Genomic DNA, 230686 nt, shown 5'->3' with positions numbered 1-230686 from the left:
TACACAAAGAAAGCCTGCTTCCCCTAGTTTCTTCCATAATTCTTTTGGAAAAGCGCCGTCCTGTTCCCACTGCTGGTAGTATGGTTCAATTTCTTTTTTAGCAAAAGCTTCAACTGACTTTTTTAATAACAAGATTTCTTCATCACTATCTTTTAATTGAATCATCTTAACCCCTCCATTTATTCTCTACTCACTCTTATACATAGCAAGAACCATGCCAACTATTTTCGGCTGTTTAACAAGGGAATGCTTACAGTGCGTTGTTAATACTTGTTAACAGTGGGGTGTAAATTGATAAGTAAAATTAACAGTAAATTTTCACTTTCCTCATTAATTCGTCATAAGGGATTTAAGTTTTTTAAGAAGGGATGTTCTGTTAATCACAGATTATAGGCCGACCAACTTTGTGAGCTGCATAATGGAGGAGACATTAGAAGACGTGACCGCGAAGTTTTTAAATACACCTTTTGATATAAGTTTTGATACAAAAATGCATAAAAAAGAAGAAGATTTTCATCTTCTTCTTGAATCTCTTAAAACCCTCGTTTTGAGAGAGTTATTTCTAAAACGGTAATATATTTTCTTCATAAAAATAGCAAGTCCGTTTCTTCAGCAGCTCGTCTTCGCTGATTTCTTCGCACCACCGATACCACTCTTCCCTTACCATCCAATTGTATTGAAAAAACTTTTTCATGAATAACCTCCAATTTAGTAGATGCGACATTCACTTATTTTCTTCAGTCTAGAAACTCCTTATGCTATCACGGATGCTCTTCCAGCAGTTTGATCAACCGAATAACTTCCTCATCATCTCCTACATCAATAGATATCAATTCCGTATTATCAATAATCTCCGTATAAAATTCTTCTCCCACCGGATACTCGCCGTCCCAGCGCAGCGGCTCGATGCCGCGCCAACTGCTTACTTCGCATTGACCATATTTATTCCAACCCACAGCTGCCACTGTACCATCTCTTTTTCGCCCAACGGAGTGGCTGCTTCCGATATGGGGCTGCCCGCCGCTACTGTGACCATGTCGTGCCAGCCGTCCACATCGCATTGGCCATATTTATTATCACCTGCAGCTATTACCGTGCCGTCTCTTTTGAGGGCGACGGTATGGCGATAACCGGCTGCTATCGTATGTTTCGGTGAAATGTCATCCATGTTTGGCCTCCTAAAAACCGTATTTTATTTGGCAATATATGAAGTGATGGTTCATATGAGAGTAAAAGCAGTGACTTTCTAAATCGCTGCTCCGTCTACTCCGGGAGGAATCTTCGAATAGCGCCTCAGGACATGATTTCTTCATAAGGAAAAACTCTTTCCTTGAGCTCTTTGCTAAGTTTTTTCCTCTGCACTTTGCTACACTGTTGGATGGAACTATTGATTATAGAGGAGCTGTTCATATGCAAAACTTAGCAGGAAAAAATGCATTGATTACTGGAGCTGGGAAAGGCATCGGCCGGGCGACCGCCATCGCTTTTGCAGCGGAAGGCATCAATGTGGGTCTTGTCGGACGTACTGCAGCCAATCTGGAGAACGTGGCAGCAGAACTGGAACAGTACGGAGTGAAAACAGTATTTGCTGTGGCTGATGTCGCTGACATGGAAGCCGTCAACGCAGCAGTCGAACATATAACGGAAGAGCTGGGATCGATTGATATTCTGATCAACAATGCCGGCATCGGCAAATTCGGCAAGTTCCTTGAGCTGTCAACTGACCAATGGAAAGGCATCATTGATACGAACCTGATGGGTGTTTATTATGTAACCCGTGCTGTTTTGCCGCAGATGATCGAACGCGAATCTGGTGATATCATCAATATTTCGTCAACGGCAGGACAAAAAGGTGCACCGGTGACAAGCGCCTACAGTGCTTCGAAATTCGGTGTCCTGGGACTTACAGAATCGTTGATGCTGGAAGTCAGAAAGCACAATATCCGTGTCAGTGCCCTAACACCAAGTACGGTTGCCACTGACCTAGCATTCTCGGAAAACCTGACAGACGGCAATCCGGACAAAGTCATGCAGCCGGAAGATTTGGCTGAAATGATGGTTGCTCAATTGAAGCTTCACCCACGCGTTCTGTTGAAATCAGCTGGACTGTGGTCGACGAATCCATAATAGGATTAAGAACTCTATACATATAGAGGCCATGGATTAACCTAATTTAATGAAACAACTAAATCCCATTCAAGCAGAAATTTCTGCCTGAATGGGATTTTTTGAATGGTGTCTATTTATAGTGCTGCGGCTGCTTATCATTCATCCTTCAGCAATTTGATCAATCTAATAACTTCCTCATCCTCTCCCACATCAACAGCGACCAACTCCGTATTATCGATAATCTCCGTGTAAAACTCTTCCCCCGCCGGATACTCGCCGTCCCAGCGCAGCGGCACATTGTACACATTGATAGTGCCATCTCCGTTTCCGCTGTACGTTACGGAACCGTCCACTAAGCGGGAGCCGGCCAGCTGAATGACGTCTTCCGGATAGACGCCGCTTGTTTCATCGTCCGGATTGAGCGGCGTATCAGCGGGTATTTTTTCCACATACAAGCCGTCGATGTTCTGATTTGGCCCAAGCTGCAGCCACACTCTGGCGTATTCGATCTGCTCGCTGGAATACTTGGATAAGACATCTTCGTCTTGCTGATTACTTGCCTCTGAAGTGGTGCTATCCTGATCAGTCTTAACCGTTTCTTCTGAAGAGACTTCGTTTTCTTTATTCATATCCGCTTCCTCTCCCTCACCTTTTGATGTATTTCCATCGGTTTTGTTTGTGTCTTTTTCTGCTGATTCATTTACAGAGCTTTCTTCTGAAGTGTCTGTTGCAGCTTCTTCATTCGTGTTACTAACACAACCCGCAAGCAACAACAAAACAACACTGAGATAAAGGATCTTTTCGACTGTCTTCATTCGTCCCACCTTTCTTTCCTTATTGTTGAACTGATGAAGTTATTAACCAATTTCTTCAATGAATTTTAGCTTTCAAAATAAAAGATATAGCCACAAATTCTATATGTAAGATCAGTATTCCTCCTTCAAGATTACGAATCGTTGATAAAAAAATCAGACAGAATCCATCTGCCCAATCTTTTTCCTTCTATATAAACTGTCTCCGCTGCTTCAGCTGTTCTGATTAATTAGGTTAATCGGTCCTTTAATAATTAATTGCCGGCTGCCTGGATGCCGCTCCAATCGCTAACATTGCATTGACCTTCCGTATTCCGGCCTGCGGCGACTACCGAGCCGTCCGATTTAAGGCCGAGCGTATGCGCGCTGCCTGCCGATACCGCCACGATGTTTCGCCAATTCTTCACCTCGCATTGCCCTTCATTGTTCCGGCCTATTGCCACTACCGTGCCATCCGCTTTCACCCCGACAGTATGATTGCTGCCCGCTGCTATCGCCACGATATTACGCCAGCCGTTTACTTCACATTGATTATCCTTATTCAGCCCCATAGCCACCACCGTACCATCCGATTTTAAACCGGCGGTATGAAGGTACCCTGCGGCGACTTCCACGATATCGCGCCAGTTGCTCACATCGCCTTGGCCATATCGATTGTTTCCCGCACTTGTTACCGTTCCGCCCGACTTCAGCCCAACGGTATGCCAGTCCCCTGCCGATACCGCCACGATGTCACGCCAGTCATCTACATTGCACTGGCCTTCATTGTTCCGGCCCACAGCGACTGCTGTACCATTCATTTTGATTCCAACGGTACGGCGCCATCCCGCTGCAATCGCCGCTATATCGCACCAGTCGTTCACTTCACATTGGCCGTACTTGTTCCAACCGATAGCTGCAACTGTGCCGTCCGTTTTCAGTCCTACCGTATGGGAACTCCCTATATGGGCGCTGCCCGCGGCTACTGCTGTCATATCGAACCAGCCGCTCACATCACATTGACCATGTTTATTGTCGCCTGCCGCAACTACAGTGCCGTCCGTTTTCAATCCGACGCTATGGCGATACCCCGCCGCTATACCAGCTTTTGGCCATCGTTTATCATCCATGTTCCCCCTCCTTAAAACCGGACTTTACATCAGCTTGTTAATTCAGAGATTTTTTGCAGCTACATTTCCTAACAGGTTCAGTTGTTTGAATCTAGATTTTCTCATTAGTTACCCATAATCTAACACAGCTTTCAGAATAAAATATACAGCTTTTCATTCAATGGGATTGCTTAAAAGATCAGGCAGAATCAATCCGTCTAATCTTCATTTCTTCCACTCTTCTTTTTTGAAACATTTGGAAGTTTGTTTCGTAGTAAAGATAAGGATGGTGATCGATATGAGCAATCTGATGCTGTGGCCGATGTTCATGATGGTGTTTTATTTCGTGTTATTTGCAGTGGTCATTTATTTGATCGTAAAAGCATTCAGTTTGGCAAAAGAACGGAATGCTCTTTTGAAGGACATCGTGGAAGAACTGCGGAAGCGGTAGGAGTTTCAGGAAGGGGTGCGGTTGGGATGGGATTATTCCGGTTCTTATTTATGGAAAAGAAATACCTGGTTCACTCCGCTTTCGGCAATGAGCCGTATTTCAAGGCGGCCAATCAATTAAGCGAGCATGGCATTTCCTATGACGTTGTGCGGAAGTCGAATTACAGTGTCTTTGGCGGTGGTCAAGAAGGGGCCATGCCCTTCGCCAGGACTACTTCAGAAATCAGCAACACGCAATACGATTTCTATGTAAAAAAGGAAGATGAGCACCGGGCGGAGCAGGCTCTGCGTTGATGCTGCTGAACTCCGCAGGTAAAACCGCAGCCTTGGACTGCGGTTTTGTAGGGTTGATGGCAGAACCAGATGTCGTCTTCCGAATCCTTGTGCAGCTTTTCATGGAATAATAATCTGAAGCAAAACGGCGATAAAGAAGATGCCAAAGAGGAACGCCGGAAAACTGCTTTCCCTTTCTTCCGGCAGTTCATCGTTCAGGATGTTCAAGACCACTCCGCCTGTCAGGAAAGACGACAGAAACGCCAAGGTCAAGGGGCTTGCATGCGTCACTTCGTATAAAATCCATCCGACCAGCACCGAAACCGCCAAAATCCACCGGCCCGCCCGTGTAAAAAGGTCTTCATGCGTCAAATGGAGGACCCGGTTATTGGCGATGAAATGGAAAGAAAAAACGATAAAGTAAACGAGATACGCCCCAATGCTGTCGCCGCTCAGCTCTTGGAGCAGATAGCCGATCAAGCCGTTATACAACGCAAAGGCGCTAATTTCAAGGACAAAAACCCGTTTGGATGGCCGTGTCAAATTTCCTTTTCGCCTGTTTTCCCGCTCGGATTTTTCGCTCAGTTGATTGATGCCATAAAACACGGCGATGCCAAGCAAGGCCGCTACATAAGTCACATAGTCCACATTTTCAAGCCAAGGAAGTAAACGCGCTTCATGAGCAACTTCCTGATAATGCGTCAGTTCTGGAACAAGATGCAAAAAAACATAAGCGATGGAACCGCCGGAAACGAGCGACACCAGGCGGTTGGTCAGTCGCTTCTCCAAATGCTTAATGGCATCCGTGAAAATATGCACGGTCATGAATCCGATAATGACAAGCAGGCTTGTGATGAACATGGCGACACCCCTTCGGGAAATGTTCTTAGTGATTAATTTCGGTATACCCATTTCGCGGAATTATTAGCTCATCGCAAGCATAAATTTCCGGTTTAAATTTGGTGCAGCGGCGCTTTATGAACATCCCGGGACGGAAAAAACGCTTGGACAGCTTTTGTCTAAGCGTTTTTATATAATGGTTTCACTGTCTTGAACCTAAAAATCATTTCCACAACAATCAATTATCCATTAGTTTAAACGACCGTAACTTAAAACTTACTGGCTACCGCATTGATTCTGTCTCTGTAATTTAATATATCCGTTATACTCTCAATACTGACCTTGCTCTTGTCTTCATCATTAAATTGTATGTATTTTTGGCCGCCATTCAACCATAAGCGAACAATCCATTTTCGTATATTGTCATCAAGTAAAATGTTGAAATAGCGAAGATTATCACGATAATGAACACGTTTGAATTCTACTACATCTTGCAGCAGTATTTTTACAATAGAATATCCTTCAATTTCTTCTTCAGTAGTAACAATCAATTCCTCTGGATCTGCAACGAGTTCAACTTTCTCTTCAACGGTTGCTTCAAAAATTTGAGCTTCTTCGGAATTGGTTGATTTAAGAGCCGCATTAATTTTTTCACTGACCATTTCATTAATAAATTGTTTAAGCGACTTTTTAATAATAGGTTCAAATTTTTCCAAAGTAGTTCTAGTTTTTTTGCCTTCATAAATGTTTCCTGTGATAAAAGAAATAAACTCTTCAGAAGGATTGCTCCAAACATGATTTAAGTATTCTTTTGTTCTATTCAAATATTTCAAGTCAGAAGCCGTACTGAAAATACTTTCTAAATCGAAGCTATCTTTCTTAAACTTAAACAACTCTTGAAGTTGAGTTTCTTTGATATCCAATAAATTAAATTCAAAGAAGGGATCGGAATCCATTTTATTTACTTGTTCGAGATCAGTGAAAAAACGATAAATTATTCCATTCGTTAAGATAGCAAATTTTGCAGGGGTTGTTCCAAAATATCTGAATAACTGAGAATCATGTTTTAATAAGACATCATTTACTCCTTTAGCTTCAATTAAAATAACCGGCTGCCCTTCGCTCATGATTGCATAATCTACTTTTTCTCCCTTTTTGATACCAACATCTGCTGTGAATTCAGGTGTAAATTCCTCAGGATTAAAAATATCGTAACCTAAAATTTGAAAGAACGGCATTACAATAGATGTTTTAGTTGCCTCTTCTGTCAAAATCGCTTCTCTCATACCAGAAACACGTTTAGACAATGCTTTGATTTGCTCAGTAAATTTTTCCATAGTATAACCTCCTAATATTTTTAATATTTTATATAGTCTGTTTTTTAATTATGACATAGTAATTGTAACCATAACAGGAAATTTTTCCATTTTATTATAATTTTCATTTGATATAAATTATCTTTATACTCAGCAGATTTTAAAAAATACTTTATTCCTATATAAAAATTCCAAACAAAAACCGCAATCCTTAGACTGCGGCATCAAACTTAATTTTATTTACTCTTCATTAATTGTAGTTCTCATTGTTAAGAGGCATAGTTGGTTCTATTATTTATACTAGGCAAATTCACTTTTAGAGAAGTATATTTTTAGTTATTTCTCTAACAATTATCGAAATCTATTTATCGTATCTTTACGGATATTGTGCTTAAAAAGCGATTCTAATGCTTATGTCCATGAGATGAAGTCTCTCGATCATTCTGACACAGCAATTCATTTTCATGCGGGTGTTCGTTATTTTCCATCTGGATGGTGACGTGGCCGATCCCTTTATGCTCCAGCTCATGCTCAATCGTCCGCAGGATTTGTTGGCTCGCTTGGACGGATAAGTCTCCATCAACTACCGCATGGCAGGAAAGCGCGTTCTGGCCGCTCGTGATGCACCAGACATGCAAATCGTGGATGCTTTCAATGCCTTCCACGTTTTCCATCGTATCGATGATGTCGTCCAGATCCATGTTTTTCGGCGTGCCTTCCATCAAGATATGCACAGCGTCTTTCGTGACCCGCCAGCCGCTGACTAGAATCAGCACAGCGACAATGACGCTTGCCAAGGGATCTGCCCAGCCCCAGCCAAGGAACATGATGAGCAAAGCCGCCACAACCGCTCCGACCGACCCCAGCAAATCGCCGAGTACATGGAGAAACGCTGCCCGCACATTCAAGTTTTCCTTCGTATCGCCTCCACGCATCAAAAGCCACGCAACCAGGACATTGACGAGTAACCCGATCGCCGCGATGATCAGCATGCCGGTCGACGCCACTTCAGGCGGGTTGGCAAACCGGTGGTAGGCTTCGTAGAAAATGTAAACGGAAATCCCCACAAGCGTCACGCCGTTAAAAACCGCCGCCAGTATTTCAAACCGTTTGTAGCCGTATGTCTTGCTGTAGTCGGCCACTCTTTCGCCTAACGTGAACGCCAGTATCGCGACGCCCATCGAAATGGAATCACTCAGCATATGCCCGGCATCCGCCAGCAGCGCCAAGCTGTTTGTCAACCATCCCCCGATCGCTTCAATCACCATATATGTCGTGATGATGGCAAAACTGATGATCAACACTTTTTTATTGGCCCCATGCGTGTGGTCATGCCCATGATCGTGCCCCACTTGAAAAACCTCCTAACTGTCTTCAATCACCTGCCGGATCAATTGTGGCAGGCGTGTTCGATGGCCAGTTTCAGCACACTCATCACATGATCATCGTCATGGGAATAAAACAAAGTCGTGCCTTCCCTCCGAAATTTCACTAAGCGCAGGTTTTTCAGGAACCGGAGCTGATGCGATACCGTGGACTGCTTCAGCTGAAGCGTCTCCGCAATATCATTGACCGAATGCTCCCCTTGAAACAGCAAATTGAGGATCCGGATTCTCGTCGGATCGCCCAATGCCTTGAATGTCTGCGATACGACAAATAAAGTTTCCTCGTCCAAATCACTGCTGGTTTTTAATGCTAAATTTTCTTGGTATGGTTCCATCGGTTCCGCCTCGTTTCCTATTTTTTATTTCCGAACTGATATATGTGTATATTAGTATATGTTCATATTCTATTTTAATTAAATGTAATTGTCAAACAATTAGAAGGATCCATCCCAAATGGTAAAGGAAATAAAAAAAGAGACGGCTTTGTTCAAGCCCTCTCCTTGTCAGGTTGTCCCTGCCATTATCTATTTTTAATAAACTCATAATAGCCGCTCTTGAAAAACTCATACCACTCGTCAATCTCCGGCTGCGGCGCCGACTCCAGTGCCGTCATCACTTCTTTACCAAACTCCAGATATGCTGAACCATTGGCGGTGATGATATTGCCATCGCGCACTGCCTGCTGCTCCAAATAACACGCTGAATTCGTATAATTCTCTCCAGCTGCGTCTTGCAGTTCAGGCAAATGGTTGCTCGTATGAAGAACATCATTCAAGACTCCGTTCATCCCAAGAAAAACAGTGGCATCGCAAATCGCACCCAGAACTTTATTGCCATCCAGCGCTTTTTGCACCAGCTTCTGGACCGCCTTGCTTTCTTCTTTCCGCCACGAGTTGCCACCGATCAGCACCAATCCCGCGAAATCATCGCCCACTTCATCCACCCTATAATCCGCCACCGTCCGGAAACCGCCAATCGAACTCACCGGCTCCTTGCTGAGCGACACCGTCTTCACTTCATACTTCTGCTCGCCCTGCTCCGGCGTTTCGTTCAGCGCCGCAGCCAAAGACGCCGCTTCCCAATCCGCATACTCGTCCAGCACCACAAACAACACTTTCCCAAGCTCCATCCAACTCTCTCCCTTCATTTGAACGTGCTTTTCTTCACACAACATATTCTGCTTACTTTGCATTATAACACCTCTGAATATTCTGATATATAATAAATTTTAATGATGCTGGCATATGGAATTCACATCATTTGAGAGTAATATCAGAAGAAAAAGCGGAAGGTGGCGACTCCTGCGGAATCAGTGCGAGCTGAAGACCCTGGACTGAGCGAAGCGAATGTTTTTTCAATTTGCGACGAGTAATCGCAGGAGCAAAGGAAGCGGCTGAAGCCGCACCCGCGGAAAGCGTCCACCTGAAGCGAATTCTTCGGCTACGTCAAATCCTGAAAACTGTTCAACTCCCCGACATGAAAAATTGATATTCAATTTATATTCGTCCGCTATGATGATGTGGTTACGATACTTAAATTCGAATGAGGAGTGGCATACATGAACAAACTACTGAACCCGATCACCGACTGGGTCTCCACAAAACGCGGCATGTGGATCACCATCATCGCCTGGATCGTCGTGGCGATCGGTCTTACATTTGGGCCGACACTGAACGACTACAAAGTGACAAACTTCCAGTCGCTGCCCGATGACGCCCAGTCAATCATTGCGGACCAGAAACTGAAAGAGTATTTTCCGGACGACCAAGGGACGCCAGGCATCCTCGTCTTCCATAACAACGAAGGCGAAGTGAACTTGGCAGAAGTCCAGGAAATCATGGCCGGCATTGCGGCAGCCGATATTGAAGGCGTCGACTCGATCGTCGACATCAGCCAATTGCCGCCGCCTGCCCTCGAAGGCTTTTACTCCGAAGACAAATCCACGATGATCGTGCCGATGACTTTGGAAGCCGGCCTTGGCAGCGCTGACTTCGCCGAGATCAACGACGAAGCTTCAGAGATCGGACGCGGCATCGCCGCCGATTTTGACAGCATGCAGTTCTACATCACGGGACCTGCCGGAATTGCCGGTGACACCGTGAAGCTGTTCGAGCAAGCGGACTTTGTGCTATTGATTGCCACCGTATTGATTATCCTGGTGCTGCTGATCGTCATTTACCGCTCACCGCTATTAGCAATCATCCCGCTGCTTGCGACCGGCATCGTCTACCAAGTGGTCAACCAGGCACTCGCCTTTATGGGCGCCGGCGGCTTGGAGCTGACGAGCCAGACGACTTCGATCATGAGTATTTTATTGTTCGCGGCGGTCATCGATTACTCGCTGTTCGTGTTCTCCCGCTACCGCGAGGAACTGAACCATTTTGAGAGCAAATACGAAGCGATGAAATACGCCATGCGTGCGACCGGCGAACCGGTTTTCTTTGCCGGCGGCACCGTGCTTGCAGCGATGCTCGTTTTGTTCTTTGCGGATTTCCGCGACTACGCAAACTTCGCCCCGACGTTCGGCATGGCGGTGTTCGTCATCATGATTGCGTCGATCACGCTGATTCCGGCACTGTTCACTTTATTCGGTCGCAAAGCGTTCTGGCCGAAAGTGCCGAAATACGGCGACGCGAAAAATGTGAAACACGGCATCTGGGGACCGGTGGCAAAATTTGTCGTCAACAAGCCGCTGCTGTCCGGCGGACTCGTCGCCATCTTGATGCTCGTTTCGGCGCTGAACGTGCTGAACCTCGACTTTGAATTTGATACGGTGAAATCTTTCCCGGACGATATGCCTTCTAGAGTCGGCTATGAAATCGTCGAAGAGAAATTCGAGAAAGGCGACATCGCCCCTTCTTCCCTATTGGTCGTCAGCGATGAGCCGATTGCCGAACAGGCGGCGGTTGATCTTTCCGAGCAGCTTGCGTCTTACGATGAAATCGCTTCTGCCCTTTTGTCCAACCGCAGCGATGACGGCCAGGCATTGGAATTCAACTTGGCTTTGTCGATCAATCCGTATTCCACAGAAGCCCTGGATTTCGTGAAGCAATTGCGGGATGACAGCGGGACCTTGCTTGAACAAGCAGCGATCGACGGCGAAACGCATTTCGGCGGCATCACGCCGAAACTCGTCGATGAACGCGACGTCAACAATCAGGACATCTACAAGATTGTGATACTGGAAACTTTATTGATTCTCGTGCTGCTGTTCGCATTGACGCGTTCATGGAAAATGCCGATTTACATGATGGCGACGATTTTATTCTCTTACCTTTCGGCGCTTGGCCTCGGGATTTTCCTCATTGATGTGCTGTTCGGCTTTGAAGCGATCAGTACGCGGGTGCCGGTCTATGCGTTCGTGTTCCTGGTGGCGCTTGGCATCGACTACAACATCATCCTGATTTCGCGCTTTATGGAAGAGCGGCGTGCGCATAAAGTGAAAGACGCGCTTGAAATTGCCATCAGCCATACCGGCGGCGTGATTTCTTCTGCCGGCATCATCCTGGCAGCGACGTTTGCGGCACTCACCACCATGCCGATTGCCGATTTGTTCATCTTCGGCTTTATGGTGTCAATCGGAATTTTGATTGATACGTTCCTGGTGCGCGGCATGCTGCTGCCGGCGCTGATTTTGTTTTTTGAAAAAGATGCGGAAACGCTGCATAATGAAAGGAGTTAAAAGCCTGGATTTCGAAGTGCCGGGCTTTCCGAGTGATGGGGAGGAATTCACATGAAAATACTTGTCGTGGACGACGATCTTTATATCCAGCAGCTGGTGGCCATCCATCTTGGACGGGAAGGCTATACGGTGTTCAAGGCCAGTGATGCGGAACAGGCGCTGATGCTGCTTGAAGAAGAAACCGTTGACCTGGCGATTGTCGATGTCATGATGCCCGGCATGAACGGCTTTGAACTGACCCGCATCCTGACGCAGGACCTCGACGTTCCGGTCATTCTGCTGACGGCGAAAGGCCAGCTGGAAGACAAGGAAAAAGGCTTTTTGTCGGGGACGGAAGATTATATGGTCAAGCCGTTCGAGCCGAAGGAATTGCTGTACCGCGTGGCGGTGGTGCTGCGGCGTTCCGAGCGCTCGCTCCAGGAACTCCTGCACGCCGGCAACCTGACGATCAACCGCCGGAATTTCGAAGTGGCGATCAACAATGAAACCTTGATCTTGCCGCTGAAGGAGTTCGAACTGCTGTCGCTGTTGGTGTCGCGGGCGAATATGGCGACTCCCCGCCTCTTATTGATGGAACACGTCTGGGGCGAAGACAGTGAAAACAGTGAAATGACGCTGAATACCCATATCAACCGCATCCGCGACCGCTTGAAACGCTCCGGCGCGAACGTTGAAATCCATACGCTGCGCGGCATCGGTTATAAACTTGAGGCGCCTAAATGAAAACTTTGTACCGGCAGTTTATCGTTGCCACGCTGTTCATTTTAGCGCTTTCCATTTTAATCGGCTTTACGCTGGCCAATGTGTTTTATTTGACCGTCACGAAAGAAGAAACCATTAAACAAAATATCGGCATCGCTGAGGAAATCACTGCGACGCTGAATATGGTCCCCCATTCCGACAATAACTTCGACCATTACCTGGAAGCGGTCGCCAATCTTGGCTACCAGATTGCGGTGGTCGACAGCGATGGCAGGAAACGTTTTTACGGCGAAGCATTTGAAGACACCACGCTGCCTGAAGAAGCGCGGCGTGCCATAAGTGACGGCGAACAGTATACCGGCCTCGATGATTTGTCGAACCAGATTTTCATGATCGCCCATTTCACCAACAAGCTCCATAATACGGTCGGTGTGCCGTTCACTTATGACGATGAGCGTTATGGGCTGTTCATCCGGCCGGATACCGAGCTGCTCGCGACGGATATCCATTCGGTATTGATCGGCTTTGTCGGGGCGATCGGTGTTGTCAGCATTCTCGGCATGGTATGGATGGCCCGCCAGCTGACGCGCCCGATTGTCCAGCTGACCGAAGCGACAAAATTTATCGCCCGTGAAAACTACAGCTATCCGCTCGAAATCCGGCGCAATGATGAAATCGGCCAGCTGTCGGAAAGCTTCAACTTGATGCAGATCCAGCTGCAGCACAACGACTTGGCGCGGAAATCGTTCATCAGCAACGTGTCGCATGATTTCCAGTCGCCGCTGATGAACATCCAGGGCTACGCCGACCTGTTGAAATCGCCGGATTTGCCGGACAGCGATCGCCTCGCCTATACGTCGATCATCGACCAGGAAGCGAAGCGGCTGTCGAGTCTAACGCGGCAATTGCTGCTGCTGACGTCGCTCGATCAAGGCGCGTACCCGATGAAAACGGCTGAGTTCCGGCTCGATGAAAGCTTGAAAAGCGTCGTCCGGAAATACCGCTGGCGGCTGGAAGAAGAAGACATCGACATTTCCTATAAGCTGTCGCCGGTCATTTTCCGCGGCGACCCCGAGCTGCTCGAAAATGTCTGGGATAACCTGCTGACCAACGCCATCAAGTATAATAAACCTGGCGGCAGCATTGAAATCGGTTTGAGTGTTGCCGGTACTGCGGTAACAGTGACATTCAAAGACAGCGGCATCGGCATCGCGGAAGGTACCATCCCGCAATTATTCGACCGCTTTTACCGGGTCGATGCCGCCCGCAAAACAGACGGCACCGGACTTGGCCTGTCCATCGTCCAGCAGATCGTCTCGCTGCACCAAGGAGAAATCCGGGTCGATAGCCAAGTCGGCACAGGAAGCGAATTCACCATCACCTTCCCGGTGCCGGAAGCAATACGATAAGAAATTGGAGGATTTATTTAATGGAAAAAGTTTGGAGTTTGCGTTTGATTCAATTCTCGGCCATTTTTGGCTTTATCGGCACGTTCCTCGGCTCTCAAATGGCCGGGGAAATGGACTATTCCCTGCGCCCGGTCCACGCCCATGTACTGGTCGTCGGCTGGCTGTCGGTTTTTGCCTGGGGCATCTTTTACCGGGTTTATACCATCAAGTATAAAAAACTGGTGGCGATCCACAGTGTGCTCGCCATGCTTGGCACTTTCGGCTTGACGGCCGGCATGTGGATTTACAACTTGAATCCGTTCAACTGGAACGATACTTTGGTGACGATTTTATTCATCGCCGGCGGTTCTTTATTGCTGTTCGCGTTCCTGTTGTTTGCGGTGATTACGTTCTTGACGGAGAAAGAATAGACAATTATAGAAGAACCCTTCCACGCGTTAAATGCCTGGAAGGGTTCTTTTGTAGTTTAATTACTTTATTTGTTGTCCGTGGACGAAGACCGACACAATGTTCCGGCGCTGCGTCAAATACAGCAGCTTTTCGAAAATGTCATTCAGTGAATCCATCTCTTCGAAAATCGGCATTGAGGCATCTGCTATCGTTGTGTCGACGATTTGCGCATCAAAGGCGTAATTTTCCGCCAGCCGGCCGATGGGAAGGCTGACGCTTTCGCCGCCCCCCGCTGTCGCGAAATAAAACGCTTCTTTGACGGTAATGCGGGAATGGGAGCGGCCACGGGATGCCGCATCTTTTTGCGGGTCGACACCGTCTTCCAGCATGCGGGAAGACATGACCGCTTGCCGGATCGCTGAATAGATGCTCGGATCAAAGCCGCCGGACAGATCGGTGCCAAGCCCGACTTCCACGCCCATGTCCGAGAAATGCTTGATCGGGATGACGCTATTGGCAAAATAAGCATTGGACACCGGACAATGGGCAATCGCTGTTCCTTGTTGCTGATAAGTTTTGGCATCTTCATCGCTCAGGAAATTGGAATGCGCCATGACCGCTTTGCCGGTCAACAAGCCGAAACCTTTCAGGACTTGGGCATCGTTTATGCCGAAGCGTTCTTTTACATGGCCGTGGGCCCAGTCGCTTTCGCTGCAATGTGAAGTGATGTGCACATCATGTTCGGCGGCGATTTTCCCGAGGCCTTCCAGCACGCTGTCCGTGCAGCTCGGCACAAAACGCGGCGTCACTACCGGATAGACGCCTTGCTTGGTCCCGGCGTTCAATTCCTTCACCCGTTGAATGAAACGCTCCGTGCTTGCCAGCGCCTCTTCGGCACTGGCATCGCGGTAATAGTCCGGGTTTTGCTCGGAGTCATCCATCACCACTTTCCCGATTAGTCCGCGCTGCCCTTTCTCTGCGCAGATCTGCGCCAGGATATAGCTCGCTTCTTCGTGGATCGTCGCGAAGTAAAGAGCGGTTGTCGTGCCGCTTGCAAGCAAGGTATCCACCAAATGACTATAGGTTTTGTGCGCGAAAGTTGTGTCCGAAAATTTCGCTTCCAATGGGAAGGTATGGGCATTGAGCCATTCATACAGCGGCAAGTCGAGTGCCGTTCCGCTCTGCGCCCATTGCGGTGCATGGATATGGAGATCGATAAAGCCCGGCAGCAAGTATTGCCCTTCTTTGAGCTCCACCAGCGTCTCTTTAATTCGTGCTTGCTGCAGCACCTCTTCATATTCCTCATCTTTTGGAGAAATGCGCTGGGCAATAAAGCCGTCTTCGTTTATGCAGAAAAGATGGTCTTCCAATATTTCGATTTCCTGTCGGCTGACGCTTGAAAAGCCGGTGCCTTTAATTACTTTAGCCATGATGTCCGATGCCTCCACGTTCGTTTTTTTACACTCAATGCCTTATTATAGAAAGAATCCGTAAAGCGGGTCAAACCCCTTTTTATTGATTTTCCGCTTTTAATTGACATGTTCTTGTGCATTCAGCGCAAAAATTCATTACAATAAGCTTAACGGAAATTTTTATTCATTGATTCGGAGGCGTTGGGTTTGTATAAATTACCGAAAAAGCATTTTTGGCACGGCCGCATTGACAGTCGGACAGACCGGGCCAGTTTCCGCTTTCACCAGAGCGTTGAATTCCTATGCAGCGATGAAGTGCCGGAACGTTCTTTTTCCATCATCGGCTTTGAATGCGATGAAGGAGCTAGGCGCAGCGGCGGGCAAACGGGAGCCGCAGAAGCACCGGACCAGATCCGCAGCCATCTAGCGGACCTTCCCAACCACTTAGGCGGCCGGCAGCTTGTCGATGCCGGCACGGTGATGCAAAAAGGCGGCGATATGGAAAAAGCCCAGAGAGAACTGGGTGAACACATCAGCAATTTGCTTGGCCGCTCCGCAACGCCCATCATTTTAGGCGGCGGGCATGAAACAGCGTACGGCCATTATTGGGGCGCCCGGCGCTTTCTCGGCCCGGATGCGAAAATCGGCATCATCAGCATTGATGCGTATTTCGATCTGCAGGATGCGGAACGCCCGGATTCCCGCACAGTATTCAAACAGATTTTAGAAACCGACAGCAATGCCGGCTATCTCGTCCTTGGCATCCAGCCGCTTGGCAACACGCGGGCGATTTTCAACAAAGCGGAACAGCTCGGCGCACAGTTCGTCCTTGCCGAAGATTTGGCACTGCGCGATTTACAAAGCACGCAGAACGTCATTGATGCGTTCTGTAAAAATTATGACCATGTACTCGTCACTTTTTGCATGGAATCGCTATCGTCCTTTTATGCGCCGAGCATTATCGACGCTTCCCCGTTCGGGCTCGAACCGGTCGTCGTGCGCCAACTATTGTGGCATATTGTCGCCAACAAAAAAGTGCAGAGTTTTGATATTTCCGAAGTCAATCCGACAATTGATGACAACGGCAAAACAACGAAGCTTGCTGCTTATTTGGTCGCCGAAGTCATGGCTGCATTTCATTGATTAGAGGTTAAAAAGCGCTTGGATTTCCAAGCGTTTTTTTGTTTGGCTGGGTGACGTAACTTATCTCCTGCCCTTTCCGTCTACGCTATAAGGAGGTTGGAGTATGAGAATATCAGCGATGTGGCTGGTTTTATTATTCATCATGGGTGGCTGTACAAATGCGGAACCGCAGATTACGGAACAACAAGCGATCGAAACCGTCATTGAGTTCCACAGCCATCAGATCGGCAAAGTGGAAATCCAGGAGGTCACGCATGCCAACAATCAATACTTCATCGAGTGGACGAATGAAGAGAATTGCGAAAGCGGCAAAGCATGGGTCGATGATCAAACCGGTGAAATTGAGAAAGGCGAACAGACGATTTGCTAGTTTTTAAAAATTCTATGCACATCATGCCTTTAACAGCTAAAGCGATAGGATCTGACAACGCTTCTGGCGTTTCTAGCCAAAGCGTTTTTTCTTTCGATGAAATACGCCCAGTCATGGTTAAAATGCGCTCCATTAAAGAGGAAATACGCTCCGTAACAGCAAAAATACGCTCTGTAAGTACAAAAATACGCTTCTGCGCCGTTAATTTTTTCAAATGACCGTCAGCAAACAGAGAAAACTTCTAGATATTGCGAAACTCTTTGCCTTCTATTCCGTATTATGGAAAAAGGAGGTCTGTGTATGTCTGGTGATCTATTTATGCTGCTGCCTATCATTTCTATATTCTTCTATCTCGTTATGATTGCAGTCATTTTATATGTTGTCTTCACTTTTCTGAAATTAGGCAAAGAGCGGAATGCTTATTTGAAGCAAATTGCGGAAGAACTGCAGCGCCGCTAGTTCTCTTAAAGGAGCGATTAAATGGAAATCGGTATGTTTGCGTTGATTGCTGTTCTGGGTCTCGGTTTTCTCGTACTGGTCGGCTTCGACATCCACTCGAAAGCAAAACTCAATTTGGCAAAAATCCAGCTGGAGCGCGACAAGATTGCACTGGAACAGAAAAAGCTGGAGCTTGGCGAGAAGAATGCTTGATCTTCAAGTACATACGAACACAGAAAAACACTTGGATGTCCGTCCAAGTGTTTTTGTTTCGTTTAAGCGATACCCTTTAGGGAAGATAAGAAAGTGAGGCAATTTATATAAGTTCTTAATTGAAATAAAGAAAGGTGAAGATTTATGCAAACTTTTGATGCGATCATTATCGGCTTCGGGAAAGCTGGCAAGACATTGGCCAGCGAACTGGCCGCTAAAGATTGGAAAGTCGCGCTGGTCGAGAAAGACCCGGAAATGTACGGCGGCACGTGCATCAACATCGCCTGCATCCCGACAAAAATCCTCGTCCATGACGGCTTGAATGAAGTTCCATATACCAATGCCATCGAACGGAAAAATGAAGTGGTGGAAAAGCTGCGAGCCAAGAACCACAAAAGCTTAGCGGACAATGAAAATGTCAAGATTTACACGGCCGCTGCGAAATTCCTTTCTGATAAAGAAGTGGAAATCACGGGCGACGGGCTTCAGGAAGTGCTCACTGCTGAACACATCTTCATTAACACAGGCGCCACCAGCAACATCCCGCCAATCAAAGGCGACATCAAATCGGACAAAGTCTATACCAGCACCACGCTGATCGAACGGAAACAGCTGCCGGAAAAACTGGCGATTGTCGGTGCCGGTTATATCGGGCTCGAGTTTGCGTCGATGTACGCTAATTTCGGTGCGGAAGTCACGGTCATCACGCCGGAAGACGACCTGCTGCCGCATGAAGACCGGGAAATCGTTGCCGAGATTCAAAAAGAGATGGAAGCGCAAGGCATCCGTTTTGTGTTCGGCTCCCACGCCGAAGAAATCACGGAGCAAAACAGCGACTCCGTAAAAGTCACTTTATCGGACGGTGACAACTTAACCGTTAACGCTGTATTATTGGCGACCGGCCGGAAACCGAATGTTGACGGGCTTGGCCTTGAAAACACTACGGTGAAACTGACCGATAAAGGCGACATTGAAGTGAATGAGCATCTCCAAACAACCGCTGAAAATATCTGGGCCATGGGTGACGTCAAAGGCGGCATGCAGTTTACCTATATTTCCTTGGACGATTCGCGCATTGTCACCGATTCCCTGTTTGGCGGCGGCTACCGCTCACTGGAGAGCCGGAAAAATATCCCCTACTCCGTCTTTATCGACCCGCCGCTGTCACGAATCGGCCTGACAGCCAAAGAAGCGGAAGAACAAGGCTTTGATGTCATGGAAGGCGCGCTGCCGATCAAAGCGCATCCACGGGCGCATGTCATCAATGATTTGCGCGGCTTGTTCAAAGTGGTGATCGATCAAAAAACCGACCGCATTTTGGGTGCCAGCTTATTCGGACCGGAATCCCCGGAATTGATTAACCTTTTAAAACTGGCGATGGATCTGGATGCGCCTTATACCTTCCTGCGCGACCAAATCTACAATCATCCCGTGATGAGTGAATCGTTTAATACGCTTTTTGATATCAAACAATAAACTAAAAACAAAACCCCCGCTTGCGGCAGAACTGACTGCGCGCAAGCGGGGGTTCATTTCTCTCCATTATTTATCGGACTGTTTCCGTCTCGATGCTGTCTCTCACTTTGCCATCAACCATGACCGCTGTGAAATGGTCCGGCTTGACGGCTGCTTTGATTTTCATCGCTGCATAGTAAACGGCCATGGAAGCAAGCAGTGACTGGACTGCTGGAAGCCCGAACGTATTGACGTATTGCGAGTAATAGCCAACCAGCACGCCGGCAACGACTGCGATTGTCGCCATCCAGTTCCAGCCTTCATTATCTTCCCATTGCTGCTTGCGGATAAAGAAGAAATCAGCCATCATGACGCCGGCAATTGCCGGGTAAATCAAGGCAGTCATGTACAGGAAGTCCATGAAATAATCCAGGATTCCGGCAAGCGCAATGACGATGGCAATCAATGTTCCGATCAGCGTCAAAATCGCACGTCCCTTATTCGAAGCGACATTGAACATATTCGCCATGGCCAGACCCATGCTGTAATTGTTGACAAGCTGGCTTGTCCAAGTAGCGAACCAAAGGATCAAGAAGCCCCAGACCGGGAAGCCAAGTCCCATCATGACATTGACGATATCTGCGTCACCGACGCCGACCGACATGACAGCACCCACATAGAACAATGGAAAACCGACGCCGATGATGCCAAGCGGGATCAATACCGTATCTTTCATTTTCGGCTTTGCGTAGCGGGTATAGTCAGAAGCGATCACCCATTGGGAAACGTTGACCCCGATGATCAAAGAGATGGCTGCAAAAATCGTCATGCTCGGTTCCGGCTGCCATTCCATGATGGCCTCAAAGCCGGTATTGCGGAACGCCAGGACAATTCCTCCGATGACCAGCAAAAGACCGGCCGGCACGGCAATATAATCGGTCCACTTCATCGAACCGTAGCCGATGATGGACGGAATCGCAAACAACAATCCGATGACAACGGTGATAATGGCCCAAGTGCCGTAATTCGTTTCATAATCGATGCCAAGCATCGCTGAAATGGCATTTCCAGCTACTGCCGTCTGTAAGGCCCACCAGCCAAGCGATACGATGAAAATAGTCAGCCCTACAATGAGCCGGGCCTGGATGGCACCAAAGCTGGCTCTGGTGATGACGGAAGAAGAACGGCCTGTCTTAGCACCGATAAAGCCCGCTACTGCGTTGCCGAGCCATTGGAACACAAAAAGTGCAACGAGCAAGATCCAGAAAATCTGTGACATGCCGAATGATCCGGCAAGCGTCGCTCCTACCATCAATACGGGAATCGAGAATTCCAATCCCCCGAAAATCATCGTTGGCGTAATCCAATGCTGCCGTTTATCTGCTGGAACCGCGTCTAACGCGCCATCTTCCATCATTGAATGTGATTGATCCTGCTTCGTCATTTCCCCCAACTCCTCTTCACTCTTTTTTCTCTATCCGTACTATTAACCAACCATCACAAATACAAGTTCACATGCTTCGTCGCCGTCGTTCACGGCAATATGTTCTTCGCCTTTTGGAATGAACGTCGCTTGCCCGGCAGATACGCGGTATTTTTGGCCGTCTATCTCCGTAACCAGTGAACCTTTGACGATTACGGAATATTCGTTTTCAGCGTGTTTCGATACACCGGTCAATGGCACTGTTTCACCAGGATAAATGATGACATGCCCTACTTTCACTGCTGCGTCCGCTTGCTGTTCTTCAAAAATTGTATGCATTGAATAAGATTCATTGCCTTCTTGCACCAGGTCCTTGATGTTCAAAATATCCATTGTTAAACCCCTCTCCCAGTTAAACCATCCACTTCAAACGTTTCGGCGTTGACGATAACGCCAAACACTTCTTTTGCCTGTTCGATGGTGATGTATTCGTTTTTGACGTCTTTCGCTACTTGCTGCGCCGGACGCTTTAACGGATCTCCGTAACCGCCGCCTGTAGCAGTCATGAGTCTCACAACATCCCCTGTATTGAGCGGGTAGCGAGGATAGATTCCGAATGGCCCGTCCGTTTCGCCATTTGCCTTTTCAATGGTGAATTCGTTCGGTGATCCTTGTTCGCCGCCATTCAAGCCCCAAGGCAAATATTGATTGCGACCAAAAGTAGCCGAGACGAATTGCTTGTCGGTCATGGCCCGGTACGTGCGAGTAACTCCGGCACCGCCGATGAATTCACCGGCACCCGCTCCGTCTGTCCGCAGGCTGTATTCGTCAATCATGACACCGTAACGCGTTTCCGCCACTTCGACTGGCACATTATACGTTTCACCATCGCCGATGCAGAACTGGCCGCGTGCCCCGTCCTGCCCTTGCGCTGCTCCCCAGCCGCCTGCAGATGGCTCGACGATCAGGAACGGCTCATCTGTTACGTGATGCTGCCCCGATAAAGTTACTGCACAAACCGATAGCAATTGTCCGGCAGACAAACGCTCCGGAAGAGACGGCGCAAGCGCCTGCCATACTAAGTCGGCGCCTCCCTGCATACTTTCCCAATAAATCGAAACCGGTGCAGGTCGTTCAGCCGCTAAGATCGATTTCGGATCTGTAATGATTTCAAGCGGGCGGAACACACCGTCGTTGACGTCTTGGGACGGATTGGTTGCCGCCAGGAAAATCGTCCGCACTGCGGATACCAGCCCGGTATAAGTGCAGTTGACCGGTCCCGGCACTTGCGGGTGGCTGCCGCGGAAATCGCAGATGAATTTGTCATCGGTGATTGTCACTTTTACTTTGATCGGGAATGGCCCATTGCCGAAGCCGTCATCGTCGACAAAATCTTCCGCATAGAATTCGCCTTTCGGCAATTTCGCCAATTCCTTGCGCGCCAATTGCTCGCCGTGGTCCAAATGATGGTCAATTGATGCCTGGACAACATCCGCACCGTTCTTTTTGCACAATTCCTTGACGCGTTTTTCGCCCGTGCGCAGCGCAGCCACTTGCGCCCATAAGTCGCCGATCGATAAATCCGGGAAGCGGATATTCACTTTGATGATATCGAGGACGGATTGGTTCAATTTGCCTTCATCGAATAATTTAACGCATGGGAACTGCAGGCCTTCCTGGTAGATTTCCGTCGCGTCGTTGCTGAACGATCCCGGGTCTTTTCCGCCGACATCTGTCCAATGCGCTTTGTTCGCGGAAAAGGCAATGATTTTCCCTTCATGGAAGATTGGCATAACCAGGCCGACATCGGATAAATGCGAACCGCCGCCGACATATGAGTCGTTGATAATGATGATGTCGCCTTCTTTCAAGCCCTCTTCCCCGAATTTGTTCAAGGTTTCTTTGACCATGAACGTCAGCATCCCGATAAACCCGGTGACGCCGTTTCCTTGCGTCAATAGCTGCCCTTTGGCATCCGTCAAACCGCTCGCGTAATCGAGCACTTCATAGATGATCGGGCTCATCGATGTCCGCGCAAGTGCATGGAACATCTCATCTCCAATGGCAATCAAGGAATCTTTGACAATTTCAATTGTGAACGGATCTACTTTCACTGGGCGTGTCATTGTCATGTTATTGCACCTCCGTCTCGATAATCAGGTTTCCATAAACATCAACTGCTAAAGTCTGGCCGGCATAGAACACGGTGGTTGCCGTTGGCTCTTCAACGATTGCAGGACCTTGAATGGCCATGCCCGGTGCAAGCAAGTCGCGGTGGTAAACCTTGGTCGCTACCCAGCCGTCGTTTTCATAAAACACATTGCGTGTTTCTTTTAGAGCTGTTTTAAGATCCGTGCTGCCGGCTTCAAGTTTCTGCAATTCCGGCTTTTGCACGGAACCGAAAGCCGTCAAATGCAAGTTGACGATTTCCGTCTGCGCTTCCTCCAATTTGAAGGTATAGCTTTGTTCATGCATTTCGTGGAACAAGCTGATGGTCTGCGCTACCGTTTCCGCCGTAATCTCTCCGTTTGGCAGCGGCACTTTCACGGTGTGCTCTTGGCCGGAATAGCGCATATCGACAAAGCGGTTAAAGACGATGTCTTCTTCGCTGACATGTTCTTCGGCATATTGCTGGCGTGCCTGAGTTTCAAGTTTGTTCCATTCATTGTTCAACTCGGCCAGGCTGACGTCTTGCAAGCGGTTGATGTAAGTCTGGATATAGTCGTGGCGCAAATCCGTCATCAGCATGCCCCAAGCGGAGAATACCGATGAAGCAATCGGCACAACGACTTTCTTGACGCCGAGTTCACGGGCCAGTGCCGGTGCATGCATCGAGCCGCCGCCGCCGAAAGCCACTAATGTAAAGTCGCGCGGGTCATGTCCTTTACGGACTGAAATGAGCTTCAAAGCATTCAGCATATTGGCATTGGCGATGCGGATGATGCCGAGTGCCGCTTCTTCCGGTTCCAAGTCGTAGACTTTTCCTACTTTGTCGTGGATGGCTTGTTTGACGGAATCTAAATCGACTTGGTAATCGAAATTTTCCGGTGACAAACGCCCGGTCAGCAAATTGGCGTCAGTCGTGGTCGGTTCAGTGCCGCCTTGTCCATAGGCGACCGGACCCGGTACAGCTCCTGCCGATTGCGGCCCTACTTTCAGCGATCCGCCTTCGTCGATCCAGGCGATCGAGCCGCCGCCGTTCCCGATTTCCACGATGTCCACAACTGGTGATTTGATTGGGTAACCGGCATTGAGATCGTCTTTTTCAATGTAATAATCGGTCGACACTTTCACTTCACCGTTTGAAATGAGTGAACATTTTGCAGTCGTTCCGCCGATATCGAATGCGATGACGTTTTTCTCCCCGATGATTTCTCCGAGATACGCCGCACCGTAAATGCCTGCGACCGGTCCGGATTCCACCATATTGATCGGCGTCTTTTTCGCTTGTTCGAATGTTGTGGTGCCGCCGTTTGACTGCATGATGTAATTGAAGCTGTCCGCTTCGTTTTCAACGAGTTTGGCATTCAGCCGGTTGATGTATTTGGAAGCGATCGGTTTGACGTATGAATTCAGCACCGCTGTGTTCGTGCGTTCGTATTCGCGCCATTCCTTCGTCACTTCGTGCGAAGCCGTAACCGATACTTCCGGCCATAATTCCTGGATCAGTTCAATCGTTTGCTGTTCATGCAACGGGTTTTTAAAGGCATGCAAATAAGAAACTGCGAGTGCTTCAACGCCTTCTTTTTTAAAGTAGGCAATCAATTCTTTGACTTGCTCTTTGTTGAGCGGTGTGACGACTTCGCCTTTTTGGTTGAGCCGTTCTTCCACTTCCTGGCGCAAATAGCGTTCCACGAAAGGAACCGGTTTTTTATAACGGACATTGAACAAATCCGGCCGGTTGCCGCGGGCGATTTCCAGCACATCACGGAATCCTTTTGTGGTGATCAAGCCTGTCTTTACGCCTTTTCGTTCCGTTAATGCATTGATGATGACAGTCGTCCCGTGAATAAAGGTTTCAATCGCCTGCTGGTCGATTCCGCTTTTTTCTATCACATCAATTACGCCTTGTTCAAAATTAGGCGGAGTTGTATGGCTTTTGGCCACTCCCACTTTGCCGTTTTCATCCACGTATACTAAATCTGTAAATGTTCCCCCGATATCAGTAGCCACTCTCATCAACGATCAGCCCTCTTTCTTTTGAATTAAAATATCACTGGCGTCAAAACACATAAAATTACGGTTTCCTCATTCAACGGATTTTCCCATGCATGAGGCACATCTGATGGATAATGGATCGAATCGCCTTCCCTGACAAAATACTCCTTGCCGTCCACTTTAAACAGCGCCGCACCTTTCAGCACGTAGTAAAATTCTTCACCCGGATGGCTCGACGTCTGAATTTGCTCTTGTTTCGGCGCCAATGTCACCATCAGCGGCTCCAGCATACGTCCGCCGAATTCCCCGTTCAGACGCGTATAAGTTGTCGGTGCACCTTCCAGCCGGAACGGTTTGCGTTCAGTCGATGGCACCATATAATTGTGGCTGGTGTCGGTATCAAAGAAATACGTAATCGGCACCGCAAAAGCATCCGCGATTTTTTTCAAAGATGTGATGGCAAGAGACGAAGAACCTCTTTCAATTTGTGACAGAAAGCTGACGGACAGCTCCGTTTTCTCGCTTAAATCTTTCAACGTAAACCCCTGTTCAATGCGCAAGTTCTTGATTTTCTGATAGATCCCATCCATTTCGATACCTACTCTCTTAAAAAATACAGTGTGACAGTAACAATTATAGTTTGCTCAAACTTTTTACCATGATAGCATAATCATTTTCGAATTGGTAGAATATTTATTAAATTTTTATTAATTATTTTTTTATACTTAATTTTGCAGTATTTCAGCTTTTGCTGCTTAAGCTTTTAGACACGCAAAATTTTTAAAAAGCAAATTCCGCCGGTCTTATTTTCTGTCCACAGCGGGTAAGGTATAAGTAACGAACGATTATTGCTGCCCTTTCCGCGTGATTACCCAAGAGGCGGTGCACAACGATGTTTGAAGAAATGAGGACCCGTGAATTATTTAACTGGATGTTCTGCGGGATGATTCTTTCTGCTTTGGTGCTGGTGCAGTTTTCTTCGAATGTTTTACTGCTGGATGTGGGCATGCAGCTGACGTTCTATGTCATCGTGCCCGTTTTGTATTTCGGTTCTCAGTTCAGAAAGCAAAAGGTTCCGGTAACGAATGTGGTGTTTTTGAAAGGAACCCCTCCCTGGATTTTGCCGGTTATCGGACTGGTGTTTTTGTCGACGTTTTTCTCCCTTGGGATGCTGTGGCTGCAATTGCGGATGCTGGTGCCGATTGCACCCCGGATGGTCGAACATATCCTGAAGCCGGCTCCATTTCCCGACAATGCAGCTTACTTAATCACGATTTCTTTTATTGTGTCGGTCATCGGTCCGATTGCCGAAGAGTTCATGTTCCGTGGTTTGCTGTTGAAGCGCTTGATCCTCAAGACCTCTATGTGGGAAGGCATATGGCTGTCGAGCCTGCTATTCGGGATGCTGCATATGGATTTTTTCGGGGCATTTTTGTTCGGCGTGACGGCCTCTATTCTGTATCTTTTGACGAACAATCTGCTGATCCCGATTTTGCTCCATATCTTCCATAACTCCCTGGTAGTCGGCATGATGTTCGTCAGTCCAAGCTGGCCACGATGGCTGAAGCTGATGGAAAGTGCGGACATTTATGCCAAGGCTGTACCGAATGCGATAGCCTTAATGGTGAGCGGCACTTTGTTCCTCGCCGTTATCCTGCGGCTGGCCCAGATTTTGAACAAGAAAAAAGAAGATGAACGATACCAGGCTGCCCTTAAAAGAAAAGCCGAGGCTATGCTGAATGAAACCGATAATCCCGAAACGCAGTAAAAGCGTTCCGGGATTTAATTTTCCCTTCCATAATGCGAACGACCTGCTATACTGGATTTATTCTACATAAGGGGTGTACGAATGTTTCAGAAGATGAAGTTTCGTTATATTGTCGGGATTATGCTTACCGTTTATCTTTCTCTGGTTTACGCCACGACCGTTTTTCCGATGAGTGAAGAGTTGGAAGCGATTTTGCTGTCGGTTGCCGTTTACGGCATTGTTCCATTCTGGTTCTTCACTTATCAGTTCCATTTGCAAAAGGTATCGGTTTCCAAGTTTGTTTTTACAGACGGCATCGAGCGCTGGCTTGCTTCCGTGATCGGCCTGATTGTGCTGTCGATCGCTTTTACGCTAGGCTTGTTCTGGCTTCAGCTCTACGTCTTCCTGCCGATTTCATCGGACTGGGCCGCTTATCTGCTTGAACCGATCGCTTTGCCGGAAGATCCAATCTACCTGGCCATCACCCTTTGCCTCCTGATCCTCCTCGAGCCGGTCGCTGAAGAATTTATTTTCCGCGGCGTGCTGCTGAGCCGGATGGCAATGAAAACATCCAGATGGGGCGGCATCCTGATTTCGAGTTTGCTGTTTGGGCTGGCGCATGATGACATCATCGGCTCTTTCCTGTTCGGGATCATCGCTGCAGTATTGTATGTGAAGACCCGCAATTTGCTTGCGCCGATTCTCCTGCATGTCTTTTACAATGCGTTCTTTGCCTTGACAATGGCGTATGCCCCGGCATGGCCGGAAGCAATCCGCATCCAGCAAGCGGCTGACATTGCCGAAAAAGCCATGCCGAATGCCATCGTTCTCGTGGTCAGTACGCTGCTATTGGGGCTTTTCGCTTTTTGGCTGGCAAAAGAAGAAGTATGGAAAAAGAACCGCAGCGTGATGTTTATGAATAAAAAAAGCCAAAGCCGTTAAATGCAAAGAACCCGCTCAACAATTTGTTGAGCGGGTTCTTTTGTATGCTAAATTAAATCGCCACTTTCTCTGAAAACTGGCTATTGTACAGATCGGCATAAAAGCCATTTTTCTCGAGCAGCTGGGTATGGGTGCCTTGTTCAATGACATTCCCTTTATCCATCACCAGGATCAAATCGGCATCTTTGATAGTCGACAGACGATGGGCGATGACAAAGCTGGTGCGCCCTTCCATCAGGCGGTTCATCGCCCGCTGGATAAATATTTCCGTACGGGTATCGACGCTCGATGTCGCTTCATCCAGAATCATGATCGGCGGATCTGCCAGAATGGCCCGCGCGATGGTCAGCAATTGTTTCTGTCCTTGCGAAATATTCGACGCTTCTTCATTCAGCACGGTATTGTAGCCTTCCGGCAATGTGCGGATGAAATGGTCGGCATGCGCAGCATCCGCCGCCGCGAAGATCTCTTCATCCGTTGCGCCGTTTTTGCCGTAGGCGATATTGTCTTTGATGGTGCCGTTAAAGAGCCAAGTGTCCTGCAGCACCATGCCGAAGCTTTTCCGAAGTGAACTTCGGGACAATTCACGGGTGTCGAGTCCATCGATTTCAATCTTGCCGCCTTTAAGTTCATAGAAGCGCATCAGCAAGTTGATCAGCGTCGTCTTGCCTGCTCCGGTCGGACCGACAATGGCCACTGTCTGGCCCGGCGTCACTTCAATGTTCATGTTGTGGATCAACAATTCCTCCCCGTAGCCAAAATCGACGTTTTCAAACGACACCGCTCCGTTCGCCCGTTCCAGCGAGACGCTTGCCGTTTCTTTCTTCTCTTCTTGTTCATCAAGCAGTTCAAAGACGCGTTCCGCCGCTGCAATGGTCGACTGAATGATGTTGGCGATATTGGCCGTCTGCATGATCGGCTGCGTGAACTGTTTCGAATACATGATGAACGCCTGGATATCCCCGATGGAAATCGCCCGCTTCGTCACCAGAATCCCGCCGACGACACTGATCAGCACATAACTGAAGTTGCCGATAAACGTCATCAGCGGCATGATGATTCCTGAGATAAACTGGGCACGCCGGCCGGCATCGTATAGTTCATCGTTCACTTTCTCAAACTGCGCCACTGCTTTTTTCTCATAGCCGAATGCTTTTACGACCGGATGGCCGGTATACATCTCTTCGATATGGCCGTTCAATTCACCCAGTGAACGCTGCTGGTTGGCGAACTGCGTCTGCGACCGTTTCAAAATCGGCTGGATGACAAACATCGACAGCGGCAGCGAAACGAACGCGATCAATGTCAGCCATGGGCTGATGGTCAGCATCATGACGATGATCCCCACCAGCATGACAATTGACGTGATAAACTGCGTCAAGCTTTGCTGCAGTGTACTTCCGATCGTATCGATGTCGTTGGTCATACGGCTTAAGGTCTCACCGTTTGGCTTGCTGTCAAAATAATTTAACGGCAGCTTTTCGAGTTTTTTATTGACGTCCTGCCGGAGGTCATAAACCGTGTCCTGCGCCACTGTCGACATGATGTATTGCATCAAATAACTGAACAAACTGCTGAACACATACAAGGCCGTCAGCAATAACAGGATTTGTCCGATGGCACCAAAATCAATCGCCGCTCCCGGCACTCCCTGCAGTTTGCCGTATGCCCCTTCAAACAATTCCGTGATGGCATCCCCAGTGAGTTTCGGGCCGACAATCGAGAACACCGTGCTCAGGATCGCTGCGAAGAACACGGCAATCAAACGGTTCCGTCGCGGCTTCAAATAGCCGAGCAGACGCTTGAAGTTCGCTTTGAAGATTTTCGGTTTTTCACCCGGCAGCATCATGCCGCCAGGAGGTCCGTGTCCCGGGCCAGCTGGTCTGCCGCTTGGAGGCCGTTTTTCGTTGCTCATGCGATCTCCTCCTCTGACAGCTGGGAATAGGCGATTTCCCGGTAGACTTCGTTGCTGTTCATCAATTCTTCGTGTGTGCCCATACCCACTATGCGGCCATGTTCCAGCACGATGATGCGGTCTGCATCGACTACCGTACTGACGCGCTGCGCCACCAGCAGCACCGTTGCGTTTTTCGTTTCGCCTTTCAAAGCACGGCGGAGCTTGGCATCCGTCTTGAAATCGAGGGCCGAAAAGCTGTCATCGAATATATAGATATCCGGTTTCCTGACGAGTGCGCGGGCAATTGCCAAACGCTGTTTCTGCCCGCCGGATAAATTCGAGCCGCCTTGCTCGATTTCTGTATTGTAGCCTTCTTTTAAATTGCTGATAAACTCGGTAGCCTGGGCTACCGAAGCGGCATGCTCCAATTCCGCCTGCGTCGCCTCTTCTTTTCCGAAACGGATATTGTCGGCAATCGTGCCGGTGAAAAGAATCGATTTTTGCGGCACAAAGCCGAGCTTCGAGCGCACTTCATCCTGTGAGGCGTCGCGGATATCAACGCCATTGACGCGGATTGCCCCATTTGAAATATCATAGAAGCGCGGTATCAAATTGATCAGCGTCGATTTTCCGGAACCGGTCCCTCCGATGATTGCGGTGATTTCCCCAGGGTACGCTTTAAAGCTGATTCCTGATAGCGCCGGTTTTTCAGCCCCTGGATAGCTGAATGTCACATCCTCAAATTCCAGCGTGCCGCGTTCAAAATCGGCCGCTTCTGTTCCCAGGTCTTCAAATGCCGGTTTCATGTCGAGCACTTCGTTGATGCGGTTCGCTGAAACGGCTGCACGCGGAATCATGACAAACATCACCGAAGCCATGACAAGCGCGAACATGATCATCATGACGTACTGGATAAACGCCATCAAATCACCGATCTGCATCGCACCATTGTTGATGCGGATGCCGCCGAACCAGATGACACCCACAACCGTCAAGTTCATGATAAGCATCATTACCGGCATCATGAACGCCATGATTTTATTGACCCGGATCGACACATCCGTCAATTCGCGGTTCGCTTTTTGAAGCCGTGCTTTTTCTTCCGTCTCTCGGTTGAACGCCCGGACGACACGGATGCCGGTCAAGTTTTCCCGCAGCACCAGATTCAGGCGGTCGAGCCGTTTTTGGACTTCCTGGAACAGCGGAATCCCTTTTTTGAAAATCAGCAGAATCGAGCCGACCAGAAACGGCATGGCTCCCACTATGACCAGCGACAATTTCGCATCTTTTGAAATCGCCATGATCAGCCCGCCGACCAGCATGATTGGTGCACTGATGACCATGCGCAGCAGCATGATGACCACTTGCTGAATCTGCGTGATGTCATTCGTTGTCCGGGTGATCAGCGATGCGGTTCCGACTCGATCAAATTCCTGCAGCGAGAATTTCTCTACATGGCTGAATACTTTCAAGCGCAGGTCCCGTCCCATGCCCATCGCCGCTTTTGACGAATAAAAGCTGGCTGCAATCGAAGCAGCAGCACCAAGTGCGGAAATCAATAACATCCAGCCGCCGATGCTCCAAATATATGGAACATTCCCTTTCACAACGCCATTGTCAATGATGTCCGACATCAATGTCGGCAAAAAAAGGTCCGCCATCGACTGAACAAAAATAAGAACCGCGACAGCCACTACAAGCCATTTATAGACGCTTAAATTTTTCAGGATCCTGATCATCGGCGCTGCTCCTCTAAATCGCGTATTTCCAAATGGGCTGAAATGTGCTGATGGAGTTCCAAGAGCTTGTCGTATTGTTCATCTGTCAATGAGTCCACGGCTTCCTGGAAACGCTGGTGGCTCCCGCCTTGCTGGTGGTGAATCGAATGGACCAGCGCCTCGCCTTTAGCGGTCAAAGCCAATCCCATTTCCCTTCGGTTAGCTTCCACTTCCTGGCGCTCAAGCAGCCCTTCCCGCACCAAACCATCAACCGCTTGGCTCAATGTGCTTTTCGGAAGAAAACTGATTTCCCCTACGGTTTTCTGCGTCATCTCTTTGCGTTTAGCCAAAGTCATCAAAATCGCGTATTGCGGCATCGACAAGCCGCTTCGTGCTGCTGTCTGCTGGTCGATGCACACCATGTTTTTCTGTATTCGCCTGAACGACCGCATCAACTGGATGGTACGCATTAATTTTTCATTTTCCTGGTTCATTGTCCATCCTCATTCCTTTCGTACGTAAACTGTTCCAAAGCGAACAGTTCCTTTTCGATAGGTTAAATCTACTCCTTATTAAGAGGAGAGTCAAAGAGTTGGATTGGTATCCGGAGAACAAAAAAGCGTTTCTCTTTTCCTAAGCTTATTCTCTATTTTTTTACCTTCTTTATTGATAGACTTAGGAAAAGTATAGTTAATTTGACCGAGGTGGATAAATTGAAGTTTCATGTATTGGGCAACGAAACGAAATTGGAAATCGAAGTATTGCAACGGAATTATCCGGACAGCCGGGACTATTGGGATGCCAATTGGGTGGCTTCCATCATCCATCTGGAAATCCCGGGGTACGTCGTTCATTTTGAAGCAGATCTCAGAACCGATGAACTCAAAGAATTTGTCGATGGCTTGAGAGATATGAATGAAAGCTTGAAAGGCACTGCTGTACTGAAAAATCTTGATAACTATATCCATCTGACCGGTTCTATGAATTCGCTCGGCAAGATTTCCTGGATTCTTGAAACCCTTTATCCCGTCGGCACTGGCGCACAACTGTCTTGCGACTTCGAATCGGATCAAAGCTATTTGCGGATTCTGATTGATGAGCTGGATGCGGTGCTGGAAGCTTTTCCGGTGATAGGGAAAGCACAATGAAGTTTTTTTCAGGAGGTTATTACGTCACTTCACGCATTAAGCGGGAAAATTATATGGATAAAGAGCTGATACCATCAGTCCTGCTTTCGGCAAGTGATTGTATCTGCACTTGGCAGCCTGATATCAACTACTTTTGGGGACAACCGAAGCCACATAATGGAGATTATATAAAAGAGTTGAAAATTTCCAAGACCAAATTTAGTGCTATGGATAAATGGATTGCTGATAAATATGCACTCGGTGAATTCGCTTTTCCTTCCTTATTTTCAAGGATTGAAGCTGCAAAAGAGTTTCAGCAGACATTTCTCAGTCACCTGCCACAAGTAACAATTATTGAAATTGGACTGCCAGAAAAGTTTATTGAAGTTTTCCTGGAAGACCAGGAAAGCGAAAACAAACCTGAAAATAATCTTCACGAAATAGAAAACTTGCTGAACAATCGCGTTCCAATTAATGAAAAACAAGGAAGTCTCTTAGGATATGAAGTGCTCGGCTTTGAATTCGGCAGTTTCCATTCTTATTTATGCAATGGGTTGGAGCAAGATTATAACCACCACTTCGGATTTCAACTGAACGCTGATGGTTTTCTGGATTCTCTGGAACAAGCAGAACGTTTCTGTCATTATACAAATGATGAAAACGTAGAAGCAGAGCCCGTATTATGGCTTCCTTGGGCTGTATTTGAATATAACAAAGAATAAAAGTTACTATTTTCACTGTTCTTATTTGAAGGAGCAAAGATTGGGCTATACTCAAAAAGGATATATATGCCGCTGTCGCAGGATTTAAGATGCTGATCTCATCCTGCAGTGCTTTTTTGTATATCACAAAAGAAGTATTGCCAAAAGCGTTGATTCTTTTGTTTGTTGAGTTAACTGTAATCTCGTTAACCGATATTCCATAAAACAGCTACCACGTACTTCGTGTTTCAAAACTAATATAGAGATGCATAAACAGAAACAGTAGGATTTTTCTACTGTTTTTCTTTGTATCTTCTGATAGAAAGGAAAATTAATGTAGCAGAAGGTGGCGACTCCTGCGGAAATAACATGAGCTGAAGGCCCCGCAGGAGCGAAGCGACGAGGAGACTGAAGCCATGTCCGCGGAAAGCGTCCACCTGGAGCGAAATGAATAAGGCTGTCGAGCACTCTCGACAGCCTGAAAATTCTTCATTTCTTATTTAAATACCTGTGCTGCCATATCAGCCACGTAATCACTGCCGCCGTTGTCTTTGACGTTTTCGATCATCATCGCGAGCAGCAAGTCCGGCTTGTCTTGGTTATACGTCACGAAAAAGCCGTTCTCTTTGCCGCGTTCTTCCCCAGCCGCTTTCAGTTCCGCTGTTCCGGTTTTGCCTGCAAGGGCTAGACCAGGAAGGTTCGCCGACTGGGCATAGCCGTCAACGACCACTTTGCGCATGCCGGTGCGGAGCGTTGCTGCATTTTCCGCTGAAATCAATCCTTCTTTCCAGACTTGCGAATCTTCTTCCTCCAACAGCAAAGTCGGTTTGTACATCTTGCCGTCTGTCAGGAAAGGCTCGTACATCGTAGCGAGATGCAGGATATTCGTCAGCATCTGCCCTTGTCCGAATGAAGTCGCCGCCAATTGCCCGTCAGATGTGATTGTGCCGTCATTGGAAATTTGGGAAGCCGCTAGATTCATGGCAAACGGAATGTCTTCCCCGAAGCCGTATTTCTTGAGTCCTTCGACGAATGTTTCATTGCCCATTTTCACCGCTTGCTGGGCAAAGTAGATATTGTCCGAGTACACCAGCGCTTTGTTCAGGTCAATCGGATTAGGTGCTTCCGGATGAAGGCGCGAGACGTTTTGCCACGTCTTGCCGTTGATCGTCAAGCCTTCAGCCGGATCTAGTGTGCCTGCTTCCATGCCGATTGCCGCCGTTACCGGTTTCAATGTGGAACCCGGTGCATAAGCTTGCGCGAAACGGTTGAACAATGGCGTCTTTGGATCTGCTTCCAGTTCCTTAAAGCGTTCGCCGCTGATGCCGAGCATAAATTCGTTCGGGTCAAAGCTTGGGGAAGAAACAAGTGCCAAGGTTTCTCCGGTATCCGGATTGACCGCAGCTGCTGCGCCCGGTTCACCTTTCATCGCCGCGAATGCTTTTTTCTGCAATTCCGCATCGATTGTCAGTGTGACGGTTTCTCCGTCGGTTACCGGCTGCTCCGCAACCGTAATCGGTTCTGCCCCTTCAGCAGGCTTGTCGATCCAGATTCTCACGCCGTTTTTGCCGCGCAGCCGTTTTTCAAGTGTACGCTCCAGCCCTTGGCGGCCGATCTGGTCCCCTGACGTATAGCCTTCGCCTTTGCGCTCTTCCAGTTGTTCCGCAGTGATGCTGCCGATATAGCCTGTCAAATGCCCCAATGCTTCTGCGTATGGGTACTCACGCATCGCCACTTGCTGTGCAGCTACTCCTGGAATGGTGATGGCTTTATCCAGAACTTCTGTATTGTTGCGTGCGATTTTTGCAATCGGCACAAACAATTCCGGTTTGACCCAGCTTTGTCCCAGTTCCGCGTCGATTTTTTCGACGGTCAGATTCAGGAGTTTTGCCAGTTCTTCTTTTTTTGTTTCATCCGTGAATTTTTCCGGCACGATGCCGATGTTATAACCGCCGCCGTTGATGGCGATGCCTAAACCGTTGCGGTCCAGGATTTCCCCGCGCACCGCTTCAATCGAGTCGATGCGGATTTCGTCTTCCGCTTCCAATTGCGGGAAGATGAATGACGGATCCCATTCAACAAACCAGTCTTCCTTTTCCCGCTGCGTTTCGTGGAGCAGCGTCATGGTCTTTTCAAATTCCACCGGTCCAGCGATTGTATCCATTTTGATCTGCACCGGAAAATCTGCCGGCTGCTCTGTCTTCCATTCCGTGTCTTCCGCCGGTTTCGTGTATACCACTTTAAGGTTCTCAATGCCGAGATCCTCTTTCAGCTTTTGCTGGCGTTCCACGAATTGGGCCTTGTCATATGTGTTCTTCGTGCCGTCATTCAAAAATTCATCATACATTTTAGTATACTCGCCTTTATTCCAATGGCCTATGTATGCTTCCAGCCGGTCTTCCGGCGTCGCTTGCTGTGAACAGCCAGCGAGAAAAACAATCAATCCCAAGAGTAAGAGTCCAATCCAATATTTTCTCATCTTCCGCCCTCCACTTCTCGCTTTATTTTACCAATAATTTCCGAATATGAAAAAGGTTTTGTTCTACTTGTTTTATTAAAACTACAATCCTGCAGATAGTCAATAGAGCCTGATTGCAGGATCTTTTCTCCGCAAAAAAGCTGCCCTCCAATAGGACAGCTTTCTTTATCTTTTGTTTCATTTTTTCATTTTTTTATTTTATACACACGTGCTTCATAAGGGTATAACTGATTGGGATCGATTTCTTTATAATTGGCTAATAATAAAGTTCCGTCTTGCGGTTCGTCCCACCAGCATGCGTGCTGTGCCAGGTTTGTCACAATCAGCACTTTTTCATTTTCGTCTTCCCGTGTATAGGCGAAAACCGATTCATGCCCGAGCTCGACAAGATCGTAGCGTCCATACACCAGTACCTCCATATGCTTCCGCAGCCAAATCATCTGCTTATAAAATGACAACACCGAATGTGGATCGTGCTTCTGCGCTTCGACGTTCAGCCAGTCGTGGTTCGGATTGACTCCCAGCCACGGCCTTGCCGTTGAAAATCCGCCATATGGGCTCGCATCCCATTGCATCGGCGTCCGTGAATGGTCACGGCTGGTTGCTTTGACCAGCGTCATGACATCTTCGTGCATCATGCCGGTTGCCCGTTTGTAGAAATACAAATTATGGGTCCGCACATCGTTATAATGCTCAATTTCTTCAAAAGGCGCATTTGTCATGCCGATTTCCTGGCCTTGGTAAATGAACGGTGTGCCTTGCATGAAAAAGTACATACAGGCAAATGCCGTTGCACTTTCGCGCCAGTACTGCCGGTCGTTGCCCCATGTCGATACCATGCGGGGCTTGTCGTGATTTTCAATGAACAATGCATTCCAGCCCTTGCCTTCTACACCTTTTTGCCAGCGTGACCGGATTTCTTTCAGCTTGCGGACATCGACGCCATGTTTTGAATCGGCGCTCCATAATCCCATATCTTCAAACTGGAATACCATATTGAATTTGCCGTCTTCTTCGCTGATCCATTCACCGATGTCATTTACACTTGCACCGTTCGCTTCCCCAACGGTCATGATGTCATATTTCGCAAACGTTTCATCCCGAAGTTCTGCCAGCAGCGGCTGTATGCCTTCGACGTTCATCATTTTTTCCCATGCCGGGATGTAAGCTCTGTCGATATCATCCGGCATGTCGCTGAAATCTTTCTTGATGTGGCTGATGGCGTCCACGCGGAAGCCGTCGATTCCTTTGTCCAGCCACCAATTCACCATCTCATATAAGGCTTTTCGCACTTCCGGGTTTTCCCAGTTCAAATCGGGCTGCCTTTGGGAAAATAAGTGCAGATAATACTGCTTCGTCTGTGAATCGTAAGCCCAAGCCGGGCCTCCAAAAATGCTTTCCCAGTTTGTCGGCTCATCCCGCCAAATATACCAATCCCGTTTCGGGTTGTCTTTTGACGAACGGGATTCCACAAACCAAGGATGTTCATCGCTTGTATGATTGATCACTAAATCAATGATGAGTTTCATGCCGCGCTTGTGGACTTCATCAAGCAAGCGGTCAAAATTCTCCATATTCCCGTACTCTTCCAGGATTTCCTGATAATCGCTGATGTCGTAGCCATTGTCATCATTCGGTGATTTGTACATGGGGCAAATCCAGATGACGTCGATTCCGAGTTCTTTCAGATAATCGAGCTTGCTGGTCACTCCTGCTAAATCTCCGATGCCATCACCATTCGAATCTTTGAAACTGCGCGGGTATACCTGATAAGCAATCGCCTCTTTCCACCATTTTTTATTCATATTGCTGACTCCTTTAAAAACGATCACACAATCCGAGTTTGATCAACCCGGCAGGTCAAAAACAAGTTTCGCGCTCCCGTTTCCTCCGTTTAGTTTTGTCTTTCTTTCCAAGGTCTGAGCAACAATTTTGGCGGCAGCTGCAGCGAAATCAATAGTTTTTAGTACATACCCGCTGATGACTGAGTTATTCACGTTAAACCATTTTTTTGTGATAAAAAAACAACAGTTTCATAAGGTTTCAGCGTAAAGTCTCTTTCTTTGTCAGCGGAGGGATAATTTCCGATCAGCCGTTCTCCATCCGGTTGCGGGAACGTCCGGGTCTTGTCTGAAAAATTACAGAAAACGACCAGTTTTTCCGCTTTGGTCGTCCGGCTATATGCAAATACTTCTTTGTCTCCCCGGTGAAGCAGCGTAAAATTCCCATCCGTTACGACATCCAATGTTTTGCGGAAACCGATCAATGATCGGTAATACGCATAGATGGAATTAGGGTCACTGATATTTTTCGCATTGACTTCAAGGTAATTCGGATTTGTTTTCATCCACGGTGTGCCGGTTGTGAATCCCCCGTTCGGTGCATCTGTCCATTGCATCGGTGTCCGGGCATTATCCCGGCTTTTGATATGGATTTTTGGCAACAGCTCTTCCGGGGATAAGCCTTGTTCCCGCTTTTCCTGATACATATTGCGTGTTTCAATATCCTGGTAATCGTCAATCGTATTAAATCGGACATTGGTCATGCCCAGTTCTTCTCCTTGATAGACAAATGGCGTCCCTTGCATAAAATGCAGGCAAGTCGCCAGCATTTTAGCCGATTCCACGCGGTACTCTTGATCATCGGCGAAGCGTGAAACAGCGCGGGGCTGATCATGGTTATTCCAATACAAACTATTCCATCCTTCAAGATGGAGTGCGTGCTGCCATTTTTCTAAAACCTCTTTCAACTCAATCAAATCGAGCTTTTTGGCCGTCCATTTGTCGCCTGGCGACTGATCGAGCCTCATATGTTCAAAAGTGAAGATCATATTGACTTCCTTGTTTTTCGGAGATGTATATATCTTTGCTTCATCAGTCGAGGCTTCCGGCGTTTCGCCGACTGTCATAATATCATAATTCGATAGAACTTTGTCGTTCATTTCCCGCACATATTGGTGAACATTTGGGCCGTTGATAAAAAGGCGCACTCCATCGCCAACCGGATCATCCCGGAATGCCGGATCTTTTGAAATCATATTGATGGTATCCATCCGGAAGCCATCAATGCCTTTTTCGAGCCACCAATGCATCATCTCGTAAACCGCTTCCCGCACTTCCCGTTTGTCCCAGTTCAAGTCCGGCTGCTTCTTTGAAAATAAATGAAGGTAGTACTGTCCATGAAGCGGGTCGTACTGCCAAGCCGAACCACTAAAGAACGAACGCCAATTGTTTGGCTGGTCCCGCCAAATATAATAATGGGGGCGATCTAAAAACCATTCATGCTCATCCGATGTATGGTTAACCACCAAATCCATAATCAGTCTCATCCCTCGCCTGTGCACTTCATTCAATAAGCGGTCAAAATCGTCCATTGTTCCAAACTCATCCAAGATTTTCTTATAGTTGCGGATGTCATAGCCATTGTCATCGTTCGGAGAATCGTAAACCGGAGACAGCCAAATCACATCGATTCCAAGTTCAGCAATATGATCCAGCTTTTGGAGAATCCCCGGCAAATCTCCTATGCCATCACCATTTGAGTCCATGAAACTGCGTGGATAAACCTGATAGACAGCTGCTTTTCTCCACCATTCCGACATGTCCATCGCTCCTAAAAACCTTGATTTTATTTACAGTTTACATCGATTTTGGATTATTACAAAAGATAGGACTTATATTACAGAATTCTTTGTGTTAACCTATCTCAAAAATAAGTTGACTCAAATGCAAGGAATATTTATACTGAATTTAGCTTGAAAATATGGAGGGAAACTATGACAACGACCACAACAAGAACGGCTAATCATTCCAAGACTTTGCATTTAATACATATCGCCATGTTTGCGGCGCTCATGGCTATCGGCGCAAATATATCCGCGTTTCTGTTCATCGGCGGTGTACCGATTACACTACAGACCTTCTTCGCTATTCTTGCCGGCCTTCTGCTTGGCAGCCGGATGGGCGCTTTTGCCATGGTTGTCTATGCATTTATCGGCTTAGCTGGCGTTCCCGTGTTCGCCGGATTTTCAGGCGGCATGGATACGCTGATCAGCCCGACATTCGGCTTTATCTTGTCGTTCGTCCTGATTGCGTTAGTGAGTGGCTGGATTGCCAGCAAATTCCCGACTCGCATCGGTTTTGTCGTCGCTGCACTTGCCGGCCTTGTCGTCAACTATGTATTCGGCACGAACTGGATGTATGCAGCATATAAGCTATGGTTCGCGGCACCGGAAGGCTTTACCTACCAAATGGCTTGGGCATGGATGGCCGTGCCGCTTCCAAAAGACTTGATTCTTTCAGTGCTTGCCGGACTATTCGGTTTCCGCCTGCGCCCGATTATTCAGAAGTTTAGATAATGAAAGTAAAGACGGCTAGTCTCATTAAGGATTAGCCAACCCAGACCGTCGAGAAACTTTCGGCGGCTTTTTTCATTTCGCTCCAGGCGGACGCTTTCCGAGAGGTTGCGGCCTGAGCCTCCTCGCTCGCTGGCTAAAACCGTGTGCTCCTGCATCGCTTCGCTAGCTTCGTCGCAAATGAATCGGGCAAACTGCTTTTGCCCAATTCATTCCCTGCGGGGTCTCAGGACTCGCATTACTCCCTCTGGAGTCGCCGCCTTCCGCTACATTCAGCTCGCTTTTGTCACCTTTGGAGACGCTCTAAAAGTGTGACTGTTTGAGCAAGTTCTCTTCTGTTGCTTCCCGCTCTCCAGATATGAAGCCAACCAGCGGAGAAAACCGTACTGCTCCTGCATCACTTCGCTGCTTCGTCGCAAAGACTTAGCCTCGCAGGCGTCGGCTAATGTCTTGCCCGCGGCAAGCGTAGCAGGTTGGCGGAATATCGGTTAAGGAACAAATTCTAACTTTCTCATTAAACTGGAAAACGGCTAATCCAATAAGGATTAGCCGTTTTCTTATATCATGTCCCGCAGAATGTCTGGTAGGAATCCGGTGATTCAGGAGGCAATGTGCTGTATTCTTTTTGTTCTTCGGAATGCGCATACGGGTCAGCCAAAACTTTCAGCAGCCGTTCCATGACGCTGTAGTCGCCTTTTTGCACTGCGGCTTCCAATGCCTCCTCCACCCGGTGGTTCCGCGGAATCACTGCCGGGTTGCTGTTTCGCATCAACTCATGCGATTGTTCTTTCGACTGTTCCTGGCGTGCAAGCCTTGCCTGCCATTGTTTGTCCCATTCAATAAACTCCGGCTTGTCGAACAACACCGTATCTCCAAAACTATCAAACGTCAACGCACGGAACGTATTGGTATAATCCGCATCGTATTCCTTCATAAGATTCAACAGGTCCGCTACCAGCACTTCATCCGCCGATTCTTCATTGAACAATCCCAGTTTCGCCCGCATGCCGGTTAGCCAATGGGCATAATACTCCTTGATGTAATCGGACAGCACTTGCTGTGCCAGCTTCACCGCTTCTTCCTGTTCTTCATGCAATAAGGGAATTAACGCTTCTGCAAAACGCGCCAAGTTCCAGCCGGCAATCTGCGGCTGGTTGCCATAGGCATAGCGTCCGTGATGGTCAATCGAACTGAAGACCGTTGCCGGATCATACGTATCCATAAAAGCGCAAGGGCCGTAATCAATTGTTTCGCCGCTGATCGTCATATTGTCGGTATTCATGACGCCGTGGATAAAACCGACAAGCTGCCATTTTGCAACGAGTGACGCGTGGCGCATCGCCACTTCCCTAAAGAGTCCAAGATAACGGTTTTCCCCAAGATCCATATTCGAGTAATGGCGTTCGATTGCGTAATCGGACAAGGCACGAATATTGTCAATATCACCGACTCCTGCCGCATACTGAAATGTCCCGAAACGCAGATGGCTTGCCGCTACTCGAGTCAACACGGCGCCCGGAAGGCTTGTTTCGCGTCTGACTTCCTCGCCTGTCGCTACCACGGCTAAGCTGCGTGTTGTTGGAATACCCAGTGCATGCATCGCTTCACTGATGATGTATTCACGAAGCATCGGCCCAAGTGCTGCACGCCCATCGCCTCCTCGTGAGTAAGGAGTGCGGCCGGATCCTTTCAGCTGGATGTCAAAGCGCTCGCCTGTCGGGGTGATCTGTTCACCCAGTAATATTGCACGGCCGTCGCCAAGCATTGTCAAATAGCCAAACTGATGGCCGGCATAAGCTTGCGCAAGCGGCACAGCGCCTTCTGGAATTTCGTTTCCGGCAAGGACCTCTACGCCTTTTCCGCTTTTCAATTCGTCTATATTCAATCCGAGGGCTGCTGCCAACGGCTCATTAAAAGCGGCCAGCTTCGGAGACTGTACAGGGTGCGGTTTAACATTGGTGAAAAATGCTTTCGGAAGGCGGGCATAACTGTTTTCCAAGTTCCACCCGGTTTCCGTTCTTTCTTGTCGCTGTGTCATAATATCTCCCTTCTTTCTATATTAAATAAAACCAAGACTGTCCTTTTACTATACCCGTTTCAGCGGCTGATGATTCAACTCCTGGCTGTCGAATCCTCTCTGAAAATCCATCGTTATCTACCATCAAAAAAGCTTCATTAAGCAATAGATGCTTCCCTTACGAATTCTTCGGTTCCAATAAGAACACGATATACCCTAAATCCGTTTCAAAGTTCCAATCGAGGAATGTTTCACTGATTTGGCGTTTCAAGACCGATTCCAGTCTGGCTTCTTCTAAGATTCTATGCTCAAGCGGCCGTTTAGCCAATTTCAATTGTTCTTCGAAACCATTGTTGATCAGCTCTTTTTCGATCTGCACCAAAATCTTTGACCGACGCACAAGAATGGTGCGGTCGCTGAGCCAAAATACTTCCGTGCTGCCGGGTACTTTTTGTGCCCGTTTACTCGCTTCATTTATTTTTTCATGGAATGTTTTTTCATCTGCTTCTTTCGGCCACTCAATTGTTTCCCGGTTCGAATCCTCGTCCAGTACACCAATGATCAAGCCGGATTCTTTTTCAAGGTTCCAGTCTGCATAAAGCTCTTTGACATCGACTTCTAAGTATTTGCTAAGGGAAAGGATGATTTCCGGTTTCAAATCATTCATCATCAAATCCCTTGTTTCCAATATGCGCTGTTCTTCCGTTTGCTTCATCAGCACTTTTTCCATCGGCGACAAAAAACCGCGGAAATGGACTACGATAAAAGGATTTGCTATCGTGACAAACACTGAAGTCGGACCTTTGCCAAAATGCTCACGCAACAAATTGGATAAGTAACTGCTGATTTCAGATTGAAGCGTTTTTTCCTTTGCCATTCAAAAGCCTCCTTAACTTGGGTAACGCGCTCTGACAAGTTGGTTTCATTATACACGTTATTGACGTGCCTTACTCTGCTTCGGCTTCAAGAATGAATACCATTAATCCTTTGTCTTCTTCAAAATTCCAATCGAGAAACAAATCCTCTATGGGGCGCTTGAAAATGGTTTCAAGATCAACAGAATCTGTCATTCGGCGTTCAAGTGGACGCTTTGCCAATCTCAATTCCTCCATTGCCCCGTTTTTGATCAATTCCTTTTCAATGTCCACCATGATTCCTTGGCGTTCAATCAATAACATTTGATCACTCAGCCAAACAATCTCCATTTTCTCTGGTTCTTTTTGTGATTTCTTGCTGATCAAATTGATTTTCTCCTGCAAGGCCATTTTATCTACTTGTTTCGGGCTTTCCGCTGCATCATTGGCATACTCTTCATCGCCAACGGCCATTAACATTCCTGTTTCTTTCTGGAAATTCCAGTCGGCATAAAACGAAGTCACATTCATTCCAGTCATTTCTGCCAGTTTGCGAATCAGCTTTTCTTTTAAATCGATCATCAGTAAATCCCGGGTTTCAGCTACCCGTTTCCATTCGCTTCGCTTTAATAGAAACCTTTCATTCGGCAGCATAAACCCGTGAAGATGAATAACGATGTAAGGCCGTTTAATCACCACATCGACTGATTTCGGCGCTTCACCCAAGTGTTCTTTTAGAAAATCTATAATATAATGACTGACTTCCGCTGGAACTGTATTTTCTTTTGTCATTGAAAAGCCTCCTATACTTTACGCAATCACTTGGACCGCTTGGGAGATATTCGATCATTAATTTAAGAAATTGCTTCTTTGCAGAAGCAGAACGCAGTAAATGAAATTCATTAATAGGTAATAATACCTAAAAATGATTTTATTTTCATCTTTTTGCTTAGAAAGAAATCTGATTTTTCTAATAAAAATAGACTGTTAGGCACTACTCTTTCTTCTGCTGATTAAGTAAGCTAACAATAAGATGTGCGTGGAAAACCTTGCCTTTTCTTTTAGAAAGGAGTGCAGGAAGTGAAATATTTAATCGATCATGCGACAAAAACCATTCATCAAAGAGTCTTTGCCGGTGACCGGTGCGGGTTTACAACGACACCGATTGAAAAACGGGAATTTAAAGACTGCATCGACTACATTGAATCGCTTCAAACACAAAAAGGTTACACCATTTGCCCGCATTGCACTTCTGTGCAGCAGTTGGCCCATCACGAAGAAATCTTCATCAATCCGGCGCATTAAAACAGAAAAGGCCCTTCTGTTAATTTCAGTCAAACCCTTATTCTTTTCTATGCCCACCGGATGTAGAACAAAAACCTTTTAAAGTACTTAAAAAGGAGCCTGCTTAGTTTCAAGCAGACTCCTTTTCTTGTTGCAGTTATTTGGAAACATTGATATTCAGGATATCGACCAGCTGCTGATTCAACTCTTCCGCTTTTTGTCCGAAGTCAGTTCTGCTCCATTCAATGGCCATGCCAAGAATGGCATTTGCCTGATAGGCACTTAGCATTGCGGGGTCTATTCCTGGCTTCAAAGCGAGATCCATATCCTTTCTCAATAAATCCCGGACTTGATCAAATAAGAGATAGTAATAAGACATCGGCACCGTTTTTGAAAACACGATCCGGTAAAACCGCTTGTACTTTTCAATATGGTGAAAAATGCGGATCGTTGATGGATTCAATTCTCTTGGATTTAAAATTTTCGTGTGGCGGTATGGTTCCTGATAAGAATCCGTTAAATCTTTCATAATTTCCTTGTAGTAATCTTCAAACAAATCTTCTATCTGGCCATAATGCAGATAAAAGGTGCCTCGGTTGATTTTCGCCACCCGGCAGATTTCAGTGATGGAAATTGATTTTAATGCCTTGTCCTGCAATAAAACCAGTAAAGCTTCTTCTAATGCCTGTTTGGTTTTGACTACCCGCAAATCGCTTCTCATCTTCCCCCTCCTTTTATTGAACAGATTTCAATATTTCGTCGTTTAATGAACATTATCTTTTTATTTGATTATTGAAACTATTGCATAGCTTAACTATACTTTTTATTAGACAAGTGTTCAATAAGATTACGGGAGGTTTTTGGATGAGATTAGAAGGAAAAGTTGCGATTATAACAGGTGCCGCTTCAGGAATGGGCAAAGCGATTGCGGAAGCCTATGCCAAAGAAGGCGCCAAAGTTGTGGTGTCCGATTTAAATTTGGAAGGCGCCGAAGCAGTAGCCAAATCCCTTAAAGAATCCGGGTCAGAAGCAATTGCGGTTCAGACAAATGTCACTTCTGAAGAGGATTTAACGCGTCTGTTTGAAGAAACGAAACAGTCTTTTGGCAAACTGGATATTCTGGTGAATAATGCCGGAATCATGGATGGTATGGAACCGGTTGGGGAAATTTCAAACGAACGATGGGACCGGATTTTTGCAGTCAACACGACAGCTGTCATGCATTCCATGCGCCTTGCGATTCCACTTTTCCTGGAACAAGGGCACGGGGTCATCGTCAATAACATCTCAGCCGGCGGCTTGTACGGTGCACGTGCAGGTGCTGCTTATACAGCGTCTAAACACGCTGTGGTCGGATTGACTAAAAACACGGCATTCATGTACGCCGATAAAAACATCCGCACAAACGGTATTGCCCCTGGAGCTGTAATGACCAATATCGGCAGCACGATGACCAATATCAGTGAGGCAGGCATCGGCCGGCAACAGCTTGGGATGGCCTTGAATCCGCGTGTCGGACAGCCTGAAGAAATCGCTCAGTTAGCGGTATTCCTCGGCTCAGACGAAGCAAGCTTTGTGAATGGCCAAGTGATCACAATTGACGGCGGCTGGACTGCTTATTAATAATTTTTCACAAAAAACCTGTCGGGACGATGTTTTCTATCGTTCCGGCAGGTTTTGGTTTTTCCTGGCAGTTTCGTTATGCTACGATAGATGAGCATTCCAGTACAGCACCACCTTTTGGAGGTAATTCTTATGAAAAATTTGCGTCATGAAGAACAAATCACGCTTCTTGAAGCCATGTTGGATGGCAGCAAAGTAGCGACGATTGTCACCGATCCGGCCCAAAAAGACAATCCCATCATTTATACGAACCGCACGTTTGAAAAAATGACCGGCTACCAGCAGTCGGAAGTCCTAGGCCGGAATTGCCGCTTTTTGCAGCGGGAAGCAGCCCCTTCCGAAATCCGAAAAAAACTTAGAGATGCCATTGAAGCAAGAGAAAGCGTGACGGTTACTTTACAGAATTACCGCAAAGACGGAAGCCTTTTTTGGAACCGGCTGAACATTGAACCGGTTCATGTAAATGACGCTCTTTATTTTATCGGCACACAAACCGATGTCTCAATCGAATATTCCCAGCGTCAAGCCCTCAGCGAAAAAGAGCTTGAAATCGAAGAAATCATGCTGCCTATTCTAGCTCTTCAAGACCATATCGCAGCAGTCGCGTTAATCGGAAATATGAGCCACCAGCGATTCGATGTACTGATTTCAAAACTGAGCATGTATGTCCAAAAGCAGCGCATAGAAAAAGTCATTATCGATGTCACGGGGCTTTATTGGGAAGAAGGATTCCCTATAGACGGCTTATTAAGTATACGGGATGTATTAAAACTGATGGGGACGGCCTTATACATTACAGGCGTTTCTCCAAAAGCGGCACAAGAACTTGGGACTTCGCATGGACCAAGCGGGCGGCTGCTCACTTTTTCATCCATCCAGAAAGCTATCGAGTTTTCTCAATCCTCAGCCACCGTACAAAATTAAAGACCCTATTAAACAAGCCCCAGTTTGGGTATTGCAATATCCAAACGGGGGCTTGTTTTGTTTTTACTGATTCTATTCCTGGAACACTCTTTCCACCAGCCGCTTGCAATTATTCTGATCAAAAAAATCGATGAACTGCGGTGCCATGCTGTACCACTTGTTGAAGTTGACGCCTTCGACAGTAATTTCTTTTAAAAACTCGTAAACCTCTTCTACCGTTTTGGCTTTATAGCCATACATGTCCTTATTCAAATCCATGTAGATGCCGCGTTTCTTTTCCCAATCTTCCTGATCGAATAAATAAAAGATGATCGGTTTGTTCAAATAGAGAAAATCCCAGGATACGCTGGTAATATCGGTCAGCAGCATATCATTTTCTTCAATGGCCAGTGAAATGGACAGCTGATCAAAGCCGACAAAACGGACGCGTTCGCTGGTGATTTCATTGAAATGATCTTCAAAGCGCTGCATGAATGGGTGCAGTGCAACGGTCACTTGTATATCCTGGCTTTCCAAAAGTTCCTGGATCCCGGCATGCTTCAGCAGTTCGCTGGTATGCATAAAATAATCGCTGTTCTCAAATTCTTCGCTATCCGATTCCATCAGCCATTCCCGCCACGTCATCATCACCAGCACTTTCTTTACATCATGAGCCGGCTGATTGGTCGGGTAACGGTCAAAGCGGGGAAAACCTGTCACAATCAGTTTTTCTTCAGGGATTTTCCATTCATCCCGCTTGATGCGCATTTCGAACTGGGAAGCGCAATTGAAAAAGTTGGTTCTCTTTAAAAGCGGTACATCTTGTTTTTGAACCAGGATTTTCTTAAAGCCTTCAATGCCATGGCTGACATGCGTCATGATGGTTTTGGTGTTCAGGAATAGGAATTTATGGGCTGAAGGCGCCAGGTCATACTGGATCGAATGGCCATGGAACGAGTAATCCGCTTGAAAGAACAGGAAATAATTCCTGAAGCTGCCGAGGGCTACGGCATTCCGGATTCCCTGTTCTTCGACATATTTGGTCTTTGGGTCATAAAGCCAGTATATCTTCATGCGATCGGCATATTGCCTGCTCAAATACTGGTGCAGGACCGATGCATTGTCTTCATACTTCTCTCCCAGATTGCCGCCAACCAGCACAATAGGCTTACCGCTTTTGTTTTTCAGCAATTTTGCAGCTGCAAATGCGATAGCGATTTTAAAGGGCGACAAGATCTTTTCCCCTCTCTCTTCCGCCTTCAGCTTCATACGTTCACTCTTTTCTTTATGTGAGATAGTGGCTCTATTTTTTCACACTTTCACTTCTCTGTCTATGCAGGAAATGTATATTTTATTTAATTTTCTAACAATTTAGATATTGATGCTGGTAGAATGAAGACAGTTAAACCAGAAAACTTTAATTGAAGTCAGGAGGACGATTAACCATGAGCCAAACCGCTGCATCGCCTTATGGCAGTTGGAAATCCCCTATTACAGCAGATTTGATTGCACGTGATACAGTCGGAATTGTAAATGTCGCCTTACAAGGGCAGGACATCTACTGGACGGAAGAGCTGCCGGCAGAAGCGGGCCGCAACACGGTGATGAAAAAAACGCCGGGCGGAGCGGCCACGGAGCTGACGCCTTCTCCGTTCAATGTCCGCACCCGTGTCCATGAATACGGCGGTGCACCGTTTGTAATCCACCACACAAACATCTACTTTTCAAACTTTGATGACAATCTGCTTTATCTTCGCCAAGGAGAACAGGATTTCCGGCCGATTACTTCAGACCCGAATCATCGCTATGCCGATGGAGTGGCCGATACTTCCCGCGGCCACCTATACTGGATCCGTGAAGACCATTCCCAATCCTCCGTTTATGCAGAGACGGCAATTGCAGTGATGGACCTTGATGGCAGCAATGAGCGGATTGTGGTTTCCGGCAATGATTTTTATTCAAATCCTCGCATCAGCCCGGACTTTGGGCGCCTGGCCTATTTGACATGGAACCATCCGAATATGCCTTGGGACGATACTCAATTATGGGTGGCCGATTTAAATGAAGACGGCTCTGTTTCCAACGCCTGCATGGTCGCAAAAGGTTCGAACGAATCGATTATTCAACCGGTCTGGTCTCCGGATGGAATGCTCTATTTTCTTTCTGACCAATCAAACTGGTGGAACATCATGCGCTGGAACGGCAGTGAGGTTGAAGCGGTTTGTCCAATGGATGCGGAATTCGGGGGGCCGAGCTGGGTATTCGGTGAAGCGGATTTTGCTTTTCTGAATGAATCGACCATTCTTGCGTCGTATACCCAAAACGGAATCATGCACCTGGCCACAATAGATGCTGGAAATGGAGGTCTCACACCTGTTGAAAACCGCTTTACCTATTTTTCATCCATCCATTCAAATGGAAGTGAAGCCGTTTTTATCACTGCTTCGCCGACAGACTTTCCACGTGTCGTGCGCTTGGATGCAGATGGACAGCTGGAGGAAATCAAAGCAGCAGCCAATTTATCTGTAGATGCAGATTACCTGTCCATTCCGGAAGGCATTGAATATCCAACAACAGGCGGCAAGACCTCCCATGCCATTTATTACCGGCCAAAAAACCCGGATTACGCAGCATCGGCTGGCGAAAAGCCCCCTTTGATCGTGACGGTGCATGGCGGACCTACCAGCGCAGCTATTTCTGCACTTAATCTGGAATTCCAATTCTGGACAAGCCGCGGCTTTGCGGTAGTCGATGTCAATTACGGCGGCTCCACCGGTTACGGCCGTGAATACCGTGAACGCCTGAAAGGCAGCTGGGGGGTCGTTGATGTGGAAGATTGTGCAAATGCCGTCAAATACCTGATTGAAAAAGGTGAGGTGGATGGAAATCGGGTAGCTATTGTCGGCGGCAGTGCCGGCGGCTACACAACTTTGGCATCGCTCGTCTTTACGGATATCTATAAAGCGGGAGCGAGTTACTTCGGCCTAAGCGAATTGGAGATTTTCGCGAAAGAAACCCATAAATTCGAGTCCAAATACTTGGAAGGTTTGCTCGGTGCCTATCCGGAAGAACAACAAACTTATTACGACCGTTCTCCCATCAACTTTACCAACCAATTATCTTGTCCCGTCATTTTCCTGCAGGGGCTCGAAGATAAAGTCGTGCCACCGAACCAGGCCGAGTTGATGGTAGATTCCTTGAAAGAAAAAGGCTTGCCTGTCGCCTATCTGACATTTGAAGGCGAAGGACACGGATTCCGGAGGGCAGAAAACATTAAACGTTCCATTGAAGCAGAGCTGTATTTCTACAGCAAAGTCTTCGGCTTTGAACCGGCTGATGACTTGGAACCGGTGCATATTGAAAACTTGTCTGATTGAACGGACTAAAAACGGAGCAACCCCGTTAAATGGGCTGCTCCGTCAGCTTGTTGAGAAAGATAAAACTTGTATTAGTGACCATCCCTTAACCGATATTCCGCCAACCAGCTCCGCTTGCCGCGGGCGAGCGCCAAGCCGCTTCGTCGCTCCGCTCCTGCAGGGTCTCGGCTGTCTCGCTATCCCGCAGGCGTCTCCGCTGGTTGGCTCCATATCTGGAGAACAAGCACAAACATTAGAAAGCTTTCCAAAACAATCACAATTTTAGAGAGTCTCTAGAAGTAGTAAAAGGAAGCTGAATGCAGCGGAAGGCGGCGACTTCTGCGGGAAAAGCGCGAGCTGAAGACCCTGGACTGAGCGTCAGCGAGGGAAGCGGCTGAAGCCGTGCCCGCGAAAAGCGTCCGTCCTGAAACGCAATGACAGAAAAAGATATGAGTTTCTCAACAGCCTGAAAGGAGCAGCCTATTTAATAGGCTGTTCCGTTTTCTTCTATATAAATAAAAAACCACCTTGCCCAAAGGCAAGGTGGTCTCGAAAATTTGCGGCGTCCAAGCCACGTTCCACAACGTGTTCCAATAAAGGATTGCTGGTCCGTCTTACGCAAACGAGCTCATCGCGTTTCTAACAGTAAAGCATATTGAGCCGGGTGTCAATCTATTTCGACCGGTGACTGGTCCTTCTTTGGCATAAAAAACGGTTTTCACAGTCCTGATTGGCTGTTTTAGAAAAGAGCTGCCGATAACAGGAAAATCGCCAAACCGTGGGTCAGCGTGGAAGAAAGAATTCCATGCTTCCTCCGAACGAAGCTGCAAATGATTCCTTCATAAAGAGTGAACAAAAGAATGGGCATCCCTAAGTCTGTCACTGTTGTGGCCAGAAAAATATGGCCTGCGCAAAAAAAGAGTGCTGCGAGACATGCCGCACGGATGGAACCCGTAACCGTTTCAAAATATCCCTGCAAATAGCCGCGGAACAGGACTTCTTCCATCAAGTTGCCCGATAACGCAAAGAACAATAAGAATGGCAACATGTCTTTCGGAAATGAACCTCCTCTCTCTTCCAGAGGAAGCCCTTGATAAATCAACAAAAACGGAAGCACCACAATTGCGGCGCCAGCTGTTCCGATTAAAAGGGATTTCAGTTTTTGGCCGCTTATCCAGAAAAGCAGCTTCCTCATATCTTTTTGCAGAAACACAATGCCACCCGTCAAAGACAACGAAATGAAGCCCATCGTCATTAACAGCATTCCATTTTCGGTGAATCGCATCCACGGTATATTATGTATTAACCCAAACTCCCAAAACTTGAAAGTCGACATATTGTCTCTAATTAAGATAAAGCCTAAAATCAGAATCATGATCTTGATTTCGATAGATTTTTTGGGGACAAGCAGATACAACAGAACCAGCAGAAAAAAGCCTGGTGTTATCCAAAAAACATAGTCTAAAAAGTGATCCATATCCCACCTCCTGACCGGACAAATTATTTCAACTGCCGTTTTCTTATCCCAGTAAATGAAGAATTTCTCGCGCTTCTTATATTATCTCATTTTATCTGAATAATGATACTATTCATTAGAGCAGTAAAAACGAAAGGATGAGGCATATGGCGATAGAGAACAATTTCACTTTTCATAATGGCGTAACCATCCCGAACCTTGGTTTTGGCACATGGCAAATCCCCAATGAAGAAGCGTATAAAGCAGTAACCATCGCATTAAAAAATGCCTACAGGCATATCGATACAGCGTTAGCTTATCGAAATGAAGAAAATGTAGGCAAAGCAGTTAAGGACTCTGGTATTTCCCGAAAAGATATTTTTATCACCAGCAAGCTTCCGGCTCAAATCAAAGGCTACGATGTTACATTTCAGGCATTCGATCAAACATTGGCCCACCTTGGCGTCGACTATCTGGATCTCTATCTCATCCATGCACCGTGGCCATGGACTGAGATTGGCAAAGACTGCACCGAAGGCAATATCCAATCGTGGAAAGCGATGGAAAAACTTTATAACGAAGGAAAAGTTCGGGCCATCGGCGTTTCCAACTTTTCAATACGCGATATTCAGGCTCTTTTGGATACTTGTGACATTGTGCCGATGGCCAATCAAATTCCCTTCTACATCGGCCGTGACCAAGAAAGCCTGCTTGAGTTTTGCAATAAGCAACATATAGTCGTCGAAGCTTATTCGCCTTTAGCAACCGGGCAAATTCTGAATAGCCCTCAGATCAAAGCAATGGCAGCCAAATATGGTGTAACGCCCGCTCAAATTTGCATCCGTTACTGCCTGGAGCGCCGCACATTGCCTCTTCCAAAATCAATCAACGAAAGCCGAATTATTGAAAACAGCCAAGTGAATTTCAGCATTTCTCCCGAAGATGTTAAAAAGCTTGATGCCATGGAAGATGTCCGGACATGGTGAAGAAGTTTATATCAAATAATAGAAAAGGAGCGGCTGAAAAAATCAGCCGCTCCTTTTCTTCTTTTCTTTATTTCGTGTAAAGCGCGTTTGAAATCAAGCGGAACAGGTAATCCGTATGGTCACGGAATCCTGGCTCAAGCCCGATCAAAGTTACGTCTTTATCGCTTTCACGGACGATGACCGGCTGGCCTGATGCCAACTGATTATTCTTCCAGTGGCCTGCCATAAAGAAGTCGCTGTCATCGAATGCCGCCTGGACTTCTTCAGCATCAACATCTGTGTACCAAGCCGGGCGGTAAACGAACCCGATATCGTCCTGGCCATAGCCTGCTGTGATTCCTGTGCCGTCATAGTCAACAGAGACAATGCCGTTGCTGTTGCCGCCGCCAACATTAACTGTAGCGGTCGTCAAACCGAGCGTTTTTGTAGCGTTTGACGCCCCAGCTCCGGCTGCGATGTATTTGCCGCCATCAGCGACGAACGCATTGACGTTCGCTTTGAACTTATCGAATTGCGCTGCGTTCTGGAAACCGAATTCTTTGTTCGCTGCACTTAAACTTGTTGAAATCAAGCTTTCCGTACCGTTGTAGATGAATGCGTCAAAACCGTTTAGTCCGGCTTCTGCCACTTCAACCGGGGACAGTTCGGTTACATCAAACCCTAAGCGTTCCAACGCCAAGTTCATGCCGGAATGCGACTGCACTTTGCCCATGCCGCCGTCTTCCAGGAGAGCCACTTTCAACGCGGAAATCGCTTCAGCTCCTGCTGGCACAGCACCGCTCTTCACCTGGATTCCGGATGCTTTCACAGCAGCAGAAATGGCGTTAGCCGGCGCTTCCACATAGAAATCGCCTTGTTCACTGCGTTTCACAGAAACACCTTGTTGCAGAAGGGTGTTGACCAGTTCAACTGCTTTCACCGAAGAATTCGGAATCACAAACGGCCCTTTTCCTGTAACCGAACCTTGGCCTTTCACTTCATTGACTTTGGCTGCTGTCACTGTGACTTTTGTCTTGACCGGATCAGCTTGGAAGCCCCAAAGTTCCGGCAGGCTCCAAGCAGAGATGTCATACATCGCCGGTGTATCGTCGGTGATGTCTTCACCGTCCCATAGCATCGTATTGGCAAGGCCCGCTTTGGCTTGCGCCATGTCTACGATATAAGAACCTTTGGCGTAAGATTTCCCTTCAACTGTAAAGGCTTTGGATGCCTTCACCACTTCGATATCATTCTCTATTAAGTGGTTGACCGCTTTTTCCGTTACAGTCGGATCTTTTTCATCGACCGGCAGCACGTAAGCTTCCGGGAAGAAGCCGTCTGCATGGAACGGGTGATCAAAATTGATGCCGCGCTTGAACATCTCGATTTGGTCAGTGATCATGGCGTCTTTGTTATCGGTCGCGTGTTGAAGCGCGCCCATGACGGCATCGTACATCCATTTCACGCCGTCTTCATCGTTGGTTGGCGCTTCAAGTGTATGGCCATATGCGCCGTGGTACATCGCATACATCGGCGTGAAAATCGGCGGATAATCATCCCAGCCCGCTGCATCGTCACGCTGCGGCACGTATGTCCCGACCATGTTTTTATAAAGTGAGCCCTCATAGCCGTCTTTGTTTTTCATGATCTCACTTTCCATTGCTTCCGCCTGTTTCATGGCCCATTTATTGTACAAGTCATACTCGTAGTTCGGATTATGCGGCGGCGTACAAGGTTCGATCAAACCCTGTTTATTCTCTGCATAATTCTTTACATAACCGTGGGTGTCCAGGAACACCATCGGATTCCATTCCGTAATCAAATCAACCGTATGCTCAGTTTCAGGCTGTGACTGGGTAATGAAGTCACGGTTCAAGTCAACGCCTTCCCCATTGAAACGTGTGGCATCGACACGGCCATCCGGGTTGGCAACCACATTAAAAATCAAGATATTATTCTCCAGAATTTTTTTCGTTTGGGCATCGTTTTGCGTAGCAAAGCGCTCAATCAGCTGAAGCACCGCATCACTGCCGACAAATTCCGTACCGTGGATGGATCCATTGATCATGATTGGCACTTTAAAGTCCGGGTTCTTGGCAATCCATTCCTGTGCTTTTCCGGGATTTTTGAACATTTGCTTCCGGAGCGCCTGGTTATGGCCGAATTTGCCGCCGGCTTTCGGATCTGCTACAGTCACCACATACAACGGATGGCCATCAGCGGACGTGCCTTGGATCTCCACTTTGATGCGGTTCGATGTTTTATTGATGCGCTCAAGCTCTGCCCCAATTTTCGAGAACTTCAGAAAATCATAGTTCTCTGAGTTGAACTTGCTGCCGTCCTGTTCTTCCAATGCATTAACGTATGTAGTTTTCGGTGACTCCGCAAGGACCGAAGACCATGGAGCTGTTGCAAGCATGCTGATTGCCAATAAACCACTGACTGTTCTTTTCATTCGTTTTCCCCCAATTAGTTGTTTAGTTGTATAAATATTTACTACCATTAATATTAATTGAAGATATCTGTAAGCTCCATAATTCAAATTAACTAATAATTTAGTTAATTTTAAGAGAGAAACCATTCAAATACCCTTATTTTTTTATCATTCATTTAAGTTTTCTGATAGGTTTATTACATAAATAAAAAAAGCTTAGAGAATCTTCTCTAAGCTTACGGGCTATTTTCCTAAAAATTCGGAAATGGCCGTTATGAATTTTTCCGGTTCTTCTACATTCGGAGCATGGCCTGACTGTTCGAATTCGACAAATGTGGATTTCTGAATGAGCGTTGCCAATTCCTGTCCCCTTACAGGAGGATTCAAGCCATCATAAGACCCGCTGATGATCAGCGTTTCTGCCGTAACCGTCGGAAGCGCGGCCCGGAAATCGAATCCTTCGAGGGCCTTGTTGGCTGCAGCCATTTCCGTGATGGACAATTCAGGTTCAATCTGTGCCATTTCTTCCTGCCATTTCTGGATAGCGGGAAGGTTATGGAAGACGTATTTAGACAAGTATTCCATTTGTTTTTGTTCTTCGATCCCTTCCAGCTCATCGGCATAGCGTGTCAGTAATTCCTGGGTGGAAGACGTTTTTCCATGGGCTTTCGAGACGACCAGTATCAGCTTTTCCACTCGGTCCGGATGTGCCAGCACCACACCTTGCGCGATATAACTTCCCATGGACACTCCAAGGATATGGGCTTTTTCAATGCCTAAATGATCCAACAATGAAATGACGTCTTCAATATGGTCGTTCAGCGTAAACTTTGCCGGTTTGTCTGACTTTCCATGTCCCCGGCAGTCAATGGCAATGACCCGGTAGTCCTTCTTTAAATGGTCCATTTCCTGCCTGAACATAGCGTGGCTTGAACCCAGGCCATGCAGCAAAATCACCGGCGCCCCTTCCCCTGCTTCTTCATAATACAAACGAACTCCATTTGATGTGAATTCCGGCATTTCTCTTCCTCCTTCAATGAATTAAAGATTTTGCAGGTTTTTCATGCTGTGTCTTTTTATTCTATACCCGCTTTGCCGGCGTCTAGCTTATTTTTTCGAAAACACAGAAACTTCTATAGAAAGCTTTTCGTCCAGTTTTAAAATACATTGTCCTCAAACGGAGGTCTTGCATGAAAAACTTTTTGCGCTTCGGCTATCTTCAAGCTTTGTCCTGTATTTTTCCAGCTATTATTTTTGCTGCACTGGCGTTGTCAAAATTTATGGAAATCCCATTTTTGCCGCGTTATGATTTTATTCTGCTCGTCTGCCTGGCCGCCCAGGTTGCTATGCTGGCTTCGAAACTGGAGACCTTGGATGAATTTAAAGTAATTTGCGTTTTCCATGTAATCGGCCTTGGCCTTGAGCTGTACAAAGTGCATATGGGCTCGTGGGCTTATCCGGAGGCCGCACATTCCAAATTTTTCGGGGTCCCGCTTTACAGCGGTTTTATGTATGCCAGTGTGGCCAGTTATATTTGCCAAGCATGGAGACGCATGGATCTGAAAATTTATGGATGGCCAAAACCTGTTTTCACCGTCGCAATTTCGTTCTTCATTTACGCTAACTTTTTTACGCATCATTTCACTTACGACTTCCGCTGGGTTTTAAAAGTGCTGCTGTTCGTGATTTTCTTCCGGACGTTTGTGACGTTCCGAGTGAACAAACGGATTTACAAGATGCCGATGATCTGTTCGTTTTTGCTGATTGGATTCTTTATCTGGGTAGCGGAAAACATTACGACCTTTCTCGGTGCTTGGCAATATCCGGATCAGCAAGCCGCCTGGTCGCTTGTCCATCTCGGAAAAATCAGTTCGTGGTTTTTATTGGTCATCATCTCGGTCATCATTGTAGCGCAATTAAAACGGGTGAAAAGTTCAATAAAATATCAAGAAAAAGAACCTTCCTCTTTTCCCTTGTCCATAAGAAATACTTATAAATAAACATCTTTAAATTCGAATTAACTTATCTATGCTTTTAAGTTACGATGAAGGAAAATAAGGAGGTGCGCTTATGGCAACAGTGGAATTTAGGCAAGCGGCGCGGCAGGATTTGGACCGCATTGTAGAAATGCTTGCGGATGATGTACTAGGGAGTCAGCGTGAAAGCCATGAACAGCCGCTCCCTGAATTTTATATCCAGGCATTTGATGCCATTGCGGAGGATCCGAACAATGAACTGGTTGTGGCTTGCCTCGGCGGTGAAATTGTCGGTGTGCAGCAAATTACCTTCACTCCCTATATTGTCCGCCGAGGAGGCTGGCGGGCCACGATCGAAGGCGTCCGCACAGCGGCGTCCGTTCGAGGACAAGGGCTTGGCAGCCAGATGATCTTGTATGCCGTGGAACGGGCAAAAGAGCGCGGCTGCCATTTGGTGCAGCTTACTTCCGATAAGCAGCGGAAAGACGCATTGCGTTTTTATGAACAGCTTGGCTTTGAAGCGACGCATGAAGGGATGAAAATGAAGTTGACTTGACGAATGTATTGACTTCTTTCGTTTTGGCTCATTTTGAGTTCATTGGCTAGCTGCTTCGGTGTATAAAAAGAAAAAGCATTGTCTTTAGCATTTGAACGTCTAAAACGAAAACAAGCCTTCAATCCGCGCGAACGGGTTGAAGGCTTGTTTGTTGAAACGCTCAATTGTCATTCATTTCGACCCTGTCTTACTTCTTCAAAATTTGTTCGAGCGCCTGATCGAGCGTTTTGTATTTAAACTCGAACTCCGCGCGTTCCAGCCGCTCCGGAAGAACCCACCGGCTTTTCAGAATCAATTCGGTCTCGGTGCCAAGCGCCACGGCACCCATCTCAAGCATCCATTTCGCTGCAGGCAGTCCAAGTTTCCGGTTCATCGCTTTGCGCATCGATTCCATCAATTCACGGTTTGTGACCGGATTCGGGGCAGATGCGTTAATGATCCCGCTTATGTTTTTATGGTCCTGCAAAAATAAGATGATGCGGTAGACATCTTCGATATGAATCCAGCTGAACATTTGATTTCCTTTGCCTTGCTTGCCGCCGAGGCCAAAACGCACCATGTTTTTATAGGGTTCCATGACGCCGCCTTCACCGAGGACGATGGCCATGCGAAGCGCTGCTTGACGGGTTTTGGGCAGCTGGAAAGCAAAAAATGCCTGTTCCCATGCCTGTCCGACTTCCACAGAAAAGCCGCTGCCCATCTCCCCTTTTTCCTCAGTCATCGGCCGGTCTTCCGCATGGCGGTAAATCGTTGCCGTACTGGCATTGATCCAAAGCGGCGGCGGATTTTCACAAGCTGCTACCGCATTGCCAAGAAGCTGGGTCGTTTTTGTCCGGGATTCGAAAATCTGTTTTTTGTTTTTGGCGTTGTAGCGGCAATTGACCGATTTGCCTGCGAGGTTGATGACGACTTCAGCCCCTTCCAATGCCGCCACGATGCCCCTATGGTCATTCCATAAAATCTGGTTGGATTGCCGGGAGATGATGTGAACTTCATAGCCTTGTTCTTTAAATTGTTTTTCTAAATATTGGCCAATAAAACCGGTACCGCCAGCGATTACAACTTTCTTTTTCAAACCATCCCCTCATTTCCGGTTCATTCTTACTACACATGACGAAGAGAACAGCTTGAAAGATGCATAGATCTTACGCTTTTCCATCCAGCATCGCCTATTATCCGTATTTTTTCTGATGTTCTTTTTTGCGTTTCAAATAGTCTTCATCTTCCCGGATTTCATCCCATTTCTTTTTAAAAATGGCGGCAGATTCAGCTTTGACCGGATCGATTTGACGTTCTTTGATGGTGCCGTCTTCGTTGTATTTACGGCCGCCTTTGTAATTGGTATAGCGCCGGGCACGCGTATAGCCCATCTGGATAAACTTCCGCGCCATATCCATCCCGACAAAGTCATCCTGCTCGCGATATTGTTCAAACATCTCATAAATTTTATCGCATGATTCCTGAGCGATTTCCGGTGTTTTAAAACGCCAATGCGGCAGGATTTCACTTTTATACGGCTCTACCAACAGCACCCCTTGCTCCCCTTTGCCGACCCGGTATAGTTCGGGATGCTCCCTCAGATTTAAATTTCCATAGTCAAGATCATAATCAAATGCCATCAGCATGCACTCCTTTTGGTTTTTATACCCTGTTTGACTGGGGAAAATACCTGGAGTTCGACTGGGGAATGTTCAGCGGCTTTGTTTGAAGGAGGGCTTCGCTCTAGCGAAGCGCTTTTCCATTCGATCTTTTGAACTTTGGATTTAGAAAGGCGTCTTTTGGAAGAATACCGATAGAAACTTGGAAAACGCTGATTGAAATGTTCGAAACGTCGATAGGAATCTCTGAAACACCGATAGGAACGGGCGAAACACCGATTGGAATCCAACTAACGCCGATAAAGCGATACAGCCTTAAACACCTTCTCTGAACCCATCTATCCAGCTATTCTTTATTGCTAAATCCTTTACTTCTCTTACTAAATTTGGCAACTTAATTTATAATTAAACCAAAAGGAGTGATGACATTGGGTCTTGGATTCAGAAAAAGTTTTAAAGTCGCCCCCGGCATACGGATGAACGTATCTAGTCGAGGCGTTGGTGTCAGTGCAGGGGTAAGTGGATTGCGTTATTCAGTGAACTCGCGCGGCCAGCGAAGAACTACTGCAAGCATTCCCGGATCAGGCATTTCGTATACTTCCACTTCCAGTTCAGGACGAAGATATAAAAGCACCGCACAGCAGCAGCGCCAGCAATTGGCGAAACAGCAAAGGGAAATTGCCAAACAAGAAGAACTGCAGCAAGCCAGATTTGAAGTTGAAGTCTACCAAAACAAAATAGATCTGCTGCGTTCCATCCATAAGGAATGCGACGATGTTTTTGATTGGCCAGCCATCAGCCGCTATAAGCATCCGCATCATATAAGAGAAAATGGCCAATGGGAAATCGAAGCCCAGCAGAAGCTGGAAAATTTCAAGCCTACAGTCATGCAGAAAATCCTCAAAACTGCGGAAAAAGAAGAAGAAAAGTTGAAACAAGCTGTCTTCCAAGCGCGTGAAAAAGACGCGACGGAAGCAAAAGAGCTGCTTCGGACAGTGCGCTTGGCCAACCGCATTTTACAGCAGGATATTGACGCTTATTTCCAGGTCATTGAAGAACTCGCCCCACTTGATGATTTGCTGGAATATGGCAGCGGGTTTGAATTTTTCATCGACGATCCGAAGACGGTAGAAGTGGAGTTTACTGTCCATTCCAAAAACGTCGTGCCGGCACAAGTGAAGTCACTGACGAAAACCGGGAAATTGTCCATCAAGGAAATGTCGAAAACGATGTACTACGACATTCAGCAGGATTATGTCTGCAGCTGTGCAATCCGCATTGCCCGTGATTTGTTCGCAATTCTGCCGTTTGAAACGGTCACGGTCCATGCCATGGACGATATATTGGACACTTCCACCGGCCGGACCAGCCGGTTGCCCGTGTTGTCCGTTAAGTTTGATAAAGCCGTTTTAAACACCTTGAACTTCGAAGCAATCGACTGCTCGGACGCCATGGCTAACTTTGAACACCATATGAAGTTCAAGAAAACTCAAGGATTTGTCCCGGTCGATAAGCTGTCTGTAAACATTTAAAAGAAGAAGAAAAAGCTGAAACTTCATAAGCCCATACCTTTTTCTGCCGTCAGCAGTGTGGCTTTCAATATGTCAAAAAAGCCTAATTTATTTTTAAATTGGATATTTTTAAATAATATTTTAGGATATACTTAATGAAGCATGAGTTTAGCACTATTACTATTCTGCCAAGGGGGAAATTGTTCATGGAAAAACCTGTACTAAAACCACTTCCGCCAAATGGGGGAAAACGGTCTAAAGTAGAGTTGATGGATCAGCGAATTTCTTCATTCGAAGGCGAAATCGATGGCGAAATGATTTGCAAAGCCATTCGACAAACTTTCGGACTCGACTTGAACAAAGCTCCTATACTGGATAAAGAACTTGCTATGCGGGCAGTTCGCCTCTCCTCTCCAACATTTCCGCCAGCCGCAGCAGCAATAGACATTTACATAGAACAGCAAGGACGCGCCGTAACGGGAGCTGAAATCCGGGCGATGCTTAACCAGATTTTCGGAACGAATCTGGAAGGAATCTCCGCTTTGCATCAGCAGCGGATTTCGCTGTATTCAAAAGATCAATGGATTGTCCAAAATGACAAAGATTTGTTTCTCGTTCATACGGGAACAGATGATGTCGATGTAAAAGTCGTCCCCACAGCCTATTTCACTGAAAAAACCGGATTGGATGGCTTGCCGGAAGAGCTGCAGCAAGAATTGTCCAAACTCGGCTTTGCTTTTGACGAACAAGTGGCCGCCTATTACTACTGCAATCCAAATGGCCAAGCCGTTCCTGATTTGTTCAAGCGCCAGACAATGGGCTCCATCCATAAAGCAATCCAGCACTCTTATGCTGACCTATAGAAAAACCCCTTTTCATTTTGAAAAGGGGTTTGTTTTTATTTACCGAAAGATGACAGGAACTTCACGCGGTCGCCCATTGGCGGTGTGTTGTTATCCACCAATGCCACTTCAAGGACTGCTGGCCCGTTCATGTTCATGAGTTCTTCAAGGATTTCCGGGTTCAAATCTTCCATGTCATCCATTCTGTAACTCGGGATATTCATCGCTTTGGCCATTGCGGAGATGTCAATCGGCTCCTGTTCAAATGCTGCATGCACGCGTTTAAACTGCAGATTATGTCCATGATAAACCATTCCAAGGCGAGCGTTGTTCATCACTACAAATAAAATCGGCAAATTATATTCTTTTGCCGTCAGAATTTCCATGCCGTGCATAAAGAAACAGCCGTCTCCTGTAATCGCTACAGTCGGGCGCTCCGGCTCCGCAAACTTCGAACCGATTGCCGCACTTAAGCCGCTTCCCATCGCCCCAAAATGGACATTGATATCAAACGTCCCTTCATCTTTAACTTCCATATGGTGGATAACATAAGCCATGAATTCACCAATATCAATCGTATAGCGAGTTGAGGCCGGCAAGTATTCCTGCAGCTTCAGCAAGACGTTTTTGGTGCTGTATTCTTCAAGCTCTGCTGGTTCTCCGTCGGACTCAAGCGGCTCCATCGGTTTGGCAGACAAACCCAGCACCTTCAGTTCTTCGATTAAAAATACCAAACTCAATTGAAGATCGCCTAAAACAGGTACATCCACTTCGTATTTGCGGTTAAAGACAGATGCGTCAAAATCCATTTGCACAAGCAAACGGTCTTTTGCCATATTGGCGTTGTAGTTGTTCGTCGCTGTTTCGCCGAGACTTGAGCCTACCACCAATAATGTCTTCCCATCGCCTTCGTTCATCAATTCCGATGCTTTTTCGCTGCCCGCAAAACCGAAAACTCCCGCAAACAGCGGATGGTCATGGCGGATGATTCCTTTTGCCTGAGGAGAGACCATGATCGGCCACTCCAGCAGTTCAGCAAGCTCAATCAGTTGTTCAACTGAATTTCGCGCTCCCTGTCCGGCAAAAATATAGCCGCTCTTGCGTTCAACCATTTCTTTGGCAGCTTTTTTGATTGCCTCCAGATCCGGCACCATGTTTTCCCGTTTTGCCGGCGCCGGAATTTCCACTTCGCCTACTTGGCTATGCTGGACATCGATTGGCATCGCGACATGCACAGGGCCCGGTACTCCAGAAATCGCAATTTCAGTCGCTTTGACGATTTCTTTCAATAAATCGTTGGCGTCAGTCACCGTCACACTGTATTTTGTAACGGATTTAAAGACCGGATCTGCATCCAATTCCTGTGAAGCGTTCAACCCCATCGTATTGACCGGAACCGCTCCTGTTAAAAATAAGACAGGCAGATGCTCGCGCATCGCATTGGCGGCGCCGGTTACCAAATTGGTGCCTCCGGGGCCGCTGCTGCCGATGCACACACTCAATTGATTGCTGTATTTTGCATAGGATGCAGCCATATAGCCGGCTGCCCCTTCATGCTTCGTTACAACCGGTGTAATTTCAGGCATATCGTAAAGCTCGTTGAAAAATCCATTGACAGAACCTGCTGGAATACCGAAAACGTGTTTGACGCCCATCCCTTGCAAATACTCTAATACTGAACGAACTGCTTTCATTTAAAAGCCTCCTGGTTTAATGTAATGTGCTGCTATTGTTGGATAAGTATTTCCGGGCCAGATCTTTTGCTTCAACCGGTTTGCTATAGAAGAAACCTTGCATGATGTAGCAGTCTTTAGACATCAGAAAATCTAATTGTTCCTGGGTTTCAACACCTTCAGCAATGACGTTCAGCTTCAAGTTATGGGCCAACGTAATAATGGTATCGGTAATGGCCGCATTGTCATTGTCATGTTCAATATCCTGGACAAACGAGCGGTCGATTTTCAAGGCATCAATCGGGAAGTTCTTCAAGTAACCCAGAGATGAATACCCTGTTCCAAAATCATCGATGGCAATTTTCACACCCAGCTTTTTTAATTGCTTCATTTTCTTGATGGTCACTTCGGTATTTCGGATCAATTGGTTTTCAGTCAATTCGATGTGCAGGTTTTCTGGAATGATTTTATATTCCTCTATAATATCCCGGATCATGGAAACAAGATCGTCTTCTTCAAACTGGCGGCCCGATAAGTTCACCGACACGCTTAGAGATGTATGCCCTTCAGCATGCCACTCTTTCAACTGCCTGCAGGCATTTTTCAGGACCCATTTTCCGATTGGAATAATCAGCCCCGTTTCTTCCGCCATCGGAATAAAATCTACCGGAGAAATCATGCCAACTGTCGGATGGACCCATCTGAGCAGCGCTTCTGCCCCGATCAGCTGGTTGGTCTTGCCGTCTATTTGCGGCTGATAGTAAATGACCAATTCTTCGTTATCCAATGCTTTGTATAAAGCATTTTCCAATTTGATGCTTTCGAGATTCCGATTGCTCATTTCGCTTTCAAAGAAATGGTAATACGTCCCGGATCTTTCTTTGGACTTATACATCGCGGCATCAGCATTTTTTATTAAAGTTTCTGCCGTATCGCCATCCTGCGGGTACATGCTGATGCCGATGCTCGTTTTAATGTAGACTTCGTTGCCTTTTAATGAATATGGTCTTGAGAAAGCATCCATCACATCTTCCAAAACGGCTAAAACATCTTTTTTGCTTTTTACATTCGGCAGCACAATGGTAAATTCATCGCCGCCTTGCCGCGATACGACGGCTTCATCCGGAACACTGGCTCTTAGGCGTTCCGCTGATTCCCGCAATAGAATATCCCCGTAACTATGCCCCAGGCTGTCATTGATCAGCTTAAAGCGATCCAGATCCAAGTACATCACTGCTATTTTTTTGCACTTATACTTTGCGGCAGCCAGTTCCTGGTTTAAGCGGTCATTCAACAGCACCCGATTTGGCAAGTCTGTCAAACTGTCGTAATAAGCGAGATATTTGATCTCTTCTTCCAATTGCTTGCGTTCTGAAATATCTTTAAAACTCACCACTTCACCAAGAATATGGTTGCCGTCTTTTATCGAAGAAATAACATACTCCACAGAAAAACTGGTATGGTCTTTCTTGAAAAATTGCTGGTTAGGCTCGAAATAAGCGGTTTCGGAAATAGGTGCTTTCTTTTTCCCAAAAATGACATCGGAGGATTTTCCGATCAGCTCTCCCGCTTCGTATCCAAGCATCAATTCGCTTGCCGGGTTGCAGAACGTGATTTTTCCTTCAAGATCCAATCCGAAAAGTCCATCTCCAGCTGAGTTCAGGATCAATTCCCGTTCACGGCTGAGGTTCCCCAATTCCGCTACTACCCGTTCAAGCTCATTATTCTTAATCCGGATTTCAGAAGTTCTTTCTTCGATAATGACTTCCTGCTTCTCCATATACAAAAGGTTGGACAAAGTGGAAGCTGTGGCATCCGCTAATGACTGTGCCAGTTGCATATCCGCTTCTTTGAAGAAAAGTTCATTTTTCTCCAACTCTGGAATTGTCAATGCACCCAATACTTCGCCCATGGCAATCAATGGCATCATGAACATGCCTTTTATCCCGAAATTCCGGCAAACTTCATGGTTCGGCCGATCATCTTCAAAAACATTGGGAATCAGAAGCGCTTTTTTTGTTCGGATGACTTCCTTGAACACCCCATCATTTGCTGGATCAATCGGCGCTTTGGTATGTGTAGCCAACCAGTCTTCTTCTGACCAGGCGCTGTCTTTACTCAGATTGGCAGGCTGAATTTTTTTCTCAGCCAGCGGATCCAGTAAATGCACCCCCACGTTATAGTTATTCAATACATCTCCGACATAAGTAAAACATTTATCCAGGGCCTCATTCATCGTTGAGCACATCGACAGTTCACGTGTAAAATCAAGCAGCACTTGCTTTTCCGACAACAAGTTTTCTTTTCGGCTTAAGTTGGTGGCATTGCGGATCGCCACGCCAGCCATATTGACATAAGCTTCGACGGTCTGGATTTCTTCATCTTTTAAATTCATCGGAGTTCCATAGTCGAATAAAAACACCAGGCCGAACAATTCATCTTCGTACGTAATCGGCAGCCCGAGCAACGATTTAATCTGGAAACTTGCGACAGCCCGCGGATCCGGGCGGCCATCAGTGGAAGTGTCCGGGATATAAATCGTTTTCTTTGTTTCCATGACTTCTTTTGCCAATAAATCATATTCCATATCAATAAAATGCATATCCAACGTCATGCCGTTTATAATTTCCGGTTTTCCAACGTAGCCCCGAAAATCCCCGTTTTCTTCCGGTAAATAAATGCCCACTGAATCGCATTGGACAATTTCTTCAGAAATTGCTGTAATTACATGTTCGAGCACTTCCCTCAATTCGAGTTTAGTGTTTATTAACTTTGTAATTTGCGCAAGCCGAGAATACCGTGTTTGTTCTTTTCGCATTCATACGCTCCCCAGTTCTGTTAGTTAATCAGCATGATTTAATGATTAATTCCAATAAATAGCCTATATCTCTTGATTTTAACACTTTCTTGGAATAAATATACTGTTTTTTATAACAATACTTCTGCATATCCTATCATAAAATTTAGTTATATTGAATGAAAATTCTATCCATCTTTTGCACTGATTATGCATAAAAAAACTGTCCGCATAAACGGACAGTTTCCTTCTACATTTCAACTTCTATTCCTGCAACCGTTGCCTGTGCTTTTGCAAAAACACCTTTGGCAACTGCCAGATCAAAATATGCCGCTCCGACAGATTTGAAGAAGGTGATTTCCTGCTCCGATTCACGGCCGGCTTTACCGCCTTCAGCGAGTTCGCCAAGTTCAGCATAAATATTCTCAAACGACCAATCCCCATGTTGGGAACAATGAATCAATTCACCGGCTTCATCTTTAACTCCTGCCAAATCATCTGCAACGATTTTGTCTGTCTGAAACACCGTAACTTCATCCACTTCCCGCATGCTTGGCAAATAGGAACCGACTCCGTTGATATGGGTGCCCGGCTGCAGGTCCCGGCCGTCAAATACCGGATCGTTGGAACGCGTTGCACAGCAGATGATGTCAGCTTGCTTGACGGCCTGTTGGACATCCGTTTCGACTTCATACGGGATATCCACTCCGAAAGCCTTTAATCTCTCACCAAAAGCTTGTGCTTTTTCAGGGGTGCGGTTCACCAGGATGATGCGTTCGATCGCACGGACTTCCAGCACGCCGAGCACTTGTTCAAACGCCATTGCGCCAGTGCCGATGACGGTAAGGGTTTTACTGTCTTTTCTTGCCAGATATTCGGTTGCGATGGCACTCAAAGCTCCGGTGCGCAAACGAGTTAAATAAGAAGCGGTCATAAGTGCCACGTGCTGGCCATCTGTTGCATCCGTCAGCAATATCATGCCTTGCGTCGTCGGCTTTCCTTGTGCCGGGTTTTCCGGAAAAATCGTCACGATTTTCACGCCGGCAATATCTCCCGCTAAATCGGCGCTCGGCATGTAAAGAGACGATGCCTGGCGTTCGGGGAAATCCAGAACGGTGCGATGCGGATTATTGATTTTGCCTTGCTGTTTTGCTTTTAAGATGGCGGTGATGTCTTGGATGGCATCTGCCATATGATAAGTTGCCTGAATCTGTTTTTCATTGATGATGAGCATGGTTTCCTCCTTTAAAGAAAGTGGCTTACACGCGGCTTTCTTTGGCCGCCACTTTCGGTGCTGCCTGTTTTCCGCTTAAATCTTTGACTGCCCAAATAGCGGCAAGCGATATCAATGCGGTGATGATGATGTAAATGGCCACTGGCACATAAGAGTTATCGAAGCGTGCCAGTAACGCCGTCGCGACAAGCGGTGCGGTTCCGCCTGCCAATGCTGCCCCGATTTGGTAACCGAGCGTTACACCCGTATAGCGGACTTTGGCGTCGAAGATTTCAGAGAACATCGTGCCAAGCACTGCAGTAATCGGCGCCCAAATAATTCCTAGTCCTATAATCGTCGCGACTACAAGCAGCAGCACCGAGCCCTGCTGCAGCATCCAAAAGTAAGGGAAGGCGAATAACCCCATTGCCACTGCTCCTGCAATATACATTTTCTTGCGTCCAATCTTATCAGACAACGAGCCCATGACCGGTATTAGAATGGTCGTGATGACAGTTGCGATCATCACCGATCCCAACGTCGCTGTTTGGGAAAATCCAAGATTCGTTGTGGCATACGACACAACAAACGTGCCGAAAATATAGAAAGGTGCCGTCTCCACCACTTTTGCGCCAATTGCAATCAGCACTTCGCGCCAGTGGTATTTCAACGTATCAACAATCGGCAATTTCGGAATTTCTCCCGATTCCTGCACTTTCTTGAATTCCGGTGTTTCATCGATTCCTTTACGGATCCACAATCCGAAAATAACCAAAAATGCACTTAGGATAAACGGTACGCGCCAGCCCCATGCCATAAACGCGCCCTCTGGAAGCAGCGTCATCACCCATAAAGCCAATGTCCCCATTACCATCCCGATGGTTACACCCATTTGGGGAATACTGCCGAAGAATCCGCGCTTTTCAGGCGGAGCATATTCTGTCGCAAGCAACAGCGCCCCTCCCCATTCGCCGCCGATTCCAAGCCCTTGAACCAAACGCAAGGTGATCAATAAAATCGGAGCCCAAATGCCGATTGCCTGGTAAGTCGGCAATAAGCCCATTCCAAATGTCGCAAGCCCCATTAAGCTTAACGTAATGACCAGCGTTTTCTTGCGGCCAATGCGGTCCCCGATATGGCTGAAAATAATGCCGCCGAAAGGACGGATGAAAAATGACAGTGCGAATGACGCATAAGCCAGCATCAGCCCGACTGTCGGATCTTCATTGACAAAAAATAATTGGTTAAAAACTAATGCCGCCATCGTTCCATATAAGAAATAATCAAACCATTCAATCGAACTTCCCACTAAACTTGCCGTTAAAACCCGCCTTGTCTGCTTTTTATCCATACTGTTTCCCCCTTGAATGAAATAATTAAAATTGAAGTGGCACTTCAATTCATCCCTCCGTCCATTTTAGACAGTTAGAAATTTTCTGTCAATAGAATTTGTTTTTTCATTGCTGGGATTCTTTCAAGTAAGGTATGATGAAACGAGATATCATAACAAAGTGAGGAAATGTATATGCCTACTGGTTCAATAGGTGCGACCTTAAAAGGCCTTCGCAAAGAGCGAAAAATGACATTAAAGGAATTGGCCGACGAGACCGGTGTATCCATCAGTTTTCTTTCCCAAGTAGAGCGTGGAAAATCAAGCGTCACCTTGGAATCGCTGCGAAAAATCTCGGATGCTTTGAACGTAGACCCGAGCGCTTTTTTTGCAGCTGGCGATACCGGACAGGATGACCTGGCTGTCCGGTTGGAACGATTTTATTATAAAGATTTATCGAATGGCGTGAAGGAAGCGGATTTTTCCCCGATCCTCGTCACTTTACAGCCTGGCGAAAACAAAGGCAGTGCCTTTGCCCATAATGGCTACGAATTTATTTTTGTCGTGGAAGGTGTGCTGACGGTGGAAATCGACGGCCAGCGATTTGAACTCACTGAGCAGCAGTCAACGCTGTTCGATGCCCGCAAAACCCATTACTGGTTCAATATGACCGAACAGGACGTCCGCTTTCTGGTCGTCTCATCCAAAACGAATTAAGGAGAGTGCCAGATGAATACACAGTTAAATCCAGCAGTTGACCAATATATTGAAGAACTTCCCGAACATATCCAAAAAATGGCCGTTGAATTGCGCCAATTGATTTTTGAGGTTTCCGAACAAATGAAAGAAGAAATCAAATGGGGGAAACCCAGCTATTCACGTCATGGGTTGGTGTGCTACTTGCAAACTGCCAAAAACCACATCAACTTCGGTTTTTATCAAGGCGCCCAGCTGGATGACCGTGATGGGTTACTGGAAGGCGACGGCACGAAGATGCGCCATATCCGCGTCAGAAAGCTGGATGACATCCAGCCCCAACCTTTTAAGAACTTGATTTGGGAAGCAATTGAGCATAATCAGAAATGACAAAAAGGATGACTCTCTGGAGTCATCCTTTTTTTGTTATCTTATGCCCAAGTTGCGGCTGGTTATGCCCAAGTTTTCAATTTTATGCCCAACTCACCAAAAACACTGATTTATTTCTCTGCTACCGCTTCGAAAGTGATGCACTCGCCAGCTTTGGTCGGATACTCACCGTATTGGTAATCTGCGGAAATGGTGACGTCCGTGAATCCGGTCTGCTCCAAGATTGATTTAAACTCTTCAACACCATACCAGCGCATCGGGAAGCGTTCTAGTTCAGTGGCGATGAGTTTTCCGTCACGCCACTTTTCGTAGCGGCCGTGGGAAACCGTGTATTGATTAATCCAGTCCACTTCCACTTTCTTGTTTTCCAGTGTAATCGTCTCACCATTTTCCAGCGCCCATGTACGGGTTGAAATTTTCCCTAATTCGATTTCCCGCTGCACATACAAGTCGACGATCAGCTTGCCGCCGTCTTCCAGATGATGATGGAAGTTCCGCAATGCTTTCAAAGACTGTTCCCGCTCATGAAGCAGCAGAAAGGTACCCGTCGGGATGATGATGGCACCGTATTGCTGATTTATTGAAAACGACTCCATTTTTTCTTCAAACAAGTTTGGCTTCAAGTTTCTTTTGCTGCAATTGTCCCGGCACTTTTCGAGCATTTCCGCCGAAACATCAAAACCATCCACTTCAAAGCCAGCTTCAAGCAGCGGTATAAGCATCCGCCCCGTCCCTGCTGCCGGCTCTAAAATCCTCCCGCTTGTTTGTCCAAGCCGTTCCTGGTAATACTCGATATCGCCGAACGAACTGCCGACCGGTTTATCCAAGTCATAAACTTCTGTTGATAGTTTGCTGTAGTAATTTAGCAATCCATTTCCCCCTTAATTTGTAAGCCCCGTCTTCTTCTATTCTAATAGATGTTTGAAGACATACAAACCATTATTCTTCTCTACAACTTTCTATGCCTTTTCAAAACAACATTATTCAGCGCAATAAAGACCGCAGCGAAAATCACTAATGCCAGCAAATCTCCGCTGATTTCATCAAAGCCGAGACCTTTATACATTACGGCTTTTAAAGCGTCTGCCGCGTAATAGATCGGCATGATTCGCCCGATTGCCTGCAGCCAGTCCGCCAGCCCTTCGAGCGGAAAAATGCCGGCAAAAAAGATTTGGGGAACCACTACAAGCGGAATAAATTGGACCATTTGGAATTCAGAAGCCGCAAATGTTGACAGCAAGATGCCGAGCGACAATGCCACCAATGCGAGCAGTAAATTGGTAAGCAATACTAGCCAGACCGAGCCGACCAGCACCACATCAAGCACTGTAATCGAAAACGTCACCACAATGATGGTCTGGATCACCGCGAAAATCCCGAACCCCACTAAATATGCGGCAATCAGCTCGCCTTTGCGGATCGGGGTCGCCATTAAACGCTCCAAAGTGCCGGATACCCGTTCTTTCAATAAACCGATGCCGGAAATCAAAAACACGAAAAAGAAGACAAAAAATCCGATGAGCACCGGTGACAGCACATCGAAAAACTCAGTGTCTTCGCTGCCGTAAATATAAGCCGTTTCAAGCTGCATAGCCTGGTTTTGCCCTGTGGCCAGCAAGACCGTTTGGCTGACCTGTGCCAGCAGATTTTTTGCAAGCGTAGGGTCATCGTTCAATAAGGTCAATGTCAGCTGGCCGTTGCCCGATACCAGCAATCCATCCAAATCATCTTGTACAATGGTTTCTTCCGTGGCTTGTTCGTATGGAATAACAACGATTTTCCTATCCTCTAAGGCTGCAGCAAAGGGTTCATTGATTCCCACGATCCCAAGTTCCGGCTGGACAGTGTTGCCGTTGAAAAAGAGGTACATAAGCGTCAGAACAATTAAAGGCGCAAAAAACAGCAATGCCAAGGTCCGTTTGTCCCGCAGCATTTGCTTGATGATTCGGCGCACCAATGCGAGAATTCTCATCACAGCAGCCTCCCTGCTTTTAAAAAAACTTCTTCTAATTGAGCGGCTCCATAATAGTTCTTCAATTCGGACGGCGTTCCGCTTGCCAGAATAGCACCGTCCCTCACCATCGCCACTTGATCGCATTTTTCCGCTTCATCCATCACATGCGTGGTGATGAGGATGGTCTTTTGCTGTTTGTTTTTCAATTGAAACAACTCGTTCCAAATGGATACTCTGAGTTCCGGATCGATGCCCACTGTCGGCTCATCGAGGATCAGGATTTTTGGATCGTGCACCAGTGCAATAGCCAGCGACAGGCGGCGTTTCATCCCGCCGGAGTATGCCGATACTTTCTTGCTGAGATCATCCGTTAATTTGACCAAATCCGCTGCATAGGCGATGCGCTTTTTCATGTCCGATTTTTTCATCGGATACAAGGAAGCAAAAAAGTCCAGATTTTCCTTGCCGGTAAGTTCCGCATATAAAGCGTCGGACTGCGCCATATAGCCGATGTCCTTCAGCAATTCCAGATCCGGGACTTTCACATCCAGCACCCGGACCGTACCGGTGTCTGGTGCATCGATGCCGACAATCATTTTCACCAAGGTCGTCTTCCCCGATCCCGATGGGCCGATCAATCCGTATATCCGGCCTTCTTCAATCGACAAATCGATTTCCTGCAGCACCGTTTTCTTGCCGAAACTTTTGCTGACGTTTTTCAATTCAATGCTGGCGTTCATGGACAAGCCCTCCATTTCAGAAAAAACGAATGCATTAATACCTTGTATTTTACTCTTTTTCAATTTGATTCATAGCTGCTAGGGCAATAAAAAAACGATCTCCCTTAAGGAGATCGCTGTTTCATTATTTTATTCGGCTGACACAATACTGATAGATTTCTGCTGTTACCAGGCAGTCGCCTAAGGCATCATGGGCATTGTGCTCAAGCTGCAGATACTGCGCTAAAGTCCCCAGCTTATGGTTCGGTGTTTCGCGGATAGCTTTCCGCGCCAGTTTAACGGTATCGATCACCGTGTATTCCGGAATTGGCGCAATCTTGTCGAGTGCGTACAAAAAGCCCATATCGAACGGGGCGTTGTGCGCAACAATTGGCAGACCCTCGATAAACTCGATTAATTCGTCCACCACTTCTTCGATGGTTGGTGCATCCTGGACATCTGCATTGGTGATGCCGGTGATGCGCGTAATGGTCGGAGAAATGTATTGTTCGGGGTTGATCAAGAGGTACATGGTATCTTCACGATTGTGTCCGATGTATTTCACCGCACCAATCTGAATAATTTTATCGCTTCCTGCCCGCAGGCCGGTCGTTTCAAAATCCAGGACAACATAATTTTCTACCAGCTCATTGCTCGGTTTGTACTTCTTCGGGCTCGGCGCTTGGTTTCTCGTCCATTTTGGCCGGGTCTCCCGCATTTTCTGCTCGAGTATCTGTCTTGGATCTCGCTTGTCCATGCCGACCCTCCTTTCGTTGCTCCTTTTGTCTCACTATAACGGACAATCAGCGAAAAAATACCACTGATTGAAGTTTCTCTTTATTGTACCGGAAAACGTTTAAAATTTCCGTTATGGTGCTATACAAATAGTAAGAAAATCTATAGGAGGAATCAAAAATGGCCCGTGGAGGATTTTCAGACAAACTGAAAGGCGTTGTCAGCAGAACCAAAGGTGAGGTCAAAGATCAAGTAGGTAATGCTACAGACAATTCACGGATGCAAAGTGAAGGCAAGGTGGACAAAACCAAAGGCAAATTCCAAAAAACCATCGGAAAATTAAAACGCGGTTCTTAACATCCGGCTTAACTGCCGGATTTTTTTATTTCCTTTCCGCTTTACCGGTCCGATTGATTCAACAAACAATCAGTGAAGGATGAAACCCCTCACTGATTAAGCTTCTCTTTATCCCGTTTTAACGGTCAGTGGGAAGAGCATCCACTGATTAAAGTTTCTCTTTATTCCACTCTTCTGCAAGCATGCCATAGACGACATGGTCTACGTAATGGTCGTACAGCCATTCCGCTTGTCGAATTGTGCCTTCTTGTACATAGCCAAGACGTTCCGGAATACTGCGGCTTTTCTGATTACCGACAGCCGCACGGATTTCCACTTTATTGAGCTTCAGCTCATTCAGTGCATACTCAGTGAATGCTTTTGCGACGCGCGTCATGATGCCGTGCCCTTGATATTCTGGGGCAAGCCAATAGCCGATATAAGCCGTTTTGTTCGCTTGGTTGATGTTATTGAAACCGCCCATCCCGACAATTTCTCCTTTAAAGAGGATTGCTGCATTCAAGGTTTTGCCTTCTGCATAGTTGCCTCTTCCCGTTTTAATAAAGTCTTGGGTATCTTCCAGTTTGGTTGTGAAATCGAGCCAAGGAAGCCATTCTTTCAAATAGTCACGCGAACTGTCGGTCAATTCGAAAATCCGCTTTGCATCTTCTATTTCAGGCAATTTCAAGGCTAAATCTTCGTCAATTTTATGTATAAACATACCAATTCCCCCTTAGTTTTACTTTATATCGTAGCATAACGGAGGTTTATTTGCGTTTAGAAATTTTTATTTGCGTTCAGCGAGGATTTATTTGCGTTTAATTTGTTTTATTTGCGTTCAGCTAAGGTTTATTTGCGTTCGCCTTATTTTATGCACATTCAATATTTTACCGCCTTGCTTTGTTATGCTGTTAATAAAAGAACAACCGAAAGGAGGACGCTGCTTGGATACTCTAGAGGAATTGACGATTGAATTGCCGGAGATTTTCGATTTCGGTATGAATCTAGCTTATATGCAACGCAACCCGAAAGAATGCATGTATACGGTTAAAGATGGAACGATTACGCGGGCGCTTGATGTTGGCGGAGAACGAACCCTGTTCCAGATCACTTGCCCCGATAACCGGTTTTTACACGTTCATTTTCTGACTGGCATCAAACCTGAAAACAAGAATGCGGTTGCTGCTTATATCCGCAACTGGTTCGATCTTGATAACGACCTCACTCTTTTTTACGAGATGGCGCAGCAAGACCCTCTATTGAAACAAACCGTCAGTGATTTCTATGGTTTGCGCAATATTGGCTTCCCGGATTTATTCGAAGCGCTGTGCTGGGGGATTTTGGGACAGCAAATCAATTTGGGTTATGCCTACACGCTGAAACGCCGATTTGTCGAGAAGTTCGGAGAATCCGTTGAATACAACGGACACGTATATTGGATTTTTCCTTCTTATGAAGAGATCGCTAAACTGCAACCTGCCGATTTAGCCGACATCAAAATGACCGTGAAGAAAAGCGAATACATTATCGGTGTGGCTCACTTGATGGCAAATGGCGCGCTGTCGAAAGCAAAATTGATGGCATTGGGAGATTTCAAACAGATTGAAAAAGAATTGATCCAAATCCGCGGTATCGGCCCTTGGACCGCCAATTATGTTTTGATGCGCTGTCTCCGCTTTCCGACTGCGTTTCCCATCGATGATGTCGGGCTGATTAATGCCCTCAAATTGCAGATGGCGCTTGACCGCAAACCGACCAAAAAGGAAGTTCTGGACGCTGCTGTTTCGTGGAAAAATTGGGAAGCCTACGCGACATTTTATCTGTGGCGGCTGCTGTATTAACAAAGCCGGCTTGAATCACACTCTCCTCAAAAAAACCCTCAGCCTTTATAAAAAGGCTGAGGGTTTTCAATTTAAGACAACGCCGCAATCCGCTCCCGGTATTTTTCAATCAGCCGGTTGTTGTGATCGTCGGTGCCATCGATATTGCCACTAAGGAACACAGGCGGTTCGAAATGATTATTGGCCATTTGCTGAATGGCTTCAGCGAAAATGGCGTTCAAGATCACTGCCCCCACTACGGTCGAAGTCGGGCCAAAAGGCACTTTGACATTTTCCGCTTCGAGGACAGCATCGCCTGCTACCGAATGGTTATCAATAACGAGGTCTGCCGCGTCATGCAAATGCTTGCCGCTTTGGTGTCTTGAAGGCTGGCTATTTGCGTATTCGAGTGATGTGAGGCCGATGACGAAAGCACCTTTTTCACGGGCCGCCAGCGCAAAATCAATCGGTACGGGATTGCGCCCGGAAGTGGACATCACAAAGACGACGTCTTCCGGCCGGAAATCCTGTTGCTCGAGCAGTTCTTCAGCAAAGCCATTTCTCCGCTCCAATCGGGAGGAGCGGGCGGCGCCTTCATGGAGCATCAGCGGTTCGATGAAAATCGGCTTGACCGGCACGAGCCCGCCTGCCCGGTAGAAAACTTCCTCGGCCAGGATATGGGAATGGCCGCAGCCGAACAATTGAATAATGCCGCCGCGTTGAATAGCAGCTGCCACTTTCCCGGCCGCTTCCATCATCACCGCTTTTTCCTGTTCTTCAACAAGCGCGAGTCTTTCCCGTACCTTCTCAAAATAAGAATTCAGCATAGCTGCTTAAACTCCCAGACCTTCGCCTACAATCAATTCATCGACAGCGGCCATTAATTTTTCTTCATCTTTGCCGTCTGCGATAATTTTGATTTCCTTGCCTTTTGAGATGCCAAGAGACATGACACCCATAATCGATTTCATGTTAACTTGCTTATCTTTGAATTCAAGCTTTACTTCGGAAGTAAAAGGCGACACGATTTGGACAAGCCGTGAAGCCGGGCGTGCATGAAGCCCTTCATCGCTGGTAATAGTATAGTTTTTTTCAATCATGTTCATTCTCCTTTTCGTCTTTTTAACGTTGGATTTCGGTGATGAATTTATAGCGGTCTGCCCGGTAGGTGCTGCGGACCACCTCAAAAGGAATGCCGCTTGCCAAATAACTGACTCTTTCGATGATCAATATGGCCGACGGCATGCCGATTTGCAGCAGTTCCGCTTCCTCTTGTTTAACGAGCGCCGCTTCCATCCGCTGCGAAGCGTGGCTGATTGCCAGTTGCTGCTCTTGTTCAATAAGGGAATACAGCGATCCGGCAAGTGCATCTTCACGGAGCTGTGGGAACAGCTTGACCGGGAGATATGTCCGTTCAATCGCCATCGGTTTTTCATTGGCATAGCGGATCCGCTCAACTGTGTACACTTCCTCGCTGTCCTCTAACTGAAGTTCCTTGGCAATATCCGGCTCGGGCAACCCCTTTTCAAAATTAATGACTTTGTTTCTCGGTGTCAATCCCCGCGCTTTCATGTCCTCGGTAAAACTGGTCAAACCGTTTAAAGGCTGCTCGACTTTTGGCGAAGCCACGAACGTGCCACGGCCTTTTTCCCGATACAGTAAACCTTCGTTCACCAAATTGGTGACAGACTGACGCACGGTCATGCGGCTAACGCCAAACAGCTCTGTTAATTCACGTTCCGATGGGATGGCTGTCCCAATAGGAAATTCGCCCCGTTCGATCCGGCGCTTCAGCTCTTCTTCAATTTGGACATACATCGGTATGTGCGACTGTTTGTCTAGCACCGCATTCACTGCCTTTCTGTTTCCACCAGATGATAAGCATCCCGGTCCACAATAAACGTTACGTCTTCGTGTTTCCATAAAAATGAAGCTGGAAAATCTTCACTTATCGGTTCTTCCATCAAGGTTTTTACCGCTTGTGCTTTTTCTTTCCCTGATACCAGCAGAAGTATTTTATCGCTTTTCAAAATTGATTCGATTCCCATTGTAATCGCATGCGTTGGCACTTCATCCAATGAATCAAAAAAGCGGGAATTGCTGTTTCGGGTCGATTCATCCAGTTCGATGCAATGCGTCAGACTGTCTTCAGGTGTCCCCGGTTCGTTAAAGCCGATATGGCCATTCGTTCCCATGCCCAGAATCTGCAGATGCACGGGCCCGATCCGGTCGAGGAGTGCCTCGTAGCGCATACATTCTTCATCTACGGAAGCAGCCTGTCCTTCCGGCAAATATGTATTGCGCATCTGAATATCCAAGTGCTTGAATAAATTTTCATACATGAAGCTGTGGTAGCTGTTCGGGTGATTTCGGTTCAGCCCCAGGTATTCATCTAAATTGATGGTTCGGACTTGCTTGTACGAGATTTCGCGGTTCTTGTATCCCTCTATCATTTTTTCATAAAGTCCCATCGGTGTAGAACCGGTAGCCAGCCCTAAAATTGAACGTGGATTTTTCACGACCTGCTTTTCCACTATTTCAGCAGCGAGCTTGCTCATTTCATCGTAATTTTCAACTATTTCTATATTCATGATGTCCCTCCTTGATGTATGCAATCGTTCCCCGGCAAATAGTCATTTGGACATCCAGATTTTCATCTAAAATGACAAGATCCGCATCTTTCCCCGCTCTAATGCTGCCTTTATTGGATAAGCCCAGCTCTTTTGCGGCATTCGAAGATGTCATCGCCACGAGTTCAGAAATCGAACAGCCCGTACACGATTGGACGTTTTTCAATGCGGTGTCCATCGTCAAAATGCTTCCAGCCAAAGCCCCGCTTTTAAGGCGCGCATCTGTTTCGGTGACTAGGACGTCTTGCCCTGCCAAATCATATATACCGGGTTCAAGCCCTTTTGCCCGCATCGCATCGGTGATTAAAATGAGGCGTTCTGCCCCTTTTTGCCGGAAAGCCAGCTCAACTGACTTCGGATGGCTATGGATAAAATCAGCAATGATTTCCACTGATAAGCGATTCTCTGTCAGAGCTGTTCCAACGACTCCCGGATCCCGGTGATGAAACGGGCTCATTTGATTGTAGAGATGTGTTACATGGCTTGCTCCTGCCTGAAGCGCCTGCTGCATCTCCTGCCAAGTGCCATCTGAATGTCCGATAGACACCCGTACGCCATCTGCTGCCACTTGTTCAATAAAACGGATGCCGCCTTCTGTTTCCGGAGCCATGGTCACCAGTTTAATGCGGTTTCCGCTCAACTTCTGCCATTTCTGAAAAAGCGCTGCAGAAGGTGGAATGATGTGTTCAACCGGCTGCGCGCCCGGCTGTTTCTCTGAAATAAAAGGCCCTTCCAGATGAATGCCCACCATTTCTGCCTGCGTTTCTTCCGATTGAAAAAAGCTGGCGTTTTGCAATGCTTTTGAGATTGCCTCTTCTGATTGTGTCATCGTTGTCGCTAAAAAGCACGTCGTACCTTCTCTCGGCAATGAACTTGCCATTCCACTAAGTGCTTCCGCTGTTGCATCCATTACATCAAAGCCGGCAGCTCCATGGATATGCACATCAATAAAACCTGGAACCACTGTCCAATTCTTGCCGGATGCATCGATGTGGATATCCGCTTTTTTTGAAAGCGACCGGGCTGTTTCCTTGATTTTCCCATCTTCCAGTAACAGCTCGCCAATAAAGCTTTCTGCCGTTGAATCAGCAATCGTGATATTGGAAATTAAAATGGTTTTCTTCATTAAAATGCCTCTCCTTACGAAAAACCAGGAAAATCACGGATGACATTCCTGGTTTTATATTGTCTGATCGGATTTACTTCTAATAGCGGAATAAAGCTTCTCTATTCAAAGTTTTTCTCGATCATTATTGAATTTTTAAGATGGAGACCGTGCCTTGATTCTGTGGACCTTTTTTCAATACCTTTAGTTCCTGGCCGGTTAGGTTTGTGAAAATGACCGGTGTTACAACAGATGGTGCATTCTCTCCAAGATAAGTAAGGTTCAGTTTCAGCAACGCATCTCCGCGCTGGACTAGCTGGCCTTGTTCCACTAATGTTTCAAAGCCTTCCCCGTTCAGTTTCACAGTATCCAGGCCAACATGGATCAAGATTTCGATTCCTGTATCCGTCACAATGCCAATGGCATGTTTCGTCGGGAATACCGTGACAACCCGTCCATCAACCGGTGAATAAAGCGTGTTGCCTGAAGGAATGATGCCAAAACCTGGCCCCATCATTTCTTTTGCAAATACTTCATCGGGCACTTCGCTTAATGGAATGATTTTCCCATCTATCGGCATGGCAAAATCTTCAGCACGTATTTCTTTTACCAATTCCGGCTCCGCTGATTGTTCTTCAACTGGCACGTCCAGACTTTCTGGTGTCGGGTTGCCGTTTGCCAAGCGGTTTTTCATCGCATCCGCCAAGAACTCAACCGCTGTGCCGATGACCACTTGGACGTTCGTTTTGTTGATTTTCATCAGACCCATTGCCCCGTGGCGCTTCAAGTCTTTTTCGCTTACTTTATCCGCATCTTTGACAGTGAGGCGCAAACGCGTAGTGCAGTAATCAACTGCTGCAATGTTGTCGCTGCCGCCAAGTGCTTCGATGGTGTGGTAAGCTCTGATATCAATTCCTTTATTGCCCGTATCTGTATTGCCGTTTTCAACGTCTTCGTCTTCACGCCCAGGCGTTTTCAGATCCAGTTTTACAATCAGGAAGTAGAAAATTGCAAAGTAGATGACTCCGGTTCCAAGGCCCATTACTAAGAGCACAAGCGGATTCGTCGCCAGTCCGTAATTGAGTATATAGTCGATGGCTCCTGCGGAAAATCCGAAGCCATGGTGGACATCCAGCGCATACGCAATCATCATCGATACGCCTGTCAGTAAAGCATGGACAACATACAGGATTGGAGATAAGAACATGAACGAGAATTCGATCGGTTCTGTGATTCCTGTCAGGAAAGATGTGAAGGCGATACTGAACAGCAAGCCGCCGACAACTGCTTTGCGTTCTTTTTTAGCCGCTGCATACATCGCCAGACAAGCTGCCGGAAGCCCGAACATCATGATTGGGAAGAATCCGGAAAGGAAAGGACCGGCTGTCGGATCTCCTTTTAAGAAACGATTGATTTCACCGCGCACAACTTCTCCCGTGGCATCAGTAAACGTTCCAAAATCAAACCAGACAATCGTATTGATTACATGGTGCAAACCAGTCGGCAAAAGCAAACGGTTCAAGAAACCGTACGCTCCAACTCCAAACATGCCGGCGTTTAAAATCCAGTCGCCAGCGCCGTCAATCATTTCCTGGACCGGCGGCCATGCATAACCCAGAATTCCGGCTAAAACCGTCATAGTAGCTGCTGTTACGATCGGGACAAATCGCCGGCCTCCAAAGAACGCCAGCCAGGCGGGGAATTTCACATTATAAAATTTATTGTATAAAAGCCCTCCGATAATCCCCGAAAGAATCCCCGCAAATACTCCCATATTGATCGATTCATTGATCGTCACAATTGCGGACGTCAATACCAGGTAGGCAATGGCACCTGCGAGCGCCGCTCCACCGTTGCTGTCATGGGCAAGCCCGAAAGCGATCCCGATGGCAAAAATGATAGCTAAGTTATCGATGATTCCTGCTCCCGCCGCTGATAAGAACGGAATGCCAAGCAAGTCGTCCTGGCCGAATCGCAAAAGCAAGGCTGCTGCCGGCAAAGTCGCGATTGGAAACATCAATGATTTCCCTATTTTCTGCAAAAAACTGAACACATTCATCCACCTCTTTTTTCTTAGTCTTAATTTTACTATAAAGTTAATGTGTATAGATGTCTATACCAATTCAAGCTTTAACACAAAAAAATGTATGCGTTTTCTTTTTTCTCCCCCAGACAGGTTTTGAAAGAATTTGCAGGCAAGCCGATTGTTTTTTGGCACAAACAAAAACACCTCCTGAAGTCCGTCGAATAAATAACCATCAATTCGATTCAGAAGGTGTTCATTATTCAGATGCATCCTCACTTTATAGTTAGCTCCTTTCTTCTGCTTGAAGAAGGGATGTTCATTTCTTCCCGATATTTGCTGATGGTGCGTCTCGATACCTTAATGCCTTTTTCCTCATTAAAATAATCCGTAATTTTTTGATCAGATAAAGGATGGCTTTTATTCTCCCCTTCTATCAAACTCTTTAAAAGCATTTTCACTTTTGATTGAGAGATGGCATTGCCTTCTGAAGTTTCCAGTTTAGATGTAAATAATGCACGAAGTTCGAAAGTCCCTTTAGGTGTTTGAATAAATTTGTTCATTGTTACTCTGCTCACCGTCGACTCATGCATCCCTATTTCTTTCGCAACTTCCTTCAACGTCAAAGGATCTAATGCAATAAAGCCGTCTGCAAAAAAACGCTGCTGTTTTTTTATGAGCACTTGCATGATTTTATGGATTGTCTGGCGCCGTTTTTCGATGCTGCTAACCAGCCATTGATAGCTTTTGTATTTTTCCTGAAGATATTTGGCTGTCTCATCGTCCTGGTTCAGCAAGGCTGAATACTGGTCGTTAAAATGGATTTCAGGCAAATAACCATCGTTCAAATAAAAAGAAAGCCCTTTCCCATTGTGTTGCACAATGATATCAGGATTTACATATTGAATTGAAAAATCTGAGATAAACGAACAGGGTCTGGGATTAAGGGCCATCATCACTTCATGGATTTCTTTGACTTTCCCTAAAGTGATGCCGAGACTAGCCGCAATGCCTTCCCATTTTTTATTGGCCAAGGCCTCTAAGAAATTTTCAAGAAGGCATTCCACCAGCTCTTTATCCGGAAATTCGTCATTTATCTGAAGCAGCAGGCATTCTTTTAGATTCCTTGCTCCGATTCCGGCTGGACCGACCGCTTGCAGGAGTTGAATGCCTCTGCTGATATCGCTTTCATTGAACTTTGATGAAAACTCTTTTTCATTTTCAGAGAAACGCAGGTATCCATTGTCATCCAAATTATAAATAATGAATTCCATCACTTTTAAATCATGTAAATCTTTATATAATATCCTGGCTTGCTGCATCAACTGATCTCTCATACACGCTTCTTTGCTTTGTTGTAATTCAATTGCAGAAGCGGATGCATTTGCCGGGTTTGCGTTCTTGTTCACTTTCCCCTCATAAAGCTTGGAATTTTTATGCTCTTTCAATTCGATTAAAGGATTTTCCATTTCTTGCTCCATCAAATATTGATATAAATCATAAGTTGAATACTGTAAAAGTTCAATAGCTTGCCTTAACTTATACGTCATAAACAAATTAAGCTCTTGTTTTTGATGAAGAACAAGTTCCATAATTAGCCTCCTCGTCAACTTCACTATTCTTAAAATGCTTTTTGAGGGTATTTAGCAGCACATTACTATACAGGGGTCGGAATATTCTAATTTTATTATTAAACATCAAAAAAAGCTACGCATAAGCTCAAGGCTTTGCGCAGCTTTAAAAATTCAGATGGGCGGTAATTTGTAACCGCCAGTCGCTTGCTGAAAGGCATCGGCTACTTTATAGACACTGGCCTCGTCATGGTAACGCCCAATAATCTGGAGGCCCACTGGCAGGTTTTCTGATGATGTATTTCCTGCAGGTACTGATAAAGCTGGATGCCCTGAAAAATTAAATGGAATTGTACGCCGTGACACATCGATATCGCCATTTTCGAAAGACGGATCTTTCTCCGTCGCTGGATAGGCCATGGTCGGACAAATGAGGACATCCACCCCTTTTAAAGCTTCATCGACCATTCCCTTAAATTGCTTTTGTTTCTCCAGTGTTTCTAAATAAGTTACTGCTGATATGCCAAAACCGGCTTTTAAATTGGCGTAAGTGGCCGGATTGTAGTCAGCTTCTCTCGTGTCGTACCATTCTTTATGCACGGCTGATGCTTCTGCTAAAACGATTACTAATGCTGCGCTTTCGATTTTCTCGATCCCCGGAATGTCCGCTTCTTGAATGTCAGCGCCTAATTCTCTTAGACGTTCAATTGCTTTGGCTAGTAAAGACAGGACTTCCGGATTGGTGACTGTGTCCATCAATGCCTGGATAACGCCCACTTTGAGACCTTTGATGCTGCCAGAAAACGCGGTATTGAAATCGAATGCCCCAGAAGAAATGGTTTCCAAAACAGCTGCATTATCGCGCACCGTCCTGGTTAATGGCCCGATATGGTCCAATGACTGGGATAAAGGGAATAACCCTTGTGAGGACACTGTTCCATAAGTCGGTTTTAATCCGACAATCCCGCAAAAAGAAGCAGGGACGCGGATCGATCCGCCTGTATCTGTTCCAATAGAGGCAAAGCCGATTCCAGCTCCTACGGAAGCAGCAGATCCGGTACTTGAACCACCCGCTGTACGCTTGACGTCCCACGGATTATTGCATTGTCCGTAATCTGGATGAACAGAGCCATATGCAAATTCCAGCATATTGTTCTTGCCGATGATCACAGCTCCCGCTTCCTGCAAAGCTTTATAAACAAAAGCATCTTCATCCGGAACATAGTCTTTCAGAATACGGGAACCAACAGTAGTACGAATTCCTTTTGTCATAAAGATGTCTTTGACCGATACTGGAATTCCCGTCAGTCTTCCCGCTGCTCCGCCGTTTACAAAAATAGCCTCTGCCGCTTTTGCTTGCTCTAGCGCTTGATCGGCTAATACCGTGATGAAAGCATTCAACTTAGGTTCTAATGCATGCAGCCGTTCCAAAGTCGCTTCCGTCACTTCAACTGGAGAAACTTCTTTTTTTCGATAAAGCGAGCCGATTTCTTCAATTGATTCAAATAATAAATCTTTTACATTGTTGATAGGCAAGAAAACCCCTCCTCTTCAACTTTTCATAATGGCTTTTTCGAATAGTTCATGACAGTCTCGCTTCTTGATGGACTTCCAATATCTTTGAAGAAAGGCTCCAACGCTTTTTTCGACACCGGCTTAGTCAACAAGCTGACAATCACCATGCCCAGCAAACTGATTGGCACACTGATGTATACCGCTTCAATTCCGAAAGGATTTCCTAACCATAGCCAGATAACCGCACTTCCTATCCCGCCTATCATTGATGTAATCGCTCCTGCAGTGGTAGCTCTCTTCCAATAGAGGCCGAACAGGATAGAGACGGCGAAGGAAGAACCGATCATGGCAGCGGCGTTGATCCAGATTTGCTGGATTAAAGGAACCGGATTTAAAGCGAATGGAATCGGCAATAAGCCCATGATCAGCACTACGATTCTTGTCACTTTCAATTGCTGCCTTTCCGTCATTTTTCTTTTCATAACCACTTTCATGATGTCATGGGAAATTCCGCTTCCTAGCATAAGCAAGATTGCACTGACCGTAGATTGGATGGCCGCAAGAATTGCTGCCAGCAGGAGACCGCCAAGTACGGCAGGCAGTAAATCCATTGCAATTGTTGAACTAGCCAAGTCAGGTGTCGCTAAATCAGGATAAAGGATTCGTGCACTGACACCAAGAAGGCTGACGGAAACGGCAATGATTGCTTGGAAGATAAAAGAAACCCCGACCGCACGTCTAATTGTTTTATTGTCTTTGATCGAATAAAAACGGATCGCGATAATGGGATAACCGATCATCATGATGAAGAAAGAAATACAAACGGCTGTTAACGTTCCTGGAGGCATGCCGTTTGCTACAATGTTCGGATCAATGGCTGCCAGCCGCTCATTCATCACGCCGAATCCGCCGGCTGCCGATATCGCAAAAGGAACCGCAACCAAAAAGCCGACAGCAAATACCATCATTTGAAGAAAATCCGTATAAGCAATCGCAAACAGGCCGCCTAATACGGTATAAAGAATGAAAACCCCTGCAAGAATCAGAACTCCGATAGTTGTCGGCATTCCAAACACGACGTTTAAAAGATAGGAACCGCCGACCAGTTCCGCTACAATTGTCATCCCAAAACAAATGATTAAGATGATTACCGAGATAATTCGAATCGCATTGCTTTCAAAACGCGTTCCAAGCAGATCTGGAATGGTCAATGCGCGATGCGTATTAAAAAAGGATTTCATCTTAGGGGCGATAAATAAGGCCATGATTACCCAAGAAGCCCAAATGGATATCCAAATCCAGGAGTAGTTATACCCTACTTGATAATGAAAACCCACTGAACCAATGGCGGTGCCTGCACTCATTTGAGTTGCCGCCAAAGTTGCTCCTCCGACCCAAACGCCGAGCTTTCCTCCAGCTGCTAAATAATCGGTTTCATTATGGACACGGGACTTCATATACCAGCCAATCGCTATAACAGAAACCATATAAATTAAAAGGATAGCGATAACCATTACTTCTTCTCCTCCTTTTTATTGAGGAATTCAGTAAATGCAAAATAAGCGGTAATAAAAACAGCCATTGTCACCCAAATCGCCCAGTTAGAAATTGCCAACCCCATTATTTCCTGCATAAATTCCACCCCTGATTTAAATTTTCTATTATTTCATCGGTAAAGCCCGGCATTTAGCGTCTGCTTCCGTTTGGCATCTGGATTTCCGGTTTTTCTGGGTTTATTTCAAAACATCCCTGGAGTCCTTCGCTCCAGCAAGTTTTCTTTTTTGACCATCAAATCTTCGGCTGAGCTGACAGTTCCTGAAGAAATTTTCGGAGGCGTTTGATAAGCCCGTTTGGAATGTTTCACTTCAGCGCCAGCTAGAGCTTCAGCCATTTTAAGGGAGATCCGTCCCGGGTTGATAACAGGCACACCCAATTCTTTCGACATTTCTTCCGCTACATTCAAAAACCCCATCGACATGCACCCTAAGATCAACGTATCTGCCCCGTCTTCCTCCATCGCTTTTCTGCCTTCCGCCACCAGCTTTTTGACTGTGCTTTCTTTTTCTTCTGCAAGTGCTAATACCGGTACTTCAATCGCTCGGACAGAAGCGAGCTTTTTGCCGACTCCAGCTTTCTCGACCAAATGATAAAGCGGATAGACCATGCTATTGGTAACGGTAATGATCGAAAATTTATAGCCGCTCATGGCTGCTGCCATTACACCAGCTTCCCCCGGCCCAACCACCACCATTTTTTCAGTTACTTCTCTGATGGCATCCAGTCCTGGGTCCCCGTAGCACCCTAAAATAGCCGCGTCGTAACCCTGCTTTTCCATTTCATACATCAAGCTGACTGTATTCGGAATGCTTAGGTATTCTTCATACAGCGATTCTATAGATGCAGGGCCTTCTTCAATGTCGACGATATCAACAGTTGTGCCAGGAGCAGCATATGACCTTAATACGTCGAGCCTTCTCGCCATTTCTAAACGCCCTTTTTCCGTCCGGCTAAGCGGTCCTGGTATGACATAAACAATTTTCAAGAAAACACCTCCTTTACTCTTTTATACATGCAAAATCCATGCCAAATTTTAATATCACGGACTCTATTTTTCGACTGCCAGAGGACGCGGGATTTTATAGCCCCCGTTCATTGTCTGAAAGGCATCGGCTGCACGGTAAATGGTCGCTTCATCAAAATAGCGGCCGACAAATTGAATGCCTGCGGGCAAGTTCTGTGAAGGTGTTTCTCCTGCTGATACCGTGATTGCCGGATGGCCTGAAACATTAAAAGGCAATGTCCGCTGGGTATAATCGTACGTCGTATCTTCAAAAGTAGGGTCACGCTCCGTCGCTGGACTAGGAGACGTTGGGCAAACCAGAACATCAAAATCATCAAATACGGCATTCACGCTTTCTGCAAATACCCGTTTTCGTGCCAAAGCTTCTAAGTAACTTACCGCCGGCACATTAAATCCTTCTTTTAAGTTTCCAGCTGTTCCTTCCGCATAGTCGGATGCCCGATCCGGATACCAGTCCTTATGGTAATATGATGCCTCAGCTAACAAGAATGGAAAGGCAATCTCCATTACTGAATCAATGCCGGGTATTTCAACATCCGCCATTTCAGCGCCTAACTCACCCAGCTGCTGAAATGCGGCATTTACGAGATTTGAGACTTCCGGATGAGCGCGTGAATCCGTTAAAGAACGAATCACGCCGATTTTCATTCCTTTTAGAGATCCGTTGAACACAGCGTCATAATTCACTTTTTTCGAAGCAATGCTTTCTAACACAATCGCATTGTCTTTGACTGTTCTTGTCAAAGGGCCGATATGGTCCAGTGAATGCGAAAGATGGAATAAGCCGTTTCTTGACACTGTTTCATAGGTCGGTTTTAATCCGACAATGCCGCAAAAAGACGATGGCAGGCGGATTGAACCGCCTGTATCCGTACCGATTGATGCAAAACCGATTCCCGCTGCGACTGCCGATGCCGACCCGGTACTCGATCCTCCAGCCGTTCGGTTAAAATCCCATGGGTTGTTGCATTGTCCATAATCGGGATGGACAAAACCGTATGCAAATTCCAGCATGTGATTTTTGCCGAAAACAATTGCTCCGGCGCTGGTCAAGGTTTCATAGAGCGCGGAATCCTCGCCTGGAATATGGTCTTTAAGAATGCGGGAACCGGCCGTAGTCTTAATCCCTTTTGTCTGAAAGATATCTTTAATCGAAATCGGAATTCCATATAGTTTCCCTGCAGTTTCACCTTTCACAAAAACCGCTTCCGCTTCACGCGCTTTTTGAAGGGCTTCTTCTGCCATCACTGTAATGAACGCATTTAGTTTAGGATTGAGTTCATCAAGCCGCTTCAATACGGCATTCGTCACTTCAACAGGTGAAACTTGTTTGCTGCGGTATAAGTCCCCGATTTCTGAAATCGATTTAAACACCAGTTCTTCTTCGCTTGTCCCCGCCATTCTCTTTCACCTCTTTTTCTTGAGCCCTGGCCGCTTTATAGCTGTGAATAAGCAAGAACTTCCCTTGCCTCCTGAAGCGCCCAAATCACCCGGTTTTGTCCTCGCGCTAAATGGGTCTTCAATACTTTGTATTGGTGCGTGCCTTCTTCTGTTTGGCCAAAGTTAAGCGCAGGCGCAATATCCGGAAGAGCAGGCACATTCAATGCAGAATCATGCCAGAACTTGCCTCTTTTTGTAAAATTGATCGGAATTAAAATTCTCGCTAATTTTTCAATAACTTTATTCGCCTGTTTCACTTCTGGACTCGAAATTTCCGATTCCTGCAGCTTGGATACTTTTTGATAAAAAGCCGCCAAATCTTCCCGCAGCGAAGCCACTTCGTTCAAAGCTGGCGTAAAATCAAAATGAGCTCCCGCTGCATCTTGATAAGTTTGGATTGTTTCTTTGAACTCATCTGCAGTGCTTGTAAAGTCGAAAGGATGAATGGTTGCATTTGCTGCGCGCATTACGCCTGTCAGGTAAACTTTGATGTCTTTCACCAAAATATCCAAATCAGCCACATGCATTAAATCCTCTTCCGTATGCCACTCAATATTGCCGCCACAGCCTCCGACCGGATAATAACCTTTTTCTTTCAGGACATCCTCCGGAATACTGGAAGACAACATGAAAAATGAAGTGATGCCGATATTATTGAATGAATAATCACCGGCGCGCAAAGGTCTCTTGCCCGCTGAAGGCTGGCCGACCGCATCTTTCACTACTTCTTTGCAGAATTCATCAACTTCGCTCATCCACATCATATATTCATAAGAAGTTGCCCAGCGGCATCCTGGAGAGTCACAGTTCACCGATGCTATGCAGTTCTTTTCTAAATCCAGGCCAAATTGATCCACAAACCATGTCGATCCTGCATAACGCCCGGTTGAATGCCCTGTCCAGACAGCAATGCGCACACTTCTTTTTAATTTATTCCGGTTTTTATATAGGATGCGGGCCATTTCAATCAATGCCGCATTTCCTGTAGCATTATCCCCAATTCCTTCATGCCAGGAATCCAAATGGCCATGCAAAAGAACATATTTTTCCGGTTCTTCTGTTCCCTCGATGAAAATGTCGATGACCGGGCAGTTGAACCACCCTTTTTCTAAAAACGTCTTAAACTCTAACGACACCTTTTCGTTTTTGCTCAACTCGATCAGTTCATTGCCGTCCGGCTTATTGATCGCAAGCACAGGTATCTTCGGCTCGTTGTTCACATTATCGAGATCAGGAGCCCCCCAAATCGTGGTGCAGATCCCTTCATGAATATTGTTTCCTGGGCTGATGAACATGATGGCCGTAGCTCCCATGTCGGCAAATTCCTGTACTTTCCCTGGCATTGGATACCCTTCGGTCAAAACGATCTTTCCTTTTAAATCCCCCAGGTCTCCTTGTACTTTTGTTCCAAAAATATCATTGATCCCTTTTGCATAACCTGTAGAAATATAAACAAGCTCACCACTGACTGCTTCATCCCCAGTAATGACAGAAAAAGAAGGCGATTTGACCCGGTATTCTTTTTCAGTAGGAGCAGTCACTTTTAAATACGATTTTTTTGGAACACTTAAATACAATTCCGGATTATGGACTTGATGTGGAATTTCCCATTTTTTTAAGAAATCCGTCAAGAAATCGGCGGCAATCTTTTCATCTTCACTGCCAGATTCACGGATCAACGTACTGAATCTTTCTAAAATTGCGTTTGGAACCTCCAAACTGATTTCTTCCAATAAATCCTTCTCCTGTTCAGTATTCGCCAGATTAGCCATTTCATAATTTCCCCTTCCTAATTTAAGGTTGTACACCAATTAATATTGCAAATACCGTGCCAAAAAAATCTCAAGGAAACAGCAAGCAAAAAATAACTTCCTACTGCTTTAGGGTGTTTTTTGGGGGTTAATAGGTTTCATAAACACCCTATATAGGTTGAAAAAATTAACTTTTACACATCGCTTCGGCCGCTTTGGGCAGGACTCCCGTAATGAGCCGAGAAGAGCGCTCGTCTCATCACTCCGTCTCGCCCCTGGACGCGCCTACGCTGGAGAAGCTTTCTAGAAAAGTGAAAATCATTAAGATAGTTCTTTATTGGTTGTTCACTTTGGAGCTGTTTTGCGGAATACGAGCAATAAAAGACGACCGGTTCACTCTATATAAATAGAGGTTCCATTTTACCGTCTAAGAAATCCCGCTTTCTTGCATCACCGCTTCTAATTCCCTTATATTGCCCATTCCCATCTCTCTTTCTCCGTTTTCGATTTCCTGGATAAGCGAAAGAAGTTTACGTGTAAGCGGCATAGCGAGTCCGTGTTCTTCCCCGATCCGGATTACCGAATTCAAGTGCTGCGGCACTTCTGTTTTTCGCTTGCGAACCGCCATATCCCGCCAAATCCCTGACCTTGTTTTCGTATAACTCCGCAGCCGTTCAGCTAATTGAAAATAACTGGTTTGCAATTCCGGTTCTTTTTTATGGGGATACAGCAAGGTCGGATCCCAGTTATCAAAAGGCTCTGCCGTTATCCCTTGCTTCTCCGCAACCCTTAGCACTTCAGTTCCAACGGCATTCAAGATGGGGTGCAGTTTGGGATCCGCAAAAAAATCAGCTATTTCTTCATTCGTAGTGGCTGTAGCAGTGAGCATGGCCCCATAAGCAAGCTTGCTCCATAAATAGCCGAAAATATTGTCCGTCGCTTTCGCTTCCCCCCAGCTTTGCAGTCGCTCCCGTAAATCCAGCACCCGTTCACTTACCGTTCCATCCATTTCGCCAATATATAAACTTCCTACACCACCGTATTCAATTTTCCCCGGTTCCAGATAATCTGCGAATAGATTGATGAAACAGCCGACAGTCCGATCCGCCCCTACCACTTCAGCTATATCGTATTCACATAACCCGTTTTGAAAACTCACTACATAAGAATCGGGCTTCATCAATGGTTTGAAAGGTTCTATAGCTTCTTTTGTGTGCTGTGCTTTGACTGCTAAAAATATTGTTTCCGCCTGCAACTCTGCCGCCAAAAACTCTTCAACGGTATAAGCTTTTGCTTGCACCGTAAATGAATCATCTTTCAATTGAATGGTCAGGCCTTCTTTATTCATCGCATCGACATGTGCTTGGTCCCGGTCTATCAATACAACTTCTTCTCCAGAGCGAATCAAATAGGCGCCGATGACACCGCCAATTGCTCCTACACCAACGATTATGATGGACATCGCTTGCCTCCTTTCTGCTTTTGCAATTTCAGATTTTCAGGCCCTTTCCCTTACTCCCGCGTAATTGATCAACAGGCCAGCAAGCAGAGCACAGCGTTCGTTCATCCGGTCAAGAAGCAAATGTTCATGATTGGCGTGTGCCCCATCACCTACCGCTCCAAGGCCGTCAAGAGTTGCCGCAAACGGTGCGGTGAGATTGCCGTCGCTTCCGCCTCCTGTTTCTTTTTCAATCAAATCAAAGTCCAGCTGTTCTTTCGCAATGCGCTTGGCTGTTTCAAACATTTCCTGCACTTTTTCTGTTCGTTCCAAAGGCATCCGGTTGATTCCGCCTGTCATTTTCAGCTTGGCCTTTTCTTTTAATGGTTCTAAATTGATAAGCATATTGTGGACTCTTTCCAATTCTTCCGCTGTTTTCCCTCTGACATCAATTTCCGCTTCCGCTTTTTCTGCTATGACATTGGTGGCTGTTCCTCCTGAAATTTTGCCGACACTTATCGTTGTGCCTGTTGAAAAATCGGTTTCTCCATGCAGTTTTAGAATTTGTCTCGCTAATTCATCGATTGCACTGACTCCTTTATCCGGGTCCACTCCGGCATGGGATGGAATTCCCGTCACTTCCAACCGGTAAATCCCTACGCCTTTCCGGGAAGTCTTTAATGCTCCTTCAAGCGTCATGCCGGGTTCAAGCACAAAGACGCAATCGCTTTTTTTTGCTTCTTCTTCTATATAAGGGCGGGAACTTGGATTGCCGATTTCTTCATCCGAATCAAAGAGGACCACCACTTTTTTATCGAGAATGATTCCTGAGTCCTTAAGCGCTTTTAATGCAAACAAGCCCTGGATCAGCCCGCCTTTCATATCAAATACACCTGGTCCGCTGACTCGGTTTCCCTCAACGCGAAATGGCATGTCGTTTAATGTCCCGATTGGCCAGACTGTATCGAAATGAGAAAGAATCAGCACCTGCTCTTCTCCTTGTCCCCATTCACATCTCACATGATTGCCGTACTTTTCTACTTCAATGATTTCTGTTGTGCCGCCAATCAATTCTTTAAAAGTCTCAGAAAGCCATAGGGCCAATTGATCCAGCTTTTCTTTATCAGCAGAAAATGATTCATGTTCAACGATGGTCCGCAGGTAGTGAAGCATCTGCTCGTGATTTTTTTCAATATGTTCCGCAACAGTTTGTAAAACGTCATTTTCAACTTTTTTCATTAATTTCATCTCCTTTTGCTGCAAAGCTTTTGAAAATTCTTCCTGCAGAATAGCCTCCATCCACCAGCAGGTTTTGCCCGGTTATATAGGAAGCTTCCTTGCTTGAAATAAAATAGACGGCAGCTGCAATTTCTGAAAGTTGTGCAGTTCGGTTCAGCGGTGCAAACGATACTTTTTCTTTGTGCTCTTCGATGGCTTTTTCAGTGGTCAAGGTATTGAGCAAAGTTTCAGTTTCTACAAGGCCAGGCCCTACTGCATTGACCCTTATTTGGTAAGGGGCAAGTTCCAATGCCAATACTTGTGTCAGCATTTTTAAAGCAGCTTTTGAAGAACAATAATGTGCTACTCCGGGGCGCGCCACTTCACTGGCAGCAGAAGTTATGTTAATAATATTGGCATTCTCCGGCTTTCTTTCTATCATCAGTCTGGCAATCGCTTGCGTTAAAAAAAAGGTGGCGGACAAATTCAAATCCATGACGCCGTTCCATTCTTTTCGGGAAATTTGCAAAAAAGGTGTACTCGGAAAAATCCCCGCACAATTCACCAATACGGTTACAGTTCCAACCATTTCTTTGCATTGCTCTATAATTTGTTCTATAAATTCCGGCGATGTTAAATCCCCCGAAATTGTTTGCACTGTCACCTCCGGATACGCCTGTGACAATTCTTTCCGCGTTTGCTCAAGCGCTTTTTCGTTGATGTCCACCAATAAGAGGTGATCTCCGCTAGAAGCAAACTTTTCAGCGATTCCTTTTCCAATGCCAGCAGCTGCCCCCGTCACCACTACGACTCTTTTATCCATCTTTTCACCTCCTGCACTGGATTTTTTTCTATGGCTGGTTTACGAGTTCTCTTGCCTCCCAAATTGCTGATATCAAGCGATTCTCTCCCCGCTTCAAATGGGTTTTCAATACGGTATGCTCATGTGAACCTTCTTCCAGTTGGCCGAATTTCTCTGCAGGAGCTAAATCGGGCAATGGCGGTATTTCTAAAGCGGAGTCATGGCGGTATTTGCCCAGTCTGGAAAAATTAATCGGAATGAGTGTTCTTGCTAACTTTCTTAATTTGATGTTGGCTTTTTGAACTTCAGGAGCAGTTATCGGCTTGTCTTTTAACCGCTCCAGACCTTGATAAAACAGCAGCAGATCTTCCTCCAGCTTGCCGGCTTCTTGCAGCGAAAGGCTAAAATCGAAATGGCTCCCGGCCATTTCTTGATAAAGCTGCAGTGTATCTTTAAATTCTTTCGCGGTAGCTGCAAAATTAAATGGATGAATCTGCGTGTTAACCGCTCTCAATATCCCGACCATATAAATTTTGATGTCTTTAGCTAAGATGTTTAAATCCGCCACATGCATCAAATCCTGCTCTGTATGCCATTCGATGTTGCCGCCACATCCGCCAACTGAATAATAGCTTTTGTTTTGCACGAGTTCTTTCGGGATATTCGATGAAAGCATAAAATATGAAGTGACGCCAATATTATTGAATGAATAATCTCCAGTGCGAAGCGGCCTCGAGCCTTTGCTTTTTTGGCCAACCGCATCTTTGATGACTTCTTTGCAAAAATCTTCCGCTTCACTGGTCCATGTCATGCACTCATAGGATGTCGCCCACCTGCATCCGGGGGATTCGCAATTGATTTGTGCGATGCAATTCTGTTCAATATCAAGCGCAAATTGATCTGCAAACCATGTCGAGCCCCCATAGCTGCCAGTTGAGTGCCCCGTCCAAATGGCCACCCGAATGCTCCGCTTTAGCCTTTCTTTGTTTTTTTGAAAAATCCGGATCATTTCCAACAGCGCTGCATTGCCAGTCGCATTGTCGCCTATTCCTTCATGCCAGGAATCCAAGTGCCCATGGAGCAATACGTATTTATCCGGCTCTTCTGTCCCTTCGATAAAAACGTCGATGATCGGACACGCCATCCAGCCTTGCTCAAGATGCGTCTGGCACTCCGCCGTTATTTTGCCTTTCGCAATCCATTCTTTTAATTCCTCTCCATCGGATTTGTTAATAATAAGTACGGCAATAGAAGGCTGGGCATCTTTATTGTCTAAATCAGGGGCTCCCCAAATCGGCGTACAAATGCCCTCATGAATTGTTTCACCTGGATTAATGAAAACAATAGCCCTTGCCCCCAAAACGGTGAATTGCTGAACTTTCCCAGGTATCGGATAACCTTCTGCCAGGACAATCTTCTTTGAAATTTTTTGTTCTTCCTTCATGTCTTTTACGCCATCCTCGGGCACATATACCACTTCACCTGAAAGGGATTGTTGTCCGGTAATTGCAGAAAAAGAAGGTGTCTTAGCGTTAAGTTCTTTTGCAAATGGACTCGTGATTTTTAAGTACGCTCTTTTCGGGATGCTTACATATAGTTCGGGTTCATGTATTTTATATGTAACCTCCCATTCTTCTAAGTAGCTGGCTAAAAAATCCATGGCAAGTTTTTCGTCTACACTGCCTGATTCTCTGATGAGCGTGAGAAATTTGTTTAAAACAGCTCCAGGCACATTCAAATTAATTTCTTCTAAAAAAAGCTTTTCTTGTTCTTTCAATAAGGCGGGCATCTTGTTCAACCTCCTCTCCTCATTTACTTTTTATAATGCAAAATCTATGCCAAAGCTTTTTAAAGAAAACCAAAGCTTTTAAAGCTGTTAAGGCATGACTAATCCATAAAATTGGGCTTGTTAGGTTTTCTTAGGTTGCATCGGATTTAAGCTTGTCTGCTAAATGGCCGGTCAAGGCAAAAAAAGACCTGTGCAAAATGATTGCACAGGTCTTTTATGATTTCAGTATTAGAAGCTTTCATCCTTTTAAAGTAGGTTCCAGCATTTTTAATAATGCTTCGCCGGTCTCTGAGATTTTACTGCCCTTTCCCTTAACTCCACAGTAGATCAAACCATGGTCACGCAGTATAGCCATTCGTTTTCTCACTTTTTGTTCCGTAAGGTTATAGCCTTCTGTCATCACGCTCTCGACGACTTTTCCTCTGCCGATGTTCTTCATCTGCTGTTTCGCTTGGCTCAAACTCGATAAAATCACGTAGAACTCTTTTAAATCCCCTTCTTTTTGCAGTGCGGCCACGAGGTCGTTTTCTTCCTGCTCTTGCTTATCCATCTTTTCTCTAAATTGCTCAGGCAGGTCGCTTAGTGTTATGCAATTGCCTTCCATAACCGCTGTCATGTATTGCACGACTCCTACCAATTCCCGCACGTTGCCCGGCCAATCGTAATCCAGTAATTCTTTTATCACTTCCGGGTATATTTCCGGAGTGGCTGTTGAATTGCTTTCAATAAAATAATGGAGCAAATCGAGAATGTCTTCTTTCCGTTCTCTCAAAGGAGGCACGCGAATCGGCAGAACAAAAAGCCGATAATAAAGGTCTTCCCGGAACTTCCCTTCTTTCACCAATTGTTTGAGATCCTTGTTTGTGGCTGCAATTACTCTTACATTAACCGGTATTAAATTCCTTCCGCCTATGCGCATCACTTGTTTCTCCTGCAATACCCGCAACAACAGAGTTTGTATGTGTAAAGGAGCATCTCCGATTTCATCCAAAAAGATGGTCCCGTTATTGGCAATTTCAAATAAACCTTGCTTTCCGCCTTTTTTGGCCCCCGTAAATGTCCCGTCTTCGTAACCAAAAAGTTCACTTTCGGCTAATGATTGAGGCAAGCCCGCAAAATTCACCGGGATCAGCGGACCATCACTGCGCGCTGATAAATCGTGGATGGAATGCGCAAATAATTCTTTGCCTGTTCCATTTTCTCCAAGAATCATAACGGTATGATCCGTTTTCGCTATTTTTTTTACCACGTTCATTATATCTTTGATTTTTTTGCTGCTTCCTAAAATGTCTTTGCTTGTATATCTCGAAGAAAATCCGATTTTCTGCATATCCTTCCGAATGCTTTTCTCTAAATACTGGATTCTGGTGACGTCTTGGAATGCCGTCAGTTCTCCGATTTTTCTATTATTGACGATGATTTCGCTTTTATTTACCACCAACTTTTTCTCATTGACATTTACTATTTCGGTTTCTTTAGGCTCCATACTGTTTTTGCTTTTGGCAAACAGCCTTGGAAATAATAATGGAGCATTTTTTCCGAGAATCGGTTCGGGATTCGAATAACCGAGAATGTCTTTTGCGGATTTATTTATTTTAAGGATATTATCATGGTCGTCTGTTGCTATTAGGCCATCGTGTACTGTATTAAATATTGCTTCTAATTGATGATTCAAGTTCTTCACGATATCCAAGGAAGAAGATAGTTTCTGGCTTAACGAGATAATTTCTTTTATATAGCGATTTGATAGCGAGTTCACTTTTTCGCTATCCAGACCTAATCTGATTGAAACTTCTATAATAGTAGAAAAATCCAGGGGACGAATGCCGATATCAATGATATTTTTTATAAAAGGGGGAACAAGTTCAATAACCGAGGGTACAATAGCCGTATCTATTCCATCTATTTTTTGGTTTGAGCCTGGATAATAAGGGCGCATATTGAATTTGAACCCTAGGCTCTTTAATAATTCTATTATTTCATCTGTGTTTTCCAGCAAATTATTAACGACAATACATTCGGAATCAGAAGGCAATTTAATCAATTCTTCAAGCTTTGAAATATCCAGTCCCCGTCTTGCAACAATTGTTTTTTTCGCAGGAAATTTTTGATTGTCCATTAATTTTCCTGACGACAGCAGTATGAGGTCACTGTCGCGGCAGTTGTCATCGTTCATGGAAACAATCTGCAAATCATCTTCTTTAAAATACTCGGTCAATTGCTGATGAAAAACTTCATACGTGCGTTCAGATTTAGTGACTAATAATAGTTTCGGCCGTTTCAAAGCTCTCTCCTCCTTCCGCCCGTAATTCACTGAATATTTTAAACTATCAGTTGTCCATAGTCAATGTAACGCTGTTCTCCCTCGGTTACTATGGTTAAAAGTCTATTTTTCGTTCCCAATAAAAAAACGCAGCCATTAAAAGGCTCTTAATAGAACCTTTTTAAGGCCACGCATGTTAATCAGCCGATTCATTTCATTCAAGCATTCGGATTGTGAACAGCACAGCAAGGCATCGGCCATTCCCTTCATGCTGGTGGAACCGGAGCAGAGGGTCCAGCCCAGCTGTGCTACAGGCTTACTTTGATGACAATTTTTCCGAAGTGCTGCCTTTTTTCCAAAGCAATCTGGGCTTCTGCAATTTCATCCAATGGATAAACCGAATAGATGCTCGGCTTTAACTTCTCTTTCCAAACCAATTCCGTCACTTGTAAAAAATCTTCCCAGTTTCCTAAAGGCGCTCCCAATATTCTTCGATGCCATTGATAGATTTCACGAATACTGAGGTCCGGATTGTCGCCTCCAGTGGCACCTGAAAGAACCAGTTTGCCATTCATCTCCAATGTGTTGAGGCTCCGCCTCATTGTAGGAGCACCAACCGAGTCAAAGGCGACGCTGACCCCTCTGCCTTCTGTCCACTTCATGACATCCTCATGCCAATCACCGGTAGAGTCAAACACTTGATCCGCACCTTTTTCGATCACTTTCCTGCGTTTTTCTTCTGTACTGGCAATTCCGATGACAGTAGCGCCAGCAGCTTTCGCTATTTCAACTTGTGCCGATCCCAGCCCGCCGGACGCTCCTACCACCAATACGCGATCGGAAGGTTTTACTCCGGCTACTGTCATAACGCCTCGCCAGGCAGTCGTGTAGGCAACCGGAACTGCTGCCGCGAGTTCCGATGAGATATGATCAGGGACTTTCACGATATTCCGGGCAGGCGCTACTACATATTCCGCCAGGCCGCCCCAGCTATGCTCTCCCAATATGGTGTAATTCGGGCACATGCTTGGTTCTCCCATCCGGCACCATCGGCATTCATTGCAGCCAATTGCAGGATTGATCACCACTCTTTCGCCTATTTCAGGCAATTCTCTATGCTTCGGTTTCTCTATACCATATTTAACAATACGCCCAACGATATCCACTCCTGAAACATGGGGCAGATGGATAGGATGGACCCCTGGCCCCTTTAGCCCTTCTCTTACAAAAACATCCAAATGATTCAAGGCAGTCGCTTCTACTTTCAGCAAAACTTCTCCTTGGTCCGGCATTGGCGTTGGGACGTTTTCAATAGAAAGCTTTTCAGGTCCGCCATGTTCCCGTATGACAACCGCTCGCATTGTCGCAGGGACTTCACTTTCCTTGTTGAAATTCTCATACTGATTAGAAGTCATTCTTCCTCCTCCTGTAAGTTTCAAATTCAGACCAAGGAATCGAAGTCAGCGCCTTTCTTCTGCAACTGATTTTCTGCCAACATAATTTTTGATTAATACAGCCAGCACTTTTGTCGTTTGGACTAGGTCATCGATATCCATAAATTCATCGTAGCCATGCAAATTGTTATCGTTTGTTCCAGGGCCAAAATTGATCGCCGGAATTCCATTTTGGATAAACCACCGGGAATCTGATTGGCCCAGCATCCCTACGACCGGCAAACTTTTTCCATTCACTTCTTTATTGGCTTCCTGAATCTGGCCGATCAAAGGAGATTCTTCACTCGTTACGGTCGGGTTTGTTTCAAAGCTTGAAATCCGGTCAACTTTCACTTTCAGTTCCGGATCTTCATGCTGAAGTTTTTCAATGATCGCCAGCACTTTATTGTAGATTTCATCTAAAGAATGTTCCGGAATGACCCGGAAATCCACTTCTATTTGACATGTTCCAGGTACCACATTTATTTTTGTTCCGCCTTCAATGACGCCAATATTCACTGTCGTATATTTCATACCGGTGATAGAAGAAGGTTCTTTCTCAAGGGCTTGCTGGAGTTTTTCCAACTCTTGAATGATTTTCCCCATTTTCTCTATCGCATTTTGTCCTTTCCATTTAAATGCTGCATGTGCCGGAACGCCTTCTGTCCGGATTTTCAGTTGCAGCACTCCCGCCATGGCCCGGACAATTTGATTGCTGTATCCTTCAACAACGACCATATCGCCTTCAATCAATTTATGATTCGTTACATACCCCGCTCCCAAAGCGCCTCCTGTTTCTTCATCACATGTTGCAACGATAGACACTTTGCCGCCAAATGGGATGTTTGATTTTTTTAAGGCAAGGGCTGCCATCGTGTAGGCTGCCAATCGCCCTTTGGAATCTGTGGCTCCTCTGCCATATAATTTGCCATCTGCAATAGCGCCGGAAAACGGAGGATAGGTCCAATGAGACGGATCTCCAGCTGGCACAGTATCCAAATGTGCGTTAAATAAAATATGGGGACCTTCCTGTTCTCCTTCAATCGTCGCAATGACGTTTTTCCTCGGCGTTTTTAAACCTGAGTTTTTTACTTCTTCCTCCGGCACATCGATGACCTCTACTTTAAATCCCCATTGTGTTAACTTCTCGTTCAGGAATTGGCTGATTTCCAGATAATTGCCTTCCGGATTCTCAGAAGGAATTTGAACCATTTGCTGCAAAAACTCAACTATATCGGACCTCAAGTTTTCAACAGTTTTGACTACACCGTTTTCCATAAAATCCCTCACTTTAGATTATTGATAAAATTAAGCGATATCTTTAAAGAATGGCCGCAGCGATTCTTGCGGCACCGGTTTTGTAAACAAACTGACCGATACGTATAAAATGCTGCTGACAATTACTCCTGGAATAACTTCGTTCACCCCAAATGGACTGCCTGCGATATACCACGATAAAGCGGTAGTAAAACCACCCAGCATGGAAACAATTGCGCCGGCCGCTGTTCCGCGCTTCCAGTTCAATCCAAAGAGCACTGTGGCAAAAAAGAAGCTGGCCGAAAGCGATGCTTGCAAAATAACAATGAATTGAACCAGATCGATCTGCCTTAAAGCTAAAAATACAGGAATGATCCCCAGGACCAATACGGCTATTCTGTTTACCCGCATTAATTCTTTTTCAGGTGCGTGCGGCTTAAGCATAGTCGCATAAAAATCATGGGAAATTGCAGAAGCCGATACGATCATAATTCCCGATACCGTACTCATGATAGCTGAGATAATGGCTAAAATGATTAACGAACCGACAATTGGCGGTAAAATATTGATTGCCATTATTGTAGAAGCTATATCTGGAGTGCTCATATACGGGTACATTGCCCGAATAGTCATTCCCGCAATTGTTACGGACACCGCAATAATTGCTTGGAACACCATTGAAACGCCAACTGCCAGCCTTACCGTTTTAGGGCTGCGCAATGTGTACATTCTTGCCAGCTCATACGGAGCCACACAGATTGATAAACCGAAAGCCGCTCCAAACCCAAGCAAATCGACAAAGCCGTAATGCCATGACAGCATATCAGGGCTGAATGTACCTAAAAAGTCACCTACAAATTGAGTCCCTCCTGCTTGGATAAGCAAAATAGGAATGGCAGCAAAAAAGCAGCCTGCCATGACGATCGCTTGAACAAAATCACTATAAGCTGTCGCTCTCATACCACCGAACATCGTATAAATTAATGTCACACCAATCGTGATGAAAACACCCCAGAAGAACGGAAGCCCAAATACTGTTTGGAAAACATTCCCTCCAGCTTGATATTGTGCAGTCAAATAAATGGTGTATGCTGTAACAATTAACAGAGCCGAAATTCCGCGAGCAATTTTGCTGTTGTATCGTTTCCCCACATAATCCGGTACCGTCTTCCCATTAAACGCCTGAAATTTAGGGCCGACGACTGTAGCTGCAATCAGCCATCCGGTCCACATGCCAAGCCAAATCCATATATAGCTGGAACCGGTTAGATAATGGATCCCTAAAGTTCCCACGAATGTACCCGCACTCATCTGGGTTGCTGCAAATGCAGCTCCGCCAACAATGGGACCGATTGATCGGCCGGCTACCAAAAAATCTTCAGTATTTTTATTTTTCCGGAAAGAGATATACCCGATTCCGAGAATTACAGCGAAATAAATGACCAAAACGACATAAAATGTTGTACTGACTTCAAACATTGCCACCCCTCATTTCCCTATTATTCTTCGCTCCGAATTGCCCAAATGAAGTATCCGCCTATAAAAAGCACTGCATATACTAAAAAGAATGCAAATGGTAGCCCAAAATCAAGCATTGACTGACCCCCCTGTCTTTTTAGCCGGTTTAAACAGGCTATATGCCATAGCTCCAATAAAGCCTAAAATAATCACTAAGCCAAATATCGTAAATAAATTAACAGGATTTATAAATCCTGGAGGAGAAGAGCTGATTTCCAAATTGACGAAATTCGGAACATTCATCATGTACTCTTCTAAAGTTCCTGTTTCTCCCACATCAATGATCGGAAAGGAGTTCTGCAAATATTGGCCTTCCGGAATCGTTACCCGCAGTAAAACATCGTTCCCATTGCCGTCTGTACTTGCAGCAGGTATGACTATCGGAATTCGGTCTCCTGAACCGGCAAAGGAATAAGAAATATTGTAACTAAATCCGTCAGCGGCTCCTTCTGGAAGGGTTAAAACCACTTTGTTTACAATTTCGTCTTCAACCACTTGAAAATCCAACTCTTCCCCGTTTGCTGTGATGCTTAAATCAGAGATCGGCCCTAAATTCGTAAATACATGCTCTACAGTACCATCCGGAAAACCCGCCAGATTTGTAAGAGTAAGCTGCTCCCGCACTTCACTTCCATCTGAACCGACAGTAATATCAAGAGTGCCGCTCTCCAATATGGGCGGTGCTTCAGCTGCGAATGCAGATATAGAAAAAGCGCTTAAAAACAGCAAGGTCAATGCTAATATTTTCTTCATTCCGTTCCTCCCCTTACTGATGTGATTGTTGAAATCCGTTTACTGGAAGGCTTAGGCATTTTCCGTCTCTTCCCTGGAAGTTCCACTGCCTTTTTCCTCAAGCCTTCCTAATGAAAGAACAATCCGCACGGTGAACATCAATAAACACGAAAACCAAATCCATTGAAAATGGCCGGTCCATTCAAAAATCAAACCGTACACATAACCAGAAATTGCGGAAGCACTTTGGCCGACCGTATTGATAATGCTGATTACTGCTCCTTCGCTTTCCTTTATCAGTTCGGACGCAATCGTCAGCATCGGAGCCATTGCCCAGGAAATCCCTGCCCCTATCAAAACAGCCGCAAAGTAAATTCCTGAATCTTTGAATACCAGCAACCAAACTGAACTCACAGCCATCATGATCGAACCGGCAATCAATGTCGTTTTTCGTTCCCCCATCCTATCGGATACTTTCCCCGACACCGGCCCCATAATGATTTGGCTGATCATTGTAACAGCCATGATTCCTCCTACTTGGTTCTTGGAAAACCCGCCAAGTTTTTCCAAGTAAGTTGGCAGCCATGTTATAAATCCATGAAGGCCAAAAAGGCCAAAAAATGAAATTCCAACCAATCTCAAAACAATTGGTTTTTTAATTAATTCGATAAGGCTCAGGCGATTCGAGTGCAACGCCTGTCCTTGCTTTTCCTCGTCTGCTTCCTTCTTGGTGTAAGCAGGCAAAAACAGGAACAGGATCAAAAGCAATAGCAGCAGAAAAGACAAACAGATAAACAAAATCCGGAAATCAACATACAAAGACAGAATCGGCAGCACCGTCAAGGTCATTAACATCCCGAGCCCCGCTCCACCTTCAATGATTCCGATACTAACGCCTCTTTTGTCGCTTGGAGTAAAAGTGGACACCAGTTTTATTCCCGGAGAAAATAGCATTGCCGAAGACAAGCCCATAATGAACCTAAGAGCAAGCGCCAACCAAAACACCTCGAAAACCGCAAATAGCAAAGACGCCGCAAACATAACAGACACACCGATAAAGATAAGCAGTTTTGGGGAGTAGCGGTCCGCTAGCATGCCCGCCGGGATTTGAAAAAGAGCGTATCCGAGTAAAAAGGCTGAAGCGAGGCCTCCCACTTCCGCATATCCAACATCATAGACAGCTCTTAAGTCAACCAGGAATGGAACAATATCCATCCTTTGCGTGAAAGCCGAAAAATGCACCATGCTGACAAAGACAACAACCACCCATTGATATGCCTTCATCTATTCAATGCTCTTCCATCAATTGTGTGAAACTATCTGCTATGCCGAACCCGGGAAGTTCATCCGGTACATAATTGATTTCCTTAGCACCAGAAGCAAACGGGTCATCCGCAAGATAATGAGGCCCGACAAGCTCTTGGGCATATTTGTTTGAAAAGATCATGGAAAGGTGTCCTCCGGCATGCGTGCCGAGCTGTGTATCCCAAGGGCTGATCAACACGCAATCGATTCCTGCTGCTTCTGCTATATGAGCTATTTTCAAAGCATTTGTAATGCCTGCACATTTGATCAGCTTGATGCCAAAAAGATCGACAGCCCTTTTTTTACTTAACTCCATTGCGTGATGGATGGAATGCACACTTTCATCAGCCATAATCGGAATGTTTGAGTATTTGCGCACTTCAGCCAGGCCTTCGACGTTCCAATAAGGAACGGGCTGCTCCATATATTCAATGCCAAGGCCTTGAATTTCTTCCAGTACAATTAAGGAATCTTTTACGGTATAGCCTTGATTTGCGTCTACCCGTATCCGCACATCGTCTCCTACAGATTGGCGGATTTCTTTAATCGCTTTAATGTCCTTTACAGGGTCCAGACCCACTTTCACTTTGATCGTTTGAAATCCTTCCTTGGCTTTTTGCCGGGCTACACTTTCCATTTGTTCAGGAAGGTCCTCTCCTAAAGCATAGGCGACAGAAACGGATTTCTTTTCGCCTCCTAATAATCGATATACAGGTGCATTCAGTTTTTTGCCTTTCAAATCCCAGAGCGCCATATCAATAGCGGATTTTGCTCCAGTGGCAGGGTATAACACTGCACTCATTTTTTGATGGATTTTTTCAAGCGAAAACACATTTTCTCCAATGATGGCTGGCCCAAGCTCTTTTTCAACAGCCAGTTTCATTATCTGAGCGCTTTCGCCGGTGAAAAAAGGAAGCGGGGACGCTTCGCCCAAACCTGTCACCCCGTCCTCATCAGTAATTCTGACTATGATATGGGACTGGCTGGCCGGCATATCCCCATAGCTTGTCCGGAACTTCACGTTGAAAGGGGTTGAGATCAGCTTTACTTCAACTTTCTCAATCAGCATTTCATCACTGCTTTCTGCATAAATACTAAGATTCTTCCGGATGTTCCTGGCTTAATTTCTGGAGCGCTTGTTCCACTGTCTGAATTGCTTTCTTCAAAGCAAAATTCACTTCATTTCTGCTCCGAAGCAAAGACGTATACAGGAACTGAAACTCATTGGAATCCTTTTCTGCTTGAAGCAGCCCGTCCAGCTCCGCAAGTTTCGGAATAATTGGCTGTTTAAGCGCAAAGTCGTGATCGAAAACGTTTCCTCTTACGTAATTTAATGGCAGCAGGATTCTGGAAAGCTCCATTATGGTTTCATTTGCCAATGAAATGCGCTCCCGGTCTTCGCTTTCCAATTCAGCTATCGCTTGCTGGAATTTTCCGGCAGTCTCCTTCAATTGCTGCGCCCGTTCGAGAGCAACAGACAAATCGAAGCTTCCCTGTGCTTTTTGATGCCATTCTCTTAACCCTTCTTCAATCTCTTTTACACCTTCCAGTATATTGACGGGAATCAACGGATTGGTCAAAGCCCGATAAACCAGTACCAAATAAATTTCACAATCCCGCTTTAAATAATCTGGATCGATTTTATCAATCGTGTCTTCAGTCGTATGCCACCACCAGCCAAAGCCGCCTGCTTTTCCTCCACCGAATAAGTTTTTAAAAGCAGCAGCAGCCGGTTCATCAGAAGGCACTTGTTCAGACAACCCCATAAAGATGGAAGGTGTGCCGGTTCCCCAAAATGATTGATCGCCTGCCCGGCCAAATCGGGATCCTTCATATTCTTCTCCGGTCAATGTTCCAATCACTTCTTTTGCAAAACCTTGTGTTTCCCTCATGCAATTGGCCTCCGTTAAAACGACCGCATCTTTTGCACCTACGGAATCTACATTGACATGAAGAACGCAGTTTTCATGCAATTCTTCCCAATGGGTATCGCAATACCAGGCTGAACCCGCATAACGCCCGTGAGAATGCCCGGACCAAAATGCCAGCCGGAGTGTGCGTTTCAACTTTTCCGGATGTTGGGAAAGGATTCTGGCTACTTCCAGCATCACGGCATTGGCAGTTCCATTGTCCATAACTCCGTAATGCCAGGAATCAATATGGCCGCTGAACATGACAAATTTCTCCGGCTCTTCACTTCCTTTGATTTCTGCTGTCAGCGTGGGAATCGAGCGGAAACCGGTATCTACTTCTGTTGAAATTCTGCATTCACTTCTTTTATCTTGAATCTCTTTTCGGATAGACTGCCCATTCTCATAATTCACGGAAACCACTGGAGTATTGGGCAGATAAGGAACGGTTTTTGGAACCGGCGTGCCCCAAACGGGAGACACAATCATTTCATGCGTATATCTGGCATTTACGAAAAGTACAGCTGCTACACCATAAGTAGCTGCTTTTTGAACGCCTGCAGGAGTAGCTAATCCATCGATCAAAACAACTTTCCCTTTTACGTTATTTGCCTGATAAGCTTCATCTGCGCCATTTCCCAAATCCACAATTTCAGCTACCAGGTCCTTAACGGATTTCGACATGGCATGGGTGATGCAGTCAAATTCATGACCGTTAATATGAAGTGAAGCAGTCAACGGAATTGAGATGTAAGCATCGCTGAACAGCAATTCCGTCTGCAGCCCGAAGCTTTCCAACTGGCTTTTTGCATATTCAAATGCTCGCAGTTCTTCTTCAGATCCCGAAAGCCGGACTTCTTTCGCAATTTCCTTTGTAAACTCCATCAAGCCATCTTTCGAAACATTGGTTAGCAGCTCGTTTTCAAATGCCGTAAGTTTTTCTGTGGTTTGCAAAATAACTCCTCCTTTATTGAGCTTCTGTTTTCAATATTGCTTTTCTCATCTTTAATGCAGGTCTCTCCTCCTTTCTTGCGGCTCCTTATCCTACATATTGCAATTCCTATGCCAAAGTCCCGCCGATTTTGATGTTTTTCGAATTTCTCACTAAATTTAGCTGCTATAATCTTCCTGTAGCCATTTGGACGCTCTCACCTTCAAGCCTTATCTCTCATTCCAACAATAAGAATGAGTCGATTCATCCATTTCTTTCTTAACTTAGGGTTTCTTAGGCAACAAAGCAGGTTCCTGCTATTTCAGAAACTGCACCTTACTGAGAAATAAAAAAGCTTCACTTTCCTCAACGTTAATTGAAGAAAGTGAAGCTCGTATATTTCGTTCTATTCTTTAATACAGCAAGTAATTCTTTCTTACTTTCTTGAACTCTTTTCATTCTGCTTGCCAACCAGCGGGGAAATTGAATTCCACGCCATAAAAAAGCCCGCCCTGCAAAAAGCAGGACGGACATTCTTCGATCAGATAAACAAGCTGAGCAGCAGGACAACGCCAAGACCTACAAGAGATGTAGTCAATAGCAGAAGACCCCAAGTTCTGAAAGTCTCTTTGATCGACAAGTTGAAGTATTCTTTAAACAGCCAGAATGATGCATCGTTCACGTGAGTGATCGTGTTACTTCCTGCAGCTGTTGCAAGCACCATCAACACAGGGTTAACGTCAAAGGTATCAATCATCGGGCCTACGATACCTGCAGCGGTAATGGCTGATACAACACCTGTACCGGTTGCAATACGCAGGATGGCTGTAATAACCCAAGCCATGATCAATGGTGAAACACTTGTATTCTGCATCATCGTCGCGATGTAATCGCCGACACCGGAATCCAAAATGATTTGTTTGAAGGCACCACCGGCACCGACAATCAAGATGATCATGGCGATGCTTGAGATTGCTCCTGAGAACGAATCCATGACTTCATGCATTTTGCGTCCACGGCGAAGGCCGAAGACATAAATAGCAACCAATACAGCAAGAAGCATTGAGATTTCGGCACTGCCGAAGAAGTTGACGATATCGTGGATCAGAGTTCCTTCTTCAATAAAATAGTTGATAATTGTAGCACTTGTGATGATGATAGCTGGCAATAATGGCACTAAAATACTGATAGCAAATCCAGGCATTTCATCGTCCGCAAATTCTTTCGGTTTTTTCAAAAGAGGCGGAACCGGTTTATCCAGATTGCGCAGCAATCTTGGCAAGATCACTCCTGCCGCAATAACTGCAGGCACAAATACTACTACTCCAAGTATGTAAACCATACCCATGTCCGCACCGTACGCAGCGACAAGCGCGGTTGGGCCTGGCTGTGGCGGGAACAAACTGTGCGCCATTGTAGCAGCGGCAACCATGGTCATCCCAAGGCGCATATACGACACTTTTGCTTCGATGGCAATACTGATGACAAGCGGGGCTAAAATGATGAAAGCCACTTCATAAAATACGGAAATCCCGAAGATACCGCCGACGATCAGAATCGCCCATTCAATGTTTTTTACACCGAATTTTTTCAATAAGGTTGAAGCTACACGTTGCGCAGCTCCTGAGTCGACCATCAATTTACCAAGAACAGCACCCAAGCCGATAATAAGAGCTAAACTTCCGAGTGTGCCGCCAAAACCGGCTTTAATCGATTCAATAACAGCCGGCAATCTTAAACCGTTTAAAATCCCTACGAAGATTGCAGAAATCAGTAATGCAAGAAAACTGTTCAACTTCACTTTCATGTTCAAAAACAACAGTAAGGCTACGCCAAGTGCTACCGAGATGATCGGCAGCGATTCAATAATCCAATCCATTTCCTATATCCACCTATTCTTTAACCGAAAAACCATTTACAAGCAAATTAACAAGAACTTCTCTTTATTAAACTAGGCTGCAAGCGATGTATGGCAGTTCTGGCTGTTTTGTTTTCTGAGCTGATTTGTGCCAGCAGCAATTCCGTGGCTTTATTGGCCATGTCAATTGTCGGCTGTGTCACTACCGTAAGCGGCGGTGAGTAAAAACTGGCGAAGGACACTTCATCGATGCCGACGACAGCGACATCTTCGGGTATTGTCAATTGATGTTCTTTCATGTATTTCAGCACTTCAATCAGCACAATATCATTTCCGGCAAGTATAGCTTCCGGCGGTTCCTCTAATGCGAACAGCTCTTTCAGCACATTCTGGATCTGTTCTGCATCTGCTGTCTGAATATACTCTGGCCGAACCGGGATGCCATGTTCGGCAAGTGCCAATTTATAGCCTTCGATACGTTCCACACGCGGACTTGTATTGCGGATGATCGAAGTTGTAATAATGGAAATACGGGTGTAATCGCTTTCAACAAAAGCATTAATGGCAAGTCTGGCAGCTTGATGGTTATCAAGCATGACCGTATCAATTTCTAAGCCATCAATTTTCCGGTCCATGAAGACGACCGGAAAATTCCGCTGTTTCATTTGTTCATAGAGATCAAGATTGCCGCCGGTCGGAAAAATGATGAGCCCGTCGACTTGTTTCGCCAGCAGCATCTCGATGTAATTCCGTTCTTTTTCCGGCTCATCGTCAGCATTGCAGATGATGATGTGGAAACCGTTGTCATTGAAATTATTTTCAATGGCACGCAGGATCTGTGTCGAAAATGAATGAAGAATATTGGCGACAATGACCCCTACCGTATAAGTCGATTTCTGCTTCAAGCTTCTCGCAATAATATTCGGGTGGTAGTTGAGTTCTTCAATTGCCGCTTCAATTCTTTGGCGCGTACTTTCACTCATGTATTCATAGCGTTTATTCAAATACTGCGAGACCGTGCTTTTTGAAACTTTCGCTTGTTCAGCCACTTGGGCTATCGTTACATTTCTCGCCATAAGCCTAGACTCCCGAGTAAGCCATAAAGCCGCCGTCAACCGCTAACGTGGTGCCGGTAACAAAGGAAGAATACGATTCATCGACCAGGAACAGGAGCGCTCCAAGCAAATCTTCCGGCTGCCCGAATCGTTTCATCGGCGTAGCAGTGAGGATTTTTTGTGACCGTGCAGTGAGATTGCCGTCTGCATCCACCAGCAAATCTTTGTTTTGGGTTGTTTTGAAAAAACCAGGTGCAATGGCATTGACGCGCAAACCGGTTTCCGCAAAATGGACTGCCATCCACATCGTGAAATTATTGATCGATGCCTTTGCAGCGCTGTAAGCTGGAATTTTCGTCAAAGGCGCATACGAACTCATCGATGATAAATTAACGATGGCCGGTGCTTCGCTTTTCAGCAATTCTTTGCCGAACACTTGGCATGCCAAGAATGTACCCGTGAAATTCAGGGAAAATACATTGGTAAAACCGCTTTCTTCCAGATCGAAGAAAGATTTGCCTTCGGCTTGTTCATCATGAAGTTCAGGTCCGGTAATGGCATCCGAGTGGTTTCCGCCGGCGCCATTGATCAAAATATCAATTTTGCCAAATTCTTTCAGCACAGCTTCTTTCGCTTTTTCCAAGTCATTGCGATTCAAAACATCTGCCTGGATGGCCAACGCAGCTCCTCCGGCTTCCCTGATTTCTTTAGCGACCATTTCGCCTTTTTCAGCTGTCCGGTTAACAACGGCCACTTTGATGCCTTGGCGCGCGAGTTCACGCGCCATTTCCGAACATAGTACACCGCTTCCGCCAGTGATGACCGCTACACGGCCTTGAAGATTTTCATGAATTGGAATCATTTTGCACCTTCCGTTCTTTTGGTTTCATAAGCATCCCATAAACCAAGCAAATACATGATGCCGAGTGCCCGGTCGTATAATCCGTAACCTGGACGGCAAACTTCACCCCAGATATGGCGGCCATGGTCTGGTCGCACGTATCCTGTGTAATTCTGTTCATGCAATTCTTTGACCACGCCTTTGACATCTATGGATCCATCTTGTGTGTAATGGGACGTTTCCGTGAAATCGCCATTGTCGTAGATTTTCACATTGCGGATATGGGCGAATGGAGAGCGGTTTGCGTATGTCTTCGCAATTTCGACCATATTATTGTTCGGGCTCGCTCCCATGGACCCTGTGCACATGGTGAAAGCATTGGATGGTGAATCCGAAATTTCAATCAGTTTTTCATAGCTTTCTGCGCCTGTGATGATGCGCGGCAATCCAAAGATTGAGAATGGTGGATCATCTGGATGAATCGCCATTTTAATACCGGCTTCTTCTGCAACCGGAAGGATTTCTTTCAGGAAAAACGCCAAGTTCTCCCAAAGCTTCGCTTCGTCGATTTCTTTATAAGCATCAAACAATTCAGTGATGCGATCCAGCTTTTCCGGTTCCCAGCCTGGCAGCGTCAAATCGGATGCTTCGCTGACTTCCCGTACCAGTTCTTTTGGATCGATGTTATCCACTTTTGCTTTTTCAAAGAACAATGCGGTCGAACCGTCTTCCAGCGGGTGGAACATCTCCGTGCGTGTCCAGTCAAAAATCGGCATGAAATTATAGCAAATCACTTTAACGCCGAATTCCGCTAAGTTGCGGATCGATTGTTTGTAGTTTTCGATGTATTGGCCGCGTTCTGCATTGCCCAGTTTAATGGACTCATGGACATTGACGCTTTCCACTACATCTGTATGGAAGCCATGGGATTCAATGTATTCTACTTCCGCTTTGATGTCTTCTTTTTCCCAGACTGCTCCAGCAGGTTTGTCATGAAGTGCCCAGACAATTCCTTTTACACCCGGAATCTGTTTGATGTGTTCTAAAGTTACGGTGTCGTTGCCTCTGCCGTACCAGCGAAATGTCATGTTCATCGTTGCCACTCCTTTTACTGCGCGCTTTGCTGCATGTATTTTTGACTCAGTTCTACAGCTGCTTCAAATCCGCCTGCTGCATATGCCTTGTTCAAGTCACTGCCGATTCCGACTGCGACCGCTCCTGCTGAAATCCACTCTTGGATGTTGTTTAAATTGATGCCGCCTGTCGGCATGATCCGCACGTGCGGAAGCGGTCCATTGACCGATTTGATGAAGGAAGGTTCGAAATTATTCGCCGGGAACAATTTGATGATATCGCTTCCAAATTCCAAAGCTTTGACCATTTCACGGATTGTCATGCAGCCCGGCAGATACGGAATGCCGTACCGGTTGCAGACAGTAGCGATTTCTTCGTTGAAATGCGGGCTGACCACAAACTTCGCTCCCGCTAGAATCGCGTGGCGCGCCGTTTCCGGATCAAGCACAGATCCTGCGCCAAGCAGGACGTCTTCGCCAGCCAGCGCTTCAAATACTTTCTGCACCTGAGGTGTGGTATAAGTCAATTCAATGGCTGGAATGCCGCCTTGCACTGCCGCCTTTGACAGTGTGATCGCTTCTTCTGCATTGCTGCCGCGGATGACCGCGACCACTTTCGTTTCTGTCAGCCGGGATAGGATAGCGTGTTTCAACATATCGGGATTCCTCCTTTATTTAACGTTCAATGATTTTTTCTTTGCTGATTAAAGCTTTTACTTCCTGCAGGTACGGAAGCCCTTCGTTATCTCCTGACACGGTTGTTACAAGCGCACCAACGCCGTTCGCGAATTCAAGTGCATCTTCTGGCGAGTAACCGTGAAGCATAGCGTAGATATAACCGGCATCAAAGCCGTCCCCTGCTCCTACCGTATCAATCGGCGTCACTTTGAACGCTTCTTTCGTGTACCATGTCTGGTCCTGATAAAGCCTTGCTCCGTTGCCGCCGTCTTTGATGACCAGCTGGCCAATATTGAAATCGATTGCGCATTGTTCCAGTGCTGCTTCAGAAGCATCGCCAATGATCATTTCGATTTCATCCAGTCCGGTCAATAAAATATCGACATACGGGAAAATTTCCTGATACGCCGCTTTTGCTTGTTCAAGCGTCCATAACTTCAATCGGATATTCGGATCAAATGATACCCGGATCCCTTTTTCATTAGCAATTTCCAGTACCCGTTTGACGATAGCCAGGTTTTTTGGATCAATGGCCAAGAAAACACCGGTCAGATGAATCAAGTCGATTTCTTCGAACATCGCTTCTGTAATGTCTTTCGGTTCCAACGTCAAAATCGGCGACTGGTAACGATAATAAAACGTTTTTCCGGATCCGTCTTCGCGGATTTCCTTGAAATTCAATGATGTCGGGTAGTTTTCTACAAACTCCACATTTTCCATATCGACGCCTTCACCGCGTGCAAAATTATAAATGACACGCCCGAACTCGTCTCCGCCTAAACGGCTTGTCCATTTGGTATGCAACCCTAGACGCGCGCATCCAATGGCAAAGTTCAATTCTGCTCCGCCCACTTTGCGGGTAAAAGCAGAAACATACCGCAATGGTCCAGTTTCAGAGGGATTGAACGTGATCAGCGCATCACCCAATGTAAAAACACTAAAAGTCTTCGACAACTCAATTACCCCTCTCACACACTCTATAAATTAATTTTGAAATTTGATAAATCGGTTTACTAAATCGGTTTAGTAGAATTATATGTGAAAGTGCTTTCAAAATCAAGCACTCTTAAAATATTAAGAAAAATGAGTAATATGAAACAGAAGCACGGAAAGCGGAAGAATAAGCTGTTTCATGCGTTTTTGGCAGAAAAAAAGAAGACATAAAATTTTCTAGTTTCATTAGAAAATTCCATGCCTTCATAAGCTACCGTTCTTATTTTTGTTGTCTCGGTCTGATCAATATTTCGTTTACATCCACATAGTCCGGCTGTTCAACTGCATAGCCAATGGCGCGGGCAATGTCTTCCGCTTCCAAAAATTTCATCGGGCTTCCGCTTGCGAATCCGTCCAGGATATCTTGGTCGGTAATGGCATCAGACAGTTCCGTAGCGACTGCTCCCGGCGAAACGATTGTCGCTCTGATGTTCATCGCCGGGCTCAATTCCTGACGCAGCCCTTCGGTAATGGCACGTACCGCAAATTTGGTTCCGCTGTATACCGCGCTGCCCGGTGTAATATCGTGTCCAGCAACTGACGATATGTTGACGATATGCCCTTCTTCACGTTCTTCCATATGCGGCAGCACGGCAGCGATGCCATACAGCACGCCTTTGATGTTGACGTCGACCATCCGGTCCCATTCTTCGATTTTCAGTTTGTTCAAATAAGACAGGGGCATCGAGCCTGCGTTATTGACCATCACGTCAATTTGGCCGAATTGTTCAATGGCTGCTTCCGCCAGCGCTTTCATTTCTCCGGCTGACGTGACATCTGTCACTTTATAGGCAGCATGGCCGCCGGCTTGTTCAATTTCGTTTTTCAATTCAATAAGACGGTCTTCGCGCCGTGCTGCTAGCATAACGGCAAAGCCTCTTGACGCCAGTTCTTTTGCCGTCGCTTGGCCGATTCCGCTGCTCGCGCCTGTAATAATTGCTGACTTTATTGTTGCCATCGTGTTTACAGCTCCATTTCTGCTCAAATCATTAGTTGTTGCCTTCTAAAACTTTAAACTTGTTGCAGAGGGCTGTAAACCGTCTTTTTCAGAATATCTTATACGGGATTTCCGGGATCTGCGTTGTGAACAAGACTTTATCTGCGTTCACCGTCCATTTGCCGGCCATGGCTTCCCGTACCTAACTTCATGGTTTGTACTGAGAAGAAATCTCCTATTAATTCGGCTGCTGCCTCGGCCGGATTAAGATTTCATTCACATCGACATGAGGCGGCTGGTCAACTGCGTAGACGATTGCACGTGCGATATCCATTGATTGCAGCGGTTCTACGCCGCTTCTGCTTTTAAAGTTGGTCAAGACATCTTCGTCCGTGATCGTATTTCTCAATTCCGTCGCTACTGCTCCTGGAGAAATGATTGTCGCCCGGATTTCGTGGGAAGGATCGATTTCCTTGCGCAGCCCTTCCGTAATGGCACGTACCGCAAACTTCGTTCCGCTATAGACAGCGCTGCCCGGCGAAACAACATGGCCAGCTACTGATGCGACATTGATAATATGCCCTTTTTTACGCTCTTCCATATAAGGAAGGACTGCCGCAATGCCGTAAAGCACTCCTTTGATATTCACATCGATCATTTTATCCCATTCATCGACTTTCAATTTATTCAAATAAGACAACGGCATCAAACCGGCATTATTGACGAGAACATCGATTTGGCCGAACTGCGCAAGTGTTGCGTCTGCCAGCGACTTCATCTCGATTCTTGAACTGACATCAGTCAGTTGATACTCCGCCCGTCCGCCTGCTTTTTCGATCTCATTTTTCAGTTCAATCAACCGGTCTTCCCTTCTTGCCGCCAACATGACCGCAAATCCTTTTGCTGCCATTTCTTTCGCCGTCGCTTGCCCAATCCCGCTGCTTGCACCTGTAATGATGGCTGTTTTCATGTTTTCCACGCTCCACTCATCTCCATTTCTGTTTGATGAACAAAAATCCGCTGCATACGCTAAAAAGATGATTTATTCCGTCTCCTACTCTACCCTTTATTTCAATAGCGCAAAACGCTTTTCTCGTACCAAATCCTTTGACCCTCTGCCAATCGGAGTGTTACGCTTTTGCCAATACATTCCATTCAGAAAATGAAGGAGGAATTGCCATGATCCCATCCAAGCAACGGGAAATTCATTTGGCCAACCGGCCGGAAGGTTTGCCATCAAAAGAAGATTTTGAGTTTGTGGAATTGGATATGCCAGCACCGGAAGAAAAGCAGGTGCTGGTGCGAACATTGTATTTATCCGTCGACCCTTATATGCGCGGGCGTATGCGGGATACCAAATCGTATATTGCACCTTTCCCATTAAATAAAGCCCTTATCGGCGGAGCGATTGCTGAAGTAGTAGAATCCCGGTCCGAACTTTTCCAACCAGGAGATGTTGTGACCGGCTACATGAAATGGGCAGAGTACAGTGTGGTGAAAGAAGAGAAAATCCGTAAAGTCGATACTTCCATCGCCCCTGTCACTGCGTATCTCGGGATTCTTGGAATGACCGGACTGACCGCTTATTTCGGTTTGCTCGATATCGGCAAGCCGCAGGCCGGTGAAACGGTCGTCGTGTCCGGCGCAGCAGGTGCCGTCGGTTCGGCTGTTGGCCAGATTGCCAAAATCAAAGGAACCAAAGTGGTGGGCATCGCAGGCTCTGATGAAAAAATTGATTTCCTGATAAATGAACTCGGCTTCGACCATGCGGTCAACTACAAAAAAGACAGCTTCCAGGATGACTTAAAAGCGGCTCTGCCTGATGGCGTCGATGTTTACTTTGACAATGTCGGCGGCGAAGTCTCTGATGCCGTCATCAACTCGCTGAATACCAATGCGCGCATCCCGTTATGCGGCGCCATTTCCTCCTATAATAAAGAAGAAGATGTGGGTCCGCGCATCCAGCCTGCACTGATCAAAACAAGCTCGTTGATCCAGGGTTATACAGTCGGCAATTATGCAGCGGAATTTGAAAAAGGCTCTGCTGACATGGCCAAATGGCTGCAAGAAGGCAAATTGAAATTTGAAGAAACAATTGTCGAAGGCTTTGACAACACACCTGATGCTTTTATCGGGTTGTTTGAAGGCGCCAATATCGGCAAGATGCTGGTGAAAGTCGCTGATCCTGAATTGAAGTGATTCAAGAGGAGAAAACCAGATTCTCCAAAACAAAAAAACACTCACTCGATTTAAAATCGGTGAGTGTTCTTCTTATTACCAAACCATTTTCTGACGCCGTTTGTACATCTTATCTTCTTTAAAATTATTTTCGCCTTCTTTGCCGATCCCCAAATAATGCTCCCGGATTTCTTCATTCGCTAAAAGGTTTTCCACTGCGCCTTCCATGACCACCCGGCCGCCTTCCATGATGTAGCCATAGTCGGCAATCGATAAAGCCACTGTCGCGTTTTGTTCAACCACCAGAATAGACATACCTTCATCCTCGTTAATCTTTTTGATATTTTTAAAAATCTCCTCTACTAGCAACGGAGCGATTCCAAGCGAAGGTTCATCCAGCAGCAGCAGCTTCGGCTTCGCCATGATGCCTCGGCCAATCGCCAGCATCTGCTGTTCCCCACCAGACAAAAAACCCGCTTTACGGCTTTGGAGCGCTTTTAATTTCGGGAAGTATTCATAGATCTTTTCAATATCCCCTTTTATGTTTTTGCGGTCTTTCCGAGTATAGGCTCCGGCCATCAAGTTTTCTTCAACCGTCAAATCTTTGAAGACGCGCCGGCCTTCTATGCATTGAAAAATTCCGCTTTTCACAATGGCATCCGGGGCCATTTCGCTGATTTTCTGTCCTTTGAATTCAATCGTCCCATCCGTTATCAGCCCATCTTCTCCAGCAAGGAGGCCGGAAATCGACTTTAAAGTTGTTGATTTGCCAGCGCCGTTGCTGCCAAGAAGCGCTACAATCTTTCCTTCTGGCACTTCCAGGGAAACCCCTTTAAGCGCAAGGATCATCTTGGAATAAACAGCTTCTATATTATTTACCCGAAGCATTCAAATCCCCCTTCCTTTAGTGGAAAACAGATAAGGAGAGTACCGGAATACTCTCCTTATTGGTATTTTATTTTTCAGCGCTCAAGTAATCGCTCATTGGTTCCCATTTACCGCCAACCACTTTACCAAGGCGTGCTTGGTTTGTTCCTGCATGGCTTTCTGCATTAAATGTCACGGGTGCTGCTAATCCGCCAAGGTCAAGGTTCTCAAGTGACTCAAGACCTGCCAGCACATCTTCCCCGGTAATCTCGCCTTCTGCCTTTTGTTCAGCCGCTTCTTTGATGCCTTCTACCATTACTTTCGCAGCTACCCATCCTGCAACGTGCTGCATATTGATATCTTCGATTGATCGGCCATCACCTTCCAAGAAGGCTTTATATTCTTTCATACCCTCCACGTCTTCATATGGAAGGGAGTGGGTAAGTACAGCCATAAAGTCTTCTGACACTTCACCCGCTTGCTCAATCAAACCTTCACCCGCCGCTTGGTTCAACCCGATAAACTGTGTATCAATCTTAAGTGTTTTTGCATCACGCAGAATGGTTGAAGTAGCTCCCCACGTTTGCTGAATAATCGCATAGTCCGGATTTTTCTTTTCCATGTTCAATAATTGGGACTGAGCTTCCGTCGCTGATAAATCGATGACTTGCTCGTCTACGATTTCAACGCCGATTTCCTCGCCGTATTTTTTGATGTCTTCAATTGGAGAGCGCCCAAATCCTGTGTCACTATACAGCAAAGCAACTGTCGGGTTGTCTCCTTCATGATTTTCTTTAATCCAGTTCAAAACCATTCGGCCCTGGTCCGAATAAGAAGCAGCCACAAAAAAGTTGTACGGGCTTTCTTTTAAATCCTTCAAGCTTTCAGAGTATGAAGCTGACATGAAAGGAATCTTATCAGTTGCTACTTGCTTACGAAGGGCTTCCGTATCGCCAGTTCCCCATCCAAGGATTGCCGATGCTCCATCGCGATCTCGATACGTCTGATAAAGGCGCTGCGCTTCACTAATCTCGTAGGCGTAATCTTCTCCTTTATGCTCGATATGGAGGCCTTCAATGCCGCCCGTCTTTTCTAAATTGGCGAAGAAGTCTTCCTGCCCTTCAGAATACGGAGTCCCGGTATCGCTGGTTCCCCCAGTTATATCGTAGAACGAACCGATCGTTACCGTTCTTTCCCCTTCTTTCGCGCCGCCTCCACTTGTAGCATCCTCCTCACCACAAGCTCCAAGAATTAACGACAATCCCAGTAATACGCTGACCGCTTTCATTCTGTTGTTTTTCAATTTATTTCCCCCTTTGTGTTTATGAAGCTATATGGATGAAACGGCATGATTTACATTGCAGTTTCAGAAAAACCTGTGTTAATGAGAAAACGGCCACAACTTGAAATAATTTTTGAAATTGGCCCACATCGAGGCGAGCCCCCCAGGCTCAAAAATCAGGAACAGGATGATGACTATGCCAAAGACAAATTCCCGGAATGAAGACAAAATCTGCCCCAGACTTGGCAAATACAGCACCATGAAATCGATGATCATTGTTAAGCCAACCGGCAAGAGCGTGATAAAGACGGCCCCTAAAATGGAACCCATGACACTGCCGAGCCCACCGATCAAAATCATTGCCAAATATTCAATTGAAACGCTGATGCCGTAGAACTCCGGGCTGACGATCATCGTATAGTGAGCCAGCAAAGAACCAGCGATTCCGATAAAGAAAGAACTGATGGCAAAGCCCATCACTTTATACTTAAATAAGTTAATGCCCATAATTTGCGCGGCTACGTCACGATCTCGCACTGCCAGGAAAGCCCGCCCTGTGCGCGTACGGACCAAATTGGTCGCATACAGCGCAGTCAGCATCAAGATAACGATACATAAATAGTAGTAGCTCGTATTGCTCGACAAGGAGAACAGCCCAGCCGTCGGACGGCTAAGCGACATTCCTCCCGTTCCGCCAGTGACGCTGGTCCAGCGGCTGATGATGAATATGATGATAAACTGTGCGGCAAGAGTCGCAATTGCCAGGTACAGCCCTTTCAAGCGAAGTGATGGAATCCCGAACAAACCGCCGACCACCGCCGTCACTAACCCCGCAAGAGGAAGCGCGATCCAGAAGCTCAGTCCATAAGTGGAGGTCAAAATTGCTGAAGTATAGCCTCCTACTCCTAAGAATGCTCCAGTCCCGATTGAAATCTGGCCCGTAAAACCCGTCAGGATATTGAGCCCGATTGCGCCGATTGAAGCAATCGTGCACAGTGTCAGCAAACCGATTACGTAATTGGACGTAAACAGCGGTACCAGCAGTGCAAGTGCGATCAACGCAAACATTCTTAACGCAGCGCTTTTCGATCCGAATAATTTCATGTCTTTGGCATAACTTGTTTTATAATTACCGCTTTCATTGACAAACGGATTTCGCATTGCGTTACACCCTTTCTGTTCCGCCCCGGCCAAATAACCCGTACGGCTTGATCATTAATATAAGAAGAACGACGATAAAGGGCGCTACTTCTTTCAGTCCTCCGCCAATCAGCGGGTCCAGATATCCCCCTGCCATACTTTGCAGAATTCCGATGATGAAACCGCCAACAATTGCTCCAAGGATGCTATCAAGCCCGCCAAGGATAACAACTGGCAGCACAGTCAAACCGATGGTGGCCATTGTCGGGCTGACCCCGTTGATATTTCCCAGCAGAACTCCACCTACAGCTGCGACCACTGCGGCAATCGCCCAAGTGATTGCATATACTTTCTTGACGCTGATTCCCATTGAAGAAGCGGCTTGCTTGTCGTCAGCTACTGCTCTCATAGCGATTCCCAGTTTTGAAAACTTGAAGAATACCGAGAACAAGATCAGCAAGGTTATGACAATGATGAAAGACCAAAGATACACCGGTGTAATAATGACTCCTCCCAGTTCCAGCGGTGTTGCCGGAAAAATCAATGGGAATTTTTTTGTCTGATGCCCCCAGATCATGTGCACGAGCCCTGCGAGTAAGCTCGACAATCCGATGGTCGCCATGATTACGGAGATGACTGGGGCATTCTGGAGCGGCCGAATGACTAATCGCTCGACGAGCAGCCCCAGCAGCATACTGAACACCAACGTGATCGCCAATGCGATGATAAATGGAACTTGATAAGCCGTCATAAGCGTCAAGCAGATATAAGCGCCAATAATGACAAACTCTCCGTTCGCTAAATTCAAGGCATCACTTGCACGATAAATTAACACAAAGCCCAAAGCGACGAGCCCGTAAATACTCCCTACTACGATTCCGGTTATAAGCATCTGAATAAAAAACGTCATTTCCCCACCTCCACTTAAGCTCCTATTGCACAATCTGAAGACTGATAGTGCCGGTCAAGCTGCTATCGCCTTCTGACGCGTTTTTGCTCGTTCCCGCCTCTATGCTGTCCCCGTAAAAACTTTCAATAAGCGAAGCGTATTTCTTCTTTATATAATTTCTTCTAATTTTCAGCGTCCGTGTCATTTCATCATCATTTGCGCTAAGTTGCTTATGGAGGATGGCAAATTTCTTTACGGCTGCTCCGCCTTCAAGTTCTTTGCCCAGTTCACGGACTTCTTTGTTGATAAATTCAATAACTTGGGGGTTTTGTGACAAGTCGGAGTAATCCGTGTAAACAAGCCGGTTTTTATCCGCCCATTTCCCAACACTATTCAAATCGATGTTCAGAATCGCAGTGATATATGGCTTTCCTTCGCCGAAACATACCGCCTCCTGAATGTAAGGACTGGCTTTGAGTTTGTTTTCGACCATGCTTGGGTAAATAAGTTCGCCATTTGCTAATGTAATAATGTCCTCTTTTCGATCCATTACGTACAAATGCCCTGAGTCGTCCAATTTTCCGCAATCACCGAGCGAAATCCAGCCATCTTCTTGCACTGAACTTCCTCTGTTTGCGAAAGCTTCTGCATTCCGAACGAGGATATCGCCTTTTCCACTAACTTTCACTTCCGTATGCGGGAGCGGTTTGCCCACACTATTCAACTGGAGATCTTCATCTCGCTGGACAAACGCAATGCCGGCGAGTTCCGTTGCTCCATAGGTCTGTTTCACATTAACTCCAATGCTGTGAAAGAAACAATACGTTTCCGGTTCAAGAGTCGCTCCTGCTATGTAAGCCCGTTTGACACGCCCAAATCCCATATGATCTCTAATGGCACTGAAAACCAGCCAATCGCCAATTCCATACATCAGTTTATCGGCTGCTGACACCTTTTGATGTTGAAGTTTGGCTTTAATCACCTTATCCCCATACTTTTTAAAAGTCAGATATACTTTCTTTTTGAGCCAGCTGCTTCCTTGGATACGTATGGTGAAATTCGACAATAAGGTTTGGTAAACCCGGGGAGGCGCTAATAAAGTCTGTGGACCAATTTCCCTCAAATCCGTTAGGACAGTATGTGGTTTTTCCGGGAAATTTACTGCCATTCCTGTCAATAGAGGAACTACTATGCTTATGACTTGTTCGTGGATCCAGGAAAGCGGCAGAAACGAAAAATAATCATCTTTTTCCTTCATTTTGTCTACAGCGTCCAGATTCTGTGCAGCTGCGATTAAATTGCCGTGTGACAATTTAACACCTTTAGGATGGCCGGTAGCTGATGCACTATAAGCAATGATGGCTATATCTTCAACTCCGGAAAATTCAAGTTCACTGCTATAAAATGCTGGTGCTTCCTGAACAAACATTGCACCTTTTTCCAGCAACTCATTAAAACTGGTTAGTAAATCATTTTTATAATGCCGCATGCCTTGTTCGTTACAGTAAATAATGTGCTCTAAATAAGGAAGGTCATTTTTAATCTCCAGCAGTTTGTCAACTTGTTCCTGATCTTCTACTATCGCTATCCGCGCTCGGCAGTCATTTAGATAATAAATTAATTGTGATGGAAGGGAGTCTTGATAGATGCCTGCTGAAATTCCGCCGAGTGCCTGGACTGCTATTTGCGAATAAAGCCATTGTGGACGGTTTTCCCCAATTAACGCCAATGTTTCACCACGTTTAAATTTAAAGTCTGTGGATAAGGCAAGTGCCAATGACTCCACGTTTTTCTGGTATTCCCCCCAGCTCGCTTCGTTCCAAATCCCAAGATATTTTTGTCTGAGAGCCACTTCATTTTTCATTTCAGCAGCGCGCTTTGCTAATAGCTTTGGCAATGTCATTTCCTGCCCGCCTCCTTCCTAAATGGCTTCTTCTCCGATATAGGCTTTTATGACCGCCGGATTTTTTTGGATTTCTTCCGGAGTCCCAAAACCGATTTGCTTTCCAAAGTCCAATACGGCAATATGATGGGACAAATTCATGACTACTCCTAAATCATGTTCAATCAGTACAACCGTCATGCCTTTTAATTCATGCATATCAAGAATCATGCGGGCCATCATATCTTTCTCGGAGCTGTTCATACCAGCCATCGGTTCATCAAGAAGAATAAGCTCGGGCTCAAGAGCGAGCGCTCTTCCTACTTCAACTCGTTTTTGCAATCCGTAAGGCAATTTCCCTACCGGTACATTCCGAATATCTTGAAGTTCCAAAAACTCGATAACTTCCTCTACTTTTTCGCGATGAACAATTTCTTCCTTTGAAGCTTTTCCAAAATAGAGTCCGCCACTGAATAATCCCGAATCCATTAATGCATGCCGGCCTAGTTTGATGTTATCGAGGACGGACATATGGGCGAATAATGCAATGTTCTGGAAAGCTCGGGCTATTCCAAGTGACGTCCGTTTATATGGTTTTAGGCTGGTCAATTCTTGTCCTTTAAAAAGGATTGATCCTCCAGTTGGCTGGTAGAGTCCGCTAATGCAGTTAAGCATACTGGTTTTTCCAGCTCCGTTAGGTCCAATAAGCGAGAAAATCTCTCCTTCTTCAATGTGGTAACTGACATTATCTAATGCTTTTACTCCACCAAACTGTAAATGCAATCCTTCTATCTCGAGAATTTTCCCCATTACCATATCCCTCATTTCATCGCAAAATAATACTGTAAGCGCTTCCTTGTATAGTATATAAGGAGCATAACCTTGTCAATATGGACTTTTTGAATTTTAGGAATATTCTTAATTTATTTCCAGATTTTATTATCGTGAAATTAAGTCTTTTTTGCACATTGAAAAATTCAAGAATTATTCTTCTTATGTTTTTCCTTATATTTCATTTTTGCTCAACAACGAGGAATAGGATTCCTATAGAATTCATCTTTAAAGAATTCGAGTAAAAGCCGTGATGGCAGAAGAATCTCCTTTGAAGTGGCAATTTCCTGGCTTATTCTAGAAACAGCATAGCTTTTACTGCCTCGCCTTTGCCTCGCTAAAGAAAAAAGTTTTTTGCCTTCGTTTGAATGCTGGCTGCTGATTTTAAATTTAAAACCTATACAGAAAAAATATTAAATTATTCATTGTTTTTAAACCCAAAATTTATATTTGCAGATGTTTCAGTAGACAGAAACCAATTGTTTTATTTTGAAATACTAATTAAATCTGCAATATTTTATTGTTTTTCGCTATGAGTTTTTCTGCGTAAGCCTTGATTTTGAGAAAAGAAAAAGCGTTCAAAGCGGCAACCCGCTTTGAACGCTTTTCTAATTTCTCACAGCTCCCGCACGATACGAATGATGAGCCGGGGAATATACAAAAAAATCTCTAAAACACCGATAAAGAACTCGAACACATCCCATATCCACCAGCGGTCCTTCTTCTCTTTCTTCTTCACCCGCCATCCCCCCTTTACCGCTTTAACTCATAATACGCAGCTATAGAGAAATGGTTTCATTTTACAGAAAGTCCAAAAGCTTCAGCCAGCAACTTGATCGCCGTCATCCGATTCTCTGCTCCTGAGACATTCGGGATGATCATCACTTCATCCGCATCATATAATCCCGCGATGCGTTCAATTTCCGCCTTCACCGTTTCGGCATCACCGATAATCATGCGCTTCCGGTTTTTCACTACTTTTTCCTGCTCGCCCGCACTGAAGCCCCGGGCTTTCGCAGTTTCAATAGACGGGTAATAAGGAGGCGGCATATCCGACTCCACAAACAACAGCCACAAATCGAAAGCTTTCGCAATGTCTTCCGCTTGCTCCGCTGTTTCCGCGACGACAACAAACACGGCAATGATCACTTTTGGTTGTTCCAGCAGTTTTGACGGCTGAAATCTTTTGCGATATGTTTCCACCACGTCCACACTTGATGCAAAAGGCCGTGCAAAATGAGCGTAGGAATATGCCGTTCCTTTTGCTGCGGCGAGTTCGGCACTGCCTGTTCCAGTCCCGAGCACCCACATCTCAGGCGCAGTCTCAGTAACCGGTGTGGCAATCAATTCATTCGCATCAGTCAGATATTGCTGCAAGTCTTCTATTTGCTGATCATACGGAATGCGCTTATTGCCGTTCAGCGCCTGATTGACTTTAAGATAGCTGCGCGAGCGTCCGACTCCGAGGTCAATCCGGTTCGGATGGAGCGCTTCAAGCATGCGGAAATTCTCAGCGACTTTATAGGCGCTGTAATGGGGCAGCATGACACCGCCTGAACCGATCCGGATTGAAGACGTTGAAGCTGCCAGATGCATCATCAGCATTTCCGGCGTGCTTCCTGCAACCGACATCACTTTATGGTGCTCTGAAACCCAAAACCGTTTGTAGCCAAGCTGTTCCGCAAGCTTTGCCAGTTCAGTCGTCTGCAGCAAAGCTTCGCGGGCTGTTCCTCCTTCATCAATCGGTGAATAATCCAAAATGTTTAACGCAATCATTTGACTCCCGCCTTATTTAACTAGTTGCTAGTAGTTTAACATGCGGGAGATTCTCCTTAGAAACAATTGCTTTAGAAAACCATTGAACTCCAGAAAAAAGCTGCACGAAAATCACTTGTTCATTGCAAATTTGCGCCCCATCCAATCGTTTGGGCGATGACGAGGAAGACAGCACTTAAGGCAAGCCACAGGCACATTAGCGGAATAATGAATTTGAGCCATTTTCCGTAAGATACATGTGCTAATGCGAGCGTAGCCAAAAGAACCCCGGAAGTCGGATAAAGGACATTTGTAAACCCGTCACCGAATTGGAAAGCCAGAACTGCAGTTTGCCGTGTGACATCCAGAACATCCGATAAACCGCTCATGATCGGCATCATAATCATTGCCTGTCCGCTTCCTGAGCCCACAAGGAAATTGAATAGGCCTTGTACAATCAACATGGAAATAGCAGCAATTTCTGCTGGCATAAAGTCTACAAGCTGAGTGGTAAAGTGGACAACCGTATCCAAAATTTCACCTTGTTCAAGAATGATTGAAATGGAACGGGCCAACCCGATAAGCAAAGTGCCCATTAACATCATTTTGAATCCTTCATGAAAAAACTCGGCGATGCGGCTTGGCGAGAAGCCGCATATCAACCCAATTGCTATTCCCAGAAAAGCATACCAGCCGCCCAATTCAATGAAATACCATTTCCATTGCAGCAATCCGTAGAGCATGACGACAAAACCGGCTGCCAATACTGCTACAGCTGCCTTTTGGCGCTTCGTCATAGTTTTTGGCAGTTCTTCGGTATCCGCATTTTTAAATTGTTCATCCATTCCATCCCCATACGTCAGGCCAAGCTCCGGCTTTTTCTGCACTCTGCTGGCATAGCGCCACACGTAAACAATACCGATTCCTGTCATGATGATAAAAATGATCAAACGGTATCCAGAACCCGAATAAAGAGGCAATTCCGTCAGTTGCTGGGAAAGCCCTAATGTCGCGGGAGCCGTAATAGCGGTGGAAAAACCGGCTGTTGCTGCAACTATCGGAATGGCAACTCCAGTAAAGCGGTCAAATCCCATCTTTATGACCATCGGCACAATGATCGGAATGTAAATCAAAATCAATTCCAAGGCTCCGGTTATAGTTGTAAAAACAGCAATCGGAATCATCAACACAGGCACTACAAGAATAGTTTTCGACTTTAATACTGAGCTGATCTTGCCAATTAATAATGGCAGCAATCCTGTTCTATCCAAAACCGCCGTTAACCCGCCCATCATTAAACCGCCAAAGATTATAGCTCCCGCTTGAACCATCCCATTTGGAATGGAATGAAGAAAATCAAAAAAACCTACACTTTTTGCGTCTGTATACTGGAAGGTGTCCGGGACTAAGATTTGAGCGCCGGTTTCGGTGGCTGTTCTTTCAAAAGCGCCACTTGGTATCAAATAAGTTGCCGCAAAAGCCAATAACATCATAATGAATAAAATCACGTAAACATGAGGAAGCTTATAAGCTTTCTTTTCCTTTAATTTGTATTTTTCTGCCGACTCTGTGTTAATTGCCATCCCATTCTCCCCTTTGCCTCTAACAATCGAATAACGAAAATTCTGAACTATTGACGTAAATTTTACCGAGATCCGAATCTCATCCAGATCTCGGTTGCCTTGATTAAACTAAGAACTTAAAAACAGCGTTTACGAAAATGTTAACACCATATTCCATTGCGTCTTCATCAAAGGTAAAACGCGGGTGGTGGTGCGGGTAAACAATTCCTTTTTCTTTATTGCCGGCTCCAATCGTGTAAAATGCGCTAGCCGCTTCTTGCTGAAAAGCAGAAAAATCTTCCGCTCCCATTCTCGGTTTGCAGTATTCTACAGCTTCTTTTCCATAAAGGTCGTGAACCGTTTCTTCAATGATTGCCGTCACTTCCTCATCATTGACTACCGGCAAATAGCCGATTTCATACTTCAGCCTATAACTGGCACCGTGCGCTTCCGTAACCCCTTTTACGACACGTTCGACAAGCTTTGGCATGATATCGCGGTATTTATCAGCAAATACACGAATGGTCCCAACGATTTCCACTGCGTTGGCAATAACGTTCCCCGCTTCACCGCCACTGAATTTCCCGATTGATAACACAACTGGCTCAAGCGGATTGGAATTGCGTGAAACGATATGCTGAAGATTGGTCACCACTTGCGCCCCGATAGCAATGCTGTCAATCGTATCGTGTGGCATGCCTCCATGGCCGCCTTGGCCATTGACAGTAATCCAGAAGGCATGAGTCGAAGCCATCATCGGACCATTCGCCAAACCGATTTTGCCGATTTCATCAGTCGACATTAAATGCGCCCCAATTACCCAGTCGACCCCTGTCATGGCACCGGCTTCCACCATTTGAATGGCGCCACCCGGAAATTGTTCTTCTGCGTGCTGGAACAGGAAACGGACTTCCCCTTTAATATCTTCCTTCATGCCTGAAAGGATTTTTGCTGCTCCCAGCAGCATCGCAGTATGGCCGTCATGCCCGCATGCATGCATGACGCCTTCTCTTTTAGAACGGAATTCCAAACCGGTTTCTTCCTGGAGCGGCAAGGCATCCATATCTGCCCGGATCGCCAATGTCTTGCCTGGATGGGCGCCAATCAATCTTGCCATAACACTTGTTTCTGTCGGGCGCGTAATTTCAAGATTGCCGAAAGACTGCAAGGTATCATAAACAAACTGCGAAGTTTCTTTTTCCTTAAAAGACAATTCAGGGTATTGATGCAGATAACGTCTCCATTCGATTACTTGCGCTTTCACATTCTCGAAAGATTTTTGCGGATTGATTTTCACCATTAGAAGACCTCCAGATTTTTAATTAGAAAGAACAGCATTTCCCTTTTTTTGATATACAAGTTGCCCATTTGAATACGTTTGCTCGACTTTCACTTCACCGATTTCTTCAGGAGCCACTTCGAAAATGTCTCGGTCCAGGACCACAAAGTCAGCAAAATAGCCAATTTTCAATTGCCCAACTTCAAGAAATCGGGCCACTTCAGCCGCGCCGCGCGTATAGAGCTCGACCGCCTTTTCAGCAGAGATTCTTTCATCTTGCCCGTTATCAGCACCGTTATATGAGCTTCGTGTAACAGCGGCCTGGATGGCGATAAATGGATCAACCGGATCTGTCCATGCCGTTGCCGGTGCGTCAGAAGAAAATCCTACCGGAATCCCTGCTTCAAGCATGGATTTTACTGGATAAGCTGTCTTTGTGCGCTCTGTTCCTAAATTGTTTACATAGCTTTCAATTTCGGCGAAAAGGAAAATCGGCTGCGGCACAAACGCGATTCCTTTTTTAGCTGCCGCTTGAATCGCATGAGGCGTGGGCAATGCGGCATGTTCGATGCGCACAGACGGGCCGTCTACTATCCAATTGTCCACTTCGGCAAACACATCGACAATTTGGTCAATCGCTTGCTCCCCCATCGCATGGACCGCAAGCTGGACTCCGTATTCCTTCGCCATCGCTGCTGCAGCTAAAAGCTCTTCTTTCGAAATGGTCGAGAGGCCATAACTTTCATCTGCTCCCAGAAATTCCGGATCGACCCAGGCGGTCCGGCCGGAAACACTGCCGTCGGCAAACAGCTTAATGCCTCCAATATAAACCGGCTGTGTTCGGTCTGTAGTTTCTGTTGATAGCCGCTGTATTTTCAATAGCTCCTCAAACGTATAATAGATGGAAATCCGTTGAGCAAAGCCTTTGGAACGTGCTTCTTTGTACATATCCAGATAATCCATCGGAGCAGCCAAGGCCATCATTTCCGTAATGGATGTAATGCCATGCTCAAACAGGAACGGCGTTATTTCGGCAACTGCTTCCGCATGTCCCGCACCAGACATCTGAGGCATTTTGTTCATGACCAAAAATCGTGCACTTTCCCGGAACGTGCCTGTCGGTTCTCCGTTTTCATCGCGGTCAATCTGCCCCCCCGGTGGATTCGGCGTATCTTTTGTGATTCCAGCCACTTCAAGCGCTTTACTGTTGACGACTATGATATGTGCACAAGTCCGTGTGATGATCACCGGAGAATCGCTTACTGCCTCGTCCAGATCTTCTCTTACCGGAGAACGGCCGTCCGCCAGTTTCCCTTCATCATAGCCCCACCCTCGAATCCATCCACCTGACTTTTGAAGTTCCCGCTGTTTTCGGATTTCATTTTGCAGATCCGCAATGGAATTGACGACAGGAGCCGTGCATGGAATTTCTTTTGCTGCACTCGCCAGGTATACCGGATGCAAGTGTGCATCAACGATTCCAGGAATGACCCGCTGTCCTTTTAAATCAACCCGCTGCCCTTCCACTTGTTCACTGTCGGTTTGCGAACCGATCCATTGAATCTTTCCATTTTCCACCACCATTGCTTCCGCATATGGATGCATCGGATCTGCAGTAAATATTTTTCCGTTTTCATAAATGACTTGCTGCTGACTGGACATGTAATTTCCCCTTTCGAATCTGCTTGTTCTTTTTCGTTCCAACCGAAAGTGAAAGGCCAAGAACCTCCCGACGAATCAAGTTTTGCTTTATTATTCCGCTTCTGCATCTTCTACTGGTTCAGCTCGCTTTGCGGCATTATTTTGGATAAAGGCCGGTATCAGGATTCCTAAGATAAACCCGATAATTGCCGGGACTAGCCAAGCAAAGCCATTCGCACTGTATGGCAGCATACTGATCAGCTGTTCAAGCAGCGGAACTTGGAAACCGATGGACACTAAAGTTTCAGCAAAACTAACAATGAATGTAAGTAAAATCGCCCCGCGATATCCTCCTGCATGCGGGATGAATTTGTTAAAGACTCCGAGAAATACAAGAACAATTGCCACCGGATAAAGCGCCGTGAAAATCGGCATGGTATAGTCGATTATTTTCTCCACGCCAAGCAACCCAATTCCCGTGCCTATTACAGCAATTATTAGCACCCAAAGCCTGTAACTGATTGTGTTTTCAGTTAGTTTAGCCAGGAATTCTGCTATTACCGCCATCACGCCGATGCTCGATGTCAGACATGCAAGTGCAACTACAATAGCTAACGCAGTTGTACCGAAATCACCTAAAAGAGATTCGACGATTTGAGAAACAAGGACCGTATCAGAGATTCCGGAAGGGAATGCCTCGCTTGCCCCTGCTCCGATATACAAGAGGCCGCCATATACAACCAGCAACCCTGCCCCTGCAATGGACGTACCCGTCAATGCTATTTTTCGGGCTTGTTTGCCCTTATAACCAAAGCCGGCAATGGCGGCAATGAAAATCGGTGCACATAAAATGCCCGTAATAACATCGCCTGTCTGGTAAGCACTGATAAAGGCATTTGAGAATGGCGTTTCTGCCCCTGTCATTATCGGTGTGCCCAGCGGAGAGAACAGCCCTTTGCCTATGATGAGCAGCAAAATAATGACGAGCAGCGGGGTCAAAAATTTCCCGATTTTCTCAATGACATGTGACTGATCCATCGCAAAATAAAAACTGATTGCAAAGAACAGCACGATGGTTACCACGGGTGGTAGCGAAGGGAACTGAACAGCTATTCCCAGCTCATGAGTGGTTGCAGCCATCCGCGGCAGCGTCACAAACAATCCAATGCCGACCATCAGTAATAAATTAAAGGCAATATAAAACCACGAACTAATCGGTTTCGTCAATTTCTCAAAATCCCCGCCTGCATTTAGAATTGCGATGACTGCAAGAAGCGGGAGTACAATCCCTGTTACTGCAAATCCGATTAAAGCAGGCAGCCATTCACTTCCGCTGGCCAAGCCGATAGAAGGTGGAAAAATTAGATTTCCCGCTCCAAAATATAAAGCGAATAACGCAAATCCAAGAATGATACTGTGCTGAATTGTCTTGCTCATGTTAAACACATCCTCTATGTTGTATTTTTCAGCTGAAATCGCTTTCAATAAAATCAATTTCCCACATAAATTCAGCCAATTAAACTATCGCTATTGTCTGTGAACTTAACTATATACAATCCTGTACAAAGAAAAAAAGAGGGGAAGTTTTTTCCCCTCTTTCGTAAAAAAATTTTTACCGCAGTTCGTACTTGCTTAATTTGTATTTTAAAGTCTGTTTTGAAACGCCTAATCTTCGTGCCGCTTCCGCTATAATGCCATTCGATTTTTGCAATTCCGTTAAAATAATCGATTTTTCGTAATCATCGACGACTTCTTTCAAATCCATATTAGCCCTTTTATTCTCCGTTGATCCTGAAAAGTGATTAGCTTTACGGATTCTTGGCGGAATATCCTCTAATGTGATGAGCTTATCCTCTGCTGTATTGAAGGCTGTTTCGATAGCATTTTTAAGTTCCCGGATATTGCCCGGCCAATTATAAGTCCGGAAATACTCCAGCACTTCCGGCTCAATGCCTTCGACCTTCATATCCATCCGCTCATTGTAAAATGCGATAAAACGGGAAACCAGCATGTCAAGGTCATCTTTCCTATCTTTCAGTTCCGGCAGCTCTAATTGAATGACTCCGAGGCGATAATACAAATCTTCACGCATCCGCTTTTGTTCAATCAGCAGATCCGGATTTTCATTGGTCGCGGAAATGATGCGGATATCCAATTGGATATCTGTTGCGCCTCCAATTCTGCGGATGCTTTTCTGTTCAATAGCATTCAGCAGCTTGGCCTGCAAATGCGGATCCAAAGAATGAATTTCATCGAGAAACAGCGTCCCTCCTTCTGCCTGCTCAAAAAAACCGATACTTTCTTCAATGCCGGCAGCTTCATTCTTTTCTGTTCCCCACAATTCCCTTTCCACTAAATGCTCCGGAAGGGCTCCGCAATGAACGGAGATAAAGGGTTTGGCGAAACGGTTGCTGAGATTATGGATCGCTTGGGCAATCACTGCCTTACCTGTTCCTGTTTCGCCATAAATCAGCACCGTTGAACTGTGCTTGGCAATCCGCATCATTTTATCTTTGATCTTCAGCATTTTATGATTTCTAGTGATGATATCGTCAATCGTATAGCCGGTATTGTTTTTCCGGTATACTTTATGGCTGTTGTATTGGTCAAGATATTGCATATCTTCTTTGGAATAATAATGTTTCGAAAACTCTACTGCTCCCACTACTCTGCCATTTTCGCTTATCGGGTATGTCGAGCTTTTGGAAATGAACATGCTCCCCGTCTTTGTCATCATTTTTTGTGAGACACCTGTCACAGCGGTGCCTTTTTTAAGCACATTCATTACAGTACTATTGTCATCAGTCAGATTGGTATAAAAAGAAGTGATTTTCTTCCCCAAGAAATCTTCTGGCCGGTGCCCCAGTTTTGCCAGTACATTCAAATCAGCCAAATCATAATAAAGGGTTTTGCCATCTTCATCTACGACAAGGACATTGTCAAAATCCGCGAGACGGTCAAAATTGTCTAGTTCATGTAGCACATTGTTTCCTCCTAACGCGCTTTTCCTGCTTCTAACATATCCAATAAACCAAAAAAGCGCCAACTTCAGCAACAGAAGTTGACGCTTTTCTCCGGCAATTACGGCTGCCGGCTGATGACTCCAAATGAATAGCGGGTTTCGCTTTCATACCGTTCGCCCTTGTTCAATACCGCTGAAGGGAAATGCGGATGATGGATTGAATCCGGCAATCCTTGCGTTTCCAGGCAAAGTCCGAGATGGTTGCGTGCTGCCGTCCCGCGGAACCAAAGAGGCCCGCCGAGCCCGTTTCCTGTATAAAGGACAACGGCCGGTTCTGTAGTTTCGACAATGAGTTGGCGCCCGCTTTCTTTGTCCTCCAGCACAATTTCTCTTTGCTGGTTGCTGTCCAATAGAAATGGATGATCATACCCGCCGCCAGCCAAAAGATTCTGCGGATCCACACCATCACGGAGCTCCCTGCCTTTCCGGAAATCAAATATCGAGCCGTCGACCGGCAAGCATTCGCCTGTCGGAATCTGTTCAGCATCCAACTCAAGAACCTTACTGCTGTTTATCGTCAGTTCATGGTTTAAGATATCCCGTTTCAACTCTCCGCTCAGATTAAAATAACTGTGGTTGGTTATATTCAATAAAGTGGTTTTGTCGGAAACGGCCGAATAAGAAATGATCAGCTCATTGTCATCATCGCGGATCGTGTATGTAACTTTCAGTTCAAGGTTCCCGGGGTAACCTTCTTCCCCGTCCGGGCTCAAATAGGAAAACTCGATGGTGGCTTCGCTTTCATTTCGCATCAACTCCGACTTCCATAACTTATGGCTGAAACCTTGATTGCCTCCGTGCAAATGATGGCCGTTGGCATTGGCGGCAAGTTTATAGTCTTGGCCTTCAAGTGTAAACGCGCCGCCTTTGATCCTGCCGGCAAAACGTCCGGCCACTGCTCCTAAAAAATGCGGATTGCCGCCATATTCTTCAAGCGCATCAAAACCCAGGACCACATTTTCCAGGTTTCCCATTTGATCAGGCGCGATGATTTTCGTGATGATGCAGCCCCAATCCATGCATGACATTTCAAAACCATTGGCGTTCCTCATGGTGTACAATGTCACCGGACGCCCTTCCTTATAGCCGAATAACCCTTGTTCCACTTCCATTTCGCTTCAATTCCTTTCTAACTATACAGTTTGGACGCCTCAGCCATTCTCGCTTTATAAGAGATCTTGATTACTTGGCGCTTTTTCTCCCTTACTCATTCACTTCGACATTTATGGACCCCACCCCTGCATCAACAGCCCGCTGAAACATAGCAATCGGTATATTGTTTAGAAAACGAACGAATGCCCTAATAAAACGTCTTGAATTTTTTATGCCCAACTTCAATTGCATTATGCCCAAGTACAACCTGTTTATGCCCAACTAGATGAGAGTTATGCCCAGCTTCGACCATTTTATGCCCAACTGGCATAAAAAATGAAAGAAGGTCCCTTCTGCCACCCAGCAGAAGAAACCTTCTTTTTGCTTTCATTAATCCACTACAAAATACCGGGCATCCGGATGGGCGAAAACAATGGCCGATACCGATGCTTCCGGATCCATCATGTATTCTTCCGTCAGATGGACACCGATATCTTCCGGTTTGATCAAGCCGAATAATTTCGCTTGGTCCTCCAGATTCGGACAAGCCGGGTAGCCGAATGAAAACCGCTGTCCCTGGTATTTCGCAGCGAAACGGTCACGCATTGAAAAGTCGGTGGCGTCCGGGAAGCCCCACTGGTCGCGGATTTCCTGATGGATGCGCTCTGCAAAACCTTCTGCCAGTTCCAAAGCTGTCGCCTGCAGCGCATGACTTTCCAGGAATTTTCCGGCTTCTTTCAAACGGGCCGCTTCGTCCCGTACACCATGCCCTGCCGTCACTTGCATAAATGCGACATAATCCATTTCGCCGCTATTAACGGATTTCAAATAATCCGCGAGGCATAAAAACGGTTCAACGGACTGGCGCGGGAAAGTGAATCGTTCGATTTCGGTCTTGGCATCTGCCGGGCTATAAATGATGACATCATCGCCATCACTTTGTGCCGGGAAAAACTGATAAATGCCGGATGGCTTTAACAACCCGGATTGCAAAAAGCCGGTCGCCAGTTCATGCAGTTCCACCGCCCGCTGGTCGCCTTGCGCCAGCGATTTCTCGCTGAAGCCTTTCAAGCCGAGATGATGGCCGATCAGAGTCCGCATATTGACGTACGGATACAGGTGAGCCACTGAATATTCCTTCAGCACATGGCGGCGCAAATCGTTCGGCTTGTAGACCGGTACGTCTTCCCGCACCGTTTTGACCGGACGGACTGCCACCGCTACTGCCTGTTTCGATGCTCTTGCCGATTCCGACACTTTGCGTTTTTCCTGCTGCGCATCCAGTTCTTCCAACAGCACTTCTTTCCCGGCTTTGCTTTGCAGGCGGTTGGCGAGATCCAAGCCTTGCATCGCATCTTTCGCGTAAATGACCGGGCCGTCATATTCAGCGGCGATTTTGGTTTCTGTAAAGCGCCGCGATAATGCCGCGCCCCCCACCAAAATTGGCACATCGATGCCCGCTTCCTTGAAGTCCTGCGCCGTGATGACCATCTGCTTTGCCGACTTGACGAGCAGCCCCGATAAGCCGATCATATCCGGCTTTTCTTTTCGGATGACGTCGATCAGTGTTGCTGGTGTCACTTTGATGCCGACATCGATGACTTTATAGCCATTGTTGCTGAGGATGATATCCACCAGGTTTTTGCCGATATCGTGGACGTCGCCTTTAACCGTGGCCAGCACAATCTTGCCTTTGCCGGAATCATCTTCTTTTTTCTCCATAAATCCTTCCAGGAACGAAACCGCCGCTTTCATGACACCCGCGCTTTGCAGCACTTCTGCGACAATCAATTGGTTGTCATTAAACAGGCGGCCCACTTCAGCCATGCCTTCCATTAGCGGACCGTTGATGACATCAAGCGGTGTATCATACATTTCGAGCGCTTTCTCCAAATCCGGAATGAGCCCTTCTTTCGTGCCTTCCAGAATATAATAAGCGAGCCGCTCAGGAACCGTTTTCGGAATATCATCTTCGGTCTTCTCTTTTTTCTTATCGCGGTAAAAATCCGTAAAGTCAGCCAAGGTCTTGTCAGTCGTGGTAAACAGCAATTCATCGGCCATTTCAATTTCTTGCTGGGGAATCGAAGCATAGCGCTCCAGTTTCTCCGTGTTGACGATAGCATAATCAAGCCCTGCCTGGGTGCAGTGATACAAGTAAACCGCATTCAGCACTTCGCGGCCGACCGGCGGCAACCCGAATGATACGTTGCTGATGCCGAGAACCGTCAAGCAGCTCGGGAATTTCTTCTTGATCAGGCGGATGCCTTCAATCGTTTCCACTGCGGATCCGATGTATTGCTGATCGCCGGTTCCGACCGGGAATACGAGCGGATCGAAAATGATGTCTTCCGGCGCAAGCCCCCATTTATTGACCAATAAATCATACGCTCGTTCAGCGACTTCAAGTTTCCGTTCCCGCGTCACGGCCATTCCTTGTTCATCAATCGTGCCGACCACAACAGCTGCTCCGTACTTTTTCACCAATGGCATTACCGCATCAAAGCGTTCTTCCCCGTCTTCCAGGTTGATGGAATTGATGATGGCTTTCCCTTGGGAAAATTTCAGCGCCGCTTCAATAACATCTTCATCGGTGGAATCAATGACGAGGGGAACTTTCACTTTTTTGACAACTTCCTTCATGAAGTTCGTCATATCTTCAAGCTCATCACGGTCCGGATTTGCCAAACAGATATCGATGACATGCGCGCCGTTCTTCACTTGCGCACGGGCAATTTCAGCCGCTTCCTCAAATTGTCCATCGATGATGAGCCGTTTGAACTTGCGGGAACCGATGACATTCGTGCGCTCCCCGATAAACAAGGGGCGCATCGATTCATCGTATTGCAGCGGTTCGATGCCAGAAATCACGTGCCCATGTCCGACGGCTTCCGGCTTTCTTGGTGCTAAGCCTTCCATCGCTTCCCGGACCGCTTTAATATGGGCCGGTGTTGTGCCGCAACAGCCGCCGACTACATTGAGCCAGCCTTTTTCCGCAAACCCGCGCAATTTTTTTGACAGCGATTCAGGTGTCTCGTGGTAATGGCCTTCTTCATCTGGCAGCCCTGCGTTCGGATAACAGCTGACATAGCCATCCGACAACTCAGCCAAAGAGCGGATATGATCAGTCATAAACTCTGGGCCTGTCGCGCAGTTCAGACCGACTGACAACGGCTTGACGTGTTCAATTGAAATATAGAAAGCTTCGATGCTTTGTCCGGCAAGCGTCGTCCCCATCGGTTCGATCGTTCCAGACACCATGATCGGAAGCTCGATGCCGGTTTCCTCGAATGCTTTCTTGATGCCGATCGTTGCCGCTTTGACGTTCAGCATGTCCTGGCTCGTCTCCAAAAGGATCAAATCCGCGCCGCCTTCGACAAGCGCTTTCGCCTGCACATAAAAATTATTCAGCAGTTCATCAAATGTGATGCCGCCTGTCACCGATAAGGTTTTTGTCGTCGGGCCGATGGCACCCGCTACAAAACGAGGCCATTCCGGAGTTGAAAAGGCGGCGGTGCTGCGTTTCGCAATTTCTACCGCCCGCCGATTGATTTCCGCTGCCTGGCTCCCAAGGCCGTATTCATCCAGCACGACCGGCGTTCCGCCGAATGTGTTCGTACAGACAATATCGGCACCCGCTTCCAAATAAGCATTGTGGACGCCTTCGATGACATCCGGGCGGACGATATTCAAGTATTCGTTGCAGCCATCAAGCTGCTCTCCGCCGAAATCTTCTGCTGACAAATCGGCATTCTGGATCATCGTTCCCGTAGCACCGTCAATAATCAATATTCTCTTTTCGAGTTGCTGTTCAATTAGCTGTTTTGACATGGCTGCTATCGCTCTCTTTCTGTATATCAAGTTGGCGGATATATTCAATCAATTCCAAAGACATATCGTAGCGGAAAAATGGGGTGATCAAGTAAATGCCATGGAATAAATCCGCTGCTGTATCGATCAATTCTTTTGCAATCTGGATGCCTTCTTTGGTAGCGCGGTCTTTATCATTGCCGCAAGCACGCATCCGCTCCAGTGCATCTTCCGACAACTTGATGCCAGGCACTTCATTATGCAGGAATTCGGCACTGCGGATACTGGTCAAAGGCATCACTCCGAGGAAAATAGGGGTTTTCAAATGCTTTGTCGCTTCATAGATTTCAACGATTTTCTCTTTTGTGTAAACCGGCTGCGAAATGAAATAATCCGCCCCGCTTTCTATTTTCTTTTCAAGCCGCGCGACTGCCCGGTCTAAAACGCGGACATTCGGATTAAATGCGGCAGCTACGGAGAAGTTCGCTTTTTTGCGCAGCGGTTTACCGGAAAATGAAATGCCTTCATTCAGCTTTTTGATCAACTGGATCAATTCCAGGCTCGAGACATCATAAACACTTGTCGCCCCAGGAAAATCCCCCACTTTTGTCGGGTCTCCTGTTACTGCAAGAATATCATGGATTCCCAATGCATCGAGTCCCATCAAATGCGACTGCAAGCCGATCAAATTCCGGTCGCGGCATGTAATATGTGCAAGAGGGCGGATTTGTTCCTGGTGTTTCAAGATGGATCCCATTGCCAGATTGCTGACTCTTGGAGAAGCGAGTGAATTGTCCGCCATCGTAACTGCGTCCACACCTGCTGCATTCAGCGCTTTTGAACCTTCAATGAACTTTGTAATATCCAAATGTTTCGGTGTATCCAGCTCCACAATAATGGTGCGTTCCGTTTTCGCTTTTTCATGAAGCGGTGCTACTTCCAGTGCTTCTGCTTCGCGAATAACAATCGGCTTTTTCTTTATCACTTCTTTTTGGGTAATCGGTTTTAAATTGCCGATGCGCTTTTTCAGCGCTTCGATGTGCTTTGGCGTGGTGCCGCAACAGCCGCCAATCAGGCGCGCGCCTTCTTCTCTTAATAATAATCCTGCACGCCCGAAATAATCAGCTTCCGACTCATAGACCACACGGCCATTTTCAAGATCCAGTAAGCTGGCGTTCGGATAAGCCGAAAGGAACGCTTTTTCCGGCAACGATACTTCTTCCAGCGCCTGGATCGTATGATGCGGCCCCAAACGGCAATTGACACCGACAATGTCCGCACCTAATCCTTCCAGCTGGTGCAGGGCATCATTCAAAGCCATGCCGTTTTGCAAAATGCCCGGCTCGTGCATCGACACTTGGGCAATCAGCGGCACATCGGTCACTTTCCGTAAATGGCTGACGGTCGCAGCCAGTTCTTCAAAATCATAATAAGTCTCAAGCAGCAAGGCATCCGGGTCTCCCGCCAGTAAATATCCTGCTTGCTGATCCACCATCGCGATGATTTCCTGCAGAGTGGCATCGCTTTTCCGGATGCCCCGGATGCCGCCAATTGTCCCAAAAACAAATTGGTCGCCGGCGGCAGCTGCTCTTTTCGCGATGCGAATAGCCGCTTCGTTGATCTCTTTGACTTGATGTTCCAATCCATAGCGCGCAAGTTTTAAGGCATTGCCGCCATACGTATTGGTTTGGATAATGTCCGCACCTGCCTGAATGTATTCCTGGTGAATCTTTTCAATGATTTCCGGCCGCTGCAAATTCAATTCCTCATTGCAGTATTCGATGCCGTAAGAATACAATAGGGTTCCCATCGCGCCGTCTGCCGTCAGTATTCTCGTCTTTAGCTCATCTAGTAAACCCATGCTCTTCACCCTCCTAAATATACAAAAAAAGCCATCTTTGAAAAAGAAGGCTTTACGATTAATAAACTCGTTCCTTTTCATCTGCCAGACATTTGCATGCCTGCTGGATTTAGCACCTGACCATTAATGGCTGGTTGCTGAAGCGTCATAGGGCCAGTCCCTCGACTTCTCTCGATAAGAATTCACTATTCAGTTATGATTCGATGTTAACGGCAATGAGTGGCGATTCCTTTGACTGATGTTTCTCTTTATTCCACTTTAACGGGCAGTATGGCTCCCGCTTTGGCAAGCGGGAAGCCGACTGACCGTAAAAGTCCGATTGATTCAACTAACCATCAGTGGAGTAAGATCCCCACTGATTGAAGTTTCTCTTTATATCTTCAAATCCTACCTGTATCCAGGCTTCAGGTCAAGTTGATTTATCTAAAAAGATTGAACTTTCTGTGTTGAAGAGTGATTTATCAAAGAGGTGTGTTTTTTGCCGCTTGAATTGGATCAAATTCCGCTGCGTGGACCTCGAATTTGTACCAGGTAAAATCTCCATCTTCCAGCTGCCACGTAATTTCGATCTTTGAAGGGACTTTGATTCCGCCAGCGCTGTGATGCTCTTTGATTTCAGCCACGCACGGCACAAGTGGCGCTTCCGGGCTATTGTCTTTGTAGCGATGGGCGACAATTTTCTGCAGCTCTCCGTCTTCCTTAAAATGATATATTGCCGATCCCGATACCCCTTGATAATCCATGGTGGCCTTGGCTGTATTTTCATCAATTTCTTCCCAGTTGATATAGGGGCTGAGGGCGGCTGTCGGATACCAGGACACTTCCATTAAATACCGCTGCAATGCCGACTGATCCGTTTTTTCATTATCAGCTACTCGGGTAAGCGGAAACAGCCCTCCTGCTTTAACCAGCATGTCAGCTTTTCCTGATTCGAAACTGTCCCGGCCCACAACTTGGACAAAAGGCAGCATGTTCATTTTCACTGTCCAGGTAAACGACGGCGGATCGGTCGTAACGGTCTGTTCCGCTTCCGCTTTTATCCACTCCTGCTGTTCGGGCTTCAACCTCATCCAGCCGGTTTGCCTAAGAAAAATAGTACGGATTTGGTCCTTGCCGACAATCCCGACATGGGTCAGCCATTTTTTCACAGGTGCTGGAAGCGGCTCCAGCATATCCTCTGTTATTTCACGCGGCTCTGCATCCGGAACCTTTGCCAGCTGCTGGTCAATTTGTTTCTTGCTCTGGCTGCTGAAATTCCACAACGCCCCTTTATATAACGCAGCTACAGCAACGACGAAAAGTGAAGTCACGACTCTCTTCCTCATCTTACAGCACCTCCATTTTTGCATTACTACCTAATATACGACATTGGAAGAGTTTTTCCTGTCAGAAAAAATGATTTATGCGAGTAATTTGTTCCCATGCATTCAATTCCTCCAGTTCCATCTTCAACAAAGCTTTTAAGGTTTATTCACCCAACCGATTTCATATACTTTCCACCGGGAAAAACTCTTTTAAAGTATAGAGCGGCCGAATGTTTGGCTGATCTTCAAACGGGTGGAACTCGACGCTTCCAACATGCACTCCCATATTGTATTCGCCGATCACCGAGTCCAGAAGGATGAAGACAATCGGAATAATTTCCTCCTCATTTTCTTCTGTCAGCCCTTTGATATAAAGCATCATATTGACTTCTTCCTGCTCTACATCCTGAAGCGCTGTATAATAGACATCCTCCCATGTCAATTCCCTTTTTCCATAATAAACACTGAACTCTTCTTCTGAAGGCTGCCTGAAAGCAATGATTTCAAAGCGTTCAAGTTCCGGAGCAGTTTCCTGCAAATCAAACACCGCTTCAAAACCCTCTACTATGCCGTCCGCACTGATAATAAATTCGCGTTTGCCGTTCTCCGGCTCAGCACTGAACTCAAAAACGAGATGCTTATTCACTTTCTGAAGCTTTTGCTGCAATTCATCAAAAAGCTCTTCCCTATTTTCTTCAGCCAACTCAAAGTAAATTCCCTCATTCTCCTCGAACCATTTCCAAAAAGCTTCAATTTTATTCTTTCGTGTAGGCAGCCATTTCATCCTGTTGATCCCCTCTTTTCCTAACGTCTTTTCTTTTTCTTTCAACGTATTAACATATAATTCTAATCAAGGTAATTATAAAGCCTCACACACAAGTGATTAAAAATTCCTATTTTTCTAATTATAATTAGTAATCAACAGCTAGTCTACAACATTTTAAAAACAAAAAGGTCCATGCTAATTTTATCGTTGCCTGAAGAATTAAAGAAATTTCCGAACGGCATTGAAGCCAGCAATTTTAACTATAATAATAAGTGAAAAATTTTTTGCTACTCGATAAGATTGAAATTATTTTATCCAAAACTCTATACTTAAAAATATGAATTTTAATGATTAGCAATAAAAAGTTTGCCTTTCTTTATTTCTTTGCGAAAACGGATATAATAATTTCACTCATCATGATGAATAATTTATAACGGATTGGAACGAATTGCCGAACTGGCTTTTGGCATATACAAAGCTCACTCTTTTGAAAAAGCAGCTGAATAGCGCATTAAAGACTCAGAACTAGTGAAGAAACGGCGAAAACTCAAAAAATGCTATTTGATAAAGTTATCTACTTGGAAGTCGCCTCTTTATTTTTTTAAGAGCTACACGACTCCTGAAGATCCTCTTGTTTAATAAGGTCCTAAAAGCTTTATTCATCTCAAATTATTAGCTACAGCCAAAAACAATTAGAACTTCAAAACAAAAAACCTTTTATAAGTCGAATCGACTTATAAAAGGTTGATTTCTTTTCTAGATTTTTCAAATCCGTCCATCAAAATTAAATCTAGCATCTCCACTTTGTAATATGATCTAAAAAGATGTATGCCACAGATCGATTTCAGGAAAATTAAACCGGAGCAAATAAATCAACCAGAAGCAACGACACTGCTCCCATCAATGTAGCATCATCTCCTAGGTTAGTTATAGTGACTTCTGTCTGTTTTGCACGTGGAGTCAGAGCACGTTCTTCGATAGTTTCAAGAATACTCGGCAAAATGAACTCTTTGGCTTTTGTTACCCCACCACCTAAAACAATTTTTTCAGGGTTGATGATATGTATTAAATTTGTAAGGCCAATCCCAATAACTTTACCGGTCTCTTTTAATATACCAACAAACTCTGTATTTCCCTCCACAGCTTGTTCGTAGATACTCTCTGCAGAGAGAGGAGTTTGTGAAATGCCTTTACTGGCTCTTCTAACAATTGCTGGACCTGTTGTGAATGTTTGCAAACATCCGCGATTTCCACATTCGCAAACTTCTCCATTTAAATCAATTGTCATATGTCCCACTTCACCAGCAATATTATGTGCTCCATGATATAACTTTCCGTCGATGACAATACCAGCGCCTACCCCGCGGCCGATATTCACGGCCAACATGCTAGCTACTTGTCCATGATTCCCAAACCACGATTCACCTAATGCCATGGCACGGGCATCATTTTCTATCTTGACTTCTAAATCGAACTCCTTTTCGAGTTCTTCTTTTATTGGAATATCAGTCAAACTTAATATAGGCGCAAATAAAGCTATGCCTTTCTCAACCTCCACCACACCATGCATAGCTACGCCGATGCCGATAATTTTTCTAATATCCGAAACACCTTCTAAGCAATTATAAATACACTCTTTTAAAATAACTAGAAAACGGCCATTGGTGATAGGTATCGGCAATTTTCTCGATGCCCGGTAAATAATCTTTCCTGCCAGATCAGTAAGAATGCACTCTATTGTTTCTGGGCCCGCATCGACTCCTACAACATAGAATTCATTGTTATTGATTAGCAACATAGTAGGCTTACGCCCTCCTTGAGACTCGCCCAGCTTGCTTTCTTTTACAATTCCTTGTTCAATCAGCTCTTTTACAATACTGCTGACTGTTGGCGGGGTTAGTTTTGTCTCTTTTGCAATTTGTGCTCTAGAAATAGGAGCATCTGTGCGTATCTTATTTAAAATGATCGATTTATTTAATGATTTCATCCACTGGAACGTGCCTTGACGCATACTAAAGCCTCCCCTTATTATGCAAATCTAACATTAGAAAAGGGACATTCCGATTTAAGTGTAACGCAGATACTTGAACTGACAACCAATAACAGCTTTTGCAGTTTTTCAGGTTTTGTTGATATTGCGGTTAGAAACACTGCTCCTTGGCTTTTATAATATCACTAGTTTCTTTATCGGAGAACACAGAGAGCTTCATTTTAAAAGTAAAAGGCTCAAACTTGCAGCGGTATTTTTCGAGTTGGTTTTGCCCGCACGAATTCGATCCTAAACCGTTTTGCATTTTGTCCAAATGCAGGACGATATAATCTCTTTTTTCTAGCTCGTTGGTGTGTTTAGCTTTCTCTAAATCAAAAACTTCGTAATAGGAAGCTCCAAAATCGAAAGTATCATTTATTCCAGCCGCTAGTATTCCTAGCCCCTGGCGATTAACAAAACTTACCCAGCGAGTGTCTGTCCGATTTCCGTTTTCTTGCGGATGAACATAATTTGTAAATAGCTTTTCTACAGTCTTTCCAAACACACCTATTAAATTTGATTGTTTTGAATCGCTATAAGATTCTCCTGGCCCTCTTCCATACCAGCGGACATTCTCGCAATATTTATTAATTTTCATTTCTACTCCGATTCTTGGAATCATTTCGGGAGCATTTTCAACCATTCCATCAGGTTCCCCGCTTACTTCAAATAATACATCACCATTAGGATAGACTCTGTATGTATAAGTACAGCGATAATACCATGAGGAATTTGTTGTACCATTGATTGTCTCCACTACAACACTCACATAGTTTTTAGTTTGCTCATAATTCACAGATTCAACCATCTGATGCCACAAGTGCATAAAGTATTTTTCTCTATAATCTTTCAACAGATACATATCATTATCAATAGGTGCTCTCCAAAACTGCAGAATCGGACCTTTTTCAACTATTTCAACACCATCTTTTTTCCAAGAAATCAGCTGACCTTTCACTGTATCAAAAACAACTTCCACTTCTTCAGCACTGATAATTAATTTATTATGCAATTCCTCGAGTTTTAGTATGCCATTAGCTGGCATCCTAAGAGGCTGAGTCTCAATTGGCAATTTAAATTGGGCAGTCGCCAATTCTTGCCCTTGTTTCCCCCAGATGAAGTCTCGGTTTGTCACATACGAGATAGTTAAATAATATTCAGTCCCCAATTCTTTAGGAAATGTTAAATCATAATCTAAGTCGACTTCCTTTTTGCTACGTGCAGCAATCCCTTCTAGGCTGCTCCCTCCTGCGTAAATCGTTTTACCGTCTTTTTCAATTGCAAAAAATAATGTTAAATGATCTAAATTGATGAAGTCGTATTTATTTTCTACAAAAATTCTGCCCTGTGCAAGATCGACAGGATGTGTATGGACAGGTTCAATAATTTTCTTATATTCTTTTAGCGCTGGAGAAGGAGTACGGTCCGGCATAAGTAACCCATCAATACAGAAGTTTCCGTTTGTTGGATCATCACCGAAATCGCCTCCATACCGATAATAGACATTCCCTTGCTCGTCCACAGTCTCGATGCCGTGATCATACCATTCCCATATAAATCCGCCCTGCAAATGTTCATGCGCATAGACAAGCTCTTGGTATTCTTTCAATCCTCCCGGGCCATTTCCCATTGCATGTCCATATTCACAATGCACATGTGGCTTTTCAGGCGAATCAATAATATCTTGCATCGTTTTTCTACCTTTTGGCTGATTTTCTAGCCAAGTATACATGGTTGAATATACATCTGTTACTTCTGCTTGGGCATCTCCTTCATAATGAATGAGGCGGCTTGGATCCAATTTTCTGCAGACATCGGCCATCTTTTTGAAATTCTCGCCAAATCCCGATTCATTCCCTAAAGACCACATAATGATAGAAGGGTGATTTTTGTCCCTTTCAACCATCCGGACTAGGCGATCAACATGCGCTTGCTCCCATGTTGAATCATTCGCCAGCCAATTATAGTTGTTTGTCAGTTCAAATCCATGACACTCCAGATCCGCTTCGTCAATTACATACATTCCATAAGTATCACAAAGCTCATAAAAATAAGGAGAATTAGGATAATGGGCTGTACGAATTGCATTAATATTATGTTTCTTCATCAAATGGATGTCTCTGATAATATCCTGTGCGGAAACTACTCTGCCAGTCGCCGGATGAAAATCATGGCGGTTAACCCCTTTTAGTTTTATCGCCACACCATTTATTGTAAATGTTTTTCCTATCAACTCAATATAACGGAAGCCAACTTTTTGCGGAATGACTTCAATAACTTCATCCCCCTCTTTAATGGTCATTAAAAGAGTATAGAGAGCCGGATTTTCTGCGTTCCATAATTTCGGCTGATTAAGTACTTCAGTAAATAAAAATTGGTCTGTCAAATCCTGTGCTCCCGAGAAAACGGCTTCATGCTTTTCATCTAAAAGCTCGTAGAAAAGAGTATAGCCGGGTTCACTTCCTCGTACTTTTCCGGCTACAATTAATGTCCCTTCTGTGTAGCTGTCTGTTAATACGGTTTCCACTTTGAAATCATCAATGCCAATCTTAGGTTGAGTATACAGTTCCACGTCTCTAAAAATACCACTCAGCCACCACATGTCCTGATCCTCTAGGTAAGTACCATCCGACCACTGATAAACACGAACCGTAATTTCATTCTTCCCAAGCAAAAGAAAAGAAGTGATATCGAATTCCGTAGTCATCCGTGCACCTTTGCTGTAACCAACCTCTTGCCCATTGATCCAAAGGTGAAAAGCAGAATCAACACCATGAAAACGTAAAATCACCTCTTGCTTCATCCAACTGTCATTTATTAAAAACTTGCGCTTGTAAATGGCTGTTGGATTATCAGTCGGCACATATGGCGGCCGGATCGGAAAGTTGTACCAAAGATCCGAATAATGCATGTTTCCATACCCTTCTACCTGCCAATTGCTAGGAACGACAATCGTTGGCCAATCACTTACATCAAAATCTGTTAGTTGAAAATTTTTGGGGGAATACTCTGGTGCTTGTAAAAAAAGAAATTTCCAATTGCCATTTAAACTTTTAAAATTGTGCGAGTATGAAGGTTCATTACGAAGTGCAGATTCTTTATTTGGATAGGAATGAAAAAAAGCCCTTGCTTTCATTCTATTTATATGTGGAATGGAAACATCTTCCCATACTTTATAGTTTCTCATGCGGTTTCTCCTTTCGTTGCAAAATTAAAACACAAAAGTTGAAGCTTAATAGTTATGTTTCTGGATAATATAGAGGATATATGAATTTTAAAGACGCAAAAAATTTGAAATTCTGGCGTTTTTATTCCTTAACCGATCCTCCCAGCATCCCGGAAATAAAGTTTTTTTGGAAGATTAGGAAGAATATCAAAATTGGAATGATAGAAATCGTTGTTCCTAACATTAAAGAGCCATAATCGATTCTTGCTAACCCTACCATACTCGATAAAGCTACTGGCAGGGTGAACATTTCTTCCGAATTCAATGTTATTAGAGGCCAAAGAAGACTATTCCATTGTGACATAAAGAGGAAAATTGATACTGCTGCCAGTGCAGGTTTCATAGTAGGGATAATGATAGAAAAAAATATTTTGAACTCTCCTGCTCCATCAATCCGTGCTGCTTCCAGGATGGAATCTGGAATGGAAATCATATTTTGTCTCATTAGAAAAATTGCAAACGGTGAAGCCAAAGAAGGCAATATAATCGCTTGGTACGTATTGAGCCAATCTAATGTCACCATAATTTCAAACAGCGGAATTAAAGTTACTTGGAATGGAATCATTAATGTAAAAAGAATTATTAAAAAAAGCGGTTCTTTTCCTTTGAATTTAAACTTTGCAAAAGCGTATCCTGCCATTGTACAGATGAAAACACTAATAAAGGTATAGCTGAGGGCTATAAACAAAGAATTCCATATTACTTTCGCGAAATCCATTGACTCATTCAATGTTTTAGCATTTTCAAGCAAATGATCACCTGGAAGTAAATTTGGAGGGACGCTTAACAATTTTCCTGAAGGAAGTGTTGATCCGACTATCATCCAGTAAAAAGGAAATATTGAGACAATGACTCCAATCACTAAAAAGATATACATAGCACTTCTCTTTATAATACTTTCTCCATTTCTCATTCGGCATCTCCTACAATCTTAATTTGTATCCAAGAAATAATAGCAATAATCACCACTAATACATAAGCCATCGCAGAAGCATATCCAAAGTTGAAATACTTAAAACCTGTTTCATACAGATAAAGGGTAATTGTCATTGTGGCATTATTCGGTCCTCCACCGGTTAGTATATAAACTTCATCAAAAAGCTGCAGGGTTCCGATTGTTGACATTACCACAGTAAAAATAAATACCGGTTTTAATTGAGGCAATGTGATATAGAAAAACTGCTTTACTTTCCCAGCTCCATCTATTTCAGCAGCTTCATAAAGCTCCAAAGAAATAGTTTGCAAACCCGCTAAAAATATAACCATATTATATCCAGTCCATCTCCATGTCATGACAGCGATTATAGACATTTTTGACCAAAACGGATGGCTCAACCAACTAACCGGATCAATGCCGACTAAAGATAGAATATAATTAGCTAGTCCATAGTTTTCATCTAATATAATCATAAATATTATAGAAGCTGCTACAAGTGCCGTAATGGCTGGCATAAAAAAGGCGGTTCTAAAAAAGCTTTTAAAACGGAGTAATGTAGAATTTAACGCTACTGCCATAACGATTGCTATACTAAGCATAATAGGTACTTGAATAATCAAAATTTGAAACGTATTGGAAAGAGACTTGTAAAATATAGGATCTTTAAAAAGCTTAATATAATTCTCTAAGCCTATGAAATGCCTTTCACTCCCCTCCATGCTCTGAAAGCTTAAAATGAAAGAAGAAGCAACGGGATAAATAGTAAAAATTACAAGCAAGAGCAAGGACGGAGCAAGAAAAAAATAAGGTGCCACTTTAGGGGTGATATAAAACCTTTTTATTTTCCCCCTTTTTTCCCCTTTATTTTTTTCATTTTCATTTAAACTTATTTTTATTTCTTCCATTCGCTTTCACCTCTCGTTTGAAAAAGAAAGGAAGAAGAAATATATAATTCCTTCCCCCGATTAAGTTAATCCCCAAACAATCCTACTATTTTGTTTCATTGGCTAATTTTTTTTCAGCCGACTTCAAAGCTTTTTCTATTGAAGCACCTTCTAGTAGTATTTCAGCCTGTGTATTTGCCATAATAGTAGCTGCTTGTGAATTATATTTATTCATAGGTACTTTAGGTACGTCCTTAACCGTATCGGCGATTTCTTTAAAAATTGGTTGATTATTAAAGAATTTGTTTTTTTCTGTGAAGGCTGGAGAATCGAAAGTGCTTGTCAATGATGGAAACAATCCGTATTTTTCGAAACCTAGTAATTGAGTTTCTTTATCTGTGGTGAAAAATTCAGTAAATGCATAAGCAGCATTTTTGTTTTCGGTATAAGAAGAGACCAAAAGTGAAGATCCGCCTACATTGGCATACCTAGTACTTCCTTCACTAAATTCCGGCAAATAGAATATATCCCATTTCCCTTCCAGATCGGGTGCTTGGTCCATTATTGTTCCTGTATACCAAGCCCCATAAGGAACCGTAGCGACATCGCCATTAGCAGTTGCTGTAACAATACCGTTCCAACCACTATTGTTAAAGATTAAATCATTCTCATGAAATTTCTTTATCATTTCCATTGATCTTACTGCTTCATTCGATGTCAGCTCTATTTCATTTTTTTCATTGAAATAAGATTTCCCTTGTTGATGCATCATCATCGCAAAGACACCGTCATAGTTGGCTATATCAATAGGAAGCATTTTAATTCCCAACTTCTCCTTCATTTGGATTCCTGCTTCAAGATAATCCTCCCATGTCACAATGTCTTCAGCCTTGATTCCAGCTTTTTCAAATAAATCAACGCGATAGAAAAAAACAGCTGGTCCGATATCCCAAGGAGCTGCAACTAGTTCACCTTCATGAGTAACGTTTTCCAGTTTTGATTCACTAAACAAATTAGCATATTGATCATATCCCATTTCGCTTAAGTTCAAAAAACCGTCAGGAAACTGATTAACGTAACCTGGAATTCTTTCATCTTCCATCAACACTACGTCTGGCATTCCTGATCCTTTTGAAACGAGTCCGACAGTCAGCTTTTCATATAAATCGTCACTGCCGAAATCTTCCACCACTACTTCTACTTCAGGATACTTTTCTTTGAATTTATCGGTAGATAGTTTTATCGTTTCCGCTGCCACATCCCAAGCCCAAACTGTAATCTCTCCCGAAACTTCACCTGACTCTGCAGCTGCTCCATTTGTTTCTTCTTTTTCTTTAGAACAACCAGCTCCAATAATTAACACAGCCAATAACGACACTAGCAACTTTTTCATCCACTTTCCCCCCTTTTAATTATTTCTTTTTCAAATGGTTGGAACCCTTTATCCGAAAAGATAAAATCTGTATTAAACCTCAACACCCAGACTTGCTAACTTCTTCAAATACATTCTCCAACTAATCGACCATTTCTCAGGATTTTCAAACCACTCTTCTTCTACAATTCGATGCACAGTGCTATTATGCGGAGCATTCTTCACTTTTTCAGGATCTGTATATGCTTCATTAGCAATATGAGCCAGTGAAGCTATATATTCATCCAGATCTTCTTTGGAATATGATTCTGTCGGTTCCAGAGTAAATGGTTCCGGTACGACGTAAGGATGGTGGCTCGTCCAATATTGATGCCCAAAATCTGCCATTCTCCGTGAAATATCATCTGTTGTTACACCCGTTTCTTGGGTCAACTCTTCCCAGCTGTATCGGACTTGTTCAAGGCGCTGCCCTTGGATGTATGGAGCGCTCGCACCTTTTATTTTCAAGATACGGCTATATAGATAATTGTTGTTCAGGACGGCTATCTCTGCCACATCTTTCAATCCTTCAGCTCCTAGTCCACGAATCCAGGCATATGCTCTCAGGATGTTTTGAGGCACACCATGGAAGGAACGGACTTGACCGATGCTGTTTTCTAACTTGTCATTCAAACTATATTTTTTTCCGTCAAATTCAACCAGCGGCCTAGGTAAGAATGGCTTCAATTTTTCTACAACTCCCAACGCACCCGCAGCTGGTCCTCCAGAAGCATGTGGTGTTGAAAACGTTTTATGAAGGTTGAAGAAGCACATATCAAAACCAGCCTCTTTCGCTCGGGCAATCCCAAGCAGCCCGTTTGCGTTTGCTTGGTCATAATAGCAAACACCACCAGCGTCATGCACAATTTGAGTAAATTCTTTAATTTTGGAATTGAAAATCCCTGTATCTTCCGGATTCGCCACTACGAACCCAGCTGTCCGTTCCGATACGACAGCTTTCAATTTTTCGATATCTGGAAAACCGTTTTCATCCGGGTAAAGTGTGATGATCTTGTAGCCTTTGACGGCTGCTGTTGCTGCTTGCGACGGGTGTGAAAAAATGGTTGTGATAATTTCATCACGGTGTTGCCCTTCTCCTCTTGCTTCATGGTAAGCCCGTACTATAGAAGCCATAGCATAGAGGGCTTGCGTGCCTGATCCCGGTTGAAACGAGAAATTATCCATGCCCGAAATTTCTCTCATGTACAAGTCAAGATTATGTGTTACTTCTAACATTCCTTGTACTGTTTCTTCATCTTGAAGCGGATGCAGTGCTGACATTTTAGGAGAAGAAACAAATGACTCGTTTATAACCGGTGAATATTTCATAGTGCATGTTCCTTGGCCGATCTCCACATTGAATGCCGCCCCAAGTGTTTCTTGCGATAATCGAAGATAATGGCGCAATACCCTGTTTTGCGATATCTCCGGAAGCTTAGGCTCTTTTTTCCTTCTCATCCCCTCGGGAAGAACAGATACTCCATCACCCACTAAATCAATAATCGGCTGTTCTACAGGAGGAAGCATTACACCTCGTTCTCCGTCTTGATGAAGTTCGAAAATAATAGGTTCGCTCCATTTCGCCTGGTGAAAATCCCGTACCTTTTGTTCTCTTTTGATTTTTTTCAACATTATCCCTCATTTCATGTGTTTGATTTAAATAGAATTTCGAATGGCATTAACAAGTTTGTCAATATCTTCTTGCATATGAACCTCTGTCACACAATAAAGCGCGCATTGACCTAATTCCGGAAAGCTCTCGGATAAATCAATTCCGCCAAAAATGCCGGCTGCACGCAAATTCTTATTGATGGCTTCCACAGTTTTTCCTGTTTCATTAAAATCGACTACAAATTCTTTGAAATTTATATCGCCAAAACGCGAAGCTTTAATTCCTTCAACTTTTTTCAACTCTTTAATTGCATATTGTGATTTTTGCATGATTGATTGACCTAATTCGTACATGCCTTTTGGCCCCATCAATGCCAAATAAACTCCGGCAGTCAAGCCCCACATGGATGTTTGTGTACCGACTGATTCTTTCCCATTTTCTCTCTGAGCAAATGAAGTGCGGTCATATAACACATCTCCAAAGCCGTACTCCCCTTCTTTAATGGTAGGTGCAATTCCAAATAATCGAGAAGGGTACTCCTGGACGTATTCCAATTCATCTCTCGTTGCAATAAAACCAGAAAGTCCGCCTCCATAGCTCATATGCACTCCAAGCGGCTGCAATTCTCCACAAACGATATCCGCGCCATATTGGACAGGCGGAGCCAAAACCCCTAAAGATGAAGGATCTACCCCAACAATCGTCACTGCTTCATATGCTTTGGCAATTTTGCTGATTTCTTCTCCCGCTGTTTCGACAAAGCCTAAATAGCTTGGATTTTCAAAGTAAATTGCAGCTGTTTCATTCGATACTTTACTTTTTAAATCATTAAGATCTAGTTGCCCTGTCTCTTGGCAATAATCTACTAAAACTACCTTCACATGTGGTGCGCAATAGTTTTTAATCACTTTTAGCCTCTCGGGCGAAATTGCTCTTGGAATTAATACTTCATATCGTTTTTTTAAACGAGATGCCATTCGGATTGATGTGGCTGCTGCCTGAGCCCAATCAAACGTCGGAACATTAACAACATCCATATCGACTAATTCAGCCATTAAACTTTGGTATTCAAACATTGCTTGGTAGCGGCCATGGTCTTCGTATGCGTCTCCGGCATAAGCAGTTACAAATTCCGCACGATGGTTAATTTCATCACAAACCGCTGGAACGAAATGTTTCCAACATCCTCCGCCTAAAAAACTTATTACTTCATCTGTGCTCACGTTTTTATTAATTGTTTTATTTACAGTTCTTTGCAATTCATATTCAGAAAGCGCTGCTGGAATATCGAGTTTTTCTTTAAACCTAAGTTCTTCCGGTATACCTATATAAAGATCTTCAATTGTCTCTACACCGATTGTTTTCAACATTTCTTCTTTCACTTCCGGAACTGTATTCGGAATATAAGGATGTACTTTGCCTGTACTTTTTTTTACCATTTCGCTCTCTCCCCGTTTCATAAAATCAATAGGTTTTCCCTATATTATTAAATTAAGCCAACCCGCCGCCATCCACTACAAGGCTTGTTCCTGTTACCCAGGAAGATAAATCACTTGCAAGATATAAAACTCCCTTTGCTATGTCCTCTGGGGTTCCGATTCGCGGGAGCGGACGGTCTATCCCAGAGGAGTTTAAAAATTTCTCAACATTGAGATTCAATTGTTCTGCTTCGTTTCTTAAAAGAGGAGTATCTGTATCACCAGGAGATATACAATTTACCCGTATATTTTCTTTCCCATGATCAATTGCCATCGCCTTCGTTACATTTACTACGCCAGCTTTAGCAGCACAATAGGACGCCGCATTATCGCCACCCGTCAATCCCCAGCCAGAACCGGCATTAATGATACTTCCGCCGCCGTTTTTTGCCATGATCGGGATTACATACTTGGACAATAAGAAGACACTCTTTAATGAAACATTCATAACTAAGTCCCATTCTTCTTCTGAATGTTCTACGATATTTTTCCGACGAATTACTCCGGCGTTATTAAAAAGAATATCAATCTTTTTGAAATCGCTTTCAATCTTTTGAATCGCTGTTTTGCATGCTTCACTTGAAGTCACATCGCATATGTAGAATTTCGCTTTCCCTCCTTGATCATTTATTTCCTTCGCGCTTTTCTCACCGGCTTTTGCATTAATATCCAGCAAAACCACTTTGCATCCTGCACGGGATAGCAATTGGGTGGTAGCTAAACCAATTCCCGAGGCTGCACCTGTAACAACGGCTACTTTATTTTTCAATCCCACCAACTTTTCATAATCCATGAAACAACTTCCCTTCATAATTCATTAGCTACTTTGCCATGACAAACTCTCATTTTTTAAGCCAGATTAATCAATAACTACTCAAAGTTAATTAATTAACTTAACTAACTTTAAAGTATAGTATCACCTATTCTGAATAGTGTCAATTGTTTATCAATTAAACGCTTGAAATATTTAAAAAGTTTTAAATGATGTTATTTTTACCTTCCCTTCTTCACTTTTTACTCTTGGAAATCAATTCAAATCACTAAAAATATTTTTTAAACACTTGATATAAGTTGTTAATATGGCGTTAACGAATCAATGGAACGTTTTAAACGCCTCATAAAAATCTTTGCATCCAATTTTATTTTTTCTTTCTAAAATTTTCAGATCACCTCATCAGTCGCTATTATCGGCTCTAAAAAAGAATTGCTCTGAATTTCATTGAATAGTTAGATATCTTAATATAAGATATACTTAATTAAATTAATTTATTAACTTTTGGGAGGTATTTATTTTGATAACAGAAAATTTGCTTCAAGAATTTCAATCACTTTTCAACACTAGAGCTTCCCCCCGCATTTTTTTTGCTCCGGGCAGAGTGAATTTAATAGGGGAACATACCGACTACAATGGTGGCCATGTACTGCCAGCGGCGATTTCTTTTGGAACTTATGCACTTTCCCGAAAACGGGAAGATCAAAAAGTCCGCTTTTACTCTCTTAACTTTCCTCTGTCAGGGATTATTGAATGCAACCTTTCAGATTTAACTTACTCAGAAGCCCATAGCTGGGCCAACTATCCTAAAGGGATGATTCTCTATATGAAAGAAGCTGGATTTGAAATATCAACCGGCATGGATATCTTATTTTATGGGAACATTCCACATGGGGCTGGACTTTCTTCTTCCGCTTCAATTGAAATGGTTACGGGTACACTTCTGAAAGGATTATTTGACCTGATTATTGACTCGGTCCAGTTAATTATCTTAGGTCGAAAAGTAGAGAACAACTATATTGGCGTCAATAGTGGAATTATGGATCAGTTTGCCGTAGGAATTGGAAAAAGCAATCATGCAATTCTATTAAATTGCCAAACCTTAGCTTATTGTTATACCCCTTTACCTTTAGATGGCTATAGAATCGTGATAATCGACACCAATAAAAAACGGTCTCTTACAAGTTCTAAATATAATGAACGCAGAGCTGAGTGCGAAGAGGCATTGAGTGTCTTACAAACAAAGCTTCAAATTAAAAGTCTTGGTGATCTAACCAAATCGCAATTTGAGCAGCATAAATACCTCATCAAAAATCAAACTATTAGAAAACGTGCAAAACATGCAGTTTTTGAGAATATACGGACATTAAATGCTCACAAGAACTTACAGGAAGGCAAGTTGGAGGAATTCGGCTTATTGATGAACGAATCCCACTTATCTCTTCAATACGATTATGAAGTAACAGGAATAGAATTGGACACTATTGTATCCACAGCCTGGAATCAGTCAGGGGTCATTGGGGCTCGCATGACAGGAGCTGGATTTGGAGGATGCGCAATCGCCATTGTTGAAACTGATAAAATTGATATTTTCAAAGAAAAGGTTAATAAAGTTTATACCGAAAAATTTGGAAAAGAAGCTTCATTTTATATTGCTGAAATCGGAGATGGAGCAAGAGAGATTTTAAAAGGAGCTGAATTTATTAAATGAGTATATTAGTTACAGGGGGAGCTGGATATATTGGTTCTCATGCTGTCTTTCAGCTAATCGATCAAAATTTAGAAGTTGTAATCGTTGATAACCTTCAAACGGGAAATATGGCAGCAGTGCATCCGGATGCAAGGTTCTACAACGGTGATATACGTGACATTCATTTTATGCGTAACGTATTTAGAAGAGAGTCTATTGATAGCGTCATCCATTTTTCAGCTAATTCATTGGTCGGTGACTCCATAGAAAGACCACTTGCTTACTTTGACAATAATGTATATGGCACTCAGGTATTGCTGCAAATTATGGCGGAATTTGGAGTAAGTAAAATTGTTTTTTCTTCAACCGCTGCAGTATACGGCGAGCCAGAACTTGTTCCTATTAAAGAAGATATGAAAACAAATCCAACAAATCCATACGGTGAGACTAAATTGGCTATGGAAAAAATGATGCATTGGTGTGAACAAGCACATGGAATTAGGTTTATATCTTTACGTTATTTTAATGTTGCTGGAGCTCGGGAATCCGGTGAAATTGGTGAAGATCATAGCCCTGAAACTCATCTTATACCAATCATTTTAGAAGTGGCACTCAATCAACGTTCTGATATAACAATCTTTGGAAATGATTATGATACAGCTGATGGCACCTGTATCCGTGACTACATCCATGTAGAAGACCTTGTTAATGCTCATATCCTAGCACTTAACTATTTAAACAACGGCGGTAAAAGCAATGTTTTTAATCTGGGCAGTAATACAGGATTTTCAGTAAAAGAAATTATCAAAACGGCGCGTTCCATAACAGGGAAACAGATTCCTGAAAAGCTTGGAAATCGGCGTATTGGTGATCCAAGCTTCCTTGTTGCAAACTCTGAGAAGGCTTCTGCACTTCTAGGCTGGCAACCTACACGGACTTCAATTGAAAAAATCATTCACGATGCATGGAATTGGCATGTCCATCACCCAAATGGCTATAAAAAGGATGTGATGAATCATTGATTTCTCAAGATATTAGCGGGCTTGTGCAAAAAGCTACCTACGTAGGGTTAATTCAGGATTCAGACAAACGCTATGTTATCAACCAAATCATTAAGATTTTAGGCTTAGAATCATTTCCAGATAAAGTGGATCAACCGACAGTTGATTCAATTCCGAATCTACTTGAAAAAATCATCAATTTCGCAGTTGCTCAAAGTATCATTAGTAATAATTTCGATGATAAAGAATTACTTTCAGCTGTTATTATGGATTGCTTCGTCGACCGTCCTTCTATCATCAATAATATCTTTAAACAGAAGTACGAAATCTCACCAGAAGAAGCAACGAATTATTTTTATGAATTAAGTAGAAACAGCAATTATATTCAAATGAACCACGTTGAGAAAAACATCCATTTTAAGGCTAATACCACTTATGGAGAAATGGATATTACCATTAACATGGCAAAGCCTGAAAAAGATCCTAAACAGATTAAAAGAGAGAAAGAACTAAAAGACATTAGTGGTTACCCGAAGTGTTTGTTGTGTATCGAAAATGAGGGATACGCTGGTCGAATAGGATATCCAGGTAGAGCTAATCATCGCGTTATTCAAGTGCCTCTTGCTGAGGAAAATTGGTATCTACAATACTCCCCTTATGTCTATTACAATGAACACAGCATTTTGCTCAGCGAAGAACACCGTGATATGAGAATAAATAAAAGAACTTTTGAACGCCTATTGGCTTTTATACAGAAATTCCCTCATTATTTTATTGGTTCAAATGCCGATTTGCCTATTGTTGGAGGCTCTATTTTGTCTCATGACCATTACCAGGCAGGCAGATACTCATTTCCGATGGCCAACGCAGTAAATGCTTTAACATTTCAATTAAAAAATTTCCCAAATATTACAGCTTCTTTCCTTAAATGGCCTGTTACAACCATCCGTTTACAAAGCGATAATATAGAACCTTTAGTACAAGCAGCCGATCATATACTCAGTATCTGGAAAAATTATAACGATGAATCTGCAGATATTAAAGCTTTTAGTAAAGAAACACCGCACAATACGATCACCCCTATTGCACGGATGAATGAAAAAAAATTCGAACTGGACCTTGTCTTGCGAAACAACCGAACGACCGATGAGCATCCACTTGGCATTTTTCATCCACACGCCGACATTCATCATATAAAAAAAGAAAATATTGGACTTATCGAAGTTATGGGACTAGCGGTTTTGCCTGCCCGGTTAAAAAAAGAATTAGCTGAAATCGTAAAGTTTTTAATGGATCAACCTCATGAAGTAGCACCCTATCATCAAGAATGGGCACAGCAAATAAAAGATAAATCTATGGATTTTAGCTCACAAAATAAAACCGAATCTGTTTTGAAGCAAGAACTTGGAAAGAAATTTGCAAAAGCGCTTCATGATGCAGGTGTTTTTAAAGAAATAAATGAGTGTAAACGATTCATTAGGACACTAAATCAATAGGAGGCATTGAAAATTTAAATATGCTAAATCAACAAGTTTAAAGAATCTGCTGCCTCATGAAGCTGACTTTTTTATATTTAACCACAGTGAAATATAAAATTTTGGTCCAGTTGCCAGGCTTCAAATGCTCTTATCGAAGCTTTCAAATCCTCTAAATCAAAAAGTATGCCGTATGGACAAATAATTCATACGGCATACTTTTTAATTTGAGATCGTTCTATTAAAAAACTGTCCAGTTTCCTAGCTGCAGAACTAAATGAATGAATCTTCCACTTTTACAGTATTCTTAGTTAGCAGCCTTCTCCGCAGGGACAACAACCTGGATGACTGGATTTTTTCCATCCTTGAAACCTTCCACTTTCTTCGGAATTAAAAACAGAAATAAAAAGGAAAGTGAGGAAACCACAACGAGCGCTAATGCGGTATTCGCTAAAGCTCCGACTGCATTGCCGTTTGCAGCGAACAGGGCAAACATGACAATCGCGAAAGATGCACCAACACGGGAAGCCAGGTTTTCAATGGTGAGGTAAGTAAAAGAAACGACGCCGATGCGCGAGAATTCCGCTTTTGAAACGATGACTGCCCGAATAACCGGTCCGACCAAACCGATTCCAGTGCCAACCAGACACATAGATACAAAAAGATAGGCAAAAGAAGTTGCGGCGTTGGTGAAGATCAACATCGACACCCCCGCGACCAGTGAGACAACGCTCGCCCCCATCATGCTGCGCGCTGTAGAATTAGCCATGAGTTTGCCGCTGGTCAAATTGGCGATGGCCATCATGAAGAACAAAGGCATTTCTAACAAACCGACCATCGTGGAAGATTTGCCTTGTACATTTTGAATGAAAAAAGTTAAGACGAAAAGAATTCCGCTGAATGCGATATACATGAAAATCGAAATCACAGAAGGAACCCAAAAGTTCCTTGTCTTTGCATAACCGATGTCCAACAAAGGGGCTTTCTGTTTTTTCTCGACAGCCAGCAAAGCGATAAATGCCACAATGAAGATAATTAGAGAAGGCAGCCATTGCATAGATGCAAGTCCGGTATTGTTAATAAAAGTAGGAATCGTCAACAAGCTTGCCAAAATAACAAGGACCAGGAAAACACCTTTAAAATCAAAATGCTCCGTTTTAGTTCCCGGTATAGCTGGTACACCAGCCATGAACAAGCCGAAAGCGATGATTCCAAGCACCATGCATAACCAGAAAACGCTGGACCAACCGATGCGGTCTACGATCATCCCACTTGCCAAAGGAGCGATCAATGCACCAACTGTTGAGTAGAAAGTGAAGACTCCAAGGGCCTTCCCGCGCTTTTCCCCTTTAAAATAACGGCCGGCAAAAGCGACGCCAGCTGGAATGACAGCAGCTCCGGACATTCCCTTGAAGAACAAGCCGGCAACCAGCAACCAGAATACCGGAGCAGCTGCTATTAAAAGCGAACCCAGTGTCATTAACACCGCTCCGAACAGGATGACCCGTTTTTGGCCGAAGTTATCTCCCACCCAGCCCATCAGCGGCTGAAAGCCGGTCAAGCCGATTGCAAATCCCAATTGCATATACACCGCATAACCTGGAGCCAGTCCGAAATTTTCCAGCATTTTGGGATAGGCAGGAATATGGGTAGCCTCACAAAACACCACTAAAAATGCACCAATACAAATGAAGTGAAAGGCTTTCTGCATCGAACGTTCATCCATTGACGATTCCTCCTTTTTTTACAAGCTTTGCAATGTTTCGCCGGCAATTTTTACTGTCTTCAAAACTTTATTGTAAAAATAGCAAGGCACCTGAGCAGATACCTTGCTATGAATTAACCAATTTCTATTACACAAGCTTTTTCTCGTGTGTTTTGCATAATTGAATCCGTCCCAAAGCCACTGTTCTTTACTCCGCCAAAGGGCAGTTCTACTCCTACGCGGCGATACGTATTGACCCATACACTGCCTGACTGCAAGCTTTGGATCATGCGCTGGGCACATCCGAGGTCGCTCGTCCAAACACCTGCTCCAAGGCCAAATGCTGTGTCATTGGCCAATGCCAGAGCTTCTTCTTCCGTATCAAACGGCATTGCGACAGCTACTGGACCGAAAATCTCTTCTTGGCACACACGGAGAGAATTGCTGGCAACTTTCAGCAAAGTCGGTTCGATCCAGTATCCATCCGCTAATTCCGGCTTATCGGGCAGTAAAGCCGTGCCTCCAGATTTTCCGCCGAAGACAAGTTCTCCGCCTTCTTCCAAGCCAATTTGGATATAAGAACGAACGCTGTCATATTGCGGCTTTGTGGCAATGGAACCCATGGTCGTCTCAAAGTCCATCGTATTACCCAATTTGATTTCATTGGCAATTTTCTCTTTCATCTTCTGCAGCATCATGTCAAAGATCGGCCGCTGTATCAAGATTCTGGAGCCTCCGACACATAATTGTCCAGCATTCCCGGTAAAAATCCCATTAGTCGTAACACCTTCTACCGCTTTTTCGAGATCCGCATCCGCAAAAACGATATTTGGCGATTTGCCGCCTAATTCGAATGTCAATGGCTTTGGATTATCCGCTGTTGCACGGGCAATTGATTTTGCTGTTCCCCCTGAACCCGTTAGGCTGACTTTGGCTACATCCTGATGCCCCACCAAAGCATCACCAATTTCCCGGCCTTGCCCCGAAATAACATTCAAGACACCTGGGGGCAGAATTTTTGCAATCAATTCACCATAGCGCAGTGAGGAAACAGCTGCAGCTTCCGATGGCTTAATGATGACGGTGTTGCCTGCCGCCAACGCATAAGCGGCTTTAATAGTAAAAGTGAACAGCGGAGAATTCCAGGGAATGATTCCAACTACTACACCCAGAGGTTCTCTGATCGTATAGCCAAAACTTGTCGGGCCGATTTGCACCGTTTCGCCTCTTGAAGCCGCAGCGGCAGCTCCCGCTGCATCTTGCCATAATTGCTTTAAGACAGGAATAAGACCGTAAGTGGTTTCACGGATTACCCACCCTGAGTCCCTCGTTTCCAATTCAGCGAGTTCTTGAGCATGCTCCGTTACTATATCAGCGATTTTCAGCATGAGTTCAGACCGCTCAACAGCCGATAAAGCTGCCCATCCCGGAAAAGCTTTGCTCGCGCTTGCCACTGCCTTTTCTACATCTGCAATTGAGCTTCTTGGGATTTTAGCCCATGCTTTGCCGGTAGACGGATCAACGCTCTCGCTTGTTTCCCCTGAAATAGGCGCTGCTAATTTTCCGTCGATCACATTTTGATATTCTTTCAGATCCACCATGCTTTCCATGTTCTTCGCCCCCTTTGTCTAATACGAAATCTCACCAGCCTAGCGTCGCTCCTGCCTTTTCACGGCTTGATCGCACCGTTCCGACATAGTTTTCATAGAACCTTGCACGCTTAACATATAAATGGCAATCAATTTCTTCTGTAAAACCGATGCCTCCGTGAATTTGTATATTTTCTGAGGCAATTCGAATGAATGCTTCTGTAGCAAATGCCCGGGCACTATAGATTGCAGCTTCGTAGTCCTCTGCTTCATTCTCTAATGCCCAGTTGGCATAATGGCTTAGTGAGCGCGCCGTCTCCAGATCCATTTTCATATCTACAATTTTGTGTTTGATGGATTGAAAACGCCCGATTGGCTGCCCGAATTGAATCCGGATCTTTGCATATTCATTAGCCATTTCAACAACCCGTTCCATGCCTCCGACCATCATCGAGCACAATGCTGCATTCAAATGCAAGAGACCGTGCTGGAGAATGGCCCATCCTTCTCCAGGATCGCCGAGGAGCCGTTCTTCCGGAACCGCTACCTTGGAAAATGTCAGAACAGACAATTGGCGTGTTTCATCAATTGTTTTCAAAGCTTCTTTTTGTGTCACTTCACCATCTTCCACGATTGCCAGCGCCAGGCCTTCTTCCATTTTCAAAATGACCAAGTAAGTGTCGGCTTGGGCATCAGTCGGCACAAGTGTTTTAATGCCGTCAATGGTTAGTGCACCTTCCTCCCTTTTGGCCGTGACTGAAATTTCTTCCGTTTCAAATCCTTTTTCCGGCTCCAGCCAAGCCAAGGAAAATTTCCGGCTGCCATCTGCGATTCCTGGCAAATACTTTTCTTTTTGTGCGGTTGTGCCGTATTTTTCTATTACCGGCACAGCAAAGGACACAGTCTCCATGTAAAGGCCAGGCAGTAGTGATTTGCCGATTTCCTCCATGACCGGAACCAGATCCAATGGTCCAAGTTCCATGCCGCCGTACTCTTCAGAAACCGTGATGCCGGTGCACCCCAGTTCTGCCAGCCCTGCGATTGCTTGTTTGGCAGCAGCGGTTTTGCCATTTATAAAGTCTCTGGCGATTCCGGTCTGCCCTTTATCGTCCAAAAATTTCCGGACATAACTGCGAAACATTTCTTGTTCTTGGCTCAACGCAAAGTCCATTTTAACTTCCCCTCCTTCAATTAACGGCCCATATCCTTTGGTAAGCCTAAAACTCTTTCGCCAATCGTGTTTTTCTGTATCTCACTCGTTCCGCCCCCAATGGTCATGCCGAAAGAGTATAAATAATTATTTTGCCAGAAGGTATCGACAGGTGCATGTTCTTTCCACAAGACGCCTTGATGCCCTTGGATTGAAAGCGCAAAGCCGAACATTTCCTTCGTCAGCTCACTGACCATCAGTTTATCCATTGAACTCTCGGGCCCCGGTCTGCCGTTTTTCAAGGTTTGAGTCAAGTTGCGGTAGTAATTCAGCAAAGCTCCTCGCATACGCGTGTAAAGTGCCACCATTTCCTGATGGATAAACGGATCATTCAACAAAGGAACATTGTTCTTTTTAATGCGCTTTGCCATGTCTACCAATTTATTGAACTGCTGCTCCAAGGTGAATAATTGACCTCCAATGCCTGTCCGTTCGTGCATCAGCAAAGAAATCATCACTCTCCAGCCTTCTCCCACTTCACCGACAATATCTGTTTCATAAGCGATGGCTTCGGTCAGGTAAACCTCATTAAAATCCTGTTCTCCGTCCATCGAAATAATGGGCTGGACTTCTACTCCCTGCTGTTTCATATCGAGAAGGAACACCGTCATTCCTTTGTGTTTCTTTTCTGCGTTCACTTCACCGGTGCGGGCAATCAGGAAGCACCGGTCTGCCAAATGGCCGAAACTCGTCCATACTTTTTGCCCAGTGATGAGCCAGCGATCACCGTCTTTCACCGCTTTTGTTTGGATGGCCGATAAATCAGACCCTGCATTCGGTTCTGAATATCCTTGGCACCATACTTCTTCACCAGTCATAATTTTGTCGACATACTTTTCTTTTTGCTCTTCCGTACCAATTTGGATCAACGTCGGGCCCACCATATGAAGACCTACATAATTGATAAGCGGAGGTGCATCGACTTTAACCATTTCCTGTGAGTAAATAATTTCTTCTACTAAAGTAGCTTCACGGCCGCCATATTTCTTTGGCCAGGCAATCGCTGCCCATCCGCCTTGATGCAATTTCTTTTGCCAGCTTCGTAAAAACTCCGAATAGGCCGCTGTGTCTTCCGGCAATTGGCGTTTTCCTTCGAGCCAGCCTTCCGGCAAATTCTCTTCCAGCCATGTTCTCAGTTCTTTCCGGAACTTCTCTTCTTTTTTCGTGAATGAAAAATCCATTGGAATCCCCCTTCCCTGATTTCCTGTTATGCCTGCTGCAATTTCCATTGCGGCAAGGCTCGATCTTCTGTTATATCCACCCACGTCATTTCGACGGGCGTCCCAATTTTAATGGCTTCCACATCGCAATCAATGACATTCGCGATAATTCTCACTTCCGGTTCCTGCTCAAGTTCCACCTGGGCAATCACTGTCGGCAAATCCTCTTGGAATCCCGGCAGAAACGGGCGGTAAGAAATGATAAATGAATAAATTTTCCCTTTGATTTCTTTACCGAACTGCTGCCAGCTCGTTTCCGCACTGCCGCAATGCGGGCAAGCCGGCCCCGCCGGATGAATTGTTTTTTGGCAGTTTTCGCATTTTTGCAGTTCAAGCGTATGGCGGTCTGCCGCATCCCAATAAGGTGCGTTATCAATCGTTTTCACTGGTATCGGTTTTTCATAACTCATTTCAATTCCCCCTAATTTCTAAGAATCATCGCACCGGCAATATCCGGCCCGGCCCATCCCGTGCAAAGCCCAATTTCACAATCTATTACTTGGCGGTCGCTGCCCTGGTAGTCATGGCGCAATTGGCGGACGATTTCCAAGACATTGTTCATGCCATGCGTATAGCCTTCAGATAACATGCCTCCCGCTGTATTAGATGGCAATCTGCCATCCAGGCGTAAATTTCCTTCAGCGACAAAATCCCCTACTTCACCGCGCGGAGCGATTCCATATGCCTCTAATTGGCGGAGGACAACCCAGCTATAGCAGTCATATATAGATGCGACTTGCAGATCTTCCGGTTTGATGCCGGCATCTGCATAGACTTCTTTAGCTGCGTAGTCGGCAGCCACTTGTGAAATGTCCGTCCAGTAATGGGTATGCGGATGACATTGCCGGGCGGACAACCCCATAATATAGACAGGTCTTGATTTGCAGTCTTTCGCTTTCGCTGCTGAAGTGACAATGATGGCGTTGGCTTCGTCAGATTCCAGGCAAAAATCGTGTTTTTTGAAAGGATAACTCAAATAAGGAGAGCTGTTATAATCCTCCATCGTCAAAGGCTTTCCATAAAAGAACGCCTTTGGATTACGCTGGGCATGCTCGTAAAAACTGTGGCATACCTGCCCTAAATGTTCTTGGGTGATTCCGGTTTCATGCATATGGCGTGTAGCAAACATGCCGAACCATTGAGAAGGGCTTCCTGCTCCGTATGGAATAATGTAACTGCCTCCTTCAATTGCTGTCTGCAGCATATTTACATCCCAGCCGCCGCCACCCATACGGACTCCCGAACGCCCATTCATGGAGCGGAAAATCAGCACAGTTTCTACCTGTCCTGAATCGATTAACGCTACCGCGTCCCCGATCAGCATTTCGGTGCTGCTTCCGCCGCCCATGATGTCTTTAACGTATTTCGGCCTTACCCCTAAATAAGTTGCCAATTGATGGGATGTGCACGAATCGTTTTCACTGTAACTCATAAATCCATCGATTTCTTTTGCCTCAAGCCCCGCATCTTTCAACGCGGCTCTTGCAGCATCCAACGCCATATGTAAAGGTGTCGTGCCTGAGTTTTTGGAGCGAGCGCTTTCTCCGACACCTACAATTGCGTATTTGTCTGTAATTTTCCCCATTGTCATAACCCCTTTCAGATTGAACACACTATCCTACGTTCGAAAACGCAACACTGCGCTGCCGTTTCCTACCACTTCATGGACGGCTTTTTCCGCTCTTAATCCCAAGACCGCAAAACGGCTCCCGTCTTCTTCATAAACCCGGTCAATCTGTCCCCGGCAAGTGATTTGATCACCTGGTTTGGTCATTGCCCCGAACCTCATATTAAAACGGACCGGCTCGGCATTTTCTCCTGCAAGGGCCATCATGTATTCACCCAAAAAACCCATCACCAGCATGCCATGGGCGATCACACCGTCCATGCCGATGCTTTGGGCAAATTCATCGTCTGTATGCAATGGATTAAAGTCACCGGACGCGCCGGCGTATTTCACCAATTGAACTTTGGTGACTGCTTCTTTTTCCATCGGCTCAAGCTGTTGTCCTTGCGCTAATGCGCTATATTCTAAAACCATGTTTTTCTTCCCCCAATCTATTTCTTTAAATTGCGGTAAATGATATTCATTCGGCTGACCGCGATCATTTCGCCCGCCTCGTCTTTCATTTCGGTATCCAGTACAAGGAATTGCATCGTTCCGCTCTTGCCTTCCCGCTCATATAGATCCGCTACTTTCATCTGGCAATAAAGACGGTCCCCCGGACTGATCGGGCGGTGATAGATGAATTCCTGTTCCCCGTGCAGCATTCTCCTTGTGTCCAGATCAATCGGGATGCCGCCGCTGTCAGAAGCGATAGCAACAGGGAATGTCGGCGGCACCACCAATTTTCCGTAAGGACTTTGATTGGCATAATCTTCATCTACGTACAATCCATTCATATCTCCGATTGCTTCAGCAAATTGTCTGCTATGCCGTTTTTCAACATCGAAAGTATAAACCGGTCCGGTAAGACCAATCATGCTTTTATTCAATTCCATTTCTTCATCCTCCAATCATTATTTCTTCTTCAGCAATCGGTGCACGCGTGACCAATAAAGCATCTGCTGCTTTAATGCCATTTTCATAAACAAACATCGGATTAATATCCAATTCATCTATACGGTCTCCGTAATCTTCCAATAAAGATGACAGTTTCATCAATGTGCTGACAATGGCTTCAATATCGGCAGCCGGCTTCCCTCGCACTCCTTGCAGAATTTTAAAGCCTTTGATTTCTTCAATCATTTCAACAGCATCTTTTCTTGTTAAAGGTGCTACACGGAACGAAATATCCCGGAACACTTCAACAAATACGCCGCCTAGGCCAAACATAATGACTGGGCCGAAGACCGGATCATGTGTCATGCCGACGATTACTTCTACTCCTTCCGGGAGCATTTCTTGTACCGCTATGCCGTGAATAACAGCGTCTTGTTTATAACTTTTTGCATTTTTCAAGATATCGCCATAAGCCGTTCTGACCTCTGCTTCGCTTTTCAAATTTAATCGGATGGCATCTGCTTCTGTTTTATGGAGAATGTCCGGTGAATCGACTTTCAAAACAATCGGATAACCAATGGTATTGGCAAATTCCACCGCTTCGTCTTCCGTTCCGGCAATCCGGCATTCTTTTGTGGGAATGCCATAAGCCTCCAAAACCTTGCTTGCTTCTGATTCACTTAAAGTTTTATGGGCAGACAGCATTTCTGCTACTTCTCTTTTTTTATCAGCTAAAAGCAACGGGCCTTCATTTTCCAATTTGGTTTTTCTGTATTTTTCACTGTAATCCACTAGTTTTGCCAACGCTCTGATTGGATTCATATCGCCTGTAATTACCGGAATGCCGTTTTCCACCAAGCGGGAAATCGATTTTGGCATCGACATGCCAACCAATGGGAATGTTGTAATCAGAACAAATTTATCGCTGTTTTTACAGATATCGATAAATTCTTCCACCAAAGGATGATCTTTTTCCCAATGAAGCGGGAATTCCGTGAAAATGATGATGTCTGTGTGGCTGTCATTGACCAATTCGCGCAAAGGTGCTAAGTATAGCTCAGGATTTGTAACTGCTGCGGCTGCCGTCAAGTCGATCGGATTGTAAGCGCTTGCAAATTCAGGAATCTTTTCTTCTATCGCCTTTTTCACATCGGATCCAAGCGGCCGAATATGCAAACCGTATGATTCACAGCGATCTGCTTCATTAATGCCTCTTCCTCCTGAGCTTGTAACAATGACAGTATTTCTTCCGTTCGGAAGCTTTCCGCTTCTAAACAATTTGGTAAATGAAATAATATCTTCATAATCATCTGCCCGGACAATGCCGTGCTGCTTGAAAAATGCATCGTAGATTTTATCGGAACCTGCAAGAGATCCGGTATGAGAAGCGGCAGCTCTGCTTCCTGCTTCGCTGCGCCCTGTTTTCATAAGAACAATCGGTTTATTGATGGCCAAAGCCTCTTTAGCTAAACGGCTCAATTTACGGGGGTTTTTCGCCCCTTCTAAATATCCGCTGATGACTTTTGTTTTAGGATCATGAATCATGTATTCGACTATGTCGGCAAATTCGGTTTCCATTTCATTTCCCACACTGACAAAATAATTAAAGCTGAGTTCGTTTTGTGCAGCAGCGATATAGGTGAACACTCCAAATGCACCGCTTTGTGTGACGAAGCCGACGTCACGCTGCTCGAATAATGGAATATTGGTCAGCCCTGGAGAAAAAGTTCCAACAAGGCCACTTGTTGTATTTAATAAACCTACACAATTCGGTCCGATTAAACGAATGTTGCTGTCTTTAGCGATTCGGCTAATTTCATCCTGTACTTTCTGCCCTTCTTCTCCTGTTTCGGAAAACCCGGAGGCGAAAATAATCGCCGCTTTGACTTTGTTCTCTGCACAAAGCAGGAGCTCTTCTTTCACTTTTTCGGCTCCTAAGCAGAAAATCGCAAGATCGACTTCTTGTCCTATAGCCGAAAGTGAAGGATAACATTTGAGTCCCGCTATACTTTCCGTCCGAGGATTAATCGGGAAGATGCCGCCTTGATAGCCGCCGTCCAACAAAGCTTTCACTTGCAGGTACCCGATCTTATTCGTATTGGCCGAAGCTCCGAGGATAGCGACCGATTTCGGATTAAATAATGGCTCTAACGTTGAATGATGATTTTTTTGTTCAAAAGTCATTTCCATCCCCCATTCTTGTCTGTTTTTCACTAACAATGTATTGTGTGCTTTTTCAGTTTACTGGAACTGTTTTTTTATTCTTATTGCACTGTTGTTTATTGAATTACTTTAATTGTTAGAGAGTAAAAAAAAGAAAAACGGGAATATGAGCCTGATGTTTAAAGACTTTGCTTAGTTTTCTAAAAATTTCGTATTCTTCATCACCACGACATCCGTGCAGGATAACCCCGACAATTGCACAAGATAAACTGAATTTCCTTCATAAAAAAGAACGCTTTGCCATTAAGGCAAAGCGTTCTGAGCAGATTATCAATCTATTTAAAAATTAATCGAATCATATTTTTCCAGCCAAGCTGTAATTCTTTTCATCATTTTTGCAGAAGGGATTTTCAGTTCTCTTTCAATATTGCTTAGATAAGAAGTTGAGATTTCCATTTCTTCAGCTGCTTGTATCAATGATAGCGCCAAAGAGGTTCGCATTTTCTTCACTTTTTGTCCGATATAAATTGATGCTGGATCTTGCGGCATTGACTTTGAGGAGTTTCCTTGTAATTTAGCTGCGTTTTTTAAGTTCCGTTCAATCGGCCGATAATGGTCGATAATGATTTTCGGCGGTTCTATCAAAACCGTTGTGTTTTCCCAAATCCGGCCCCATCCTTTTGCAGCCGCAACCGATTCATCCCATTTCTCATAATGCCAGGAAGCAATAACGCCATCAAGCAACAAAGTATCGAGTGCTTGTTCAAGGCGGTCTCTCGTTCTCGAAGGTGTTCTTTCATTCATTTCTTTACCGATCATCCCTATCAGCGTACCTACTTTATGAGGCTGAGAAAAATCCCCTTTCCTCGCTTGAGTCCTCCAGCGCCAACTTAAATAGCGAAGCAATTTCTTCTCCCAGTTTTCCCGGTATGGATTGTAGCGCAATGCTTCGATTGGAAGAAAGGCCACTTGCCTTCCAGAGCCATAAAGGTATTTGCCAAAAACTTCATCAACTGAAAATGATAGCTTTCTTTCATTTAGAGGATTTAAAGAGCCGATATCCAGTTCTTCAAAATCTTTAAAAACAAAAGCGCGGCCTCGAAGTTGCATTTGAACCGCTTTCCCTTTTTCATAAATCACAGCTTTCTTTAAATCGATCCAAAGGCTTTGAATAATTGATAGCGCTTCCAATATTTGCTGGCGCTGATCAGCTTCAAACCCTCCTCGCCTGCCATTGCCTGAAAGCTTCGGCTTGATCCCGCGGATTGACAATAAATCATCCAACTGAATTTCTACAAAGTCTCTATGGTGTCGGGCTTTCGATAAGAAAAATCCGCATAAAGCGTCGTACACGTCTACCGTCAATTCGGATAATTTTCTGTGCTGTTGCCATGCTTTTTCTACTAAGCATTCTTCGGTCGCTGCATGGCCACCTCCGATGGGTTTCAATTGCACCATTCCTTCAATCGTTGGTTTCTGGAGTTCTGCAACTGGCCATGGACAAGTGGCTTGTCTTTTAAAATAGCCGTTTGACATCGCTTCACGCACCCGTTGGTAAGGTGCATTGCTCATCACTAGCAGATTGCCTTGCTCGACGACAGACCAGGTAATATCTTTTCTTGCAATCAGCGGGGCATCGTCCACTTGGATACCTAGAATCTCTTCGATTTTTTCCAGCGAAAAACTTTCGAATCTCATCAATTTGACGATTTCTTCAATCCAGTTCTGCGTATACTCATTTACGATTACGGTGAAATCTGAAATAAATACTTTATTATGCAGCAAATTATGGGAGATGAAGTCATAAAACAGGCGATTCATTTCTTCTTTGTTCATGCTGTCCATTTTTTCAGAACCAATTTCCCGTTCCATTTCCTCCAATACCCAATCGGTTAAATGCGTGCCAAACCAATTACAGAAATCTTCCCATACCTTATCTTCCATTAAGAATGTTTCTTTTTTCAAGAATTCTGCGAACTTCTTAGTGAGTCCCTCGATAACCGTTTGTTCATCCAACGGACTGCCCTGCTTAATTTTTTTGCCTCGATATGATTCGTATCTAGCCATTAAATAAGAAAGGATTTGTCCAGCAATTCGTAAAATCAGCCCATCTCTCGCCTGCATGCGCAATTTAACAAAAATGGTTTCACTTTGCTTGTACGCTTGATCCCAGACAATGAATGTATGGGCATTTGATGAATCCGTAAATAATGGTGTGCCAGTAATCAGTTTATCGCTTTTTGCAGAAATGCTGGCGGCCATTTTGCTTTCTTGGCTATTCAGCCAAAGCACATAAAAATCATCAATATCTGCTGATCGTTTCTTGGTATTTTTAGGCGTTTCCTGAGTTATTTTAGGCGAATTTTGTTCATCGCTTTTCCTGACTGATTTAATTTCTGTCAATATCCGCACCTCTCTCTAAAAAGTTTGAATATTTTTATATTAGCTTATCATATTTACTAGCCAATAACTACGCAGTTTCCAGCCTCTTTCTTTTTCATCAACCGTTAGGAAAGCATTCTTTTTCATAATAAAAAACACTCCGAATGTCAGTTTGTGCTGACGTTCGGAGTGTTATTATTCGTGGGGTTACTTGCGGTACTTGATAGCCAAGCCTTTCAGGAAATTACGTGCATAGCGGTCACCGCAGATGCTGTAATTTTTATGCCCCTGTTTTCTCAAGATCCCGCCCATTTCGCTTTTGGAAACAGTGACGCCAGCAAGCTTCAAGATGTCGAGCATATCGTCACTTGTCAGCTGCAAAGCGATTTTCACTTTTTTCAATAATAGATTGTTGGAAGGTTCATTCGTCAACGGCGGCTGTTCAGGCTGGCCCGGTTTCGGTTCCTGTCTGCCTCTCTTGTAAACGATTAAGCCGTTCAAGAAAGACTCCAGCATGGCATTGTCCAAAGGGATATGATCTTCACTTTCTTTAACATCCTCTTCTTCCGGCGTTTTCGTCAGCACTTTCAACACTTCTTCTTTCGACAGCTCAATGCCGCCAAGTTTGAAGATTTCCACCATATCGCTGTTTTTTATATCAAGAGCGTACCTTAACCTGATCAGTAAATCGTTATTGTCCATCTAAAATCCTCCTATTGCGTACTTTCCAAATTTCTATCTATCTTTAATTCAACCTATGTCCACCCCTAATAATAGCATAAAAAAACCTTCCGTCAGCGGGCTTAACTGATGAAAGGCACTTTTCCAATGATCACTTTCCTGCTTCTTGATAAACCTCTTCCTTCGAATGAAAACCATCCGCGATGACCGTATCTGCCAGATTTCCTGCATCCACTGCAGTAGGCGCCAAAAGAATTGAAGGCACCTCCGTTTTTCCATTATTGACGCTGACGGATGTCATGACTTCTTCGCCTTTGGCCAGCTGGACGGCAAGCTCCGCCACTTGTGCAGTCAGATTCTGAATCGGTTTATAAACGGTCATGGTCTGGCTGCCTGTAACAATGCGCTGAACTGCCGCCAGTTCAGCATCCTGTCCTGCGACCGGAATTTCCCCATTCAATCCCTGCACTTCCAAGGCCTTGATGACGCCGCCGGCAGTCGCATCATTGGCGGCAATCACCGCATCGATTTGATTGTTATTGGCTTTTAATGCTTCGGCCATATTTTCCATTGCATTTTCCGGCGCCCAATCTTCGGTCCATTGATCATAGACAATTTTAATATCGCCCCGGTCAATAGCCGGCTGGAGCACATCAAGAACGCCTTTTTTGATCAAATGGACATTATTGTCCGTCGGAGCGCCGCCGATATAGACATAATTCCCTTTCGGCACCGCGTCTAGAATCGCTTGGGCCTGCAATTTCCCCACTTGCTCATTGTCGAACGATACATATAAATCGATGTCGGCATTTTTCACGAGGCGGTCGTAGGCAATGACTTTGATGCCCGCCTCATGCGCTTTATGGACGATAGCTGCGGTAGCTTCCGCATTATGCGGCACAATCACCAGCACATCGATGCCTCCCTGGATCAGCGCTTCTGCTTGCGAGATTTGAAGAGCGTCATTGCCGTTCGCTGCCATAATCTCGACTTCTGCCCCAAGAGCTTCGGCCGCTTCCCGGAACAAGTCCCGGTCTTTCAGCCACCTCTCTTCTTTTAGGGTGTCCATCGAGAATCCGATTTTGATGGGACCGTCTTTTTCTGGTTCCGGGGGAACGAGCACTTCTTTCTGCGCTTCCGGTTCACCGCCAGCACAAGCAGCCAGCAAACAGGCAGCAAATAAAACAATTAGCACTCTGACAACTCGGGACCGAATATGCTCCATGGGCTTTTCCTCCCTACTCTTCCTTGATGCCCAAAAGCGTTTTGCGGTATTCTTTCGGAGAAACTTCATACATCTTTTTGAATACTTTGCTGAAATAATTCGGTTCATGATAGCCAATTTCAATTGCTATTTCCTTTAAGCTTTTTTGCGGATCGGAGAGCAGTTTTTTCGCTTGTTCCATCCGGCAGGCTGTTAGGAACTCAATATAATTGACCCCCAGTTTTTCTTTGAACATTTTGCTGATGTAAATCGGGCTCAAATCGACTTTTCTCGCTAAGGTATCAAGTGAAATATCTTCATCGGAATGCTCCCGGATATATTGTTTAATCTGATGGATTTTGTCTACTTCGAGCCTGCCACAGTGGCTCATGTACAATTGCTTCATCCCTTCCAGCAATTGCTTAGTGTCGGCACACAATTGGCGGTAATCCTGTGACTGGATCGAGTAGAACGGCGCTGCCGCCTCCACGCCCATTTCTTCCATGACACGGGATGTTATCCAAAGCACTTCAAGTGCCCGCTGCTGGGCAAGGACCACATTCGCACCTTGCTGTTCGAAACGCCGGATCAAATCAAGCACAATTTGATCGATGCACTCCCACTCGCCCAACCGGACATAATCGAATAATTTCCTTTCCTGTTGTTTGATAAAAGCCGAATCGCTTACTGTATCTAGGACCGGCACATCCGAATAAAACCGGTATCTTGAATGGATAGATAAATCCATTGTGGCAATCAGCGATTTCTGATAGGAGTTCCGGATATCATCCAAAGAATCGCATTCGATGCCGATGCCTATAAACCAGGCTGCCGGCTGGCATTCTGTTGAAATCGATAAAATTTCTTTTGCCAGCCGGATCGCCTGCGAGCGGAATGACGTGCCTGCTTCACGAAAAACGATGATCGGCAGCTGGCGGCCATACAATGCGCCTACCCAGGCATTGCCTCCTTGACGGATATGCTCTTTAATGGTCGAATACAAACTTTCACAGCCTTCCGGAATCAGCACTGTCATGACAAACTTTTCATTTGCCGCTTTAATTTCGAGCATTTCCACCAGCATATCGATATGCACCTCATGGACATGGTCAAAAAGCAATTGAGTTACGACATCCGTTTCGACTATGCTCAATGCTCGCTGGAAAGCATCTTGTTCATGCTGGCGCGCAGCTGAATCCTGCTCTTTTTGCTGCTGCTGTTCCAGCAGCTTGCCTACTGTCGCCACAATTTCACTGGCTTTGCTGGGTTTCAGCAAATAATCTTTGACGCCCAGTTTGATGGCTTGCCGCGCGAAATCAAACATATCGAAGGCGGTGACCATGACGAACTGGATGTCTTGGCGGCTTCGCTGAATTTGTTCAATCGCCTCGAGCCCCGTCATGCCAGGCATCATAATATCCATGAACACCCAGTCCGGCTGCCAGGTTTCAGCTATTTCAACTGCCGATTTTCCGTTCTTCGCTTGCCTGAACTCAAAATCCGGATAAGTTTTTTGCAGGATTGCCTGCATGCCGTCGCGTTCAATCGGTTCATCATCCACTATGAGAAGTTTGACCATGATTTTGTGCTCCTTTTACTTTGGGTAGTTTTAAGGTGATTTTCGTCCCTCGTCCAATATCGCTGTCAATCTCCACCAAGTTTTCACGGCCATAAAAAAGCTGAAGCCTTTTTAGCACATTGCTGAAACCGATGCCGGTTGAATGCCCCTTTTTTGACACAACTGCTTGTTCAAGCAGCTGCCGTTGTTTTTCTTTGTCCATGCCTTGCCCATCATCTGCGATTTCAATCCAAATCTCATCTTCAACTTCCTGAATGCGAAACCAAATTTGGCCTCCGTCTTCTTCCGGCTCAATGGCATGAATAACAGCATTTTCAATTAGCGGCTGAAGGGTCAGGCTTGGAATCTCATAGCCCAGTAAAGATTCTTCTATTTTCGCGTGAAACTGCAGCCTATCGCTGTAGCGCGCTTTTTGAATATCGATGTATTGCTGCAGCACATAAACTTCCTCGTATAGAGAAACAGCTTGGTTCATCCGCTTTAAATTGTAGCGGAGCAGCCCTGCAACACTGACCAGCAAATCGCTCGTTTCTTCCGCTCCGTCCAAATAGGCCTTTTTCGATAAAGTATTCAAAGTATTGAACAGAAAATGCGGATTGATCTGGTTTTGCAGATTCCGCAGCTGGCTTTCCTGCAGCAATAATTTACTTTCCTGCAGTTCCCGTTCCAGTTGTGCTTTTTTCTGGATTTCCAGAATCAGCGTATTGATATTGCCGCGCATATGATCGAAAGTCTTTGCCAAAAATGAAATTTCATCGTTCGAATCGACTTTGATGGGCTGGTCAAAATGGCCTTTCGCCAATTCATTGGCCGCTTTAGTCAATTGCTGCACCGGTCTTGTAATGCTGATTGAAAACAAGTACGTAAACAGCAGCAAACAAGAAGTGATCAATAACAGCAGCCAGAATCCCAGTTTTTCCAGCTCTGTCGATTGATTGATAATGCCGCGGTAAAACCGTTCATATGTTTTCAGTTCGGTATCAAAAATCGTCAGTGTCATTTCTGAAATATACATGGAAATGCTGGAAGCTTCCGCAAATTCGGCGAGTGCCGATTCAGCTTCATCTTGTCCTTGAAACATCACTGAACGATCCACTGTTTCAATAAAACTATCAATCAGATGGCTATAGTTTGTCAGCGTGAATTCATTTTCCACATTGCGAAGGTCGTATACCGTCGACTGTACAGTGAGCAGGCGTTCCCGGCTTTCTTCAAGCTGAGTTTTATTGGCATCGGTGGGAGCCATCAAATAACGGTTTAAATCTGCTACGATTTCCTGGCTCGCACTGGTCACTTCATTCATTTGCAAATAGCGCTGTAAAATATCGTTGTATTGCGTCTGCATTTTTTGATTGTAAAAAGTCAGTGTCAGCCAAATGGCAACCATGATGGCAAGAACAACCGAAGCAAGCAGCCAAATCTTTTTCTGGATGGTATTCATGGGCGTTCTCGCACCCCTTCCAGAATCCGTATATCCGTAAAATACCCATCAGGATTTAACGGGACTTCTTCATTTTTTAGCCATTTCATCATCAGTTCAACACTCACCTGGCCCATCTTTTCCGGTGATTGGCTAATAACAGCATCCAATCCCCCTTGTCTAAGCAGTGCAGACGTATCGGCGCCATCATCGAATGAATAAATATGGAACGGTTCGAGCTTGGCGCGCCGGCTGATTTCCTGCATCATCGTGCCGACATGATTGGCGTTGAGTGCGATGAAAGCATCTGCTCCCGGCACTTGGTTGAGCACATTTTGAGTCGCTTCAATCACTTCTTCGTTCGAATTGCCGCTTTTGACCTGAATAGTAGATATGCCGGGGTAAGCTTTCAATACTTCGTCCATTCCTTGCATACGCTGCTGCTGGCTGAAAGCCTGCTCGACATCGCTCAATAGAATGGCCTGCCCCTCACTGCCCATATCATTCACTAATTGTTTGGCCAAAAGCTTTCCTGCCTCGTAGTGGTCAGAGCCGACATAGGTTTTCCGCAAACTTTCAGCGACCGGTACATCGTTGGCCACCGTGATAATAGGTGTTCCGTAAAACGCCGCTTTGATTTTCGTCAATTCCTTGAATTCCGCTGTGTCTAGACCTTGGACGATTACACCATCCACTTTTGAATGAAGGGCAATCTCAATTTGCTTTAAGAATTCATCCGGGTCATTGCCATAGCTTCCCCATACTTCCAGGCGGACGCCTTCTTTTTCAGCTTGGCTGGTAGCTCCTGTTCCCACCTGATTCCAGAACGGGGTCTTCAATTCCTGGGTGATTAAAACCAAGCGATAACCATCCTGTTCTTTCGGAACAGCTGCAGGCAATTGCCAGTCCGAACGAAAGGCCTTTCCAGCTGACATGAACGTAAAAAAAGCTAAAACCGCACAGAGCATACAAAGGACAATTATGACTTTTTTTCTCATGTTGTGCAGCTCCTTTTTGGTGTGCTAACTGCTTTCATCATATCACTTGACAGAAAATTCACAATCCTCTTTTTGCATATAAAAAGAGCATCTTCCACTATAAGATGCCCTCAAATTTTTAGCTTATAAAGCTTAAGCACGCTGCTTTCTTGTCAGTACATCGAAAATAACGGCCAAAGCCAAAACGCCGCCGCGAATCATGTATTGATAGGAGATCCCTGTTCCCAGCAAGTTCATGCCGCTCGACAGTGAAGCCATTACAATAGCGCCGATAATGGCACCGGTCACTTTCCCAACGCCACCTGCTGAAGAAACCCCGCCGACATAAGCTGCGGCAATGGCATCAAGTTCGAACAAGGTCCCTGCTGTAGTCGTTGCCGATTGCAGACGTGAAGTGAACAAGATGCCGCAAAGGGCAGCTAGCATCCCCATTGAAGCAAAAACAAAGAGCGTAATTTTCGTGACGTTGATTCCGCTCAAATGGGCTGCTTCCGGATTGCTCCCGACGGCATAAATATTGCGGCCAAGCACTGTTTTCGTCGCCAGGAAATGATACACCACAACAACCAGCAGCATGATGACCACTGTCCAGGAAAAACCGTTATAACCTGCAAGAATCCATGTGATGTATCCGATAATGAAGGATACAAAAACCAGTTTCATGACAAAAATCTTAAAGGATACCACTTCAAATCCGTATTTTGCTTTATTGCGGCGGTTTGAAATCTCGCTGTAGATGTACAGCAAAATTCCTGCAAGGCCCACCAATAACGATAAAAGGTGCAGTTCATTGATTTCCATAAGCGACGGGATAAATCCGTTGCCGAGTGCATTAAAGCCCTCGTCATTGACAATGATCGTCCCAGTGCCTTCTGTGACATTCAGCAATGCTCCACGGAAAAACAGCATCCCGGCAAGTGTTGCTACAAACGCTGGAATGCCGACTTTGGCAATTAGAAATCCGTTGAAAAGGCCGATTACCACGCCAAATAACAAAACGAGCGGAATCACCAGAAATACGGACATTCCCATCTGCGAAAGGAAAATCGCAGCGACCGCCCCCAAAAATCCTGCTAAAAATCCGACCGACAAATCGATGTGCCGGATAACAATGACCAAAGTCATTCCAACTGCCAGAACAGCAATGTACCCAGTTGAATCCAATAAATTACTGATATTCCGTGAAGAAATGAACAAACCGTCTGTCATAACAGTAAAAGTCAGTATAATGACCAGCAAGGCGATATACATCCCATAATCGCGGATATTCGCTTTAATCAGGTGTTTTGCTTCTGCTAAGAATCCCATTGTCCCTACCCCCTATTGCGTCGCAAGTTCCATAATGGCTTCCTGAGTCGTTTCTTCTATTGTTAATTCACCTTTTATGGCACCTTCCGCCATCACATAAACGCGGTCGCTCATGCCGATGATTTCATTCAATTCTGATGAGATCATGATGATGCTCAATCCTTCTTTGATCAGCTGGTTCATGATGGTATAGATCTCGAATTTCGCGCCAACATCGATTCCGCGTGTCGGTTCATCCAAGATCAAAATCTTAGGTCCGGTAAACAGCCATTTGCCGAGTGATACTTTTTGCTGATTGCCTCCGCTCAACTTGCCAACCGCCTGCTCAAGTGAATTCGCTTTGATGCGCAGCGACTTTTTATAATCTGTCCCGACTTTCACTTCCTCATTCAAATTGAGGACGCCTCTTGTTGAAATTCCTTTCAAATGTGCTGCGGTGACATTATTTTTGATGTCTTTGATCAGAAATAGCCCATTGCCTTTGCGATCCTCGGTCACATATGCGATGCCTGCCTTAATCGCGTCGCTTGTGTGTTTAAGTTTTCTCTGTTTTCCAAAGACCTGCAGTTCACCTTGCAGCTTGTAATTTTTTGGATTGCCGAAAATGCTCAGCGCAAGTTCCGTCCGGCCAGAGCCCATAAGCCCGGCAATGCCGATGATTTCCCCTTTTTTCACTTCCAGGTCAGCGTGTTTGACCACTTGGCGTGCAAGTTCAGGATCATACGCCGACCAGTCCTTCAATTGAAGAACCGTCTCCCCTATTTTCTTGTCCGGCCGTTTTGGAAAAATATCTTCAATTTCGCGTCCCACCATATTTTTTATGATGACGCTTTCCGAAATCTCTCCTTTATGGGCATCCAATGTGATGATGGTTTTGCCGTCGCGCAAAATTGTCGCCTTGTCAGCGATTGAAATGACTTCTTTCAGTTTATGGGAAATCATGATGCAGGTGATTCCCTGGCTTTTCAGTTCCTTCAATAACTCCAATAAATTCTCGCTGTCGTTTTCATTTAAAGCTGCCGTCGGTTCATCCAGGATTAATAGTTTTACGTCTTTGCTGAGCGCTTTGGCTATTTCAACCAATTGCTGTTTCCCTACACCTAATTCCTTGATCAAAGTCTCCGGATCCACTTTCAATTTCACTTTCTGCAGTAATTTTGTAGATTGGACAATTGTTTCATTCCAGTCCACAAATGGGCCCCTCCGGATTTCATTGCCGGAAAAAATATTTTCGTAGACCGTCAAATCCGGAAACAGCGCCAATTCCTGATAAATGATGCCGATGCCAGCTTTGACGCTGTCATTGATCTCGCTAAACTGCTGGACTTTCCCTTCGAACACAATATCCCCTTCATATGTGCCATAAGGATATACGCCGCTCAGGACTTTCATGAGCGTCGATTTGCCTGCGCCATTTTCTCCGATCAAACAATGGATTTCGCCTCGTTCCACCTTGAAATTGACATCCGATAAAGCTTTCACCCCTGTGAATGACTTGGATATATTTTTCATCTCTAAAATATAGTCGCTCATTTCTTCGCCTCCCTTGCGCAAACACCAAGGAATGGAGAAATAGTGATAGAAGCTTCTATCACTATTCCTTCCGTCCTATGTGATTATTTACTCCAAGCCTGTAAATTCATTAGCTTTGTAATACTCGGAATCAATCAATTCTTCTTTGGCGTTTTCTTTATCCACTACGATTACATCTGTTTGTTTCGCTTTTACTTCTGTCGCACCGTTATCGTAAGAACCGGTTGTTTCCGGTGTGTTACCGTCCATGACTTCAACAGCCATACCCATTGCATCTTCAACCAAGGTACGGACATCTTTGAAGACCGTCATCGATTGTTTTTCATCGAGAATGTATTGGACAGATGCTTTCTCAGCGTCTTGGCCAGTAATCAAGTAGTCTGTCACTGCAGCATCTGATGCAAATACGTCCGCGATAGAACGGGCAGTTCCATCATTCGGTGCCAGGATGGCTACATTGCCTTTCATATCGTCGCCAACGGAAGTCAAATGCGTCTGAGCTTTGTTTTTCGATTCGTTCGGATCCCAGTTGGTTGTGACTTGGCCGATAATTTGGCTCAGCTGGTCACGGTTCAGCTCTTTTGTATCTTTTAATGCTTCCGCTTGACTGGAGTTGGCAATTTTAAATGTGCCATCTGCAATTTTCGGCTGCAGCACTTCCCATGCACCTTGGAAAAACAAGAATGCGTTATTATCTGAAGAAGCTCCTGCATACAAGTAAAGCGGTACTCCTGAGCCTTCCACGTTGTCCACTAAATACTGCGCTTGTGCAGCACCTACAGCTAATGAATCGAACGTTACATAATAATCGACTGCATCTGTATCCGTGATCAAGCGGTCATAAGCAATGACCGTTACGTCGTCTTGCTTTGCTGCCTCAACTGCTGCTGCCGCCGCTGCGCCGTCATGAGGTGTAATAATCAATACTTTAATGCCTTTATTCAATAAAGCTTCCACGTTCTCTTTCTCTTTTGCTGAAGACCCTTGGCTGAACAGAATTTCTGTTGAATAATCCGAGTCTGCTAATGCTGCTTTAAAGCGCTCTTCATCTTGCACCCAGCGCGGCTCATCTTTTGTCGGCAGCACAATTCCGATATCTACGCCTGAACTTGAACCCGAACCCTCTTCTCCTCCTCCGCCGCCGTTGCATCCAGCTGCGATCAATGCAAATATAGCCAAAATCATCAAAAACAAGAAGCCCTTAGAATTCTTTCTCATCTTCTTACCCCTCTCCCTTTATGAAAAGTTAAGTTCATATTTAGTATAATTCCGCTGAAATTTAATGTAAGCGCTATCACAAGTATTCTTTTAACATTAACTGTAATTTTTTATCTTTTAACTTACTGATAATAAAAACACTTTTTTGTAAAGAAGTACTTTTGCATTTAGATTTGTATATTTTGTAAGCGACTTATCTTTTACATACCACTTCGGACGCTTTGGGCATGGCTCACACTATAAGCCGGGAAGATCACCCGTCTTACAGCTCCGCCTAGCCCTTGGACGCGCCTTCGCTAAATAATTCTCATAACAAGAAAGACGAACATCTGTACACCTTATCTATTCAGCGTAGCTATTTTACGTAAGATCGACTGATAAAGTTAATTAAGCTAAAAAACCTCCCGCAAGTTGAAGCTTGCGAGAGGTTTTGCAGTAAAGATTAATTTAACTTCAATTTATTCACTCAGGCGTGCGAATGACGAGAACATCGCATTTCGCTGAACGGACGATGGCTTCTGACACGGAACCAAGAAGGAAACGTTCAACGCCGCTTACTCCAGTAGCACCGCAAATAATCAAATCCGCGCCGGTTAAGTCAGAAAGTTCTTTTGTGATAACTGTTTTGGGCGAACCGTATTCGATGACAATCTTTACGTTTTCAACACCTTGAAATTCTGCCTTCGACTTGAAGGAGTTCAACATTTCTTCCGACATCTGTTGAGCTTTGTCGATGCTGGTGCGGTCATAAGCTTCGAAAGCTCTTGTGTCCACTACATTGATGAGATTCAATACTGAACCTGCGTTGCGTTTTGCTACGTCGATCGATTTATGGAATGCATATTCCGATTCTTCTGATCCGTCGATTGCTACGACGATATTTTTATAATGATTGGCCATTTTAACTACTCCCTTTCTAGAACGAATTGAAAGCTGTGACAGCCGTTTAAATCAGTTGATTGTTGCGCTCGGCTTTTTGAGGAATAAAGACAGCACAATATTGATGATGGCAAAGATCAAACTGACAGTAAAGACAAGTGACGATCCTGATGCTGCAGCTTCAGCTGGTGCTGCAGCATTTGTCGCTAATAAACTGCCTTGTCTAGCCGCCATAAGGGAGACCATTACGGCAATACCGATGGCGCCAGCCACTTGCTGGATTGTCTGTGTGATAGCGATGCCGTCCGGATAGAACCGTTTCGGCAAAGAGTTCAGCGTGTTCGTTTGAACGGAAGCAAGAACGGCCCCGATTCCAAGCATCATGATGATGAATGTCACAACAATCAGCCAAACAGGCGTCGTTGTGCCGAACTGCGAATACAAAATATAGCCGATTGCCACTAAAGCTGTTCCCGGTGTGATAATTGCACGCGGTCCGTATTTATCAAACAAGCGGCCGATGACCGGTGCTAATATACAGTTCAGCAAGCTTCCTGGAAGAAGCACTAAGCCTGTTGTAAAAGCAGCCATGAGAAGCGCCATTTGCATGTACATCGGCAAGATGACCAGCATCGACAGCATGTTAAAGAACGTGATGAAACTCATGAACACTCCGAGGACGAAAAGTGGATAACGGAATGCTCTCAAGTTCAGCATCGGGTTTTCCATTTTCATTTGGCGCATTGCGAAAAGAATGATGGCCACAAGCCCGATGATGATTGATCCCATAACCGTCGCACTTGTCCAGCCGGAGTCACCCGCCATACTTACTCCGTACACCACTCCACCGAATCCGATGGTCGAAAGAATAACAGATAATGCGTCAATTGAAACTTTGCGGATTTCGTTAACGTTCGGCAAGAAAATAAATCCAAAAATAAGGGAGAACAATAAGAACGGTGTAGTTACCCAGAATATCCATTCCCAAGATAATGTATCTAAAATAAGTCCTGCGATTGTAGGTCCGAGGGCTGGGCCTGCCAACATCACTAATCCCATGACCCCCATTGCAGCGCCGCGTTTGTTCGGCGGGAAGATGGTGAAAATCACATTTTGCGTTAACGGCAAGTTAATGGCTAAGCCGGCTGCCTGAATAATACGGCCGATCAATAAGACACTGAATACAGGCGCCAATGCGGCGATAATTGTCCCGCCTAGAAGCAGCACAACTGAAGTGATGAACATTTGGCGCGTGGTGAATTTTTGCATCAAGATGCCGGATACGGGTACCAATATCCCCAATGTTAAAAAGTAACCTGTTGCTAACCATTGAACCGTTGTCGCGTTAACCCCGAATATCTGGCTTAAATCGCCTAAGGCAATATTTAATGCCGTTTCGCTAAAAAGTCCGACGAAGCCTGCCACTAAAAGGGCGACCATAATCGGTCCTGTTTTGATTTGTTGTTTAGTTTTCGTACCTGTTGCTGTTTGTGTAGTAGTCACGTATTCATACTCCTCTAATCAAATTGGCCTTGCTGATGAAACAATCGCTTTTGAATGGAAATGCGATACCGGAAGTTTTTTCTTCTACAGATGACTCGATCCAACATGCTGTTTTCTGCTCTTTCGGTTGAAAGATATGCTGCGATTACGCTAGTCAGCAGTCCTCTACTTCCGTCATGCACCTCCATGTCCCCATCGATTGGTTTACTATAACAAAATTTTTTCTTAATTGTCAATAAGGTTGACAATGTTTAATTTTTCTGTTTTTATCAACTAAGTTGACAATTTTAAAATTTTCTGTTATTATTAAAAGAATTGACAATGTTTGTTAGGAGGACCAAATGTTTAAAATTGGGGATTTGATTATTTATTCCGTACACGGCATTTGCAGAATTGATGATATTAACGAAAAGACAGTTTCAGGCATTACCAAACAGTATTACGAATTGCATCCATTGGAAAATAGCCAGCGTGTAACAATCAGTACACCCGTCGACAATGATAAAGTGGTGATGCTTGAGATGCTTCACAAAGATGAAGCGATGCAGCTGATTGAAACATTCAAAGAGCCGGAGATGGAGTGGAATGATAACTCCAATACGCGCCTTGCCTTCTTTACAGACTTGCTTAATACAGGGGACCGGAAAGAAATTGCCCGAGCGGTCAATACGCTGATGCGTAAAAAAATTGAAGCCAAAAAGGAAAATAGAAACCTTTACGAGCGAGACCATAAATATTTGAACACTGCCCAGTCTATACTCTTTCAGGAGTTAGCTATTTCTCTAAATACGACATTTGAAGAAATAAATGCAATGGCAACAAAACTGATCAGCGAACATCCATAAATTAAAAACCCCCGCTTGCCGTTTGATTCGGCAAGCGGGGGTTTTTAATTTATGGATGGCGGCTTAAATACCCCAATCCAATTTTAAGATGTCTTTAAGGACTTGTACTTGTTCCACACCAATCTGATCAGCAATTCTTTTTTCCAGCTGTGCTTTCAGCGCTTCATTCTTTTCATAGCACTCTTCGCCTAATGCAGTTAGCTGAATCCACTTCTCTTTCTTATTGTTCTCCACGTTGTTAATTTCCACTAGCCCTTTGGCTTCCAGGTTTTTGATGAATTTATGTATCGCCTGCCGGGAAATTTCAACGTTTTTTGTGATATACGAAATGGTCGGCTGCTTTTTATAAATTCTCGCCATGATATACCATTCCGAATTCGAAATGTAAATATCACTTTGATTATTCCAGGCTCTTTCTGAGATTCCTCGCACTAAACTATGCCGTTCACTCAACAAATCTATCAGATCTAAATTCCGCAATTCAGAGTTCGAACTCAAACGAACCACTCCTATCAACTTCTTCGCAACTTAATATACAGATTGTGGTTCGGGATGTCAATTTGGTTTGCTTTCAAAATGATGTTAAAAAGTGCGGTGTACATTACTTTGAAAGATGTTTAAAAGAAGGCAATCCGAGGGTAGAGTTTAAGATTACAAAAATTAAGAAAGAGGATTGATAATATGGTCAAAATTGCTGTTGAACACCCTTTTACAGATGTGCGGCGTGCACTGAAGAAAAAAGGATACCAGGCAGATATGGTGAAGCAAACTACAGAAGCCATCGGTTCTGATGTAATTGTTGTACGAAATCAGAATGTTTTTGCGGGTTCGCGTATAGAAGGTTCACTCGTGGAAACCCGTGGGCGAAGTGTCAGTGAAATCGTCGAAGAAGTAGAAGAACGCCTGCAACGTGCCGGAAAAATTGCGGGAACAGCGGATGCTTCTAAAAGCAGCTCAAGTGGCGGTTTCACTTCTGGCGTGATAACCGGTGCATTGGTCGGTGCAGCAGCAGCACTTCTTGCAGCTCCAAAAAGTGGGAAAGAACTCCAAAGCGCAGTGAAAGAAAAAATTACGAGCGGCAATTCAGATGGAACCGGAAAATTGAACCAAGTAAAAGAGAAAGCGTCACAAGTAACCGGCCAGTTGAAAGAGAAAGCCAATGAAATCAAGGATAAAAAAGGCAGTAATAGTTCACTTGCCGGCCAGCAGAAAGGAAAAACCTCTCCATTTGAAACCGTGCCGGAAGGTTTTCGCGTTATAACAGTCGGATCAGGCAACCCATTGACTGAAGTTGGCCGCAATGCCCCGAGCACCTTGGTTCAATATAAAGACAAATATTTCTTAATCGACTGCGGTGCCAGTACAACCAGCACCTTAATGGAGCTTGGTCTTCCTGCTAAAAAAATCACGAACATGCTGTTTACCCATCAACATGTGGACCACAACGGCGATTTTTGGACGTTCTTCATTGACGGTTGGCAAGGTTCTACTGGAAGACGAGAACTTAATTTAGCCGGGCCGCAAGTTCAGGACCTGTATGATACGACCGTCAACTTCTTTAAAGAAGATTTGGAGTACCGTGCAAGTTTAGGCACGGCGAAAGACGGTGCCCTGACAAATGTGAATATTACCGATTTTACTGAAGATCATCATAGTTTGGAACTTGATGGCGTGAAGATTACGGCTATTCCTGTTCCGCATACCGCTCCAACCTATGCCTTCCGTTTTGAGGCGGGCGGACAAAGTGTCGTCGTGTCAGGAGATTTGGCTTATACCGATAATCTGGCCCCGTTTGCAAAAGATGCAGATATTCTAGTGTTGGATGGCATGATGAGCGGCACTTTTTCAGACCTTCCCGAACAAGCAGCCGAAAATCTAAGAGAAGGCTTAGAAGGATCTCACGCCACTACAGAAGATCTTGCTAAAATGGCGGCAGATGCAGGAGCAAAAAAAGCCGTTCTGACCCATCTTGGATTGGGTGGAATAGATACTGACCACGTCAAGAAGGCATTTAGAAAGGCGAATTTCAAAGGAGAAATCGTAGCCGCTGAAGATGGCCTTGTGATTAATCCGTAAGAATTAGTTTTTATAGTGGATGAGCCGGCACCTGTAACCCAATGCCGGCTCATTTTTTGTTGATCGTATGTGAAATTCATTGATTATGAGACATATATCATCGATTTTTCCAGGCTATAAAATCATCTTCCTCCAAGCCACATAAAAGAAGCCACCGAGATTTTCTCGGCAGCCCTGGAGCAAAAGCATGTCTTTGTACTTTTAGTAATCAATCATTCAACTTGTCTTTATTTTACTGCCTGTAACCGGACTTTTTCCAAGTGGCGTTCCATCTGGCCTAAATGGCCTTCTATATGCTTAACGATCAGATGATCAATCAAGAATGATAGTGGTTTGCCGTCAAAATTCGGGTTATAGCTTGGCGCGGTTTTCGCTAAGTCTTCCTCTTCAACTTTTTCAAATGCATCTTCTGTAAGTGGAACAAGCGATTGCAGCCATAAAACAACTTCTTCTTTTGAAACAGCCTCAACTTGTTTTTCTTCAACAGCTGCCAAACGTCTTACATGCTCATGATTGCGTCCCCATTTTGCACCCGGAACAATCAATAGCGCTTCCAAATCGGCTACCCAGAATTCTACTGCTTCAATGACGTGGTTGGCAACTTGCATAACGGACCATTCTTCAGCAGAAGGCTTCTTATATAATAAAGATGTTTCTGTCGCTTCCAATAGGCTGACCATTTGATTGATCGTTGATTTGATGTGTGTTGAACTTTCTTTCAATTTTTCAATAGTCACTGTAAAATACTCCTTAGTTCCGGTTGTAAACCGTTATTTTTGATGCTTTGCAACTAAACACTGAGAGAGGAATGAATTTTATGTCCAGCAATTCAACAATCGGCTCATTAGCTTTAGGCATTCAAATTATTGATGCCGTTGCACAGAGCGATCTGCCATTGAAATTTTCCGATATTCAGGAGATTACCGGCATTTCCAAAAGCAATCTGTACAAGTACTTGAATACATTAACGCAAATGGATTTATTGTACCGAGACCATAAACGAGGCGCTTATTCTCTTGGGTATAAATTTTTGGAGTACGGCACTGCCGCCTCGCAAAACGCTGATTTTATCGGGCGACTGACACCCTATTTTAAGGAAATCAGCAAAATTACCAGTATGACCACCCTTTTCGCCACTTGGATAAATGACGGGCCGGTCATCACAAATATCTGGAACACCAATTACGGACTGAATATTGGTGCACAGGTTGGAACAAAGCTTCCCTTGTCTTCATCATCCGGGAAAATATTCGCTGCTTATGCAAATTCACTGGAAATGACCAATTGGATCGAACGCGAACAGCAAGCAACCGAAGACTTTGACATTTCTAAGTTCCAGCATGAACTGAAGCAAATAAGAGAAGACCAATTTACATACTCCTATGAGCCGCTTGTCCGCCATGTATCGTCTCTCGGCTTTCCGATTCTTAACTTTAAGCACGAACTGGTAGGTTCTTTTTCTGTCGTCGGTTTTTCGGAAGACGTACCCCGTGAACGGGATTCGGAAGTCATTCAAAACGTTCTTTCCTTAAGCAAAGAGATGTCTGCTATTTATGGATATAAAGAGAAAGAGGAGTAATCCCTCTTTCTCTTTTTTATTATGCTTTTACTTCGTCTTTGCGTACGTTGAAGTAATTGTATAAGAAGTCTGCCACTTCATAATCCGTATCTTTGCGCTGGTTGAAGATTGTATTGCGCAGCAGCGTTGTGATTTCATCTTCTGCATGGATGATTTCTCCCCATTTACGTGCAGACGTTTGAACCATTGCACTGCGTGGCAGTCTTTCAGCTTGGTATTTATTGAAAGCTTCGTTATAAGTCGCTTCTGTTTCCAGTGCTTCCCCTAAAACATAAGCATCTTCAAGCGCTTGTGCAGCGCCTTGTGCCAAGTACTGCAGCATCGGATGCGCCGCATCCCCAAGCAAGGTCACATTGCCTTCTGTCCAGTTTTCGATCGGCAGACGATCGAACATTCCCCAGCGGAACTGTGTAGAAATAAACTCCAACGCCTTCTCAACAAGAGGATGAGCCCCTTTGAAGCGCTCCACCATTTCTTCCGGTGTTCCCCAATCGCCGTCCGGTTTGTAGTCATAAGTTTTAAAGACAACCACTTGGTTATAAAGTTCACCGCGGCGTACCGGATATTGAACCAAGTGAAGGTTCGGCCCGATCCACATAATAACATCGTCCATTGCGACATCGCCTTTTGCCGTGATTTCTTCAATCGGAATCGTTCCGCGATAAGCAACATATTCAGAGCAAATCGGCTCATCATCAGAGAACATTTTCCGGACATTCGATTTCAAACCATCTACTCCGATGACAGCTTCCGCGTTGTACGTTTCACCGTTTTGGTTGATGACAGTTGCTTGGCCTTCTCCTTGTTCAACTTTCTGGATGATCTGGTTGTTCATGAAAGTGATTTTTCCCTGCTTTTTGCAGGCTTCAAATAATACACGGTGCAAGTCTGAACGGTGCAGCACCAAGTAAGGCTGTTTAAAACGTTCTTGGAATCCTTCAGTCAAATCTAGAACTGCCAGCTCTTTTGCTGTATAAACGTCTTTTAAGACAAGGCGTTTCGGGGAAACCGACACTTTCTCGATTTCTTCTTTTACTCCCAGTTGGTCCAAAACATACAAAGCGTTTGCCCCTAACTGAATTCCTGCTCCCACTTCACCAAATTCAGGTGCTTGCTCCATAACTGTAACGGACTTGTCTGTGCGCTGAACGATTGAAAGCGCTGTCGCCAAGCCGCCGATCCCTCCACCTACAACAATGATATCGCTTACTTTTTCCATTTGAAAAACCTCCTGAATGTATTTAATCCACAAATAGAGAACTAAGTTTCTTATTAATGAAAACTTTAAGCTTTTCTGTTATGATTGTCAATAAGAAATATAAATTTTCTATCTTTTTAATCAGTTCTTTCTCTTTTTTCTTATGCTTGCGAAGGGATGGAACAGAAAGGAGGAAAACGAAATGGAAGAAAGAAAGCCGGCAATTATCCAATCGCTTCAAAATGGATTGGACGTTCTGGAAATGATCGCTAAAGAACGCAGGCCGATGAAATTCACCGAAATTCAACAGCTGTCCAATATGACCAAAAGCAATATCCATAAATACTTGACTACCCTTGCTCAAGCCGGATTTCTCAACCGGGATTCAGTAACAAATACATATACGCTGGGCAACAGGCTTATTGAAATTGGCAATATGGCCCAAGGCGATACATCAATTATTGAAATTGCTGATTCGTATATGAAAGCTTTTACCGAAGAAACAGGGCTGACTGCATTAATTGCACTTCCTTCCATAGATGGTCCGCTTGTAAAAGAAATCTGGAGCGTTACTTATGGCATTGATATTGGCGCACAGCACGGAACTACATTGCCGCTCCTTTCATCTACCGGTTATATTTTCTATGCATTCCAAGAAGGGCTGCAGCTGAACAAATGGATCGATCAATCCCGCCAAACTTTGGCCATTCAGGATCAATTAGTGATTATGAAGGAAATGGACCAAGTCAGAGAGCAATCGTTTGCAGCCAAAACAGAACCGCTCATTGAACATATTTCATCGTGCAGCGTGCCGGTATTCAATCATCACCAGGAATTAGTAGCAGCGATTACAGCTGTTGGTTATAAAAATCTGATTCCACAGGATTATCACCATCCACATGCGCAAAAAATGCTTGCGCTTTCACAAAAGCTATCCAATTACTTCAAGTAATTATTTCAGAAGAAACAGAAAATTTCTGAAAAGTGTTGACATCGGACGTACAAATGGTTTATGTTTTCTATAAATAGAGAACTAAGTATTCTATTTAGATAATTAGGAGGTCTATCATGAAATTAATTAACTATACACATAATGGCTTAACACGTGCTGGTGCAATTGTAGACGAGCAGGTGGTTGACTTAAATCTAGCTTACCAAGCGCAATTACAAGCAGCTGGTGAATATCGTTACAAAGAAATTGCACACGCTTACGTACCATCTACAACAGATGAATTATATCAAGGTGGAGAAAAATCACTTCAATTAGCACAGGAAGCTGTAGACTTCATCTTGGCTAACCCTTCTGTATCAGCCCAGAAAGCTGTTTACAAGCTTGAAGAAGTAAAAGTAGAAGCACCTGTCATCAACCCTGGAAAAATCATTTGTGTTGGACACAACTACCGCGAACACATTCTGGAAATGGGCCGCGAATTGCCGACTCACCCAGTAATCTTTGCAAAATTCGCGAACACGATCTTAGGCCCGGAAGACGATATCCCGTTCTACCCGATTTCAGAGCAGCTTGATTACGAAGCAGAATTCACATTCGTTATCGGCAAACAAGCACGCAACGTTTCTGAAGAAGATGCGCTGGATTATGTAGCCGGTTACACGATCACAAATGATGTAACTTACCGCGACATTCAACGCCGCACGTTGCAGTGGCTGCAAGGTAAAACTGTGGACGGTTCTGCACCAATGGGCCCTTACCTGGTGACTACTGACGAACTGAAAGATCCATCCGGTCTGGACGTTGTCTTAACGGTAAACGGTGAAGTTCGCCAGAAAACCAACACTGCTAACCTTGTCTTCTCTGTTCAGAAATTAGTTTCTTTCCTATCTAATTTGATGACGCTTGAGCCTGGCGATGTTGTATTGACAGGTACACCTGGTGGAGTCGGAGTAGCGATGAAACCTCAGCAATTCTTGAAAGACGGCGATGTTGTACGCATCGAAATCGACAAAGTCGGCGCACTTGAAAACAAAGTTGCTACTGCATCAACTACTTTAGTCAACGCTTAAGCATTTACTAGCCAAAAACTTTCCACAATACCGCAAGATCAACCATCTTGCGGTATTTTATACTAATCTTCAAACCAATCTACTTACAGAAGGAGTCGAAGTAATATGGCAGGAGTATCTCCAGAAGTAGCAGCATTCATGAAAAGTCAAACGGTAAAAGACTATAACAAAGAAATCGCTCAATACAACTTAGGTCCCCTATGGGAAGCAATACCTGAAATCATGAACAAAACGCCGAAGCCACATGCTGAAGCTTATTTATGGTCAAAAGAATTGATCGATGCAAAAATGGCGGAAGCTTGCCAGATCTTCACACCTGACCGCGGGGGTGAACGCCGTGCATTGTATTTCCAAAACCCTGGCTTAACTTACCGCAAACCTTGGGGCTGGGCTTCAACTTCCCAAACAATCTATGCAGCTGTCCAGATGCTTCTTCCAGGTGAAAAAGCACCTTCTCATCGCCATTCACAATCTGCGCTGCGCTTCATCTCTGAAGGAACCGGCGCTTACACAATTGTTCAAGGCGAACGCATTTTCATGGAAGAAGGCGACTTCTTGACCACGCCTAAAAACTTATGGCATGGCCATGAACATTTGGGCGATGAGCCGATGCTGTGGATGGATGCACTTGACATCCCTACTTTGTATTCAATCGGCGGCACTTTCTTTGAACCATACGAAGGCGGCCTTCAAGAGCCGGAAGTTCCGGACAACTTCTCAGAAGTGCGCTACCGCGGCGGCATGATGCGCCCTGTAGGTGACGACAAGTATACAGTTGCGCCGCTTGCAAACTATAAATGGAGCCGCACTGTAGATGGCATCAATGGTTTAATGCAATACGAGCCGGACAAGCATCACGGTTATGCACTAGAATACATCAACCCGTCAACAGGAAAATCAGCAGCTCCTACTTTAGGAACTCGCATGCAGCACCTTCCTGCCGGGATGCATACACAAGCATTGCGCCATACCCATTCCACTGTTTACCATGCGCATAAAGGCGAAGGCTACACTATCATCAACGGCGTTCGCTTTGATTGGAAAGCCGGCGACTACTTCGTGATTCCGAACTGGGCCTGGTATGAGCACAAAGCGACTAAAGACGCTTACCTTTTCTCTGTCAACGATATTCCGATCATGGATCGTTTTGAATTAGAGCAGGAACAATCATTCGATTCCAATAATGGTCATCAGGAAGTTACTGGTGAGTTTAAAGCAGCATTCCGTTAATATTTTGAAGCAACGAATTGCCCCGTAAATGATAAACAACTTGTTCACATTTACGGGGCAATTTTTCTACCTATTTTTAGGTGCTTTTTTAATCAAATGAAATGTAAGCGCTTAATCTTTATATTAGTATAACTTTTAAAAAGCAAAATTGAATAGTAAAGGAGGTGGTGCAACGGTGCCAAGCGCCCCCACAATGGCAAATAGGAGACTCACTTTTCAAGCAGCGCATCACTGGAACCAGTAACATCGATTGAAGTTGAAGGACAAATCCGCTAAAAATATTCCCAATATTTTGAATTGGTTTACAGACAACGCCAATCATTGATTACTTCCTATTTCTTCGTTTGTTAATAAAGGATATGTAAGCGCCACTTTATTATCGAATGTGGAAATCCAGTAGATTGTATCTTACTAATCTCTCGGTATCACTGTATTTTAACCGCTCCAACAATACGTGATTTTAAGGAAGGATGTTTTATTAATGGAAAAAAAGAGATTTTGGACTTATGAAAATAAAATAACAATCATTTTCTTCTTCGTCATCGGGTTTGTATTTTTCGATCGACTGGCAATCAATTACTTAATCCCATTCATGCAAGGAGACTTTCCCCTTTCGAATACGCAAATCGGCTTAGCCAGTGCAGCTCTTGCATTGACCTGGTCGATTGCAGGACCGCTCGGCGGACTTCTTTCGGATAAAGTGAAAAGCAAAAAGACGGTATTAGCCATTTTTATCATCCTGTTCTCTTTAATCTCTCTTCTTCATGGTTTAGTGGCATCGTTTGCCATGCTGTTCATTCTCCGTTTGATTATGGGGATTGCCGAAGGGCCGATCATCCCGATTACCCAATCGGTCATTGCGATCGAGTCTTCGGAAACACGCCGCGGCTTTAACACCGGTTTTACAATGAATACAGCAAACGCCTTATTCGGAAGCTTGCTTGCTCCAATCATCATTGTGGCATTGGCCAGCACATTCGACTGGCATACAGCGTTTTATCTGACTATTATTCCAGGAGCCATTCTGGCGCTGGTTGTTCTTAAGTTCATGAGAAACCCGGTAAAACTGGAAGAAGAGCAACAGCAATTGGAAAAAGCAAAGAAAAAAGTGAGTTACAAAGAAGTCCTGAAGCACCGCAATATTTGGCTGAGTGTTGTCATCTTCAGCTTGTTCATGTCAGCTTTAATGGCTTTCAGCATTTACACGCCAACTTACCTGGTAACCGTTAAAGGCCTGACTCCAGGGACGATGAGTATGGTAATGGCAGCATTCGGTGCCGGCTATGCGATTTTCGGCTTATTGATCCCTGCCCTTTCGGATAAGATCGGAAGAAAAGTGACCTACACCATTTTCTCTACCCTTTCCATTTTGCTGCCGATGGCTATTTTGTATATTCAATCCGTGCCATTGCTGATGGCGGCGGTATTCATCTTTGCAGCTGGCCCTTCTGTAGGTTCAATTGTCATGTCAGCCATCCCGGTAGAATCTGTGCCATTTAAATTTGCCGGAATTGCTGTTGGATTGACGATCGGTATTGGTGAACTTTTCGGAGGATTCCTGACGCCTATCCTCAGCGGTATGGCTGGAGACGCTTTCGGGCTTCAGGCAGTGCTATTCATTAGTGCAGGTGCTGCGGCGTTAGCATTCTTATGCTCATTCTTCCTGATTGAAACATTGCCATCTAAAGTGGCTAAGACACAGGAACAAACAGCGGAAGCCACTGTTCCAGTCCGTCCTTAATATTGCCGGCAAAACCTAGTCCGTCTCTACTGGCATGCCAGCGGCGACGGGCTTGTTACTTTAGTTTCCATAAAAGCTTCATGTTAAAGGAGAGTTGAATCGATGAATAAAAAACTATTATTGATTATCTTAAGCTTGTTTGTATTGTTCAGTGGCTGCAGCAGCGAACCGACCGCTTCCGCCGGTGAAAAAGCCCAGCAAACCAAGAGTGACAGTTCTAAAGCTGCTCCTGAAAAAGAAAAAGCTTCTGCATTTGCCACTGTTCCGGAAGGCTTTCGCGTCATAACGGTCGGGTCAGGCAATCCCAAAACGGAAGTTGGCCGCAATGCCCCGAGTACGCTGGTTCAATTTAAAGACAAATTTTTCTTGGTCGACAGCGGTGCCAATACCACGAGCACCTTATTGAAGCTCGGCTTGCCAGCTGAAAAAATCACGAACATGCTCTTCACCCATCAGCATGTGGACCATAACGGCGACTTCTGGAACTTCTTCATTGATGGGTGGCAAGGTCCTACAGGAAGGCGCTCCCTTAATCTAGTCGGTCCTCAAGTGCAGGACCTGTATGATACAACCGTCAACTTCTTCAAGGAAGATCTGGAATACCGCGCGAGTCTAGGCTGGCCAAAAGATGGCTTGCTGACAAACGTGAATATCACGGATTTTACTGAAGAGCAGCATAGTCTGGAACTGGATGGGGTGAAAATCACGGCCATCCCTGTCCCCCACAGCGTTCCTACCTACGCTTACCGTTTTGAAGCAGATGGCCAAAGTGTCGTGATTTCTGGTGACTTAACTTATACCGACGATTTTGCGCCATTTGCAAAAGATGCAGACATTCTAGTGATTGATGGCATGATGACGAGTGATTTCTCTTCTGTTCCGGAGCAAGCTCGCGAAAACTTAAAGAACGGCTTAAAGGTCTCTCATGCCACTACAGAAGAACTGGCCAAAATGTCAGCTGATGCAGGAGTTAAGAAAGTCGTCCTGACTCACATTGGCCTCGGCGGAGAAGACACTGACAATATCGACAAAGCTTTTTCAGAGGTTGATTTTGAAGGGGAAATAATCGTTGCTGAAGATGGCCTGGTGATTAATCCGTAAATTGTTTAATAGAATTAAAGAGCCCATATCTGTTAACAGATATGGGCTTCATGATGTCGAGAAACTTTCAGCATTTTTTTCATTTCGCTCCAGGGCGGACGCTTTCCGTGGGGTGTGGCCCTAAGCCTTCTCGCTCGCTGGCGAAAACCGTGTGCTCCTGCATCGCTGCGCTAGCTTCGTCGCAAATGAGTTGGTCAATTGCTTTTGCCCAACTCATTCCCTGCGGGGTCTCAGGACTCACATCGCTACGCTGCTCCCACAGGAGTCGCCGCCTTCCGCTGCATTTCGCTTCCTTTTGACACCTTTAGAGATTCTCTGGAATAGGGAGCTGATTTGGAAAGCTCTCCAATGCTTGTCCCTGCTCCCTAAATATGGAGCCAACCAGCGGAGAAAATCGTACTGCTTCTGCATTGCTACGCTAGCTTCGTTGCAAAGACTATTAGCCTCATAACAGGTGACACTTAAACAAAAAGAAATGATCACCTGCGACTGTTAAGTCATGGTGATCATTTCTTTTTGAAAACGATTAGTTTATCAAGATTTTATTTAGTTAATCCAGACTTCAAAAATTTGCCTGTGAATGCGTAAATGCCTTTATACTCATCCAGATGTGTGAATTTGCCAAGGAAGCCATGCGTGACGCCTTCGTATCTTTTTAGTTCAACCTCTACACCGGATTTCTTCAGGTTTTCGGCATACTGCTCCCCTTCATCCCGCATTGGATCGTATTCGGCGGTAATGATCAAAGCTTCTGGCAGGCCTTCCAGGTTTTCTTCTCTAATTGGTGACACCATCGGATTATCCGTATCTACGTCTCCTTTTAAATAGAAGGAATTATGCTCAGCCAGCGTATGGCTTTCTACAAAATAACCTTTCGCGTTCTCCACCAATGACGGGTAGCGGAATTCGCTAAAATCCAGGTCGAGTGACGGATAAAACATGACTTGTTTTGTAATAGAGATTTCCTTTTTTTCGCGGGCCATCAAAGAAACAGCACCCACTAAGTTTCCGCCTGAACTGTCTCCTGCAATCGCCAGGTTCTTGCCGTCCCACTGCAATTCTTCCTGATGCTCTGTCGCCCATTTGGTGACGTTATAGCAATCTTCAAGCGCAGCCGGATAAGGATGCTCAGGAGCGAGGCGATAGCCTACTGAAATCACTTTATAGCCGGATTCCTTAGCAATCGGCCGGACAATTTCATCGTGGCTTTCCAAATTTCCTGAGAAAAATGCGCCGCCGTGGAAATACATAAGAAGCGGGAAAGACTCCCCTTCTTCCGGTGTGTAAATTCTTACCGGGATATCCGCTTCCGGAGTCGGGATGGTTTTCTCTTCTACGGAATAAACTTGCACGCGCTGTTCTAGTGGCAGCACAGGTGCATCGAACATTTTTCTATGTTCTTCCGGGATGATTTTAAAGTTCGGATCAGATTCAGGAATGAATTCCAAGATTTTCTTTATTTCGGGATGTACGGGCATTTAAGAGTCCTCCTTATTTCTTGCGTTCTGTATTAATGATAACAAAACAGATTTCCCTACCTATTAAAATAGATAAGGAAATCTTCTTTTTATATGTGTACTATTGTTATGCCAGCCAATTAATTAAGCTTCTGAGAAGTGAGCTTTTTCCGGGAAAGCGGTTTCAGCTTGGTCTGTCGGGAACAGTCGAGAAAGCTTCTGATATAGCTGAGCGATCGGTTTGCGCGCTGCTTCGTATTTTTGCAAGGCTTCCGCTACTGAATCCGATTCAACAAGCGCTTTCGCCAATGCCTCTCCGTCCTGCATCGCCATGTTAGCCCCTTGGCCTTGGTTGTGAAGCATTGCGTGAGCTGCATCACCGATCAAGGCAACTGACTTCGTTGTCCATTTATCGATTGGTTCAAGGTCACATAAAGGACGGCTTACGATGTCTTCAAACTTGGTATTTTCAATAACTTGCCGAACCTTTGGACCAAATCCTTGCATGCTTTCTAAAAGTTCTTCTTTTGTCAGTTCCGGACGCCATTCAAATTTACCTGGAACCGTAACATCGACAGAAATCTGGTTGCGGTTGTGCAATGGCAAGAAATAGCATGAGTTATCGCCATCTACGTAGATGCGCAAAATGTTTTCGTCTGAAGCCATGCCCAGTGCATCGTCTTTACTAATCAATACGCGGTGTGCAAGGTAGCCGGAAAAGACCGGTTGCACAGGCTCAAATACGCTGTTGCGGACAGGTGAACGAATGCCGTCAGCTGCAATGACAAGATCCGCTTCAATCGTTTTGCCATTTGCGAATTTCACTTCTGCATAGTCGCCATGATCGATGACGGCTTCACAGCGGTGATCTAAATGAAGCTGACCTTCAGGAATCGCTCCAACAATTGTCTCCAATAAGTCTGCACGGTGAATCAAACGGGCAAATGCTTCTGATTTATCGTCCGTCAATACCGGCCAGGCTTCCTTGATCAGCAAATGGTCGTCTCCAGCAATGATTTCCATGTGCTTGCTCAGTGTTGATACTTTCTCCAAGGCTTCATAGAGACCCCATTCTTTGAAGCATCTTACCGTAGGAGGGCGTACCCCGACACCAGCGCCAACTTCACCAAGCGATGGCGCTTGCTCGTATACATCTGCACGAATTCCTTTTGCCTTTAATGCAACTGCTGCTGCTGCTCCCCCGATGCCGCCGCCAATAATTGCAATTCTCAAGTCGTTTTTCGTTTTCATATACATTTCCCCCTCAGATATGGTTTGGATAATCTTAACAGAACAACGATTATGCAATCACCGCTTTAACGCCTGGCCCTTAATGAAAAAATCACATTGGCATTTTCTGACACCCTGGACTCCGAATCATATAAAGATTGATTTCATAAGACTTGATCTGCTTAAGTAATTGATGTTTTCATCGATTCACAGAGAATGATAATTTGTATTCATTTGGTATATGGACGGCTTTTCTCCAGCCGATTAATTGGTCGGTGCGTGTATACAATTTTGTTTCGGTTATCAAAACTGGATCTTTGTCTTTCAAATCCAGAACATCCGCCTCCATTTCAGTGGCAGCAGAAGCATAAATCTGGTGGTCTCCGCGGGAAATGAAAGTGCCTTGTTCATTTTCCAGAATAACAAAGACGCTGTTCGCTTCTTCCAGCTCCTGCACACTCGGCTGAAAATGTTCTGGTACAAGCAGGTATGTCTGTGTCCAAACTAGCGGTTTTCCTTTCAGCAAGATTAAACGGGAGATTCTTAAAACCTCTACATCTTGTTCAATCCGAAGGTTCTCACTAAGTTTTTTTGTCGGCAATACACGGTCAACACTCAATATTTTCGACTTACATTCCAGTCCTTGATCCCGAAGGTAGGCAACAAGCCCTCCCAGCTCCAGCCCCGGAGGACGTATTGGAAGTTCCTGAACAGGGAAAGTGCCTTTCGCCCGTTCACGGTAAACATAGCCCTCATCCGTAAGTTCCTTCAGCGCCTGGCGAACAGGTGCCCGGCTTACATGGAACCGTTCCACCAGCTCGTGTTCAGTGCTGAAAGGGCGGCCGGTTTCACTGGAAGCTGCCTGTAGCTCTTTGATCAAAATTTCCTTGATTTGTTTATACAAAGGAATGGGTGAACTGCGGTCTATTGTTTGTTTCTGTGTAAAACTTGTCATTATTGGACTCCTACTTTCTCTGATGGGTTGTCGGCCTGCAGCGTAAGTGGTGCTGCAGTACGCTCCTGTACATAATCAAATGTTACACCAGGAGCGAGTTCCCGTACAACAAGCCCATCATCTGTCACCTCAATCACCGCCAGATTTGTATAAATGCGATCGACGCATCCAGGAGTCGTCAGCGGATAAGTGCACTCCTCAACTATTTTAGGTCCTTGTTTGCTGGTATGCTGCATGAACAAAAACACGCGCTTAGCGCCAGCAGTCAAGTCCATTGCGCCACCGACACGGCCGAGGACCGTATTCGGCAGCTTCCAGCTGGCTAAATCACCGCGCTGGGATACTTGGAACGCGCCGAGTACAGCTGCATCGATATGGCCACCGCGAATCATCGCAAAAGATTCAGATTGCGAGAAGTACACACCGCCCGGTCTAAGGGTGATCGGTTCTTTCCCTGCATTGACAAGGTCCCAGTCTTCTTCACCTGGTTCCGGTTTTGGTCCCAGTCCGAGAAGGCCATTTTCACTGTGCAAAATGATTTCTTTTCCTTCAGGAATGGAATCTGCCACAAGTGTCGGCAATCCGATGCCAAGATTCACGAACCAGCCATCCTCAAGGTCATGAGCAACTTTTGAAGCTAATTCCGGCATGGTCCAGCCAACTGTTTCTTTCTGGTCTTTACTCATTGACTAACACCTTCCCTTCATTCTGCAAACTCAATTCCACTAAACGGTGTACATAGATGCTTGGTGTGACGATCGTTTCCGGATCGATTTCTCCGACTTCCACGACTTCATCTACTTCAGCAATGGTGATCCGTGCAGCAGTCGCCATAACCGGATTGAAGTTGCGCTGGGTTTTCCGGTAAACCAGATTGCCCCAGCGGTCAGCCCGGTGCGCTTTGATAAAGGCATAATCCGCAACAATGGCGTGTTCCATCAAATGCAGGCGTCCATTGAATTCACGTTCTTCTTTGCCTTCTGCCAATTCGGTGTGAGCGCCTGTTGGCGTATAAAACGCTGCGATGCCCGCTCCGCCGGCGCGAATGCGTTCTGCCAAAGTCCCTTGTGGTACGATTTCCAGTTCGATCGTGCCTTTCTCAAGGCGTGCGATCAAATCTTCTGCATGGGGTCCGACAGGGAAAGAGCAGCTGATCTTGCGTACTTGGTCGTTGCTGATCAATGCTGCGACACCGTCACTAACGGCTCCGATATTGTTCGACACAATCGTCAGATCTTTTGCTCCTTGTTCTACCAGAGCTGCTACCAGGTGCGACGGCAAGCCGCTGCCTCCAAATCCTCCAACGAGAAGCGTTGCGCCGTCTTGCATATCGGCAACCGCCTGTGCCGCACTTTCAAATTTCTTCTGTATCATTCAGGCGTCCCCCTTTCATTTATTCTGTAAAGCCGTTAGTTCTTCTTGATAGCCGTTCATGGTGACAAAGAATGCACAAGGCAAGTTTCTCGGATCTCCGGTATAGCCGATTTCTTCAGCAATCGATGCAAATGGTCCGTATAAACTGTCGTTTGCGCCTGTTTGTACATCGCCGGACAAATGACGCCCGACAACTTCAGCCAGTTTGGCGTCCAGTTCCAGGCTTTCCTGAAGTACAACCGAAACTTGATCTTCTTCTACAACCGGACTGATCACTCCGCCACTCGCAACCCGGAAATGGTGGCCTAAATACAAGCGCTTCGGACGCACTTCTTCAAGCAGGCGCTGCAGGCTTTGACGATAAAGTGATGGCTGCTCGATCGTCGGAATTCCGCTTTTCGCTCCGCCATATACTTGCACGGCGTCTGCCGCAAACGCCCAATCCAGTCCATCCAGCACAAATGTCACGGAACCGATCGAGTGGCCAGGTGTTTCCACCACGGTAATCGATACGCCCTCTCCAAGCGATAGCTTGTCGCCATCGGCCACTTGCACAGAAGGCTCTATTCCTTCGCCAATATCGTTCACTAAAATGGCTTTGTGCTTTTCCTGAATTTCCGGAGCTACGAATTTTCCTTGCAGTCCTTCATAATCAACGATGTGTTCATTGCGGTCGCGCAGCAGCCTGGCTTCCTTTTTCGGAATCACGATCTCTGCCCGTCCACCTGTTTTCTCCCATACCGCCCGGCCGCCGCCTAGATGGTCGACGTGTCCGTGCGTCAGAAGAATCCAGCGGATATCTTCAATTCGGATGCCGTTATCTGCCAGCACCGCCTCTATTTCCTGCGAAGCTGATGATGCCACTCCGGTGTCGACCAATGCCGGCTCCGGTGCATCAATATAGTAGGCATAGGCGGATGTCGGCCCGAACTTGCATTCAATTGGAATCACGCGAACTGGATCTGTCATATTGTCCACTCCTCTCATCTGGTATACGGCCCCAACGCTTTCTCGAAGAGGCTGCGCTGCGGGTGGCGTTAAGCAGGAAGTGCAGCCAATTCAGCACGGATTATTTCCCGTTTTTTTGATTCAAGATATTATGATCTTTCGGAATGACCGGAAGCACTAAACGCGATTGGTGATCTTTATCGCGGTAAATTTTATGGGTTGTTGCACGTCCGCTTGGCAAATGGTAGCTGTCCGGCGGCAGTAATTTTGCATCTTCGCCGTCAAGCGGTTCGTTGCACATCAATTCCAGTTCAATGCGGTGCCCTGGCTTGATCAGGAATGAGAATGGGTACAAACGAATCGCATATTCGTTGATTTCACCCGGTGTTACCGGTACCGCCCGATTATGCGGGTGCCATGGCTCGCCGTAAGTTGATTTCTCTTCATTTAATTCACGGTGGGAGGCTTTTAAATACCCTGAAGTCATCAACGTGCGTTTGCCGCTTGGGTCAACATCGTAAAGTTTCGAAATGAAGTTTGTGTCATCGGTATCGATTTCTGCGTAAAGGTATAACGCACCTGTACCTGTCATTTCTACAGGCTCCCGGAATTTGTCGCTCGTCCATTTAATCGTTTCCGAAGTTGTCGTAACCGTTAATGGCGCTTGGTAGAAGCCGTCCGGATGAGCATGTTCAGCAGGAAGCGGTTCCGGCTTGTCGCTGATTTTGTGGCGTGGACGCAAGTAGAATTCTTTCTTTTCTTCTTGCGGCAATGGCCAATGTTCTTCGCCTCGCCATTCATAGGAGCCTTCTACAGAGAACTGGACTGCCGGTTCATCCATGATGCCTGTATCAATGCCTTTCAGCCAGTAGTCATACCAGCGGAACATTTCATCATGATTTTCATGGAATGGGCGTTCAAGCATTGGCGGAAGCGCTTGGATATCCAGCTTCTTGATGCCGGATACTTTATGGAACGCTTCTAAGGTGCCTTCGACGTTCCAGCCGCGTCCCCATTTTGCTTGGAAGTACGTCGGAATCGTCACTTTATCAGCTACTTGAATGGCTGAATCTTGCTGCCAGAACGGGCCATCCAACGGGTTCAATAAATAATCCATCCACAATTCGTGGCGGTCTTGATAATGAAGAAGGTGAACAAAGTCCGACCAATGAGCAATATCCGGATCGTTCAAGCGTTCCTGTGTTTTTTGTTTCAGCTCTTCCGGTGTGAAGACTGTTGAGCTTTTGCTTGCGACGTTATTGAACGCATTGCCGCTGTCGCCGCCGCGTCCTTCACGGGAAGCGCGAGGCATCAGCCACATGATTCCGCCGTGGTAGCAAAGTTCATAAAGGTCGAAATGTCCACCGTTGGCGAAAATAGCCTTCAAATGCGGCGGCTGCTCCGCTGCCCCGAGAAGCTGAACCGATGCAAAGTAAGAGATGCCGATCATCCCGATATTGCCGTCGCACCACTCCTGCTCTGCTAACCATTCAACGAGGTCATAAATATCTTTGCCGTCACCGTGGCCGCCCGAGTTGTAGTTGCCGACCATTTGCCCTTCTGAACCGCCGGTGCCGCGAATGTCTGCAATCATATGCGCATAGCCGCGTCCAACCACTTCGTTGATGTCCCCAGCTTCAATCGCCCCGTTCCAAAGATGGCTCGGCCGTGCTTGCGGAGGCAATGTCAAAGCCTGCGCCTGGAGTTCTTTGCCGTATGGGCTGATGGCAAGCAATGCCGGCACTTTTCCCGTACCTTCAGGACGGTAAATGTCTGCCGCAATATGTACGCCGTCACGCATTTGAATCCGTTCATCCTTCGTGATAATCATGTGGTTTCGCTCCTCTTTTTGAATCCTTCTATACAATATAAAAGATACTTAGATGGTGGTTGAGAACTCGCTTCAGGCGGACGCTTTCCGCGGGCACGGCTTCAGCCGCTTCCCTCACTTCGTTCAGTCCAGGGTCTTCAGCTCGCACTGTCCCGCAGGAGTCGCCGCCTTACGCTCTTTCTTATAAGATATATCTTAAGATTCTTTATTTTTCTCCAATCGGTGTGAAACAGGGAACGAACGGACCAGGATTGTCTTGGTCGCCGCTTTGTTTGAATGCCACTTTGACTTTTTGGCCGATGTGCACCGTATCCAGATCACAGTCGATGATGTTGGTCATCATTCTAAGGCCTTCATCAAGCTCCACAAAAGCGATGGCGTAAGGAGTTCCTTTGCGCATGACGCTGTAAGTGTAGATCGTGCCGGTTCCTTTTGCTTCGATCCATTTCGTGTTGTCGCTCATGCAATGTGGGCAAAGGACGCGTGGATAATAATGTGCTTCGCCGCAGGAATGGCATTGTTTGATCAGCAGCGTTCCTTCTGCAGCGGCTTCCCAGTATTCCTTATGCTCCGGATGCACTTCAGGAACTGCCATTTTTCTCGTTTCATACGTAGTTGCCATGATTTACACCCTCTCCAAGATAAGTGTTGCACTGCCGTGGCGGCTTGAAAGCCCGCCGCCGGTGCCATGAGCTAATGCGATATCACAATTCTTCACTTGCACATTCGGATGTGCTTCGCCGCGCAGCTGGCGGACCGCTTCAATCACTTTGACAATGCCGCCCCGGCTTGCCGGGTGGTTATTATTCAATCCGCCGCCGTCTGTGTTGATCGGCAGTTTGCCGACACCGGAAATCAAGTTTCCGTCAGCGACAAATTTGCCGCCTTCGCCTTTTTTGCAAAAGCCTAAATCCTCCAGCTGCATCAACACCGTAATAGTGAAGCTGTCGTAGATGGAAGCGTATTTGATGTTCTGCGGTGTGATGCCGGCTTCCGCAAAAGCTGCGGGGCCGGACCAGATTGCACCTGAATACGTCAGATCTGTTTTACCTGCCGCTTGCCCTTTCGGTGCTTCACCACTGCCCATCACCCGGACCAGCGGGCGCTTCAGGCTTTTGGCGATTTCAGGGCTTACGACTACTAATGCGCCGCCTCCGTCACTTACCACACAGCAATCGAGCCGGTGCAACGGGTCTGCAATCATCGGAGAAGACAATACGTCTTCGACGGTCACGACATCACGGAGCATCGCATTCGGGTTGTGCTGGGCGTGATGGGAAGCTGCCACTTTGACCCATGCCAGCTGTTCGCTCGTCGTGCCGAATTCATGCATATGGCGCATCGTGGCCATCGCGTACTCATTTACTGCAGTCGGTCCGAACGGAAGTTCAAAAGGTGTATCCGGAACATTGGCACCTACAATCTTCTGTTTCAATCCGCTTCTGCCTTCAGAGCGCGGACGCCCTGCCATTGTAATTAAGGCAACATTGCATTTGCCTGCCGCAATCGCTTCTGCGGCATGTGAAACATGTGCAATGTACGATGAACCGCCAATATCTGTACCATCCAAGTGGCGGACGTTAAGCCCTAAATAATCGACCATCGACAAGACTCCGCCCGGAGCGTCACCGGCACAGAAATATCCGTCTACATCTCCAAATGAAAGCCCTGCGTCTTCAAGTGCCCCTTTGGCACATTCCGCATGCAAAGCTGCCACGGATTTATTCTCTGCCTTGCGCGTCGGGTGCTCAAAAGCCCCTGCGATATAAGCTTTTCCTTTAATAGTCATATTCGTTGACCTCCCGGTAATGTCGAATTCAGTTTGCGCTACCCTTGCACGATCAGAAAGCACCGGCTGCCCCTAGAATCTGAAGCCAGCCGGCACAGAACTTCTAATTCTTTGCCAGTACCGCTTCTGTTTCTTCGATTTTTCTAACCGGTCGAGGCTCTTGCATTGTTAGGAATGTAGCTGGTGTATGAACCAAAAGCTGTTCAATCGCTTCTTCACTTACTCCCGCTTTGCGGATATCCGGCAGGAACTCTTCAAACAAATAGTTTACAGAATGTCCTTTCAATCCCGGCCATCCAAGTGCACAGCAGTTCGCATCCGCTGCAATCACTGCTTTATCGAGGAATCCTTTTCCAATGAAACGCATAAAGTGGTCTACCCGGTCTTTGCGGTAGCGTCCCCAATAAGGCGGGTTTTCCATATCCAAGTCGTAGCCGATGGTATCGAAGCCTACATAGCCGCCGCGTCCTGCAATCAGTGAATCGCGTTCTTCGTCTACGTCTTGCCCTACATCAGCGTGGCCCATCAACACACGGTTCAGCGGCAGGCCTTCTTCATCAAAAATCGTAAGAGCCGTTTGTGGATCAGTTGTTAAATGCGTGATGATCGGAGCCCCTGTTTTCAATGCCGCACGCGCTGCTGCACGGTAAATCCGTTTGTCCAGCTCGCTTAGCTTGCCGCCCCGGCTGACCCCTACTTTGATCGCTCCAGCTTTTGCGCTTGTTCCGGCAATGCCGACCGTGATTTCTTGAACGAATAAATCCGTCAAGTATTCAACTGATTTTTCGCGGAAGTAAGCCATTGCTGAATCTCCGGCAACAAAACCGGTAACAGCCACAATATGGACGCCCGTTCTGCGTGACAGCACTTGGAAGTATTCCAAGTCGCGGCCATTGCCGATGCCTGTGCAATCAACGAATGTTTTGCCGCCATGTTCGCGGAAGCGGCGCAATTTAGCAATTGTCACTTCGAATGCTTCATCCGGCTTTTTCCACCATTGTGTGTCCAAGTCACAGCCCGGCAAACCGAATCCGATATGCTCGTGCAGCGATGTAACCCCTAAATCTTCTGACGCAATCGGCCCTAGAACCGTATTAACCTTACCCATGTATGTCACTCCTCTTCTCGATTTGCTTGTTATGGAACAACCACAGCCTATTCGTGTGGCAGATTTTTTGTCATCAATGTTCTATTAATGATCGACAGGAGCGAACCATTGTCTCCAGCCTGTCGGAGAATATTCTTTGATTTGAAGTTCTGCTGCGCCGTCTACTGTCAGGACACGCTGCGGATTTTCTTCCAGCAAGACGCGGACCTGTTCGTCTGTCACACCCGCTTTTTTCAATAACGGAACAAAAGTGGAAAGCAAATAATCGAATGGAAGCTCTTTCGCTTCATGCCCTTTCGCAACGCCAACGGCACTGGTGGACAGCAGGACGTGCTCGCCTAATCCAGCTTCGAGAAGTTCCACAATCAATCTCACACGTTCTGCATCGCTCACATAACCATCCGCTGAACCCCAGCCAATATGGTCAAAAGATGCGTAAGCTCCGCGTTTCGCAATTTCCAGATACGCTTTGCTGTCCACCGCCGTCTGGCGATCAATGCCGCCAATCACTACGCGGCTCGGGTCAACCCCTTCAGCGAGTAAAAGCTCCAAGTCAGCTGCTGCATCGGCACCATGCTGAACCGATACGGCCACTCCTGTATCACGCGCTGTTTGTGCAGAACCGCGGAACAGGCTTTTCTCTTCGTTCGTAATGCCTTCCGGGCTGGCGATAGAAACGACCAAGCCGGCAGCTGTCGAACGTTCAACACGTGGAACAACGACTCCTTCCACTACTTCTTTCGTGAACAACCCTGCAAATTTCTCTGCTGGCCATGGAGTTGGAGGATTGGTCTGCGGTGTTACAAAATAGCCGCCGAGCAATTTCTCAGGCCCTAAACCTGTTGTTGCAATGATATTTACACCTGTAGCTTTTGAAAGTGTCTGGTAAAGCCATACATCGCGGCCATGGAACATTCCGCTGGCATCAACGATTGTCTGCCCGCCCTGGCGGCGGAAATCATTCAACTTGCGTTTTAATGTCTCGAAGATTTCGCTTTTGTCCATATTGATCTCCGGCGCTAAATCCGCACCTGGATAAACGGAAAGAAGTGATTCATTTATAAGTACAATCCCAAGGTCTTGCGTCGCTACCGGTCCCAAAACTGTCCGGACAATCCCGGTGCTGACTTCTTGTTGATTTTGTAACATTGTAAAACCCCCTGTCATTTTAATAACGCGTTTTTATGATTTTTATAGTTGATGAGTAAGTTGGGAAGAGATTTCCGTTTGGTATAATTTCTCGTCATTCTTTATTAACAAAATCTTGATTCTTGTTGTAAACGCTTTCTTTCATTCAAATTGAATTGGTATAACAATTGGTTGTTATTGATACATTATAATATTGTTATACCAAAGTCAAACCTTTTTTCAGACTCTTTCGAATAGATGAAAGAGTTAGTATGATAGATTTCGCTTGTGAATTAAGATGTTTTTGCTTTCTTGCTTGGCTGCTTCCGGACAGCCGGTTCTTGAAATAGCAGCGTTTTAATAAAAGACCCGGTCATTTTGCTCGGTGCTTTGAAATGAGCAATTAGTCGTAAGAAATCATTTTAAAGGTGAGTCCAGGCCCTGATCGAACCGGACTCTCTTTTGATTGCTTGATACCGTTTTAAATGCGTTACTGAAAAGTTGTGTTCAAACCATAAATGGATACCTGACAAAATCAATCATTTATAGAAGTTATATTTTTTAAATTGTTCACTGGCTTCGAAAGACCCGTTGCCAATCAGACTTTAAGTTCAACACTGTCTTCTTCTTGAGCTATTCCTTTTAATTTTTTACTGCTGGAAGCAAGCTTCAAAGGCACAAAAGTAAATGCAATTGCTGCTATAATTCCTGGAATGGCGAATGCCAGGAAATTCATTTGCAGAGAGAGGCTGAGTGAAACTAAGACGCCTCCGAAGATAGGGCCAATGATTCCCCCGATTCTTCCTACTGCCGATGCAAAGCCTACGCCAGTTGAACGGATCAGCGAAGGGTAATACTGGGAGACAAATGAATAAGAAAGGTTTTGCGCTCCAATTGTGCAGGCACCTGTAATCCCAACCAGTAAATAAAGGACAATCATATTGTTTTTAAAGCCCAGAAGCATCAGGCAAACAGAAGCCATGACAAACATTGGAACGAGCACTTTTTTAACTCCGAATTTATCTGCCAAGGTTCCAAGGATCAATGTGCCGATTACGGATCCGGCATTTAACGCAATGACAAAACTCAAGCTGGAGTTGAGTGCATACCCAGCATTGAACATTAAGTTAGGGAGCCATGTCGTCAGTCCATTAATCATCAGTATGCACATAAAAAAGGCAATCCAAATCATCGCTGTCCCTAATGCCCGCTTATTTTTAAACAGTGCCGTGACAGGAGACCCGCCCTCTTTTTCTTCACTTGAAGCTATGAATTTCGTATCTGGTGTTAAAGAAAGAGCAGGGTTCGCTTTCTTCAGAACATATCGCAGCTCTTCAGTTTTCCCTTTCATCAAAAGAATTACCGGAGAATCATGGAAGTTCTTCACCATCAGCGGAATAAATAAAAGCGGAATTGCGGCTACCCAGTAAACACTATGCCAGCCCATCAGCGGGATAAAGTAAATTCCGACGATTGCCGCTAAAATGCCGCCCACCGAAAAGCAGCACAACATAATCAAAATCACGATATTCACCCGATATTTCGGCGTATATTCTGTTAATAGAGCAATGACATTCGGCATTACGCCACCGATTCCGATTCCAGCAATAAACCGTAAAACTGAAAAACTTGTTGGGCCGGGCGCAAATGCGCATAAGAAAGAAAAGACACTGAATAAGACGACACTTACAATCAGTACATTCTTTCTGCCCAGCTTGTCTGCCATGATTCCAAAAAGAACGGCGCCAATCATCATTCCTATAAATCCATAGCTCCCGATTGCCCCTGCTTGAACAGGTGAGATGGCCCATTCTTCCATAATCAAAGGAATCACAGAGCTGTATATGACAAGATCAAAGCTGTCAAAAGTCACGATAAAACAGCACCAAGCCAATAACCCGAGATGAAAGCGATTAAACTTCCCTTCATTTACAATGTCCGTGATGTTAACTGTAGCCATCTAAATTCCTCCATTCGTCTAAGGTATAAGCCGTGCAGATTCTGCTTGCAATCCGGGTCTTATTAAAAGCATCGGGTTCTTTTGTTATCTCCTCCTTTTGAAGTTCTGTATTAACCGATTTCCGGCTGGAGGCATTTACTTGTTAACGCTTACATTTCATACCTATTCATCCTTTTCTACTGACTTCAGCAACCGGCATCCTCTTCAAAGCGAATAGTGCCGAATGCAATTTGATTTGTATGAAAGGAATAAATATAAACTAACATAGACAGAAACTTTAGAAAAATATCTAAATAATTGTATATTCATATCTTTTCCGTATATATTTGATCGCTGCTTTTGGAGTAGTAAATAAAAAGAGAACCTTCCTGCAAGCTGTTGAGAAACTCGTATGTTCTTCTTTCATTGCGCTCCAGTGCGGACGCTTTCCGTGGGGTGTGGCCCTAAGCCTCCTCACTCGCTGCCGCTCCCTCCGGGGTCTCAGGAGTCGCCGCCTTCCGCTGTATTCAGCTTCCTTTTGACACCTTTAGCGATTCTCTGGAATCGGGAGCTGATTCGGAAAGCTCTCTAATGTTTGTACCTGCTCCCTAGATATGGAGCTAACCAGCGGAGGAAAACATACTGCTCCTGCGCAAGCTCGTCGCAAAGACATGGCCTCACAAACCTCGGCCACAAAACAGGTGCTCCTGCGCAAGCTCGTCGCAAAGCCATCGTCCGAAGTAGCTTCGGCCAATGGCTTCGCAGCTGGTTGGCGGAATATCGGTTAAGGGAGAATCACCAATACAAATTTCAACTTTCTCTACAAACTGAAAAAAGGCCCTCCAAAAGAGAGCCTTTCTGTCAAAGTACACCGATTTTTCAATCGATGCGATGTTTCAATAAATAGGATTCAATCCATTTCACTGACTGGGTAATCAGCATCCCGGTAATGATGATCACGACAATTCCGACAAACACACGATCCACATTAAAGTTTGCGGATGATTGAGCCACGAAATACCCGATGCCTCCTGTGGAAACGAACATTTCAGCAGCAATAACGCCCACTAACGATTGACCGATCCCCACTCGTAAACCAGAGACGATCTGAGGCATCGCGCCCGGTAAAGCGACTGTAATAAAAGTTTGAATCGGTGAAGCACCAAAGGCTTTCGCTACTCTCGTCAGATTTGGATCAAGATTTTTCACACCGATCATCGTATTCAGGATAATCGGGAAAACCCCTGCCAGAAAGACGACTAAAACTTTGCTGGCAAAGCCAACCCCGACCCAAAGTGTGATCAAAGGCAGAAGCACAATACGCGGTGTACCTAGCATGGCGGTCAGGAATGGATCAAAAGCTTTGCCGATCGGCTTATACCAGCCCATGATCAATCCGATGAATACGCCAGTTACAGCTGCCAGAAGAAATCCAGTGATGAAATTCCGCAGTGTAAAGAGCAGGTTTTCAACCAGTATGCCGCTTAATGTTAGCTGATAGCCAACTTTGATAATCTGTGTAGGTGAGCTTAAGAAAACCGGATTGATGATACCCGAGCGGTAAATCAATTCCCACAGGATCAGTACGGTAACAAATGTAATTAACCCAATATGCCGAAACAAGAAAGTGTCATAAAAAGAGGTCTTCTTCTTCTTCTTCAAATTTAACGTTGCTATTGAATTGTTTAGCGCAGGCGCTATTTTCTGATCAGCACTTTTTAAATTCTCCATATGATGAATCCTCCTTTACACCACATTTTTTTGTTTTTCAGTTACGATCAAATCCCAAATGTATTTTTCGTACTCCGTAAATTCCTTGCTTCTTTTGATTTCCAATGGCCGAGGCCTTGGCAGATCGATTTTCACTCTCTCCAGCAGCTTCCCGGGGCGAGCGGTCATAACAACTACGTGATCAGAAAGGTAGACTGCTTCTGCAATGTCATGCGTAACGAATAAAATCGTTTGTTTCGTCGCTTTCCAAATCCGCAATAATTCCAACTGCATAAATTCTCTCGTCTGTGCATCCAATGCGCCAAATGGTTCATCCAGCAGCATCAAGCTCGGTTCAATTGCCAACGCGCGGGCTACATTGACACGCTGCTGCATGCCGCCAGAAAGTTGGTTCGGATAGTGATTGCCGAAAGAATTCAATCCGACCAACTCCAGCAATTCCTCGCCTTTTTTCTGACGCTCATTTTTTGGAACCCCCGCCACTTCCAAGCCGTAGATGATATTGCCAAGCGCGGTGCGCCAAGGAAAGAGCGAAGCGTCCTGGAAGACAACTCCGCGGTCCCGTCCGGCACCTGTAATTTCTTTTCCATCCAAATACAAGCTGCCATAACTGATGTCATGGAAACCGGCAACCGCCCCCAGCACCGTTGATTTCCCGCAGCCGCTCGGACCTACGATACAGACAAATTCCCCTTCTTCTACAACCAAGTTAAAATCTTCTACCGCCGTTACTTCTCCACCATTTTTTAATGGATAGGTAATATACACGTTTTCTGACTGCAGTTTAGTCGAAGTTTTGTTCATCCTGCCTCTGCCCCTTTCTGAGCTATAAATGGTTTATGGAGTGGATACTTCATCAATAAAGCCGGAATCGTCAAGTTGCTGGATAATCGAGTTATCAACCAGATCCGCCGGTTTCAATGCCCTTACTTCCTCGAACTGTGAATTCTCCAAATAAAATTGGACGGTTTCATCTGAAATATAAGGCTTTTCAGGAATTGTCGATAAGTTTATTTCGTATGTTTTGTCCATTAGTTCCGGATCGTCCATACCCGTCCATTTCGAAATGATTTTCAATGATTCTTCTTTATTGGTTTTGATGTAATTATTCGCTTCGATCAACGAGGCGGCCAGCACTTTAGCCAACTCCTGATTTTCCTTGTAGTAATCTGTTTTCATAACAAGCCCAGGAATCAATACTTCTTGATCAGAGAAATCATAGATTTTAGGATAATCCATTTCATCCATTTTGAATGAAGTAGGAGGCGCTACTAAGTATAAATCTGCAGCTCCTTTAAGAAACGCTGCTGTCCGGTCCCCTTCCCCGCCCATATGCAGAAATTCCACGTCTTTTTCAGGATCAAGGCCCAATTCTCTGATATAGGATTGCGCCAGCAGGTCGTATAATGAGCCTTCAGCTCCTGCAAGAATGGTTTTCCCTTTGATTTCTTCTTTTATATTCGTTGTATCAATATCTTTTGATGCGTAAATATATACAGCAATTTTATGTGCCGTAGCGGAAAATGTAACGGTATCAATACCTGCTGCTTTTGCATTGCCCGCCGGTTCAATTCCCGTAAACCCTGCCTGGATACTATTTCCATTTAAGGTTTCCTGTACTTTTGGTGACCCTGCTATATACACCAATTCAGCATTTACACCGTATTTTTCAAAGATGCCTGTGTCTTTTGCGACCCATAACGGTAATTGCGAAACGCCTTGAGTCGGATAGCCAATCTTAATATCAACCGGGCTGCTCAATGGTTCCAGACTTGTCTTTTTCAACCCGCTTTCTGCAGATGCCCCTTTGGTGGCTTGTTCTGAATTACATGCCGATAACACAAAAATCCCCACTATTGCCACCAATACCGCCAGTAAAATTTTCTTCATCGTTTATCCTCCTTTTAATCTCTCATTTTTTGTAAGCCCTTTCTTTTTGCTGTACCACTCTTTTGCCTCCCCAAATGTTAAGAGCCATACAACAGCAATTCCGAATAGAAGATTACTTCATGCAAGGAGAGTTAATTCAAGTTACCATAAACTGAAAATTATAAAAAATACAAAAATAGTTGTCTACTTATACCCTTTGCCTATAAATAATGCTATTATCTAATTATTTACAAATATCAATTAAGGTGGCATCATCGATGGATTTAAGACGGATGAAATATTTTGTAGCTATAGTTGAAGAAGGCCAGATTTCTCTTGCGGCCAAAAAGCTGAATATGTCGCAGCCTCCCCTCAGCCAGCAGCTTAAGTTATTCGAAGAAGAGTTGAATACAACTTTATTTGAAAGAAACACAAGAAAATTAATTCTTACGGATGAGGGAAGATTTTTATATGAGAAAGCCCTAGAGATTATTGAGATGCTGGACCAGACGGAACAGGAGTTAAAAGAACTTTCCCACGGCATAACCGGCACATTGAACATCGGTACGATTCCGTCGCTCGGAGCAGAAATCCTGCCGATAAAAGTGAAGGATTTCCGGATGAAATATCCAGAAGTCACTTTCCAAGTATGGGAAGGAGATCCGAACCGGATCATGGAGCTTCTCGAAAAGCGCATTATCGAACTGGGCATTGTTCGTTTGCCCATCGATCAGGAAATTTTTGAGTTGATCAGCTTGCCGGACGAACCCATGGTTGCTGCAATGAGCCGCAATCTGGAATTCAATGACGATCCCGACTTTGTAAATTTAGCTGATTTAAAAGATAAACCTTTAATGCTATTGAGACGCGCGGCAGGAACTTCGGTCTATAACCAATCGATGTACGACATTGACATGGTGAAAAGCGCCTGCCGGGATGCCGGTTTTGAACCCAGCATTATTTGTGAGAGCAGCAATTTGATGACTTTACTCAGTTGGGCCAACCACGATATCGGCATTACCATCATTCCAAGGTCTGGAGGAAAGCTGATTCCTGATTCCAAATTGATTTATAAGCAAATCGTTAACCCAGATATCATGGCCAGGCCGTCCGCTTTGATTTGGCTGAAAGACCGGCGCCTCTCCATTGTCGCTAAAAGATTTATGGAATACTTTAGCTAGGCCAGCAATCCTTTTGGACTGCTGGTTTTTATTTTATTAACAAAAATATATATACGTTTTTCATATAAATAATAGACTTAATATATATTTTACGAATATTTAAACGGATGCTACTCTTTATTCAAATAAACTTTTGAAAAGAGGAGTGGCATAATGAAAATCTCAGAAAATGAAAAAGTGGTAAAAGGAAAACCTAAATACGATACGCCTCCATTGATCAATAAGCAAAAACCGAGATGTCCGCCTATGGTGAAAATCGACGGTCCGGAAGATTTGCTGCCATTTTTGGATGCGGTTGCAAAAAGACCTTATAACCACGGTCTGCATGCAGGCTGGGATCTTCAGCCAGGCGAACGCGTGCTGCTCAGAGTTGATAACTGGCACGACCCGATGGTCATCGAAGCCTGTAAAATGATTCTTGAAAAATACAATACGAAATATGAGATCAAACATATCGATAAAGGGCCAATCATCAAATGGAAAGGCCATAACGAAGTCGAATACTATTTAGCCCGGACGAAAGAATTGGCTGAGTGGATGGATGAATGGGAAGAGATGGAGGAAGCGAACGAGTACGACAAACTTCTTTGGGGCTACGGCGGACCCGTACTAAAAGCCAATAAAATCAAAATCCAGCGGATGCCGTTTATCACACCGGAACTCACAGCTTCCCCTGCCCATACGATTCCGTATGAAATCATCGAAGCAATCGATGCCTGGACATGGAAGAAAATCAGAAATTCACGCCGCATCCATATTGTGGACCCGGAAGGCACGGATTTAACCTATACAAACCATGCGGAATACTACGATGAAAACCGTGAATTTTTCAATCCTGAATTGGTGAGCAAGTTCTGGAAAGGCAACGAAGAATTCGGCAAAACAAATTTGCCGGGCCATGTTCTTGGACGTCCTTGGATGTATCTGCCGAACGAAGACGCAACTGGCGTCATTGCCGGCACTAGCAACCATATCGGTCCGGTTCCTTGGATCCAGATGGAAGTGGTGAACGGAAAAATCACCGAAATCCACGAAGGCGGCGAATACGGCGACAAGCTCCGGAAATTGAAAGCTGAAACCGATCACCTGCAATACCCTGGCTTCCCTGATCAAGGGTTATTCAGATGGTGGGAAGCTTCAATCGGGACAAATCCGCATATCCACCGCCCAAGAAAAGACTTCTTGAACGGCTGGCTGAACTGTCTGTACGAAAGAATGCGCAGCGGCGTTATCCATTTAGGCTTCGGCACGATCATCTCAAGCCATGCCGAGCGTGAAGCAGCCAAACAAGGCTTGCCGGTAGGCCATTGGCATGTGCATCTGTACTTCCCGACGATGACTTGCGAAATGCTGGACGGCACGACTGAAACCATCATTCAAGATGGCCACCTAATGGCGCTTGATGATCCTGAAATCCGTGAAATAGCTGCTCAATTTGGTGATCCGGACATCTTATTGTCCGAATCGTGGATTCCAGCGGTCCCTGGCTTGAACATGGGCGGAGATTATTGGGAGCATTATGCCAAAGATCCGGAAGACTGGGTTCTGACAGAATTGAACATCTGTGAGAATTACCATCCATTATTCATGAGCATGGTCGGAGCGGAGCACAAATACTGCAACAACCCGTTATGGCTTTTGCCGAAAGTCAGCGACACCAAAAAAGAAAATGACAACGGCTCTTGCTCATGCGGCTGCAGCCATTAAGAAACAAAAATGACTGGTTTTAGGAGCGTGGATTGAATGGAACTGTTTTTACAATTCATTGCCTTGTCAGCTGTAATCGCCTCTACTGCTGCTGTCTATTCCAAGATCCTTCCAGTCCGCGAGAAAGTATCCTGCAACAGCATCATGATTGCTGCAATGGCGCTTGGAACGATGAACGGCCTGATTATAGGGACGATCCTCGCATTGACTCAATCATTTTCAGTGAATAGTATCCTGTCTCTGATTGTCGGTATGAGTACCGGACTAATCTTAGGCGCTATGTTCAACTCCATGACGGCCATTGAAGGGATTTTGGGCGGCGTCATGGGCGGACTGATGGGAGCCATGCTCGGGGAAATGCTCGTTGCGGAATACATTTATCTCTTCAGCTTCGTCTTGATGCTGATTTCTGGACTGGTTGTTATTCTGTTGATCAAACATATTGAAGAAGAAACAGGTGCTCAAAAAGCCCAGAACAATTTAAAGAAATCAAGCTTCGGCAAATTGACGCTGATGGTTGCCGGGACAAGCCTCCTTCTTTTTTTAGGAATTGCGGTTGGAGCCAATGTTCCGAGCGAATCCAATGAAAATTTAGAAGAAACCCATCAGCATTAATTTAATAAAGTGCTAGACCTGTACATGAACTTGTACATCGTCTAGCACTTTTTGCTTTTAAATTAACTAGCTTTCTTCAATCGAAAATGCATTTTTAAACGCCAATAAAAAAGCACCAATCTCCATGGAATGGAAATGGGTGCCTCAATTTATTTATTTTGCGTCGCGTGATTCTCTTGGCGGTTGGCATACGTCGCATTTGCGCTGGTTGTTCTTGTTGAATTTCGTGAAAGTCTTTTCAAAGTTGTTGCCGCATGAACATTTAAACAGCAGCTTTTGAGAAAAACCGTGGTACTCCGTTGATAATAATGTGCTGTCTGAATTCTTTTCTACGAATTCTCTAATTTTATCGATCGTCCATCGTTTATTCATTCTGTTACACCTCTATAGTTTATTGGTAAGCGGTTGGCCGTCCATTCAATCGGGAACACATGCCGTCATCATCCTAAGTTCCTCATTATAGCACGGATGAGCACAAGATACTTACTTCGATGATTAAAAAAAGCATCGGTTTCAAGCACCGATGCTTTCTAATTCCAAATATTTTCATCATAAGAAATAAAGGATTCCGTTCACAAAATCAAGAATTCTCTGCCTAGCTTTCCAGTATTAAATTATTTATTTTTTACAGGATGATAATAGACATGCTCCGTATAATCTGTAATGATTCCATCTACATTCAGATCGAATAGACGTAGAGCTTGTTCTTGTGATCTTGAAGTGTATGGATAAATCTTCATCCCCGCTTCATGAACATCACTGACCATTTCATCCGTCACAATGTTCATAGTGGGATTGAAATAATCAGCATAAGCAGCGAATTGATCTAATTGTTCTTCCGTTACATTTGCCCAGCTCGCTCCTGCCAGAACGCCATGAGAGAGATTCGGCAAAAGTTCTTTAGATTTTTTCATGGATTCATGGTTAAAGGATTGGATGATGATTTTCCCGTTATTCGATATATCCATATTTCTTTCAATCAAAGCATCCGCAACTTTCTCTTCCATCCCAGGATAAAGTTCCGGCGCTTTCAACTCGATTAAAATGCCGACCTTTCCACGAAACGCATCTAATACTTCCTCAAAGGTCGGAACCTTCTCACCAGCATAGTCTTCACTAAACCAGCTGCCTGCATCCAACTGTCTGATCTCCTCAAACGTTAAATCGCCCACTTTGCCAGTTCCATTTGTTGTACGGTCCACTGTGGTGTCATGAATCACGACAAGCTCCCCGTCTTTCGTCATTTGAACATCAATTTCAATATAGTCAGCCTTCATTTCAAATCCTTTTTGGAAGGCTTCCATCGTGTTCTCTGGTGCATGTCCAGAAGCACCGCGATGTGCTACGTTTACCATTTTTTGCTGTTCCTGTTTCGATATCATTTCGCTTACTTCCCCGTGTTCAGCAGCAAGTACAGGTCCAGTAAAGCTTGTCATCGCAATACTTACAGCTAAAATAGTGCTCATTCGTTTCATTTAACCACTCCTTATTTAAGTTCAACCTAATTATAAGCAGTGACTATAAAGTGGGTATTAATAACATATTAAGAAATGTAAAGGAAATATATGTACTTCCCTTTAGATTCCCTTTTATGAAGCAATCAAAAAAAGCGCCATTTCCAGCAAAGGAGTTGACGCTTTTTTTATAGTTGTTTCTTACATTTCCGAAAATAATGACCCTGATTTGGGAAGAATAATACAGATTATGTTTTGATATTATACAGTTTTGTTTTTGGCTACTGCATAAGTTTTGCTTAAAAGATCATTCTTCGGATGAAGACCTGCTGCTGCTATGATACCCAAAACAGCACAGGCAATGATGTAAACGAAGGCAGATACATATAAGCGTTTTATCTTTATAATACTTTTTTGATTCATCAGCCGAGGCAAGAAATTTTAATGTAGAAATTCGATAAAAAATTATGGAAGGCTTTTTTGATAAGATGGTTTTTGTGAAAATGAAAAAGCTCCTTCTGCAGGAGCTGTCCGTTTCGTTATTCATCTTCTCTTAGTTCTTCAGCAAAACCGATTTTATCACCTGCTCCTGTTCCTTCTCTCAAAGCTTTCGCAAATTCCTCCTGGCTTTTGAAAAAAACAACCTGATTCTCTCTTGTGCGTGTTTCCATGGCTTTTATTTGATTTGTTTGATTCATTTTTCTTACCTCCACAATCTGTAATTCATTCAACAATACGTCTCGTTTCTTGACGCAAAAAAAGCGCCAGTTTTGAAGCGAAACTGTTTGTAATATGATTATTCCCCTCATATCTCCATCGATAAACATGTCTCGCTCTTCATTTTTTGGCCATTCTCTTAAGCTATATGAGTTGATGGGACAACTCGTTACTGCAGCTTCATCAAAGTGAAAAAGAAGACCTTTTGCAAGTTCATGGAACTTGCAAAAGGTCTTCTCAGAAGTTTCATTTAAGTGGTTTGGCTTTTCAACCAACTGCGATTCTTTGCTCAAATTCATGAAGCAAAGCCCGCACTTCATCCGTCGACTCCGTCTTCAGTAATTGATTTTTCAACTCCTCGGCGTCCGGAATGGCGCTGACATAGATCTTAAAGAAACGGCGCAGCGGCCTGAACGGCAGCGGTTCTGTTTCTGTGGAATATTGATCATGGAGATCCAGCTGCAGTTTCAAGAGGCCAAGGAATTCCTCGGTGCTGTGCTCCCGCGGCTCTTTTTCAAAGGCAAACGGATTCTGGAAAATTCCGCGCCCGATCATGACGCCATCGATGCCGTATTTGTCGGCAAGCTCCATACCTGTTTGGTAATCCGGGATATCGCCATTGATCGTCAACAGCGTATCCGGCGCCAGCTCATCCCGCAAAGCCTTGATTTCCGGAATCAGTTCCCAATGCGCAGGTACTGCGCTCAATTCTTTTTTCGTGCGCAGGTGGATCGACAAATTGGCGATGTCCTGCTCCAAGACATGCGACAGCCAGCCTTTCCACTCACCCACATCGGTATAGCCAAGCCGGGTCTTCACACTGACCGGCAATCCGCCCGCTTTAGCGGCCTGGATGACTTCCGCTGCGTTATCTGGAAAGCGGATCATGCCGCTGCCTTTTCCTTTGGTCGCTACGTTCGGCACCGGACAGCCCATATTGATATCGATTCCTTTAAAGCCTTGTTTCGCCATGCCGATGCTCATTTCCCGGAACTGCTCGGGTTTATTTCCCCATATATGCGCCACGATCGGCTGTTCATCTTCTGTAAACGTCAATCGCCCTTGTTCACTAAAAATGCCGTCTGGGTTGCAGTAACTTTCCGTATTCGTAAATTCCGTAAAAAACACGTCCGGACGTGCCGCTTTCGCCACCACTTTTCGAAAAACCACATTCGTGACTTCTTCCATCGGCGCCAAGATAAAAAACGGCCGCGGCAAATCACGCCAAAAATTTTCTTTCATTCTCAAACTTCAATCCTTTCATTACGGGACGGAGGAACAGCCCTTCATCCAAAACTCTTCATCTATACTGAAATAAAACCCTCAATTTCCATTATAGCGCCATCTCAATTTTTCTTAATCTTACATAGTTTACACGAGTCACGCAGTTGTGAAAAGCAGGGTGCTTTAAATAGACTTCCTATTGAGCACGTCTAATTCCCCTGCCACTTTCCGAAAATAATTTAGGCATGCTCCCAGTCATTTTCAAATGCCGTACACTTCTTTCTTTACGCAAGAAGCGCCAAATCCGCTAAAGGAATTGGCGCTTCTTTTGATCAACAACCTCTTGTAAGGGAACAGAACATGCCGCCCTTTCAGAAGAGCTGCTTAAAAGAATTTATACGTGTTCTTTCCTGCTTTTTTTGCCCGATATAAGGCTTCATCCGCATTTTTAAGAACGGTGTTCAAATCATTAGTACTCCCGCTAGGATAAGAAGCAATTCCAAGGCTTGTAGAGAGTTGATAGTTGGCGTCCCATGTACTTAAACTGCCGAGTACATGTTCCGCCCGTTCACTCATTTCCTCTTTGCTCAATATGTGCGGAAAATGGACGATAAATTCATCTCCGCCTAACCGGACTGCAAAGGCATCGTCGTAGTCATCTGCAAATTTTTCAAGCTTAGACGCAACTTCTTTTAACACCAGGTCCCCGGTATCGTGGCCGTGTATATCGTTGACCTTTTTAAATCCATCCAAATCGAGAAAGAATACCGCTCCTCCTGATTCGGAATGTTCTTCAAAAAATCTGGAAAGGTAATGCCGGTTGTATAGTTCAGTTAAAGCATCACGATAGGCAACACGCTCCAGAACCAAATAGTAAGAAAACATCCTGACTATTCTTTGAAGCATGGTGATGCTCTTCTCGTCAAATCGGCTTTGCTCATGATGTACCGCACATAATGTCCCAAACCGCTCTCCATCAATAAAAGAAATAGGAATCCCCAAATACGACTTAGCATTGACACCTTCAAGTGCATTTCTTAATTCACTCGGACAAGTTTGTTCCGTAATGTCTTCATAGATTAATGGATGTTTGTTTTCAAAATCAATCCGGTCACAAACCGTGTCGCCAAGGTTAATCATCATTCCTTCCGTCAAAAGAATCCTTGTATCATAATTTGAAAGCTTTAAAATAATTTGCTGGGTATCGCTAAAAGACGTTAAATAAAGCAATTGATCAGGCAAAATTTCTTTTGCCAAATCCAGCACATCACTAGCCAGCTCATCAAAATTTTTATACATCTGCAACTCTTGCAACGTGATCGCCATAAAGCACCTCGATTATTATCATAATTTATTTCGATTGGTTAATCTTGCCATTAAACAAACTATATATACTTTTGACTATCAGTTAAAAGAGTAAGACTCTTCAACTAAATTGCTCAATAGTATTAAGTGTATCATTTTTCACAGCACATAATAACAACTTTTCCCAAAATTCAAGCGAATATATATGGGAGCAAAAACAAAAAGAACTCTAGTCCCTTCATAATAAGGAGTTTAGAGTTCTTTTTTAGTGATTATTATTCCAACTGTTCCTGGGTGATTTGAAAAACAGAACCTTCATTAGATGATCTTCCAGGATTTTACCTCTCAATATATTCAAATAGAAACGACTGTCCATTACGGTAAAAACGCGGATCATATAACCCCAAGCGCTTTCCATCATCCACTACAACAACAAAAGGCGACCATTCGTAAAGTGTTTTTGCTTCAGGACGCTGGGAGAATAAGTAGTTAAGATCTGCATCTTCATCTGAAGGCAGAACGTATTGTTCTTTTGGATCCTGGAACAAATTATCTTTGAAAATGGTTACGGTATCGTCCTGTTTCACAATGACTGAATAGGTCCAAGGAATAAAATCAGCAGAAAGAGCGACCTGATCGTATTTTTCATCGTATTGATTGTATATGAGGAACCCTTGAATGCTTTGAATAATGAGGTGAAGACTTATCAATACCCAAGCCATTTTGAAATAGTAAGGCGACTTTTGCTTATTTTTTTTCGATAAAACAAAAGCGATCCCCATAATGGCCCAGAACACCAAATCAACGATGGGAATGGTTCCGAAGGTAATTCGAGTATTTAAGAAAGGCTCCAGATAACCTGTCCCCCATGCATTAAACAGATCACTGGTGATATGAATAAACACAGCCAGCCAACCAAGAAAAAACAGCTTTTTATCTTTTACTTTAAAAATGATAACACAAATAAAAAAGAGGAAAGCTGCCCATAGCGGTGTCAGGAAAATAGAATGTGTGATGCCTCTATGCCACATCTGATATTGCCCTGCAGTATCCCACAAACGTGAAATGACATCTATATCGGGAATCAGGCTTGCTCCTACCGCTGTAAGTAAATAAGCCCGCTTATGATTTTTATCCATTTCTTTTTTATCCACTGTTCCGTACAATGTGAGTCCGAATAAGGTATGTGTAATGGTATCCAAAGTGCTGCCTCCAATATTTTCTTATCCTTGCATCAATAAATTGTACTCCAAACAGCCGAATAGGAGATTGAAAAAGCTCTTATCTTTATTCTGTATTATAGAACGTTCAAGTATGGAGATAAAAACATTTGAAACCGGCATACGATGAATGGGAAATAATTATGGCAGAATTAAGTCCGGAATTTTCCCGTTCATTATGTCATACCTCAACTGTTAGCTGATGCGGGACTTCACTACATACAGAGGCGTTTTCTTCTAATTATGCTTCCATACACAAAAAGCGCCAACTCCTAATAAGGAGTTGGCGCTTTAAATATTGGGACTAGATTACATCATGCCGCCCATGCCGCCCATATCAGGCATTCCGCCCATTGGTGCTGCTGGTTCAGGGATGTCTGCTACAACTGCTTCAGTAGTCAAGAACATTGCCGCAACAGAAGCTGCGTTTTGTAATGCTGAACGCGTCACTTTAGTTGGGTCGACGATTCCTTCTGCAAGCATGTTGACCCACTGGCCGTTAGCTGCGTTAAAGCCGATGCCGACTTCTTCTGATTTCAGGCGGTGAACGATGATGGATCCTTCAAGCCCTGCGTTTGTTGCGATTTGGCGAACTGGCTCTTCAAGTGCACGAAGAACGATGTTGATGCCTGTTGCTACGTCGCCTTCTTGAGACTCAAGAAGTTCTGCCACTTGGTTGTATACGTTGATAAGAGCAGTACCACCACCCGCAACGATACCTTCTTCAACTGCTGCACGAGTTGCGTTCAATGCATCTTCAATGCGAAGTTTGCGTTCTTTCAACTCAGTTTCAGTAGCCGCTCCGACTTTAATGACTGCAACACCGCCAGCTAGTTTAGCCAAACGCTCCTGCAATTTCTCTTTGTCGAATTCAGAAGTTGTTTCTTCCAATTGGCTGCGGATTTGTGTTACGCGGCCAACGATTTTCGCTTGGTCTCCAGCACCTTCAACGATTGTTGTGTTTTCTTTTGAAACAACAACTTTAGAAGCACGGCCAAGTTGAGTAATGTTTGTCGATTTCAGCTCAAGGCCAAGATCTTCTGTAATCACTTCAGCGCCAGTCAACGTTGCGATGTCTTCAAGCATAGCTTTGCGGCGGTCACCGAATCCAGGAGCTTTAACAGCTACTGCATTGAATGTTCCACGCAATTTGTTTACTACTAATGTAGCAAGTGCTTCGCCTTCAACGTCTTCTGCAACGATCAATAGCGGTTTGCTTTGTTGTACAACCTGCTCCAATACAGGAAGGATTTCCTGGATGTTGCCGATTTTCTTATCTGTAACCAAAATGAATGGGTTGTCCAGGACAGCTTCCATTTTCTCAGAATCTGTTACCATGTAAGGAGACTGATATCCGCGGTCGAATTGCATACCTTCCACGACATCAAGTTCCGTTGTGAAGCCACGGGACTCTTCCAGCGTGATAACGCCGTCGTTGCCAACGCGCTCCATTGCTTCAGCGATCAAGTTACCTACTTCAGCGTCTCCAGAAGAAATCGCTGCAACTTGTGCGATTGATTCTTTTCCTTCGATTTGCTGGGAAACAGATTTCAAGCCTTCAACAGCGCTTTCCACTGCCATTTCAATACCGCGGCGGATACCGACAGGGTTTGCACCAGCTGTAACGTTTTTCAAGCCTTCACGGATCATTGCTTGCGCTAGAACCGTTGCAGTTGTCGTACCGTCCCCTGCGATGTCGTTCGTCTTAGAAGCTACTTCAGCAACCAATTTCGCGCCCATGTTTTCAAATGCGTTTTCAAGTTCGATTTCTTTCGCAATGGTTACACCATCGTTAGTAATAAGAGGTGAACCGAATTTCTTTTCAAGTACTACGTTGCGCCCTTTTGGCCCAAGCGTCACTTTTACTGCATCTGCTAATTTATCAACACCAGCAGCCATTAAACTGCGTGCATCTTCGCTGAATTTAATTTCTTTTGCCATCTGTAGTTTCCTCCTCTATCTAATTACCATTCTAAATTAAAATAGTTTACTAAGTGATATGAAGCAAGGCAGCGTAGACGCCTGCGGGAAAGCGAGAAAGCCGAGACCCTGCAGGAGCGCAGCGACGAAGCGGCTTGGCGCTCGCCCGCGGCAAGCGAAGCTGGCTTGCGGAATATCAGCACTACAATTTATTAACCCAATACTGCTAAAATATCGTTTTCGCGTAAGATTAAGTATTCTTTGCCTTCATATTTAAGTTCAGTGCCTGCGTATTTTGAGAAGATGATCCGGTCGCCTTCTTTGACTTCCAGTTCAGTGCGCTGTCCATTGTCACGGATAACTCCATTACCTACAGCGATCACTTTGCCTTCCTGCGGTTTTTCCTGTGCCGAACCCGGCAGTACAATTCCGCTTGAAGTCTTTTCTTCTGCTTCTACAAGCTCAATAATTACGCGATCTCCTAATGGTCTTAACAATTGAAACACCCTCCTCAGATTATCTAAATCGTTTCCATTAGCACTCTAACACCTAGAGTGCTAACCCACTTCTCAGTTTAATAAAATCCCTTGCCTTTTGCAAGTCTAAACATTCACTTTTTTTAATTCTTTGCGGTTCGGTTTTGAAACCTCTACAATAGTAGTAATCCGTGAAACGAAAGGAAATCTGTGTATGAAAATAAATGTAAAAGCTAAAGCTGATACAGACCGTTCCGGCAAACAGAAGTTCAGTATGAAAACAAGCCGGAAAGGCAAAAAAACGCCGCTATATGTATTGTTGATTTTCATCGTTGTGCAGCTTGCACCGATTTTATTTATTGCACCGACACTGAATTATTTCCGTGGCCAAGGCTTGGATGAAGCTACCGCATTGGCCTCCACTTCCGGCTGGCTGATTGTGTTCACTATGGGTACCGGGTTTATTGTAACGATGATCGTCATTTTGCGCGACAAACGCTTTTTCGATATCTGGAAAGGCAAAAAAGCAAGCCTTCCTGCTGCCATCGGCTGGGGTGCCCTTGGCTTTCTGCTATTGCTGATTGGACAATCTATTGCAGCCATGATTGAAATGTCCATAGGCATCGAAGCTGGATCTGAAAACACCATGGCACTCGTCAATATTGCCGAAGTGGTTCCAATGGCGATTCTCGCTGTCGTGTTATTCGGACCGATTTTGGAAGAACTCGTATTCCGCCGCGTTGTGTTCGGTTCATTGAACCAAACCACCAACTTCTTTGTGGCCACTGCTGTCAGTGCCTTGGTTTTTGGCCTTGTCCATATGGAATTCAGCCATTTGCTGCTGTACTTTACTACGGGCTTGATACTGGCCTTCCTTTACCAAAGAACGAAACGCATCATCACTCCGATTATTGCGCACATCATGCTGAACGGCTATGTCATGCTGATTCAATTGAATATGGATAAAATCGAGAACTTCCTGAAGCAGCTCGAAAATATGCAGTAATGAAGAAAGCAAGAAAAGCCTTCCCCGAATTGATTCGGCGGAAGGCTTTTCTATTGCTGCTTGATTTGGTAAATAAGCGTTTGCAGTTCTACAGACAAATCGATTGTCTGCACACGAATATGGTCCGGAACCGAGATGCGGACAGGCGTGAAATTCAAGATGCCTTTAATGTCGGTTTTCGCGAGGCGATCCGTCACTTCTTGGGCAGAGCGTGAAGGCACGGTCAAAATGACCAGTTCAATCCCTAATTCCTCTATCTTTTCTTCAATGCGGTCCGGATGATACGTATCAATCCCACTGATTTGTTCACCTTCATACGGCGAGTTCGAATCGAATGCGAGAACAATCTTGGTGTTGTGGTTGCGCTGGAAATTGTACTTTAAAAACGCACTTCCCAAATTCCCGACACCGATCAGCGCCACATTGGTCGCTTCGTCCTGGTCGAGGGTTTTCCGGAAAAATGCGAGCAGGTCCTGAACATCATAGCCATACCCTTTTTTGCCCAAAGCGCCCAAATGGGAAAAATCCCGGCGAATGGTGGCCGAGTCGATTTTCATCGCTTCACTCAATTCCTGAGAGGAAATCCGTTTTTGTCCGGCGTTCGCGAAGTTCTGGAGAAAACGGTAATAAAGCGGCAATCGTTTAGTTGTGGCTTGCGGAATTTTTGATGGTTCATGTAACATGCAACGTTACCTCCTGCGGTCGTATCAAATCGATTTTATCTTACATGAGGCGGCCCGATATGTAAAGCTGGCTTGATTGCGAACAACCCGCCCATCGGCTACACTTAAAAGAGAATAGAGGTGACCCACATGATTGTTTTACAAGTAAACCAAGTCCATAAATCGTTTGGAGCGGATGAAATCCTCTCCGGCGTCAAATTGGAAGTCCAACACCGCGACCGCGTTGCACTCGTGGGCCGCAACGGCGCAGGAAAATCAACTTTGCTAAAAATCATATCCGGTGAAATGTCTTACGACAGCGGCGATATCATCATGCCGAAAGACTTGACTATCGGCTATTTGGAACAACAAACCGACCTGGAATCAGAAGCGACCATTTGGGACGAAATGATGACGATTTTCAGTCATTTCCGTGAACAGGAAGCAAAGCTTCGCCAACTCGAAGCGAAAATGGCCGATCCGGACGTTTACGATGATGCCGCGCAATATGAAAAAGTCATGCACGAATACGATACATTGCAGCACGATTTCAAAGATGCAGGCGGCTATCAGTTTGAAGCCGACACAAGGGCCATCCTTCATGGCATGAAATTCTATCCGGAAGACTATGATAAAAAAGTGGTTTCCTTATCAGGCGGCCAGAAAACGCGCTTGATGCTCGCCAAATTGCTGCTCAGCAAACCACAGCTCTTGATTCTCGATGAGCCCACCAACCACTTGGACATTGAAACTTTGAGCTGGCTCGAAAATTATTTGAAGAACTATCCGGGCGCTTTGCTGATTGTTTCGCATGACCGCTACTTCCTCGATCAAGTGGTAACACTTGTCTATGAAGTATCCCGTCATCGCGTCAAAAAGTATACGGGCAACTACAGCCGCTATCTCGATGAAAAAGCGAAGCAATACGAACTCGATTTAAAGCAATTCGAGAAGCAGCAAAGCGAAAAAGCAAAGCTTGAAGATTACGTCCAGCGCAACTTGGTCCGTGCCTCCACCACAAAAATGGCGCAAAGCCGCAGACGGGTTCTGGAGAAAACTGATTGGATGGGTGCGCCTGACGGCGATGAGAAATCTGCACGTTTCGGCTTTACCATTGAAAAACAAAGCGGCAACGATGTCTTGAATGTCCAATCGCTTGCCATCGGCTACGGCAGCCAGCCGGTTTCACAGAATATCTCATTGAAACTATACCGCCAAGATAGTTTGGCACTTGTCGGACCCAATGGCGTTGGCAAATCGACGCTTTTGAAAACGATCATGAAAGAACTGAAACCACTCGGCGGTACCATTCATTACGGCACCGGCATCCAGTTCGGCTATTATGACCAGGAACAAGCCAACTTAAAAGGCAACAAACTCGTATTGAATGAATTATGGGATGATTACCCGCATATCAATGAAAAAGATATCCGTGGTATTCTGGGGCGTTTCCTGTTTTCAGGTGACGATGTATTAAAACCGATTTCCACACTATCCGGAGGCGAAAAAGCGCGGGTTGCGCTTGCTAAGCTGATGATGCAAAAAGCCAATGTGCTGCTTCTCGATGAGCCCACCAACCACTTGGATCTCGATAGCAAAGAAGTGCTGGAAAATGCTCTGATCGATTATCCGGGTACAATTTTATTCGTTTCCCATGACCGGTATTTCATGAACCGCCTTTCCACTAAAGTCTTGGAATTGACCCAAAATGGCACTACTGAATACTTGGGCAACTATGACTATTACGTGGAAAAGAAACTGGAAATGGAAGAGCTGCAAGCACTTGAAGATGCAGAAAAAGCTGTCGTAGTTAAAACGGTTCCAGTGGCCACCACTTCACAAATCAATAAAGAAGCGAAAAAACTGGAACGCCAACTGCAGCGCCAGACAGAAGAAACCGAGCAGGAGATGGAAAAGCTCGATCAGCAAATTGCCGAGATTGAAGAATTGCTGTGCAAGCCGGAAGTTTTCCAGGACCATGAAAAAGTCCTTCCTCTACAAAACCAGCTCGACAAACTGAAAGAAACGCATGAAGAAAAAATGCTGACGTGGCTGGAACTGCAAGAACAGCTTGAAAAAGTGGACCATTGACCGCATACTATTGTATGCGGTTTTCATTTCCCTATATATAGGTCAACACCTTTTCGCGAAATATTTATTTCCACAAAGTTGCTCACAAGCTCCGCATGATTAAATCAACTATCAACAGGGTTTTCCACATTATCCACAGTTTTTTAAAATGTTATCCACATAGTTTTCCCCTTAATAGTACACAAGATATAGGAAAAAGGGTGTTTTTCAGAAAGTTATGAACATGTTATACACAAATTGTGCATAAGTACAAATGTTCTCTATTGACAGCGAACGTCTTTTTTGTCCATAAAAGAGTCTGAAAACAACAAAAAAACTCAGCTGAAACCTAAAAAACCGGTTCCAACTGAGCCTTTATTTCCATGAAGTTAAAGCCATTCCTGGACGGCCGTTCATAGCCATATTTCCAGTAATGCCATTTTCGAACATGACCGTTCCTGCCGCCGCAATCATCGCCGCATTGTCTGTGCAAAGCGGCAAGGATGGGATAAAGAACGGAATGCCTTTTTCCGCAAAAGCGGCAGATAAAGAAGTTCTGAGCCCTTTATTTGCAGCCACGCCACCGGCAGCAATCACTTGGCGTGCTTTATACTGTTCAGCAGCTCTCAATGCCTTCGCAGTCACCACTTCAACTACGCTGTTCTGGAAGCCTGCAGCCACATGTTCAGGCGGCACTACTTCACCGCGCTGCTTGGCATTATGCATATAATTTAAAACAGAAGATTTCAAGCCACTGAAACTGAAATCATAAGATCCTTCCTCCAGCCATACCCGAGGAAAATCAATGGCACCGTCGCTTTGATGCGCCAAACGGTCGATATGCGGACCTCCTGGATAAGGTAGGTTCAGTGTTCTTGCCACTTTGTCATAAGCTTCTCCGGCTGCGTCGTCACGGGTCTCCCCGATTACTTCAAAGCTGCCATGCTCTTTCATATAAATCAATTCCGTATGGCCTCCTGAAATTACAAGAGCCAATAACGGGAATTCCATTTCCTGTTCCAAACGGTTGGCATAAATATGCCCCGCAATATGATGGACGCCGACAAGCGGCAAGCTATGGGCAAAGGCAAAAGCTTTTGCTGCATTCACACCGATCAATAAAGCTCCTACTAATCCAGGGCCTTCTGTTACCGCGACGGCATCCAGCTGATGCGGTTCCATATTGGCACGTGATAAAGCTTCTTCAATTACAATCGTGATTTGCTCGACATGATGCCGGGAAGCAATTTCCGGTACCACACCGCCAAAGCGCTTATGGCTTTCTATTTGAGACGCTACCACATTTGAAACGATTTCCCGGCCGTTTTTGACGATGGAAGCTGCTGTTTCATCGCAGCTCGTTTCAATGCCCAATACATAAATATCTTCATTCATTAAAATTCACCCACATCACTATGGCATCTTCCAGATTATCGGTATAATACCGTTTTCGGATGCCACCATTTTTAAATCCCAATTTCCGGTACAGATTCTGTGCTACGGTGTTACTGACTCTCGCTTCAAGTGTCATCAGAATCGCTCCATGCGCTTTTGCCGTTTCTATGGCGGCCTCCATCAAGCGCTCACCTAACTTTTTCCCTCGTTCATCCGGATGGATGGCAATATTCGTTACATGGCACTCATCCAAAATAAGCCACATTCCACAATACCCTATTATCCCTTTGTCTGTTTCAGCGACTACATAATAGGCATTTTCGTTATGCAGCATTTCGTAAAAGAAAGATTCTTTCGTCCAAGGCAAAGTAAAAGACAATTTTTCAATCTCATATACCTCATTAATGTCTTTTACCGTCATTTTGCGAAACCTTACCTCGGCACTCATAGCACTTGGCCTTCTTGGCTTTTGATATAGTTGGCCTCTGCTTCTGTGATGCGCTGGTATTCAGGAACCGCATGATGGACATCCTCTGATGGAACGTCCTTTGCCAGCATAATCAAGTTAGTCGCACGCGGCAAACGGTTTTGAGGTGCACTAAACAGAGCCAAGTCGCCCATTGCTTCCCGAATAGCCACTTCATGAATCGCAATATCAACCCCAGTGAATAAAACCGGCTTATTGAGTGCTTTGACTTTACTCAAAAACTCCTTCAAATCACTGTGCTGATCTGCAATCACTGATTCCAAACTATACCCATCATAAAGGCCGGTAAAGACTGTTCCTCGGCGGGCATCCATAATTGGACAGATGACGCCGTCAAAGTATTGCCCATTAGCTGCCAGAACCTTTAAGCTCGAAACCATATGAAGAGGAATTTTTAGCGACCATGCCAGTGTTTTGGCAATCGTTAAACCGATCCGGACTCCAGTATAGGAACCCGGGCCTTCAGCCACAGCAATATGCGTGACATCTTTTGGAGTAATTTTCGCTTTTTTCATCATTTCCTCAATAGCAGGCATTGCAGTCAAAGAATGATTGATCTTTAAGTTGGTTGTTTCTTCTATTAGAACGGTTTCATCTGACATCAGCGCAATCGCCAATGGAGAATTTGAGGTATCAATTCCTAGATAGATCATGATAAATTTAGCTCCTTGCACAAAATTTCATATCGAGCGCCAAGCGGTCGGAGCTCAATGATCCGGCTTTCTTCCGACTGTCGGGTAATGTTGATTTCCAAACGTTCATTTGGCAGGTATTCTTCTATAAATTTCGCCCATTCGATTACAGAAACCGCCTGGCTTTCAAACAGTTCATCAAAACCGATGTCTTCATCGCTATTTTCCAACCGGTACACATCAAAATGGTTTAAATCCAAATCGCCTTCGTATTGTTTTAAAATAGTGAACGTCGGGCTATTCACCATCCGCTCTATGCCAAGGCCTTTGGCCAGCCCTTTGGTGAATGTGGTTTTTCCGGCTCCTAGATCTCCTTCAAGTGTCAAAAGATCCTGCGGCTGTAAAAAGCCTGCAAGCTTAGCCGCAAATTCTTCAGTTTCTTCAGGAGAATTAACTTCTATTGTATAAATCATTATAGGCCACCTCATTTGAGTCTTAACATAGTTTAGCGAAGAAATAGCAGTAAATCAAAATATATTCCTTCAGAAGCTCTTTTAAGAAAAGAAGCACAATTTCTTTATCATTTTTTATTTAAAACAAAAAAAATAAACACAGCGAGATCGCTGTGTTTATCTTGAAAATAACGGTCCCGACCGGGATCGAACCGGCGATCTCCTGCGTGACAGGCAGGCATGTTAACCGCTACACCACGGGACCAAAAAAAAAAACAGACCAGCGACGTCCTACTCTCACAGGGGGAGACCCCCAACTACCATCGGCGCAAAAGAGCTTAACTGCCGTGTTCGGGATGGGAACGGGTGTGGCCTCTTTGCCATCGTCACTGGACTGATGAGTGCTTGCGCCCTCAAAACCGGATATGCGACATTGATTCAAACTGTTGTTGGTTAAGTCCTCGATCGATTAGTATTCGTCAGCTGCACGCGTCGCCGCGCTTCCACCCCGAACCTATCTACCTCA

At 45.1% G+C, this 230686-nt stretch carries 195 protein-coding genes, 1 tRNA gene, 1 rRNA gene, 3 pseudogenes and 1 riboswitch (1 of these 201 cut by a window edge); of the genes and pseudogenes, 47 read left to right on the top strand and 153 right to left on the bottom strand.

Annotated features, from left to right (window positions below; all coding sequences use genetic code 11):
* The 4 genes and pseudogenes from AC3AQ9_RS13700 to AC3AQ9_RS13685 all read right to left on the bottom strand — a co-directional run.
* Positions 1 to 165: the 5' portion of an acyl-CoA dehydrogenase family protein gene (locus AC3AQ9_RS13700; protein ID WP_488308056.1), read on the bottom strand. 993 nt of this gene lie to the left of the window's left edge; only the first 165 of its 1158 coding nucleotides appear in the window; its start codon is at positions 163 to 165; its stop codon lies off the left edge, out of view.
* Between the two features lie 436 nt (positions 166 to 601).
* Positions 602 to 694, bottom strand: a pseudogene (locus tag AC3AQ9_RS13695) (DinB family protein); the annotation flags it as partial.
* Positions 695 to 761: 67 nt separating this feature from the next.
* Positions 762 to 890 (bottom strand): annotated as a pseudogene (locus tag AC3AQ9_RS13690) (hypothetical protein); the annotation flags it as partial.
* A 15-nt stretch (positions 891 to 905) separates the two neighbouring features.
* Positions 906 to 1168 (bottom strand): annotated as a pseudogene (locus AC3AQ9_RS13685) (chromosome condensation regulator); the annotation flags it as partial.
* Positions 1169 to 1410: 242 nt separating this feature from the next.
* Here AC3AQ9_RS13685 and AC3AQ9_RS13680 point away from each other — a divergent pair.
* Entirely contained in the window at positions 1411 to 2127 is a 717-nt protein-coding gene (locus AC3AQ9_RS13680) for a 3-ketoacyl-ACP reductase (protein ID WP_488308055.1), read from the top strand.
* Between the two features lie 137 nt (positions 2128 to 2264).
* On the opposite strand, the gene AC3AQ9_RS13675 is transcribed toward AC3AQ9_RS13680, so the two are convergent.
* Positions 2265 to 2924: a YdeJ family lipoprotein gene (locus tag AC3AQ9_RS13675; protein ID WP_488308054.1), complete on the bottom strand. Its 660-nt coding sequence runs from the start codon at positions 2922 to 2924 to the stop codon at positions 2265 to 2267.
* A 251-nt stretch (positions 2925 to 3175) separates the two neighbouring features.
* A complete protein-coding gene (locus AC3AQ9_RS13670) occupies positions 3176 to 4030 on the bottom strand; it encodes an RCC1 domain-containing protein (RefSeq protein ID WP_488308053.1) in 855 nt (284 codons plus the stop codon).
* Between the two features lie 277 nt (positions 4031 to 4307).
* Here AC3AQ9_RS13670 and AC3AQ9_RS13665 point away from each other — a divergent pair, with 277 nt between their 5' ends.
* Both AC3AQ9_RS13665 and AC3AQ9_RS13660 read left to right on the top strand, forming a co-directional pair.
* Complete coding sequence (locus tag AC3AQ9_RS13665) at positions 4308 to 4460, top strand: hypothetical protein (protein ID WP_488308052.1); 153 nt, start codon at positions 4308 to 4310, stop codon at positions 4458 to 4460.
* Between the two features lie 26 nt (positions 4461 to 4486).
* On the top strand, positions 4487 to 4753 hold the full coding sequence (locus tag AC3AQ9_RS13660; RefSeq protein WP_488308051.1) for a hypothetical protein: 267 nt from the start codon (positions 4487 to 4489) through the stop codon (positions 4751 to 4753).
* Positions 4754 to 4852: 99 nt separating this feature from the next.
* Here the strand turns inward: AC3AQ9_RS13660 and AC3AQ9_RS13655 are convergent, their stop codons facing one another.
* The 5 genes from AC3AQ9_RS13655 to AC3AQ9_RS13635 form a co-directional block, all read right to left on the bottom strand.
* Positions 4853 to 5593 (bottom strand): hypothetical protein, encoded by a 741-nt coding sequence (locus AC3AQ9_RS13655; RefSeq protein WP_488308050.1) that lies wholly within the window; start codon positions 5591 to 5593, stop codon positions 4853 to 4855.
* A 248-nt stretch (positions 5594 to 5841) separates the two neighbouring features.
* On the bottom strand, positions 5842 to 6909 hold the full coding sequence (locus AC3AQ9_RS13650; RefSeq protein WP_488308049.1) for a type I restriction endonuclease: 1068 nt from the start codon (positions 6907 to 6909) through the stop codon (positions 5842 to 5844).
* A gap of 383 nt (positions 6910 to 7292) precedes the next feature.
* Positions 7293 to 8240, bottom strand: coding sequence for a cation diffusion facilitator family transporter (locus AC3AQ9_RS13645; RefSeq protein ID WP_488308048.1), 948 nt, complete (start codon positions 8238 to 8240; stop codon positions 7293 to 7295).
* A 38-nt stretch (positions 8241 to 8278) separates the two neighbouring features.
* On the bottom strand, positions 8279 to 8608 hold the full coding sequence (locus tag AC3AQ9_RS13640; RefSeq protein WP_488308047.1) for an ArsR/SmtB family transcription factor: 330 nt from the start codon (positions 8606 to 8608) through the stop codon (positions 8279 to 8281).
* Positions 8609 to 8793: 185 nt separating this feature from the next.
* Positions 8794 to 9402 (bottom strand): type 1 glutamine amidotransferase family protein, encoded by a 609-nt coding sequence (locus tag AC3AQ9_RS13635; protein ID WP_488308046.1) that lies wholly within the window; start codon positions 9400 to 9402, stop codon positions 8794 to 8796.
* Between the two features lie 429 nt (positions 9403 to 9831).
* On the opposite strand from AC3AQ9_RS13635, the gene AC3AQ9_RS13630 reads away from it, so the two are divergent.
* From AC3AQ9_RS13630 to AC3AQ9_RS13615, 4 genes are read left to right on the top strand one after another with little or no spacing between them, the layout of a single operon-like run.
* Positions 9832 to 11955, top strand: coding sequence for an MMPL family transporter (locus AC3AQ9_RS13630; protein WP_488308045.1), 2124 nt, complete (start codon positions 9832 to 9834; stop codon positions 11953 to 11955).
* 51 nt (positions 11956 to 12006) lie between these two features.
* Positions 12007 to 12678 (top strand): response regulator transcription factor, encoded by a 672-nt coding sequence (locus AC3AQ9_RS13625; RefSeq protein WP_488308044.1) that lies wholly within the window; start codon positions 12007 to 12009, stop codon positions 12676 to 12678.
* Positions 12675 to 14066, top strand: a complete 1392-nt coding sequence (locus AC3AQ9_RS13620) for a sensor histidine kinase (RefSeq protein WP_488308043.1) — start codon at positions 12675 to 12677, stop codon at positions 14064 to 14066. Before AC3AQ9_RS13625 ends, AC3AQ9_RS13620 begins: the two co-directional genes overlap by 4 nt.
* A gap of 20 nt (positions 14067 to 14086) precedes the next feature.
* Complete coding sequence (locus AC3AQ9_RS13615) at positions 14087 to 14476, top strand: hypothetical protein (RefSeq protein ID WP_488308042.1); 390 nt, start codon at positions 14087 to 14089, stop codon at positions 14474 to 14476.
* Positions 14477 to 14536: 60 nt separating this feature from the next.
* Here the strand turns inward: AC3AQ9_RS13615 and guaD are convergent, their stop codons facing one another.
* A complete protein-coding gene (gene guaD / locus AC3AQ9_RS13610; RefSeq protein WP_488308041.1) occupies positions 14537 to 15886 on the bottom strand; it encodes a guanine deaminase in 1350 nt (449 codons plus the stop codon).
* 189 nt (positions 15887 to 16075) lie between these two features.
* On the opposite strand from guaD, the gene hutG reads away from it, so the two are divergent.
* The 5 genes from hutG to AC3AQ9_RS13585 all read left to right on the top strand — a co-directional run bounded on the left by hutG (position 16076) and on the right by AC3AQ9_RS13585 (position 19508).
* Positions 16076 to 17011 carry a formimidoylglutamase gene (gene hutG, locus AC3AQ9_RS13605; protein ID WP_488308040.1) on the top strand — a complete coding sequence of 312 codons (936 nt, stop codon included), beginning with the start codon at positions 16076 to 16078 and terminating at the stop codon, positions 17009 to 17011.
* Positions 17012 to 17114: 103 nt separating this feature from the next.
* Positions 17115 to 17381, top strand: a complete 267-nt coding sequence (locus tag AC3AQ9_RS13600; RefSeq protein WP_488308039.1) for a hypothetical protein — start codon at positions 17115 to 17117, stop codon at positions 17379 to 17381.
* Between the two features lie 300 nt (positions 17382 to 17681).
* Complete coding sequence (locus AC3AQ9_RS13595) at positions 17682 to 17840, top strand: hypothetical protein (RefSeq protein ID WP_488308038.1); 159 nt, start codon at positions 17682 to 17684, stop codon at positions 17838 to 17840.
* Positions 17841 to 17861: 21 nt separating this feature from the next.
* A complete protein-coding gene (locus AC3AQ9_RS13590; RefSeq protein WP_488308037.1) occupies positions 17862 to 18032 on the top strand; it encodes a hypothetical protein in 171 nt (56 codons plus the stop codon).
* Between the two features lie 144 nt (positions 18033 to 18176).
* The gene (locus tag AC3AQ9_RS13585) at positions 18177 to 19508 is read left to right on the top strand and encodes an FAD-containing oxidoreductase (protein WP_488308036.1); all 1332 of its coding nucleotides are present in this window, start codon (positions 18177 to 18179) and stop codon (positions 19506 to 19508) included.
* 70 nt (positions 19509 to 19578) lie between these two features.
* On the opposite strand, the gene AC3AQ9_RS13580 is transcribed toward AC3AQ9_RS13585, so the two are convergent.
* Genes AC3AQ9_RS13580 through AC3AQ9_RS13560 form a run of 5 tightly spaced genes read right to left on the bottom strand, consistent with a single transcriptional unit; the run spans position 19579 to position 25658 of the window.
* Positions 19579 to 20931 carry a purine-cytosine permease family protein gene (locus AC3AQ9_RS13580; RefSeq protein WP_488308035.1) on the bottom strand — a complete coding sequence of 451 codons (1353 nt, stop codon included), beginning with the start codon at positions 20929 to 20931 and terminating at the stop codon, positions 19579 to 19581.
* Positions 20932 to 20973: 42 nt separating this feature from the next.
* Positions 20974 to 21303 (bottom strand): cupin domain-containing protein, encoded by a 330-nt coding sequence (locus tag AC3AQ9_RS13575; protein ID WP_488308034.1) that lies wholly within the window; start codon positions 21301 to 21303, stop codon positions 20974 to 20976.
* A gap of 2 nt (positions 21304 to 21305) precedes the next feature.
* Positions 21306 to 23042: a hydantoinase B/oxoprolinase family protein gene (locus AC3AQ9_RS13570; RefSeq protein WP_488308033.1), complete on the bottom strand. Its 1737-nt coding sequence runs from the start codon at positions 23040 to 23042 to the stop codon at positions 21306 to 21308.
* Between the two features lies 1 nt (position 23043).
* A complete protein-coding gene (locus tag AC3AQ9_RS13565; protein ID WP_488308066.1) occupies positions 23044 to 25089 on the bottom strand; it encodes a hydantoinase/oxoprolinase family protein in 2046 nt (681 codons plus the stop codon).
* Positions 25090 to 25115: 26 nt separating this feature from the next.
* Complete coding sequence (locus AC3AQ9_RS13560) at positions 25116 to 25658, bottom strand: helix-turn-helix domain-containing protein (protein ID WP_488308032.1); 543 nt, start codon at positions 25656 to 25658, stop codon at positions 25116 to 25118.
* A 302-nt stretch (positions 25659 to 25960) separates the two neighbouring features.
* Here AC3AQ9_RS13560 and AC3AQ9_RS13555 point away from each other — a divergent pair, with 302 nt between their 5' ends.
* Together AC3AQ9_RS13555 and AC3AQ9_RS13550 are read left to right on the top strand one after the other, a co-directional pair.
* Positions 25961 to 26836 carry a CPBP family intramembrane glutamic endopeptidase gene (locus tag AC3AQ9_RS13555; RefSeq protein ID WP_488308031.1) on the top strand — a complete coding sequence of 292 codons (876 nt, stop codon included), beginning with the start codon at positions 25961 to 25963 and terminating at the stop codon, positions 26834 to 26836.
* Between the two features lie 81 nt (positions 26837 to 26917).
* Positions 26918 to 27757: a CPBP family intramembrane glutamic endopeptidase gene (locus AC3AQ9_RS13550; protein WP_488308030.1), complete on the top strand. Its 840-nt coding sequence runs from the start codon at positions 26918 to 26920 to the stop codon at positions 27755 to 27757.
* A 52-nt stretch (positions 27758 to 27809) separates the two neighbouring features.
* Here AC3AQ9_RS13550 and AC3AQ9_RS13545 read toward each other — a convergent pair whose 3' ends face one another.
* Genes AC3AQ9_RS13545 through AC3AQ9_RS13535 form a run of 3 tightly spaced genes read right to left on the bottom strand, consistent with a single transcriptional unit; the run spans position 27810 to position 31866 of the window.
* A complete protein-coding gene (locus AC3AQ9_RS13545) occupies positions 27810 to 29672 on the bottom strand; it encodes an ABC transporter ATP-binding protein (protein ID WP_488308029.1) in 1863 nt (620 codons plus the stop codon).
* A complete protein-coding gene (locus tag AC3AQ9_RS13540) occupies positions 29669 to 31393 on the bottom strand; it encodes an ABC transporter ATP-binding protein (protein WP_488308028.1) in 1725 nt (574 codons plus the stop codon). Before AC3AQ9_RS13540 ends, AC3AQ9_RS13545 begins: the two co-directional genes overlap by 4 nt.
* Entirely contained in the window at positions 31390 to 31866 is a 477-nt protein-coding gene (locus tag AC3AQ9_RS13535; RefSeq protein ID WP_488308027.1) for a MarR family winged helix-turn-helix transcriptional regulator, read from the bottom strand. Before AC3AQ9_RS13535 ends, AC3AQ9_RS13540 begins: the two co-directional genes overlap by 4 nt.
* Before the next feature lie 219 nt (positions 31867 to 32085).
* Between AC3AQ9_RS13535 and AC3AQ9_RS13530 the strand changes: the two genes are divergently transcribed.
* Positions 32086 to 32520, top strand: coding sequence for a WapI family immunity protein (locus AC3AQ9_RS13530; protein ID WP_488308026.1), 435 nt, complete (start codon positions 32086 to 32088; stop codon positions 32518 to 32520).
* Complete coding sequence (locus AC3AQ9_RS13525) at positions 32517 to 33221, top strand: hypothetical protein (RefSeq protein WP_488308025.1); 705 nt, start codon at positions 32517 to 32519, stop codon at positions 33219 to 33221. Before AC3AQ9_RS13530 ends, AC3AQ9_RS13525 begins: the two co-directional genes overlap by 4 nt.
* Before the next feature lie 475 nt (positions 33222 to 33696).
* On the opposite strand, the gene AC3AQ9_RS13520 is transcribed toward AC3AQ9_RS13525, so the two are convergent.
* From AC3AQ9_RS13520 to AC3AQ9_RS13510, 3 genes are all read right to left on the bottom strand, one after another.
* Positions 33697 to 35679, bottom strand: coding sequence for a penicillin-binding transpeptidase domain-containing protein (locus tag AC3AQ9_RS13520; protein WP_488308024.1), 1983 nt, complete (start codon positions 35677 to 35679; stop codon positions 33697 to 33699).
* A 185-nt stretch (positions 35680 to 35864) separates the two neighbouring features.
* On the bottom strand, positions 35865 to 37484 hold the full coding sequence (locus AC3AQ9_RS13515; protein WP_488308023.1) for a glycoside hydrolase family 13 protein: 1620 nt from the start codon (positions 37482 to 37484) through the stop codon (positions 35865 to 35867).
* Positions 37485 to 37672: 188 nt separating this feature from the next.
* Positions 37673 to 39280 carry a glycoside hydrolase family 13 protein gene (locus tag AC3AQ9_RS13510; protein ID WP_488308022.1) on the bottom strand — a complete coding sequence of 536 codons (1608 nt, stop codon included), beginning with the start codon at positions 39278 to 39280 and terminating at the stop codon, positions 37673 to 37675.
* A gap of 174 nt (positions 39281 to 39454) precedes the next feature.
* Between AC3AQ9_RS13510 and AC3AQ9_RS13505 the strand changes: the two genes are divergently transcribed.
* A complete protein-coding gene (locus tag AC3AQ9_RS13505; RefSeq protein WP_488308021.1) occupies positions 39455 to 40036 on the top strand; it encodes a biotin transporter BioY in 582 nt (193 codons plus the stop codon).
* A 559-nt stretch (positions 40037 to 40595) separates the two neighbouring features.
* Here AC3AQ9_RS13505 and AC3AQ9_RS13500 read toward each other — a convergent pair.
* From AC3AQ9_RS13500 to AC3AQ9_RS13490, 3 genes are all read right to left on the bottom strand, one after another.
* A complete protein-coding gene (locus tag AC3AQ9_RS13500; RefSeq protein ID WP_488308020.1) occupies positions 40596 to 42071 on the bottom strand; it encodes a protein adenylyltransferase SelO in 1476 nt (491 codons plus the stop codon).
* A gap of 157 nt (positions 42072 to 42228) precedes the next feature.
* Positions 42229 to 42927: a Na-translocating system protein MpsC family protein gene (locus AC3AQ9_RS13495; protein WP_488308019.1), complete on the bottom strand. Its 699-nt coding sequence runs from the start codon at positions 42925 to 42927 to the stop codon at positions 42229 to 42231.
* Positions 42928 to 42997: 70 nt separating this feature from the next.
* Positions 42998 to 43696: a Na-translocating system protein MpsC family protein gene (locus AC3AQ9_RS13490; RefSeq protein WP_488308018.1), complete on the bottom strand. Its 699-nt coding sequence runs from the start codon at positions 43694 to 43696 to the stop codon at positions 42998 to 43000.
* 288 nt (positions 43697 to 43984) lie between these two features.
* Between AC3AQ9_RS13490 and AC3AQ9_RS13485 the strand changes: the two genes are divergently transcribed.
* A complete protein-coding gene (locus tag AC3AQ9_RS13485) occupies positions 43985 to 44209 on the top strand; it encodes a hypothetical protein (RefSeq protein ID WP_488308017.1) in 225 nt (74 codons plus the stop codon).
* 136 nt (positions 44210 to 44345) lie between these two features.
* Here AC3AQ9_RS13485 and AC3AQ9_RS13480 read toward each other — a convergent pair whose 3' ends face one another.
* Positions 44346 to 44909 carry a TetR/AcrR family transcriptional regulator gene (locus tag AC3AQ9_RS13480; RefSeq protein ID WP_488308016.1) on the bottom strand — a complete coding sequence of 188 codons (564 nt, stop codon included), beginning with the start codon at positions 44907 to 44909 and terminating at the stop codon, positions 44346 to 44348.
* A 143-nt stretch (positions 44910 to 45052) separates the two neighbouring features.
* Between AC3AQ9_RS13480 and AC3AQ9_RS13475 the strand changes: the two genes are divergently transcribed.
* Together AC3AQ9_RS13475 and ytvA are read left to right on the top strand one after the other, a co-directional pair.
* On the top strand, positions 45053 to 45811 hold the full coding sequence (locus AC3AQ9_RS13475; protein WP_488308015.1) for an SDR family oxidoreductase: 759 nt from the start codon (positions 45053 to 45055) through the stop codon (positions 45809 to 45811).
* A 132-nt stretch (positions 45812 to 45943) separates the two neighbouring features.
* Complete coding sequence (gene ytvA / locus AC3AQ9_RS13470) at positions 45944 to 46735, top strand: YtvA family blue-light photoreceptor (protein WP_488308014.1); 792 nt, start codon at positions 45944 to 45946, stop codon at positions 46733 to 46735.
* A 72-nt stretch (positions 46736 to 46807) separates the two neighbouring features.
* On the opposite strand, the gene AC3AQ9_RS13465 is transcribed toward ytvA, so the two are convergent.
* On the bottom strand, positions 46808 to 47983 hold the full coding sequence (locus AC3AQ9_RS13465; RefSeq protein ID WP_488308013.1) for a CDP-glycerol glycerophosphotransferase family protein: 1176 nt from the start codon (positions 47981 to 47983) through the stop codon (positions 46808 to 46810).
* Positions 47984 to 48159: 176 nt separating this feature from the next.
* On the opposite strand from AC3AQ9_RS13465, the gene AC3AQ9_RS13460 reads away from it, so the two are divergent.
* The gene (locus tag AC3AQ9_RS13460; RefSeq protein ID WP_488308012.1) at positions 48160 to 50091 is read left to right on the top strand and encodes a prolyl oligopeptidase family serine peptidase; all 1932 of its coding nucleotides are present in this window, start codon (positions 48160 to 48162) and stop codon (positions 50089 to 50091) included.
* Positions 50092 to 50809: 718 nt separating this feature from the next.
* Here AC3AQ9_RS13460 and AC3AQ9_RS13455 read toward each other — a convergent pair.
* Positions 50810 to 51547 (bottom strand): CPBP family intramembrane glutamic endopeptidase, encoded by a 738-nt coding sequence (locus AC3AQ9_RS13455; protein ID WP_488308011.1) that lies wholly within the window; start codon positions 51545 to 51547, stop codon positions 50810 to 50812.
* A gap of 146 nt (positions 51548 to 51693) precedes the next feature.
* Between AC3AQ9_RS13455 and AC3AQ9_RS13450 the strand changes: the two genes are divergently transcribed.
* Complete coding sequence (locus tag AC3AQ9_RS13450) at positions 51694 to 52512, top strand: aldo/keto reductase (RefSeq protein WP_488308010.1); 819 nt, start codon at positions 51694 to 51696, stop codon at positions 52510 to 52512.
* A 67-nt stretch (positions 52513 to 52579) separates the two neighbouring features.
* Here AC3AQ9_RS13450 and AC3AQ9_RS13445 read toward each other — a convergent pair whose 3' ends face one another.
* Both AC3AQ9_RS13445 and AC3AQ9_RS13440 read right to left on the bottom strand, forming a co-directional pair.
* Positions 52580 to 54946 carry a M14 family zinc carboxypeptidase gene (locus AC3AQ9_RS13445; protein WP_488308009.1) on the bottom strand — a complete coding sequence of 789 codons (2367 nt, stop codon included), beginning with the start codon at positions 54944 to 54946 and terminating at the stop codon, positions 52580 to 52582.
* Positions 54947 to 55168: 222 nt separating this feature from the next.
* On the bottom strand, positions 55169 to 55945 hold the full coding sequence (locus tag AC3AQ9_RS13440) for an alpha/beta fold hydrolase (protein ID WP_488308008.1): 777 nt from the start codon (positions 55943 to 55945) through the stop codon (positions 55169 to 55171).
* Positions 55946 to 56115: 170 nt separating this feature from the next.
* Here AC3AQ9_RS13440 and AC3AQ9_RS13435 point away from each other — a divergent pair, with 170 nt between their 5' ends.
* Positions 56116 to 56925, top strand: a complete 810-nt coding sequence (locus AC3AQ9_RS13435) for a DUF817 domain-containing protein (RefSeq protein WP_488308007.1) — start codon at positions 56116 to 56118, stop codon at positions 56923 to 56925.
* 70 nt (positions 56926 to 56995) lie between these two features.
* Positions 56996 to 57457, top strand: a complete 462-nt coding sequence (locus AC3AQ9_RS13430; protein ID WP_488308006.1) for a GNAT family N-acetyltransferase — start codon at positions 56996 to 56998, stop codon at positions 57455 to 57457.
* Positions 57458 to 57644: 187 nt separating this feature from the next.
* On the opposite strand, the gene AC3AQ9_RS13425 is transcribed toward AC3AQ9_RS13430, so the two are convergent.
* Both AC3AQ9_RS13425 and AC3AQ9_RS13420 read right to left on the bottom strand, forming a co-directional pair.
* On the bottom strand, positions 57645 to 58532 hold the full coding sequence (locus AC3AQ9_RS13425) for a TIGR01777 family oxidoreductase (RefSeq protein ID WP_488308005.1): 888 nt from the start codon (positions 58530 to 58532) through the stop codon (positions 57645 to 57647).
* A 97-nt stretch (positions 58533 to 58629) separates the two neighbouring features.
* Positions 58630 to 59076 (bottom strand): DUF4385 domain-containing protein, encoded by a 447-nt coding sequence (locus AC3AQ9_RS13420; protein WP_488308004.1) that lies wholly within the window; start codon positions 59074 to 59076, stop codon positions 58630 to 58632.
* 407 nt (positions 59077 to 59483) lie between these two features.
* On the opposite strand from AC3AQ9_RS13420, the gene AC3AQ9_RS13415 reads away from it, so the two are divergent.
* Together AC3AQ9_RS13415 and AC3AQ9_RS13410 are read left to right on the top strand one after the other, a co-directional pair.
* Positions 59484 to 60587 (top strand): DUF4236 domain-containing protein, encoded by a 1104-nt coding sequence (locus tag AC3AQ9_RS13415; RefSeq protein WP_488308003.1) that lies wholly within the window; start codon positions 59484 to 59486, stop codon positions 60585 to 60587.
* 185 nt (positions 60588 to 60772) lie between these two features.
* Positions 60773 to 61429 (top strand): hypothetical protein, encoded by a 657-nt coding sequence (locus AC3AQ9_RS13410; protein ID WP_488308002.1) that lies wholly within the window; start codon positions 60773 to 60775, stop codon positions 61427 to 61429.
* Positions 61430 to 61464: 35 nt separating this feature from the next.
* On the opposite strand, the gene AC3AQ9_RS13405 is transcribed toward AC3AQ9_RS13410, so the two are convergent.
* The 4 genes from AC3AQ9_RS13405 to AC3AQ9_RS13390 form a co-directional block, all read right to left on the bottom strand.
* On the bottom strand, positions 61465 to 63102 hold the full coding sequence (locus AC3AQ9_RS13405; protein ID WP_488308001.1) for a thiamine pyrophosphate-binding protein: 1638 nt from the start codon (positions 63100 to 63102) through the stop codon (positions 61465 to 61467).
* A gap of 16 nt (positions 63103 to 63118) precedes the next feature.
* Positions 63119 to 65899 carry a sensor domain-containing phosphodiesterase gene (locus AC3AQ9_RS13400; RefSeq protein ID WP_488308000.1) on the bottom strand — a complete coding sequence of 927 codons (2781 nt, stop codon included), beginning with the start codon at positions 65897 to 65899 and terminating at the stop codon, positions 63119 to 63121.
* Between the two features lie 229 nt (positions 65900 to 66128).
* On the bottom strand, positions 66129 to 67112 hold the full coding sequence (locus AC3AQ9_RS13395) for an ornithine cyclodeaminase family protein (protein ID WP_488307999.1): 984 nt from the start codon (positions 67110 to 67112) through the stop codon (positions 66129 to 66131).
* A gap of 25 nt (positions 67113 to 67137) precedes the next feature.
* Positions 67138 to 68442: an MFS transporter gene (locus AC3AQ9_RS13390; RefSeq protein WP_488307998.1), complete on the bottom strand. Its 1305-nt coding sequence runs from the start codon at positions 68440 to 68442 to the stop codon at positions 67138 to 67140.
* Positions 68443 to 68616: 174 nt separating this feature from the next.
* Here AC3AQ9_RS13390 and AC3AQ9_RS13385 point away from each other — a divergent pair, with 174 nt between their 5' ends.
* Both AC3AQ9_RS13385 and AC3AQ9_RS13380 read left to right on the top strand, forming a co-directional pair.
* Positions 68617 to 69138: a helix-turn-helix domain-containing protein gene (locus tag AC3AQ9_RS13385; protein ID WP_488307997.1), complete on the top strand. Its 522-nt coding sequence runs from the start codon at positions 68617 to 68619 to the stop codon at positions 69136 to 69138.
* A 12-nt stretch (positions 69139 to 69150) separates the two neighbouring features.
* Positions 69151 to 69507, top strand: coding sequence for a DUF1801 domain-containing protein (locus tag AC3AQ9_RS13380; RefSeq protein WP_488307996.1), 357 nt, complete (start codon positions 69151 to 69153; stop codon positions 69505 to 69507).
* Positions 69508 to 69617: 110 nt separating this feature from the next.
* Here the strand turns inward: AC3AQ9_RS13380 and AC3AQ9_RS13375 are convergent, their stop codons facing one another.
* From AC3AQ9_RS13375 to AC3AQ9_RS13360, 4 genes are all read right to left on the bottom strand, one after another.
* A complete protein-coding gene (locus AC3AQ9_RS13375) occupies positions 69618 to 70376 on the bottom strand; it encodes a class I SAM-dependent methyltransferase (protein ID WP_488307995.1) in 759 nt (252 codons plus the stop codon).
* 80 nt (positions 70377 to 70456) lie between these two features.
* Positions 70457 to 71479: an ABC transporter permease gene (locus tag AC3AQ9_RS13370; protein WP_488307994.1), complete on the bottom strand. Its 1023-nt coding sequence runs from the start codon at positions 71477 to 71479 to the stop codon at positions 70457 to 70459.
* Complete coding sequence (locus AC3AQ9_RS13365) at positions 71479 to 72201, bottom strand: ABC transporter ATP-binding protein (RefSeq protein WP_488307993.1); 723 nt, start codon at positions 72199 to 72201, stop codon at positions 71479 to 71481. The genes AC3AQ9_RS13370 and AC3AQ9_RS13365 overlap by 1 nt, the downstream gene beginning before the upstream one ends.
* 124 nt (positions 72202 to 72325) lie before the next feature.
* Positions 72326 to 72937 (bottom strand): 3'-5' exonuclease, encoded by a 612-nt coding sequence (locus AC3AQ9_RS13360; protein WP_488307992.1) that lies wholly within the window; start codon positions 72935 to 72937, stop codon positions 72326 to 72328.
* A 158-nt stretch (positions 72938 to 73095) separates the two neighbouring features.
* Between AC3AQ9_RS13360 and AC3AQ9_RS13355 the strand changes: the two genes are divergently transcribed.
* The gene (locus tag AC3AQ9_RS13355) at positions 73096 to 73272 is read left to right on the top strand and encodes a CsbD family protein (protein WP_488307991.1); all 177 of its coding nucleotides are present in this window, start codon (positions 73096 to 73098) and stop codon (positions 73270 to 73272) included.
* 148 nt (positions 73273 to 73420) lie between these two features.
* Here the strand turns inward: AC3AQ9_RS13355 and AC3AQ9_RS13350 are convergent, their stop codons facing one another.
* Positions 73421 to 73972 carry a GNAT family N-acetyltransferase gene (locus tag AC3AQ9_RS13350; RefSeq protein ID WP_488307990.1) on the bottom strand — a complete coding sequence of 184 codons (552 nt, stop codon included), beginning with the start codon at positions 73970 to 73972 and terminating at the stop codon, positions 73421 to 73423.
* Between the two features lie 184 nt (positions 73973 to 74156).
* Here AC3AQ9_RS13350 and AC3AQ9_RS13345 point away from each other — a divergent pair, with 184 nt between their 5' ends.
* Positions 74157 to 75092 carry a DNA-3-methyladenine glycosylase family protein gene (locus AC3AQ9_RS13345; protein ID WP_488307989.1) on the top strand — a complete coding sequence of 312 codons (936 nt, stop codon included), beginning with the start codon at positions 74157 to 74159 and terminating at the stop codon, positions 75090 to 75092.
* Positions 75093 to 75163: 71 nt separating this feature from the next.
* Here AC3AQ9_RS13345 and AC3AQ9_RS13340 read toward each other — a convergent pair whose 3' ends face one another.
* The 32 genes from AC3AQ9_RS13340 to AC3AQ9_RS13185 all read right to left on the bottom strand — a co-directional run bounded on the left by AC3AQ9_RS13340 (position 75164) and on the right by AC3AQ9_RS13185 (position 114688).
* Positions 75164 to 75898, bottom strand: a complete 735-nt coding sequence (locus AC3AQ9_RS13340) for an SIS domain-containing protein (RefSeq protein WP_488307988.1) — start codon at positions 75896 to 75898, stop codon at positions 75164 to 75166.
* 6 nt (positions 75899 to 75904) lie between these two features.
* Positions 75905 to 76171 (bottom strand): phosphocarrier protein HPr, encoded by a 267-nt coding sequence (locus tag AC3AQ9_RS13335; RefSeq protein ID WP_488307987.1) that lies wholly within the window; start codon positions 76169 to 76171, stop codon positions 75905 to 75907.
* A gap of 22 nt (positions 76172 to 76193) precedes the next feature.
* On the bottom strand, positions 76194 to 76916 hold the full coding sequence (locus tag AC3AQ9_RS13330; protein WP_488307986.1) for a GntR family transcriptional regulator: 723 nt from the start codon (positions 76914 to 76916) through the stop codon (positions 76194 to 76196).
* A 5-nt stretch (positions 76917 to 76921) separates the two neighbouring features.
* Complete coding sequence (gene nagB, locus AC3AQ9_RS13325; protein WP_488307985.1) at positions 76922 to 77662, bottom strand: glucosamine-6-phosphate deaminase; 741 nt, start codon at positions 77660 to 77662, stop codon at positions 76922 to 76924.
* Positions 77643 to 78827: an N-acetylglucosamine-6-phosphate deacetylase gene (gene nagA / locus AC3AQ9_RS13320; protein WP_488307984.1), complete on the bottom strand. Its 1185-nt coding sequence runs from the start codon at positions 78825 to 78827 to the stop codon at positions 77643 to 77645. Before nagA ends, nagB begins: the two co-directional genes overlap by 20 nt.
* A 124-nt stretch (positions 78828 to 78951) precedes the next feature.
* On the bottom strand, positions 78952 to 80859 hold the full coding sequence (gene nagE, locus AC3AQ9_RS13315) for an N-acetylglucosamine-specific PTS transporter subunit IIBC (protein ID WP_488307983.1): 1908 nt from the start codon (positions 80857 to 80859) through the stop codon (positions 78952 to 78954).
* A gap of 245 nt (positions 80860 to 81104) precedes the next feature.
* Positions 81105 to 82421: an RNA polymerase factor sigma-54 gene (gene rpoN / locus AC3AQ9_RS13310; RefSeq protein ID WP_488307982.1), complete on the bottom strand. Its 1317-nt coding sequence runs from the start codon at positions 82419 to 82421 to the stop codon at positions 81105 to 81107.
* A gap of 153 nt (positions 82422 to 82574) precedes the next feature.
* The gene (locus AC3AQ9_RS13305; RefSeq protein ID WP_488307981.1) at positions 82575 to 83936 is read right to left on the bottom strand and encodes an amidase; all 1362 of its coding nucleotides are present in this window, start codon (positions 83934 to 83936) and stop codon (positions 82575 to 82577) included.
* A gap of 23 nt (positions 83937 to 83959) precedes the next feature.
* Positions 83960 to 85429, bottom strand: coding sequence for a sodium:solute symporter family protein (locus AC3AQ9_RS13300; protein WP_488307980.1), 1470 nt, complete (start codon positions 85427 to 85429; stop codon positions 83960 to 83962).
* 224 nt (positions 85430 to 85653) lie between these two features.
* Positions 85654 to 86457, bottom strand: coding sequence for an aspartate/glutamate racemase family protein (locus tag AC3AQ9_RS13295; protein WP_488307979.1), 804 nt, complete (start codon positions 86455 to 86457; stop codon positions 85654 to 85656).
* Positions 86458 to 86520: 63 nt separating this feature from the next.
* Entirely contained in the window at positions 86521 to 87897 is a 1377-nt protein-coding gene (locus AC3AQ9_RS13290; RefSeq protein WP_488307978.1) for an amidase, read from the bottom strand.
* A 35-nt stretch (positions 87898 to 87932) separates the two neighbouring features.
* The gene (locus AC3AQ9_RS13285) at positions 87933 to 89708 is read right to left on the bottom strand and encodes a M28 family peptidase (RefSeq protein WP_488307977.1); all 1776 of its coding nucleotides are present in this window, start codon (positions 89706 to 89708) and stop codon (positions 87933 to 87935) included.
* Positions 89709 to 90114: 406 nt separating this feature from the next.
* Positions 90115 to 91149: a ketopantoate reductase family protein gene (locus AC3AQ9_RS13280; RefSeq protein ID WP_488307976.1), complete on the bottom strand. Its 1035-nt coding sequence runs from the start codon at positions 91147 to 91149 to the stop codon at positions 90115 to 90117.
* A 36-nt stretch (positions 91150 to 91185) separates the two neighbouring features.
* The gene (locus AC3AQ9_RS13275; RefSeq protein ID WP_488307975.1) at positions 91186 to 92364 is read right to left on the bottom strand and encodes a M20 family metallopeptidase; all 1179 of its coding nucleotides are present in this window, start codon (positions 92362 to 92364) and stop codon (positions 91186 to 91188) included.
* Positions 92351 to 93166 carry an SDR family NAD(P)-dependent oxidoreductase gene (locus tag AC3AQ9_RS13270; RefSeq protein ID WP_488307974.1) on the bottom strand — a complete coding sequence of 272 codons (816 nt, stop codon included), beginning with the start codon at positions 93164 to 93166 and terminating at the stop codon, positions 92351 to 92353. The genes AC3AQ9_RS13275 and AC3AQ9_RS13270 overlap by 14 nt, the downstream gene beginning before the upstream one ends.
* A gap of 28 nt (positions 93167 to 93194) precedes the next feature.
* Positions 93195 to 94934 carry a M28 family peptidase gene (locus AC3AQ9_RS13265; RefSeq protein ID WP_488307973.1) on the bottom strand — a complete coding sequence of 580 codons (1740 nt, stop codon included), beginning with the start codon at positions 94932 to 94934 and terminating at the stop codon, positions 93195 to 93197.
* A gap of 238 nt (positions 94935 to 95172) precedes the next feature.
* Positions 95173 to 97218: a sigma-54 interaction domain-containing protein gene (locus tag AC3AQ9_RS13260; RefSeq protein WP_488307972.1), complete on the bottom strand. Its 2046-nt coding sequence runs from the start codon at positions 97216 to 97218 to the stop codon at positions 95173 to 95175.
* Positions 97219 to 97505: 287 nt separating this feature from the next.
* Positions 97506 to 98612: a zinc-binding dehydrogenase gene (locus tag AC3AQ9_RS13255; protein WP_488307971.1), complete on the bottom strand. Its 1107-nt coding sequence runs from the start codon at positions 98610 to 98612 to the stop codon at positions 97506 to 97508.
* A gap of 45 nt (positions 98613 to 98657) precedes the next feature.
* Entirely contained in the window at positions 98658 to 99908 is a 1251-nt protein-coding gene (locus AC3AQ9_RS13250; protein WP_488307970.1) for a M20 family metallopeptidase, read from the bottom strand.
* Positions 99909 to 99938: 30 nt separating this feature from the next.
* Positions 99939 to 101366, bottom strand: a complete 1428-nt coding sequence (locus AC3AQ9_RS13245; RefSeq protein ID WP_488307969.1) for a sodium:solute symporter family transporter — start codon at positions 101364 to 101366, stop codon at positions 99939 to 99941.
* 108 nt (positions 101367 to 101474) lie between these two features.
* A complete protein-coding gene (locus AC3AQ9_RS13240) occupies positions 101475 to 102158 on the bottom strand; it encodes a hypothetical protein (RefSeq protein WP_488307968.1) in 684 nt (227 codons plus the stop codon).
* 51 nt (positions 102159 to 102209) lie between these two features.
* Positions 102210 to 103421 (bottom strand): MFS transporter, encoded by a 1212-nt coding sequence (locus AC3AQ9_RS13235; protein WP_488307967.1) that lies wholly within the window; start codon positions 103419 to 103421, stop codon positions 102210 to 102212.
* Positions 103422 to 103425: 4 nt separating this feature from the next.
* On the bottom strand, positions 103426 to 104511 hold the full coding sequence (locus tag AC3AQ9_RS13230; protein ID WP_488307966.1) for a mandelate racemase/muconate lactonizing enzyme family protein: 1086 nt from the start codon (positions 104509 to 104511) through the stop codon (positions 103426 to 103428).
* Between the two features lie 25 nt (positions 104512 to 104536).
* Positions 104537 to 106306, bottom strand: coding sequence for a M28 family peptidase (locus AC3AQ9_RS13225; RefSeq protein WP_488307965.1), 1770 nt, complete (start codon positions 106304 to 106306; stop codon positions 104537 to 104539).
* Positions 106307 to 106824: 518 nt separating this feature from the next.
* Positions 106825 to 108162: a gluconate:H+ symporter gene (locus AC3AQ9_RS13220; RefSeq protein ID WP_488307964.1), complete on the bottom strand. Its 1338-nt coding sequence runs from the start codon at positions 108160 to 108162 to the stop codon at positions 106825 to 106827.
* A 47-nt stretch (positions 108163 to 108209) separates the two neighbouring features.
* Complete coding sequence (locus AC3AQ9_RS13215; RefSeq protein ID WP_488307963.1) at positions 108210 to 109217, bottom strand: LacI family DNA-binding transcriptional regulator; 1008 nt, start codon at positions 109215 to 109217, stop codon at positions 108210 to 108212.
* 4 nt (positions 109218 to 109221) lie between these two features.
* Positions 109222 to 110058: an SDR family oxidoreductase gene (locus tag AC3AQ9_RS13210; RefSeq protein ID WP_488307962.1), complete on the bottom strand. Its 837-nt coding sequence runs from the start codon at positions 110056 to 110058 to the stop codon at positions 109222 to 109224.
* Complete coding sequence (uxuA, locus tag AC3AQ9_RS13205; RefSeq protein WP_488307961.1) at positions 110055 to 111131, bottom strand: mannonate dehydratase; 1077 nt, start codon at positions 111129 to 111131, stop codon at positions 110055 to 110057. The genes AC3AQ9_RS13210 and uxuA overlap by 4 nt, the downstream gene beginning before the upstream one ends.
* A 14-nt stretch (positions 111132 to 111145) precedes the next feature.
* On the bottom strand, positions 111146 to 111766 hold the full coding sequence (locus tag AC3AQ9_RS13200; protein WP_488307960.1) for a bifunctional 2-keto-4-hydroxyglutarate aldolase/2-keto-3-deoxy-6-phosphogluconate aldolase: 621 nt from the start codon (positions 111764 to 111766) through the stop codon (positions 111146 to 111148).
* A gap of 19 nt (positions 111767 to 111785) precedes the next feature.
* Positions 111786 to 112742 carry a sugar kinase gene (locus tag AC3AQ9_RS13195; protein ID WP_488307959.1) on the bottom strand — a complete coding sequence of 319 codons (957 nt, stop codon included), beginning with the start codon at positions 112740 to 112742 and terminating at the stop codon, positions 111786 to 111788.
* A 259-nt stretch (positions 112743 to 113001) separates the two neighbouring features.
* Positions 113002 to 113739 carry an SDR family oxidoreductase gene (locus tag AC3AQ9_RS13190; RefSeq protein ID WP_488307958.1) on the bottom strand — a complete coding sequence of 246 codons (738 nt, stop codon included), beginning with the start codon at positions 113737 to 113739 and terminating at the stop codon, positions 113002 to 113004.
* 217 nt (positions 113740 to 113956) lie between these two features.
* Positions 113957 to 114688, bottom strand: coding sequence for an SDR family oxidoreductase (locus AC3AQ9_RS13185; RefSeq protein WP_488308065.1), 732 nt, complete (start codon positions 114686 to 114688; stop codon positions 113957 to 113959).
* A gap of 212 nt (positions 114689 to 114900) precedes the next feature.
* Between AC3AQ9_RS13185 and AC3AQ9_RS13180 the strand changes: the two genes are divergently transcribed.
* Positions 114901 to 115917 (top strand): NADP-dependent oxidoreductase, encoded by a 1017-nt coding sequence (locus AC3AQ9_RS13180; protein WP_488308064.1) that lies wholly within the window; start codon positions 114901 to 114903, stop codon positions 115915 to 115917.
* Positions 115918 to 115992: 75 nt separating this feature from the next.
* On the opposite strand, the gene AC3AQ9_RS13175 is transcribed toward AC3AQ9_RS13180, so the two are convergent.
* The 26 genes from AC3AQ9_RS13175 to AC3AQ9_RS13050 all read right to left on the bottom strand — a co-directional run bounded on the left by AC3AQ9_RS13175 (position 115993) and on the right by AC3AQ9_RS13050 (position 153246).
* Positions 115993 to 116784, bottom strand: coding sequence for an ABC transporter ATP-binding protein (locus AC3AQ9_RS13175; RefSeq protein WP_488307957.1), 792 nt, complete (start codon positions 116782 to 116784; stop codon positions 115993 to 115995).
* A 67-nt stretch (positions 116785 to 116851) separates the two neighbouring features.
* On the bottom strand, positions 116852 to 118066 hold the full coding sequence (locus tag AC3AQ9_RS13170; protein WP_488307956.1) for an ABC transporter substrate-binding protein: 1215 nt from the start codon (positions 118064 to 118066) through the stop codon (positions 116852 to 116854).
* A 78-nt stretch (positions 118067 to 118144) separates the two neighbouring features.
* Complete coding sequence (locus tag AC3AQ9_RS13165; protein ID WP_488307955.1) at positions 118145 to 119206, bottom strand: branched-chain amino acid ABC transporter permease; 1062 nt, start codon at positions 119204 to 119206, stop codon at positions 118145 to 118147.
* A 4-nt stretch (positions 119207 to 119210) separates the two neighbouring features.
* On the bottom strand, positions 119211 to 120095 hold the full coding sequence (locus AC3AQ9_RS13160) for a branched-chain amino acid ABC transporter permease (protein ID WP_488307954.1): 885 nt from the start codon (positions 120093 to 120095) through the stop codon (positions 119211 to 119213).
* A 22-nt stretch (positions 120096 to 120117) separates the two neighbouring features.
* The gene (locus AC3AQ9_RS13155) at positions 120118 to 121977 is read right to left on the bottom strand and encodes an AMP-dependent synthetase/ligase (protein ID WP_488307953.1); all 1860 of its coding nucleotides are present in this window, start codon (positions 121975 to 121977) and stop codon (positions 120118 to 120120) included.
* 18 nt (positions 121978 to 121995) lie between these two features.
* The gene (locus tag AC3AQ9_RS13150; protein WP_488307952.1) at positions 121996 to 122766 is read right to left on the bottom strand and encodes an ABC transporter ATP-binding protein; all 771 of its coding nucleotides are present in this window, start codon (positions 122764 to 122766) and stop codon (positions 121996 to 121998) included.
* A 637-nt stretch (positions 122767 to 123403) separates the two neighbouring features.
* Positions 123404 to 123526 carry a hypothetical protein gene (locus AC3AQ9_RS13145; RefSeq protein ID WP_488307951.1) on the bottom strand — a complete coding sequence of 41 codons (123 nt, stop codon included), beginning with the start codon at positions 123524 to 123526 and terminating at the stop codon, positions 123404 to 123406.
* A gap of 56 nt (positions 123527 to 123582) precedes the next feature.
* Positions 123583 to 124563 carry an LLM class flavin-dependent oxidoreductase gene (locus AC3AQ9_RS13140; RefSeq protein WP_488307950.1) on the bottom strand — a complete coding sequence of 327 codons (981 nt, stop codon included), beginning with the start codon at positions 124561 to 124563 and terminating at the stop codon, positions 123583 to 123585.
* A gap of 119 nt (positions 124564 to 124682) precedes the next feature.
* The gene (locus AC3AQ9_RS13135; RefSeq protein ID WP_488307949.1) at positions 124683 to 126125 is read right to left on the bottom strand and encodes a YfcC family protein; all 1443 of its coding nucleotides are present in this window, start codon (positions 126123 to 126125) and stop codon (positions 124683 to 124685) included.
* Between the two features lie 103 nt (positions 126126 to 126228).
* Positions 126229 to 127404, bottom strand: coding sequence for an amidohydrolase (locus tag AC3AQ9_RS13130; RefSeq protein WP_488307948.1), 1176 nt, complete (start codon positions 127402 to 127404; stop codon positions 126229 to 126231).
* Between the two features lie 18 nt (positions 127405 to 127422).
* On the bottom strand, positions 127423 to 129045 hold the full coding sequence (locus AC3AQ9_RS13125; RefSeq protein WP_488307947.1) for an amidohydrolase: 1623 nt from the start codon (positions 129043 to 129045) through the stop codon (positions 127423 to 127425).
* Positions 129046 to 129135: 90 nt separating this feature from the next.
* A complete protein-coding gene (gene brnQ / locus AC3AQ9_RS13120; RefSeq protein ID WP_488307946.1) occupies positions 129136 to 130461 on the bottom strand; it encodes a branched-chain amino acid transport system II carrier protein in 1326 nt (441 codons plus the stop codon).
* 175 nt (positions 130462 to 130636) lie between these two features.
* On the bottom strand, positions 130637 to 132007 hold the full coding sequence (locus AC3AQ9_RS13115; protein WP_488307945.1) for a sigma-54 interaction domain-containing protein: 1371 nt from the start codon (positions 132005 to 132007) through the stop codon (positions 130637 to 130639).
* A 98-nt stretch (positions 132008 to 132105) separates the two neighbouring features.
* Complete coding sequence (locus AC3AQ9_RS13110) at positions 132106 to 133158, bottom strand: aldose epimerase family protein (RefSeq protein ID WP_488307944.1); 1053 nt, start codon at positions 133156 to 133158, stop codon at positions 132106 to 132108.
* 370 nt (positions 133159 to 133528) lie between these two features.
* The gene (gene metH, locus AC3AQ9_RS13105; RefSeq protein ID WP_488307943.1) at positions 133529 to 136966 is read right to left on the bottom strand and encodes a methionine synthase; all 3438 of its coding nucleotides are present in this window, start codon (positions 136964 to 136966) and stop codon (positions 133529 to 133531) included.
* Positions 136947 to 138806 carry a bifunctional homocysteine S-methyltransferase/methylenetetrahydrofolate reductase gene (locus AC3AQ9_RS13100; RefSeq protein WP_488307942.1) on the bottom strand — a complete coding sequence of 620 codons (1860 nt, stop codon included), beginning with the start codon at positions 138804 to 138806 and terminating at the stop codon, positions 136947 to 136949. Before AC3AQ9_RS13100 ends, metH begins: the two co-directional genes overlap by 20 nt.
* 74 nt (positions 138807 to 138880) lie before the next feature.
* Positions 138881 to 138987, bottom strand: a riboswitch (SAM riboswitch).
* A 280-nt stretch (positions 138988 to 139267) separates the two neighbouring features.
* Entirely contained in the window at positions 139268 to 140131 is an 864-nt protein-coding gene (locus tag AC3AQ9_RS13095; protein ID WP_488307941.1) for a DUF6920 family protein, read from the bottom strand.
* A 160-nt stretch (positions 140132 to 140291) separates the two neighbouring features.
* Positions 140292 to 140894 (bottom strand): hypothetical protein, encoded by a 603-nt coding sequence (locus AC3AQ9_RS13090; RefSeq protein WP_488307940.1) that lies wholly within the window; start codon positions 140892 to 140894, stop codon positions 140292 to 140294.
* 835 nt (positions 140895 to 141729) lie between these two features.
* Positions 141730 to 142887 carry an ROK family transcriptional regulator gene (locus AC3AQ9_RS13085; RefSeq protein ID WP_488307939.1) on the bottom strand — a complete coding sequence of 386 codons (1158 nt, stop codon included), beginning with the start codon at positions 142885 to 142887 and terminating at the stop codon, positions 141730 to 141732.
* 130 nt (positions 142888 to 143017) lie between these two features.
* Complete coding sequence (gene ebgA, locus AC3AQ9_RS13080; RefSeq protein ID WP_488307938.1) at positions 143018 to 146092, bottom strand: beta-galactosidase subunit alpha; 3075 nt, start codon at positions 146090 to 146092, stop codon at positions 143018 to 143020.
* A gap of 121 nt (positions 146093 to 146213) precedes the next feature.
* Positions 146214 to 147044, bottom strand: coding sequence for a carbohydrate ABC transporter permease (locus AC3AQ9_RS13075; protein WP_488307937.1), 831 nt, complete (start codon positions 147042 to 147044; stop codon positions 146214 to 146216).
* The gene (locus AC3AQ9_RS13070) at positions 147041 to 147973 is read right to left on the bottom strand and encodes a carbohydrate ABC transporter permease (protein WP_488307936.1); all 933 of its coding nucleotides are present in this window, start codon (positions 147971 to 147973) and stop codon (positions 147041 to 147043) included. Before AC3AQ9_RS13070 ends, AC3AQ9_RS13075 begins: the two co-directional genes overlap by 4 nt.
* Before the next feature lie 85 nt (positions 147974 to 148058).
* Entirely contained in the window at positions 148059 to 149345 is a 1287-nt protein-coding gene (locus AC3AQ9_RS13065; RefSeq protein WP_488307935.1) for an ABC transporter substrate-binding protein, read from the bottom strand.
* A 72-nt stretch (positions 149346 to 149417) separates the two neighbouring features.
* Positions 149418 to 150995, bottom strand: a complete 1578-nt coding sequence (gene gcvPB / locus AC3AQ9_RS13060) for an aminomethyl-transferring glycine dehydrogenase subunit GcvPB (RefSeq protein WP_488307934.1) — start codon at positions 150993 to 150995, stop codon at positions 149418 to 149420.
* A 24-nt stretch (positions 150996 to 151019) separates the two neighbouring features.
* The gene (gene gcvPA / locus AC3AQ9_RS13055; RefSeq protein WP_488307933.1) at positions 151020 to 152414 is read right to left on the bottom strand and encodes an aminomethyl-transferring glycine dehydrogenase subunit GcvPA; all 1395 of its coding nucleotides are present in this window, start codon (positions 152412 to 152414) and stop codon (positions 151020 to 151022) included.
* A 52-nt stretch (positions 152415 to 152466) separates the two neighbouring features.
* A complete protein-coding gene (locus tag AC3AQ9_RS13050; RefSeq protein WP_488307932.1) occupies positions 152467 to 153246 on the bottom strand; it encodes an SDR family NAD(P)-dependent oxidoreductase in 780 nt (259 codons plus the stop codon).
* Between the two features lie 499 nt (positions 153247 to 153745).
* Here AC3AQ9_RS13050 and AC3AQ9_RS13045 point away from each other — a divergent pair, with 499 nt between their 5' ends.
* From AC3AQ9_RS13045 to AC3AQ9_RS13035, 3 genes are read left to right on the top strand one after another with little or no spacing between them, the layout of a single operon-like run.
* Positions 153746 to 154936, top strand: coding sequence for a galactokinase (locus tag AC3AQ9_RS13045; protein ID WP_488307931.1), 1191 nt, complete (start codon positions 153746 to 153748; stop codon positions 154934 to 154936).
* A complete protein-coding gene (gene galE, locus AC3AQ9_RS13040; RefSeq protein WP_488307930.1) occupies positions 154933 to 155937 on the top strand; it encodes a UDP-glucose 4-epimerase GalE in 1005 nt (334 codons plus the stop codon). The genes AC3AQ9_RS13045 and galE overlap by 4 nt, the downstream gene beginning before the upstream one ends.
* Complete coding sequence (locus tag AC3AQ9_RS13035; RefSeq protein ID WP_488307929.1) at positions 155934 to 157412, top strand: UDP-glucose--hexose-1-phosphate uridylyltransferase; 1479 nt, start codon at positions 155934 to 155936, stop codon at positions 157410 to 157412. Before galE ends, AC3AQ9_RS13035 begins: the two co-directional genes overlap by 4 nt.
* A gap of 286 nt (positions 157413 to 157698) precedes the next feature.
* Here AC3AQ9_RS13035 and AC3AQ9_RS13030 read toward each other — a convergent pair whose 3' ends face one another.
* From AC3AQ9_RS13030 to AC3AQ9_RS12935, 20 genes are all read right to left on the bottom strand, one after another.
* Complete coding sequence (locus AC3AQ9_RS13030) at positions 157699 to 159117, bottom strand: MFS transporter (protein ID WP_488307928.1); 1419 nt, start codon at positions 159115 to 159117, stop codon at positions 157699 to 157701.
* A gap of 113 nt (positions 159118 to 159230) precedes the next feature.
* On the bottom strand, positions 159231 to 160706 hold the full coding sequence (locus tag AC3AQ9_RS13025; protein ID WP_488307927.1) for an aldehyde dehydrogenase family protein: 1476 nt from the start codon (positions 160704 to 160706) through the stop codon (positions 159231 to 159233).
* Positions 160707 to 160737: 31 nt separating this feature from the next.
* Complete coding sequence (locus AC3AQ9_RS13020) at positions 160738 to 161856, bottom strand: acyl-CoA dehydrogenase family protein (RefSeq protein WP_488307926.1); 1119 nt, start codon at positions 161854 to 161856, stop codon at positions 160738 to 160740.
* A 20-nt stretch (positions 161857 to 161876) separates the two neighbouring features.
* Entirely contained in the window at positions 161877 to 163076 is a 1200-nt protein-coding gene (locus tag AC3AQ9_RS13015; protein WP_488307925.1) for an acyl-CoA dehydrogenase family protein, read from the bottom strand.
* A 26-nt stretch (positions 163077 to 163102) separates the two neighbouring features.
* Positions 163103 to 163525: a Zn-ribbon domain-containing OB-fold protein gene (locus AC3AQ9_RS13010; RefSeq protein WP_488307924.1), complete on the bottom strand. Its 423-nt coding sequence runs from the start codon at positions 163523 to 163525 to the stop codon at positions 163103 to 163105.
* An 11-nt stretch (positions 163526 to 163536) separates the two neighbouring features.
* Positions 163537 to 164700: a thiolase C-terminal domain-containing protein gene (locus AC3AQ9_RS13005; RefSeq protein ID WP_488307923.1), complete on the bottom strand. Its 1164-nt coding sequence runs from the start codon at positions 164698 to 164700 to the stop codon at positions 163537 to 163539.
* 33 nt (positions 164701 to 164733) lie between these two features.
* Positions 164734 to 165156 carry a MaoC/PaaZ C-terminal domain-containing protein gene (locus AC3AQ9_RS13000; protein WP_488307922.1) on the bottom strand — a complete coding sequence of 141 codons (423 nt, stop codon included), beginning with the start codon at positions 165154 to 165156 and terminating at the stop codon, positions 164734 to 164736.
* A gap of 17 nt (positions 165157 to 165173) precedes the next feature.
* Positions 165174 to 165617: a MaoC family dehydratase N-terminal domain-containing protein gene (locus tag AC3AQ9_RS12995; RefSeq protein WP_488307921.1), complete on the bottom strand. Its 444-nt coding sequence runs from the start codon at positions 165615 to 165617 to the stop codon at positions 165174 to 165176.
* 4 nt (positions 165618 to 165621) lie between these two features.
* Positions 165622 to 167802, bottom strand: a complete 2181-nt coding sequence (locus tag AC3AQ9_RS12990) for an acetate--CoA ligase family protein (protein WP_488307920.1) — start codon at positions 167800 to 167802, stop codon at positions 165622 to 165624.
* Between the two features lie 318 nt (positions 167803 to 168120).
* Positions 168121 to 170184, bottom strand: a complete 2064-nt coding sequence (locus tag AC3AQ9_RS12985; RefSeq protein ID WP_488307919.1) for a helix-turn-helix domain-containing protein — start codon at positions 170182 to 170184, stop codon at positions 168121 to 168123.
* Positions 170185 to 170370: 186 nt separating this feature from the next.
* Positions 170371 to 170865: a YehS family protein gene (locus tag AC3AQ9_RS12980; protein ID WP_488307918.1), complete on the bottom strand. Its 495-nt coding sequence runs from the start codon at positions 170863 to 170865 to the stop codon at positions 170371 to 170373.
* A gap of 130 nt (positions 170866 to 170995) precedes the next feature.
* Positions 170996 to 172069 (bottom strand): D-xylose ABC transporter substrate-binding protein, encoded by a 1074-nt coding sequence (gene xylF / locus AC3AQ9_RS12975; protein ID WP_488307917.1) that lies wholly within the window; start codon positions 172067 to 172069, stop codon positions 170996 to 170998.
* Between the two features lie 13 nt (positions 172070 to 172082).
* On the bottom strand, positions 172083 to 173627 hold the full coding sequence (locus AC3AQ9_RS12970) for a response regulator (protein WP_488307916.1): 1545 nt from the start codon (positions 173625 to 173627) through the stop codon (positions 172083 to 172085).
* The gene (locus tag AC3AQ9_RS12965) at positions 173602 to 175068 is read right to left on the bottom strand and encodes a sensor histidine kinase (RefSeq protein ID WP_488307915.1); all 1467 of its coding nucleotides are present in this window, start codon (positions 175066 to 175068) and stop codon (positions 173602 to 173604) included. Before AC3AQ9_RS12965 ends, AC3AQ9_RS12970 begins: the two co-directional genes overlap by 26 nt.
* A complete protein-coding gene (locus AC3AQ9_RS12960; RefSeq protein ID WP_488307914.1) occupies positions 175065 to 176045 on the bottom strand; it encodes a sugar ABC transporter substrate-binding protein in 981 nt (326 codons plus the stop codon). The genes AC3AQ9_RS12965 and AC3AQ9_RS12960 overlap by 4 nt, the downstream gene beginning before the upstream one ends.
* A 132-nt stretch (positions 176046 to 176177) precedes the next feature.
* Entirely contained in the window at positions 176178 to 177353 is a 1176-nt protein-coding gene (locus AC3AQ9_RS12955) for a sugar ABC transporter permease (protein ID WP_488307913.1), read from the bottom strand.
* A gap of 12 nt (positions 177354 to 177365) precedes the next feature.
* Positions 177366 to 178886 carry an ATP-binding cassette domain-containing protein gene (locus AC3AQ9_RS12950; protein ID WP_488307912.1) on the bottom strand — a complete coding sequence of 507 codons (1521 nt, stop codon included), beginning with the start codon at positions 178884 to 178886 and terminating at the stop codon, positions 177366 to 177368.
* A gap of 87 nt (positions 178887 to 178973) precedes the next feature.
* The gene (locus tag AC3AQ9_RS12945) at positions 178974 to 180104 is read right to left on the bottom strand and encodes a sugar ABC transporter substrate-binding protein (protein WP_488307911.1); all 1131 of its coding nucleotides are present in this window, start codon (positions 180102 to 180104) and stop codon (positions 178974 to 178976) included.
* Positions 180105 to 180566: 462 nt separating this feature from the next.
* Entirely contained in the window at positions 180567 to 181004 is a 438-nt protein-coding gene (locus AC3AQ9_RS12940; protein ID WP_488307910.1) for a universal stress protein, read from the bottom strand.
* 51 nt (positions 181005 to 181055) lie between these two features.
* Positions 181056 to 182486: a DHA2 family efflux MFS transporter permease subunit gene (locus AC3AQ9_RS12935; RefSeq protein WP_488307909.1), complete on the bottom strand. Its 1431-nt coding sequence runs from the start codon at positions 182484 to 182486 to the stop codon at positions 181056 to 181058.
* A 341-nt stretch (positions 182487 to 182827) separates the two neighbouring features.
* Between AC3AQ9_RS12935 and AC3AQ9_RS12930 the strand changes: the two genes are divergently transcribed.
* On the top strand, positions 182828 to 183331 hold the full coding sequence (locus AC3AQ9_RS12930) for a CarD family transcriptional regulator (protein WP_488307908.1): 504 nt from the start codon (positions 182828 to 182830) through the stop codon (positions 183329 to 183331).
* 63 nt (positions 183332 to 183394) lie between these two features.
* On the opposite strand, the gene AC3AQ9_RS12925 is transcribed toward AC3AQ9_RS12930, so the two are convergent.
* Entirely contained in the window at positions 183395 to 183829 is a 435-nt protein-coding gene (locus tag AC3AQ9_RS12925) for a MarR family winged helix-turn-helix transcriptional regulator (protein WP_488307907.1), read from the bottom strand.
* 183 nt (positions 183830 to 184012) lie between these two features.
* Here AC3AQ9_RS12925 and AC3AQ9_RS12920 point away from each other — a divergent pair, with 183 nt between their 5' ends.
* Positions 184013 to 185407 carry a YkuS family protein gene (locus AC3AQ9_RS12920; protein WP_488307906.1) on the top strand — a complete coding sequence of 465 codons (1395 nt, stop codon included), beginning with the start codon at positions 184013 to 184015 and terminating at the stop codon, positions 185405 to 185407.
* Positions 185408 to 185634: 227 nt separating this feature from the next.
* On the opposite strand, the gene AC3AQ9_RS12915 is transcribed toward AC3AQ9_RS12920, so the two are convergent.
* Entirely contained in the window at positions 185635 to 186144 is a 510-nt protein-coding gene (locus tag AC3AQ9_RS12915; protein WP_488307905.1) for a DinB family protein, read from the bottom strand.
* An 80-nt stretch (positions 186145 to 186224) separates the two neighbouring features.
* Between AC3AQ9_RS12915 and AC3AQ9_RS12910 the strand changes: the two genes are divergently transcribed.
* On the top strand, positions 186225 to 186986 hold the full coding sequence (locus tag AC3AQ9_RS12910; RefSeq protein ID WP_488307904.1) for an IclR family transcriptional regulator: 762 nt from the start codon (positions 186225 to 186227) through the stop codon (positions 186984 to 186986).
* Positions 186987 to 187005: 19 nt separating this feature from the next.
* Here the strand turns inward: AC3AQ9_RS12910 and AC3AQ9_RS12905 are convergent, their stop codons facing one another.
* Positions 187006 to 188205, bottom strand: coding sequence for an FAD-dependent monooxygenase (locus AC3AQ9_RS12905; protein ID WP_488307903.1), 1200 nt, complete (start codon positions 188203 to 188205; stop codon positions 187006 to 187008).
* A gap of 181 nt (positions 188206 to 188386) precedes the next feature.
* On the opposite strand from AC3AQ9_RS12905, the gene AC3AQ9_RS12900 reads away from it, so the two are divergent.
* From AC3AQ9_RS12900 to AC3AQ9_RS12880, 5 genes are all read left to right on the top strand, one after another.
* On the top strand, positions 188387 to 189136 hold the full coding sequence (locus tag AC3AQ9_RS12900; RefSeq protein ID WP_488307902.1) for an IclR family transcriptional regulator: 750 nt from the start codon (positions 188387 to 188389) through the stop codon (positions 189134 to 189136).
* Between the two features lie 116 nt (positions 189137 to 189252).
* On the top strand, positions 189253 to 190206 hold the full coding sequence (locus tag AC3AQ9_RS12895) for a fumarylacetoacetate hydrolase family protein (protein WP_437151429.1): 954 nt from the start codon (positions 189253 to 189255) through the stop codon (positions 190204 to 190206).
* A 105-nt stretch (positions 190207 to 190311) separates the two neighbouring features.
* Entirely contained in the window at positions 190312 to 191436 is a 1125-nt protein-coding gene (locus tag AC3AQ9_RS12890) for a cupin domain-containing protein (RefSeq protein ID WP_488307901.1), read from the top strand.
* A gap of 481 nt (positions 191437 to 191917) precedes the next feature.
* Complete coding sequence (locus AC3AQ9_RS12885; protein ID WP_488307900.1) at positions 191918 to 193177, top strand: MFS transporter; 1260 nt, start codon at positions 191918 to 191920, stop codon at positions 193175 to 193177.
* 102 nt (positions 193178 to 193279) lie between these two features.
* Complete coding sequence (locus tag AC3AQ9_RS12880; RefSeq protein ID WP_488307899.1) at positions 193280 to 194278, top strand: MBL fold metallo-hydrolase; 999 nt, start codon at positions 193280 to 193282, stop codon at positions 194276 to 194278.
* 542 nt (positions 194279 to 194820) lie between these two features.
* Here AC3AQ9_RS12880 and AC3AQ9_RS12875 read toward each other — a convergent pair.
* The 15 genes from AC3AQ9_RS12875 to AC3AQ9_RS12805 form a co-directional block, all read right to left on the bottom strand.
* Positions 194821 to 195756, bottom strand: coding sequence for an alpha/beta hydrolase (locus AC3AQ9_RS12875; protein WP_488307898.1), 936 nt, complete (start codon positions 195754 to 195756; stop codon positions 194821 to 194823).
* A 123-nt stretch (positions 195757 to 195879) separates the two neighbouring features.
* Positions 195880 to 196986: an FAD-dependent oxidoreductase gene (locus AC3AQ9_RS12870; protein ID WP_488307897.1), complete on the bottom strand. Its 1107-nt coding sequence runs from the start codon at positions 196984 to 196986 to the stop codon at positions 195880 to 195882.
* Between the two features lie 178 nt (positions 196987 to 197164).
* Positions 197165 to 197920: a GntR family transcriptional regulator gene (locus AC3AQ9_RS12865; protein ID WP_488307896.1), complete on the bottom strand. Its 756-nt coding sequence runs from the start codon at positions 197918 to 197920 to the stop codon at positions 197165 to 197167.
* Positions 197920 to 198606, bottom strand: a complete 687-nt coding sequence (locus AC3AQ9_RS12860; protein WP_488307895.1) for a 3-oxoacid CoA-transferase subunit B — start codon at positions 198604 to 198606, stop codon at positions 197920 to 197922. Before AC3AQ9_RS12860 ends, AC3AQ9_RS12865 begins: the two co-directional genes overlap by 1 nt.
* On the bottom strand, positions 198599 to 199294 hold the full coding sequence (locus AC3AQ9_RS12855) for a 3-oxoacid CoA-transferase subunit A (protein ID WP_488307894.1): 696 nt from the start codon (positions 199292 to 199294) through the stop codon (positions 198599 to 198601). Before AC3AQ9_RS12855 ends, AC3AQ9_RS12860 begins: the two co-directional genes overlap by 8 nt.
* Positions 199295 to 199309: 15 nt before the next feature.
* The gene (locus AC3AQ9_RS12850) at positions 199310 to 200263 is read right to left on the bottom strand and encodes an MBL fold metallo-hydrolase (protein WP_488307893.1); all 954 of its coding nucleotides are present in this window, start codon (positions 200261 to 200263) and stop codon (positions 199310 to 199312) included.
* 100 nt (positions 200264 to 200363) lie between these two features.
* Positions 200364 to 202073: a CocE/NonD family hydrolase gene (locus tag AC3AQ9_RS12845; protein ID WP_488307892.1), complete on the bottom strand. Its 1710-nt coding sequence runs from the start codon at positions 202071 to 202073 to the stop codon at positions 200364 to 200366.
* 205 nt (positions 202074 to 202278) lie between these two features.
* On the bottom strand, positions 202279 to 202695 hold the full coding sequence (locus AC3AQ9_RS12840) for a Zn-ribbon domain-containing OB-fold protein (protein WP_488307891.1): 417 nt from the start codon (positions 202693 to 202695) through the stop codon (positions 202279 to 202281).
* 3 nt (positions 202696 to 202698) lie between these two features.
* Positions 202699 to 203862 carry a thiolase family protein gene (locus AC3AQ9_RS12835; protein WP_488307890.1) on the bottom strand — a complete coding sequence of 388 codons (1164 nt, stop codon included), beginning with the start codon at positions 203860 to 203862 and terminating at the stop codon, positions 202699 to 202701.
* A 103-nt stretch (positions 203863 to 203965) separates the two neighbouring features.
* Positions 203966 to 204970 carry a phosphotriesterase family protein gene (locus AC3AQ9_RS12830; RefSeq protein ID WP_488307889.1) on the bottom strand — a complete coding sequence of 335 codons (1005 nt, stop codon included), beginning with the start codon at positions 204968 to 204970 and terminating at the stop codon, positions 203966 to 203968.
* An 84-nt stretch (positions 204971 to 205054) separates the two neighbouring features.
* The gene (locus tag AC3AQ9_RS12825) at positions 205055 to 206119 is read right to left on the bottom strand and encodes a phosphotriesterase family protein (RefSeq protein ID WP_488307888.1); all 1065 of its coding nucleotides are present in this window, start codon (positions 206117 to 206119) and stop codon (positions 205055 to 205057) included.
* Positions 206120 to 206696: 577 nt separating this feature from the next.
* Entirely contained in the window at positions 206697 to 208058 is a 1362-nt protein-coding gene (locus tag AC3AQ9_RS12820; RefSeq protein ID WP_488307887.1) for an MFS transporter, read from the bottom strand.
* A gap of 858 nt (positions 208059 to 208916) precedes the next feature.
* The gene (locus AC3AQ9_RS12815) at positions 208917 to 209768 is read right to left on the bottom strand and encodes an ABC transporter permease (protein ID WP_488307886.1); all 852 of its coding nucleotides are present in this window, start codon (positions 209766 to 209768) and stop codon (positions 208917 to 208919) included.
* A 15-nt stretch (positions 209769 to 209783) separates the two neighbouring features.
* Entirely contained in the window at positions 209784 to 210572 is a 789-nt protein-coding gene (locus tag AC3AQ9_RS12810) for an ABC transporter ATP-binding protein (RefSeq protein WP_488307885.1), read from the bottom strand.
* 33 nt (positions 210573 to 210605) lie between these two features.
* Positions 210606 to 211658, bottom strand: coding sequence for an ABC transporter substrate-binding protein (locus AC3AQ9_RS12805; protein WP_488307884.1), 1053 nt, complete (start codon positions 211656 to 211658; stop codon positions 210606 to 210608).
* Positions 211659 to 211915: 257 nt separating this feature from the next.
* On the opposite strand from AC3AQ9_RS12805, the gene AC3AQ9_RS12800 reads away from it, so the two are divergent.
* The 3 genes from AC3AQ9_RS12800 to AC3AQ9_RS12790 all read left to right on the top strand — a co-directional run bounded on the left by AC3AQ9_RS12800 (position 211916) and on the right by AC3AQ9_RS12790 (position 215140).
* Positions 211916 to 212818 (top strand): LysR family transcriptional regulator, encoded by a 903-nt coding sequence (locus tag AC3AQ9_RS12800; protein ID WP_488307883.1) that lies wholly within the window; start codon positions 211916 to 211918, stop codon positions 212816 to 212818.
* 153 nt (positions 212819 to 212971) lie between these two features.
* The gene (locus tag AC3AQ9_RS12795; RefSeq protein WP_488307882.1) at positions 212972 to 214525 is read left to right on the top strand and encodes a hypothetical protein; all 1554 of its coding nucleotides are present in this window, start codon (positions 212972 to 212974) and stop codon (positions 214523 to 214525) included.
* Positions 214526 to 214561: 36 nt separating this feature from the next.
* Positions 214562 to 215140 (top strand): hypothetical protein, encoded by a 579-nt coding sequence (locus AC3AQ9_RS12790; RefSeq protein ID WP_488307881.1) that lies wholly within the window; start codon positions 214562 to 214564, stop codon positions 215138 to 215140.
* A 153-nt stretch (positions 215141 to 215293) separates the two neighbouring features.
* On the opposite strand, the gene AC3AQ9_RS12785 is transcribed toward AC3AQ9_RS12790, so the two are convergent.
* The 8 genes from AC3AQ9_RS12785 to groES all read right to left on the bottom strand — a co-directional run bounded on the left by AC3AQ9_RS12785 (position 215294) and on the right by groES (position 223477).
* Entirely contained in the window at positions 215294 to 215512 is a 219-nt protein-coding gene (locus AC3AQ9_RS12785; protein ID WP_488307880.1) for a hypothetical protein, read from the bottom strand.
* Between the two features lie 242 nt (positions 215513 to 215754).
* Complete coding sequence (locus AC3AQ9_RS12780) at positions 215755 to 216615, bottom strand: glycerophosphodiester phosphodiesterase (protein ID WP_488307879.1); 861 nt, start codon at positions 216613 to 216615, stop codon at positions 215755 to 215757.
* Between the two features lie 518 nt (positions 216616 to 217133).
* A complete protein-coding gene (locus AC3AQ9_RS12775) occupies positions 217134 to 217610 on the bottom strand; it encodes a hypothetical protein (protein ID WP_488307878.1) in 477 nt (158 codons plus the stop codon).
* Entirely contained in the window at positions 217579 to 218553 is a 975-nt protein-coding gene (locus AC3AQ9_RS12770) for a tRNA dihydrouridine synthase (RefSeq protein WP_488307877.1), read from the bottom strand. Before AC3AQ9_RS12770 ends, AC3AQ9_RS12775 begins: the two co-directional genes overlap by 32 nt.
* Before the next feature lie 366 nt (positions 218554 to 218919).
* Positions 218920 to 219861, bottom strand: coding sequence for a sensor domain-containing diguanylate cyclase (locus AC3AQ9_RS12765; protein WP_488307876.1), 942 nt, complete (start codon positions 219859 to 219861; stop codon positions 218920 to 218922).
* A 317-nt stretch (positions 219862 to 220178) separates the two neighbouring features.
* Entirely contained in the window at positions 220179 to 221042 is an 864-nt protein-coding gene (locus tag AC3AQ9_RS12760; RefSeq protein WP_488307875.1) for a metal-dependent hydrolase, read from the bottom strand.
* Between the two features lie 327 nt (positions 221043 to 221369).
* Entirely contained in the window at positions 221370 to 223001 is a 1632-nt protein-coding gene (gene groL, locus AC3AQ9_RS12755; RefSeq protein ID WP_488307874.1) for a chaperonin GroEL, read from the bottom strand.
* A 191-nt stretch (positions 223002 to 223192) separates the two neighbouring features.
* Positions 223193 to 223477, bottom strand: a complete 285-nt coding sequence (groES, locus tag AC3AQ9_RS12750) for a co-chaperone GroES (RefSeq protein WP_488307873.1) — start codon at positions 223475 to 223477, stop codon at positions 223193 to 223195.
* A 193-nt stretch (positions 223478 to 223670) separates the two neighbouring features.
* On the opposite strand from groES, the gene AC3AQ9_RS12745 reads away from it, so the two are divergent.
* Complete coding sequence (locus AC3AQ9_RS12745) at positions 223671 to 224462, top strand: CPBP family intramembrane glutamic endopeptidase (RefSeq protein WP_488307872.1); 792 nt, start codon at positions 223671 to 223673, stop codon at positions 224460 to 224462.
* Between the two features lie 50 nt (positions 224463 to 224512).
* On the opposite strand, the gene AC3AQ9_RS12740 is transcribed toward AC3AQ9_RS12745, so the two are convergent.
* On the bottom strand, positions 224513 to 225145 hold the full coding sequence (locus AC3AQ9_RS12740; RefSeq protein WP_488307871.1) for a redox-sensing transcriptional repressor Rex: 633 nt from the start codon (positions 225143 to 225145) through the stop codon (positions 224513 to 224515).
* 129 nt (positions 225146 to 225274) lie between these two features.
* On the opposite strand from AC3AQ9_RS12740, the gene AC3AQ9_RS12735 reads away from it, so the two are divergent.
* Positions 225275 to 227215 (top strand): ABC-F family ATP-binding cassette domain-containing protein, encoded by a 1941-nt coding sequence (locus AC3AQ9_RS12735; RefSeq protein ID WP_488307870.1) that lies wholly within the window; start codon positions 225275 to 225277, stop codon positions 227213 to 227215.
* A 354-nt stretch (positions 227216 to 227569) separates the two neighbouring features.
* Here AC3AQ9_RS12735 and tsaD read toward each other — a convergent pair whose 3' ends face one another.
* From tsaD to rrf, 6 genes are all read right to left on the bottom strand, one after another.
* Positions 227570 to 228589, bottom strand: a complete 1020-nt coding sequence (gene tsaD / locus AC3AQ9_RS12730) for a tRNA (adenosine(37)-N6)-threonylcarbamoyltransferase complex transferase subunit TsaD (RefSeq protein WP_488307869.1) — start codon at positions 228587 to 228589, stop codon at positions 227570 to 227572.
* Complete coding sequence (rimI, locus tag AC3AQ9_RS12725; protein ID WP_488307868.1) at positions 228582 to 229037, bottom strand: ribosomal protein S18-alanine N-acetyltransferase; 456 nt, start codon at positions 229035 to 229037, stop codon at positions 228582 to 228584. Before rimI ends, tsaD begins: the two co-directional genes overlap by 8 nt.
* On the bottom strand, positions 229034 to 229729 hold the full coding sequence (gene tsaB / locus AC3AQ9_RS12720; RefSeq protein WP_488307867.1) for a tRNA (adenosine(37)-N6)-threonylcarbamoyltransferase complex dimerization subunit type 1 TsaB: 696 nt from the start codon (positions 229727 to 229729) through the stop codon (positions 229034 to 229036). The genes rimI and tsaB overlap by 4 nt, the downstream gene beginning before the upstream one ends.
* Entirely contained in the window at positions 229726 to 230181 is a 456-nt protein-coding gene (gene tsaE / locus AC3AQ9_RS12715) for a tRNA (adenosine(37)-N6)-threonylcarbamoyltransferase complex ATPase subunit type 1 TsaE (RefSeq protein ID WP_488307866.1), read from the bottom strand. The genes tsaB and tsaE overlap by 4 nt, the downstream gene beginning before the upstream one ends.
* Before the next feature lie 171 nt (positions 230182 to 230352).
* Positions 230353 to 230425, bottom strand: a tRNA-Asp gene (locus AC3AQ9_RS12710).
* A 13-nt stretch (positions 230426 to 230438) separates the two neighbouring features.
* Positions 230439 to 230554 (bottom strand): 5S ribosomal RNA (gene rrf, locus AC3AQ9_RS12705).
* Positions 230555 to 230686 lie beyond the last annotated feature (132 nt).

This window comes from Planococcus sp. VCh962, assembly GCF_057748275.1.
This window is presented reverse-complemented; position numbering and strand designations above follow the sequence as displayed.

Coding starts and splice junctions, on each gene's coding strand:
- AC3AQ9_RS13680 (WP_488308055.1), top strand. CDS start 1,411: ATGCAAAACTTAGCAGGAAAAAATGCATTGATTACTGGAGCTGGGAAA.
- AC3AQ9_RS13675 (WP_488308054.1), bottom strand. CDS start 2,924: ATGAAGACAGTCGAAAAGATCCTTTATCTCAGTGTTGTTTTGTTGTTG.
- AC3AQ9_RS13670 (WP_488308053.1), bottom strand. CDS start 4,030: ATGGATGATAAACGATGGCCAAAAGCTGGTATAGCGGCGGGGTATCGC.
- AC3AQ9_RS13665 (WP_488308052.1), top strand. CDS start 4,308: ATGAGCAATCTGATGCTGTGGCCGATGTTCATGATGGTGTTTTATTTC.
- AC3AQ9_RS13660 (WP_488308051.1), top strand. CDS start 4,487: ATGGGATTATTCCGGTTCTTATTTATGGAAAAGAAATACCTGGTTCAC.
- AC3AQ9_RS13655 (WP_488308050.1), bottom strand. CDS start 5,593: ATGTTCATCACAAGCCTGCTTGTCATTATCGGATTCATGACCGTGCAT.
- AC3AQ9_RS13650 (WP_488308049.1), bottom strand. CDS start 6,909: ATGGAAAAATTTACTGAGCAAATCAAAGCATTGTCTAAACGTGTTTCT.
- AC3AQ9_RS13640 (WP_488308047.1), bottom strand. CDS start 8,608: ATGGAACCATACCAAGAAAATTTAGCATTAAAAACCAGCAGTGATTTG.
- AC3AQ9_RS13635 (WP_488308046.1), bottom strand. CDS start 9,402: ATGGAGCTTGGGAAAGTGTTGTTTGTGGTGCTGGACGAGTATGCGGAT.
- AC3AQ9_RS13630 (WP_488308045.1), top strand. CDS start 9,832: ATGAACAAACTACTGAACCCGATCACCGACTGGGTCTCCACAAAACGC.
- AC3AQ9_RS13625 (WP_488308044.1), top strand. CDS start 12,007: ATGAAAATACTTGTCGTGGACGACGATCTTTATATCCAGCAGCTGGTG.
- AC3AQ9_RS13620 (WP_488308043.1), top strand. CDS start 12,675: ATGAAAACTTTGTACCGGCAGTTTATCGTTGCCACGCTGTTCATTTTA.
- AC3AQ9_RS13615 (WP_488308042.1), top strand. CDS start 14,087: ATGGAAAAAGTTTGGAGTTTGCGTTTGATTCAATTCTCGGCCATTTTT.
- guaD (WP_488308041.1), bottom strand. CDS start 15,886: ATGGCTAAAGTAATTAAAGGCACCGGCTTTTCAAGCGTCAGCCGACAG.
- AC3AQ9_RS13600 (WP_488308039.1), top strand. CDS start 17,115: ATGAGAATATCAGCGATGTGGCTGGTTTTATTATTCATCATGGGTGGC.
- AC3AQ9_RS13595 (WP_488308038.1), top strand. CDS start 17,682: ATGTCTGGTGATCTATTTATGCTGCTGCCTATCATTTCTATATTCTTC.
- AC3AQ9_RS13590 (WP_488308037.1), top strand. CDS start 17,862: ATGGAAATCGGTATGTTTGCGTTGATTGCTGTTCTGGGTCTCGGTTTT.
- AC3AQ9_RS13585 (WP_488308036.1), top strand. CDS start 18,177: ATGCAAACTTTTGATGCGATCATTATCGGCTTCGGGAAAGCTGGCAAG.
- AC3AQ9_RS13580 (WP_488308035.1), bottom strand. CDS start 20,931: ATGACGAAGCAGGATCAATCACATTCAATGATGGAAGATGGCGCGTTA.
- AC3AQ9_RS13575 (WP_488308034.1), bottom strand. CDS start 21,303: ATGGATATTTTGAACATCAAGGACCTGGTGCAAGAAGGCAATGAATCT.
- AC3AQ9_RS13570 (WP_488308033.1), bottom strand. CDS start 23,042: ATGACAATGACACGCCCAGTGAAAGTAGATCCGTTCACAATTGAAATT.
- AC3AQ9_RS13565 (WP_488308066.1), bottom strand. CDS start 25,089: ATGAGAGTGGCTACTGATATCGGGGGAACATTTACAGATTTAGTATAC.
- AC3AQ9_RS13560 (WP_488308032.1), bottom strand. CDS start 25,658: ATGGATGGGATCTATCAGAAAATCAAGAACTTGCGCATTGAACAGGGG.
- AC3AQ9_RS13555 (WP_488308031.1), top strand. CDS start 25,961: ATGTTTGAAGAAATGAGGACCCGTGAATTATTTAACTGGATGTTCTGC.
- AC3AQ9_RS13550 (WP_488308030.1), top strand. CDS start 26,918: ATGTTTCAGAAGATGAAGTTTCGTTATATTGTCGGGATTATGCTTACC.
- AC3AQ9_RS13545 (WP_488308029.1), bottom strand. CDS start 29,672: ATGAGCAACGAAAAACGGCCTCCAAGCGGCAGACCAGCTGGCCCGGGA.
- AC3AQ9_RS13540 (WP_488308028.1), bottom strand. CDS start 31,393: ATGATCAGGATCCTGAAAAATTTAAGCGTCTATAAATGGCTTGTAGTG.
- AC3AQ9_RS13535 (WP_488308027.1), bottom strand. CDS start 31,866: ATGAACCAGGAAAATGAAAAATTAATGCGTACCATCCAGTTGATGCGG.
- AC3AQ9_RS13525 (WP_488308025.1), top strand. CDS start 32,517: ATGAAGTTTTTTTCAGGAGGTTATTACGTCACTTCACGCATTAAGCGG.
- AC3AQ9_RS13520 (WP_488308024.1), bottom strand. CDS start 35,679: ATGAGAAAATATTGGATTGGACTCTTACTCTTGGGATTGATTGTTTTT.
- AC3AQ9_RS13515 (WP_488308023.1), bottom strand. CDS start 37,484: ATGAATAAAAAATGGTGGAAAGAGGCGATTGCTTATCAGGTATACCCG.
- AC3AQ9_RS13510 (WP_488308022.1), bottom strand. CDS start 39,280: ATGTCGGAATGGTGGAGAAAAGCAGCTGTCTATCAGGTTTATCCACGC.
- AC3AQ9_RS13505 (WP_488308021.1), top strand. CDS start 39,455: ATGACAACGACCACAACAAGAACGGCTAATCATTCCAAGACTTTGCAT.
- AC3AQ9_RS13500 (WP_488308020.1), bottom strand. CDS start 42,071: ATGACACAGCGACAAGAAAGAACGGAAACCGGGTGGAACTTGGAAAAC.
- AC3AQ9_RS13495 (WP_488308019.1), bottom strand. CDS start 42,927: ATGGCAAAGGAAAAAACGCTTCAATCTGAAATCAGCAGTTACTTATCC.
- AC3AQ9_RS13490 (WP_488308018.1), bottom strand. CDS start 43,696: ATGACAAAAGAAAATACAGTTCCAGCGGAAGTCAGTCATTATATTATA.
- AC3AQ9_RS13480 (WP_488308016.1), bottom strand. CDS start 44,909: ATGAGAAGCGATTTGCGGGTAGTCAAAACCAAACAGGCATTAGAAGAA.
- AC3AQ9_RS13475 (WP_488308015.1), top strand. CDS start 45,053: ATGAGATTAGAAGGAAAAGTTGCGATTATAACAGGTGCCGCTTCAGGA.
- ytvA (WP_488308014.1), top strand. CDS start 45,944: ATGAAAAATTTGCGTCATGAAGAACAAATCACGCTTCTTGAAGCCATG.
- AC3AQ9_RS13465 (WP_488308013.1), bottom strand. CDS start 47,983: ATGAAGCTGAAGGCGGAAGAGAGAGGGGAAAAGATCTTGTCGCCCTTT.
- AC3AQ9_RS13460 (WP_488308012.1), top strand. CDS start 48,160: ATGAGCCAAACCGCTGCATCGCCTTATGGCAGTTGGAAATCCCCTATT.
- AC3AQ9_RS13455 (WP_488308011.1), bottom strand. CDS start 51,547: ATGGATCACTTTTTAGACTATGTTTTTTGGATAACACCAGGCTTTTTT.
- AC3AQ9_RS13450 (WP_488308010.1), top strand. CDS start 51,694: ATGGCGATAGAGAACAATTTCACTTTTCATAATGGCGTAACCATCCCG.
- AC3AQ9_RS13445 (WP_488308009.1), bottom strand. CDS start 54,946: ATGAAAAGAACAGTCAGTGGTTTATTGGCAATCAGCATGCTTGCAACA.
- AC3AQ9_RS13440 (WP_488308008.1), bottom strand. CDS start 55,945: ATGCCGGAATTCACATCAAATGGAGTTCGTTTGTATTATGAAGAAGCA.
- AC3AQ9_RS13435 (WP_488308007.1), top strand. CDS start 56,116: ATGAAAAACTTTTTGCGCTTCGGCTATCTTCAAGCTTTGTCCTGTATT.
- AC3AQ9_RS13430 (WP_488308006.1), top strand. CDS start 56,996: ATGGCAACAGTGGAATTTAGGCAAGCGGCGCGGCAGGATTTGGACCGC.
- AC3AQ9_RS13420 (WP_488308004.1), bottom strand. CDS start 59,076: ATGGCATTTGATTATGATCTTGACTATGGAAATTTAAATCTGAGGGAG.
- AC3AQ9_RS13410 (WP_488308002.1), top strand. CDS start 60,773: ATGGAAAAACCTGTACTAAAACCACTTCCGCCAAATGGGGGAAAACGG.
- AC3AQ9_RS13405 (WP_488308001.1), bottom strand. CDS start 63,102: ATGAAAGCAGTTCGTTCAGTATTAGAGTATTTGCAAGGGATGGGCGTC.
- AC3AQ9_RS13400 (WP_488308000.1), bottom strand. CDS start 65,899: ATGCGAAAAGAACAAACACGGTATTCTCGGCTTGCGCAAATTACAAAG.
- AC3AQ9_RS13395 (WP_488307999.1), bottom strand. CDS start 67,112: ATGCTCATCATCAATGAAAAACAGATTCAGGCAACTTATCATATGGCA.
- AC3AQ9_RS13390 (WP_488307998.1), bottom strand. CDS start 68,442: ATGGATAAAAAGCAGACAAGGCGGGTTTTAACGGCAAGTTTAGTGGGA.
- AC3AQ9_RS13385 (WP_488307997.1), top strand. CDS start 68,617: ATGCCTACTGGTTCAATAGGTGCGACCTTAAAAGGCCTTCGCAAAGAG.
- AC3AQ9_RS13380 (WP_488307996.1), top strand. CDS start 69,151: ATGAATACACAGTTAAATCCAGCAGTTGACCAATATATTGAAGAACTT.
- AC3AQ9_RS13370 (WP_488307994.1), bottom strand. CDS start 71,479: ATGAGAATTCTCGCATTGGTGCGCCGAATCATCAAGCAAATGCTGCGG.
- AC3AQ9_RS13365 (WP_488307993.1), bottom strand. CDS start 72,201: ATGAACGCCAGCATTGAATTGAAAAACGTCAGCAAAAGTTTCGGCAAG.
- AC3AQ9_RS13360 (WP_488307992.1), bottom strand. CDS start 72,937: ATGGACAAGCGAGATCCAAGACAGATACTCGAGCAGAAAATGCGGGAG.
- AC3AQ9_RS13355 (WP_488307991.1), top strand. CDS start 73,096: ATGGCCCGTGGAGGATTTTCAGACAAACTGAAAGGCGTTGTCAGCAGA.
- AC3AQ9_RS13350 (WP_488307990.1), bottom strand. CDS start 73,972: ATGTTTATACATAAAATTGACGAAGATTTAGCCTTGAAATTGCCTGAA.
- AC3AQ9_RS13345 (WP_488307989.1), top strand. CDS start 74,157: ATGCTGTTAATAAAAGAACAACCGAAAGGAGGACGCTGCTTGGATACT.
- AC3AQ9_RS13340 (WP_488307988.1), bottom strand. CDS start 75,898: ATGCTGAATTCTTATTTTGAGAAGGTACGGGAAAGACTCGCGCTTGTT.
- AC3AQ9_RS13335 (WP_488307987.1), bottom strand. CDS start 76,171: ATGATTGAAAAAAACTATACTATTACCAGCGATGAAGGGCTTCATGCA.
- nagB (WP_488307985.1), bottom strand. CDS start 77,662: ATGAATATAGAAATAGTTGAAAATTACGATGAAATGAGCAAGCTCGCT.
- nagA (WP_488307984.1), bottom strand. CDS start 78,827: ATGAAGAAAACCATTTTAATTTCCAATATCACGATTGCTGATTCAACG.
- rpoN (WP_488307982.1), bottom strand. CDS start 82,421: ATGGAACTTGTTCTTCATCAAAAACAAGAGCTTAATTTGTTTATGACG.
- AC3AQ9_RS13300 (WP_488307980.1), bottom strand. CDS start 85,429: ATGGTTATCGCTATCCTTTTAATTTATATGGTTTCTGTTATAGCGATT.
- AC3AQ9_RS13290 (WP_488307978.1), bottom strand. CDS start 87,897: ATGGCGGGGACAAGCGAAGAAGAACTGGTGTTTAAATCGATTTCAGAA.
- AC3AQ9_RS13285 (WP_488307977.1), bottom strand. CDS start 89,708: ATGGCTAATCTGGCGAATACTGAACAGGAGAAGGATTTATTGGAAGAA.
- AC3AQ9_RS13280 (WP_488307976.1), bottom strand. CDS start 91,149: ATGTCCATCATAATCGTTGGTGTAGGAGCAATTGGCGGTGTCATCGGC.
- AC3AQ9_RS13275 (WP_488307975.1), bottom strand. CDS start 92,364: ATGAAAAAAGTTGAAAATGACGTTTTACAAACTGTTGCGGAACATATT.
- AC3AQ9_RS13270 (WP_488307974.1), bottom strand. CDS start 93,166: ATGGATAAAAGAGTCGTAGTGGTGACGGGGGCAGCTGCTGGCATTGGA.
- AC3AQ9_RS13265 (WP_488307973.1), bottom strand. CDS start 94,934: ATGCCCGCCTTATTGAAAGAACAAGAAAAGCTTTTTTTAGAAGAAATT.
- AC3AQ9_RS13255 (WP_488307971.1), bottom strand. CDS start 98,612: ATGACTTCTAATCAGTATGAGAATTTCAACAAGGAAAGTGAAGTCCCT.
- AC3AQ9_RS13250 (WP_488307970.1), bottom strand. CDS start 99,908: ATGGAAAACGGTGTAGTCAAAACTGTTGAAAACTTGAGGTCCGATATA.
- AC3AQ9_RS13245 (WP_488307969.1), bottom strand. CDS start 101,366: ATGTTTGAAGTCAGTACAACATTTTATGTCGTTTTGGTCATTTATTTC.
- AC3AQ9_RS13240 (WP_488307968.1), bottom strand. CDS start 102,158: ATGAAGAAAATATTAGCATTGACCTTGCTGTTTTTAAGCGCTTTTTCT.
- AC3AQ9_RS13235 (WP_488307967.1), bottom strand. CDS start 103,421: ATGAAGGCATATCAATGGGTGGTTGTTGTCTTTGTCAGCATGGTGCAT.
- AC3AQ9_RS13230 (WP_488307966.1), bottom strand. CDS start 104,511: ATGCTGATTGAGAAAGTTGAAGTAAAGCTGATCTCAACCCCTTTCAAC.
- AC3AQ9_RS13220 (WP_488307964.1), bottom strand. CDS start 108,162: ATGGATTGGATTATTGAATCGCTGCCGATCATCTCGGTAGCACTTGGC.
- AC3AQ9_RS13215 (WP_488307963.1), bottom strand. CDS start 109,217: ATGGCGAGAAATGTAACGATAGCCCAAGTGGCTGAACAAGCGAAAGTT.
- AC3AQ9_RS13210 (WP_488307962.1), bottom strand. CDS start 110,058: ATGATTCCAATTCATGAAAATCTTCAAGGCCGTGTAGCGGTCATCACT.
- uxuA (WP_488307961.1), bottom strand. CDS start 111,131: ATGAACATGACATTTCGCTGGTACGGCAGAGGCAACGACACCGTAACT.
- AC3AQ9_RS13200 (WP_488307960.1), bottom strand. CDS start 111,766: ATGTTGAAACACGCTATCCTATCCCGGCTGACAGAAACGAAAGTGGTC.
- AC3AQ9_RS13190 (WP_488307958.1), bottom strand. CDS start 113,739: ATGGCAACAATAAAGTCAGCAATTATTACAGGCGCGAGCAGCGGAATC.
- AC3AQ9_RS13185 (WP_488308065.1), bottom strand. CDS start 114,688: ATGAAAACAGCCATCATTACAGGTGCAAGCAGCGGGATTGGGCAAGCG.
- AC3AQ9_RS13175 (WP_488307957.1), bottom strand. CDS start 116,784: ATGCTTCGGGTAAATAATATAGAAGCTGTTTATTCCAAGATGATCCTT.
- AC3AQ9_RS13165 (WP_488307955.1), bottom strand. CDS start 119,206: ATGCGAAATCCGTTTGTCAATGAAAGCGGTAATTATAAAACAAGTTAT.
- AC3AQ9_RS13160 (WP_488307954.1), bottom strand. CDS start 120,095: ATGACGTTTTTTATTCAGATGCTTATAACCGGAATCGTAGTAGGGAGT.
- AC3AQ9_RS13155 (WP_488307953.1), bottom strand. CDS start 121,977: ATGACATTGCCAAAGCTATTAGCAAAGCGCGCTGCTGAAATGAAAAAT.
- AC3AQ9_RS13150 (WP_488307952.1), bottom strand. CDS start 122,766: ATGGGGAAAATTCTCGAGATAGAAGGATTGCATTTACAGTTTGGTGGA.
- AC3AQ9_RS13140 (WP_488307950.1), bottom strand. CDS start 124,563: ATGATTGCGTTAAACATTTTGGATTATTCACCGATTGATGAAGGAGGA.
- AC3AQ9_RS13135 (WP_488307949.1), bottom strand. CDS start 126,125: ATGGCAATTAACACAGAGTCGGCAGAAAAATACAAATTAAAGGAAAAG.
- AC3AQ9_RS13130 (WP_488307948.1), bottom strand. CDS start 127,404: ATGGTGAAAATCAATCCGCAAAAATCTTTCGAGAATGTGAAAGCGCAA.
- AC3AQ9_RS13125 (WP_488307947.1), bottom strand. CDS start 129,045: ATGTCCAGTCAGCAGCAAGTCATTTATGAAAACGGAAAAATATTTACT.
- brnQ (WP_488307946.1), bottom strand. CDS start 130,461: ATGAGCAAGACAATTCAGCACAGTATCATTCTTGGATTTGCGTTATTC.
- AC3AQ9_RS13110 (WP_488307944.1), bottom strand. CDS start 133,158: ATGGAAGTGGAACAAGGGTTATTCGGCTATAAGGAAGGGCGTCCGGTG.
- metH (WP_488307943.1), bottom strand. CDS start 136,966: ATGTCAAAACAGCTAATTGAACAGCAACTCGAAAAGAGAATATTGATT.
- AC3AQ9_RS13100 (WP_488307942.1), bottom strand. CDS start 138,806: ATGGGTTTACTAGATGAGCTAAAGACGAGAATACTGACGGCAGACGGC.
- AC3AQ9_RS13095 (WP_488307941.1), bottom strand. CDS start 140,131: ATGAGGAAGAGAGTCGTGACTTCACTTTTCGTCGTTGCTGTAGCTGCG.
- AC3AQ9_RS13090 (WP_488307940.1), bottom strand. CDS start 140,894: ATGAAATGGCTGCCTACACGAAAGAATAAAATTGAAGCTTTTTGGAAA.
- AC3AQ9_RS13085 (WP_488307939.1), bottom strand. CDS start 142,887: ATGCGTCAAGGCACGTTCCAGTGGATGAAATCATTAAATAAATCGATC.
- ebgA (WP_488307938.1), bottom strand. CDS start 146,092: ATGAGAAACTATAAAGTATGGGAAGATGTTTCCATTCCACATATAAAT.
- AC3AQ9_RS13075 (WP_488307937.1), bottom strand. CDS start 147,044: ATGAGAAATGGAGAAAGTATTATAAAGAGAAGTGCTATGTATATCTTT.
- AC3AQ9_RS13070 (WP_488307936.1), bottom strand. CDS start 147,973: ATGGAAGAAATAAAAATAAGTTTAAATGAAAATGAAAAAAATAAAGGG.
- AC3AQ9_RS13065 (WP_488307935.1), bottom strand. CDS start 149,345: ATGAAAAAGTTGCTAGTGTCGTTATTGGCTGTGTTAATTATTGGAGCT.
- gcvPB (WP_488307934.1), bottom strand. CDS start 150,995: ATGTTGAAAAAAATCAAAAGAGAACAAAAGGTACGGGATTTTCACCAG.
- gcvPA (WP_488307933.1), bottom strand. CDS start 152,414: ATGGTAAAAAAAAGTACAGGCAAAGTACATCCTTATATTCCGAATACA.
- AC3AQ9_RS13050 (WP_488307932.1), bottom strand. CDS start 153,246: ATGGATTATGAAAAGTTGGTGGGATTGAAAAATAAAGTAGCCGTTGTT.
- galE (WP_488307930.1), top strand. CDS start 154,933: ATGAGTATATTAGTTACAGGGGGAGCTGGATATATTGGTTCTCATGCT.
- AC3AQ9_RS13030 (WP_488307928.1), bottom strand. CDS start 159,117: ATGGATGAACGTTCGATGCAGAAAGCCTTTCACTTCATTTGTATTGGT.
- AC3AQ9_RS13025 (WP_488307927.1), bottom strand. CDS start 160,706: ATGGAAAGCATGGTGGATCTGAAAGAATATCAAAATGTGATCGACGGA.
- AC3AQ9_RS13020 (WP_488307926.1), bottom strand. CDS start 161,856: ATGGACTTTGCGTTGAGCCAAGAACAAGAAATGTTTCGCAGTTATGTC.
- AC3AQ9_RS13015 (WP_488307925.1), bottom strand. CDS start 163,076: ATGGATTTTTCATTCACGAAAAAAGAAGAGAAGTTCCGGAAAGAACTG.
- AC3AQ9_RS13010 (WP_488307924.1), bottom strand. CDS start 163,525: ATGAGTTATGAAAAACCGATACCAGTGAAAACGATTGATAACGCACCT.
- AC3AQ9_RS13005 (WP_488307923.1), bottom strand. CDS start 164,700: ATGGGGAAAATTACAGACAAATACGCAATTGTAGGTGTCGGAGAAAGC.
- AC3AQ9_RS13000 (WP_488307922.1), bottom strand. CDS start 165,156: ATGGTTTTAGAATATAGCGCATTAGCGCAAGGACAACAGCTTGAGCCG.
- AC3AQ9_RS12995 (WP_488307921.1), bottom strand. CDS start 165,617: ATGGAATTGAATAAAAGCATGATTGGTCTTACCGGACCGGTTTATACT.
- AC3AQ9_RS12990 (WP_488307920.1), bottom strand. CDS start 167,802: ATGACTTTTGAACAAAAAAATCATCATTCAACGTTAGAGCCATTATTT.
- AC3AQ9_RS12980 (WP_488307918.1), bottom strand. CDS start 170,865: ATGGACAATAACGATTTACTGATCAGGTTAAGGTACGCTCTTGATATA.
- xylF (WP_488307917.1), bottom strand. CDS start 172,069: ATGGAGCATATTCGGTCCCGAGTTGTCAGAGTGCTAATTGTTTTATTT.
- AC3AQ9_RS12970 (WP_488307916.1), bottom strand. CDS start 173,627: ATGGTCAAACTTCTCATAGTGGATGATGAACCGATTGAACGCGACGGC.
- AC3AQ9_RS12965 (WP_488307915.1), bottom strand. CDS start 175,068: ATGAATACCATCCAGAAAAAGATTTGGCTGCTTGCTTCGGTTGTTCTT.
- AC3AQ9_RS12960 (WP_488307914.1), bottom strand. CDS start 176,045: ATGAGAAAAAAAGTCATAATTGTCCTTTGTATGCTCTGTGCGGTTTTA.
- AC3AQ9_RS12955 (WP_488307913.1), bottom strand. CDS start 177,353: ATGGGATTCTTAGCAGAAGCAAAACACCTGATTAAAGCGAATATCCGC.
- AC3AQ9_RS12950 (WP_488307912.1), bottom strand. CDS start 178,886: ATGAGCGACTATATTTTAGAGATGAAAAATATATCCAAGTCATTCACA.
- AC3AQ9_RS12945 (WP_488307911.1), bottom strand. CDS start 180,104: ATGAGAAAGAATTCTAAGGGCTTCTTGTTTTTGATGATTTTGGCTATA.
- AC3AQ9_RS12940 (WP_488307910.1), bottom strand. CDS start 181,004: ATGGCCAATCATTATAAAAATATCGTCGTAGCAATCGACGGATCAGAA.
- AC3AQ9_RS12930 (WP_488307908.1), top strand. CDS start 182,828: ATGTTTAAAATTGGGGATTTGATTATTTATTCCGTACACGGCATTTGC.
- AC3AQ9_RS12920 (WP_488307906.1), top strand. CDS start 184,013: ATGGTCAAAATTGCTGTTGAACACCCTTTTACAGATGTGCGGCGTGCA.
- AC3AQ9_RS12910 (WP_488307904.1), top strand. CDS start 186,225: ATGTCCAGCAATTCAACAATCGGCTCATTAGCTTTAGGCATTCAAATT.
- AC3AQ9_RS12905 (WP_488307903.1), bottom strand. CDS start 188,205: ATGGAAAAAGTAAGCGATATCATTGTTGTAGGTGGAGGGATCGGCGGC.
- AC3AQ9_RS12900 (WP_488307902.1), top strand. CDS start 188,387: ATGGAAGAAAGAAAGCCGGCAATTATCCAATCGCTTCAAAATGGATTG.
- AC3AQ9_RS12895 (WP_437151429.1), top strand. CDS start 189,253: ATGAAATTAATTAACTATACACATAATGGCTTAACACGTGCTGGTGCA.
- AC3AQ9_RS12890 (WP_488307901.1), top strand. CDS start 190,312: ATGGCAGGAGTATCTCCAGAAGTAGCAGCATTCATGAAAAGTCAAACG.
- AC3AQ9_RS12885 (WP_488307900.1), top strand. CDS start 191,918: ATGGAAAAAAAGAGATTTTGGACTTATGAAAATAAAATAACAATCATT.
- AC3AQ9_RS12880 (WP_488307899.1), top strand. CDS start 193,280: ATGAATAAAAAACTATTATTGATTATCTTAAGCTTGTTTGTATTGTTC.
- AC3AQ9_RS12875 (WP_488307898.1), bottom strand. CDS start 195,756: ATGCCCGTACATCCCGAAATAAAGAAAATCTTGGAATTCATTCCTGAA.
- AC3AQ9_RS12870 (WP_488307897.1), bottom strand. CDS start 196,986: ATGAAAACGAAAAACGACTTGAGAATTGCAATTATTGGCGGCGGCATC.
- AC3AQ9_RS12865 (WP_488307896.1), bottom strand. CDS start 197,920: ATGACAAGTTTTACACAGAAACAAACAATAGACCGCAGTTCACCCATT.
- AC3AQ9_RS12860 (WP_488307895.1), bottom strand. CDS start 198,606: ATGAGTAAAGACCAGAAAGAAACAGTTGGCTGGACCATGCCGGAATTA.
- AC3AQ9_RS12855 (WP_488307894.1), bottom strand. CDS start 199,294: ATGATACAGAAGAAATTTGAAAGTGCGGCACAGGCGGTTGCCGATATG.
- AC3AQ9_RS12850 (WP_488307893.1), bottom strand. CDS start 200,263: ATGACAGATCCAGTTCGCGTGATTCCAATTGAATGCAAGTTCGGGCCG.
- AC3AQ9_RS12845 (WP_488307892.1), bottom strand. CDS start 202,073: ATGATTATCACGAAGGATGAACGGATTCAAATGCGTGACGGCGTACAT.
- AC3AQ9_RS12840 (WP_488307891.1), bottom strand. CDS start 202,695: ATGGCAACTACGTATGAAACGAGAAAAATGGCAGTTCCTGAAGTGCAT.
- AC3AQ9_RS12835 (WP_488307890.1), bottom strand. CDS start 203,862: ATGACTATTAAAGGAAAAGCTTATATCGCAGGGGCTTTTGAGCACCCG.
- AC3AQ9_RS12830 (WP_488307889.1), bottom strand. CDS start 204,970: ATGGGTAAGGTTAATACGGTTCTAGGGCCGATTGCGTCAGAAGATTTA.
- AC3AQ9_RS12825 (WP_488307888.1), bottom strand. CDS start 206,119: ATGTTACAAAATCAACAAGAAGTCAGCACCGGGATTGTCCGGACAGTT.
- AC3AQ9_RS12820 (WP_488307887.1), bottom strand. CDS start 208,058: ATGGCTACAGTTAACATCACGGACATTGTAAATGAAGGGAAGTTTAAT.
- AC3AQ9_RS12815 (WP_488307886.1), bottom strand. CDS start 209,768: ATGGAGAATTTAAAAAGTGCTGATCAGAAAATAGCGCCTGCGCTAAAC.
- AC3AQ9_RS12810 (WP_488307885.1), bottom strand. CDS start 210,572: ATGAACAAAACTTCGACTAAACTGCAGTCAGAAAACGTGTATATTACC.
- AC3AQ9_RS12805 (WP_488307884.1), bottom strand. CDS start 211,658: ATGAAGAAAATTTTACTGGCGGTATTGGTGGCAATAGTGGGGATTTTT.
- AC3AQ9_RS12800 (WP_488307883.1), top strand. CDS start 211,916: ATGGATTTAAGACGGATGAAATATTTTGTAGCTATAGTTGAAGAAGGC.
- AC3AQ9_RS12795 (WP_488307882.1), top strand. CDS start 212,972: ATGAAAATCTCAGAAAATGAAAAAGTGGTAAAAGGAAAACCTAAATAC.
- AC3AQ9_RS12790 (WP_488307881.1), top strand. CDS start 214,562: ATGGAACTGTTTTTACAATTCATTGCCTTGTCAGCTGTAATCGCCTCT.
- AC3AQ9_RS12785 (WP_488307880.1), bottom strand. CDS start 215,512: ATGAATAAACGATGGACGATCGATAAAATTAGAGAATTCGTAGAAAAG.
- AC3AQ9_RS12780 (WP_488307879.1), bottom strand. CDS start 216,615: ATGAAACGAATGAGCACTATTTTAGCTGTAAGTATTGCGATGACAAGC.
- AC3AQ9_RS12775 (WP_488307878.1), bottom strand. CDS start 217,610: ATGAATTTGAGCAAAGAATCGCAGTTGGTTGAAAAGCCAAACCACTTA.
- AC3AQ9_RS12770 (WP_488307877.1), bottom strand. CDS start 218,553: ATGAAAGAAAATTTTTGGCGTGATTTGCCGCGGCCGTTTTTTATCTTG.
- AC3AQ9_RS12765 (WP_488307876.1), bottom strand. CDS start 219,861: ATGGCGATCACGTTGCAAGAGTTGCAGATGTATAAAAATTTTGATGAG.
- groL (WP_488307874.1), bottom strand. CDS start 223,001: ATGGCAAAAGAAATTAAATTCAGCGAAGATGCACGCAGTTTAATGGCT.
- AC3AQ9_RS12745 (WP_488307872.1), top strand. CDS start 223,671: ATGAAAATAAATGTAAAAGCTAAAGCTGATACAGACCGTTCCGGCAAA.
- AC3AQ9_RS12740 (WP_488307871.1), bottom strand. CDS start 225,145: ATGTTACATGAACCATCAAAAATTCCGCAAGCCACAACTAAACGATTG.
- AC3AQ9_RS12735 (WP_488307870.1), top strand. CDS start 225,275: ATGATTGTTTTACAAGTAAACCAAGTCCATAAATCGTTTGGAGCGGAT.
- tsaD (WP_488307869.1), bottom strand. CDS start 228,589: ATGAATGAAGATATTTATGTATTGGGCATTGAAACGAGCTGCGATGAA.
- rimI (WP_488307868.1), bottom strand. CDS start 229,037: ATGAGTGCCGAGGTAAGGTTTCGCAAAATGACGGTAAAAGACATTAAT.
- tsaB (WP_488307867.1), bottom strand. CDS start 229,729: ATGATCTATCTAGGAATTGATACCTCAAATTCTCCATTGGCGATTGCG.
- tsaE (WP_488307866.1), bottom strand. CDS start 230,181: ATGATTTATACAATAGAAGTTAATTCTCCTGAAGAAACTGAAGAATTT.